Origin of the sequence: Xanthomonas sp. WHRI 10207 (assembly GCF_040202975.1) — a bacterium.
Classification (GTDB): Bacteria; Pseudomonadota; Gammaproteobacteria; order Xanthomonadales; family Xanthomonadaceae; genus Xanthomonas.
In genome coordinates this window covers 229,954-400,593 of the sequence record NZ_JBEGDX010000005.1, presented here as the reverse complement: position 1 = coordinate 400,593, position 170,640 = coordinate 229,954, and the positions used below count along the sequence as shown (strand labels likewise).

At 62.6% G+C, this 170,640-nt stretch carries 121 protein-coding genes, 4 other RNA genes, 5 pseudogenes and 1 riboswitch; of the genes and pseudogenes, 63 read left to right on the top strand and 67 right to left on the bottom strand.

The window, feature by feature from the left end:
• Window positions 1–521: 521 nt before the first annotated feature.
• The 5 genes from ABQU90_RS17780 to ABQU90_RS17760 form a co-directional block, all read right to left on the bottom strand.
• A complete protein-coding gene (locus ABQU90_RS17780) occupies window positions 522–2,294 on the bottom strand; it encodes an ATP-binding protein (RefSeq protein ID WP_323522883.1) in 1,773 nt (590 codons plus the stop codon).
• Window positions 2,291–3,436 carry a hypothetical protein gene (locus ABQU90_RS17775; protein WP_323522884.1) on the bottom strand — a complete coding sequence of 382 codons (1,146 nt, stop codon included), beginning with the start codon at window positions 3,434–3,436 and terminating at the stop codon, window positions 2,291–2,293. Before ABQU90_RS17775 ends, ABQU90_RS17780 begins: the two co-directional genes overlap by 4 nt.
• Before the next feature lie 53 nt (window positions 3,437–3,489).
• On the bottom strand, window positions 3,490–5,094 hold the full coding sequence (locus ABQU90_RS17770; RefSeq protein ID WP_323522885.1) for a hypothetical protein: 1,605 nt from the start codon (window positions 5,092–5,094) through the stop codon (window positions 3,490–3,492).
• Window positions 5,060–5,656 (bottom strand): hypothetical protein, encoded by a 597-nt coding sequence (locus tag ABQU90_RS17765; protein WP_323522886.1) that lies wholly within the window; start codon window positions 5,654–5,656, stop codon window positions 5,060–5,062. The genes ABQU90_RS17770 and ABQU90_RS17765 overlap by 35 nt, the downstream gene beginning before the upstream one ends.
• Window positions 5,657–5,998: 342 nt before the next feature.
• Entirely contained in the window at window positions 5,999–7,084 is a 1,086-nt protein-coding gene (locus tag ABQU90_RS17760) for a site-specific integrase (RefSeq protein WP_323522887.1), read from the bottom strand.
• Window positions 7,085–7,189: 105 nt separating this feature from the next.
• On the opposite strand from ABQU90_RS17760, the gene ABQU90_RS17755 reads away from it, so the two are divergent.
• Entirely contained in the window at window positions 7,190–8,131 is a 942-nt protein-coding gene (locus ABQU90_RS17755; RefSeq protein ID WP_323522888.1) for a DNA-binding protein, read from the top strand.
• A gap of 614 nt (window positions 8,132–8,745) precedes the next feature.
• Here the strand turns inward: ABQU90_RS17755 and ABQU90_RS17750 are convergent.
• Together ABQU90_RS17750 and ABQU90_RS17745 are read right to left on the bottom strand one after the other, a co-directional pair.
• The gene (locus ABQU90_RS17750; RefSeq protein ID WP_323522889.1) at window positions 8,746–9,018 is read right to left on the bottom strand and encodes a BPSL0761 family protein; all 273 of its coding nucleotides are present in this window, start codon (window positions 9,016–9,018) and stop codon (window positions 8,746–8,748) included.
• A gap of 77 nt (window positions 9,019–9,095) precedes the next feature.
• The gene (locus ABQU90_RS17745) at window positions 9,096–9,971 is read right to left on the bottom strand and encodes a DNA-binding protein (protein WP_323522890.1); all 876 of its coding nucleotides are present in this window, start codon (window positions 9,969–9,971) and stop codon (window positions 9,096–9,098) included.
• A gap of 107 nt (window positions 9,972–10,078) precedes the next feature.
• On the opposite strand from ABQU90_RS17745, the gene ABQU90_RS17740 reads away from it, so the two are divergent.
• From ABQU90_RS17740 to ABQU90_RS17730, 3 genes are all read left to right on the top strand, one after another.
• Window positions 10,079–11,155 (top strand): tyrosine-type recombinase/integrase, encoded by a 1,077-nt coding sequence (locus tag ABQU90_RS17740; protein WP_323522891.1) that lies wholly within the window; start codon window positions 10,079–10,081, stop codon window positions 11,153–11,155.
• Between the two features lie 116 nt (window positions 11,156–11,271).
• A complete protein-coding gene (locus ABQU90_RS17735) occupies window positions 11,272–13,188 on the top strand; it encodes a DUF262 domain-containing protein (RefSeq protein WP_323522892.1) in 1,917 nt (638 codons plus the stop codon).
• Between the two features lie 394 nt (window positions 13,189–13,582).
• Entirely contained in the window at window positions 13,583–14,482 is a 900-nt protein-coding gene (locus tag ABQU90_RS17730; protein ID WP_323522893.1) for a hypothetical protein, read from the top strand.
• Window positions 14,483–14,529: 47 nt separating this feature from the next.
• Here ABQU90_RS17730 and ABQU90_RS17725 read toward each other — a convergent pair whose 3' ends face one another.
• The 8 genes from ABQU90_RS17725 to ABQU90_RS17690 form a co-directional block, all read right to left on the bottom strand.
• Window positions 14,530–16,437, bottom strand: coding sequence for a hypothetical protein (locus ABQU90_RS17725; RefSeq protein WP_323522894.1), 1,908 nt, complete (start codon window positions 16,435–16,437; stop codon window positions 14,530–14,532).
• A gap of 11 nt (window positions 16,438–16,448) precedes the next feature.
• Window positions 16,449–18,854 carry an ATP-binding protein gene (locus tag ABQU90_RS17720; protein ID WP_323522895.1) on the bottom strand — a complete coding sequence of 802 codons (2,406 nt, stop codon included), beginning with the start codon at window positions 18,852–18,854 and terminating at the stop codon, window positions 16,449–16,451.
• 24 nt (window positions 18,855–18,878) lie between these two features.
• A complete protein-coding gene (locus tag ABQU90_RS17715; RefSeq protein ID WP_323522896.1) occupies window positions 18,879–19,679 on the bottom strand; it encodes a phosphoadenosine phosphosulfate reductase family protein in 801 nt (266 codons plus the stop codon).
• Window positions 19,676–23,158: a hypothetical protein gene (locus ABQU90_RS17710; RefSeq protein WP_323522897.1), complete on the bottom strand. Its 3,483-nt coding sequence runs from the start codon at window positions 23,156–23,158 to the stop codon at window positions 19,676–19,678. Before ABQU90_RS17710 ends, ABQU90_RS17715 begins: the two co-directional genes overlap by 4 nt.
• Window positions 23,155–24,084 (bottom strand): DUF4007 family protein, encoded by a 930-nt coding sequence (locus ABQU90_RS17705; RefSeq protein WP_323522898.1) that lies wholly within the window; start codon window positions 24,082–24,084, stop codon window positions 23,155–23,157. Before ABQU90_RS17705 ends, ABQU90_RS17710 begins: the two co-directional genes overlap by 4 nt.
• 108 nt (window positions 24,085–24,192) lie before the next feature.
• Window positions 24,193–25,329, bottom strand: coding sequence for a cysteine desulfurase family protein (locus ABQU90_RS17700; RefSeq protein WP_323522900.1), 1,137 nt, complete (start codon window positions 25,327–25,329; stop codon window positions 24,193–24,195).
• Complete coding sequence (locus ABQU90_RS17695) at window positions 25,329–26,414, bottom strand: hypothetical protein (protein ID WP_323522901.1); 1,086 nt, start codon at window positions 26,412–26,414, stop codon at window positions 25,329–25,331. Before ABQU90_RS17695 ends, ABQU90_RS17700 begins: the two co-directional genes overlap by 1 nt.
• A 548-nt stretch (window positions 26,415–26,962) precedes the next feature.
• On the bottom strand, window positions 26,963–27,646 hold the full coding sequence (locus ABQU90_RS17690; RefSeq protein ID WP_323522993.1) for a thermonuclease family protein: 684 nt from the start codon (window positions 27,644–27,646) through the stop codon (window positions 26,963–26,965).
• A 799-nt stretch (window positions 27,647–28,445) separates the two neighbouring features.
• Here ABQU90_RS17690 and ABQU90_RS17685 point away from each other — a divergent pair.
• Window positions 28,446–29,522, top strand: a complete 1,077-nt coding sequence (locus ABQU90_RS17685; protein ID WP_323522902.1) for a hypothetical protein — start codon at window positions 28,446–28,448, stop codon at window positions 29,520–29,522.
• 671 nt (window positions 29,523–30,193) lie between these two features.
• Here the strand turns inward: ABQU90_RS17685 and ABQU90_RS17680 are convergent.
• Window positions 30,194–30,541: a helix-turn-helix domain-containing protein gene (locus ABQU90_RS17680; protein WP_323522903.1), complete on the bottom strand. Its 348-nt coding sequence runs from the start codon at window positions 30,539–30,541 to the stop codon at window positions 30,194–30,196.
• A 138-nt stretch (window positions 30,542–30,679) separates the two neighbouring features.
• Here ABQU90_RS17680 and ABQU90_RS17675 point away from each other — a divergent pair, with 138 nt between their 5' ends.
• Window positions 30,680–31,444 (top strand): hypothetical protein, encoded by a 765-nt coding sequence (locus tag ABQU90_RS17675; RefSeq protein WP_323522905.1) that lies wholly within the window; start codon window positions 30,680–30,682, stop codon window positions 31,442–31,444.
• A gap of 431 nt (window positions 31,445–31,875) precedes the next feature.
• On the opposite strand, the gene ABQU90_RS17670 is transcribed toward ABQU90_RS17675, so the two are convergent.
• From ABQU90_RS17670 to ABQU90_RS17655, 4 genes are read right to left on the bottom strand one after another with little or no spacing between them, the layout of a single operon-like run.
• On the bottom strand, window positions 31,876–33,222 hold the full coding sequence (locus tag ABQU90_RS17670) for a hypothetical protein (protein WP_349780884.1): 1,347 nt from the start codon (window positions 33,220–33,222) through the stop codon (window positions 31,876–31,878).
• A complete protein-coding gene (locus ABQU90_RS17665; RefSeq protein WP_323522907.1) occupies window positions 33,212–34,132 on the bottom strand; it encodes an ATP-binding protein in 921 nt (306 codons plus the stop codon). Before ABQU90_RS17665 ends, ABQU90_RS17670 begins: the two co-directional genes overlap by 11 nt.
• A complete protein-coding gene (locus ABQU90_RS17660) occupies window positions 34,122–36,107 on the bottom strand; it encodes a hypothetical protein (protein ID WP_323522908.1) in 1,986 nt (661 codons plus the stop codon). Before ABQU90_RS17660 ends, ABQU90_RS17665 begins: the two co-directional genes overlap by 11 nt.
• Window positions 36,100–36,735, bottom strand: a complete 636-nt coding sequence (locus ABQU90_RS17655) for a hypothetical protein (RefSeq protein ID WP_323522909.1) — start codon at window positions 36,733–36,735, stop codon at window positions 36,100–36,102. Before ABQU90_RS17655 ends, ABQU90_RS17660 begins: the two co-directional genes overlap by 8 nt.
• A gap of 330 nt (window positions 36,736–37,065) precedes the next feature.
• Between ABQU90_RS17655 and ABQU90_RS17650 the strand changes: the two genes are divergently transcribed.
• On the top strand, window positions 37,066–38,121 hold the full coding sequence (locus ABQU90_RS17650; RefSeq protein ID WP_323522910.1) for a hypothetical protein: 1,056 nt from the start codon (window positions 37,066–37,068) through the stop codon (window positions 38,119–38,121).
• On the opposite strand, the gene ABQU90_RS17645 is transcribed toward ABQU90_RS17650, so the two are convergent.
• Window positions 38,069–39,598, bottom strand: coding sequence for a hypothetical protein (locus ABQU90_RS17645; RefSeq protein ID WP_323522912.1), 1,530 nt, complete (start codon window positions 39,596–39,598; stop codon window positions 38,069–38,071). The two genes, ABQU90_RS17650 and ABQU90_RS17645, sit on opposite strands and share 53 nt — an antisense overlap.
• A gap of 696 nt (window positions 39,599–40,294) precedes the next feature.
• Between ABQU90_RS17645 and ABQU90_RS17640 the strand changes: the two genes are divergently transcribed.
• The 4 genes from ABQU90_RS17640 (at window position 40,295) to ABQU90_RS17625 (ending at window position 43,698) form a co-directional block, all read left to right on the top strand.
• Window positions 40,295–40,630 (top strand): hypothetical protein, encoded by a 336-nt coding sequence (locus ABQU90_RS17640; protein ID WP_153066029.1) that lies wholly within the window; start codon window positions 40,295–40,297, stop codon window positions 40,628–40,630.
• Between the two features lie 654 nt (window positions 40,631–41,284).
• Window positions 41,285–41,485, top strand: a complete 201-nt coding sequence (locus tag ABQU90_RS22835; RefSeq protein ID WP_407078781.1) for a site-specific integrase — start codon at window positions 41,285–41,287, stop codon at window positions 41,483–41,485.
• Between the two features lie 384 nt (window positions 41,486–41,869).
• Window positions 41,870–42,427, top strand: a complete 558-nt coding sequence (locus ABQU90_RS17630; protein ID WP_323522913.1) for a TetR/AcrR family transcriptional regulator — start codon at window positions 41,870–41,872, stop codon at window positions 42,425–42,427.
• A gap of 89 nt (window positions 42,428–42,516) precedes the next feature.
• Window positions 42,517–43,698 carry a DUF418 domain-containing protein gene (locus ABQU90_RS17625; RefSeq protein ID WP_323522994.1) on the top strand — a complete coding sequence of 394 codons (1,182 nt, stop codon included), beginning with the start codon at window positions 42,517–42,519 and terminating at the stop codon, window positions 43,696–43,698.
• A gap of 145 nt (window positions 43,699–43,843) precedes the next feature.
• Here the strand turns inward: ABQU90_RS17625 and ABQU90_RS17620 are convergent.
• Window positions 43,844–44,023: pseudogene (locus ABQU90_RS17620) on the bottom strand (transposase); the annotation flags it as partial.
• A gap of 213 nt (window positions 44,024–44,236) precedes the next feature.
• On the bottom strand, window positions 44,237–45,220 hold the full coding sequence (locus ABQU90_RS17615) for a GlxA family transcriptional regulator (RefSeq protein ID WP_323522914.1): 984 nt from the start codon (window positions 45,218–45,220) through the stop codon (window positions 44,237–44,239).
• Window positions 45,221–45,315: 95 nt separating this feature from the next.
• Between ABQU90_RS17615 and ABQU90_RS17610 the strand changes: the two genes are divergently transcribed.
• Complete coding sequence (locus ABQU90_RS17610) at window positions 45,316–46,185, top strand: MBL fold metallo-hydrolase (protein WP_323522915.1); 870 nt, start codon at window positions 45,316–45,318, stop codon at window positions 46,183–46,185.
• Window positions 46,186–46,196: 11 nt separating this feature from the next.
• Window positions 46,197–46,685, top strand: a complete 489-nt coding sequence (locus ABQU90_RS17605; RefSeq protein WP_323522917.1) for an isochorismatase family protein — start codon at window positions 46,197–46,199, stop codon at window positions 46,683–46,685.
• A gap of 244 nt (window positions 46,686–46,929) precedes the next feature.
• Here ABQU90_RS17605 and ABQU90_RS17600 read toward each other — a convergent pair.
• Window positions 46,930–47,442: pseudogene (locus ABQU90_RS17600) on the bottom strand (integrase core domain-containing protein); the annotation flags it as partial.
• Between the two features lie 587 nt (window positions 47,443–48,029).
• On the opposite strand from ABQU90_RS17600, the gene ABQU90_RS17595 reads away from it, so the two are divergent.
• From ABQU90_RS17595 to ABQU90_RS17555, 9 genes are all read left to right on the top strand, one after another.
• On the top strand, window positions 48,030–49,580 hold the full coding sequence (locus tag ABQU90_RS17595; RefSeq protein ID WP_323522918.1) for a ShlB/FhaC/HecB family hemolysin secretion/activation protein: 1,551 nt from the start codon (window positions 48,030–48,032) through the stop codon (window positions 49,578–49,580).
• A 34-nt stretch (window positions 49,581–49,614) separates the two neighbouring features.
• A complete protein-coding gene (locus ABQU90_RS17590) occupies window positions 49,615–51,393 on the top strand; it encodes a DUF2341 domain-containing protein (protein WP_323522920.1) in 1,779 nt (592 codons plus the stop codon).
• Between the two features lie 5 nt (window positions 51,394–51,398).
• Complete coding sequence (locus ABQU90_RS17585; RefSeq protein ID WP_115527826.1) at window positions 51,399–51,803, top strand: ExbD/TolR family protein; 405 nt, start codon at window positions 51,399–51,401, stop codon at window positions 51,801–51,803.
• Between the two features lie 10 nt (window positions 51,804–51,813).
• Entirely contained in the window at window positions 51,814–52,506 is a 693-nt protein-coding gene (locus ABQU90_RS17580; RefSeq protein WP_115512998.1) for a TonB family protein, read from the top strand.
• Between the two features lie 27 nt (window positions 52,507–52,533).
• Window positions 52,534–54,234 (top strand): putative porin, encoded by a 1,701-nt coding sequence (locus ABQU90_RS17575; protein WP_323522921.1) that lies wholly within the window; start codon window positions 52,534–52,536, stop codon window positions 54,232–54,234.
• A 2-nt stretch (window positions 54,235–54,236) separates the two neighbouring features.
• Complete coding sequence (locus tag ABQU90_RS17570; RefSeq protein ID WP_323522923.1) at window positions 54,237–54,887, top strand: hypothetical protein; 651 nt, start codon at window positions 54,237–54,239, stop codon at window positions 54,885–54,887.
• Window positions 54,884–55,252 carry a hypothetical protein gene (locus ABQU90_RS17565; RefSeq protein WP_115553825.1) on the top strand — a complete coding sequence of 123 codons (369 nt, stop codon included), beginning with the start codon at window positions 54,884–54,886 and terminating at the stop codon, window positions 55,250–55,252. The genes ABQU90_RS17570 and ABQU90_RS17565 overlap by 4 nt, the downstream gene beginning before the upstream one ends.
• A gap of 24 nt (window positions 55,253–55,276) precedes the next feature.
• A complete protein-coding gene (locus tag ABQU90_RS17560; RefSeq protein ID WP_323522924.1) occupies window positions 55,277–67,324 on the top strand; it encodes a filamentous hemagglutinin family protein in 12,048 nt (4,015 codons plus the stop codon).
• A 341-nt stretch (window positions 67,325–67,665) separates the two neighbouring features.
• Window positions 67,666–68,904 carry a PstS family phosphate ABC transporter substrate-binding protein gene (locus tag ABQU90_RS17555; protein WP_323522925.1) on the top strand — a complete coding sequence of 413 codons (1,239 nt, stop codon included), beginning with the start codon at window positions 67,666–67,668 and terminating at the stop codon, window positions 68,902–68,904.
• A gap of 495 nt (window positions 68,905–69,399) precedes the next feature.
• Here ABQU90_RS17555 and ABQU90_RS17550 read toward each other — a convergent pair whose 3' ends face one another.
• Window positions 69,400–70,365 (bottom strand): LysR family transcriptional regulator, encoded by a 966-nt coding sequence (locus ABQU90_RS17550; RefSeq protein WP_323522926.1) that lies wholly within the window; start codon window positions 70,363–70,365, stop codon window positions 69,400–69,402.
• Window positions 70,366–70,479: 114 nt separating this feature from the next.
• Between ABQU90_RS17550 and ABQU90_RS17545 the strand changes: the two genes are divergently transcribed.
• The 8 genes and pseudogenes from ABQU90_RS17545 to ABQU90_RS17510 all read left to right on the top strand — a co-directional run.
• Window positions 70,480–71,103: a flavodoxin family protein gene (locus ABQU90_RS17545; protein ID WP_323522928.1), complete on the top strand. Its 624-nt coding sequence runs from the start codon at window positions 70,480–70,482 to the stop codon at window positions 71,101–71,103.
• A gap of 33 nt (window positions 71,104–71,136) precedes the next feature.
• Window positions 71,137–71,436 carry a YciI family protein gene (locus ABQU90_RS17540; RefSeq protein WP_323522929.1) on the top strand — a complete coding sequence of 100 codons (300 nt, stop codon included), beginning with the start codon at window positions 71,137–71,139 and terminating at the stop codon, window positions 71,434–71,436.
• Between the two features lie 425 nt (window positions 71,437–71,861).
• On the top strand, window positions 71,862–72,557 hold the full coding sequence (locus tag ABQU90_RS17535) for a type 1 glutamine amidotransferase domain-containing protein (protein WP_323522931.1): 696 nt from the start codon (window positions 71,862–71,864) through the stop codon (window positions 72,555–72,557).
• Between the two features lie 106 nt (window positions 72,558–72,663).
• Window positions 72,664–73,695: an amidohydrolase family protein gene (locus tag ABQU90_RS17530; RefSeq protein ID WP_323522932.1), complete on the top strand. Its 1,032-nt coding sequence runs from the start codon at window positions 72,664–72,666 to the stop codon at window positions 73,693–73,695.
• Between the two features lie 338 nt (window positions 73,696–74,033).
• Entirely contained in the window at window positions 74,034–74,159 is a 126-nt protein-coding gene (locus ABQU90_RS17525; protein WP_323522933.1) for a hypothetical protein, read from the top strand.
• A 15-nt stretch (window positions 74,160–74,174) separates the two neighbouring features.
• Window positions 74,175–74,291: pseudogene (locus tag ABQU90_RS17520) on the top strand (antibiotic biosynthesis monooxygenase); the annotation flags it as partial.
• 60 nt (window positions 74,292–74,351) lie between these two features.
• A complete protein-coding gene (locus tag ABQU90_RS17515) occupies window positions 74,352–74,738 on the top strand; it encodes a putative quinol monooxygenase (protein WP_503064416.1) in 387 nt (128 codons plus the stop codon).
• A gap of 99 nt (window positions 74,739–74,837) precedes the next feature.
• Window positions 74,838–75,074 (top strand): annotated as a pseudogene (locus tag ABQU90_RS17510) (IS481 family transposase); the annotation flags it as partial.
• A 110-nt stretch (window positions 75,075–75,184) separates the two neighbouring features.
• Here the strand turns inward: ABQU90_RS17510 and ABQU90_RS17505 are convergent.
• Window positions 75,185–75,310, bottom strand: a complete 126-nt coding sequence (locus ABQU90_RS17505) for a hypothetical protein (RefSeq protein ID WP_349780885.1) — start codon at window positions 75,308–75,310, stop codon at window positions 75,185–75,187.
• Between the two features lie 609 nt (window positions 75,311–75,919).
• On the opposite strand from ABQU90_RS17505, the gene ABQU90_RS17500 reads away from it, so the two are divergent.
• The 3 genes from ABQU90_RS17500 to ABQU90_RS17490 all read left to right on the top strand — a co-directional run bounded on the left by ABQU90_RS17500 (window position 75,920) and on the right by ABQU90_RS17490 (window position 78,815).
• Complete coding sequence (locus ABQU90_RS17500) at window positions 75,920–76,216, top strand: XapX domain-containing protein (protein WP_323522934.1); 297 nt, start codon at window positions 75,920–75,922, stop codon at window positions 76,214–76,216.
• A 304-nt stretch (window positions 76,217–76,520) separates the two neighbouring features.
• A complete protein-coding gene (locus ABQU90_RS17495; RefSeq protein WP_323522935.1) occupies window positions 76,521–77,411 on the top strand; it encodes a glyoxalase in 891 nt (296 codons plus the stop codon).
• A 6-nt stretch (window positions 77,412–77,417) separates the two neighbouring features.
• Entirely contained in the window at window positions 77,418–78,815 is a 1,398-nt protein-coding gene (locus ABQU90_RS17490) for an alginate export family protein (protein WP_323522936.1), read from the top strand.
• 643 nt (window positions 78,816–79,458) lie between these two features.
• Here ABQU90_RS17490 and ABQU90_RS17485 read toward each other — a convergent pair.
• The 3 genes from ABQU90_RS17485 to ABQU90_RS17475 all read right to left on the bottom strand — a co-directional run bounded on the left by ABQU90_RS17485 (window position 79,459) and on the right by ABQU90_RS17475 (window position 81,652).
• Window positions 79,459–80,604 (bottom strand): MFS transporter, encoded by a 1,146-nt coding sequence (locus tag ABQU90_RS17485; protein WP_323522937.1) that lies wholly within the window; start codon window positions 80,602–80,604, stop codon window positions 79,459–79,461.
• Window positions 80,605–80,668: 64 nt separating this feature from the next.
• Window positions 80,669–80,745: non-coding RNA, sX9 sRNA (locus ABQU90_RS17480), on the bottom strand.
• A 217-nt stretch (window positions 80,746–80,962) separates the two neighbouring features.
• The gene (locus ABQU90_RS17475) at window positions 80,963–81,652 is read right to left on the bottom strand and encodes a DUF1349 domain-containing protein (protein WP_323522938.1); all 690 of its coding nucleotides are present in this window, start codon (window positions 81,650–81,652) and stop codon (window positions 80,963–80,965) included.
• A gap of 146 nt (window positions 81,653–81,798) precedes the next feature.
• Between ABQU90_RS17475 and ABQU90_RS17470 the strand changes: the two genes are divergently transcribed.
• The 6 genes from ABQU90_RS17470 to ABQU90_RS17445 all read left to right on the top strand — a co-directional run bounded on the left by ABQU90_RS17470 (window position 81,799) and on the right by ABQU90_RS17445 (window position 86,417).
• Window positions 81,799–82,341 carry a TetR/AcrR family transcriptional regulator gene (locus tag ABQU90_RS17470; protein WP_323522939.1) on the top strand — a complete coding sequence of 181 codons (543 nt, stop codon included), beginning with the start codon at window positions 81,799–81,801 and terminating at the stop codon, window positions 82,339–82,341.
• Window positions 82,342–82,541: 200 nt separating this feature from the next.
• On the top strand, window positions 82,542–82,967 hold the full coding sequence (locus ABQU90_RS17465; protein ID WP_323522940.1) for a YqaA family protein: 426 nt from the start codon (window positions 82,542–82,544) through the stop codon (window positions 82,965–82,967).
• A gap of 170 nt (window positions 82,968–83,137) precedes the next feature.
• Window positions 83,138–83,413, top strand: coding sequence for a hypothetical protein (locus ABQU90_RS17460; RefSeq protein WP_323522941.1), 276 nt, complete (start codon window positions 83,138–83,140; stop codon window positions 83,411–83,413).
• A gap of 228 nt (window positions 83,414–83,641) precedes the next feature.
• Complete coding sequence (locus tag ABQU90_RS17455; RefSeq protein ID WP_323522942.1) at window positions 83,642–84,793, top strand: SPFH domain-containing protein; 1,152 nt, start codon at window positions 83,642–83,644, stop codon at window positions 84,791–84,793.
• A 14-nt stretch (window positions 84,794–84,807) separates the two neighbouring features.
• Window positions 84,808–86,166 (top strand): TFIIB-type zinc ribbon-containing protein, encoded by a 1,359-nt coding sequence (locus ABQU90_RS17450; protein WP_323522943.1) that lies wholly within the window; start codon window positions 84,808–84,810, stop codon window positions 86,164–86,166.
• Window positions 86,166–86,417: a hypothetical protein gene (locus ABQU90_RS17445; protein ID WP_115527782.1), complete on the top strand. Its 252-nt coding sequence runs from the start codon at window positions 86,166–86,168 to the stop codon at window positions 86,415–86,417. Before ABQU90_RS17450 ends, ABQU90_RS17445 begins: the two co-directional genes overlap by 1 nt.
• A gap of 137 nt (window positions 86,418–86,554) precedes the next feature.
• Here ABQU90_RS17445 and ABQU90_RS17440 read toward each other — a convergent pair whose 3' ends face one another.
• The 5 genes from ABQU90_RS17440 to ABQU90_RS17420 all read right to left on the bottom strand — a co-directional run bounded on the left by ABQU90_RS17440 (window position 86,555) and on the right by ABQU90_RS17420 (window position 90,770).
• Window positions 86,555–87,616 (bottom strand): Gfo/Idh/MocA family protein, encoded by a 1,062-nt coding sequence (locus ABQU90_RS17440; RefSeq protein ID WP_323522944.1) that lies wholly within the window; start codon window positions 87,614–87,616, stop codon window positions 86,555–86,557.
• 168 nt (window positions 87,617–87,784) lie between these two features.
• Window positions 87,785–88,471 carry a thermonuclease family protein gene (locus tag ABQU90_RS17435; protein ID WP_323522945.1) on the bottom strand — a complete coding sequence of 229 codons (687 nt, stop codon included), beginning with the start codon at window positions 88,469–88,471 and terminating at the stop codon, window positions 87,785–87,787.
• Window positions 88,472–88,541: 70 nt separating this feature from the next.
• Window positions 88,542–88,617, bottom strand: a non-coding RNA gene (locus ABQU90_RS17430) — sX9 sRNA.
• Window positions 88,618–89,022: 405 nt separating this feature from the next.
• The gene (locus ABQU90_RS17425; protein ID WP_323522946.1) at window positions 89,023–90,357 is read right to left on the bottom strand and encodes a PQQ-dependent sugar dehydrogenase; all 1,335 of its coding nucleotides are present in this window, start codon (window positions 90,355–90,357) and stop codon (window positions 89,023–89,025) included.
• Complete coding sequence (locus ABQU90_RS17420) at window positions 90,354–90,770, bottom strand: hypothetical protein (RefSeq protein ID WP_115512972.1); 417 nt, start codon at window positions 90,768–90,770, stop codon at window positions 90,354–90,356. Before ABQU90_RS17420 ends, ABQU90_RS17425 begins: the two co-directional genes overlap by 4 nt.
• Window positions 90,771–91,527: 757 nt before the next feature.
• Between ABQU90_RS17420 and ABQU90_RS17415 the strand changes: the two genes are divergently transcribed.
• Window positions 91,528–92,160 carry a carboxymuconolactone decarboxylase family protein gene (locus ABQU90_RS17415; RefSeq protein ID WP_323522948.1) on the top strand — a complete coding sequence of 211 codons (633 nt, stop codon included), beginning with the start codon at window positions 91,528–91,530 and terminating at the stop codon, window positions 92,158–92,160.
• 1,728 nt (window positions 92,161–93,888) lie between these two features.
• Window positions 93,889–96,645, top strand: coding sequence for a S8 family serine peptidase (locus ABQU90_RS17410; protein WP_323522949.1), 2,757 nt, complete (start codon window positions 93,889–93,891; stop codon window positions 96,643–96,645).
• Window positions 96,646–97,104: 459 nt separating this feature from the next.
• Here the strand turns inward: ABQU90_RS17410 and ABQU90_RS17405 are convergent, their stop codons facing one another.
• Window positions 97,105–107,304, bottom strand: coding sequence for an autotransporter-associated beta strand repeat-containing protein (locus ABQU90_RS17405; protein ID WP_323522950.1), 10,200 nt, complete (start codon window positions 107,302–107,304; stop codon window positions 97,105–97,107).
• A 730-nt stretch (window positions 107,305–108,034) separates the two neighbouring features.
• On the opposite strand from ABQU90_RS17405, the gene ABQU90_RS17400 reads away from it, so the two are divergent.
• The gene (locus tag ABQU90_RS17400; protein WP_323522996.1) at window positions 108,035–109,846 is read left to right on the top strand and encodes an EAL domain-containing protein; all 1,812 of its coding nucleotides are present in this window, start codon (window positions 108,035–108,037) and stop codon (window positions 109,844–109,846) included.
• Window positions 109,847–109,962: 116 nt separating this feature from the next.
• On the opposite strand, the gene ABQU90_RS17395 is transcribed toward ABQU90_RS17400, so the two are convergent.
• A complete protein-coding gene (locus ABQU90_RS17395) occupies window positions 109,963–110,883 on the bottom strand; it encodes a M14 family metallopeptidase (RefSeq protein WP_323522951.1) in 921 nt (306 codons plus the stop codon).
• A gap of 79 nt (window positions 110,884–110,962) precedes the next feature.
• Window positions 110,963–111,494: pseudogene (locus ABQU90_RS17390) on the bottom strand (DUF892 family protein).
• A gap of 63 nt (window positions 111,495–111,557) precedes the next feature.
• Between ABQU90_RS17390 and ABQU90_RS17385 the strand changes: the two are divergent.
• Window positions 111,558–111,830 carry a hypothetical protein gene (locus tag ABQU90_RS17385; RefSeq protein WP_323523001.1) on the top strand — a complete coding sequence of 91 codons (273 nt, stop codon included), beginning with the start codon at window positions 111,558–111,560 and terminating at the stop codon, window positions 111,828–111,830.
• A 61-nt stretch (window positions 111,831–111,891) separates the two neighbouring features.
• On the opposite strand, the gene ABQU90_RS17380 is transcribed toward ABQU90_RS17385, so the two are convergent.
• Complete coding sequence (locus ABQU90_RS17380; RefSeq protein WP_005990975.1) at window positions 111,892–112,149, bottom strand: KGG domain-containing protein; 258 nt, start codon at window positions 112,147–112,149, stop codon at window positions 111,892–111,894.
• Between the two features lie 494 nt (window positions 112,150–112,643).
• Here ABQU90_RS17380 and ABQU90_RS17375 point away from each other — a divergent pair.
• Window positions 112,644–112,719: non-coding RNA, sX9 sRNA (locus tag ABQU90_RS17375), on the top strand.
• A gap of 219 nt (window positions 112,720–112,938) precedes the next feature.
• Here the strand turns inward: ABQU90_RS17375 and cobA are convergent.
• From cobA to ABQU90_RS17340, 7 genes are all read right to left on the bottom strand, one after another.
• Window positions 112,939–113,685 carry a uroporphyrinogen-III C-methyltransferase gene (cobA, locus tag ABQU90_RS17370; protein WP_193552488.1) on the bottom strand — a complete coding sequence of 249 codons (747 nt, stop codon included), beginning with the start codon at window positions 113,683–113,685 and terminating at the stop codon, window positions 112,939–112,941.
• A 65-nt stretch (window positions 113,686–113,750) separates the two neighbouring features.
• Window positions 113,751–116,486 (bottom strand): nitrate reductase, encoded by a 2,736-nt coding sequence (locus ABQU90_RS17365; RefSeq protein ID WP_503064415.1) that lies wholly within the window; start codon window positions 116,484–116,486, stop codon window positions 113,751–113,753.
• A gap of 59 nt (window positions 116,487–116,545) precedes the next feature.
• Window positions 116,546–116,911, bottom strand: coding sequence for a nitrite reductase small subunit NirD (gene nirD, locus ABQU90_RS17360; RefSeq protein ID WP_323522953.1), 366 nt, complete (start codon window positions 116,909–116,911; stop codon window positions 116,546–116,548).
• Window positions 116,908–119,325: a nitrite reductase large subunit NirB gene (nirB, locus tag ABQU90_RS17355; RefSeq protein WP_323522997.1), complete on the bottom strand. Its 2,418-nt coding sequence runs from the start codon at window positions 119,323–119,325 to the stop codon at window positions 116,908–116,910. The genes nirD and nirB overlap by 4 nt, the downstream gene beginning before the upstream one ends.
• Window positions 119,326–119,383: 58 nt before the next feature.
• A complete protein-coding gene (locus ABQU90_RS17350; RefSeq protein ID WP_193552886.1) occupies window positions 119,384–120,553 on the bottom strand; it encodes a nitrate/nitrite transporter in 1,170 nt (389 codons plus the stop codon).
• 824 nt (window positions 120,554–121,377) lie between these two features.
• Window positions 121,378–122,457, bottom strand: coding sequence for a CmpA/NrtA family ABC transporter substrate-binding protein (locus ABQU90_RS17345; RefSeq protein ID WP_323522954.1), 1,080 nt, complete (start codon window positions 122,455–122,457; stop codon window positions 121,378–121,380).
• A gap of 4 nt (window positions 122,458–122,461) precedes the next feature.
• On the bottom strand, window positions 122,462–123,034 hold the full coding sequence (locus ABQU90_RS17340) for an ANTAR domain-containing response regulator (protein WP_055854586.1): 573 nt from the start codon (window positions 123,032–123,034) through the stop codon (window positions 122,462–122,464).
• Between the two features lie 84 nt (window positions 123,035–123,118).
• Here ABQU90_RS17340 and ABQU90_RS17335 point away from each other — a divergent pair, with 84 nt between their 5' ends.
• Window positions 123,119–124,123 (top strand): NAD(P)-dependent oxidoreductase, encoded by a 1,005-nt coding sequence (locus tag ABQU90_RS17335; RefSeq protein ID WP_323522955.1) that lies wholly within the window; start codon window positions 123,119–123,121, stop codon window positions 124,121–124,123.
• 267 nt (window positions 124,124–124,390) lie between these two features.
• Here ABQU90_RS17335 and ABQU90_RS17330 read toward each other — a convergent pair whose 3' ends face one another.
• The 6 genes from ABQU90_RS17330 to ABQU90_RS17305 all read right to left on the bottom strand — a co-directional run bounded on the left by ABQU90_RS17330 (window position 124,391) and on the right by ABQU90_RS17305 (window position 129,433).
• Entirely contained in the window at window positions 124,391–124,753 is a 363-nt protein-coding gene (locus ABQU90_RS17330) for a hypothetical protein (protein ID WP_055854335.1), read from the bottom strand.
• Window positions 124,737–125,306: a molybdenum cofactor guanylyltransferase gene (locus ABQU90_RS17325; RefSeq protein WP_323522956.1), complete on the bottom strand. Its 570-nt coding sequence runs from the start codon at window positions 125,304–125,306 to the stop codon at window positions 124,737–124,739. The genes ABQU90_RS17330 and ABQU90_RS17325 overlap by 17 nt, the downstream gene beginning before the upstream one ends.
• 37 nt (window positions 125,307–125,343) lie before the next feature.
• A complete protein-coding gene (locus ABQU90_RS17320) occupies window positions 125,344–126,597 on the bottom strand; it encodes a molybdopterin molybdotransferase MoeA (protein WP_323522957.1) in 1,254 nt (417 codons plus the stop codon).
• 484 nt (window positions 126,598–127,081) lie between these two features.
• Window positions 127,082–128,125 carry an exodeoxyribonuclease III gene (xth, locus tag ABQU90_RS17315; protein ID WP_323522958.1) on the bottom strand — a complete coding sequence of 348 codons (1,044 nt, stop codon included), beginning with the start codon at window positions 128,123–128,125 and terminating at the stop codon, window positions 127,082–127,084.
• 461 nt (window positions 128,126–128,586) lie between these two features.
• Window positions 128,587–128,802, bottom strand: a complete 216-nt coding sequence (locus tag ABQU90_RS17310; RefSeq protein ID WP_323522959.1) for a hypothetical protein — start codon at window positions 128,800–128,802, stop codon at window positions 128,587–128,589.
• Between the two features lie 313 nt (window positions 128,803–129,115).
• Window positions 129,116–129,433 carry a hypothetical protein gene (locus tag ABQU90_RS17305; RefSeq protein ID WP_323522960.1) on the bottom strand — a complete coding sequence of 106 codons (318 nt, stop codon included), beginning with the start codon at window positions 129,431–129,433 and terminating at the stop codon, window positions 129,116–129,118.
• Between ABQU90_RS17305 and moeB the strand changes: the two genes are divergently transcribed.
• The gene (gene moeB, locus ABQU90_RS17300; protein WP_323522961.1) at window positions 129,417–130,559 is read left to right on the top strand and encodes a molybdopterin-synthase adenylyltransferase MoeB; all 1,143 of its coding nucleotides are present in this window, start codon (window positions 129,417–129,419) and stop codon (window positions 130,557–130,559) included. The genes ABQU90_RS17305 and moeB overlap by 17 nt on opposite strands.
• A 308-nt stretch (window positions 130,560–130,867) precedes the next feature.
• Window positions 130,868–130,944: non-coding RNA, sX9 sRNA (locus tag ABQU90_RS17295), on the top strand.
• Between the two features lie 16 nt (window positions 130,945–130,960).
• Here the strand turns inward: ABQU90_RS17295 and ABQU90_RS17290 are convergent.
• The 8 genes from ABQU90_RS17290 to ndk all read right to left on the bottom strand — a co-directional run bounded on the left by ABQU90_RS17290 (window position 130,961) and on the right by ndk (window position 138,984).
• Window positions 130,961–132,181, bottom strand: a complete 1,221-nt coding sequence (locus ABQU90_RS17290) for a molybdopterin molybdotransferase MoeA (protein ID WP_323522962.1) — start codon at window positions 132,179–132,181, stop codon at window positions 130,961–130,963.
• Window positions 132,182–132,344: 163 nt separating this feature from the next.
• Complete coding sequence (der, locus tag ABQU90_RS17285) at window positions 132,345–133,742, bottom strand: ribosome biogenesis GTPase Der (protein ID WP_115527763.1); 1,398 nt, start codon at window positions 133,740–133,742, stop codon at window positions 132,345–132,347.
• A gap of 10 nt (window positions 133,743–133,752) precedes the next feature.
• A complete protein-coding gene (bamB, locus tag ABQU90_RS17280; protein ID WP_055854354.1) occupies window positions 133,753–134,970 on the bottom strand; it encodes an outer membrane protein assembly factor BamB in 1,218 nt (405 codons plus the stop codon).
• Window positions 134,970–135,608 (bottom strand): YfgM family protein, encoded by a 639-nt coding sequence (locus tag ABQU90_RS17275; protein WP_055854356.1) that lies wholly within the window; start codon window positions 135,606–135,608, stop codon window positions 134,970–134,972. Before ABQU90_RS17275 ends, bamB begins: the two co-directional genes overlap by 1 nt.
• 70 nt (window positions 135,609–135,678) lie before the next feature.
• Window positions 135,679–136,539 carry a RodZ domain-containing protein gene (locus ABQU90_RS17270; RefSeq protein ID WP_323522963.1) on the bottom strand — a complete coding sequence of 287 codons (861 nt, stop codon included), beginning with the start codon at window positions 136,537–136,539 and terminating at the stop codon, window positions 135,679–135,681.
• Window positions 136,536–137,324 carry a type IV pilus biogenesis/stability protein PilW gene (pilW, locus tag ABQU90_RS17265; RefSeq protein WP_311238889.1) on the bottom strand — a complete coding sequence of 263 codons (789 nt, stop codon included), beginning with the start codon at window positions 137,322–137,324 and terminating at the stop codon, window positions 136,536–136,538. Before pilW ends, ABQU90_RS17270 begins: the two co-directional genes overlap by 4 nt.
• 10 nt (window positions 137,325–137,334) lie before the next feature.
• The gene (gene rlmN / locus ABQU90_RS17260) at window positions 137,335–138,540 is read right to left on the bottom strand and encodes a dual-specificity RNA methyltransferase RlmN (protein ID WP_055854364.1); all 1,206 of its coding nucleotides are present in this window, start codon (window positions 138,538–138,540) and stop codon (window positions 137,335–137,337) included.
• An 18-nt stretch (window positions 138,541–138,558) separates the two neighbouring features.
• A complete protein-coding gene (gene ndk, locus ABQU90_RS17255; protein ID WP_002812972.1) occupies window positions 138,559–138,984 on the bottom strand; it encodes a nucleoside-diphosphate kinase in 426 nt (141 codons plus the stop codon).
• 218 nt (window positions 138,985–139,202) lie between these two features.
• On the opposite strand from ndk, the gene ABQU90_RS17250 reads away from it, so the two are divergent.
• The 3 genes from ABQU90_RS17250 to ABQU90_RS17240 all read left to right on the top strand — a co-directional run bounded on the left by ABQU90_RS17250 (window position 139,203) and on the right by ABQU90_RS17240 (window position 143,603).
• Entirely contained in the window at window positions 139,203–139,835 is a 633-nt protein-coding gene (locus tag ABQU90_RS17250) for a TetR/AcrR family transcriptional regulator (protein ID WP_115527758.1), read from the top strand.
• Between the two features lie 24 nt (window positions 139,836–139,859).
• Window positions 139,860–142,232, top strand: coding sequence for a 3-hydroxyacyl-CoA dehydrogenase/enoyl-CoA hydratase family protein (locus ABQU90_RS17245; protein WP_323522964.1), 2,373 nt, complete (start codon window positions 139,860–139,862; stop codon window positions 142,230–142,232).
• Window positions 142,233–142,397: 165 nt separating this feature from the next.
• The gene (locus tag ABQU90_RS17240; RefSeq protein ID WP_055854369.1) at window positions 142,398–143,603 is read left to right on the top strand and encodes an acetyl-CoA C-acyltransferase; all 1,206 of its coding nucleotides are present in this window, start codon (window positions 142,398–142,400) and stop codon (window positions 143,601–143,603) included.
• A 348-nt stretch (window positions 143,604–143,951) separates the two neighbouring features.
• Here ABQU90_RS17240 and crcB read toward each other — a convergent pair whose 3' ends face one another.
• The 5 genes from crcB to ABQU90_RS17215 form a co-directional block, all read right to left on the bottom strand.
• Window positions 143,952–144,353: a fluoride efflux transporter CrcB gene (gene crcB, locus ABQU90_RS17235; RefSeq protein ID WP_311238851.1), complete on the bottom strand. Its 402-nt coding sequence runs from the start codon at window positions 144,351–144,353 to the stop codon at window positions 143,952–143,954.
• Window positions 144,354–144,466: 113 nt separating this feature from the next.
• Window positions 144,467–144,535: riboswitch (Fluoride riboswitch) on the bottom strand.
• Window positions 144,536–144,537: 2 nt separating this feature from the next.
• Window positions 144,538–145,827 (bottom strand): replication-associated recombination protein A, encoded by a 1,290-nt coding sequence (locus tag ABQU90_RS17230; RefSeq protein ID WP_311238888.1) that lies wholly within the window; start codon window positions 145,825–145,827, stop codon window positions 144,538–144,540.
• Window positions 145,828–146,168: 341 nt separating this feature from the next.
• Window positions 146,169–146,840, bottom strand: coding sequence for an outer membrane lipoprotein periplasmic chaperone LolA (lolA, locus tag ABQU90_RS17225; RefSeq protein ID WP_055854377.1), 672 nt, complete (start codon window positions 146,838–146,840; stop codon window positions 146,169–146,171).
• Between the two features lie 57 nt (window positions 146,841–146,897).
• The gene (locus ABQU90_RS17220; protein WP_323522965.1) at window positions 146,898–148,823 is read right to left on the bottom strand and encodes a DUF3857 domain-containing transglutaminase family protein; all 1,926 of its coding nucleotides are present in this window, start codon (window positions 148,821–148,823) and stop codon (window positions 146,898–146,900) included.
• A 332-nt stretch (window positions 148,824–149,155) separates the two neighbouring features.
• Complete coding sequence (locus ABQU90_RS17215) at window positions 149,156–151,510, bottom strand: DNA translocase FtsK (RefSeq protein ID WP_115512948.1); 2,355 nt, start codon at window positions 151,508–151,510, stop codon at window positions 149,156–149,158.
• A gap of 283 nt (window positions 151,511–151,793) precedes the next feature.
• Between ABQU90_RS17215 and trxB the strand changes: the two genes are divergently transcribed.
• The 4 genes from trxB (at window position 151,794) to infA (ending at window position 155,029) form a co-directional block, all read left to right on the top strand.
• The gene (trxB, locus tag ABQU90_RS17210) at window positions 151,794–152,762 is read left to right on the top strand and encodes a thioredoxin-disulfide reductase (protein WP_055854385.1); all 969 of its coding nucleotides are present in this window, start codon (window positions 151,794–151,796) and stop codon (window positions 152,760–152,762) included.
• A 57-nt stretch (window positions 152,763–152,819) separates the two neighbouring features.
• Entirely contained in the window at window positions 152,820–153,938 is a 1,119-nt protein-coding gene (locus ABQU90_RS17205) for a GNAT family N-acetyltransferase (RefSeq protein ID WP_323522966.1), read from the top strand.
• 43 nt (window positions 153,939–153,981) lie between these two features.
• Window positions 153,982–154,731 carry a leucyl/phenylalanyl-tRNA--protein transferase gene (gene aat / locus ABQU90_RS17200; RefSeq protein WP_323522967.1) on the top strand — a complete coding sequence of 250 codons (750 nt, stop codon included), beginning with the start codon at window positions 153,982–153,984 and terminating at the stop codon, window positions 154,729–154,731.
• Window positions 154,732–154,810: 79 nt separating this feature from the next.
• Window positions 154,811–155,029, top strand: a complete 219-nt coding sequence (infA, locus tag ABQU90_RS17195; protein ID WP_002813418.1) for a translation initiation factor IF-1 — start codon at window positions 154,811–154,813, stop codon at window positions 155,027–155,029.
• 400 nt (window positions 155,030–155,429) lie between these two features.
• On the opposite strand, the gene clpA is transcribed toward infA, so the two are convergent.
• Together clpA and clpS are read right to left on the bottom strand one after the other, a co-directional pair.
• The gene (gene clpA, locus ABQU90_RS17190; RefSeq protein WP_055854392.1) at window positions 155,430–157,712 is read right to left on the bottom strand and encodes an ATP-dependent Clp protease ATP-binding subunit ClpA; all 2,283 of its coding nucleotides are present in this window, start codon (window positions 157,710–157,712) and stop codon (window positions 155,430–155,432) included.
• 142 nt (window positions 157,713–157,854) lie between these two features.
• A complete protein-coding gene (clpS, locus tag ABQU90_RS17185) occupies window positions 157,855–158,175 on the bottom strand; it encodes an ATP-dependent Clp protease adapter ClpS (protein WP_016901748.1) in 321 nt (106 codons plus the stop codon).
• Window positions 158,176–158,425: 250 nt separating this feature from the next.
• On the opposite strand from clpS, the gene ABQU90_RS17180 reads away from it, so the two are divergent.
• The 7 genes from ABQU90_RS17180 to ABQU90_RS17150 all read left to right on the top strand — a co-directional run bounded on the left by ABQU90_RS17180 (window position 158,426) and on the right by ABQU90_RS17150 (window position 163,573).
• Window positions 158,426–158,884 (top strand): NUDIX hydrolase, encoded by a 459-nt coding sequence (locus ABQU90_RS17180; RefSeq protein WP_323522968.1) that lies wholly within the window; start codon window positions 158,426–158,428, stop codon window positions 158,882–158,884.
• Window positions 158,881–160,017 carry a tRNA 2-thiouridine(34) synthase MnmA gene (gene mnmA, locus ABQU90_RS17175; protein WP_323522969.1) on the top strand — a complete coding sequence of 379 codons (1,137 nt, stop codon included), beginning with the start codon at window positions 158,881–158,883 and terminating at the stop codon, window positions 160,015–160,017. The genes ABQU90_RS17180 and mnmA overlap by 4 nt, the downstream gene beginning before the upstream one ends.
• A complete protein-coding gene (hflD, locus tag ABQU90_RS17170) occupies window positions 160,017–160,631 on the top strand; it encodes a high frequency lysogenization protein HflD (protein WP_055854405.1) in 615 nt (204 codons plus the stop codon). The genes mnmA and hflD overlap by 1 nt, the downstream gene beginning before the upstream one ends.
• Window positions 160,632–160,778: 147 nt before the next feature.
• A complete protein-coding gene (locus ABQU90_RS17165) occupies window positions 160,779–161,969 on the top strand; it encodes a methyl-accepting chemotaxis protein (protein ID WP_055854408.1) in 1,191 nt (396 codons plus the stop codon).
• 86 nt (window positions 161,970–162,055) lie between these two features.
• Window positions 162,056–162,343, top strand: coding sequence for a hypothetical protein (locus ABQU90_RS17160; protein ID WP_055854412.1), 288 nt, complete (start codon window positions 162,056–162,058; stop codon window positions 162,341–162,343).
• A 319-nt stretch (window positions 162,344–162,662) separates the two neighbouring features.
• Window positions 162,663–162,842 carry a hypothetical protein gene (locus ABQU90_RS17155; RefSeq protein WP_323522970.1) on the top strand — a complete coding sequence of 60 codons (180 nt, stop codon included), beginning with the start codon at window positions 162,663–162,665 and terminating at the stop codon, window positions 162,840–162,842.
• Window positions 162,843–163,162: 320 nt separating this feature from the next.
• Window positions 163,163–163,573 carry a hypothetical protein gene (locus ABQU90_RS17150; protein WP_323522971.1) on the top strand — a complete coding sequence of 137 codons (411 nt, stop codon included), beginning with the start codon at window positions 163,163–163,165 and terminating at the stop codon, window positions 163,571–163,573.
• Between the two features lie 202 nt (window positions 163,574–163,775).
• On the opposite strand, the gene ABQU90_RS17145 is transcribed toward ABQU90_RS17150, so the two are convergent.
• Complete coding sequence (locus tag ABQU90_RS17145; protein ID WP_193552856.1) at window positions 163,776–166,562, bottom strand: bifunctional diguanylate cyclase/phosphodiesterase; 2,787 nt, start codon at window positions 166,560–166,562, stop codon at window positions 163,776–163,778.
• A gap of 119 nt (window positions 166,563–166,681) precedes the next feature.
• Between ABQU90_RS17145 and ABQU90_RS17140 the strand changes: the two genes are divergently transcribed.
• Both ABQU90_RS17140 and ABQU90_RS17135 read left to right on the top strand, forming a co-directional pair.
• The gene (locus tag ABQU90_RS17140; RefSeq protein WP_311238843.1) at window positions 166,682–168,814 is read left to right on the top strand and encodes a sensor histidine kinase; all 2,133 of its coding nucleotides are present in this window, start codon (window positions 166,682–166,684) and stop codon (window positions 168,812–168,814) included.
• Between the two features lie 3 nt (window positions 168,815–168,817).
• Window positions 168,818–170,539: an EAL domain-containing protein gene (locus ABQU90_RS17135; protein ID WP_046964054.1), complete on the top strand. Its 1,722-nt coding sequence runs from the start codon at window positions 168,818–168,820 to the stop codon at window positions 170,537–170,539.
• Window positions 170,540–170,640 lie beyond the last annotated feature (101 nt).

Below are 170,640 nucleotides of genomic sequence, written 5' to 3'. Positions count from 1 at the left end.
ACCCATCCGCTTCGCAATGGCACAATCAACAACCACCTCTACTTCTGAGTGACTCGAAGAATCGAGGACGCTTCAGATCGAGTATTTTGCCAAGAAGGCCGAAGAAGAAGGGCAGGAGGTCGTCAAGGAACTCGTGCTCGATGCCAGGATCTTTCACGAGCATGGGCTAGCTCTTGCTGGTGCGTATGCACTAGCGGAGGGCGTGGACTACGTGATGTGGCAGAAGGTCACGCGCTATGCGTGGACCTAAGTCGCCTCTACTTATGTCAATCGGTACCGATCGGCGAGCGGCCGCCCCGCGGTGAGTGGGCGTTAGCAGATGATTGGGAAGATCTATCAGGGGTTGGGAAGGGCGGATGTTGACCCAAACTGCTTCGGCAGGGGTGCGGCAATCGACGCCGGTGTCGTCGGTGCACTTCGGTTTTGCCAGCGGCCACCCAGCTTGAATAGCGCATATCTACGTGGCCCATTCGCCCGTGCCGTCACACACCCTATTGCAAGATGCCCCAGGAGCTTTGGCGCTAAGCGTGCCAAAGCTCCTGCAGGTCGATGTCCCCGCTGTCCGGACGTCGGTTGGCGCTGAGCATGTCGACCTGGACAACCATCGGCAGGTCGAAGGCGGTCCCTGTCACGACGCAGCAGCCTTGGGTGAGGTTCGGAATCAGCGCACGGGAAATCGGGTCAAGGGTAGAGATGGTGTTGTCGATCAGGAACAGGTCGCGGTCGTTCACCAGACGATGGATCAAGAAGTTGTGGATCTGAGACACGATGGTCGGAGAGATGTCGGCCGGCCGTTGACTTGCTATAGTCAAGAAGACGCCGAACTTGCGTCCTTCTTTAATAATCTCCTCAAATAATTCCAGGCGGTAGTCCTTCCACGCTTCCGCTTCGCGGGCGGACATCTCGGACAGGATGTTGTGGGCCTCGTCAATGATTAGGTGCAACGTGCGGTCCGGCGGAGAGGCTACGGCGGCGCGGTGATGGTGATACGCGTGCTTGGCGATGAGGATGGGAAGAATCTTCTTTGCGTCGGTGCTGCACTTCTTAAGTGATACGACCGTCACCATGGGGAGTGGCTGTGCGCCCTCGACCGCAACTTGAACAGCTTTGCGCAGCATGGCGATCGCGCCTTCCATGCGCTTCATCAGCGGCAAAATATAATCGAGTTGAACTTGACCGGTACCGATATCGTTCATCAAGCCAAGTTGGCAGCGAATGTCCAACTCTTCGAATGCGTCCATGTCGGGCAGGGCGGCGGCGCCAACGAGCTGAGCTAGCGCGACGTCGTAGCCAACCCCGTCTGCGTTGAACCAGGTTCCGCTGCGGGTGTTATGGAAGTTCGCGGCGCCCCCGTGCCATTGAATCTCGTCAAGCGCTTCGATGAGGTCGTCCAGCCCCAACTGGCGGACCAAAAAACGGGCTCGATCCAAGAGTTCTGGACGCGGGCGGCCAGAGGTGAAGGTTTTCTTGACCACGCTGCGAAAATAGCGGGTCAACGAGTCGGCCAAGTGCCCAAAGCGCCTGCGGCCTTCCACCACTCGACTCAGGAAAGGACGCTGGGTGTGCTGGGTCGCCTGGAAGAGAAGGGCAAGGGTCTCGACATCCCAGAATTCGTCCAACGCAATCGTGATGCGGTCGCCGGGGATGCGTCCGGTCGACACATCTAGCAACCGTTTATGGGGTGCGTCGACCAGTTGCGCTTTGGTGTACTCGCCATTGAAGTCGATGAGGACGAAGCGGCTGCGTTGGGCTAAGCCAGGCGGGTTGCGCTCGAACAACGCCGTGTATAGCTTGGCCAAGGTGTTGGATTTGCCGCTGCCGGTGTTTCCAAAGATACCGATGTGGCTGTTGAAGACGCGAGTGTAGGGCAGCGCGACCGGCAGGCCTTCTTTCTGCAACACGCCGATGCGCAACCCTGGGACATGTGCCGATCGGTCAAAGATTTGCGCAATCCGATGGTCCGACAAGAGGTGCGCTTCATCCAAGATCATGGGCAAGAACTTGATCCCTTGCATGAACCGGCCGTCCTCAAAATATCCGATGGGCCGCGCGTCGATGCGACGCACATATTCGGTTCGAACGCCATCCGACTCACTCCGGCGCTCGTCCAAGAACTCACCCTCGACCATGCAGATGATGTCGCGAAAGCCGCGGGAGATGGCTAGGTACTCGCGGATCGAAATGCCCTTCAGCCGTTCGCCCCGGAGGAATAGGACCTCCTTGCTCGATTCCTCATCGATGCGGAGCGTGACCTTGGTCCCTGCCACAGCAATGACCTCGCCGACCCGCATCATGGGGCCGCCCCGACCACAGGGCCTGCGGCGGGCGGTGGGTTGGCGGCGGAGAGCAAAGCGTTAAACGCGTCGAAGGTGAGGTTGCCGTCCGTGGCCATCAGGCAGGCCACGTTCGCGTAATTAGCAAATTGGGCGGACAGGCGCGCATGCTCGGTCTCGTTGAAGCACGTGACAAAGACCATTAGTTGCGGGTTCGAAAGCGAGCGTTTAACCAGGTTGAGAATGTGCTCATCGGCGAACGAGAAGCCGAAGGTGATGAGGACAGCATGCTCACGCTCCAGCTCAAAGCTGAGCATCCTGAGCATCTGGTAGTAGTGCTCCTCAAACACCGTTTCGTGGAACTTCCATTTGGTGGGGTTCACGATTGGGAGGCGGCGGTAGGCGGTCCAAAACGCGTCCATCTGATCTTGAGTGAGGGGAGCGTCAGGCAGCGCCGTATCGGGGCCGCCGGCGTTCAACTGCTCCCAATACGCCTTCACGGTCTCGCGCATCCCCTCATCGACCAACGGAGCGTCCGCCGAGTGATCATGGCTGTAGGTCACATGCACTTGATCGGCATGCCGTGACCAATAGACCGACCCATGCAGGTTGATGATATTGATCTGGAGGACGGTCTGACGGTGTCGCTCGAAGATGCCGGTGCGGGTCAGGTAGGTGTTGTAGTTGCGCGCTTCAACCACCCGACGGAAGAAGCCGCGGCTTCCGTCGTTGACTACGAAATCCTGCCCGCCGTCGAGCATGATGCGATTGGCCGCTTCCGGCAGGCACCCGTCGTAGTTGGTAGTGAACACGTTGCAGCGCCGGTCGACCCCGCGGCGGCGCTGGAGCAGCGTTAGCACCGCCCGGATGAAGCGCTCGTAGTTGGCTTGGACCGGGGCCCGCGCGGGGTCGTTACGAATGGCTTCGAACGACATCACCTGAGCGGGACGAATGCACTGGTCGTAGTAGTGCATGAAAAGCGCGGTGTAGCGCTTCCTATCGTCCTGCTGCTCGTAATATGTCGCCAAAGTTTCGATGGTGTGTGTCTTGCCGTCCGCCCAGGTGACGTTCATGGCTAGGGTGGGCAGCAGCCCGAACGAGGCGCCGCACCCGATCAGAAAGCTGAGGGGTTTGTCGTAGATTGCGTTGACATCAAAGCTCATGACCGGTCCTTGGAAGGGTGAAATCTATGCCCTGCAGAGACATAGAACGTGGATCATTTTGCGTCCGGAGCAACCTGAGTTCGACTTGATACTAGTGAACTTAGCCAGGACTCTGCGCTAGCTCTGTGTGGGCACGCCTGCCACCACATTGCGAGCAGCCAAATAGGCAGGTTAGAGCGACGCCCAAGTCCCTCGGCCTCGGAGACCAGGGAGGACCATTCATACGTACTTGGATAAATGCGTGTCAGCTCTTGGCCCTGTCTTGCCGTGGGAGCAAGGTACATCCACTCTTCGGCGGGTAGGAAGTAGCGGTGGGAGAGTTTGGAGAAGTCACGCCAAAGGCGCTTGCACTCCGACTTCTCGCCGATTGCCGCCAGTGAAAGTAGGAGAACCCGTGCCATGTACGAGGAGCCCTCAAAAGTCTCCTTCTCACTTTCCTCCACGTCGAGCGACATCTGAGCGAGAAAGCTAGTCGTTCCGTCGTAATAGGGACTCGACAATGCTAGTCCTGAATCGGCTTGATTCAACACGATGATGGCGGCCGCCAGGCTTGCTAGGGTAGCCGCCACCCGCCCGTCGTCCCCCATTTTGCGAAGAACGAGTAGAGGGGGGAACTCGTAAGCAATGGCAGCCTCGCCCCAAAGGTCTGGAGCACCGCGCTCCTCCATGAGCCAAGCTCCCAAATCCGTGTGGTCTTCGGGCGGCAACAAAGGCTGAGATTCGTTAGCGAGGTACAGGGAGGACAGTAGCCCTCGCAGCACGCCGATCCGCCATCCATAGATGACGGAGTCCTCTAACCCCGAGGGCATCGCCAGGTGATCCCGCCGACTGACTTCGGCCCAAAGAGCTGCCAGCGCGTCAAGGATGGCCCTCTCGGCGAGTTCGAAATGGTGGCTTACTTCCCACTTTCCGCCACTCTTCTCGTACATCGCCTGCAGCATGGCCCGGCACACGGTCCAGCCAACCGCGACCGCTTGGTGGTTCTCGCTCAGCGCAAAGGGTGACAGCGCAATACTCGTTGCCCACATTGCACTGCTGGCAACTCGAGAGAGCTCCAGAATAGAGGGTTGGTCACTTTCAGAATCAAGTTGGTCCAGCAAAAGAATCGAGGCCAGCATGCCCGCAAGTAGGTCTAGCGGAAGCTGATCCGACGTGTCTGCCATGTAAAGGTCCAGAAGTCGCCTTGTATCGTCGATCTCGCTGGGCCATAACTTGGTTGACGCACTAAGAGCCATCTCCAACAGCTTGCCCCGGCTCCACAACTCGAGCTTAGAGGGATAGGGCGCTGTATTCATCTGTGAAACGGCTACCTGTACCTCTTCACTGAAGCTCCCGTTGCTGACGAGGTAAGACCGATGAACGCCAGGAGGGAAGCCAGGCATTGCGGGCGGCTGGGACATAAGCTGGACCAACTGAGGCTGGATTTCCCTTCGGAACTCGCCGGCAGTCATCTGCTTTTTGGGCTGACCTTTTAGCTGGAAGGCGCAACCCACTCCGTCCGGTGCGATTGCCAGTACGTCTTTTCCGAACTCAAGCAGGCAATGGCGGGTGCTGTGGAGAACCGTGTACCCGGATGCAGATAGCATCTGGACGAAGACCTGCTGGTAACTCAGCTCACTCGCACTATCCAACCAATTCTCGAGCAGCTTCTCTAGCATGGTATGCCTCACGCTTCCGCTGCATGATGTCGTTGTATCGTTGCTGTAGGACCGGGTCTGTATCCAACTGCCTTTGGGCTCTGGCAAAATCCCGCCTGGATTCTGGGTGCATGACCAGCCGCATATTTTTTATCTGACCGGCGTCATCAAAATCCATCTCGATCTTTTCGAGTAGTTCCAAGAACAGCTCGGGGGTGAACCCCTTTCCCTTTCCATTTACCACCTGGCCGGCAGCCTCCAGCGAGCGGTCAAGGTCGCCGTAGAGTTTTCTAGACATCCCCTCAGCCATCCGACGCGCCAAGTCGGCTAGAACATCGTAGCGCTCAGCCGGTGTGAGCGCCGCCACTTTTCTAACATCCAGCGAGCTCTCTGCGGAGACCGTCGACATGCCGCTTACCTCTGCGGTGCCATCGGCGCGCAGAGTAACCATGCCATCGCCTTCATGAATGATGTGTCTGGGGATGTCCGAGAATGCTCCAAGTTGCTTTTGAGCCAAGGCGCTGATCGTTTTGAGATGCACCTTGTGCAGCTCGTGCTTTACCTTTCGGAGATCGGGCAACATTAGATCTGCTTCCTCAGGGGGAAGGTAGTTTACCGGCACGAAAGCTGAGCTCGAGCCGTTTTAGCAGGTTTGACACGGAGGAGCGGTGCCCGCGCCCTCCTCTAGGGGATAGAATCCCGCCCCAGTTGAACTCTTCTGCTATGCCTCCGAGGCTAACTATTGCCGAGTCCTCCAAGGCCTTGACCATTGGCTGGTGCTTCTCCTAAGCATCATCCGCCGCGTCCTTCGCGGCGCTTGAGCCTCCAAAACTGACTTTCCCTCCTGACCAATTACCGTCCTAACTACCCAGAGCAGGTTTTGAGCCTCGCACGTGCGCCCGAGCACAAGGCTTATGGCCGGAAGTCAGTCTTCCAGCAAGCGGGCAGCAGGATTTGAGGAAGCGCTTCCGGTCTGGAAATACCCCACCACGCTCGACACCGACCGGTGCTCGGTCAGCTGCATGATCGCTGGAAGTGCCACACCTTGGCGGCTGGCTTCGGTCACGAACCCAGACCGCAGGCTGTGTCCGCCAAAATCCCCCTCCAGCCCGGCCAAGCGCGCCCGGCGTTGCACGATCTCACCCACGGCGGCCGGGGACAGGGCAGGGCCAACCCGCTGTTTCCACAGCCGCCGGAAGATAGTCCCCTCGGTGAGGCCTGAGGCCTCCAACCAGTCCTGGAGGGCGAGGGCAGCCCGATCGAGCACCGGTTTGTCCGGCGTCGAGCTGGCCGTAACCCCGGCCTGCTGGGTCTTGCTGTGCTCCAGCCGGTAGATATAGCCCGCCTCGCCAATCCGGCGCAGGTCGCGAAGGTCGGCGGCGGCGATCTCGCTGCGCCGGCGCCCGCCGCTGGCAAACCCGAAGCAGAGTAGGGCGCGATCCCGTATTCCTTCCAGGTTGTCGTCGCAGGTGGCCAGCAGGGCCTCCAGCTCGGGCAGGGTGATCGCGGTCTTCTTGCGCGGCCGCTCGCCGCGTTTGACTGCGGCTCGGGCGGCGCGGCTGAGCACGGTGCGGATCGCTGGCTGTTCGCAGGGATTGGTCGCCTGTTTGAGCCTGTGTGCGGTGGATAGCACGGCGACCCGATGCCGCACGGTGGCCAAGGTCCAGGGCCCAAGCTTGGCCTTCAGGCCGGCCGCCACCAAGGCCTGGTCCACGATCGGCGACAGCTCCCACGCCAGCTCACCGTCAGTCGAGCGGCGCTGCACGTGGTCGACCACAAACTGCAGCACGGTGGCTTCGGGCACCGGCAATGCGAGCTCGATGCCGTAGCGCGCCGCATGCCAGCCGGCCCAGTAGCGCAGGGCACTGGTGTAGCTGCGGGTGGTGTTCTCGGCCGCTGCTTCGGCCAGCAGCTCGCGCACCGCGTCCGCCGCCTGTTGCGCCAGCTGTTCGGGCAGTACCAGCTGGTGGACGGTCTGGACGAGGGCGGCACTAGTGGAATTAGCATTCATAGTATGTAATGTACGCTACAAATAAACAGGCGTAGCCACGATAATCATCACTTATCGCGAGTACGTCAACTGCGGGGCAGGGCGTCAATACGGGAGACATTTTTGATGGCCAGAGGCATCACCGAATCCGACGTGCACGGCGCTGCCGATGCACTTGTTGCAGATGGCGAACGACCTACGGTTGAGCGTATCCGCGCCTATCTGGGTACAGGGTCACCGAACACAGTGGTGCGCTGGCTGGAGACTTGGTGGCAAGGTTTGGGGCCTCGCTTGGCAACGGACCGTCAGGTCCGGATCACCACGGCCAACGTGCCTGAAGTCGTCGCTGCCCTGGCAGGGCAGTGGTGGACATTGGCGCTGGACCACGCCCGGGTGCAGGCCGATGAAGCAATGGCTTCTGATCGAGCATCCGTCTTAGACGCCCGAGAAACGTTGGAGCGAGACCGGCACGCCATGCAGGCGGAGCTGGCCCAGCTAGAAAGCTTGACCCACGCTGCCCAGCAAGCGGAACAGCTCGCTGCGGCACGGACCTCCGAGTTGGAGCGTCTTGTCGAGCAGTTGCAGCGTCAACTGGCGGAACTTGGTCAGCAGCGCGACGCCTCAGCTTTGCGTGCCACCGGTGCAGAAAGCGCCAATGAAATGCTGCGTATCCAACTCCAGGAATTGCAGGATGCGGCGCGTGCCGAGCGCGACACATTGACCCAACACATGCGTGCCACCGAGGACCGGGCACATGCGGAGATCGATCATGCGCGTCAGGAATCAAAGCAGGCCAAGCAGCAGCTAGCTACCAACCAGCGAGAGGCGGCGCTTGCTAAGCGCGGATTTGAGGAAGCGCTAGAGCGCGCACAAGGCAATGTTTCCGAGCTCCGCCAAGACCTCACGATCCAACAGGCACGCGCAGATGCGCTTGAAGCACAACTGGTCAAATTGAACGATCTGCCGGCAGCACTTGAAGCAGCTTGGCAGCAGCATGTGGGGCGGAGTCAGCCGACGCATCCCAAACCCGTGCGCTCTAAGCGAAGTCGCGGCAAAGCGGCTCCCTGACACCACGCAAGCCATAGTTTGGTGCTGGTCGGTCTAAAGCCCTGCATGGGGTTGGCTAAGGCTCCAGAACTTGCCCGCGGATATAGAGGCTGCGCTTATGCGAAAAAGAAGAGCTCATCCAAGGACACGAACCAGGAACATCGGCTTGGGTATCCATCCAGAGACATCAATTAGGACCGCTATTGACGGCACTCTGTTCCTAATTGATGTCTCTGGGAGACGTTTTGGTAAGCGAAAAATCCTTTAAATTCAACGGGAAGCACTATCTAGGAACAAAAGGACATCAATTAGGAACACCGACAGCAAACGAACGCAACAGGCGAAGTAACGCCATGACATAATATACATTATGCGAAATAAGGTGTTGCGTTCGGTAAGGGCGCGGCCTCCGCTGGAACCGGGCTCGGTAAAGCTGTGACTTTTCACCCTCCTCCCGGCCAAGTAACAGGTTTTGCGTGCAGTTCGGGGAAGTCACAGGTTTACCGAGGCGCACCGGTTACGGCCCGGCACGAGAAATGAGTACCGCATTCTTTAACGGTCCATCGACGCACGCTGGGTGCAACCCCCCGTGGCTGACGTTGGAGGCGATTGCCAACAAGGACGGTTGCTGTCGCTCAAATCCGATGGGGACCTTTGGAGTAACCGCGAAACCACTCCTCCTCGAACTGCGAGGTTAGATACGGCCGAACAAACGCCGATTGGGTGAGGTCCCGCAACCGCTCCTCATGCTGGGCGATGGCTTCCACATCGCTGAGTGTCGGGTAGTGACGCAACAGCCGATAGGCTTCCTCGCGTACGGACTTTGGTACGGCTTGGCTGCCGGCGAGTTCCTTGAGAAACGCGCCGGCTTGCAGCAGGTTGCGCGTGCGCTCGTCAGGCAGGGTCATGCGACTGGCTCACCAAAGCTAAGGAATTCTTAGCGTAGCGCTTAGGCCCGCGCGCGTGCCAGTAGCCAAGACGCGGCCTATCGTTTGGCCACCCGGCGCGTGGTACTGGCAACCCTTTTTTTGACAACAGTCGGCGCCTTGGTCGGGCGAGGTTGTGCGAGCGCCTGGGCGCGCGCATGAGCTGCGGCGCTTTCTCGCTCGGCGCTGTACTGCGCGCGTTCGGCTGCACGCCGGGCTTGCTCGGCGTCGCGCAGTGCTGCTGCATGTTCGCGGGCCTGCGTCGCCAGTTGAGCCTTGTGTGCCTTGGCTTCCTGGCGCAGTCGATCGATCTCGGTATAGGCCCGGTCCTCGACTTGGCGCAGGTGCGTCTGCAACGTCTCACGTTCGGTTGCAGCCGCACTCCGCTCCTGCTCCAAGCGGGATTGGGCGCTATGCAACTGCGCTTCCAAAGCGTCGCGACGCCCGCATAGTCCCTCCAGTTGCTGCAGCAGCGCGCCCGCCTGATTGGCAAGGTCGCCGGCTCGCTGCTCGCACACCGACAAGGCCGCCTCGGCGACTTGAGCCGCAGCGAGCGCCTGCTGACGTTGCGCCTCGACTGCTGTAACACGCTCGCGCTCGGTGCTCACGCGAGTTTCGATGTCGGCGTGGGCCCTTGCCAAAAGGGCGCGCTCCGGCGCCAGAGCGGCCTCGGCTTGTCCCCGCCCGGCCGCCAGCGCTAGTTCCCATACCTGCGCCAAGGCCACGCCCACATTCTCTGGCACTCCAGGCAGTGCCAGCCGATGCTTGAGCCGCTGCGAGAGCTGAGTCCACCACGCGTCCAACAACGGCCCGATCGTATTCGGCGAGCCGCGACCAAGGTGCAGGCGTACGCGTTCGACGGTCGGCCGCTCGCCAGCGCCGAGCAGCGCGTCGGCCGCCTCAAACACCTCGTTTTCTTGGATTCCTTTAGCCATTTGATATCTCCGACACGCGTGCCCTGCCCCATTGCTAATCCACGTCCGATAACAGATAGTTATCGGAAGTAGGCACCTTCAAAAGTAGTATTTAATACGTACGACATATGAAATCTAACATGGTTGTGCCCAACCCCCCTGCGTCGGCCATCCTCGCCCCGGACCGTCTCGCAGCGCAGGCGGCCGACGCCGTGCGCGAACTGCTGGCTGAGGCCGCCGCCGCTAACACCACCCGCAGCTATGCCACTGCGCTGCGCTACTGGGCGGGCTGGTTCCAGGGGCGCTTCGGGCAGCCGATCACGCTGCCGGTGCCCGAGCCGGCCGTGGTCCAATTCGTGGTCGACCATCTGGCCCGGCGTGGGAAGGCCGGCCTGACTTGGGAACTGCCGCCGGAATTGGATGCGCACCTGGTTGCCGCCGGTCTCAAGCAGAAGTCTGGCGCTTTCAAGCTCAGCACCGTCGTTCACCGTGTGGCTGTGCTCTCGGCCGCCCACCAAGCGCACAAGGCCGCTAACCCGTGCGAAGCGCCTGCAGTGCGCCAACTGCTCAAGCGCGGCCGCCGCGCCTCGGTGAAACGCGGAGAGCGTCCACACAAGAAGACCGCCATTACGCGTGACGAGCTTGAGGCGCTGCTTTCCGCTTGTGACGACTCATTGGAGGGGCTTCGAGATAAGGCGCTGCTGCTGTTTGGTTTTGCTAGTGGCGGGCGCCGACGCAGCGAGATCGCGGCAGCGGATTGGCAGGACCTGCGCCGCATCGGCGATGACGCTTTCATTTATCGGCTGGAGCACAGCAAAACCCAGCAGGCTGGCCCGAACGCCACGGCCACACCCGACAAGCCCGTGCTGGGCCGCGCAGGCAGCGCCCTGGCTACGTGGCTGACCGCGGCCGACATCACCGAGGGGCCCCTCTTCCGCCGCCTATGGGGTGAACGCGTGGGCCCTGCCCTCTCGCCGAAGGCGGTTGCAGCGATCGTACAGAGGCGGGCCTTGCAGGCAGGGTTAACCGGGGACTTTGGTGGCCACAGCCTGCGCTCAGGTTTTATCACCGAGGGCGGCCGACAGGGCATCGCCCTGCCCGCCCTAATGGCGCTGACTGAGCATCGCTCCGTCCCGCAGGCGATCGGGTACTTTCAGGCCGGTGAGGCGTCAAGCAACCCAGCGGCTCGACTGCTTGATCTCTAGCGCGTCAGCCAAAACCTCGTCTTCGGTGCGGACATTTGACGTCTACGAAACTCTCGCAGGTCCGGCCCGCTAACGCTAGTCACGGCTAATATGATGACTGACCTAAGGGAGACGACATGCAGGCCAATCCACGTACCATTCCCTTCCTGTTCGGCTCACAGCTGCGCTACGTAGTGCCGATGTTCCAGCGCAAGTATGTGTGGCAGGAATCGCCGCAGTGGCAAACATTGTGGGAAGACATCTCTGAAAAGGCCCTGCTTCGTCTCGTGGGGAAGGAACAGCGGCCGCACTACCTGGGGGCATTGATTATCGAGGGCGTCAAGCCTGAATCCCCGCAAGAGGTCAAGCGCTTCCTAGTCATCGACGGGCAGCAACGCATAACGACACTTCAGTTGCTGCTTTGCGCCTTCCGCGACTACGCGCGTCAGCAAGAATGGCGTGCAATCGAGATGCCGCTCACGCGTTTCGTGGAAAACCCCGATCGCGAGGTTATGGAAAAGCCTGACGAAGAGGTCCACAAAGTTTGGCCAACCACCATGAATCGTGAGGTGTTTCGCTCGGTGATGACGGCTGGCAGTTGCGCCGAAGTAGAAAAGCGCCAGCCGCTGCAATACTTGCCGAGAAAGCGAAAGCCCGAACCGCGCAGCGCGCTAGTCGAGGCATACCTTTATTTCGCTAAACAGATCCAAACCTGGATTGAGTCCACGGCATCACGCAGCGACAAGGACCCGGTTGCCCGCGCCTTTGCGCTACTGCAGTGCCTGCAGGAGGATTTTTGTGTGGTGGAAATCGCTCTTTCAGACGGTGACGACTCGCAAGAGATCTTCTACTCGCTAAACTCCCAAGGCTCGCCATTGTCCCAGTCCGATCTGCTACGAAGCCTTATCTTCATGCGTGCCGAGAAGGAAAAGCAAAATCGCGACGATATCTTCAATGACTATTGGAGTCGATTCGAGACGCCTTTTTGGAGCTACGAATCCTCCCGTGGCGGACGCACTTTCTCGCGGCTGGACCTGGGCTTGCGCTTTTTCCTGATCGCTAAGACCGGGGCTTCGGTCGATGCCCGGCGCGTGAATGAGGAGTATCGCCGCTGGGTTCAGGGCGTACCTCCGAAATATGCCACCGTGCGGGAGGAATTGTCGGACTTTGCCAAGCACAGCCAAGTGTATGAGCACTACACGCTGTCGCCCAGCACAGCGCTGTCCTCGACCGATTTCCGGCGCGTGGTCAACGACTTGGACGTTTCTACCGCCTTGCCACTGATCATGTTCCTGGAGGCCGAAGCGGGGCTGGATGCGGCACAGAAGACCGCGTGCCTAGCCGCGCTTGAGTCGTACATTGTCCGCCGGTATTTCACCGGCGAGGAAAATAAGGAATACAACAAGTTGTTTGCCGACTTGGTCTTCCACCTGCGCAACAAAAGCGGCAACGAGATCATGCCGCTCTTGAGCAATCGCCTACTGGCCGGCGCCGGCACCACCCGTGTGTGGCCAAGCAACGACGAGATGATCGATGCCGCCATCAATCGTAACGTCTACAACAACTTGTCGCGCCCTGGCCTGCGACTTTTGCTTGAGCGCGTTGAGTTACGACTTCGCACCAAAAAATCGGAAGAAACCGATATCGCGTCCAACCTGCAGATAGAACACATCCTGCCACAACTGTGGATGACGCACTGGCCATTGGAAGGTAAACAGGTTCCCAACATGATGGCGATGTACCCGCACACGGTCAACGAGGAGTTTCAACCCCTACAAGATGCTATTCGCCGACGTAATGCCGCCTTGCAGACGATCGGTAACCTGACATTGCTAAACCAATACCTCAACCCGGCCGCAAGCAATGGCGGTTTCGATTCGAAGCTCAACGAGTACCGCAATTCCGTTCTTCGCCTGAACCGCTATTTCGCGGATCTGGCTAGCTGGGACGAAGCGGCGATCGCTAAGCGCAGTCAGAGCATCGGTGAAGCCCTGTGCGCGATCTGGCCGCGTCCCGAGTCCACGACGGCTTCTGGTTCGCCTGTCGCCGTCTGATGGCGCATCACCACCGACGAACGCTGCTTATTGGTCAGCCTTTTCTCATTGGCGCTGTGCTTCTGGCGGATCTTCGCATTGCTGCGCCGGGAAGCCTGGATGGCCAACCACAAGCGCGTGTACCTGTTGTACTCTTAAGCGGGTCTCAGACTGCGGCGCGAGTCTACAGCTCGCCTCCTGGAGAGCACGGTACTGACGGGCCCCGCCAAGTGTGGAGCAAGGACTTCGTAGCCGATGCATTATTCGACGGGCGCTAGTTCTGGGACTTGACCTGGTGGAGGACTTCACCAAGGAAAATTTGGTCATCGAAGTAAATCAATTGAGTAGTGGGCCGGGTAAGCAGCCGGCGTTTGATGTACCTTTAATCGGGTCATTAACATATTGAGATAGTTAAATGAACGAGCCGCAAGCAGCGTCGTTGATCGTTACCTCCCGAAGACGAGATGGCCGTTTTATGCCGTTTCTCGCAGAATTATCAGCGCAGGATTTTGTAAAATTGGTGGTGGGAGCGCGGAGGGATGTCGTCATTCACATTGATTGGTCGCAGCTTATATCTGTGATCTCCTCCGAGTTCGATAGGATGCGGTCTCGCCAGATTAACGATGCCTTTCAAGCTCTTTGGCTGCAATGGGTTGATGCACCAACCTATCAAAAATCAGATGTTAGGCTCCAGAAGTTCATGGAAGTCTCATCTCGGGCCACTGATGCCCTTGCGCAGCTGCAAAGCTCAGTCGCTGAACACAAAGCGTCGCTCCGCGTAATTCGAGACGAGAATCCGGGTGCATGCTTACATTTATGTAGTCAGTATCTCGCCGCCTTGATGTGCTACGTACACGCGAAACAGGAGCTTGAAATTTCGTCGTTTTCCAATCCCGTACTTCTCCTCAAGTATGCGGAATGGATGGAAGGGATTTTACGTGACGCGTACGAAATCCGCCTCGAAGTATTCCAGGGTAAAATTAGGGATTCTTCTCATCTTATCGCATTAGCTTTCGATGAGGATCCTGAGCTCAACTTGTATATAGAAGCCCTCAGCCAGCCTGCTGATTTCGTCGGCGAAGATCTTCGTCTGTCCTACATCAAACGTCACATTGAGACGGATCGACGTGGTGAATGGATTAACATCAACGTCCAGATTCAGCGCGTATCATCGGAGCAGGCCGCAATCATATTGAGACTTCGAGACCTCCTGCGCTGGGCGACCGCTCTGCGTAATCTCATCACGAATTTAGGTGCACCGCTTTCGCATAGTAATATTGCCGTGAAAGTTGAGGCTAATGGTGGTGGCACTTGACTGGCCCGCCAGCCTTAAATCGTTTGGCTGGCAAGCACAGAATAGAGTTAAATCTTTTTAAACTCCATGCGAACGCAGGTTGCAGGAGAGTTTACGCTGATGCCATACATAGGGATATCCTTTAAGACAACCTCAATCATCGACAAATCCGGATTTTGGTTGACTTCTGCGGCACTTCCCAGGGTGACTGTCACGCCGCCCCCCTTTTTTGGCCGACACACCAGCCTAAAGGACTCTGAGTCCAAGTCTGCTCTTAGTTTGGCCACCAGCTCTGTTACGGATTTAACCTTTGTTTGATCGCCCTGGATCGCTTGTGAATCTCGCCACTGCATTAGCGTTTCACTCACCGTTTGTTTCAGGTTATTACTCATCAACAGTAAATTCTTACCGCCTTTTTCAGGGCGAAGTACTGCTTCAATAGTTCCGCCGCCCAAGTTGGAAGAAAGGGCGGCGATTTGGTTACCTTGCGACCAAGCTGTTATTTCGACGCTTTCGAAGAAGTAGCCAAAGTTTGGTTTAATAGGAACACCAATTCTCGTCAGTTCCTGGGCTGCCTTCTGCTGCGCCTCCAGTGCATAAATTTCGTTGAGGCGACCTACATAATTGACATTGCCATCCGCTTCGAGGTCCGCTTGAGAAATTGTCTTTAGCGACTTAGAAATCCACTCGATCTGCATAAATCGACCGCCGACCTTCAGCGTAGACCAGCCCTCTGTCATCTGTTTAAAGGTCGCATCTAGAAGAGATGCCTCGTCCGTTTCAAAGAATGCCGCTTCTCCCTGGATACATAGAACTTGGCCGTTAGGCAACTTTCCGTGCAGAAGGTCGCACGTTTGACTCGCCACAAGGTAGTAAATTGGCGGATCATCATTAGTACGGAATACGTCCCCAAAGCGGAGTGCGCGTTTGCCCACTTTGTGGCGATAGATCTCGCTACTAGCAGGACGCACCATCGAAACTTCAGTGAATAACTCTGGAATACCCTTTGACGGTTCCAAGTGCCCTAGAAGAATTTTGTAACTCTTTTCGGGAAGCTCCGCTGCACTTGTCGCGACGCTGGATGATTCATGCAGCTTGCCGGCAAGAGACTGGCCACACAGCCAAGCCATATAGTCTCCCAGGGACTCATGTTCGACACTGAGCTGACCAACCTGCAGCGCAGCGAGGTCTTGTAGCTCGAGCTCGTTGATCGAATTCTGGAGAGCTGCGACAGCAGCTTTCAGAGATTCTTTGAAATCTATGTGATATCTTCGAAATGCGTTCAGTTCGTCTCGTTCACTCTCGAAGTTGCTCGTTGCGTGCTTTACATTTGTAAGCGTTGATTGGGGGTTCTTCTCAACAAATCGGAAAAATGCGCCGTGAAGTCCATCGAGCCTGTCTTTGAAGTCTTTGGCCTTCGTCCTAAGCGTGGGAAGGTTTGAGACTAAGATCATCAGCGGACAGCGCCCGGCCTTTGTGCCAAGATCGGTAAGCTCTTGAACAAAAGCGATACTTTCCTCGATTAGTTGGGCACTGTCATCAGACGCATCCTCAGACAATATGTAGTCAAGCACCACTACCGAGATTCCTGGCGGGAGATCTGATACTTTCGGTATGCGACTAAAACGCTTCACAGAGAATTGCCCGAGCGCCAGCTCAATTTGTTCCAATATCTCTCGCTTTGGGCTGCAGCCAGAGAGCATACCAGCAACTGCATCTTCATATCCGGCTACAGGACAGTTAAAACGAGATTCCCAAAGTCGATTTCGCAACGCCTCATTGGATGCTAGCTGGTCTGAGTATTTTCGAGGAAGGACGCTTTCGACTTCAAAGGTTGATAGAAACCATGACATTGCATCCTCGTTTTCCTTTAGGAAATCGAGGAGCGTCGTCCAGTGATGGAGCACATCGTCGGCTGCTGGCAGCGCGTACGCATCATCAATAATAATGGCAAGGGGGGGGGCTGTGGCTTCCATGTCAAAGATTCCTATTGAAAAGTAAATTTGAATCCGTTGATTCGACCCTTCGTGGCCGGAAGTAGCTCAACCTCAATCCCGTTTTCGGCACACAAGGTTTTCACGATATATAGGCCTATGCCCCTCCCTGTCGGCTTCTTGCTAAAAAAGGGATCGAATACCTTCGGTCCATCCTCCGCTGAAATCCCGCCGCCGTTATCTTTGAAGACAATTGTCCTGTCCGAATAGTCCCCCTCGACTGTTATCGATGCGCTGAAAGTCGAAATAGCATTATGCTTTGCGAGCACAGATCGGTGGTGCGTAAGCCAATATACGGAATTGGAAATTAAGTTCTCGAAGATCTGATACATTTGGCCGGCAACTGCAGTCGATATGAACACAGCAGGAAGTCTCGAAGTGTCTACCGAGATTGCATGGCGATCAAATTGCTGCTCGTGTGCATCCACCAAGGTATGGATGACCTCAGCAACATCAGTATCTTCCTTGCGCTGCCTGCCTGGGGTGGCGACGGGGTCGAGAATTCGAAGTCGCTTATCCAGAGTCTGAAGCTGTCGCGTGAGCGAGCGCAAACTAGGCGGGAGCGTGGCCTGTTGCTGCGACTGCAAGTCGCTAAGCGAACTCTGCGTTACGCGCGCTAACTCGTGCACCACGAATTCAAGAAGCATTCCGACGCCAGCCAAATGCAAATACATGCCCGCTTGGCCTTCCTGCTTTCGAATTGTGGCTTTTGCTTTAGACCAAGATGCTTCCACGTCCTCTACATATGCGCGAAGCTCTGCCACGGTCTCTCGTTCGCTCGGCGCACGGCGACCCAATTCCTTAAGCACTCCGCGTACAGCTCTCGATTTGTCTTTAAATTGCCTGTCAACCTGCTGCATTGTGCCAAGCGCCCGAGCGGTGCTCTTGATCTCGTGCTTGCGGACAAGGCTTCCCAGCTCATTCCAGATCACCCATTGCAATGCTTGGATCAAGGCGCGCTTCTCCGGAGAGTCGCACAAGCCCTGTCTATTGGTCTGATCCCTTAGATGTGGATTTGTTCTGGAGCCAATTCGAACATACCCCACAAACTGTCCGCGATTGAGCTTAAAGGCTCGTTGACGAAGAGCCTTCTGGTCAAGCTCGAGCCAATCGTCATCGGGCTCTGCGTAGGGATATACGCGGTATCCATCACGATACATTAGAAGGCCGCCCGCCCATTGCAGCAGCCAGCGGCCTAGGGGGTCGTAGCTTTGACCTCCGGCTTTCTTTTCGAGCTTGCTTCGCTGTCTATTGTACCAATACCCTCTTGCTTCAAATGGTCCGAGCGTATCAATGCCATCGAATCTGGGAATGGCACTGAGTTGCCCGTCTGCTGCTGCAGGATGGTGATTACTGGCTAGCAGGCTGTAAAGTCCATCGCCACTGGCGTGAATGATCCGCTCTTCTGTTTCCCCGGCCTGAGCCCTCACTCCATCGTCAGGAATTTTGAAGCGGACGACGCCGTGAAGTACAGGCTCCAACTGCCCATCACTTTGTCTAGGCTCGTAGCTCATTGAAACATCGAAGTAGCCGTGGCAATCGTCAAAGAACTCCGTCCGGATGATTGACGAAAACTGGATCGGATTACCATTGAATGAAAGCCTTAGGTCGAGTGCGGTGGCATCGAGATCAAATGGATCCTGAAGTTTGGCGAGCTCGCTAGCGGCGAGCTGATTAAAACGGTCCGATGTCCATTCAGACTTCAGATCGCGAATCTCAATTAATGTCCCTTTATCACCAATGCTCTTGCTATCGCCCTTGGTCGGCCTGACCGGAAACTGGTCTAGATTCATATCGAGGTCGCTCAGCTTCGACCAATCGATTTCAAGCGCCTGCCAGTGAGTGTCGTTCTTTGTGCCGGTATAGACGCCGAGGGTGTCGCCAAGGCGCATAGCAGATAGGCGGCCTATACCTTTTTCCCCGAGGATGATTTCCTGCTTGGGTGCGCTGTTGCGTTCCAGCGCCCTGTGTGGTGTGCCAATCGTCAAATAGTGATTCTCTAGATCACTCGCGGACATACCGCATCCCCAATCCTCAATTGAGATATACGTATTGTCGAGGAAAAATTGGCGTAGCGCGCTCCTCGCTCTTAGGGGAGATGTATCGGCAATAAGATTCAGAAACTCCTCGCGGAGCTCTTCGCTTGTACCAGGATCAAACGCGCGAGCAATAGCACGCTGCGCATAGCCACGCTTCACCAAGCTGTCGTTGGTCGCGGCCAACTCTTTGTCAATGGCGCGGTATCCCGAAGGCGTCAGCGCAACATGAACATCGAGTTGAATTTTTCTACTCTTGGCATCAACAGCGTTTTTTACTAATTCATAGAGCGCGATCCCGTCAGAGCTGATCAGCTCTGCGCCGAGTTCGAGCAAGACGCGAGCTTTGACTTTAAAGACCATTCCCTATCCTCCCTGACCCATTCTTTACACGCTGCAAACTACGCAGCCGTCATCCTCAATCGCTTCACGCTGCGCTCGGAAGATATCGGCTAATGATTGATTGTCTTTAGAGGACAGCCTTGCTGGCCGCTGCAGAGCATCTTGCTTAATCTGAGCCACGCGCTCCGGCTTGCGCAGCTCTGCCAGCGGCTCCCCCTGCGACCAAGTGAAGAGGTTGCCCGTGGGCACATACTCCCGTTCGTAAGCCTCCGCCTGATCGTACAGGTCTGGATAGGTCTCCAATAGGTTCACCCACTCAATCTTCTGCTGGTAGAAGCAGAAGAAGCAGCCAGAGCGAGTGCGACCCCACTTGGTATAAGGGGGCATGCCGACGCCCGACTGATGCAGAATACGCACGATATCCGCGTACACCAAGCCATCCTCTATGAACGGATAAATCGGGGTGATGTTCTGTTTGGTGCTTACATAGCCTTGGCGATCTTCGTCGGCCCGGATGCCGACATAATTCAGCACTGGCTCCTCGCCAATGTAGGCCTCAAACGGCTTCAGCTTTAGCATTTTGGTGCACCAGCGGCGATGGTTGGACGGGATCATCCCGCCATACATCTCATACCAGTGGTCAAAGCCCTTGTCGGCATTGAGCCGAATTACAGGGCGCCCCAAATAGTCGCCAATGCGGTCAAGGTACTCGTAAGTCTCGGGCAGCTCTTTGCCCGTGTCGTTGAAGATGTACTCCATGTTCGGGATTCGATCACGCATGTATAGCGCCAGGGCAGCGCTGTCCTTGCCACCCGATAGGCTCAGAATGTGTCGAGGTTCGGTCATGCCAGGCTCTCCGGCTGGGTGACGGGTAGGTCTGATGAGAATTCCAGAAGCAGGCGAGCCAAAGCGTACGCCGGCACGGGCAGGCGGGACAGCGCGGCCCGGACGTCTGCCATATCCTCTGAGGCAAGCATTCCATCAGCATCGGCGGGTACCGCCACAAATCGCTCCTTGCCCTTTTGATCCACGACATGGACCGCGACTGCGGCATGATCAGGCGACTTTGAAGCTCCAGTCAATTTGTTCAAAGCCACCACGCGCGTCAAAAGCGTATACACCCGGCGAACCTCGCCCCGGAATCGGACGATGGTTTCATCGTGCCAAGTGTCAATGCTGCGGCCACCGAGCAGGCTGGCCAGAGAATCTATCCATTGGCGATCATCGCGCTGCCCATCCGTAGAGCGCTGCATGAAAGACTTGAGCGCATAATCAACGACTTCGCCCATTGCCCCTTCGGACAGCGCGATGATGTGAGGACGCACACTTGCCACATCGCGCACTCCGACCTCTTCTGCGAGCACCGTGGTGATCTCCGAACGCAGGTCGTTGAGGCGCTCAGAACCTGCCCGCAACATGCCTTCAAAGCGAGCACGCAGGACCTCAACGGCTACCTTGCTCCTGCCATCAATTGGCTCTCGGACCTTGATTGCCCCAAGCGCGAATGGAATTGTCACAGTGAGAAGCTCGATCGGGTCGGAAGCCTTGTTCAGCAGCGCCAAAACCGCACGATGCGAAGCGTCGAGCTTGGTGGAATTGAGTGTGTGCTCTGGAAGGGTCAGGTACCAGTCGTAAATCGCGCGAGTGATCTCGGCAACCGTGGCGCCAACTGCGGCCGAACCAAGGTGCTTTTGCAGCACGGTCTGGTACATGGTCAGAACGGAGGCCGTAGAAGATTGAGCGTGGATCATGTGCAGCTCAAATGCCTCAGGCTTCTTAACCAGCCTACCCAGGTGGCTGTCCTCAAGAACCGTGAGGTAGCTGCCGCGCTCACGCAGGATGATGGCGTCGCGGTTGACACTCAAGAAAGCGGCGATCAGTAGCAAGGAGACGCTATGTCGCATGCCAAACGGAGCGTCTGCAAGATGATCCATGACCTGTCGGATCGTCACCAGACCCTTGGTATCGAGCATTTCGCCCAGCGCATTCCAGGCCGGCATCCAATCACTGCCCGGCATCGGGGCTTGGAAGCGCCATGCAGCGCCATCGGCGCGATGCAGCCCGGTATCTTTGAACAGGGACAGGTAGATCGCCATTTCAGGCGGAGTTTGCTGGATGCCTAAGTCGGCTTCATCGGCATTGGCAAACATCCGTTCCAGCAATCGCTGTCGGGCTGCGGCTGCAGCACTAGAAATCGCTGTGCGGTTAATAAGCTCATTACGGACTCGCGGAGCCTGGACGTAAAGATCATCGAGGATGGTGGAAAGCTGCTGGTTCAGCTGGCGCCCGCTGGTTATGTCAAGACGCTGCCCCAGGTGCCACCAAATAACTCCGTCCGTTCCCTGCCCCGGCACTCGCAGATCTGCCAGGCGCAGCGAGATGTTGGCGGTCACCCTATGAATGGACTGCTTGACCTCATTACGCGCATAAGTATCGACGCGCAGGTCCGCACACTCATTCTCCAGCTGCGTCCACGCGGCCAGGTCATCTGCAAGTTCAAGGTCGTCCTCGCTCACCTTTCTCAAGGCAAAAAGACGACCTGGTACCGATGAGGCGCTCATTGCCTCTAGTTGACGACCAAGGAACGCCGCATCTTGGTCCGGATAACATGGGATGATCAGGATCTCGGCATCACCGTTGATGGCTTGCTCAGCTCGCCCATGGATCTGTGTGATCTCATCAAACAGGTGAATCTGGACCGTCCGCAGCGTTCCGGTCTCAAAGTAATGCCGGTGTGCGACCATGGGTCGTGCGCCGGGAAGGTGCTGCAGCAACGAGCCCAGCCGTTGTGCAGGCTGTAGTCCCTTGCGGATGCGCGAATACTCGCTTGCAACATCCACACTGCTCTGCGGCCAAAGACACAGCTCCTGGGTCGCCGGTCGCACATAGAGTAGAGATTTCTGAATCAGCTTCTCAACTGCCTCGGCAATGGCAGGCGAGTCAACTCGGTCCTCCAAAGCGAACGACAAGTTTGCGAAGGTCACCGGTAGCCCAGGCTGAGGCTCAAGCAGGTTCAGCAGACCCACAGCTTTCAGGCACATCAGCTCTTCGGTCTCGTAGACCGGTGCAGAGCGGAGCGTTTCCTGAAGAAGCAACCAGCGCTTCAAGCGCTCCTCATCGAGCGTGCGCAGGGTGCCCTGAGCAAGCAGCCAGTCGCAAAGATCGGTGACGCGGTACCACTCGCCCGGATCCAGATTGCGGCGGCGGATATAGTCTTGGAACGCAAAAGGCTCAGAGGCCAGCAGGAACGAGAATGTGGAACGCTCGTTTTGCCCAAAGCGTCGGAACATTGAGACGGCGGAAAGCAATGCGGCGGGGTGAAGCGGATACAGGCTCTCGCCACTAATCCCCTCCCCCTTCAGCAATCCTGAGTTCATCAGGCCTATCTTGCTCGCCTGCATGTAAAGTTCTTTGGACCGAGCGGACACGCCTGAGCGCTTGTAAGCAGCGCGATCGGGCTCCAGCGCTCGGGCAATGAGCTTGGCAGTGCTTTCAAAGGTCTGAACGAACGAAATGTCCTCGAACCGCTCGGCAACCTTCGCCCATTCAAGGCCTGCACGACGATCCCGACGACCACTGGCATAGTCATCGAAGCGCTGATGCAGGAAGCCGATGACTGCCACAGGAATATCGTCCACGCGACCGCCGCACTGCTCGGCCAAGGCCTGGAAGAACGACGCATCGATCTTGGAGTCAGGTGCCGCGGCGTACTCCAGCCAGCGACCCATTTCATCAACCAAGATCAGGAGGCCTTCGGAGGCAATGGTGGCCGAAGCGATCAGTGCACGAACCTCACCTAGAAGCTCCAGCACTTCACTGGCGCTACCCTTGCCAGCTTGCCGGGATTGGATAAATTCACCGAGCCGGCTACGAAGCTGTTTCTGGTTTGAGCTTGTCCGGCGTCGAGCTAAAAGCTCGCCAAGTGCACGAGCGAGCGCGATGCTCGCATCCTCTTTGGCGCCAGTGATAACCAGCACCTCATATCGCGGCAGCTTACGCAAGTCCGGGAGCAGGTCCTTGGCTTGCTCATCAAGAACCGCACCTGCAGTGCCTTTCTTGGTCAGTGGCTGGCTGAACAGATTTGCCAGCAGTAGCCCGAAGGCAGACTTGCCACTTCCGTAGCTGCCAGTAACGCGCCAGGCGCGCTGGGTTGATGCTGCAGAAAGACCCTTGGACAGGCGCGCAAGCGCCTGACGAACACCATCAGTGATCAGATAGCCTTCGAGCGCGCCGACGTCGTCCAGATCGCGGGAGATGTTGACGGCGCGCACATATCGGCTGCGCACGCCAAGCGCGTCCTTAATGGTCATCTTGCGATTGCTCATACATACCCCACTTCAGATTTGGCCATACGTACGTCTGCTGTCAGCAGAGTGATTGCTTGGAGCTCCGCACTGTCGGAAAGGTGGAAGAGGTCCGGGCGAACTGCGCACGCCTCAGCTATCAGTTGCATAAGCGCACGTTCGTCCAAGCGCAGCGTTAGGCCAGGACTGCCAAATCCCGTCTGAAGCGAACGGAGAGAGATGGTCTTGTCGCTTGGAGCAGCCAACTCCCAGTAATCCAGCATCACGCGGATGAATGTCTCAAGCGAAAGGTGCTTCCAAGGACCCCGCGAGAATTCAATCAACTCCTCCTTCTCACCGGCAGGTACGATGCGTGCAAGCCCAAGCTCTTGAAGCGGGCTTCCCAGGCGTTCCTCAACACTCGCGCGCTCGGCGTTCGGGGACGCGGCGTAGGTACTCAGGAATATGTCCAGATGCTGGCGAACGGTGGTGGCAGACAGCTTCTTATCCAGTGATACCGCATGTCGCTCCAATCGCTGGAGCAGGTAGCGCTTAAGCACTTCTTTTTCGGGCAACTGAAAGAATGCGACATGCCATGCCGCGAGATCGGCCTTTGCCGCCAAGCGCCAGTGAAGCAGCCAAAGACTGCCGACGTCTTCCAGGTAGGGGTCTGCACCGTTTTTCTGGTCAAGCAGCCAGTTCGCAAACGGAGTAGCTGCCGGATCCGTCCTTGGGTGATCCACCATCAAACCAAACGCTTGCATCCAAAAGCGTACAGATTTGACCATGTTGCGACCGATGCCCAGAGCAACCATGACCTGCTCGTCGACTCGAACGGCTTCAGGGCGCCGGACCAGAAGGTCGTAGAACTTGGGTAGCCAGCCATAGCGGCATGGAAATGACTCATGGCCAGAGAAGCGATCTCCCGAGGTCCGTTCGGCAAGATTCGCAGTTGCAGCGTCAAGCATCTGATTTTTAAGCCTTTTTTATACGGCGTCCTGCCCCAATGGCTTGCCGCCTGTGGTGAGTATAGGTTGCTGCTCCTCGTGGTCAATCTTGACAGTGCCCCGAGGTCGCTAGTCGCGAAGCTTCCCCACCGCCCACGCTAGGCGCTCGATTACATAGTCCACGTCTTCTTCGGTGGTCATTCTGCCCAGACCCAGTCTCAGGCACTGGGATGCTTCTTCCTTCGATAGGCCCAAGGCCATCAGCACAGGCGACGGCTCTGGCGTACCGGAGCTGCACGCTGATCCTGTGGACATCGCGATTTCGGGGAGCATGAGGAGCAGGCTGTCGGCGTCAACCTCCTCAATACGAAGGTTTAGATTCCCCGGATACCGATGTATCGCACTGCCATTGAGGTGGACGCCTGCCACCCTGCCAGCCAAGCCCGTTAGCAGCTTGCCCGCAAGACCGGAGATCCTACGGCTTTCGGTCACGCCCTCTTCCACCATCAGCCGAGCGGCCGTGGCGAATCCAACGGCAAGCGGCACGGGCACTGTGCCAGCCCTCAACCCATCCTGTTGTTTGCCTCCGGTGATTTGAGGGCGCAAAACCTGGCGGGCGCGATCATTCACAAAAAGTGCCCCGATGCCTTTTGGTCCATAGATCTTATGGGCTGAGACACTTAAAAGGTCAATGTGCTGGCGGTGAACGTCGATCGGGACACGGCCGTAAGCCTGAGCTGCATCGACATGGAACAGAACACCACGATCCCGGCAGATCGCACCGGCATCAGCGAACGGCTGTATGACACCGATTTCACTGTTCACCGCCATTAGCGACACGATCCGGGTTGAAGCCGTGATACTTGCTGCCAGCGCCTCAAGGTCGATCAAGCCGTCATCGGCTACAGGCAGGCATGTTACCGAGCAACCGTTCTCCTGGAGGGATGACAGCGTGCTGAGCACACTGCTGTGCTCGGTGACACAACTGATGAGGTGTGACTTTCCGCGCTTAGGAAGTGCGCCGCGCAGTGCAAGGTTATTGGACTCAGTGGCGCCCGATGTCAGGACGATTTCGCGAGCTGTTGCTCCAATGACCTGACCGATGTCCTCCAAGGCTTGGTCCACGGCATGCTGCGCCGTGATCCCGAACCGGTGTTCAGAGGAGTGGGGATTGCCAAACGTGTTGGTAAAGTACGGGAGCATCGTCTCCATAACCCGGGAATCGACGGGCGTGGTTGACTGATAGTCCATAAAGATGTCACGCATCACCTAGCTTCGCCGGTCGAATTCGATTCAAAAGGCACCATCCATGCAGCAGTTGTTGCCTCCCACCCCTTAATCTCCCCTAGAAGCTGGTCTGCATCTTTTTTGACAAGCTTGTCCAAGCCTCGTGGGAACGTGGTTGTGTACGACGGCAAGCGCACATGTTCGTTGGTTGCTGGGCTCGCCGCCGCTCGAAGAACGCTTTGGTGTGCAAGAAATATTCCAAGCAGCCTGCTCAGCTCACGATTTTCGCTTCGGACCAAGCCAATTTTCTCGTGCAGCAACTTTACGATCTGATCGTTGACAGACACGATCTCTTTTACAGTTCCCATGAGAGTGCCATGGTAAGCCAAGAGGTAGCCCATCTGCTCAATGAGTCGGAACGGTATCGCAGCAGACCCATCAGCGGGGACAACAAATAGTGACTTCCCCTTTTGACCCTCTGGATCCGGCCTCATCTCATAGGTACGGTCCGAGCAGCCACTCTTGATCAACATCTGATAGAGCTCACCTCGTACCGTCACGTTTTGAATCAGTAGCGCTTCAAGAGGAGCGTAAAGCTCATAGAGTTGTCGGCTCTTGAAGTCCATCAACTTAGATGCAGCAGCAATGCCAGCCGTGGCTCGCGTCGCCTTGCCCTCGTTCTCTATGCGCCGCTTTTGCAGGCGGGCGGTTGAAAGATTAGCCAGGCCCGCACCGAGTAACACGCCCAATACGCTTAAAATTGCAGGCGCAAGTTCTTTCAGTGGCGAAGGCTTAAGGTCCTTCACACGAATGGCGAGGTCTTCCTGTCGACGAAGCATCAACTCCATCTTCGCTTCACGTGAAGCGGCAGCCCCAGTGGCGCTTGCTTCAACCACAGATGCAGGCAGAGATAGAGCCGGCTTTCCAACCGGGTCTGCTGGCGGCTTGCCGCTTACGGCAGGTTCTAGACTCGTCACTGCAGTCATTGCCAGCGTATTGCCAGAAGCTTGAACCCTACTCACCTGAGTGCTATCGCCTAGTGCTGCACTCGCCTGCGACTGCATGGTCAGGGCCACAGACAGCGCCAGCGAAAAGGCGGTTATCCAGACTTGTTGCCGCGCCATGCCCCCCCCACTTCCTGGCTGATGAATAGGGAGAGTATCCTCCCATATGAGGGGAGTTTTCTAGCTTCTATCGTCTAATTGTGGACTTACACCCTCACCCTCCTCGCCAGCTGCCTGGCCTTGACCAGCTCCTAGCTAAAGAAAGCTCGATCTGCGGAATCAACGATCAGGTGACGTGCCTGACGCCTCACCGTTTGAAAGCAGGCAGCTGTCGACCGTTACCATCAAGAATCGTCTCGCCCATTGCCTGAGCACTGAGCGACTAGAAAAAACCTTGCTGCTTTGGGTGCCTTGCGCACCCCACCCTCCGCCATCAGGACCGCAAGACGGCCAGCCAACCCATTTTGCACGTGAACACCCCCATGTGCCCGGCAGCCCCTGCGCACATCCGGCTCGAAGATGAAGACTCCCAGGCCTGGATCGGTTATCGCCCACCTCTACTATGCGCTAATCCCTATCCAGCTTGGCGCTGAGTCCTTGTCCGAGGGGTGTATCTGATTTGGCGCTGGCTAGGCATGGACTGCGTCCGGCCTCTATGACAGGGAACATCAATGCTTCGCCGGCTGCCATCCTGCCTTCAGGGCTTCGGCGGGCGTGCAGAACATTCGCTCGCCCCGCGCAGGAGTGATGGAAGTGCGTTCGTAGTCGCGTTGCCCAGGCATGTGAAAGATCCTCTTTCCGTTGCGGGAGAGGTTGCCTTTGATGTTGCAGCCATTGGCGACTGGGAGCGCAGTAGAAATCGAGGTCTTAACCGATGAAGCGCGCTTTGCGTGTCGGAAGTTCGCTGGCAACTGAAAAGAGCCGCTCCAGATGTTGAGCTTGTGTTGCTGAGCAAGGCTCTCATCAGTAACGAAGGACGTGGAATATTGCCGATACGCAACTGCCCAGCCGGAACTCACCATCCAGCGGTTGACGGACTGCCCTTGGAGGAAGCACTCGGCCACCACTCGGCCGTAGCGGTCTGTGTCCTTGGGTTGGCAGCGAACAGTCTTGTCTAGCAGATAGCCGTCCAGCGCAGCTGCAGACCGCCGGCCACATGGCCAGGAGCTTCCGTTGCTCGTGATGCATAGCTGGGCACTTTCCGGGGCATCGATTCCCCACAGGCGAATGCGTCGCTTCGCCACGGTGAGGGTGTCACCGTCCGTGACCGTGGCGCGGCCGACCAAATCTGCTGCGATGGCAGCAACAGAAGCAAAAACCAAAAGCATACCCACCAGAACCTTCGACACCATTGACAACCACTTCCTTCCAGATACTTTCAGCCGTGTGCGCCGTTTCGCACAAGATTCCAAAATTTTATCGGAAACCGCAAGGGAAGGACGAAACTTCGCCAAAGTCACCAGTGAATCGCCGGCAGCTCGGCTATGGCGATTCACTCAGGCGAGCAAGAAGTTTGCAGAGCCGGCACTACTGCCTCCTGAAGCTCAAGGCGAAGACGCAGCTCGGCTATGTCCACGGACTTGAGTATCAACAGCGCTGCCGCACTACAGGACTGAAGGAAGGTAGATCCGGGATGATTGTCGGGATGATTGTAGTGCGCGCCAGTTTGGTTGGCAGATCGACCCGTATCCGACCTCGCATTGCCGCTTCGCTTCCTGCGAACATAGTCTCTAGTTCTTGGGCGTCGGTGAGCAAGGCTTGAGCGCGCGTATAGTCGCTACAACCACCAGTCGCGACAACACAGCATCTGTGCACGATTGCGACAGAACTGAACGCAACCGAATGCCGGGTGCTGCGCTGCCTATGTCTCGGCTAGCCCTGCAAGCGTGCCGCGCTTTGCTTGCACATCAGCCCCCGCGCCGTTGAGGAACATGCGAACACCCTTCGGGCCATACTGCACTGGAGTGGTGCCCGCGAGCTGATGGCCTAGGCCACACATCAACACGCACTCTGTGAGGTAGTGCACCTGCTCAGGCGCCGTTAGCATGCAGATGTTGTCCACGATTGCAAAGGAGCCACCTGCCCGACCGCGATCGCATCCACGAACAACACACTCCGCATGGATCACGCCATCTTCCAAGGATTTGCACTATGGCCAGCAAAGGCAAAAAAAATAAACGAAATAAGGACCTCTCCTCGCCTGCGACGACGAAAAAGCAGCTCAAGAAGAAAATCAATACCAAACAAATGAAGAATGATCTTGCCGCCCCGTCGCCCGACAGGCTCGAGCGCGCCACTACCCCGGTCGATCTAGTCACCGAGGCCCTAAACGCCGGCGCAGACGTGATCTACGCTGTGGTGGAACTGAATAAAGCTGTGATGAACCTGTACAGCGCGTTCGAAGGATCCACTGAGTTTTCCGATCGACACAGGACGCTCGAGCTGGTGGTCGTCAACGCCACCCAGAAGCGCTTGATCTGGGAAAAGAGCTTCTTTGAATCGGGCACCACGTTCGCCGCCCCCATCCCGTTCAATATCATGCCGGTCGCAGAACAGTCGCTCACCGGTGCATTGCTCTGGGGCGTTGCAAACGCCAAGGGCTCGATCATGACGGGTGTGTCGGGCGCGGGCAAGTGGCGCATCGAAGGCAGCGAATTCGCTTTGGCAATCGGCTTCACCAACCCGCAGTTCGGTGTGATGAAGAGCGCGATTGGCATCGTCGGACGCGATGCGCCAGTGCGGGTGGCCTACGATGCCTGCGAGGATGGGGAGGCCAAGCAATACAGCGCCATGGGTTACGTGGTGCGGGTATATGCGAACAATGCGCAGGCAGGCGGCCAGCGGCGCTTCGTATACTGCATCGCCGAAGCTGCCGATGCGCAGCAGTTGAACCTGGGCGAGCGCCTGCAATGCGGCGACAGCTTACCTCCGGACGGGTTTCTACGCTCACGCAATGGTCGCTACGTGGCAATCCACGAGGTTAATGGAGGGTTGGTCGTCTACGACCTCAATGGATTACGCAACGCCATCTGGCGCAGCGCAGTGGCTCGCATCACAAGCACTAAGTGTGCACTGGGTGCAGATGGGTTATTTTCCGTCCGCGACGCGGAAGGTCACATTGCATGGGCTGCGCCGAGGAAGGCCCCTGCCGGAAGCGTGCGCGTGACCGACGACGGAGCGCTCGTGCTGCAGGGTGCGGATGGCCAAGTGCTGTGGTCGTCGCGGTGACCGGTGGCAACGGCGAAAGCCATCGCCATGTAGCGGTTGCCTACACATGTCACCCAGAACGCCTACATGACCTGGGTTGTGAACGTCGGTCGGACCGGAGCGATTCTCGCGACTGCCTTGAGACTATGACACCGCACGCATCGGACCTGGATCAATCTGGCCAATATCTCCGAGGTCAGTAGTGGTCTCTCGTCGAAGTCAGTCGCGTATTTGATGTTTTAGCTGCGTCAATCATGACTCGTGACATCTTCTGTCGGCTGGAGTACGGCAAATCCCAGTAGGCTGGTCCGAGCGCCATTGCCACATCCGACAGACCCGTGTTGGGCCGCGCAGGGTTGCCCTAGCTGCGTGGCTGAGCGGCAGGCATCACGGAGGCCCCCCTCTTCTGCCAGCTGTGAGGTGAACGCGTCGGCCCCGCCGCCCTCGCCGAAGGCGGCTGCAGTGATCGTGCAGCAGAGGGCATCGCAGGTGGATTTAGACGGGAACTTTGGGGGCCACAGCCTGCTTGGGCTTTATCATCGAGGGCGGCCGGCAGGGAACCGCCCTGCCCGCCCTCATGGCGCTGACGGAGCATCGCTCCGTCGCGCAGGCGATCGCCCATTTTCAGGCCGGCGACGCGTAAAGCAACCCAGCGGCTCAACCGCTTGATCTCTAACGCGCGGGCCAATGCGTCAACGTCCCTTGTGCGGCTCCCGTTTCGCCGGAGTTTTCTCAAGGCTTTTGAGCAGATCCTTCTTCTGGCGTACGGATAGGTCGTTCCATTGGAGAAGAAGTTGAGCCAACAGCTCGTCCTCGGTGTAGAGAAACGCCGCGGGTATGCCCAGCACCTCAGCCAACTGTTTGGCCGTCTTGATCTGGGGTTCGTGCTTGCCGCGTTCGTACTGGTTGATACGTGGAGAGGCCACGGCGGGATCCAAGCCGGCGAGGATGCCGAGCTGCTTCTGAGATAGCCCGGCTCGTTCGCGTGCCTGTGCTAGCCGCAGCGCAAAAACCGGATGTTCTGCCGTCCGCCCGTTCACTTTTACCCCCTCAAGAGAGGGTTAAGGATGGCGGAAGTGACCGGCGCTTGGATACTAAGATATTCTTAGACGCTATGGCAACGGCCAGCAAGCAGCTCGGGCCCTGGATTGACTGCTCAGTGCCCCTTCATCAAAGAAATGAACAACTCAAAACCGCAGCCTCAGGGTCTTGGGCGTCTTGACGCCCCAACCATTAGCGACGTCCGTCATCTAGGCGGCCGTGGCGCCCTCTATCTTCTGGCTCTGGTGCAAGCTCTCCACGCGCGAACACGCTTGGCGCCCACGCTGGAGGCGACTCATAGTGTTCTTTCGGTATTGGATGCGCTGGGAGTCATCCGAATCGAGCCGGAGACCGGCCCGGATATCCATGCGATCGCTGGTGACAAGATTGCCTGGTCCTACACTTGGCCACACGTCCCCTTCGGAGAACTGGAATCGAGGCTCAAGGACTACCTGCAAAGTGAAGCTCAAGAGTCTCCTTATGCAGAGATGTGGTTAAAGGTCTGGCAAGAGCTGGTTCCGCTGGAGGTGACCGCTTATCTTCGGCATCAGTTGCGCATTCACCAGTTTCCCGACTTTTTCCTTGTTGAACTGGCCCGGCTACTCATGCCGTACGAATCCCGATACAGCCTTGGCCATTGGCGCTATGCGTGCTGGGCAGCGGTTCGCAGCATGGCATCCATCTCCCTACAATACCCAGGCAACGTCGAGATTTTGAAGTTCACGCTGAGCAGTGAACTGCCGCGGCGACTCAAGCTCACCCAGGGCAGCTTGGAAGGAAAGCTTTGCTTTTCCCCTTCCCATTCGCTCCCAGACTGTGCGCTAACGTCTGCGTTCTCCACCGTCGCCACGCGACTGGGCGATCGGTACTGGATGTCGCCTCCAACCCTTGAGCTGATATAGCACCTACGGATCTGCACTCGCGTCACGTACGTTTTGCCCGCGATTAGGATTCGGCCAGACATGCGGGCATGGGTCTGATAGTCGGCCGCACGGGGTTGTCATACAGGACTGGCAAGGCGCGCCTTTCTTGCACCGGTCCGGCACGAGCTCCTTGCTGCGGCCAGACGCTGCCACCGAGGCTTCCCCAATGTCAGCCGGTGCGACCTGGCATGCTGGCCAAGTTCTGCCCTCGCCTGGCAGCCCCTTGAAGGTGGTTAACGCGACCTTGTCAGCAATCCCATCTGGGCTAGTTTGGTAGTGGAAATGGCACTGTCCTAGACATTGCCCCTGCTCGTTCGGCTTTGACTGCTGCATCGTTGAGCCGGTGAGCCCTCGGACTTAGTCGCGCAGGTGTGACACATGCGCCCATGTGTCACACCGCGTAAGCAGTATCAGCGGCTTGCGGAGACACCTAACTGATCCATGATCCAATGCGCATCTGCAATAACATCGCTTTGGACATGACGCAATGATCGGCGGCCCGAGGTCGACAAGCGCTCCCCTAGGCTCATCACCTGATCGCCGATATGACGACAGTGAACGGCAGACCATTGAAAGGTGTGGGAAACAAAGGCAGTTGTATCGTGGGTGTGCTCGCTACGTGGGCGGGGTGATCGTATCTTTGAAGGAATATCCCAAAACGCGAGCAACATCTCGCTGGCGGAGGTCTTCCCCATAAGCGGTGCCTGCACGTACGCTAGCCAGCTCACCGACAAACACAAGCCCAGATGCGACCCTTCATACGCTAACAGGTTGACATTGTCTGACCGGACCGCAGTGTTGACTTGCCCGAGCTGGCTGCGCAAGCACCACAGGGAGAAGCCGATGCTGCAGGGGCACTGAAGCTGATGTTTGCCTGATCCACCACCCATGCCTTGCATGCACGCGTGGCCAGACTTTCGCGCCAAGGTGCGCGCCTGGGCGGCAATGCGAGAAATAGCTTCTGCGTGGCTATTAACAAGGGTTTTGGTTACTTGCCTAGGCGGGATGAAGCGGAAGTACTGATTAAGCACCCGGCTTTGTGGGGAAGGTGCTGCTGCGCGCATCCTCTCTGCCGCATGAATGCGCACATCGTGGGGCGAAATACCCAACGGACGAGGCGGTCCGGATGACCATGGCAGACCGGCAACCCAGACCTGCTCAGCTACCTGGCAGGTCAGTTGTTCCCCGACCGAGGAGGTTTTAGGTGCGGGGGTCTGCGATGAGGCGCCGTCACCCGAGCCATCCAGACGACATCCGCATCCGCCGCATTGCAGCGGCTCCCTATTAAAAAAGACACGATAGCCAATGTGCTGGCCACAGTAGTTGCAGAATTGTTCGAGGCGGACTTGATGCTCAGGGCAGAGCCAGAGTGAGCGATGCTGATGGATCGCCTTGTGATGATTTCGCTTCATGCACTGCGGGCACCAGAACACCGTGGCTCGAAACCACTCCAGGGGCACTTCAGTGAGGTCCTGCCGCGCCTTGGCGATCACGCGACGAAGTAGCTGATGCGTGATTTGGTCGCTCGCCACCTTCAGTTGCGCTACCCAGTTCATGAATTCGAACAGGTGGGTGGGCGAAGGCGGACGATACGGCTGGAATATACGTAAGGGCCGCTCGATGAGTTTGGCAATATCGTATGCACGGCACAGGTTGAATCGGCCGATCGCCGCGTATGCTCCAAAAAGGGAATTGTTCTCCCAGTGCTCTGGAAGATGGGCGACAAAGCTCACCGGCGCCGAGGCCTCAGATGACATCAATCTTCTGAAGCAGTTCCGATGTGATCTTCAACTCCGTACTGTCAGAACCACGAAGGTGAATGAAGAACGATGCCAAGAACCCTGCAACACTGGACATGGCCACGACGGTCCCAACGCCAGGCAAGCGTTGCTGTTTAAGTTCGCGCCAGAACAGCGCACTACTGCTGGCAAGCCGCCCCCCGCCCTGATAAAACCTGGGCAATAGCAGTTGCAGGTAACTCATTCCCGAACCCACAGGAAACTCAGAACCGGCGTCAATTGCCGCCAGCAGCGGTTCCAGTTCTGCTGCGTTCTGAATCCCCCTGAATTCGTTCAACGTGGACATGAATCGTTTTTCCAGATCTGAGCGTGCGGCCTTCAACCGTTGCCGTTTCTCTTTTAGCTCGATCTGCCCGAACAAGACGACCGTGACCTTTACGCGGTCTCGCACCAGGCGATTGATGACCGACTTGAGCCAGGCAAACTCGTCACAGCTCAGCTCCTGCGCTTCATCGAAGATCAGAAAAAGGTGACGGGACTCCCCTGATAGGGCCAGCAAGGCGCGGTGCACTTGGGTACGCTTGCCAGCCAAATCTCTGGCGATCTTGGGCGCATAGTCGATCTGGTTGAGGATTTCCGAAAGTAAACGCCCCTCGGCCGGATTGGTGTCTTCGACCACTTCGAATATCAACACGCCGCAGCCAGGCTTTTTTCGCTTCATTTCCACCAATAGCAACTCGGCACATGAACTCTTGCCCGACAGCGGCTGGGCAAAGAAGGCAATGGATCCCCTGCCCTTGCGGCCGAGTGCCCAAACACGGGCCAGAACGTCCTTGGCAGCAAGCGTTGGCAGCACCGCTCGCTCAATGATTAGCGGATGCTCATCCCATACCTGATCACGCAAGCGTAGAATCTCCTCAATCGTCATGACGATCTCCGTTGAAGGCACCTATGTCATCCCACTGCATGTAGTTGGACGTTGTTGATTCACTGGCCCGATCCAAGAGGTCCGTCACCGCGACTCCGACCTGCTTCACCTGATCGGCGGTGTTGGGGACGTCATCGGGCACGTCGCGCCGGGCGTTGTGATCGCCCACATGTCGCATGGCCGCCTTGGCCGGCTTGGATTTACTCTTGGATCTGACATATTCGTCCGCCACCTTTTTCAAGAACGCGGCCACGACATCATCGTTCCTGTCATTCTCGATGTAGCCCTCGCGCAGGAGTTGATTGATTTGGCGCCGCAGATCGATCGAGTGATCGCTCCAGCGCCAGCGACCACCGGCCTGGCAGATGCCCAAGGGGCGCTGACGGCAGAAAGCCTCAATGAATCGAATATTGGTCCGCGCGACATGCAGTTGTAGGTCGACCTGCTCATCCAACAGCGCCCAATCCTTCGCCATGGCCGGGTTCGTGTAGTCGACCTCCAGAAAAGAAAAGTAAGGGCGACGACCAGTGGCTTTGTTGCCCCGAATTGGCACGGTGATGATCGACTTGGACAGATCTGCCTCGCCTTCCCGCAGCGGAGGTAGAAATGGAAACTGGTACTGATCGCGTTCGGGTCCGCAAATGATCGCGTGCATGCGCTGGGCCGGGCTGGCCGCCAGGTTGGCTTTGCCCATTTTCTCGTTGAAGTTGCGCAACAGATTCGACACCAGGGTCACAATCTCGAGCTCTGACAGGATGCACGCGCGGGCAGCCTCTTCCGCCTTCTGCCGCCTAGGATCTTGCGGTCCAGCGCCGGTGGTTTGAGGAAGCCGTTTAAAGCCTGCGCGTTCCAGTTCGTTGAAAATGCGCTCCACTAACTGGCGCCTGGCTGGAGTCTTTATTGGGCCAAAATTCACCGCGCATCCGCTCAGCGACATCACACGTGAGACCAGTTCGTCAGCTAGATGGATGAGCGCGTTGTCCAGCAACAGGCAGTTGAATCCACACCAGCCGAAGCGCTCGTCCAGGTCGGCTAAAGGGCGCGTGGCCAGCTGACTGTCCTTGCGGTGGGCCCAGTCCGGTTCGCCGAGTACGCCCGCGTGAAGCACGTCCATTGCATCGCCGGCGTTGGCCGCCTCGCGGAAGATCACCTTGAAGGCCATGATCCAACCCTTGTGGCGATCAACCAGCAGCAAGAGCGTCATTCGGCCTGCATCCAGAAACCGGAAACCCTCAGGCGTCTCGATCCTGACGGTGCCGATGCAACCCATGGCATGCTCGTCCATCTCGACGATATCCATTGGCATACAGGACACGAGGCGAGAGCCATGGCCATTGCCGGCCTTGGCTTTGGTCGCGGCCTTGTCCCCATACTGGGTAGCCACGATCGCGTCGTAGTGCTGGGTCAGAAAGGCCTTGGTGAACTCCCGCACGGCCCCCGCTCCACGCCGACGGGAGGTAAAAGGCCAAGACTGCATGTCGGGATCCTTGGCTTCGCATAGACGCAAGAATTCCATGTGTACCGACTTGTGTCGCACGCCCGCCTCTCCGCCGGGCTTTCGTTTGGCGTTGAGCAGCAAGTACGACTCTAATGCTGCGGCAATGCCGCCGTTCTGGCGTAGGAACTGCGCAAGTGCCCCCGCTAGCCCTTTGCTTTGATGCTTCGGCAAGGGCTTCCGTCGCTGCCGCGGCTGGATCTCCAAATAGGGCAGCAACCCCACCCAGCCGATCGGCATGCCTCGCCCATCAAGCGCGACACATTTGTCATAGGCTCGATAGAACACCTCTCTCCAGATCGATTTGGCCTGCAACAGTTGCGTGATCCGTGCGCCGTGCACGTAGTCGGTAATGGCCTCCTTGAGCGAGTAGAACCGCTTCTTCTCTGCCGCATCCAGGCCTTCTAGTGATGGCATGGCCCAGCTGGCGAGAACCAAACGCTCGGGAGGCGTCGTCTTCAGAGTCAGGCGGCTACCCATGACGATGTGTCCGCAGCACAGTACCGGGACCCCACAGGTGGGTATCTACATCGCTTTCAATTTCGCGCGAACGCAGCAGCGTGGCCACTGCGCCTGTGACCAGCGCGGTACTTTCGGTGGTTAGCTGCTGGCACAGATCCCGAATAGCTAAGTCGCCATGCTCTTCCAGCAGATGCCGGCAGCGAATGATCAACGGGCCCAAGGAATGCGATCGGCACCGGTTGATCGTGGGAACGATGGCCCGCCAGCTCTGGACATGCACCTTCGCTGCGTTGAGCACCGCCAGGCTGATCAATCGCCGGCCCGCCACCGGTGCCTTGTCGGCCTCAAGGGCCAGATCGACGTCGAGCTCGGTACCCTCCAGCGTAGTGACGGTAGCGAAGTGCCGCCGCCCCGGGTGCGAATGCGCTCGCCCATGGCGCAGGGGGGAATAGTCGACGAATGCCACATCCGGTGAACCTTCCAGGTAGAAGAAGGCTTCCAATTCGATGTCCGAGCTCAGCGTCAGCGGGAGTGCCTGCGTGTCCTGTGGGGGGGTGACAAACCACAGGTTGTGGCCGCTGGCCCCCCTAGCACGCACGGAGGCCAGGTACTGGTTGCGCTTTTTCTGCGCCGGGGTCTTACCCATTGGGTTGCCCGGGCAAACCAGCGGCGGCAGGCAAGCGGGTGCGACCTTGACCCGCATAGCGGGAAGGGGTGTATAGTCTCTTCGGCATCAACAGGTCCTCCAAGCGACCTGGCCTCAAGAGTCCGACCATTGCAGTGGCGGGCTCTTTTTTGTGAATGAGTTTTTAATTCCAGTAGTGCTGGCGTACAGACTACCCGCAGGGAAGGTCGTCAAATCCAATCTCCTGCCGTGGTTTGATTTTCAATCCTCGCCCGAAGAGCCTCGATCATGGTGCTGGACTGTGCTAGCGGATTTCGTCAGATAGGCGCACGGGTATGGACCCGGTACCTGTTGAAGTCGTTGGAATGCGACGTCCAATGGTTGAATCGGACCCTGCTTCTGCCCTGCGAGGGCTTCACTGGAGCGATCTATGAGGGGCTGACACCTCGGGTCTTCGAAGAGATCCACAACGCGGGCAAGAACCCCGACGGCGCCTATTGGAAAGAGATCAAGGACAAGACCAAGAAGTTCAATCTGCTTGAACGGGTATGTGAGCGTGTGCCGGCGTCACGCGCTTGGTTGCTGCGCGATTTCAACCGCTACATGCAGCTTGATCCGCCCTCATTGTTGGACTCACGCGAGCAGTTGCTGGTCTACACCAACTCGCGAGGTCTTCTGCTGGTACCTGGGCGTGTCATGGCCGCCGTGGAGCACCTGGATCCGGCCCTATACGCCGATCTTGAGCACCGATGCACCAGCGCGCTGATTAAAGCGGCTACCCCCAGCACGCTGCTCTTTGTCATCGCCTTTCTGCATGAGGTCGCCTGGCGCAGGCACCGGGGGACACAAGCGGCAAGGGAATTAGCTGACAACGCGGTTACCGCATTCTCCGCCTCAATGCACGAACGCGCCTTCGAAGACGGCCAGCGACTGGGCGAACAACTTCAACCTTACTTGCAAGACGCCTTGGCCAATGTCTCGGTATGGGGTGACCGATCCGCGCCTTCAAAGCTCCCTCGGGCACTGGGAGACCTTGGGGTACTGCCTTTCCTGGTGAGGAAGAACCAGGACATGCTCGATGCCTGCGCTTGCCTACATGCGGCCGGTGAAGCATGGTACGAACGAATCGATCATCCGTTGCCTGAGCGCTACCGGGACGGCGCCTTGGAGGTGACAACTGAGGGCTTGACCTCATATACACCCGCCCCTGCGAGCATCGAAGCGGCGCTCATTGCGCTGCGATTGGAGTTGCTCAAAACGCACGGGGATATCTCGCTCGAATACAACCAGTCGCTTTTGATCACGACAGCCACTAACCACGTCGCATATGAAAGGTTGTCCGGCGATTCACGGGCTAGTAGGAACACCCGTTCGCCTCGTTTATCCTCGCGTGCACAATCGGCATAGAGATCGCCGCACGCTCGCGCGATCCGTATTCACGCTCCAGATTCTTAGCTTCATACTCCGCACGCATCTTAGCTAGTGCCGGCTCTTGCAATGCGTTATAGCTTTCCGTGCAGTGAGCCGAAACCAACTGCCATCTCGCTTCTTCATCAAGATTTGAAGCTTCACACACCTCGGAAAAATCGACGCCGTTTATGTCCTGCCATAGTATCGCCGGTGTGTCCTCATTGATCCTCGATGCTTGCCAACGCTCAAAGCTCGTGGGCAATTTATTTGCTAGCCAACCTGACAGTTCATCCGAATCACTTCTCAGGAAGGTCGAAATGGAACTCATCAGGCATGCCTTCTCAAGAACGTAGGAACCGAAGGACCGCTCGGCCGTGCTCTTAAGCCCCCACGCGTCCCAGAGTTCATAGGGAAGCTTCTCCTGTACGCGGTCAATGCGGCACATCTCCCACGCCACAAACCCGTTCCCTATGCAACAAAGCTTATGCGCGGTCCGAGCAGGAAACTGCCCCACTTTTTTGCGTTTTATCACCTCTCGCGAGGTTGCGATACAGGTAAGGTGATCGGAATACCGTTGAAGCAGCCAGGCACCCGCTCGCAATTGGGCAGTTTGATGGACGACGGTACGATTCCCCTCGTTGATCGAGCATGGTTCCTCGGCACGCGGGCTTTTCAAGATCCGATGGATAGATGGCTGTCCCCGATGATTGGGAGTGACTTTGATAGCGGCGAATGTTGGTACAAAAGAAAGCTCCTCGGAACGTTGTCTATTGGGCTCCAACATCGCTGTGGCAGCCTCCTTGACTCCAGGAAAATAGCCTTTCCTGCCAAACCGTCCCGTCGCCATGGAATAAATCGGTGCGCAAGTATCCATTGCCCTAAACAGCTCCTGATGGGCGCGTGAAATCTGCCATCGGACGCGTCGCTTCGCACACACATTGGTCACATCGACAGCTAACAGAGAGCCACCGCAGCCGTCACAGCCAAATGCCGGGCGGGACATAGCGGCGATGTAATTAATTTGGTCTCCGCAGACTGGGCAGTGAGAGATAAGTCGTCGTTGGTGGTAAGGACAGAACTCAACAAACTGCAGTTGGCAGACCGTGAAGTGCATTCCAAGGGCGATGCATTCTGTGCAAAAGCGGAGACACTCGTCTTCCCATGCCCCATCTGAGTAGTCCTTCAGCATTAGGAAATCCGACTCATTGAAGTAATCCCTTAGCCTCCCTTGCTGGATTGGCCACAGATACCTGTGCGCCTTACTGCTCCATTCATTAACTACTTCCGCGTAGTCGATCCGGCCTGGCTTGCGGGGATACTGGTTTTGCTCAGTGATACGAAGATCACGCATCAGCTGAAGTGGGCCCCTTGCAGCGAACCAACCCAATTTGTTCAGAAATGCATATGTTGATTCTCCTGGCAGCAAGGCGTCGCGCACCCAAGGTATGTACGGCTCGAACTTTTCATCGCTCAAGACCCTTCTCCAAGCAAGACTTGGCCAATTGTTGATCGCTTTTCCCAAAAATTCAGGGGATCGGGAAAGTCACAGCTTTAGCGTTCACCCCAAAATAGTCACAGCTTTACCGGTCTCCTTGTTACAGTGATACCGAATCCAAACCCAATCCTCGCCCACCGAATAAGTGATTGTTTTATATGAAGCGAGACGAGAGAAGTGTGGTCACAGGTTTATCGAGCCCGGTTGCTGGATCTGGCTTTGGATCAAGACTTGCCTGCCGAACCGTTCCCCTAGCGAAACGGAAATCGCTGCATGACTGACACCTACAACCTCGACCGCCGCCAACCTTGCTGGCCTGTTGGAACGCAATGTCCAAACAGCTGCGCCGAGGATCTACACCGCCGCGTCGTTACCAACCATGTGGAACTCACCGGCCCGTGGGCTGGTTGGCCGGGCGCGACCTGGAACTGATACCAGAACGCCGGCCGCGTGGCTTGCTGTGGCATGCCAATGCTAGCGACATTCGGGATTCGGTCCGCCGTCGAAACGCCGGCCGCAAAGCGGTTCAGCAGTCGATGGTCAAGGTCGTCGTCGTGGATCTTGGCGAATGGCGAGACCGCCACTTCGGGCGAATTGCGGGGTGAGGCGTTATCCGTAGGGGCTATGCCCCTACACCCCCGGTCTACAATGCCAGCTCACAAGATCGGGCGCGACATGGAACGCAGATATCAGCAAGCAGACTCATCAGACCTATGGTGGCAGATTGCGCTTGGCGGCTTCATCGCACTACTAGCGCATAGCATCGTCGTTGGGTTGTACACCAGATATGAGACGCGCCAAGCGATGGCGCAGCTTGAAAAAGAATCGAAACTAGCGACGCAGCAGATGCAGCGCGCACTTAGACAGAACGTCCAGACACCCAGGAACGCGCCGGAGGTGCGGGAATATGACCCACCAAGACCGTTAAGCGACGGCGAGCGCTGCTTACAAGGCCGCCGTTTCAAACGCGTGTCAAACGGCTGGGTGCAGCTGACGCACGATCCCTGCTGATGGTTTACAGATCAGCCGTGGTCGAAGGAACGCTACTAGCAGTAGCGTAAGGCTTCGACTCGGGGAAAGTGCCGACGTCACGTGTGCCCCTTGCAATGACAGATCCTGCGAGCTGCAAAGGCTGATTCTGATGACCCACCTGCCCGGTTTGCGCCTGCTGCTGTTGTTGCGCTGCTGCTGGCGCACGTCCTTGTACGGGTTGTAAGGAGCGCCATTGCGCGCAAGCGTGCGGCACATAGGCTGGGGAAGATCGTACCGCGTGCCCTGCTCTCTCATACAGGTAGAGGACGCCTCGCGCGGATCTGAGGCGGTGGGCATGCTGGACATGCAGAACACCTTCGGATCAGCGACAACCGGACGCTGATCGAACACCTCAGCAGTCCACGGCATCGTTTCAAAACGCGGTAGGTGCTTGGCGGCTTAATCACTCTTGCCGGCATATTTGACATGGCCGTTGTTGTCGCCGCTCAGCACGCCAGACCCGAGCGCTGAGGCGCTCGTGCCCGGCGTGCTGGCTTGCTCCTTCTCACCGCCTCCCATCAGGCTTGGATCACCCATCTTGACCTCAAAGCCTCGGATTTCCTTGTCAGCAGCCGAGTATCGGACTCACCTCACCTATCAACGAGGCAGTACGCCAGAATTGTCCACCGCTGAGTGGAAGAAGCCGGCCTCGATTCCGGCTCCTACGGCACCCGCACGATGCGCAGGACCAACGCTTTGCTGATCTACCGCAGGACACGAAACCTCAGGGCGGTCCAGCTATTGCTGGGGCATACGAAGCTAGAAAGCACCGTGCGCTACCTAGGCATCGAGGTCGACGACGCCTTAGAGATCGCCGAGCAAACGGATGTCTAAGCCCAAGAGGCCACTCCTCGACCGGCAAGGTCGAGGATTGGCCAGAAGAAGAAGTTCAGAAAGTGCTGCGAGACCTCGCCCGAAAGAAGGAACTTCAGGAGGTTCCTACTGATCGCTTCGCAACCCTGAGCATCCCTCCCGGCCACTAAGGGCAGCAAAACGTTTGGCCCGGCCCCGCGTACTCCGTGATGGCTAGGATCAGCACGATCCACGCCAAGGCCTGGACCTTTGCCGCCAGCACGGCACCCGCCTGAGTTCAGGCGCCGGGCCAGCCAAGCCAAACGCGATGCGACCTGCTCCCGGCGATGTCGTGGGCTTGCGCTCTACTTGAAATGATACCGACCGGTCTATATCATCCGCGGCGAATCCACCGCCGGAGTGATCATGAGCAAGGTTCGCGAGCGCATCCTTGATGTCGCTACCAATCTCTTCTATCGGCAGGGGATTCAGGCGGTCGGCGTGGACGCCATCATCAGCACCGCGGAAGTCGCCCGCATGAGCTTCTATCGGCACTTTCAGTCGAAGGAAGGTCTGGCGTTGGCAGTGCTGGAGCGGCGCGACGAACGACTCTGCGCCTGGTTCGAGCAGGAGGTCGAGCGCTTGGCGCCCGATGCAAATCTGCGGCCGCTGGCAGTGTTCGACGCCTTGGCGATGCGCCTGGCCAGCCCCGACTACCGCGGTTGCGCCTTCCTCAACACCATCGCCGAGACGCCGCCGCCCAGCCACGCACTGCATCGGGCTGCGGCTGCGCACAAGCACCGCTTTGAGGCCTACTTCGCCCGTTTGTTGCGAGCGGCCGGGCTGGACGAAAGCGCGGCCGGCGATCTCATGCTGCTGTTCGACGGGGCCGTGGTCACCGCGGTTCGCGAAGGAAACCCGACCCCCGCCACGCGGGCAAAAAACATGGCGGCGCGAGTGCTCGGCATCGCGCCGGCGAACTGAGTCAGTGTCTTACTGAGAGAGTAGTTATGTCTGCGGAAGTTGCGTCGCAAGACCCGGTCGCTCGCGGCGAACGGTTGTTGCAATTGGATGTGCTGCGCGGTCTGGCCTTGTTCGGCGTGCTGCTGGTCAATATCGGTTACTTCTGCGGTGCCGATTTGGCGCGGGAAGCCGGGATCGCCTATCCGCTGGGAGACTTCGGTGGCTTGGCCGGCGACCTCGTTAGGGTGCTGTTGGAGAACAAGGCGGCGGCGCTGCTGTCGATGCTGTTCGGTGCTGGCCTCGCCATCCAAGCCGATCGTGCGTCCGAAAATGGTCAGTCGCGCTGGCCGTTTGCGCTGCGTCGCAGCGCGGTGCTCGCCCTGCTGGGCAGCGTGCACACGTTCTTGTTGTGGAACGTCGACATCCTGCTCGACTACGCACTGATCAGCTTGATGGTTCTGCCCTTCCTGCGGCTATCGGCCGGCCGGGTGTTGTGGGCGATCCCCGTGGTGCTGATCGTCTCGGCGGTGATTGCCGGTCCGATGCAGGCGCTTGCAACGGATCTGCCGCCGGCGCAAACCTACACCCTTGGTCTCCAGCACTACGGGCAAGGTGGGTGGCTCGACGCCCTGCAATACCGATGGTGGGAAACGCTGCATGTGGTCGGCCCGATGCGTATCGCCAATCGCTTCGTCATCCTGGCGCCGTTCTTCATCGTCGGCGTTGCGGCCTGGAAGGGCGGATGGCTTTCGGCGCCGGACGCGCATCGGCGCCGGCTGCGGCAGGTCTTCGTGCTCTGCTTCAGCTTCGGGCTGGTGGCCAACGCGGTGCCGCAGGAGGCGCTGCATGCCTGGGTGAATCAGCTTGCGCTGCAGCCGCTGCGGGTCTTGATTAAGGCGACCTTCTTCTTCGCCAAGTTCGCGCTGACCCTGGGCTACGCAGCCGGCATCCTGTTGCTGCTGCAGCGATCACGCTGGCGCGTGTGGCTGGGTGTGTTCGCGCCGCTCGGTCGCATGGCGCTGACCCAATACCTGCTGCAGTCGCTGTTCTGCACATGGATCTTCTACGGCTTCGGTCTGGGCCAGTACGGGCGGATGCCGCTCGACCTGGCGCTGGCGCTGGGCGTGCTGCTGTTCGCTATGCAGGTGATCAGCAGCCGCTGGTGGTTGGCGCGCTTCAGCATCGGCCCAGTGGAGTGGCTGTGGCGGCGATTGAGCTACGGCGGCATTCGCCAGCGCCCACCGGCGCTCGCAGCGGCCGGGGCGGAGGCTGAACAGGCCCGAAGCCGGTAGCGTGGGTGATGCCGCGTCGCGGCATTAGCGCCGTGTTTTTTGCGCCTGTCGGCGTGGTGGTGTGCGGGCAGATTCAGCGCCATGAGCGCGTCGCTGCGGCCGCCCGCGTCGACAAGACCCGGATAATGGGATGCCGTCAATCTACCTCCACATCCTTCAGATGCCGCAACTGCGACACCTCCATGCCGGCGTAATTGGGCTTCCAGACGTAATAGGTCGGCTCGCTGATCCCGTGCTTGCGGCAGGTCTCGCCAACCCTTGCACCGGCCTCGACTTCTTTGAGGATCCGAACCATCTGTTCTTCGGTGAACTTCGACTTCTTCATGCAGAGCTCCTTGGGATGGAACTCTACTTCCAAGTGGATCGAGTTAACGAGGACGCTTCACCTCCAGACCGACTGAAGCGCTTGATCCGTTCGACACCAGCGTCTGCAGCAGTACGGTGAGGTCTTCGTGCTATAGATATGCGAGCTTCTTAGTGGCTTGAGCGTGACATTTCAGCTCACGTCTACTAGATGACGGTTCGCCTCCCCCGCTCGCTACCCGTCCAGCGAGAACGCGCGACGCCAGTCGCGCGGGCTCACCTGGAACGCCCGGTTGAAGCTTTGGCGGAACGATACGGCCGTGCGGTACCCCGATCGTTCCGCCACCTGATCGATGGACAGCGAGGTGGACTCGAGCAGATCCTTCGCCCTGCGCAGGCGCTCGGCATCCAGCCAGCTGCCGACCGTCATGCCGGTCGTCTTGAGGAAGCGACGGGTAAACGATCTCCGGCTCATGGCGACACGTTCGGCGAGTTCATCCAGCGAATGATCGCGCTGCAGGTCTTCGCGCATGTAGTCCAACAATCGGCTGAGCAGTGCATCCTGCGGCGAGGCTGGTATCGGCTGGTCGATGTATTGGGATTGGCCGCCTTCGCGGTGCGGTGGCAGGACCATCATGCGGGCGATACGGTTTGCCTCGCGCGCACCGCAGAGCTTCCTGACCAGATACATGCAGCAATCCAATGCCGCCCCGCTGCCTGCCGACGTCACAACACGGTCTTCGTCGACGTAAAGGGCATTCATGTCGAGCGTGACTGCCGGAAAGCGCGCGTGGAAATCCGTTTCGGCGAGCCAGTGCGTTGACGCGGCATGTCCGTCAAGCAAGCCTGCGTAAGCAAGCGCATAGGCGCCATAACACAGGCCCACGACGTGGGCGCCACGCTGATGGGCTGCGATCAGCTTGGCGCTCAGCGCGGCACTCGGTGCGTGATCCAGATCGGCCCAGCCGGGGATGATCACTACCTCGGCCTGGTCAAGCAGTTCCAGTCCGCCGTGAGGTATCACCGCCACCTGCCCACCCGATAACGTGACCCCTCTCCGCTCCGCGGCAATCCGCAGCTGGAACAGCGGCGGGTCATCTGCATGCACGTCGAAGATCGTCAGCGGGACGGACAGTTGGAAGGTGCTGACGCCTTCGGGCGCTACCACGACGACCCGGATGGGCCCGCTGCGTTGCTGGGATGAACAGTGGCTGGCCATGGCCCGATATCATCTATGTTGGTCTTTCGGGCCACTATACACAGCTTCGCGTCCGCCTCAATCTGGGCGCCATCCGCTCACCTTGAGAGAACCACATGAAACTCCCGTCCCTCGCACTTGCCACGGTGTTGGCCCTGGGTATCCAGACCAGCGCAAACGCGGCAGCCCCGGCATCCCCTATCACGTCGATCCAGCAGATCCGCAATGCAACGGCCAAGATCACCTATGGCGACACCGTGCTGCTGGTGGACCCGATGCTGGCGGCCAAGGGCGCATATCCAGGCTTCCCGGACACGTATCGCAGCGAACTGCGCAATCCAACCGTCGACCTCCCCTTCGATGTGGGCCAGGTGCTCAAAGATGTGGATGCCGTCCTGCTGACCCACACCCATCTTGATCACTGGGACCCCGCCGCCGAAACGCTGATCCCGCGGCAGATGCCGATGTTCGTCCAGCATGAGGCGGACGCCGCCCTGCTGCGCGGCAAAGGGTTCGCTGATGTCCGTATCCTCCCCGCGCACGCCACCTTTGGCGGGGTAAAAATTTCGCGCATCGCCGACCAACACGGCACGGCAGCCATGTTCCAGGTGGAGCCGCTAGCAAAGCTGCTCGGCAGCGTGACCGGCTTTGTGTTCGAGAAGGCCGGTGAGCCGACCATCTACCTCGCCGGCGATACCGTGTGGACCGACGACGTACAGGACGCGATCAAGCGCTATACCCCGGATGTCATCGTGCTCAACACGGGCGATGCGCGGATCAAGGGCTTTGATGCGGGCATCATCATGGGCGTGGCTGACACCTCGCGTGTCCATGCGCTGGCGCCGAAGGCGAAGATCGTCGCCGTCCATATGGATGCGGTGAATCACATGACCGTCTCCCGCGCAGACCTGCGCCGCTACGTAAGTGAGAAAGCCATCCAGGACAGCGTGCTGATCCCTGAAGATGGCGAAACCCTGAACTTTTGAACGAGTACAACATGAACACTGCACTGATCGTTGTCGATATCCAGAACGACTACTTCGCGGGCGGCCGCTTCACGCTGGAAAACAGCGAACAGGCCCTGATCGCAGCGCTAGACGCAATCGCGAAGGCCAAACAGGCTGGTGACGTAGTCGTGGGGATCCAGCACATCGCGCCTAGCGATGGTCCGTTCATGGCGAGAGACACCCAAGGTGCCGAGCTGCATCCCGCCATTGCGGAGGCGCTGGAGGGCTGCCCGGTGATCGAAAAGCATCAAGCCGACAGCTTCCTTGGCACTACGCTGGGCGAAACACTCGTGGCGCGGGATGTCTCGGCCATTCGACTGGTAGGGATGATGACCCAGCACTGCATCACGCATACGGCACTGTCGCCCGACGCAGCGGGTTTTGACGTCACGATCATCGGCGCGGGCTGCGCTGCGCCGACCGCGGTGATCAGCGGTATCGCGCTCTCCGGACTGGCCGGGCGCTGCAACGTAGTCTGATGTGTACCGGGGCGCCTGTGGAAGGCAGGCGCCTAGCAGTAGCGAGCATGCGAGCACTGCAGTGACGCCTCTGCAGCCTCTACGCAACCCGCGCGTGCGCCTGACGTTGACGGAACGTTGCAGGTGTACGGCCCACCTCGCGCTGGAACAACCTGATGAAGTTGGGTGTGTCGCTGAAACACAATCGTTCAGCGACCTCCAGTGACCCACCGACGACGTGCCCCGCCCTGAGTAGTGGTCGGGTTTAGAGTCTGGAGTTGATGATATCGGTGTTTGCTAAATGTTGGGCATAAGCGGCCGGCGTCATGCCGCCGATTGCCTTCTTGGGTCGTTGCTCGTTGCATTCGCATCGCCAGCGTTTGATCTCGGTGCGCGCATGCAGTGGTGTTGGGAGCCCTTGTTCGTTGAGGCATTCGTCGCGTAGCCGGCGTTTGAAGGATTCGACGTAGGCGTTCTGTTCGATTTGCCTGGTTGGATCAGTCACAACTGCACGCCACAGGCATGCGGCCAGACGACCATGGCCTTGCCGCAAAACTCCTTGCCGTTGTCGGTACGGATGACCACGACCGTGCGCCAGCCGGTTCAGCGCACGCGTCACGCCACGGCCCGAAATTGCGCGCTCTACCTCGGTGACCACTGTTTCGTGTGTCGCTTCGTCCACGATCCCCAGACACTTGATCACACGACCCTCGGCAGTGCGATCGAACACGAAGTCACTCGGCCACACCTGGTTGGCCTGCGCTGGCCGCCGATATGGCTTGATTTTTTACTTCTGAGATATCTTTATTCTCTAGCTTGGTGTTTGCAAGTTAGCAGTCTAGGACAACCAACTTTGATCTTTGAAATGCAAAAGGCACGGCTATGATGACAGCTGTAGTTGACGTGTCGGTATGTGCATACACGTCGATTTGGCAGCGCCATGAAAGCCAAATTCAGTGGAACCTATGGCAATCCATAATCTACTTCTTGCTGCCCTGCCCTACCATTTGCATGTTCGCGCTTCACTCTGTCAAACGAAGCACCAAGCGAAGCGACTAGATCAGTAGCTGTTCGTTTCAATCCTCATCATCCTCGCGCTCCATCCGTACAAAAACCTCTATGTCACGCGCCCCAACTTTCGGGCAAGAGCAGTCTGTCGCTCAAGCGTCCACGCGCCGGTTGACGGGTAGACGCTGCTTACAGAGAGCATTGCTAGCGCTTGCTTGATTCGTTGCCCGCGTCAACGCAGCAATACAGCGCCGTCATAAAAGCATTTCAAAATCGTCATTTGCCGCGCTTAAGGTCGCACCAGCGGCGAGGTCCTCGCCGCATCTTGGGGGCGCCTTTCATATGGACTTGCGAGGTATGGCGATGCTCAGCGTGCTGGCTGTCAGCGCACCGGACGCTACTGCCATGGAGCCGGTGGAAGATGCGCATTTCGACATCCTGGCTTACCAGGTTGTAGGCAATACTCAGTTACAGAACGTGCAAGTCGAGCGTGCGGTCTATCCGTTTTTGGGTCCACAGCGCACCGCCGCCGACGTCGAACAGGCGCGTGCTGCACTCCAAGGCGTTTACGAGGCCGCAGGACTGGCAACGGTGGCGGTCAGCGTTCCCGAGCAGGATGCGGCCAGCGGTTTGGTCACGCTGCAGGTCACCGAGCAACGCGTCGGGCGGGTGCGGGTAGTGGGCGCGGACTACTATTCGCCGGACGACGTCATCCGTGGTGCGCCATCGCTGGCCGAAGGCAGCGTGCCCAACTTCAAGGACGTGCAGCGCGATATCGTCGCGTTGAATCAGTTGCCCGACCGGCGTGTGACGCCACAGGTCCAGGCGGGTGCGCAGCCGAATACCGTCGACGTCGATCTGGCTGTCGACGACGCATTGCCGCTGCACGGTTCGCTTGAACTCAATAACCGCAAGAGTGCCAACACCTCTGAACTGCGGCTCAGTGCGGCAGTGCACTACGACAATTTGTGGCAGCGCGGTCATAGCCTGAATGTTTCTGCGCAGACCGCGCCGCAGAATCCCGACGATGCGCGGGTGTATTCCGCCTCCTATCTGGCGCGCTTTTCAGACTCGCCGTTCTCGCTGTTGGGCTATAGCGTACGCAGCGATAGTGAGGTGGCCGCGATCAACAGCTACAACGTGATCGGCAACGGGTCGCTGTCCGGGTTACGCCTGATCCGCGCGCTCCCCAATGGCACTGGATTCTTCCATTCGTTGAGCCTGGGAGTGGACTACAAGGACTTCAAGGAAGACACGGTGTTCGGCAGCGACCGTAGCTCGGCACCGATCCGGTATGCGCCGTTGAGCGCAGCCTACAACGCGAGCTGGGTGCGCGCGCGCAGCACCAGTGCGCTGACCTTCACCGCCACCGCCAATCTCCGCGGGGTGGGCGACGATGCCCGCCAGTTCGATGCCAAGCGTTACCGCGCACGCCCAAACTTCATGCACCTGCGCGCAGATGGGTCGCAGACCCGGATGCTGGGCGAAGACATTCAGCTCTACGCGCATGTGCAGACGCAGCTCGCGGCAGAACCATTGATCAGCAACGAGCAATTCAGCCTGGGCGGTCTTGACAGCGTACGCGGCTACGACGAGAGCCAGGCCTTGGGCGACTTTGGCGCAATCGGCCAGTTGGAGCTGCGCAGCCCATCGTTCGCATCGGCTGCAGCAAAGCTAGTGCAGGAGGCACGCGTGTATGCGTTCGTCGATGGGGGCTACGCACGCATCCGCGATCCGCTGCCTGAGCAACGGGTTAGCGAAACCCTGATCAGCACCGGTTTGGGATTCACCTTCAAGGCCGTGTCGCATCTCAACGGCGCGGTGGATTTCGCCGCGCCGCTGTCGCGCCCGGATGGACGCAAGCCGGACGAACTCAATGTGCTGTTTCGGCTCTGGGGTGAGTTTTAAGCCGGACGCAATCAACTTTTCAGTGGGGTAACGCGTGAGCAGATTACGGCTGTATGTATTCGTCGGTTTGATGTTGGCGGCATTGCCTGCCATGGCAGAAACGTGGTGGGACGCGAAATGGAGTTACCGCGCCAAGGTTTCGCTCAACACCACATCGACCGGCGCGGCGGTCGAGCAGGTACCTGGCCGCGTGCAGGTGCTGGTACGGCTGCATTCGGGAAACTTCAATTTCACCGATGCCAAGCCGGATGGCAGCGATATCCGGTTTGTTGCAGGCGATGACCGCACACCGCTGAAGTACCACTTCGAGAAATACGATGGCCTGGTCGATCAGGTTGCGCTGGCATGGGTGGACCTGCCTGCCCTGCCCGCCAATGCGATGACGCCGCTGTTTGTGTACTTCGGCAATCCAGAAGCGAGTACCGGCGCGGATGCAAAGAAGTCTTACGACGCCGACACCCTGGCGGTGTACCACTTTACCGATGCGCAAGGCGCCGGTCAGGACACCACCGCTTATGCCAACAACCTGGCTGCACCGTTGGCACTGGCCGACACGGCGCTCATCGGCTCGGGCCTGCGCCTGGATGGCACCGCTCCGGTGTCGGCGCCGGCCTCCGCATCGCTGACGTTGCCTGCCAACGCTGCATTCACGCTCTCTGCCTGGATCAAGCCGGCCACGCCTGACGCGTCCGGGGTGCTGCTGGCGCTGCCGGGTGCACTGAACGTGCTACTGGAAAAAGGCACCGTGGTAGTGGAGTCGCGCAGCGGCGCACGGCTGGCAAGCACCGCGCCGTTGGTGGGCGATGCATGGGCGCATCTGGCGGTGCGTGCCGATGGCAAGCAACTGGCGCTGTACCTCAATGGGAAGAACGTGGGCGAAACCGCGGCGACGGTTCCGGCGGCGACCGCCGGGCTGATGCTCGGCGGAGAGCCGGGCACGACGCGGCCCAACTTCATCGGTTTGCTGGACGAGGTCGAACTGAGCAAGGTTGCGCGCCCTGTCGGCGCAATCGAGGCGGCGGCACGCAGCCAGGGCGTGGACGCGCGTCTGTTGACGTTCGAGCCGGTGGAGCAGCGCGCCGGTGAAGGCGGACATGGCTACTTCGGCATCCTGCTCAATGCGCTGACACCCGATGCCTGGGCGGTGATCTGCATTCTGGGGGTCATGGCATTGATCAGCTGGTGGGTGATGGTCCGCAAGGGGCTGTACCTCAATGCCACTGCCTCTGCGAATGCACGTTTTTTAGGCGCGTTCCGGCAGCAGGTGGCGCAGCATCCGTTGCATGCGTCCAGCTGGCAACAGCTGTATGCAAGCGGCCCGTTGAATGGCGCTCGATCCAATCTGGCGCGGTTATTGAATATCGGACTGGAAGAGCTGCGCGGGCGTCTTGCCGCCAGCGGTACCTCGGTGGTGCGCACACAGTCGATTGCGGCCATTCGCTCGGCACTGGATGCCGCAGTGGTGCGCGAAGGACAACGCATCCACAAAGGCATGGTGTTGCTGACCATCGCCATTTCCGGTGGCCCGTTTCTCGGACTGCTGGGCACCGTGGTGGGGGTGATGATTACTTTTGCCGCGGTGGCTGCCGCTGGCGACGTCAACATCAACGCCATCGCGCCCGGTATCGCGGCCGCATTGCTGGCCACGGTGGCAGGGTTGGCCGTGGCCATCCCTGCCCTGTTTGGCTACAACTACCTGCTCAGCCAGGCCGATGCGGTCGCGGCGGACATGCAGGTGTTCGTCGACGAACTCGAAAAACGCATTGCCGAAGATTACGCCGGCGATGCACCCGCACGTGTGCAGGGAGCCTGAGCGCAATGAAGGTCCAGGGTCGCAAGCCGTACGACGACATCAACATCACGCCGATGCTCGATCTGGCCTACGTGCTGTTGGTGATCTTCATCATCATGACGACCGCCGCAGTGCAAGGCATCAAGGTGGACCTGCCGAAGGCCAGCGCGGCCAAGCCCTTGTCCGAACCGAAGACCAAGGTGATTGCGATCGACAGCAACGGCCAGGTCAGCCTGGACGCGGTGCCGGTCAGCATGGACGAGCTGGAGCAGCAACTCCGCAACGCGGTGGCCAACGATGCCGAGCTGCCGGTGATGCTGCGCGGCGACCGCACCGTGCAGTACGAAAAAATCATGGCGGTGCTGGATCTGTGCAGCAAGCTGGGCATCGGCTCGATCGGTCTGGCGTCGCAACGCCAGCCTGCGGGCTGAGCACGCGGCGATGGATGCCCTGGACCCCACACAACCGTTGCTGGAAACCACCGGCGTCGGGCGCTGGCGCAAGCTGGCGATCGTGCTGGCGGTGCTTGCGCTGTTGGGGTGGCTGGTCTCGCTGGCACTGCGCCCTTCCACCGCGCCACCACCGCGCGCGGCACCGCCGCGCATCACCCATGTGACGCTGCCGCCCCCTCCTCCGCCTCCGCCGCCACCCAAACCCGAGTTGGAGCCGCCCAAGCCGCAGCCGCGCATGCTGGACAAGCCGATGGCCGCGCCGGATCCGTCACCGCCCAAGCCGGCGGAAGCGCCCCCCGGCGATCCGCTGACCGCCGCTGCCGGACCAGGCGACAACCCGTTCGGCCTGCAGGCCGGCAATGGCGGCGGCACCCGGATTGGCGGTGGCGGGGGCGGCAGTGGTAGCCCGTTCGCGGCATATGCGGCATCGGTGCAGCGCGCCGTGCAGATGCTGTTGCAGCGCGACGAGAAGACGCGCAAGGGCCGCTACCGCGCCACCGTGGCGGTGTGGCTCAACAGCGACGGCAGCATTGCGCGCACCCGCGTGATCGCATCTGCAGGCACGCCCGAACTGGACGCGGCCATCGCTCAGGCGTTGCAGAACAAGCCCCTGCCCCAGCCCCCACCCGCCGATCTGCCGCAGCCCATCCAGTTGCGGATTGGCGCGCTCGCACCCGGTTGACGTTCCCCTCTTTCAGGAAGCTCGTGCATGACTGCCCCGTTCCCGCCACGTCGCGTTACCCGCCTTGCGTTGTGTCTGCTCGCGATGATCGCCGCTCCCGGCGTGTGCATGGCGCAAGGCGCCAGCGCGGTGGATCCTGCGCGCATCAGCCCGCAGGTGACGCTGCGCCTGATCGATCTGCTGGTGGCCAAGGGCGTGATGACACGCGACCAGGCCGATGCGTTGATCCAGGAGGCGGCCACCTCGATGACGGCCGATGTCACGCCGCCGCCGGCCGGCGTGCCGTACCAGACCCAGCCGGGCGCGATCGTGGTGCCGTATGTGCCCGAACCGGTGCGCGCGCAGATCAAGGACGAGCTGCGCAGTGAAGTGACTGCGCAGGCCAAGCGCGAAGGTTGGGCCACACCGGGCGCATTGCCGGAATGGACCCAGCGCCTGCGCCTGTATGGCGATCTGCGTCTGCGCGGTGAAGGCATTTTTTATCCCGACGACAACTACGGGTTCTTCCCCGACTTCACCGAGATCAATGCGGGCAACGGCTTCGATGTAGTCGGCACCGGCAACGCGCCGTTTCTCAATACCTCACGCAATCGCAGCCGCATGCGCATCCGTGCGCGGCTCGGCGTGCAAGCGCAGATCGCCGACTGGATCACCGGCGATATCCGCCTGGTCACCGGTGCCGATCGCGGCCCGGTGTCGACCAACCAGACCCTGGGCGGCGGCGGCAACCTGGCCAAGGAGCCGATCTGGCTGGACCGTGCGGCGTTGGTTCTGCAGCCCATGCGCGATCTCGACCTGTCGTTCGGGCGCTTTGCCAATCCGTTCTGGAGCAGCGAGCTGGTGTTCGACGAAGACATCAACTTCGATGGCATCGCCGGCCGCTACGCGTTTGCGCCACAAAATGACTTCGCACCGTATGTCAGTGCAGGCGTGTTCCCGGTGTACAACACCGACCTGGATTTCGGCTCGACCAACACGCTCAAGACCCGCAGCCGCGACAAGTGGCTCTATGGCGCCGAACTGGGCGCGCAGTGGCGCATGCACGACGACATCGCACTGCGCATGGCCTTCAGCTATTTCCAGTACGACCAGTTCGAGGGCAAGCGCTCCGGTGCCTGCCTTGCACCCACCGCCAATGACAACTGCGATACGGACGGCTCGCGCCCGCAGTTTCAGCAGTTCGGCAATACGCTGGTGCCCATTCGCAACATCGTCGCCGATCCGGCCAATCCGGCCGGCCCGCAGCTGCAGTACTACGGTTACGCCAGCAAGTTCGGCATTGCCAATCTGCACGCGCAGCTTGAATTGGCGCAATTCGATCCGGTCAAGCTGCTGATCGAAGCGGATCTGGTCAAGAACACTCGCTACAACGCAGAGCGCGTGCGCTCGCTGGGCCCGGTCAACAACCTTGGCAATGGTGGCGCCTTCGACGGCGGCGACCACGGTTATCTGCTCAATCTGCTGGTCGGCCAGCCACGCGTGACTGAGGCCGGGCAATGGAATGCGTCGATCGGTTATCGCTATCTCGAATCGGATGCAGTGCCCGATGCATTCGCCGACTCGGACTTCCACATGGGCGGCACCAATGCGCGCGGCATGATCCTGGGCGGCGCCTACGGCCTGGCCCGCAATACCTGGCTGTCGTTGCGCTGGCTCAGTGCCAATGAAATCTCCGGCCCGCCGTACGCGGTGGATGTGTTGCAGCTGGACCTGAGCGCGGAGTTTTGAGCATGCGCGCATGGCTGCTTCTGCTGGTCGGTACGGTGCTGTGGGTTGGAGCGCTGCCTGCGTGGGCGCAGGCACAGACCGAAACGCGTCTGCGCGATGCCTTGCGTCAAACCAGCGCCAGGCTGCGCCAGGTAGAAGCCGATCTGGCGCAACAGCAATTGGCCACCGCCGCGGCACAGCGTGAGCGCGACGCCGCGCAGCGGCCTACCCCGGCGGCAGCGCCAGCGGAAAACGGCGTGCGCCTGGCGGCGCTGCATCGTGAGCTGGAACAGCAACGACAGGCCCTGGCCGCCGAACGCGCGCAGCGTGCACAGACCAGTGCCGCACAGCAGCAGGCGCTGGCGCAACAGCAACACCAGCAACAACAGGCATTGCTGGCCGAACGCACGCAGACGCGCGAGCGGCTAAGCCGCTGCAACGCAGAGGGCGATGCGCTCTACGCCAGTGCGCAGGAACTGGCGGTGCTGTATCGCGACCCGGCGTTCGTGCGGTTTGTGCGGGGACGCGGGCGCGAGCTGTTTGGTATGTCGCGGGTGGCGCATGAAAACCGGGTGCATGCCCTGCAATCCACGATCGATGCGCGCTACGCGCAGCTGCGCAGCTGCCTGGATGGTGGTGCCCTGCAAACAGCGCCAACGACCGCTGCGCCATGACGCCTTCCCTGTGGATCAGCGTTGTGTTGATGACGGTGATCGCGGCCGCTCCGGCTGCCGCTGCATCGCAAGCAGCCGTTATGCCAAATCCCGATTCGCAGGCAGCGCCTTGTGTGGAAGTGCAGATCGGGCAGACCAGCACCGGCCGTCTGTCGTGCCTGAATCAGCTGCTGCGTGAGACGACGGCGCGTGCAACCGGCGCGCCCCAGGCAGCGGTCACACCGGCGACAGGGTCGCCGATTCACCTCGGCCAGCCCACTCCGGCTGCACTGCGTCAGCGGCTCGGGCAGGCCTACGGCAGGTCCGCGCAGCCGCAGCGCCCCGCGCCACCACGCTATCCCACTCTCTTCGCGCCAGTGCGCTGACACGCGCGCTTTCAAGGATTCGTCATGACCCGCAAACGTCGCTCCCGTCCCCTGCGCGTGTTCCTGTTGAGCGCGGCGATCTCGACGGCGCTGTTCGATCAGGCGCATGCACAATCCAGCCCGTTCGTGCGACGTGGCGCCGACCCGTCCGTGCAGGCCGCGCAGGCGGCGCAACAGCAGGGCGTGCAGGCCGCCGCAGCGGGGACGCTGGCACAGAAATCGTTGCAGGCGTTTCAACGCGCCGCGCAAGCGCGCCAGGCCCTGGACGCCACGCAGGCTGCGGCGCGTGCTGCGGCAGCTGCAGCGCAGGCAGCGGTTCCCGACGGGCTGGTACGCGGTGGCTTGCAGGTGCCGGACAACGTGCAGATCGATCCCGGCACGGTGCTGGCGAGCGACCCACGGCTGGGCCAGCGCAACGTTTGGCTGGGCGCCAGGGCACCGACGCAACAGGTCAGCGATGGCACTACCCAGGTGACCGTGACCCAGACCCAGAAGAAGGCCATCCTCAATTGGGAAACCTTCAATGTCGGCAGCCGCACGCAGTTGCGCTTCGACCAGTCGGCCGGTGGCAGCGAAGCCGCGCAGTGGATCGCCCTGAATCGGGTCAATGATCCGGGCGCAGCGCCGAGCAGCATCCTTGGCAGCATCCAGGCGCAGGGTCAGGTGTATCTGCTCAACCGCAACGGCGTGTTGTTCGGTGCCGGCAGCCAGGTCAATGCGCATTCGTTGCTGGTGTCGTCGCTGGATCTGTTCGACCCCAACCGTGCCCTCAGCGACCAGACGTTCATCAATCGCGGCCTGTTTGGTCCCACCGGCCAGACCGGAGTGGTGTTGACAGGTAGCGAGGCCGCCGCCGACCGCATGCCGGGCGATATCCGCATCGAAGCCGGTGCCCGTCTTGCCACTGGCAGCCAGGGCTACACCGTGATCGCCGCGCCCAATGTCAGCAATGCCGGCAGCGTCACCGTGCAGGACGGCCAGGCGTTGCTGGCTGCGGTGCTGGGCCTGCGGCAATCGCAGGAGTTGCAACAACTGCTCGGCAGCAGCGGGACAAGCGCGCCGCTGGGCTTTGGCAATTTTCTGTCGCCGATCGGCAACGATCTTTCGGGCATTGGTCAGTTGGACAACAGCGGCATCGTGTCGGCGACGCGCGGGAATGCCACCCTGGTCGGTTACTCGGTGCAGCAACGCGGTCTGGTGCAGGCCACCACCAGCATCAGTCGCCCCGGCAGCGTGATGCTGCTGGCGCTCAGTCAGGACAATCAACTCGGCGACAGCCTGGCCGGTTACAAGGGCGGTTCGCTGGTGCTGGCGCCCGGTTCGGTCACCGCGACACTGCCCGAACACGATGGCGAAACCACCACCTCCAGCGCCGCCTCGGACCTGGCGTTTGTCGGCCCGCGCATGGTGCTGGCCGGCGCACAGATGCATCTGCAGCCGCAATCGCTGACGTTCGCGCCCGGTGGCACCGTGGACATGGTCAGCCTGGCCGCCGAGAGCAGCGATGCGCAACTGCGTGGCCGCACTGCCCTCACCAACCGCCTGCTGATCGACGGCGGTGCGCGGGTCGATGTCTCCGGTATCGCCAACGTGCAGCAGGCCATGCAGGACAATCTGGTGCGCATCCCGCGCGTGGGCTTGAACGAATTGGCCGATGCGCCGCTGCAACGCGACGGCGTGCTGTTCCGCCAGTCGCTGCAGTTCGATCGGCGTGCAACCGGTGTTCGCAGCGATGGCCAGGCGTGGGTCGGTAGCCCGCTGCTCAATGCACAAGGGTATGTGGACCAGGTGCCGCGCAGCATCGATGAACTCCTGCTCGATGGCGGCACCGTCAACATCGTGGCACGCGATCTGGTGATCGCCCCGCGTGCGCAGGTGCAGCTGGATGGCGGTTATCTGCGTACCGAAGGCGGCATGGTGGAAACAGCACGCCTGCTGGGTGCCGATGGACGCCTGTACGATCTGGCCAGCGCCGATCCCACACGGCAGTATCTGGGCATCGCCGGATCGCAAACGGTCGAACACACCCGCTGGGGCGTGAGCGAACAGTTCGGCAATCCGCTGCTGGGGACGCGCCGTTTTTACGAAAGCGAGTATCTGCAGGGCGGCAATGGCGGTGCGTTGAATATCGCGCTCGGGCGGCCACTGGGCACCTCCGGCGTGGCGGTGCTGGCCGGCGAGATCTCGGCGCACGCGGTGTCTGGGCGGTATCAACGCGCCAGCGGTGCAATGCCGCAGGGCGGCACGCTCGGTATCAACAGCGATGCGGCCTTGTACAACACCACGCTGGGGCAGTCTGGCGATGCGCCGCGCGACCCACGCAGCTGGCAGATCGTCGACGCCGCCGTGCAGATGCCGCAGGGTCTGCAGATCGGCACGCAAACCTCGACGTTGCCCGGCAGCCAGGGCAATGCCCAACAACGCGACAACCCGCTGTTCTGGTCGCAGCTGTCCAGCAGCATGCTCAAGGACAGCGGCCTGCACGGCGTGGCGATCGGCAATGCGCCGGTGATTGCAGTGGATGCGGATGCGCAGTTGCAGGTAAGCGATGGCGGACGCATTGCGTTGCAGGCGCAGCGTGTCGAAGTGGATGGTGCGCTGATTGCGCGAGCCGGCACCATTGCGCTGCAAAGCAGTGGCGGGCTGGTCAAGCCGCAGGACTGGCGGCCGGATGCAGTGGACGCGCAGGAGCGCGGCGACCTGCTGCTGGGCGCTGGCGCGCGCCTGGACGTGAGCGGACGTTGGGTCAACGACGATCGCCGGCTCACGCTGGAACCGCAGGGCCGCGCATTTATCGATGCCGGCAGCATCACGCTAGACGCGCTGCAGCAGGCCATCGGCGATGCGGGTTCGGCGACCGGACGCGACGTCAGTGCCTCGCTGCTGATCGCACCCGGCGCGGTGCTGGATGCATCCGGCGGCGGCTATGTCGCACCGGATGGCAGCCTGCCGCTCAGCGGTGGCCGCCCGCTTGGACACGGCGGCGACATCGCGTTGCGAACCTATCAACGCCCGGCCGGCGAGAACGCAGGTTCGCCCACCTACACCGCCGACCTGCAGCGCGCCGACAATGCCGGCCGGCTGCAGTTCGATCCGGCCAGCCTGCGCGCAGACAGTTTTGCCGGTGGCGGCACCCTGAGCCTGCGTGCGTTCGGTGTGCAGATCGGTGGCCAGGCGCCGTCCGATCCGCGAGTGCTGCACCTGGATGCGGGATTCTTCGAGCAAGGCAGCTTTGGTCGCTACGATCTGGCCGCCGAGCACGATGCCCGCATCGCCGCCGGCAGCCAGGTGCGGGTGAGCCAGCGCAGCCTGCTTGCGAACCTGCAGACACTGCCCACGGCGCCCAGCGACAGCGCGGTGTTCGCCGGTGCCGCGCAGGCCGGCGGCAATGGCTACGTCTCGCTGGGTCAGCTGGATCCGTTCTATCGTCCCAGCACCGATTTCGCGTTGCGTGGTGGCGATTATCTGGGCCGTGTCGCTGGCAATCCCACGCTGGATGACGGCACCGGGCAGGTGCGGATGGAGCGCGACGCACAGCTGCTGCTGGACCCGGGTGCGACGGTTCGGCTGGGTGGGCGCGGCCAGGTCACGGTGCTCGGCGGCATCCAGACCCAGGGCGGCCACATCCTGCTCTCCGGCGACACCTCGGCCAGTTCGGGATTGTCCGCACCGCCGGATATCGACGAAGGCCAGGCCTACGCACTGCCGGGCAAATCGGTCTGGCTTGGCGAAAGCAGCCGTCTGGATGTGTCCGGCGTCGCGGTGCTCGACCCGCAGGCGGCATGGCGGCCTGGCGCGCGCGGGCTGGTGCAGCCACGCAGCGGCCGCGTGCTCGATGGTGGCAGCATCACGCTCAGCAACGACAGCGGCGCGGTTGTCGTCGCTGCTGGCGCCCAACTGGATCTGCGCGGCGCCGCCGCCACGCTGGACCTACCTAGCGGCAGCCCGCTGATTGGCGCAGGCGACCCGCTGCAGGCGCAGACGGTGGGCAGTGCGGGCGGCCAGTTGGCATTGGCCGCCGCCACCGGCCTGTTCTTCGACGGACGCATCCAGGCTGCCGGCGGCACGTCGCAACAACGCGACGGCAGCTTGTCGCTGCTGCCGCTGCAGCTGCAATCCGGTAACGGGCTGCTGCTGCCCGGACCCAGCGGGGTGATCTTCACCCAGCACGGCAGCCGCCTGCCGCAAGGCGCACAACCCGGTGCGCCGCTGCCATTGGCAACCGCCACGCCGGGCCCGCTGTACTTCGCCGCCGACCGTCTCACCGGCGCCGGCATCGACACCTTGCAGGTTGGCGACCTGGCACCTACCGAAGCGCGGCCGCTGGTGCCGGTCGGGTTTGCCGGCGATGTGTCGTTGCAGCTGTCGCGGGCGCTGCTGTTCAACGCGCCGTCCTATGCGCTGTTGCGCAGCGATGCAACCGACTTCTCGTCACTGGCCAACAGCAGCCGGGTCGATCTTGGCGCTGCCTACGTGGGCCTGTCTGGCTACCGCCTGCAGCGCGCCGGCGAAATCACGCTGGCGCAGCCGCGTGCCGGTAGCGATACCACCCTGGCGGTGCAGGCGCAGCAGATCGATGTGGGCGGCCAGTTCACGCTCGACGGGATTGGCAATACGCTGCTGTCCAGCAGTGGGGCGCTGCGCTTCCACACCCCGGTGGCCTACGCCTATGCGCAGAACGCCACCGGCGTTGCCACCCCGCGTGCCGGCGACCTGCTGACCTCCGGCAATCTGACCTTGCGCGCCGCGCAGGTGTATCCGGGTAGCGGCGAAACCTTCCTGGTGCGTGCCCTGGGCGCGGTGGATGCCAGCGGCACCCGCGCCGACACCCAGATCCATCTGCAAGCAATCGGCGATGTGCCGGCGCTGCCGTTGTCGGCCGGCGCTACGCTGGCCATGGACGCCACCACCATCGTGCAGGAGGGCCGCCTGCGCGCACCCAACGGCCGGCTGATTCTCGGCGTCCAGGCCGCCGAAGACAGCGCGGCCGATGCCGTCTTCGGCACCCGCGCCACCACGCCCACGCGCGAGGTTCGCCTGGAGCCCGGCAGCCTGACCTCGGTGTCGTTGGAAGGCGCGGTGTTGCCGTATGGCACCACCGTGGATGGCAGCCAGTGGCGCTACGACGGCACCGTGCAAGGCACCTCGGCTGCGCTGACCGCCCCGCCACAGAAACAGATCCGTCTTGCGGGCGACGCGGTGGCCTTGGCCCCCGGCGCGCGCGTGGACCTGTCTGGCGGCGGCGATCTGCTGGCCAGCGAGTGGGTGCCAGGCACCGGCGGCAGTCGCGATCTGCTGGCCTCCAGCAACACTAGCTATGCCAGCGGCGCGGCCACGCAGGTGCCGTTGTACCCCGATGGACGCCGCGTGTATGCCATCGTGCCCGGCCCGCAATCGCTGCTGGCCGCCAGCGATGCGCCGTTCGAACGCCTGGAGGGCGCACCCGCACCCGGCAGTGCGGTGTACCTGGACGGTGTGCCTGGCCTGGCCAGCGGCACCTACACCCTGCTGCCGGCCCGGTACGCCACCCTGCCCGGCGCCTTCCGGGTGGTGATGCGGCCCGACAGCAGCGATGCCACGGCGGCGCAGAACCTGCTGGCACCCGACGGCACCGCCGTGGTGGCCGGTCATTTCGTCGACACCTTGAGCGGCACGCGCAATGCGCGCGCGCACTTGTTCGAGGTGCAGTCGGCAGCGACCTGGGGCCGGTATTCGGAGTACACCAGCACCCGTGCCACCGCCTTCTTCGATGCGCAGGCCAGCCTCAGCCAGCAAGCGGCAGCCCAATTGCCGCGCGATGGTGGGCAGCTGATTCTGGCAGCCACGCAGCGGCTCGGCCTGGGCGCCACGCTCTCCACCGCGGCTGCCAACGGCGGCAGCGCCGCGCAGGTGGACATTGCCGCACGTGCGCTGCAGGTGCTTGGTAGCGGGCAGGTTGCCAGCGATGGCTACGTGGGGATCGACGCCGGCGCGCTCAATGCGCTGAACGCCGGCAGCCTGTTGCTGGGCGGCGTGCGCGAGCAGACCACGGCGGGCACGCGCGTGCACGTGACATCGCAACGTGTGCGGGTCAGCAACACTGCCGATACCGCGTTGCGCGCACCGGAGCTGTTGCTGGCCGCTGGCGGCGACAGCAGCGGCAGCGGCGTCTACATCGATGCCGGTAGCGTGCTGCAGGCGCAGGCCGGCAGTGACGCGCGGGTCGCCACACCGCTGTTGCTGGGCGAGGCGTCTGGAGAGAGCGGCGACGGTGCGCTGCTGCGCCTGTCCGGCGTGGGTCCCGTTGCGCTGCAGCGCGCCAATGTGCCCGATGCCGCGCAGTCGAAGGCGCTGCTGCAGATCGGCGATGGAGCACGCCTGGAGGGTGGTGCGGCGCTCACGCTGGATTCCACCGGCGCCAGCGCCATTGCTGCGGGCGCCGTGCTGCGCGGCGAGCAGATCGATGCCAGCGCCGGCCGGGTGCGCCTGGATACACAAGCGGTCAGCAGCGATGCCGATGGGCTGGTATTCGGTCTGGCCAGCCTGGCCCAGTTCGGGCAGGCCAGGCAGATCAGCCTGCACAGCTATGGCGACATGACGTTTGCTGGTGGCCTGGACCTGCGCGTGGACAACGCCCTCACTCTCAGCGCCGGTCGCTTCATCGGCGATGGTCGCTCGGTCAGCCTGCAGGTCGATCGGCTGACCCTGTCCAACCTGGGCGCTGCAGCCGATCCTGCCGGCGTGGTCGCAGGCAGCGGTCTGCTGCGACTGCAAGGGCGCGAGGTGGCGTTTGCAGGCGGCGACAAGCAACTGGCCGGTTTTGCAGCGGTCGCGATCGAGGCCACCCAGCAGGTGGTGGTGCGCGACCGTGGCGAATTCGATTTCGGCGCCGTGGATGTCGACCTGCGCGCGCCGTTGCTGCTGGCCGACGCCGGTGCCGACCATGCCTTGATCACCACCGGCGCACTACGGCTCGCGCGCAGTGAAGGCAGCAGCGACACCGCCCGCCCGCTGGGCGGCCGGATCACCTTGCAAGGCGGCAGTGTCGACAGCACCGCGCTGATCCGCGCTAACTCCGGGGCGATCCAGCTGCGCAGCAGCCAGGGTGCAGTGCGCCTGCACGATGGCGCATCCCTGGACGCGGCCGGCGTTGTGGACACGTTCTTCGACCGCGTACACGCCACGCCCGGCGGCAGCATCACGCTCGCTGCCACGCATGGCGATGTGTCTGCCGATGCTTCCACCCGGCTCGACGTGAGCGCCCCAGCACAGGCCGACGCCGGCACGCTGACGCTGATAGCGGCGCAAGGCAGCGTCACCCTGCCCGGCCGCATCGACGGCACCGCCGCACAGGGGCGCGGCGGGCGTTTCGTGCTGGATTCGGGCAGCCCGGTCGCGCTGGATCCGTTGGCCGCGCAACTGGCCGCAGGCGGTTTCGATGGCGCCATCGACGTACATGCGCGCAGCGGCAATCTGTGGCTGTCGGCCGATCGCAGCTTGCGTGCGGACAGCATCAGCCTCACCGCCGATGGCGGCGCGTCCGTCGCCGGCCGCGATGCGGACAATGGCAATCTGCGCATCGACGGCCGCATCGATGCCTCCGGGATACAAGGCGGCAGCATCGCTTTGTGGGGACGCCACGGCGTTGCCATCGACGGCCAGCTGTTGGCGCGTGGCAGTGCCGCCGACAAACGCGGCGGCAGCATCCAGCTCGGCAGCAGCGGCGTGGCGGATGGCTCGTTGAATCCAGAGTTCGGCTATCAGAACGTGCAGGCCGCAGCGGCGGGCACCATCGCCATCGGTGCCGCTGCCGTGCTGGATGTCTCCGGCGGCAGTGCCGGTGGCCTGTCCGGTGGCGATGTGCAGATCCGCACGCCGCTGTTGAACGATGACGAGGTCAACGTCACCGTCGCCGATGGCGCCAGCATCCGCGGCGCGCGTAGCGTGGATCTTGAAGCGTATGCGGTGTGGAGCACCACCGACGCCAGCACCGATACGGCCAAGCATTTCGATGGCATCGTCGACCCGGCCGGCTGGTACGACGCACAAGGCAGCCTGGTGGCAGGCAGTTGGTCGGACATGACCGGCACGCCGATCGCAGTGGCGCCGAGCACGCCGGAACAGATCGCCGATTACCTGAGCCGTTATCTTTTTACCCCCGACAACGCCAATCTCGCGCATCGGCAGTTCTATGGCTATGCCGACGATGCGGCGCGCACCCCCGGCACCTTGATGGGATTTGTGCAGCGCCCCGGCTTTACGTTCGAGCAGCGTCTGGCGAATGTGCCGAATCTGCACGCCCGCCCGGGTATCGAACTGCGTAACCCCGACCCTACCCTCAACGGCGGCGAAATCCGCGTGCTGAGCAACTGGAACCTGGGCGCCGGCGCCAACCGCAATCAACTGGATTTCCGCTACAACGGCAACGCACCCACGGTCAGCCTGCGCGCCGAATCGGCCGTGATCGTCAAGGCCAGCCTCAGCGACGGGTTCTATCAACTCAGCAACCCCTTTGGCGGTGGCGGGCCGCAGGCCAGCTATCCCACGGCGAACTCCGGCTATCAGGCGGTGCTCGCGTTCGGGCAGGACCAGCTGTTCGCCACCCTGGACGGCCTGGTTCCCGCGCCGCCGTCCAGCCTGGGTGGCGACCAGGAACAGGCCCTGCAGTACTACGGCCAGTACATGCAGTTACTGGCCATGCTGCAGAAATCGCAGCCGGAATGGGCAGGCACCTTCCCGCCCTACGACACGTTGTTGGGCGGTTTCATCGCCAACTACGCGCCCGAACTGGGCTACCCGGTGCAGGACTATCCCGGTCAGCCGGTGGCGCCACCGGCGCCGAGCTCGCCCGCCGATTACCCGCAATACCTCAGCAATTACGAGCGCTACGTGCTGGATCTGGCTGCGTTCTACAACGCGCTAGGTGAGTTCGCATTGCCCACTTTCACCGCACCAGCGCTGCCAGTGCTGGGAGCGCTGCTTCCGGCGGCCACCCAGAACACGCCGTCCCTGCAGGCCAACGCCAACAATCCGCTGCCGATGGCGACCACCAGCCTGATCGGTGGCGACAGCAGCAGTTACCGCCTCATCGCCGGCGCAGATTTTTCCGGCATTCGTCCCGATGCGCTGCGCGCCGACAGCACTGCGGACGTGGTGCTGGATGGTCACCAGCGCTACCAGGAAGACGGCCTGAAAGACCTGCTGCTTCCCACCGTAGTGCGTACCGGAACCGGCAGCATCCAGATCGCCGCCGCACGCGATCTGCGTTTTGCCGATGCCGATGCACCGGCCAGCATCTACACCGCCGGCCGGCCCGCTGGCGATGGCGAGATCGGCACCGATGTTCGGGTTGTGCGTAATGACGGCAGCGCGGCCGATCAGATCGTCAGCGCGCAGGCCAACGCCGACGCTGCTGGCAACATCCAGCTGCAGGCCGGGCGCGATATTGTGGGCAACCGCCAGATTTACGATCGCGACGGCAGCAGAACCGGAGTGACCGGCAGTTATGTCGGTCAGTACTGGTGGCCCTGGTTGCAAGTGGGTAATCCGCTGGACACCGATGGCACCACCCCACGCGCCGGGCTCATCAACTATGGTGGCTTCGCTCAGGGGGTGCTGGCCAGCGGTGGCGACGTGGCGGTGCAAGCCGGTCGCGATATCCGCGAACTGTCGGTCTCCCTGCCGACCAGTTACCAGCTGGTGGCCGATGGCCGGCAGACGTACGGCGGCGGTGATCTCGATGTCCAAGCCGGGCGCGATGTGCTGGGCGGCGATTACTTCGTCGCACGTGGACAAGGCAACCTGAGCGCCGGCGGCAGTCTGGGCAGCGCGTTTGCCCTGAGCGCGCAAGGCTTCGATATCAATGGCACCCCACGTACCGTGAGCAGCGCGGTCGACCCGGTGCTGGCAGTGCAGGACGGCCAATGGGCCGTGCACGCCGGTGGCGATGTCGCGCTTGGCGCCATCGTCAATCCCGCCTATCTCACTGCCACCGGCAGCATCGGTCCGCTGTTGGGCGCTAGCGCGCGTGCGACCACCGACTACGGCCAGAACTCCTCGGTCGGGATCGATGCACTCAATGGCGATGTGCGATTGGGAACGCTCAAATTGCCTGGCGTGCTGTTCTTCAACGGGCAACGCGACCCGAGTCGCGGCACCGACAGCGCCATCCTCACCGACAGCGTATTCGACAGCGTTCTGCCCGCACAGCTGTATGCAAACGCGCATGGTGGCGCCATCCAGATCGAAACCAGCGGCCGGCTGTATCCGTCCGCGCAGGGGCAACTGGAGATCCTGGCGCAGGACGATATCCGCTTGTTCGACGACACCTTGAGCGGCGGCAGGCGCAAGTTCGAACTGGCGATGCTGGATGAAACCGGCGCCTATGCCGGCGACGACAGTGCTGCAGCGGCAACCGACAAACTCAACCTGCATCGCCAAGACACCCAGCCGGTGCGCCTGTACAGCCGCGATGGCGATCTGGTCGGCGGCTACGCGGTAGACGGCTTCATGGTCAATCCGCTGACCATCAAGCTGCCCAAACCCGCCGATCTGCGCGCCGGCGGCGATATCGTCAATCTGGATTTGCGTGCACAAAACTACCGGCTGAGCGATATAACCCGCGTGCAAGCGGGACGCGATATTTACTACACCCCGGTGCAGGGCGGTGCCAATCAAAGCACCAGTACCGAGGCGGTGCGCTGGGGCTGGATGGAGCTGGCAGGCCCGGGTACCTTCGAGGTACAGGCCGGGCGCAACCTTGGTCCGCTCACCTCGGCCAACGAGGCGCTGAGCGCTGCATTGCTCAACGACCGCAATGCCGGCGGCATCCGTACTACCGGCAACCGCAGCAACACCGGATTGCCCAGCGAAGGCGCGGACCTGGTGGTGCGCTACGGCATTGCCAATGGCGAACAAGCCGATGCCTTCGCCACGCAATACCTGGACCCGTCCAGCGCACATAGCAACGCCACGTATCAGCAATGGTTGCTCGCGTTCAGTCGCCTGCATTCGGCTGACAGTGTCGGAACCGAGCCATCCCCCGCGTTGCAGGCCAACACCGACACGGCCGCGGCGGCGACCGCAACCGCAACAGATGCCTGGCAGACCTTCAACCGGTTGCCGGCCAGCACCCGCAGGCTGCTGACCGAGCGCGTTTTTCTGGACGTGCTTAAACAGGTGGGCGAAGGCTACGCCAATCCCGCCAGTGCCGATTTCCAGAAGTACGCACGCGGCTATGCCGCGATCGATCTGCTGTTCCCCGCCAGCCTGGGCTACACGCGCAACAACCTGGAAGGCGGCGCCAACGGTGCCAGTGAGCGCGTGCGCACCGGTGCGTTGGACATGCGTGGTTCGACCTTGCAGACCGAACGCGGCGGCGACATCCGTGTGCTCGGCCCAGGCGGCGATCTGCAGATCGGTAGCGTGCTGGCCCCGCCGAGCGTGGTCGATGGACAAGGCAATGTGCTGATCGGCCCGGCGCAACAAGGCATTCTGGCCGTCGGCCAGGGGGAGATCGGCCTGTTTACCGATGCCAACGTGTTGCTCGCGCAGAGCCGAATCTTCACCCAGCGTGGCGGCAACCTGACCGTGTGGAGCTCCAACGGCGACATCAACGCCGGCAAGGGAAGCAAGACCAGTGCCGAGCGCGCTCGCGCCCGCTATCTGTGCGACCAGGACCAGTTCTGCATGCTGGACGCCAGTGGACAGGTGAGCGGTGCCGGCATCGCCACGCTGCAACTCAATCCCGGCGATCCGCGTGGAAACGCCGTGCTGGTTGCGCCGCGCGGCACCGTCGACGCGGGTGATGCAGGTATTCGCGCCGCCGGTAATCTGGTGGTGGCCTCGCAGTTCGTTGCCAATGCCGACAATATCCAGGTCCAGGGCGATGCGGTCGGGGTTGGCAGTACGCGCAGCGTCAATACCAGTGCGCTCAGCAGTGCATCCAATGCAGCCTCTGCAGTGGCTGATGCCGCCAGCGAGGTCGCCAAGCGTCCGGCAACTGTCACCGACACGCCATCGATCATCACCGTCCAGGTGGTGGGATTCGGTGACTGCCCCGAAAACGATGCCAATTGCCGGAAAACTCCGTGATGCTGCCAGCGCTTGCGCTCGTCATCGAATGGAGATATTGCCCCGTGCGAATGCAGTAAATCTGACATTCCCGCGTAAATCCGTATGCGGTCGAAACATGAATGTTGCAACGTGTCGCAATTAACCGAAGTCACAAAAGAAATTTAATTTTGTCGCGCAACCATAATGCAAGAAGCGCAGCCTGGGTTTGCGATAGTTAATCGCATTCAATTCGCACGGATAAACCCATCCGATCCGCTGTTTTCCAATGAAGGAGAAAAGCAGTGCGCACTTCCATTGTGTCCCCCGTTTCGCTCGCCACCGCCGTCGCGGCCGCTCTTGTTGTCCTGGCGACCCCCGCCATGGCTGCCGAAAATCTGTACGGTGGCGGCGCGACCTTCCCGGCGCAGCCTTATGTGGGCAATGCCTACCTGACGCCGAACCCCGATGCGCGTCTGTCCACCAATGCCGGCAACACCGCTGGCGGCAGCAGCACCGTTGCCGGGATCAGCGCAGGCTCGATCTTCGCCACGTTCAGCGCGGGCGCCAACAGCAACAAGGTGTCGTACTGCCAGACCGGTAGCGGCACGGGCAAGAACACGCTTGCAGGTACCGTCGCTGCCAACCAAGCGTGTAACGATTTCAGCGTCGCCCCCGCTGGCCTGAGCGCAGCCACCGCCACGCCGGATTTCATCGGCACCGATGCACCGTACAGCACCGCCGACTACCAGGCATTTCTGAGCGGCAGCAATGCCGCAGCACGCGTCGGCGTGGTGCAGATTCCGACCATCGCCGGTGCCATCGCGTTGTCGCAGAGCACCGCCACCACCGCGCTGGCGTTGACCTCCGCACAGGTCTGCCAGATATATTCCGGCCAGGTCAGTGACTGGTCGCTGGTCTCCGGCAGCGGCGCAACCGGCCCGATCAAGATCGTCTACCGTACCGATGGCAGCGGCACCAGCTTCGCCTTCACCAGCTATCTGGCGCGTACCTGTAATGGCACGGCCAATGTGCCGTCGGGCTTTGTCTTCACCCCCAACCAGACCTTTAACTCGGCACTACCGGGCGGTGTGAGCACGGTGTACGGCTCGCGCGGTATCGGCGCCAGTGGCAACAACGGTGTGGTCACCGCGGTGCGCGCAACGACCAACACCAATGCGCTGGGGTATGCCGACATTGGCGAAGTGCTGCTGCAGTCTGCCAAGTACGCCAAGGTCAACGGATTCGATCCGGCGCTGTTTGGCCAGAACGGAACCCCGGTGTCGCTGGCAGCGGCGGCCCTGCTGAGTGGTCGCGTGCTGGACGGTGCCACCGTCAACGCAGCGCCGGGTACCGGAACGCAGGCCGTCAAGAATTGCGTCCGCCTAGTCAACCCGGCCGCATCGATCACCAATGCGTACCCGATCGCGGCCATCACCTACGTTGCCGGCTATACCAGCGGCAATGGCAGCGCCGCGCACGTGCAGGCAGTGAAGGATCTGTTCGGTATCTTCTACAACACCACCACGCGTCCGGCATTACCAGCCGGCTTTGCCTACCTCGATGGCGTCGCTGCGTTCCGTACCTCGGTACAGAACACCGTGGCGACCTGCGTGCAGTAACGACTGCCGCAGATGTAATACGCAGCGATTGGCGGCGGGCAGCAATGCCCGCCGTTTTGGCTTTGCGCGCGTTGATGCTTAGAAGACTTTGAACAAGTTCTAAGGGGCACGATCCTCAGTAAGGCCTTGCTGCTGTACTCGCCATTCATTGCGACACGGTCGCTTGCTTGGCATCAGGTAGCAGCCGCTTTGCCGCACCATCTCGTAGCGCGCGCGTGTTTGGGGTGCTTGGGCTGACTCCGTCCGCGATGTTGATGCCACGCCGCCTCAAGTGCTGCCGGCGGATCGTTCAATTTGGCCAGTTGTGCCTCAAGTGCATTGGACTCCTGAAGCGCACGAAATGATCTCCGCATATGCCCGGTCTTCAGTGGCGCGCATGTGTTGGTTCAAAGTGTCTCGCTCGGCATGCGCCGCATCCAGAAATTCCTGGAGTTGAGTCCATAGCATTTCATTGGCGCCTTCAGCACCAGTGGCACGCTTCGACAGCACCATGCGTCAAGTCGCACTTACCGCATAGGCATCCAGCATCTTCAATGGCACGTGCAAGGTCTTATCTGCGGAAAACGCCTCCAGCAGGTAGTCCACCGTGACCCGCACACGCGGAGCGATCAGGGCGCGGTGGGGATACTGGATGACCATTTCGTAGCTGCCGGGGTGGTACTGGCGGTGCAGGACAATCTTCAATCTGCCCGAGACCAGTTCCTCCCATGCGAGATGCACACCAACCTGTGCAATGCCGATGCCGTCGCATGCGGCCGCGACCAGGCTTGCTGGTGCCGACAACGTCAGCAGCGCGGTGTCGGACGGATCGAGGGTGACGATACCGCCGTCTGTCGCGCGGAAACTCCATGTCGCCACCGCACCGCCCAGGAAGCGCCGCGCGATCAGCCTGTGCTGGCGCAACTCGCTGGGATCGCGCGGTACGCCGTGGCGCGCCAAATAATCGGGCGAAGCGACGAGGACGGTGTTCAGGCGACAGACCGGGCGCGATACCAGCGCGGAATCGCGGATGTTTCCCCCGCGTAGGGCCAGGTCGTAACCGCCGCGCACGAAATCGACGACGCGGTCGTCGAAGTCCACCTCCACCGACAAGCCGGGATGCCGCGACAGCAGGCCCGGCAGCACTGGCATCAGATGTTCCTGTCCGAACGAAACGCTGGTGGTGATGTGGACACGCCCACTGAGCTGCTCGCGCTGTATGGCAACGGCATCGACGGCCGCGTCCAATGCTTCCAGCGCCAGCCGTGCCCGCCGCAGGAACGCGACGCCCTCGTCGGTGAGCTTGAGCGTGCGCGTCGTGCGGTTCATCAGGCGCACGCCCAGCACCTTTTCCAGAGTGGCGACGTTCTTGCTGACCGCAGCGGAGGTCACGCCAAGCGTGCGCCCGGCCGCCGCGAAGCTGCCGCCGTCGGCTGCGTGCACGAAGGAAAGAATGGCGCGGACGCGGTGTGGCGAATCCATGCTGTGCTCAGATGGGTGGCGGCATGCCGGAAAGAAGATTATCAACTGCAGGTTGATAGACGATCAACCAATTGACGACTTCTGGTTTAGAGATGCGCCGCGCATGATGCCGGCATGTCATCGATAAGCACTCCTCCGCCGAGCATCTGCGTCGTCTACGACAGCGGCTACGGCCATACACGCAGGCAGGCCGAAGCCGTTGCCGAAGGCATTCGCCGCGTGTCTGGAACCGAAGCGCGGTTGATCGCGATCTCCGACGGACCGATTCCCTGGCCGGCCCTCGCAGCCAGCGATGCCATCGTTTTCGGTGCGCCTACCTACAACGGCGCGCCCAGCGCTCGCTTCAAACAGTTCTGCGAGGACTCCACCGCGGTCGCCTGGAACGCGATGAAGTGGCGCGACAAGATCGCCGCCGGCTTCACCAATTCCGGTGCGCAAAACGGCGACAAGCTGCATTCGCTGATCCAGATGGCGCTGTTCGCCGCGCAGCACGGCATGGTGTGGGTGGGGTTGGACCTGAAACCCGGCAATGACAGCAGCCGAGGCAGCGTGCACGACCTCAACAGACTCGGAAGCTGGCTGGGCGCCATGGCGCAATCCAACGGCGACCAGGGCCCGGACGACACCCCCATCGCAAGCGATCTGGAAACGGCCGCCTACCTTGGACAGCGCGTGGCCGAGACCGTGCGCCGGCTTGGTTCCGTCGGACCTGCATCCGCCCGCGTTGAACCCGCCTGACTTACTTCCATCGATTTTCCACAAGGACCTGCCATGAAATTCCTCTGCCTCGACACGCCTCAGCCCGGCGCCAGCCTGGAGAAGTACCAGCCGCACATGCTGGACGAAGCCCGCCATTGCTGGCAGGACTACAAAAGCGGCTTCGTCCGCGACATTTATTTCCGCCAGGATCGCCCTGGCGTTGCGATCATTGCCGAAGCCGACTCGGTCGAAACGGCGCAAAAAGTACTGAGCGCGTTTCCGCTGGCCAAGGCCGGACTGATCGGCTGGGAGGTGATCCCGCTCGGCCCGTTTACGAACTGGGAAATGCTCTTCGCATCCGGCAACGCCTGAGTCCTGATGAAGACCGATGGTCCAGCCGTCCCGCTTTCAGAACCGGGCCGTGCAGATCGTCGCCCGCCTGCAACTGCCCGGCAATTCCAGCGAGGACAGCAATTTTCCGGTGCTGGTCGGCATTCGCCCTGCCGGCGGTCTCGATCTTCAACACCTTGCCGGAGCCGCTGACGTCGCCGCCACTGCTGGTTGCCGGCAGCAGACCGTTATCAAGGAAGGGCTACAGCGGCCAGGCCGATGCGCTCACCAAGGAGCCAGGTCGCTGTTGGTGATCGCAGGCACCACCCACATCGCACTGTCCGAGCTGCCGCACGACATCGATCCGACGGTTGCGACGCTCGCGCATTTTTCGACAAGCACCTCGGACTCGATGCAGTCGCTTGACCATAGACCAGAGCTCGCTCGAACACAGGAATTCCAAGACCATGCCCAAGCACGCCTCAGACCTCCTGCCAGTCCTCTTCGTCGTCACCAGCTGCGCGGTGAAGGGCGACACAGGCATTCCCACCGGCTACAACCTTGCCGAAGTCACCCATCCGCTGGAAAAACTGCACAAGGCTGGCATCAAGGTGGAATTTGCCTCGATCCAGGGCGGCGACGCACCGCTGGACGGGATGGAAGACCTGCACGATCCAGTCATCGCGCACTACTGGGCCGATGCGGAATTCCGCCATGCGATCGCCAACACGGTGCGCCTGGACGAGGTGAATCCCGCGCGCTACTCGGCGATCTTCTTCGCCGGCGGCCACGGCACGATGTGGGACTTCCCCGACAGCGCCGCTGCGCAGAACGCGATCCGCGAGATCGATGCGGCGGGCGGAATCGTCTCGGCGGTGTGCCACGGCCCGGCGGCCCTGGTGAACGCGACACGCGCCGACGGCAGCCTGCTGATCGCCGGCAAGCAGGTCGCCGCCTTCACGGACGATGAGGAAGAGGAAGTGCAATCGACGCACGTCGTGCCCTTTCTGCTGGCGTCCACGCTCAACGCACGTGGTGCGCATCACCAGAACGCATCCAACTGGGCCGACAACGTGATCGTCGACGGCCGGCTCATCACTGGCCAGAACCCGCAGTCTGCGGCGAGCCTGGGCGTCGCACTGCGGGACGCGCTGCTGGCCTGATCGCATGCGGATATGGCGGCAGGCTTTCACGCTCGGCGCGGACTGCTCGCGTTGCTGCCGATGACCATGGCTGCCTGCGTCCGATCCCTCTTTCAACGGGAGCATCATGAAACTGATCTGCGTCGAAGAACACGTGCTCGATCCGGCGATCGGACAGGCCGCGCAGGCGCGCGTACGCGCCGAGGCGCCCTACCTCGCCGACTGGGGCCGCCGCGTGATCGATGGCCGGCAGGTGACCGATCGCAGTCGCCCGCATGTGATCGCGCCTGCCGACTCCGCGCACAAGGCGCTGGAGATGGGCGCGTCGCGCCTGGCCGACATGGATGCGGCGGGCATCGACATGCAGGTGCTGTCCTTCGGCGGATTCCCGCAACTGTTACCGTCGGCCGACGCCATCGCGCTCAATTGTGCAGCCAACGACAGGCTGGCGGAGGCGGTGCAGGCCCACCCCACCCGCTATGCCGGTTTCGCCACCCTGCCCTGGCAGGCGCCAGACGCCGCTGCGCGCGAGCTGGAGCGTGCAGTGAAGGAACTGGGCCTCAAGGGCGCGCTGATCAACGGCCGCCCTGGCGATACATTTCTGGACGATACGCGCTACGCGCCGATCCTCGCTGCGTTGGACGCGCTGAAGGTGCCGCTCTACGTCCATCCCGGCTTACCGCTGCCTGCGGTGCAGGCGCCCTACTACGGCGGCTTGGATCCCGAGCTGAGCGCACGCTTGTCCATGTTCGCCTGGGGCTGGCACAACGAAGCCGGCATCCAGGTCGTGCGCATGCTGCTGGCCGGGGTATTCGACCGCCATCGCAACCTGCAGGTCATCAGTGGCCACTGGGGCGAGATGGTGCCGTTCTTCCTGCAGCGGCTGGAGGATTCCATTCCGCAGGAAGCCTCGGGTCTGGAACGTTCTATCGTGCAGACCTATCGCGAACACGTGTACGTCTCCCCCAGCGGCATGCTCACCCTGCCGCATTTCCAGTTCGTGTACGCCCTGATGGGCGCGCAACGCATCCTGTATTCCATTGACTACCCCTACCAGAGTCTCGATGGCGCGCGCGCCTTTATCGACCACCTGCCCGTCAGCGATGCGGAAAAGGCGCTCATCGCCCACGGCAACGCGGCGCGATTGCTGGGGCTGTGAGTCGGTCATGTCGAACACGACGCTACCGCCTCGTCGGCGTACGTTGCGCCAGGCAAACCCGCCTCAACGGCCTACGCCTGGTGATGACCGCAGGCATGGACCACACACCGGAATGATGCGGACGTCGGCAGGCGACGTGGTCCGGTGCGCGTCTGGCATCACGCACTGGCCAGACGCGCGCCGCCCCGGCAACGCCCACCGCGACGGCACGGGAATACAGGACGGCCCGAACGACAATCAGTACCACCGTCGACGGGGCGCACCATGAACATTTCAATCTGTAAGCGCCCGTCGAACCAAGGTGGACTGACGTGAACTGCTGGAGAATTCTATTGACCATGGCAACGATGCTGGTCGCCCCGATTGCCGCCGCGCAGCCGGTGGTGCGTCTCTTCGAATTGCAGACCGATCCTGCGCGGGCGCAAGTGTTCGATGCTGCGGGCCGGGACAACATGCAAGCCTAGCTCCGCGACGAGCCCGGTGTGCTGGCGATGCATGCGGTCGCCAGCCTGAGCAAACCCGGCCTGGCTTACGTGCTCGAACTATATGCCGACGAGGCAGCCTATCGGCGCCACATCGAGACTGCCCATTATCGGCGCTTCCTCGAATCGACGCGGTCGCTGGTCACAGACAAGCGCCTGGTCGAGACCGATCCAGTGTTCCTCGCGGAGCAGCCGGCTGCGCTATCGATCCTGCAGCGCGGCAGGGCGCCGGAAGCGCGCATCGTCGAGGTGACGGTGAGGCGCGAAGACCTCGCCCAATTCCATCGCATCGTTACGAAGGAGATGCGCAAATCCATGCAGGTCGAGCCCGGCGTGCTGGCGATGTATGCTGCGACCCGCAAGGGGCGGCCGGATCAATGGTTCTTCTTCGAGATCTACGCCAACGCCGCAGCCTATGCCTCGCATCGCCAGACACCGCACTTCAAGGACTACCTGCGCCTGACCGGCGACATGCTGGTGGAAAAGAGCCATGTCGAGGTCGAAAACATCGCGCTGCAAAGCCGCGGCGGATTGCGGTTTGATCCTCCGGCGAGTGACTAGGTGTTTGGTCTCAGACATTGAGGGTGCACTCTTTCCCCACGACTGGAAGCAAGCACGATGGGCCAGGTTCTGCCCTGAAGCGCCACCACGGCAGAGGCAATGCGTCGAGCGAAACAACATCGTCAAGCAAGGCTGAGAGCGCTCTCCAAGCGCTACGGAATCAATCAAAAGACCGTGGCGAAGTGGAAGAAGCGGACCGCGGTTGCGGAGTTGCCCAACGGTCCGAGGCAGCCGCGCTCCATCGTTTTTTCCAGTGAGCATGAGGCGGCGATCGTTGCCTTCCGCACGCACACCCTACTGTCGCTGGACGACTGTCTCAACGAACTGCAGCCGACCGGTGACAACATGACTGGCTTGCGCCAAATCGCCGAGTGACTTGTGATTGGCCGCGTGGATCACGACTCATTGATCTGCAGCGCCTAATCCTGCGAGCAGTCCGCGTTAGATCAGGAACGCCAGCAGCGGATCGCGAAAGGCACCAGGAAGTCGCTGATCTCCACGCCTGTGTTCTCCCCCACCACCACAATCACCGCACGCGCGCGATTGAAGCGAGCGCGATAGACGGGGATCAACGCCTCCTCGGTGGATGTGGCACTCGATGTCGCTGCTGCAAGTGGCGTCGCCTTCGATGGCGGCGCTGCACATCCGGCCAGCAAGACGCATGCAGCCAATGTGGCGTGCCGAACCAATCCAGGGAAGATGCCAGGTGCCCTGGTGCTGCCGTAGGTGGGTGGTGTGCGTGCATTCTTTGCCCACTCGCTCGCAGCAACAATGCCGCTGTTGCGTCATTTCCTGCCATGCGTCGATGTAGACCTGCCGTGCTGGTTGATGTCGCCTGATCCCGCCTGCTGTACAGAACGCATGGCGGAGGCGCGCCGTGCGCCGTGTGCACGCATCCCCCGAACGAGTCATCGGACCCTGCCCCGACGCGGTGTTCTGGATTCGGTCCGAGGCGTCCAGCATGGACCACATCGCTGACGTCCCTCGACGCCATGACCCAGCGATTCCCCCTCCAGAGAGATCGCGTCCATGACGATGTCTGATGTGTCGGGCCAGCGCCACGCGCTCGCCGGCAGTGCACTCCCCTTGCCGTGCGGCCAGGCACGTTGGCTGGCGGTGGCGCGTAGATGCCATGCACTACCGACCTGCGCGGACCGTGCGTCACCACAGGCAGTCGCACGATGAAGCCCTATCTGCTCTCGCTTGGCGCCGGTCTACTGGTTGGTGTGATCTACAGCCTGCTCAATGTGCGCTCGCCAGCGCCGCCGGTCATTGCGTTGGTCGGTTTGCTTGGCATCCTGGTCGGCGAGCAACTGCCACCACTTGTGCGCCAGCTGACAACGCGCAGCCAGACCGAGGCCTCGTGGATCGGGCATCAGGTCAAGCCACATATGTTCGGGCATCTGCCAGAAGGCAAACGTGTGCCGCCGGCTGCGCCATCATCGCCACCTGCGCGAACCGACGAAGGCGATGCGTGAGCGCGCTCGTCCATGCGATCTGATGGTGCATCTCACATGCGTAAGGCCGAGTACGTCGCCGGCGAGAATCCAGCAAAAACGGCGCATCGATCAGTCGGTTGTTCTCTGTGGCGATGCGCAGAGCTGCAAAGCAGGTCGCGCGCGTGATCAAACAACTTGGCAACAAACACAGCGCGATGCGGGAGGCGTCCTAGTCAAACCGGCGCGCAAGAACGCTTCAAGTGCATCCAACTCCTACCGCAAAGGCATCGACAGCCCATGGCAGGAGATGCCATCGCTGCCCTCTTTCCCCAAAGGAACTTCCATGCGTCCGCTACTTTCCCTGAGCCTGTCCGCCGCGCTGATGCTGAGCGCGGTCCTTCCGGTCCTTGCCGATGCTGCAGCGCCGGTGTCGGTCGGCCCGCAGTACGACACTACGCACGTTTATGTAGCACCTGCCGATGTGGATGCGTTTGCGCGCAGTTTCGCCGCGACCTTCAGCGGACAAAGCACGCGCCAGGTGATCGCCACGGTCACGCCAACGCCAAGCAGTACCAGTTCGCAACTGGTGCAGACGCCGGCAGGCACCGTGTCGTTGTTCGGATTTCGTACGCCGGTGCCCCACCCGTTCGGCAGCGAACGCACCGGCTATCTGGTGACCGACATGCAACAGGCAATCACTGCCGCACGCGCTGCCGGAGCGGAGGTGCTGGTTGCGCCGTTCAAGGATCCTATCGGTATGGATGCGGTGATCGCCTGGCCGGGCGGCGTCAGCATGCAGCTGTACTGGCACGACACCGCACCGCATTACGCACCGCTGGCGACGATTCCGGAGAACCGCGTCTACGTCTCGCCAGACCGCGCCGACGCGTTCGTTAAAGCCTGGCTGAAGTTTTCTCATGGCAAGGTGCTGCACGATGACCGCCGTGCGGACGCAACGCTGATCGGCCGACCTGGCGTCACTTACCGCAGCATCGTCATCAGCTCCGGCTTCGGTGCGCTGCAGGTGTTGGTGACTGACGGCCACCTGCCCTATCCGTACGGCCACGAGCTCACCGGATACGCAGTGGACGACCTTGCGGCAACGCTCGCGCGCGCCACCGCGTCCGGCGCAAAAGTGTTGGTGCCTGCGGTGGCCGCGTCGGGTCGACAGTCGGCGATGGTGGAGTTCCCCGGTGGCTATGTCGCCGAGCTGCACGCCGAACTCTATTCCTGATCGCACATGTCGTTACGCCTCACGCTGCCCCTGATGTTGGTCCTGTGCCCATGCGCCGATGCATGGGCGCAGTCTTCGGTCGATGCAACCGCCGCCACACCGGTACGCCCTGCCATCAAGTCCAACCGTTGGCAGGAAGACTGGTCGCCGCTTGCTGATCCCGCGCTGCGCACGCACCCGTTCGATCGCCTGAAATATATCCCGCTTGGCGACGCGGGCTACGCATCGTTCGGCATCAACCTGCGCGAACGCTTCGAAAGCAATCACACGCCTGCGCTGGGTATCGGCCGCGAGAGCGACAGCTATCTGTTGCATCGCCTGCAGGCGCATCTGGACGTGCGGGTTGGCGAGCACTTGCAGCTCTTTACCCAACTGGAAGACGTACGCGCAGTGGATAAACGCCGCATCGGCCCGGCCGATGCCAATCGTGCCGACCTGCGCATGGCGTTCGTGGCCTACACCGCGCCACTGGCCGATGGCGATATAAAACTGCGCGTGGGCCGGCAGGAGTTTGCCTTCGACCTGCAGCGATTCGTCTCGCTGCGTGATGGCCCGAACGTGCGCCAATCTTTCGATGCGGTGTGGGTCAACTACGAAACCGGCCCATGGCGCTGGATTGCGTTTGTCAGCCAGCCGGTCCAGTACGCCGATGTGCGCAGCTTCGATGACTTCTCCAATCGACATCTGCGCCTTGATACGGTGCGCGTCGAACGCCACGTCCTGGGCAGCGACGAACTGTCGCTGTATTACGCACGCTATCGGCAGGATGACGCCAGCTTTCTGGATGCGGCCGGCAACGAGCGCCGCGATATTGTCGATGCCCGCTTCGCAGGTGTGCACACTGCATTGGACTGGGATCTTGAGGCGATGGGGCAACGCGGAAAGGTCGGCAACAGCCGTGCGCGTGCCTGGGCGCTCGGCCTCAAGGCCGGCTACACCTGGCAGGACACCGCGTTGACGCCGCGCCTGGGGCTGCAGGTCGATACCGCCTCCGGCGACCGGCATCCGGACGATGGACAGCTTGAAACCTTCAACCCGCTGTTCCCGAACGGCGCATACATCAACCTGGCCGGCTACACCGGCTATAGCAACTTGCTGCAGATCAAACCGATGCTCACCCTGCGGCCCACCGCGCAGCTGAGCGTTACCGCCTCGCTCGGCCTGTTATGGCGGCAAAGCACCGCCGACGCCGTGTATGTGCAGCCGGACATTCCGCTGGCCGGCACTGCCGGCACCGGCAGTCACTGGACCGGCCGCTATCTGCAGCTGCGCGGTGACTGGAAGCTCAACACACACCTGCAGACCGCCATCGAAGCCGTGCATTACCAGGCCGGCGACACCGTGCGTACCGCCGGCGGTCACGACAGCAATTACCTTGGCTGTGAGATGAAGTTCATGTGGTAGCTGGCGCTGGAAGGCCAGCGGCTGTGATGAACTTGCTGATTGCTGAGCATTCATTGCGAACGTAGACGTCAATGCGACCGAAGCGCCGTTGCGTTGATCGACGCATCAGTGCATGAGCGCAAAGCGCTCCTGACCAGTTAATGCCTGCATGCTGATAGCACCGCACCTTGTGCGGCAGACCTTGCAGCGTGTCGGCCGCATGTGTGGTCGAGGGATTATCGCGTCTAGCCGAATGCTGCGAGCACTCATCAGTGCATGGAAAGCACACGTATAAGCGCTGATGACCGAATCTACGTTTACTCACGCGGAGCGGATGCTCCACCTTCGCACCAATGCCGGCTTCCACCTGAGCGGCCACTGTGGGAACGTACCTGACGTGACTAGGCAACGCTGGTTGGCCCGCACTACTGGGCGGCGCGGTGTTGGGGATCGATCTGCTGGTTGCGCAGACGGGCCTGGCGGTGCGGCGCGGCTGAGCGAGGGCCGCCGCCTCGAGGGGCGACGGCCATTGAAATCCGTATCGAGGTCAACATGTCCCAAGAACCGGAGACCGCCACATGCAAGCCCGTCGATTGATGCTGATCGCTGCCCTGACCCTGGGGATGCTGATGATCAAGACTCTGGCCTAGCCCTAGCTCTCTCCCTACTCAGCATTACCCAATCGCAACCAGCGGGCAGAGATGGCAACCGCACACATGGCGGCAGCCACGAGCATCAGCGCGGCGGTCAGTCCCCAGCCGTGGGCGGCGAAGCCGATCAAGGCGGGGCCGGCCAGGACGCCGGCGTAGCCGAGTGTCGTCATTGCGGTGATCGCCATGCCCTCGGGCATGGCGCGCCGTTGTCCGGCCATCGAAAACAACGCCGGTGCAATGTTGGCGCATCCCAACCCGATTAGCGCATAGCCCAGTAGCGAGACCTGCCACCACGGCGTCAACACGGCAATCAGGAAGCCTGCGCATGCGCCCAGTCCACCGACCATGATGGATCGGACGCGGCCCACGCGTTCCACAAGTGCGTCGCCAAACAGCCGCGTGGCGGTCATGGCCAATGCAAAGATCACATAGCCTGCGCCGGCCTTGGTGGCATCGACATTGCGAACCTGCGTCAGGAAGACGGCGCTCCAATCCAGGATGGTGCCCTCGGCGAGAAACACGACAAAGGCCAGGATGCCGATCAACAACACACTGCCCCGCGGCCAGGCAAGCAGCGGGCCTGGCTGGGTGTCCTGCTCCGCTCTCCAAGACGGGGCGGTGAGCGCGGCGACGATCAGGATGGTGAGTACGCCGATTGTCGATGCGATTGTCGGTGCGATGCCGACGCTGAGCAGTACCGTCATCAGCAAGGCGCCGGCAAAGCCGCCGATGCTGTAGAAGGCGTGGAAGCCCGATATCATCACTTTGCCGCTCTCGCGTTCGACAGCGACCGCCTGCATGTTCATCGTGCAGTCCATCGCACCAACGCCGGCGCCGAACAGAAACAACATTGCGCCCAATGCTGCCGCCGACTGCATTGCGCTCAAAAACGGCAATGCAGCGCACATCAGGGCGACGGTGACCAGCATGATGCGCCTACAGCCTGCGCGCGATGCCCACAGACCCGCGATGGGCATTGCCATCAGCGACCCGGCGCCAAGGCACAGCAGCACCAGTCCAAGCCTTGCTTCGTCCAATGCCGACTGATTCTTGGCGAACGGAACCAGCGGTGCCCAGAGCGACACGGCGAATCCGGGAATAAAGAACGCGGCGCGGGTTGCATGGTGTTGCGCACGGTGTGAAGCATGAGACGTCATCAATCATCCAACTGCGAAGACACCGGCTGCCAGGCGATAGACGGCATCAAGAGCCACTAAGAGCGGCTAACAAAACGCAGCGATCAGTCGTCAGATGGATGCGGACGGCACGCTCAGAACCGGGATGTACACGTGGCACATGCTGCTCCGAGCACTGGTCACCCGCACTTGGCGGTGAACGCAGTCGTTTTGTTAGCCAATCCAGGAAAGCAGAGCGAACAGTCGTCAGGTCGGTTTAGACGGCGCACTCAGAATCGGAGTGCACCCATGGCATGTGCCGCACCAAGCACCAAGCACCGAACACCGGCCACGTCCGCCTGGCGGTAAACGCAGCAGTTTTGTGGGCTGCGCTAAACCCTCAGGACAGATCGTGCAGATCCTTGCCGAGCACCGGGCCGAGCTTCCAGTCGGAGAAATGCACCTTCAAGCCTTCGCGCTCTGGCGTGCAGGTCATCGGACCAACCAGATAGGTGCTGGCCACCGGGAATGGGCACAGCCGCACCAGCGGCCAATACGTGCCGTCCTTCGAGACTTGCAGACGCAGCACGCCCTTGTCGACGGTGGCGCGGATCCAGAAGTCGGACGGGTCAGCTTCGTACGGCCCTGTGGCCCAATCCGATTTGCCATCGGTCAGCACGCTGCTGAGCATCGCGCGACCGTCGCTGAGCTCGATGCCCGCCTTGACCCACTGCCGCTCGTTGACGCGGATCATGAGGCCAGCCTGGTCGTAGAGCTGCTCGAACGTTGCGCGGACGCGCAGCTGGCAGGTAAACGCTACCGGCGCCGCGATGCCAAGAAAGTGCCCGCTATCGCGGGTGAACCCGTAATGGGTTTCGCGCCAGAAGTCAGTGCCCTTGTCGGTGACGACCTCCAGCACATCGCCGCTCAGGATGCGGTGCGATTTGGGCGCATTGAGCCATTTGCCTTGCTGCCAATGGCTGGATGGAGCTGCGCCTGCACCGGTTGCGATGACCACGCCGCCAGCGGCCAAACCGCCCAGCGTCGCCCTGCGGCCCACATCGACCTGGTGTTTTTCCGAACCCGTCATACCTAGTCCTCGTGACGAAAAAGCAATGCTCTCCGGTGCCTTTCTGCGGGCAGCGTAAAGCCAGCAGCGTCAATTTGTACATCCGTACCAATTGGCAAGTCAACTCTGGATTACCATCGACCTGGTCGATACGTGCATAAAGACAGATGAGCGGCAGGACCTGGCGGCAAGATCCACATCGAAAAGAACACATTGAGCAGGCCACCTTGCAGGTGGTCGTCGAGCATGGCGTGGCGGGGACAACCTTCCGCAAGGTTGCCGAACACGCACAGGTGCCGTTGAGCGCGACCACCTACTACTTCGGCTCCATGCATGAGCTGCTGATCGCGGCATTCACCCGCTTCTCGCAGGAGGTCTCCAAGAACTTCGCCACCGAGATCCGCGCTGCGAAGAACCGCGACCAAGCCTGCGATGCTGTGGTGAACATCATCTTTGCCGACAGCACCGCCTCGCCGCGTATCCTGCTGCTGAGCTACGAGCTGTACGCGTTTGCCCGGCGCCATCCGGAAATGACCGCGATCATGGAGCAGTGGATGGCACGCAGCCGCGCGGCGCTGGAACTGCATTTTTCCAAACCCGCCGCCAGTGCGATCGATGCCTTGATCGAAGGCATGACGATCCATCGTTCGGTGGTGCGTATGACCAAGAAGAGCGTGCGCAATGCGGTGGGGCAGCTGGCCCTGCTGTAACGCATGCTGGGCGCTGCACAATTGAGCGGTACACGCATCGCGACCTCCACTGCATGGCGACGGATTGATCGCTGCACACTGAATTTATGAGGTGAGGTTTTGCGGATGTCGCCGCCGCTCGCGCACCAGCGCATGTGTGAGTCAAAGGTCTCCATCTCGCGCTGAAATTCAGAACGTAACGACCAACCCATAGGCTGCCCTTGACCTATCTCTCGCTGTTCTCACTGTCGTTGATTGCCGCTACGCTGCTTCCCGCGCAGTCGGAGGCGGCATTGGTTGCGTTGTTGCTGGATGGCGGTTCGGTGGTGGGGCTTGTGGCGGCTGCGAGCGTCGGCAACGTGCTGGGCTCGCTGATCAATTGGTGGATCGGGCGCGAGGTGCTGCGTCTCCAGGGGCGGCGCTGGTTTCCTGTAACCCCAAACGCCTTGGCGCGTGCGCAGGCCTGGTATGGCAGATATGGCAAATGGTCGCTGCTGCTGAGTTGGATGCCGATCATTGGCGACCCACTGACGCTGGCGGCCGGGGTCATGCGCGAACCGTTGCGCGTCTTCCTGCCATTGGTGACGATCGCCAAGGTCACGCGCTACGGCGTAATTGCATGGGCAACGCTGGCACTTGTCCGGTAATGCCAGGACGTGGAGCCTGCACGACCTACAGCGCGCATGACACAGCGCGCCATTGGCGCAGGTGGCCGCGCACGGGTTCTTAACGTGGCACGCCTATGCTGTCGGCGCGCTGCAACCCATCTGCCGCGCATCCAGGGACATTGCACAATGGACATTGCAAAGGAGATCGTATGAAGAAGCTGCACAGCATGCTGCTCGTCGGATGCCTGCTCGGCCTGAGCACCCAGGCCTGGGCCGAAGTGGCCAACCTGACCAATAGCGCCGATGGCGCCAACCGCGAAGCCGGGATTGCCGCGGTGAAGAAGAAACTTCAGGACGCCTGCACGTCGCGACAGGGCAAGGTAGACATGGCCTCGTTCGAAGTGGTGTTCGAAAAGACCAGCACCAATCCCGACGTCCCCAAACCCTATTACGTGGACGGCAAGATCAAGTGCGATCTGCCGTGATGACCGCGCTGGCGTAGCGCACTGCCCTACGCCGCCATGCACGAATGCAAAGCCCCGCGGATGCGGGGTTTTGCATGTCAGACAGTCGTGCGGTGCAACCCGCTGTCTTCGATGCAGGGTCCGACCGCTCTGCAGGCGCCATCGGCGGCGCCCCGCACCCGACGCACGGCATAGAGTTGCGTGCGCAAGACGGGTACGCTGCGGGTCTACCAATTACAGGATGTTGTCATGGGTCTGATCCAGGCAGTGGCGGGTGCGGTCAGCGGCGTGTTGGCCGACCAGTGGAAGGATTTCTACACCGTGCCGGCGGATCTACCGGCGACGGCAGCGCTGTTCGCTGCGGTTTCGCACGGCAGCAACGCCGGGCGTGGCGCCAACACCAGCGCGTCGTCCAACATCATCAGCAACGGCTCGAAGATCGTGGTGCCCGAAGGCTATGGATTGCTGCTGTTGCAGGATGGCGCCATTACCGGGTTTGTCGCCGAACCCGGCGGTTACGAATGGCGCTCGGACGATGTCAATGCGCAATCGCTGTTTGCGGGCGACGGGCTGGTGGCGCCGTTGATCCGGCAGAGTTGGGAGCGCTTCAAGTACGGGGGTCAGCCCGGATCTCAGCAGGCAGCGTTTTTTGTCTCGCTGAAGGAATTGCCGGATAACCGCTTTGGCACACAGTCGGAAATCTATTGGGACGACGGCTTTCTGGGCACGCAGGTGGGCGCGATCACGCGCGGCGCGTACACCTTGAAGATCGTCGACCCCATCCTGTTCGTGAAGAATTTTGTGCCGGCGCGCTATCTGCAACCGGGCGCGATCTTCGACTTCACCGATCTGGATAACGCCGCGGCCAGTCAGCTGTTCAACGAAGTGGTCGGCTCGCTCGCGCCCGCTTTCAGTCTGTATACGAACGACCCGGCCAAGGGCAATCGCATCACCAAACTGCAGCAGGATTCGCTGGGGTTTGCGCGCAGCCTGTCCGATGCAGTGGAGCAGGCGTATCAGTGGAAATCCGATCGTGGCCTGGCAATCGTCAAGACCACCATCGTGTCGATCGAGTACGACGCCAACACGCGCGAATTGCTCAAGACCGTGCAGCGCGCCGATGCGCTGGCCGGGGCGCGCGGTAACTCCAACTTGCAGGCCAGCGTTGCGCAGGGTCTGCAATCGGCAGGCGAACACGGCGGAGCGGCAGGTCTGGTGGGCGTGGGCATGGCCACGGGCTTGGCAGGCGGTGTGGGTGCGTTGCAGCAGCCTGTCGCAGCAGCAACGCCTGCGGCGGACGATCCGGTAGCCAAGTTGAAAAAGGCCAAGGACATGCTGGATCTGGGCCTGATCACGCAGGCCGATTACGACGCCGCAAAGGCCAGGGCGTTGGGTCTGTAAGCGCGCTCGCCGTCATGTCCGATCCCCGCTTTCCGCCGCCGCTGCCGCCACTGCAGCCGCCTCCACTGCCGCCTCCACTGCCGCCATTGGGTGCGGCACCGCCTACCGGTCCAGGCTCACCCCAGGACGTGCCGCCGTTGCCGGGTAGCCTGTCGCTCGACCCTGCCACTCTGCCCGGCCCGATCCGCGAGGAAGTGCTGGCTCCCGATCCATTGGCGATCGACACCGCCGCTGCCGAGCTCAAGGATGGCCTCAACCGCTGCCCGGCCTGCGGCTCCAGCGATATCCGCCCCAAGCTCGGCACCGACCTGCTGGTCTGTCAGTACTGCCGCGCCGAGTGGCCAGGGGTACGGGTCGAAGAGGCATTCGGCTTCGGGAAAGGCCTCGACGCGTTGCATGGCACGGTCGTCGCCTCCGGTGCGCAAGACATCGCTGCGGATGCGGCCAGCCTGATGAGCTTCAAGTGCGCCGGTTGCGGGGCTGAGGTCACCATCAACACGCAAAGCACCATGACGGCGCGCTGCCATTGGTGCCGGCATGTGTTCGGCGTCAACGAACAGGTGGCCAACGGCGCGGTTCCCGACGCGGTGCTGCCCTTCCATATCGACAAGCAGGATGCGGTAGCGCGCATCCGTCAGTTCGTGGGCAAGCGCCGGTTGTTTGCGTTGAAGGCGTTCAAGCAGCAGTTCACGCCCGAGAACGTAGTGGGTGTGTATCTGCCTTACATGATCGTCGACGGCAATGTGAGCGCCAGCGTGTCGGGAATGGGCGAGATCAAGCTACGGCAGTACACCCGCGGCACCGAAAAGAACAAACAGACCTATTACGACGCCGACGTATATCAGGTGCGTCGGCAGATCGAATTCACAGTGGACGATCTGCCGCTGGAGTCGTCCGCGGCGCGCGGCAATCTGGATAGTCGGGTCAACACCAACAACATCATCAACGCGATCCTGCCGTTCGATACCAAGAACGCCGTGCGCTGGAATGCGTCGTATCTGGCCGGTTTCAGCTCGGAAAAGCGCGACCGCGACATCGCGCAGCTACGCCCCCGGCTGGAAGACCAGCTGCTGTCGATCGCACGGGCGCAGGTCGAACCGTCGGTCAGGCGCTATGGTCGCGGGGTGCGCTGGGAGTCGGAGCGGTTGGACGTGCACGGCACGCGCTGGGTGTCGATGTATCTGCCGGTGTGGTTGTATTCGTACCATCAGCCCGGTCGCGACGGCGGCATGCTGCACTACATCGCAGTCAATGGCCGAACCGGCGAAACCATGGGCAGCGTGCCGGTCCAGCAGTGGAAACTGTTGCTGGCTGCGCTGACTGCCGGCACCGCGATCGAAGCGGCGGTTCTGTTTTTTCTGGCAGGTGTTTGATGAGCGATGATGGCGTTCTTTTTCTGCTGTTGGCGGGCCCGGCCGGTGGCTCGGCGCTGTACTGGATGCTGTATCGGTACTACCGCAACACCGATCAATCGCATGCGTTCGAGCGCGAAACCAAGGTCGATGCACAGCCGGTGACCGGTACCGACGTCAAGGTCGATACCATCATCGGCACGCGCCAAACGCAGATCGATGGCGACAATGTGTCTGCCTACCGTACACGGGTGCGACGCGAGGGCGATTGATCGATGCCGCCGCGCCGGCTGTGGTTGCTGGGCGTGCAAGCAGTGCGACTAACGCGGTGCGGATGTGTTGGTGCGGCGCGGGCGTGAGGTGCTTGCGATCCGTGATGTAGCGGCTCCCCTGACAACGGTGAGGCGCGTCAAGCGGTATCAGCGTCAGCCGTTGCAGCAGCTGCGTGCAGCTGTGCGCGCGCCACGTCCAGCGTTGTCATGATCTGCACCACTTCGTCGAGCGGATGCAGCGGCGACTCGCTGCGGCCTTCCCCGATATAGCGTGCGGCGGCGTTTGCCTGCCATGACAGCCCTTCATAGCCCTTGATGCCGGTCGGGTCGGTCCATTCGACCGGCGTGCTGGCGTCAGCGTTATTGCCAATCCGCAGCGTGGTTAAATTGTGGAAATCGCCGACCAGGTCGATGCGGCCGTCTGTCCCGGTGACGTAGGCCATCGAACTGCTGCGCGCGACGATGGAGCTGATCAAGGTGGACTGCGCATGCGCGCGATGCGACAGCACGATGGTGGAAAAGGCATCGACGCCGGTGTCGGTGAGCTCACCGACGGCGGTGATTGCGGTGGGCGCAGAGAGGATCATCGAGGAAAACTGCACGGCGTAGACGCCCAGATCCAGCAGCGCACCACCGCCAAGTTCGGGACTGCGTTGCCGATGTGCAGGGTCGCTGGGTCCACGCTGGCTCAGGTCGGCAAACACCTGGCGCACATCGCCCAGCGCACCATCAGCAAGCAGTTTGCGGATCACCGAGGTCTGCGGCAGATAGCGGCTCCACATCGCTTCCATCAAAAACAGGCCGCGTGCACGCGCTTCCTGCACGAGCAGGTGCGCATCGTCGGCGCAGGTGGTGATGGGCTTTTCGATAAGCACATGTTTACCGGCGCGTAGCGCCAGCAGCCCATGCTGCAGATGCTCGCTATGCGGCGTGGCGATGTAGACGATGTCGACGTTCGGGTCATCGACCAACGCCTGATAGCTGTCGTACGCACGGTCGATCGCCCAGGTCTTCGCAAACGCGTTCGCACGCTCGCTGCTACGCGAGGCAACTGCCACCGGGCGTTGATGGGTATTGCTGCGCAACGCACGCACGAATGCGGATGCGATCCCGCCGGGACCGAGCACGCCCCAGCGCAGGGATGGCTCGCCTTGGCCAGGCACGAACAGATCGGGCTCGGGGATGTGGAGCATCGGCATCGGGTCGCTGCGTTGTCGTGGAGCGAACGATGCTAGCAAACCACGCGTTTTGATCGGCGCGGCATGGCGCCTTAGGCGCAGGGCTGTAAGAGCGCAAAGCAGACGCGGCCAGTGCGCGTGCTGCATGTGCTTGCCTCCCGTGCCTGGCCGACTGAGTCCCCTCCCCGCTTAACGTGCGGCGCGCCGCCAACCTGCATTCAGCGCCTCCTGCGCCGAGCAAAAATAGCGCTCGCCCTTCTCGGTCGAGATGCTGGTACGCGCGTAATCGCGTTGACCCGGCATGTGGAAGATCTTGCTGCCCTTGCCCGAAACATTGCCCTTGATGGCGCACTTGCCCGGCACGGCTGCCGGTGCAGTTGCTGCTGCGCGTGATGCAACGTGATGGCGTTTGTTGCGCCGGTACTCGGCAGGCTGCTGGAAGGTTCCCTGCCAGAGATTGCGTTTTTGCTGCTGCGCGATGCGCTCATCGGCAACGAACGCAGTTGCGTACTGGCGATACGCTACCGCCCAGCCGTTGCGCACCATCCAGCCGTTGACCGATTGCCCTTGAACAAAACAATCGGCAACGACGCGTCCGTAACGGTCGGTATCCTTTTGCTGACACCGCACGGTCTTGTCGATCAGATAACCATCCAGCGCCGCTGCAGAGCGCCGGCCACAGGGCCACGCACGGCCGTCTGGATCATTGCACTGCTGCGCGCTTTCCGGCGCGTCGATCCCCCATAACCGGATGCGCTTGTGCGCCACGGTGATGGTATCGCCATCGGTGACGGCGGCCCGACCGACAAGCTCTGCTGCGCCGGCAGGCAAAACGAGTAAGACACCCACAACACCCAACAACCATCTAAACAACATCGACAACAACGTCCCTTGGCAATCGGTAGAAGTCGTCCCTGCATTCTTCCCGTGTGTGCATTCTTAAAACGGCTAACAAAACGTAGCGAGCAGTCGTCAGGCGGGTGTGGACGGCGCGCTCAGACCGGCGTGTACGCGTGGTACATGCCGCACCGAGCACCGGTCACGCCCGCCTGGCGGCTGCCCAGTCATTTTGTTGGCTGCTCTTGGCCGGATGGCCTTGCCCGGCGCTGTCCTGACGCCCGACGTCCGCGCGGCAGTGCCGACGCAGGGCCGGCACTGTATGCGAATGCGAAGGGGATGGCTATCTTTTGCAAGTTGCGCACGACGATCTTTGAAGGAGACGATGCACTGAGATGCACACAACCCGTCGCAACGCGTCGCTGTCACAGCGCGCAGTCTTCCGCATGCATTGCGTTGCTGTGCACCCGCCCTGCGCTACTCAGGCGCACTGCCAAGCATCTGGCTGACTAGCCGTCTCGTGTGATCAGAACGGCAAAAGAAAGCCCGCCCGGCGCATCATGCAACCGGGCGGGCTCTCGTGTTGCTGCTTACTGTGGCGCGGCTGGAGTCGCAGCTGCCGGGGCGGCTGCAGCGGCCTCTGGCGTCACGCGCCAGATGATGTTGGCCAGGTCGTCGGCCACGATCAAGGCACCGCGCGGGTCGACGGTGACACCCACCGGGCGGCCGCGCGTCTTGCCGTCATCGCCATGGAAGCCGGACACGAAGTCGACCGGCTGACCTGCCGGGCGCCCATCGCGGAACGGCACGAACACCACCTTGTAGCCCACTGGCGGGTCGCGGTTCCAGCTGCCGTGTTCGCCGACAAACACGCCGTCGGCAAACTTCGCGCCCAGCACCGGAGACGAGAACGCCACACCCAGCGCGGCAACATGCGACCCCAGCGCGTAGTCGGGTGCGATGGCAGAGGCCACTTTCTGCGGGTCCTGCGGCATCACACGTGCGTCCACATTTTTGCCCCAATAGCTGTAGGGCCAGCCATAGAAGCCGCCTTCGCGTACCGAAGTCAGATAGTCGGGCACCAGGTTCGGGCCGATTTCATCGCGCTCGTTGACGACTGCCCACAGCGCGCCGGTGCCGGGCTGGATCGCCAGTGCGGTGGGATTACGCAGACCGGTGGCATATGGCTTATGCGCGCCGGTTGCCGCGTCCACTTGCCAGACCTGCGCGCGATCGACTTCTGCAGCCATGCCGCGTTCGGTGATGTTGCTGTTGGAGCCGATCGCCACATACAGATAACGGCCATCTGCGCTGGCAGTGAGCGCCTTGGTCCAATGGTGATTGATGACCGACGGTAGATCGGTCAGTTTGCTCGGCGCGCCGCTGGCCTTGGTCTGGCCGTCGCGATAGTCGAAACGTACCAGCGCATCCTGGTTGGCGACGTAGAGCGCATTGCCGATCAGCGCAAGCCCGTAAGGCGCGTTGAGCTTGTCGGCAAAGACCGTCTTCAATTCATAGGTGCCATCGCCGTCGGCATCGCGCAACAACGTCAGCCGATTGCCGCTCTTGGCCTTGGACGTGCCCTTGGCCTTGATCGGGCCGGCGATGATGTCCTTGGGCTTGAGATTTGGCGCAGAACCGCCGCGTCCTTCGGCCACCAGGATGTCTCCGTTCGGCAACACCAGCGTCTGGCGGGGAATGCCGAGGTCGGTGGCAATGGCGGTAATGCGATAGCCCGCCGGGACGGTCGGCTTGCGGTCGCCCCATGCACTTGGTTCGGCGATTGTCATGTCGGGCAGCACCCCGCGATCCGGGGACGGCAGCTCTGGCGTGGCGCCATGCTGATCGAGCTCGGGTGCCTTGCCGCAGGCGGCCAGTGCAGCAGCAAGAACCGAGACGGCAAGTACACGCGTGTAGCGGCTCATCGTGCACCTCCCACGCGCAGACCCGACAGCCCCGACCAGGTGGCGACCAATGCGAACAGGGTGGCGATTGCCGACAGCGTCAATGCCGCCGGCATGATGGCCCACGCATCGCGCGCGTGATGCAGCGCGTCGAAAAATCCCACGATCCAGGTTGCCACCAATGCGATCACATAGATGAAGTTGCGGCTGCCGCGCACCAGCGCGACGAAGGCGGCCACGAGCGCGATGGTGGTCACCACCATAGCGCCGACCAACAGCCAGGACGCGAAGTTGCTCCATTGAATCTGGTAGCTGCTCCAGTAGGCGTAGTCGCTCAATAGCGCGCCAAGGAACAAGGGCCATACACCGCCAAGCACGGCTGCATGGAACGGGTGGATGGCCCAGCGACGGGGCGAAACGGCTGCTGCATTCATGGCGAACTCATTGGGGCGATGGCGAAACGTGCCCCGATGCTGCCAGCTGGCGTGTGATGAGAAAGGCGATATTCAGCGCCTCACATCTCTACACGCCACGAACGCACTGTTGCACGCGCCAGGCTGTTGCGCTGTTGCGCTGGGCGATACCGAAAGACCGCATTGCATCGTCATGGTATTGGCATGGCATATGCGGCGAGTGTTGGCATGCGTCGAGTGTTTGTCCGCGGCAGGCGCTCGCTCTTTCAGGGACTTCATTGCAACAAGGTGGTGCGGACACTCGCTGATGAGTGCATCTCATAACTGCATGCGGCGTACACGGATGGAACAGCCATGCGGATACGGCATGCTGGCGCCCTGCCCTGTCGAGGCCCGTAACGGTGCGTACATGTCGCGTTCGCGCAATACGTCTGGCCTGCAGGTATCGATTCACCAAGGGCAACCCACAACACGACTGCGCGACTTCCCGCCGGGGCTGCGGGTGCTCGGAATCGGCATGTACCGCTCTTACATTCCGGTCTCTGTGCGCCGCCCACACCGCCTTGCAGCCGCGCGTAACGTTGTTGGTTGCCGCGCAACAGGAGGTTAACGCTTGGATTTCACCGTATCGATCCCTAGATCTGGATCTGAGAGACCGATCAATGCGCCTCGTTGGCGCCCATTGATCGTTCGTGTAGTGGTCTGCGCCCTTGGCGCGGCCGCTGTTTGTGTCGTTGCCCCCTCCCCCGCAGCAGCACGTTCCCCGGAGTCCATCGGTATGTCCATCTCAGAAAGCCTGTCTCCCCAGCAGCAAGCCATCGCCCCGATTGCCGCGTTTGCGGCAACCGGCGATATCGACCGTTTGAAGAATGCGTTGGAGGCAGGTCTGGATGCAGGGCTGACCATCAACGAATGCAAGGAAGTGTTGGTGCAGGTCTACGCCTACGCCGGCTTCCCGCGCAGCCTCAATGCACTTGCGGCGTTGATGCAGGTGGTCCAGGCGCGACAGCAGCGCGGTGTGACCGACGCGCAGGGCGCGCTGCCCGGCCCGGTGCCGACCGGGCCGGAACTGCTTGCGTTGGGTACCGCCAATCAGACGCAATTGGTGGGGACTGCGGTGTCGGGACCGCTGTTCGACTTCGCACCAGCCATCGATGCGTACTTGAAGACGCACCTGTTCGGCGACATTTTTGCGCGCGACAACCTCGATTGGGTGAGCCGCGAATTGGCAACGGTGAGCATGCTCGCAGCGCTGGAGGGAGTGGATTCGCAATTGCAGTCGCATCTGAAGATCAGCATGAACATCGGTGTGAGCAGCGCGCAGCTCAATGCGCTTGCGCAGGTGCTGGATAAACGGGTCGGTGCCGCGGCCGGCACCCGCGCCAAGGCCGCCCTGGCCAAGACGCAGTGAGGGTACGGACCAACTGATGCAGCCGCTGGCCGACGCAGCCGCAGCCGCAGCCGCAGAGTAAAGACTCGCCCAATGTGCCGCCGCGCGGTTGGCAGCGACTTGGCCGCAGGTGGCGCGGCTCCGCTTGCGTATCTGTCTCCTGATGCATTGGCTAAGTGTTGCCAGGACAGATTGCTGCCGAGCTGCACCGCGCTCTGCAGCCACCCGACCGCAGGTGCGCGCCAGCGGTCGGGCGCCCGCTCATCGCGGCATCCTCAACACAGCCCGCAGAACGGCGTGTTGGGAGGCAAGCAGCGAGGTGCCGCCGCCCCTGTCGGCGCCGTCCATCGCCATCCCCATCCGCTGATTGCAGGATGCGGTGCGCATTGGCCAGGAAAAGCGACGACCACCGCGCCCGGCCAGCGCGCACCTTGACCCGTTGATCTCGACGCTGCGTGTCTTGCGCTGCAAACGCGTCGTTTAGCGCCGATGCGCCACCTATCGCTGATGCGTCACCTGCCCGCGCACCGCTCAAGGCACCCCACGCGCCATTCGGGTGCCATTGCGGACTTCCAGATGCATCTGACCACGCCATACCTTCCGAACCCATACGGGTGGTGGGCGATCTTGCGGATGTTCAGCGGTGGCCTGTGGAGTAGCTGGTGACGTACTAATCGGCTGCAGACGTGATCGCCCACGGCAGCCTGTGAAGATAGCCAGGGCACAGAGTCGGTCTGCAGGCTGTGCCGTCTATGAAGACGGCACAGCCTTGCCTGCGCAGATCCCTCAAGCAGTCACAGCCGCGACGCCACCGGCTTTCGCGGTACGGCGGGAGCAGAGGTCACTGGCCTCCGCACCCAGCGAGCTGAACCTTTACAGGCTTCGAATGCCGAAGATGTCGAAAGCTTGCCCTTTACGGTCGCCACTCTCCAATTCGCGCCGTAAACCAACCGGGATTTCGAGAATGGATAATCAAGTAATTGTCAGCCAACACTCGATTCGCCGGGAAAGAAATAATTAAAAACACACCCCGAAAATAAACAGAATTATTCAAACCGTTCATTTTTAATGCAACCGATTGCGAAATCGGCGCCTTCAGACGTCGAATTTTGCACAATCGGAAGAGGCCGGTCGGCATTTCCCGGGGGCGTTCTTATCGCAAAAAAGGCGAGCGATAACGATCGTTTAGACAGCTTTAACCGTCGCATTAAACAACATTATTCAAAATTTGCCTGCATACGGCAGAGTCCGTTAGAGTGACTAACTTGCGGTTGAATCCGCTACCAAGGGTGAGGGATTCACCGACATCTTTGACATGATTCCCTGATTACCCGCGCGCTCTATCGCATTTAGGCTTACCGCCCTCTGCGAAATGTGATGCAGAATTGTTGAGTTCGGTCCGACGTTTTTCTGTATTTTGGCCTGCTAGTCGGTTTCTAATCCGATTTAGCTATGGATTAAATCGGCGATACCTATCGCTCGATTTTTTTCTCTGAATAGCAACTGTCCATTCAGACTTTAGAGTTTATGGATAGCGCCGTTAAACAAACCGCAAGCACACGGCGAGTACATCAGCGTATTCGCCGCATGCTCCGTCAGCGCAACTCCGAGGGGACGGACCGCTGCGGTTTGAAGTGAATAAAACGTGAAATTAAACGCCTTCGTTGGTGACCACCAGCGCTGGGACCTTCTGCGCCAAATTTCAGAATCAGCAGTAGCGGCGCGCCTACAACGGAATCGACCACTCTTATGAATCGCTCGCTACTCGCCACCACCATCGCCTCCTGTCTCGTCCTGACCGCATGTGGCGGTGGTGGCGGTGGCGGCAACGTCCGCAATGATCCGCCGCAGAGCACCGTGATTGCGCCGGCACCCACGCCGACCGCGCCCACCACCCCGGGCACCACGCCCGATCCGCTGCCCAAGACCGCGCCGGTTCCGACGCCCGCGCCTGCGCCTGCCCGCTATCAAGGCGTCGGCAGCAATCTGCTGGTGCCGATCAATGCCGATCTGGCGCAGCAAGCCGGTGCCCGGGGCCAGGGCGTGAAGCTGGCGGTGCTGGACGACAACCTGGTGCCGAGCTACGCGCCGATTGCCGGCAAGGTCGATGGCTTCAGCGATTACACCGCTAGCCCGGGCACGCCCGAGTCGTCGTCCAATGCGCTGCGCGGCCATGGCACGATCGTCTCGGCGCTGGTGCTGGGCTCGGCGCAGGACGGCTTTGCCGGTGGCGTGGCTCCGGATGCGGACCTGTTCTATGCACGTATCTGCGCCGAGAATTCCTGCGGCACCCAGCAGGCCCGCCGCGCTGCGGTGGATCTGGCCGCCTCGGGTGTGCGCATCGCCAACCTGTCGCTGGGCGCTTCTTATGCCGACGCCGCCGGCAGCGCGAACGCGGCAGCCGCCTGGCGGTTTGCGTTGACGCCGCTGGTGCAGGCAGACGCACTGATCGTCGCCTCGACAGGCAACGAAGGCGCTGCCGAAGCCTCGTATCCGGCAGCGACGCCGGTGCAGGAAGCCAGCGTGCGCAACAACTGGTTGGCGGTGGGCGCGATCAATGTCGACAGTGCCGGCAATGCGGCCGGTCTGACCAGCTATTCCAATCATTGCGGCGCCGCGGCGCAGTGGTGCCTGGTGGCACCGGGCAGCTTCACCGCGCCGGCGCTGGCCGGCACCGAATTACAGGGCCAGATCGCCGGCACCTCGTTCTCCACCGCTGCGGTCAGCGGCGTCGCGGCGCAGGTCCTGAGCGTGTATCCGTGGATGAGCGCGTCCAACCTGCAGCAGACCCTGCTGACCACCGCCACCGATCTGGGCGACCCGGGCGTGGATGCGCTGTATGGCTGGGGCCTGGTCAACGCGGCCAAGGCGATCAAGGGCCCGGGCCAGTTCGCCAGCAACTGGGGGATCAGCGTAGGTGCGGGCTACGACAGCACCTTTAGCAACGACATTTCCGGCACTGGCAGCTTTACCAAGGGCGGGACCGGCAAACTCACCCTGAGCGGCAACAACACCTATACCGGCGGCACCACCATTCTCGATGGCGTGCTCGCGCTGTCCGGCAGCCTGCGCTCGGATCTTCTGGTGGCCAACTCGGCCACCTTCGAGTCGCGCGGCGGCGTGATCAACGGCGGCTACAGCCTGGTCAACAACACCGGCACGACCGCCATTGAATTGGGCAAGGGCCTGACCGTCACCGGTTTGGCCAGCCTGAAAGGCAATCTGCTGTTGCTGCCGGAAGCGGCGGGCTACACCGTCGGCAGCAGCGAGAAGATCGTCAAGGCCGGGGTCCTGCAAGGCACGTTCGACCGCGTGCAGTACGCCAACAATTTCTTCTGGACCGCATCGCTTGCCTACGACCCGACCACCGTCACCGCAACCCTGACCCGTAATGCGTCGGCTGCCAGCGCGCAGGCCGCCGGTGCGCCGCAGGCAGTGGTCAACGGTGCCGCCCAGGCCGATGCGCTGGTCAAGGTACTGGACACCCGCGTGGCCTCCGGCGACACCGCAAACCTGGGTGGCCTGATCAGCGCCACCGGCTCGCTGCTGGCGGCATCCAATGCGCAGGTTGCCGCATCGCTGCCGACCCTGGCCGGCCAGGTGCATGGTATCGAGCGCACGCTGGGCTTCCAGTCGGCACTCAACGATGCGCGCGTTGCTGCCGATCGCCTGCCCTATCTGGCCGACACCACCACGCTGACCACCTGGATGCAGGGCAGCTACCTGGATGGCGATCTGAGCCGCAGCGGGTTCGCCTCGGCCGACTACACCCAGCAGGCCACCACCTTCGGTGTGGATCTGCCGCTGGGCAGTGCCGGCACGGTGGTGGGTGCGGCAGTGACCTCGGGCCAGGACCGCGCGCACATCGATGCGTCGGCCAGCCGCCTGCGCGCGGACCGTTATGCGATGACCGCGTATCTGTACCAGCCCATCGGCCAGGCGTACGTGTCGGGCATCGGCTCGTATGGCATGAGCAATGTGGACACCGAGCGCAACGTGCAAGCCGGCAGCATCGGCGAGCGTCTGCAGGACCGTCGCCACGACACCAACTGGTCGCTGCGCGCGGAAGTGGGCTTGCTGCCGCATGCCGGGCTGTCGCCCTTCGTTGCTGCAGGCGTGGTCAGCCAGACCCAGGATGCCTTCAGCGAGGCGTCGGTGACCGGTCTGGGCCTGAGCGCCGGCAGCGACACCCTGCGCGCGGGCTACGGCGAGGTGGGCGTCCGCGGTCATCTGGCGCGCGGCAAGTGGGGCTTCGATGGTCTGGTCGCTTACCGCTCGTTGCTGGGCAACCCCAATGCCGACTTCACCGCCTGGTTCACCGGCTTGCCGGAAGCGCGCTTCAATGTGGCCGGGACGCCGGTATCGAAGCAGGCCGTGCGCGCCTCGGTCGGCGTGCGTTACCAGGTCAACGACGCGTTTTCGCTGTACGGCAATGTGGGCGCCGAGCGTGGTCGTTCCGATTCCAACAGCATCAACGCCAATGTCGGTCTGCGCTGGCAGTTCTGATCAGGCGATGGTGGTGGTAGCGCGCCACCCTCCGCTGGCCGCATAACGCCAGCGACAACGAAGGCCCCGGCATGCCGGGGCCTTCGTGCATCTGTGCGTGTGGCAGCGCGACTGCCATAGCACGCGTGGCCGTGGGCTTGCACGCTACGAAGGCACTCCAGGCGACGCCACAGGCAGCAGAAAACGCTTGAAAAGCGCTGCTTTTGATCGATGCGGGAATGCGGCAATGCACGCCACCGACATGATCTGCAGTCGATCCCCGCCCATGCTCATCGGCCGCCCCGCACATGGTTGCCGACGCGCTTGCGCTGGTCGAGACAGAGCGCAAGCCACGAGCAAACCGGTACCGATCGGTTACTTCATCGACGACGACGCGTCGATACGCACCCGGTCAAGCGGATCGGCACACAAAAAAAGCCCCGGCATGCCGGGGCTTTGTCGTTCACTGTGTGGAGCCGATCAGAAACTCCAGCCCCAGGTCACCTGCCCGCCATACGCGGTCTGTCCATCGCCGTTGAGTCCTTGCAACGACAGCGACAGGCGGCTGTTGGGCGAGGTGATCAGGCTGACCCCCAACTCACCGATGGCGGCATTCTTGGCCAGCGTGACGCTTTGCACTGCGAACTCAGAGCCAGTCCCGATGAAGCCCGCCGAACGCTGCACGGCGCGATCGCCGAACGCATGCCGCCAACCCACCGAGGCATACAGCGCGGCCTGCCGACCAAGCTCCCAACGCCCTCGCACACCCAACGTGCTGGTGGTGAACGTGTCCGTGGCACTGTCGACCGTCAGCCCGGCGATCCCGCCGCGCTCGTCAAATCCATCGGTCTTCAGATGGGTGTAGTCGGCGGCTATGAACGGGCTGTACACCGCATTGCCGGTGCGCAGATTCCAGGAGGCTTCCACCGACACCGTTACCGCAGTGGCGTCGTATTCGCTGGTGAGCCGTTCTTCGAGCACGCCGGGCAGCATCACCCGACGCGAGCCGTCCACGCTGTAGTCCGCATAATCCACGGCGCCCTGCAGCGAAAACGCGGACCAGTCGGCCTGCCCATACACACCGACGTGCGTGCCATCGATGTCGGCGCGGTCGCCCCACTCGCGCGACCAGCTTTCGATGTCCTGGCTGCCCACCGCAACACCGAGCACGCTGCGCTCGCCGATGCGACGTTCTGCACCGGCCATGATGCCGTTGTCTTCGCGGCGCACCGAAATCGCATTGGCATCGCCATCGACGCGGTTGGGCAGGCTACGCCCGGTAATCCACACCGTGGTGTCGCCGATGCGGGTGTCCTGGCTATCGCCGCGCAGATGGCCGCCGATGCCGCTATTGAGAAAGCGGCTGTCCAGCATGGCGGTCGCGGTGCTGGCATGGCTTTCGCCCGACAGCGACGCGAAGGCGGTGGCGATTGCCTCCGGGTCGTCCGGCAGACGTATCACCGCCTGATACACCGGGCTGGTCACCGGCAGGCCATCGACTGCGCCAGCAGTCGACTGCTGGTTGGGCGTGGTCACAGCATCCACCATGCCAACGGTATTGCGGCCCATCGATATCGACAGCGCCGTTGCAGTGGTGCTGACGTTGGGATCCATAAACGCGTAGTCGGACACGACGTTGGTGAATTGCCCGGTGAGGCCGCCGGCCGCGTTGATCACCGGAATCTCGGTGAACAATGGCAGGTCGACCGCACGCACCAATACCAACGTGCTGCCCGGTGCTAGCGTGGCCGCGCCGCCTACCGTCAAAGGCGTCACCGCACCGTCCGTACCGGGCGTGACCTGCACCGTGGAGCCAGGGCCCATGGTGGCGTTGCCAACCACACTGATCGTGCCGGTGGTGCCGCCCATGGCCAAGGTGCCGCCGGTCGTGGTCAGACTGCCGATGCTGCCGCTGCCGGTCAGCGTACCGCCCGGCCCCACCGTAACCGGACCGCCGATGGCGGCACCCGGGTTGGCCGGGTTGCCCACGCTCAAGGTGCCTGCGGTGATGGTGGTCGGGCCGGTAAAGCCGCTGCTGTCTGCAGTAACCAACAAGGTGCCGACGCCGTCCTTGAGCAGGCTGCCGGTGCCCGACAGCGTGCCTGCATAGGTGCCGTTGGCGTTCTGCAGGAACACCAACGCACTGTTGTTTGCGATGTTGCCCTGCAGGCTGTCGGTGTCGCCGATCAAGCTGCCCGCATTGATCGTGGTGCCGCCGAGATACGCGTTGACGCCATCCAGCGTGACCGCACCGCTGCCGTCCTTGATCAGCGCACCGCTACCGGTAATGTTGCCGGCAAAGGTGCCGTCGCCGGCCTGATCGAACACCAGCACTGCGTCGTTGAGGATGTTGCCTTGCAGGCTGGTGGTAGTGCCTTGCAGTGTGCCGCCGGTAATGGCGGTGCCGCCGCTGTAGGTGTTGGCACGAGCAAGCCTGAGCACGCCGGCACCCCGCTTCACCAAACTACCGGTGCCGCTGACAAGACCGGTAAATGTGCCATCGGTGGCTTGTTCGAAGACCAGCGTGGCGTTGTTCAACACGTCGCCCTGCAGGCTGGTCGTGGTGCCGATCAAGCTGCCGGCACTCACCAACGTGCCGCCGGTGTAGCTATTGGCACCGGTCAGTTGCAGTGCGCCGGTGCCGGCCTTTTCCAGCGAGCCGCTCCCACTGACCACGCCGGCATACACACCGCCGATGGCCTGGTTGAACACCAGTGCCGCGTTGTTGACGACATCGCCCTGCACGCTGGTGCTGTCGCCGATCAAGCTGCCGGCCGCAATGGTGGTGCCGCCGCTGTAGCCATTTGCGCCATTGAGCAACAGTGCCCCGGCGCCGTCCTTGACCACGTTGCCGGTACCGGTGATCGAACCGCTAAACACTCCGTTGGCTGCTTGGTTGAAGACGACGGTGGCGTTATCGACAATCGCGCCCTGCAAGCTCGCGCTATCGCCTGCCAGCGTGCCGGCAGCGACCGTGGTACCGCCGGTGTAACTGTTGCTGCCGTCCAGCGTCAGCGTGCCGGTGTTGGTCTTGATCAGTGCGCCGCTGCCGCCGATGGCGCCGGCCAGGGTCAGATCGGCCGGGTTGTCGACGGTGAGCACGGCACCCAGATTGACCGCATTGCCCAACGCGGCAGCAATCGCATTGCTGAGCACCGAATCGCCGGTCACCGACAGCGTGCCGACACCCAGGGCGGTGTTGCTGCCTACCGCCAACGTGCCCGCGTTCAACACCGTGCCGCCCGCGTAGCTGTTGTTGCCGTCAAGCGTGAGCGTGGTGGTGCCGTTCTTGATCAAGCCACCCGCACCGCTGACCGGCCCGGACAAGCTCAGATCGTTGCTGCCGATGAGATTCAACGCACCATCCAGGATCACTGCATTGCCTACCGCCACTGCCTGGTTGCTATCGAGGCTGGTGCCCGCTGCTGCGGTCAACGCGCCGGTGCCGAGCGCTTGTGCATCGCCCAGCGCCAGCGTGCCGCCACCGAGCGAGGTGCCGCCGGTGTAGCTGTTGGCTGCGTCGAGCACCAGGGTGCCGGTGTCGAGTTTCTGCAGTGCGCCTGCGCCGCCGATGGCGACATCGATCGTGCCGGTCACACTGGGGTCGACGCGGATGATGGTGTTGGCAGCATTGGCGCTCAACGCACCGGCACCGCCATCGCTCAGCACATAGCCATCGGTGACGAACTGCATGCCGGTGATGCCCTGGGTGCCCTGCACGGCCACGGTCCCGGCAGTGCCGGCAAACACCGCGAAGCTGTTCTGCCAGGTGTCGTTGGCCAGGCCGTCGATCGATGTCCAGTTGGTGCCGGCGGCCGTCCATGCAGCGGTGCCGCCATCGATGCTGCCGTTGGCGACGGTTTGCGCACCATCCCAGAACTGCACGTTGCTGCCTGGCGCCAACACCACCACGTTGACCTGCTGTGCCAGTGCGGTCTGCAGCGTCAGCTGGGTCGGGTCCACGGTGCCGGGCAGCGTGCCGATGCCCAGGCCGTTGTCGGTCAGCGCACCGCTGTAGTCGATCAGGCGATACACACCGGTGCCGAAGCCGCCGATGTCGGTGATGTTGAGCGTGCCATCCAGCGTAAGGTCGCCGTTGACCTGCAGCACCCCCGTCAGACTCGGGATGCCCAGGAATGCATCGAGCGTGGCGTTGGGCGCCATGCTCAAACTGCCGGTGGTCAGCAATGCACCACTGCTCACCACCAGACGGCCGCCATTGTTGACGGTGACCGCCGCATCGACCAGGCCACTGCCGCTCAAGCTGCCGCCCGCGCCAACGCTCAGGCCACCAGCGCTGGCCAGCGTGCCATCCACATCCAGCGTGCCGCCGAGGACCTGCGTGGTGCCGCCCAGCGCGCTGGTGCCAGTGAGCTGCAACGTGCCGGTGCCCACCTTGTCCAGGTTGCCGGCGCCACTCAAGCTGCCGGCAAACGTACTGCCAACGTTGTTGACGCCCAGCTGCAGCGTGTTGCCGCCGAGGATGTCGACCGCACCCAGCCCGGTCACCGCGCCCAGCGCTGCATTGCTGCCCAACGACAGCCCGGCACCCGCGGCGATATCCACCGCGCTGGTGGTGCCCAGGTTGCCGGTGGCAGCGGTGGCCAGTACACCGGCCTGCACCGCCACCGGACCGCTGAAGCTGTTGGCGCCGGACAAGGTCAAGGTGCCCAGCCCGGTTTTGGTGAGCGCACCCGCACCACTGAGCGTGCCGGTCAGTGCCAGATCCGCGGCGCTGGCGATGGTCAGATCCGCACCCAGGTTGACGCTGTTGCCCAGCGCCAGTGCGATCGCATTGCTCAAGGTGGAGTTACCCAACACCGACAAGCTGCCGACACCCAGAGCGCTGTTGCTACCCACCGCCAGCGTGCCGGCATTCAATACCGTGCCGCCCGCGTAGCTGTTGTTGCCGTCGAGCGTGAGCGTGGTGGTGCCGTTCTTGATCAAGCCGCCCGCACCGCTGACCGGTCCGGACAAACTCAGGTCGTTGCTGCCGATGAGATTCAGCGCGCCATCCAGGACGACCGCATTACCCACGGCCACTGCCTGGTTGCTATCGAGGCTGGTGCCCGCTGCTGCGGTCAACGCACCGGTGCCGAGCGCTTGTGCATCGCCCAGCACCAGCGTGCCGCCACTGAGCGAAGTGCCGCCGGTGTAGCTGTTGGCTGCGTCGAGCACCAACGTGCCGGTGTCGAGTTTCTGCACGCCACCGATGCCGGAGATGTCTACATCGATCGTGGCGGTGGCGCCGGGGTCGACGCGGATTGCAGTGAGGGGGCTGGTCACCGCCAGCGTGCTCGCACCGGCATCGTTTAGCACGTAGCCATCGCTCGCAAACTGCAGGCCGCCGATGGTTTGCGTGCCCTGCACGACAACCGTGCCGGCAGTGCCGGAGAACACTGCAAAATCGCCCTGCCAGGTGCTGTTGGCGGAGCCGTCCTGGCCAGTCCAGTTGGTGGCAGTGCCCCATACACCCGAGCCGCCGTCGACGGTGCCATTGGCGGTGGTCTGCACGCCGTCCCAGAACTGCACGATGCTGCCCGGTGCCGCGACCACCAGATTGATCTGCTGGCCGATCGCGGTCTGCAATGCCAATTGGCTGATATCGACGCTACCGGGAATGCTGCCGAACAGCACGCCGTTGTTGGTCAGCACACCGGTGTAATCGATCAACCGATACACACCGGAACCGAAGCCGCCGATGTCGATGACATTGAGTGTGCCGTCCAGGGTGAGATTACCGTTGACCGCAAGCAGGCGCGTAGTGCTCGGCGCCGCAAGCGACACGTCCATCACCGCGCCCGGTGCCAACGTCAGCCCGCCCATGCTGAGCGACGAACCGCTGCTCAATGCCAGCCGGCCGCCATTACCGATGGTCACATCGCTGCCGATGCTGCCACTGGGGCCGGTACCAGTGAGCGTGCCGCCAGTTGCCACGTTCAACGCGCTCGTACCCAGGCTGCCCACCACGTCCAGGACGCCGCCGCTCACCTGCGTGGCGCCGCCGATCAGGCTGGTGCCGAGCAGGTTCACAGTGCCCGGGCCGACCTTGTCCAGATTGCCGCCACCGCCCAGGCTGCCGGCGAAGTTACCGCTGCCCAGCTGCAAGGTGGCGCCGGCATCGGTATCGACGTTCCCCGCACCGGTGAGTGCATTGATCAGGCCACCGTTGGTCAGGTTCAATACCGCACCGGCGGCCACATCCACGTTACTGGCATTGCCAAGCGATGCAGCCGTGCTGGCCACCACGGTGCCGGCCTGGATCGCCAGCGGGCCGGTATAGGTATTGCTGCCGCTCAGCGTCAAGGTGCCGAGGCCGGTCTTGGTCAGCGCGCCCGCGCCACTGATGGTGCCGCTGGCCAGCATGTCCGCCGTGTTGTCGACGGTGAGCGCTGCACCCAGATCGATGCCATTGCTCAAGGCCACCGCGATGGCGTTGCTCAGCACCGAATCGCCAGTGACCGACAAGCTGCCGGTGCCGAGTGCGTTATCGGCCCCCACCGCAATCGTGCCGGCGTTGAGCGTGGTGCCCCCGCTGTAGCTGTTGCTGCCATTGAGCGACACGGTGGTGGTGCCGTTCTTGACCAGACTCCCGGTGCCGCTGATGGTGCCGTTCAAGCTTAGGTCGTTGCTGCCGATCAGCGAAAGCTGGCTGTTCAATTGCACGCTATTGCCGACAGCCAGCGCAGTATTGGCATCCAGTTCGGTGGCGCCACTGACCACCAGGCCGCCCACGCCCAAGGCTGCAGCGTTGCCAAGCACCAGGCGGCCGGCATCCAGCGTGACGCCGCCACTGAAGGTGTTGGCGTTGCCCAAGGTCAATGTTGTCGTGCCTTGTTTAGCGAGACTACCGGCGCCGCTGATCACGCCGTCCAGCGTGATGTCCTGCGTGCCGGGCAGCGTCAATGCACCATTCAAGGCAAGTGCATTGGCCAGCGTCACCGCCGTGGTGGCATCGAGCGTTGTGCCGCCCGCGGCGGTGAGCGTGCCGGCACCCAAGGCGGTGTTGCTGCCAACCACCAACCCGCCGGATTGCAGCTGCAACCCGCCGCTCCAGGTGTTGTTGCCGGAGAGCGTGAGCGTCTGCGTGCCGCTTTTGATCAGGCTTCCCGCACCATCGATCACACCAGTGAGCGTGAGCGCCTGGCCATCGATGCCGAGCGCGCCATTCACCGTGACGGCATTTTGCAAGGTCGCGGCGATAGCGGCGCTGAGCAGCGTGCCATCGGCCGCGATGAGCGCGCCGCTCCCGAGCGCCGTGTCACTGCCGACGATCAGCGAACCGGCATTCAACAGCGTGCCGCCGGCATGGCCATTGTTGCCGGTCAGCGTCAACGCGCCAGTGCCCTGTTTGATCAGGCTGCCTGTACCGCTCACCGTGCCGGTCAAGTCGAGCGCGTTGTTGCCGGTCAGCGACAGCGCACCGTTCAACACGACGTCATTGCCCACTGTCGCTGCAGTGGTCGCCTGCAACTGCGTGCCGTTGGCAGCGGTCAACACGCCGCTTCCCAATGCCGCGCCGCTGTCGATCAGCAAGGCGCCTGCGTTGAGATCCACGCCGCCGGCAAAGGTGTTGGCGCCGGTCAACGTCAGCGCAGCGCCGCCGTTCTTCACCAGACCGCCTGCACCGCTGACGCCGCCATTGAGCGCCAGGTCCTGGCTGCCGCCAAGCTGCAGGTCGGCATTCAGCACGACGTCGTTGGAAAGCACGCGTGCAGCGGTGCTATCGAGCAGGCCGCCGGCAACGGTGAGGCTGCCTGTGCCCAGCGCGGCATCGCTGCCGAGCACCAGGCTGCCCGCAGTCAGCAGCGTGCCGCCGGTGTAGGTGTTGTTTCCCGCCAGAGTCAGGCTGGCGGGGCCGAGTTTGTCTAGGCTTCCGACACCGCTGATGCCGCCATTGAGCGTCAGCGCGTTGCTGCCGCCAATGCTGACCAAACCCGTCAGCGCGATGGCGTTGGCAAGCGTGCTTACCGCGACATTATCCAGCGTGGTGCCGGCTGCTGCGGTCAGTGCGCCAACACCCAACGCTGTGTCGCTGCCAACGACAAGCCTGCCCGCGCTCAGCGATGTGCCACCGGTGTAGAGATTGTTGCCAGTGAGGGTGAGATCGCCGCTCCCGGATTTGACCAGGCTGCCGGTACCGCTGATGCCGCCACCCAGCGTCAGCGCCTGCGTGCCATTGAGCGTCAATGCACTGGTGTTCAATGCGATTGCATTGGTCAACGTGGTGGGTGTGGTGCCCTGCAGATTGGCGTTGCCGGTCAAGCTCAGCGCACCGGTGCCGAGCGCACCGTTATTGGTCACCTGCAAGGTGCCGCCGGCAAGCGTGGTGCCACCGCTGTAGGTGTTCAAACCGCCCAAGGTAAGCGTGCCGGTGCCGAGCTTGCTCAACGCACCGGTGCCACTGATCGCACCACTCAAATTCAGGGCGGTGCCATTGCTAGCTACGCCCAGCGTGCCGGTGAGCGCAAGCGCATTACCCAGCGTCGCTGCAGTGCTTGCATCAAGCACACCGCCGCTGGCGGTCAAGGTCCCCGTGCCCAGCGCAGCATTGGAGCCGACCACCAGGCGCCCGGTGCTCAGCGTGGTGCCACCGGTATAGCCGTTGATATTGGTCAGCGTGAGATCGCCGGCACCGCTCTTGATCAGGCTACCGCTGCCGTTGATAGCGCCGCCAAGGGTCAGCGCCTGCGCGCCGGTCCAGGTCAATGGCCCGGAAAGATTGACCGCATTGGTTACCGCCAACGGTGCGCTGGTGCTGAGACTGGAGGCGCCGGTGACATTCAACGCGCCGGTGCCCAGTGCGGACGCAGTCCCCAATTGCAGGGTGCCCGCTGCCAGCGTTGTGCCGCCGCTATAGGTGTTGGCGCCGTTGAGCGCCAGCGTGCCGGTGCCGGTCTTGTTAATACCGCCGGTGCCGGCAAGCGTACCGGTCAAGGTGAGTGCATTGCCGCTGGCACCCAGGCCCAGTGTGGTGTTGAGCGCAAACGCATTGCTCAAGGTCAACGGTGCAGTGGTGTCCAGCAGACCGCCTGCTGCAGTGACGGTGCCGGTGCCGAGCGCGCCGGAGGTTTCCAGCACCGTGCTGCCCGCGCTCAGCGTGGTGCCGCCGGAATAGGTATTGGCGCCGCCAAGCGTGAGCGTGCCGGTGCCGGTCTTGTTGAGTGCACCGACGCCGCTGACTACACCGCCGAGCCGTACGGCATTGGTCCCGCCAATGCCCAGGTTGCTGTTCAATACAAAGGCGTTGGCCAGGTTGAGTGCGGCACCGGCCAGCAGGCTGCCGCCGGACGCCGTGACGGTGCCTGTTCCCAAGGCGGCGCTATTGCCCGCGGTCAGCGCGCCGCCGCTCAGGTTGACGCCACCGCTGAAGGTATTGGCGCCGGTCAGATTCAGTCCGCCGGTACCGGCCTTGGTCAGCGCCCCCGTGCCTGTCAGCGTGCTGCCGATGGTCAGCGCATTGGTGCCCTGCACCGTCAAACCGCCCGCCGCGATCGCAATACCGCCGGCCGGTGCCAGCGTCAGGCCGGCAGCGGTGGCTTCGAGCGTGCCGCCGTTGGCGGTGATCGCCGTGCCCAACTGCGCGGGTATCGCAAATTGCAGGACACCGCCATTGAGTGCGCTGCTGCCAAAGTTGCTTGCGCCGCCCAGCGTCCAGGTCCCGCTGTTGACGCGCAGACTGCCGAAATTGATGTACTGATCGGTGCTTGCCGCGCCGACACCGGTAATGCCGCTACCGGTTCCTGTGGCGGAATTCTGCAGGATCAGCGTGTTGGTTCCGCCCGCGCCGCCATCCACCACGCCGGTACGCGCAAAGCTCAGCAAACCGCCTGGACCAAGCAATTCCAGTCCGAGTCCGCCAGCGCTGTTGATGCTTCCGCCCGTCACTGCGGTGAAGGTATTGGTGCTGTTGGCACCCATCGACACGCTGCCGTTGATGGTGCCGGAATTGACGAAGCTGTTGCCGGTGGCCGAGCTCTGAAAGCCGACGCGTCCATCGATGGTGCCGGTATTGACCGCATTGACGGTGCCGCCGCCACTGACCGCGATCACCGGCGTGTCGGCACCTAGTATCGAGAGATTGAGCAACGTCCGGCTGCTGATCAAGCCGGCATTGTTGATCTGCACGACGCCATTGCTGGCGGAGGTCAGGCCCAACGCCATTCCATCGAGATTGAGCAGATTGGCGCCCAGCAACCCGCCGGTCCCGTAGATGGTGCCGCCGGACAGATTGTTGGCAATCACCGATGTCGAACTTGCGTTGCCCATGGTGACGCCGGTACTCAACACCGACAGCAGACCCAGCACAGACGGGTCGATGCTGCCGCTGTTGTTGAGCGTTGCGTTGGTGCCACCGAGCGCGATGGCGGTACCGCCCAGCAAACCGGCCGTCATCTGCGTGCTTACCGCAACGTTGACGGTCAGATTATTCGCGTTACTCGAAAAAGCATTGCTGACGATCGGCAGACCGGTGCAGGTGACGGTTGCGCCGGCAGTCGGCAATGCGGGGGTGCACGCACCCCAGGCCAATGCGGGAGCGGCGGCCCCCACCGCCAGAACCACCAGGCTGGGCAGTGCACGGCGCGTCGCTCCGGGCTTACGTCGACGCCGCACCAGTTCATGCGTCACGACCCAATTGCCAATGGCTGCGTTCCAGACCAGCGCAAATGCACGATTCATTTTGATTCCCCTGATTGCCGCGCGATAGATCAGCGCGCACACATGCGCGCCTTCAAAAGACGGAAGTGGATTAAAGATTCGGTGGATTTAAAGCGTGACTCGCTTCAACCCGCTCGCTCAAGAATGAGAGTTGTTAATACCAATCCCTGGTAAACACGTTGCCAAATTAATAGGCGAATCGCCTCAATTGAACTGTGCGGAGTATCACTAACCACGCACCCGCGCGTTACACGGGCATAAACTGTCGACGTGTTTACTTGTGCCCGCTTCAAACGCTTGAACGGCCGCCTTTAATGCAGCCATAGCCTTGCCAGACGGGCGAAACAGCTAAAATCAAGACGTATTTCACGGTGATCCATGCCAATGCATTGGTTGAGTCCGAATCACCGAACCAGCCAATACGCATTACACCGCGTGATAGCGGCCCGAACCTTATGAATAGAAGAGGCCGCGAATCTGTCGTGTTGTGAAAGAACGGAATCACTGCCAAATGGTCTACCTGAGTCCGGTTGGATCGATATAACCAATCCACTCTCGACGCCGGTCGGTGGAATGCGGTATTTGTAGAGGCCAGCCCAAAGTGAGACGAGCAGCCTTTATCGATTATTTGTTGTGCCTGCTTACGGGAGTGCGCGTTATTGCGCGCAGGATTCGTGCGTGATGGCGGCATCACGCCCCCGGCTCATCACCCATTGGTGACCTCGAATTGTTTCTAGTGGCCCTGCAGTGTGTGATCTTCAACACGGAACCTGACGACATGACGCTTGCTTCGGCAGACAAAACACAGGAACGCCACTTCGATTGGTCCGGGGTGCCAATCGATCTCGGCGGGATGGAGCCGCTCGAACAGATCGCTCGCCTGCTGTGCCATGCGCTGGTCGCACCAGCGGCGGCATTGACCATTACCGAAGCCGGCCGCATGCGGGTGCTGGCGGCGCGCGGGATCAGCACCACCCAGGTCGAACAAGCCATTGCGCTGTGTCAACGCGCACCGGCCGCTGCCAATGGTGTGACGGAGTTGATCGAAGGCGCCGCACTCGCGCCGATTCAATTGGGCGATGCGGCGTTTCCCGGGCTGCCTGCACGCTTTATTGCCTGCGTGCCGGTCGGTGCGCCGCAGGCCGGCATCACCGGCACGTTATGCGTGATCGACACGCGCGAGCGCCGCCTCGCCAGCCAGGAACATCAGCAGCTGCTGATGTTTGCGAATGTGACGGCAGCGCAGCTGGAGCTGCAATTCGGCGCGGGCCGGCGTGAGCCGCACAGCGGTCTGCTCAACGCGCGTCAGCTGCAATCGGATTTGGATGCCCTCGCCTTCGGCAGCCACAGCGTGCCGACCATTGCGGCCTTTATAGAGGTCTACGACACGCAGGCGGCCAACGAGGCGCGCCAGGCCCTGGGCATGCAGCCGCTGGAAGAGCTGATCCGTCACGCCAGCTATGTGCTGACCCGCGCCCTGCGCGGCAAGGCCACCGTCTATCACGTTGCGTCGATGCGTTTTGCGTTTTTTCTGCTCAACTCGGCGCCCGACGAGATGGAAGACCTGCTGCTGGATTTGCGCGACATGCTGCAAAAGCCGTTCGATGCCGCCGGGGTGCCGATGTCGCTGACCTTCCATGCCGGCGTGGTGCGCTTTGCACCGCAACAACCAGATACCAACGATGTGATGCGCAAGGGGCTGGTGTCGCTGGGCGATGCCATCGGCAACAATGCCGTGGTGTGCTGGTATAGCGCCTCGCAGGACGATGCCATCCAGCGCTCGTATCGGTTGGCGCTGGATGCGGAAAAGGCGCTGGAGGCCGGCGATTTCCGGTTGGTGTTCCAGCCGCGTATCGATCTGGAGGATCTGTCGGTCGTCGGGTTCGAGGCACTGCTGCGCTGGCAGCATGCCAGCCTGGGGCCGATCGGTCCGGACGAGTTCATTCCGTTATTCGAAAAGACCGCACTGATGTGCACGGTCACCAACTGGGTGATCGAAAGTGCATTGCTGCAGTTGGCGCAATGGCGAGCGCAAGGCCTGGATTTTTCCATCTCGATCAATCTGTCGTCGCGCGATTTCGGCAACATCAATCTGGCCGCCGACGTGATCAATCGCTGCAAGGACCTGGCCATTCCGACCACGCGGGTCGAGCTGGAAATCACCGAAGGCCGCTGGTTGCGCAGCAACGTGGAAGCCGTCCCGCGGCTGCGCGCCCTGCGCGATGCCGGCGTCAGCGTGGCCATCGACGACTTCGGTACCGGCTACAGCAATTTCGGGTATCTCACCGAGTTGCCGGTCAACGTGCTCAAGCTGGACCGCTCGCTGGTCACCGGCATTGCCAACAAGGCCGGCATGCAGATGCGCGCAGAAGCAGTGGTGCGACTGGCCAGCGCGCTGGGCTATCGCACCGTCGCCGAAGGCATCGAGCATGCCGACGAAATTGCGTTACTCCGCAGCTGGGGCTGCGATGAGGCGCAGGGATATCTGCTGTCCAGGCCGATGGAGGCGCAGCTGGTGGCGGCCTATGTGCAGGACGCCCGGGTGCAGCAACGCCTGCCTTGAGCAAAAGCCGCGTGGTTGCGCTGATCACATGCAGGTCGGCACCGCTCGCTCGTCTGCAGCACGCAGGCAGCTAAAGCGCGTCGCAAGCCCGCGCTCACGCTGCTGCCTAGGTGTCTTCACCCTTCCGAGAGTGCGTAATCCAGTGCCGCACAAATCGCCGCGACCTGTGCGGCATTGCACTGCTGCGGCGTGGCGCGCGGGCTGTCCGGGTACACCTCGGTGGTGGTGCGATAGCGCGCAGCGGTGACGCCGGCACACAGCCCAAGGCGTCGCACCGGGTAGTTGATCACCCCATGACCCGTAACCGGCGCACCGATGATCTGACCCTGCGCATCGGCTGGCGCGATATGCGTGACCTGTTCCACTGCCGCGATCACCGCCTGTTGAAATGCGGGCTGCGGGTCTTCGCTATCGCCCACCAGGTAGAACCCGTCCGGAATGCTGCCAGGCACGAACGGTACGCCATCGCGTGCCGCCAGCGCAGGCCGGAACTCGCTCTCATCGCTGTCGGTGGTTTCGTGCAGGTCGATATGCACCAGCATCGTGCCAGCGGTTGCGGCGACCAGTTGCATCAAGGCTGCCGACTCTACAGCCGGACTGTTGTCGCGGAATGAGCGATTCGGGTCGACCGCGTCGGCGTTCCAGCGCTGGATGCGCTCATAGCCCCAGGGGTTGACGCATGGCGCCACCAGCAGATTGATCCTGCCCACATACTCTGCGGCGCGTTGCTGCAGAAATAGCAGCGCGCCTTGCACGCCACTGGTCTCGTAGCCGTGCACCCCACCGGTGACGAGTGCGCACGGCAGCGTGTTGTCCCACGCGGCACTGCGCAATGCCAGCAGCGGGTACTGCATGGAATCCGCCACGATGCTGCCGTAGTGCACGCGTTGGTAGCGCTCATCCAGTGCATCGATGACCTGCACAACCTCAGCGGCGTAACTGCGTTGCACCACTTGTTGAGCGCGCCATGCGCTGCGTTCGCCATCGCCCCACGCCTGGCCAGGAGTACCGATCGGATAATCGAGATGCGTTGTCATGATCGAGCCGGGTTGCCAAAGAGCGTCCAAGGGTAAGCGCTCGCCGCGCAGAAAGAAAAAGCCCGCATTCTCAAGATGCCTAGAGCATCAGCGCTGGCGGCCACGACGTGGCAGTCACGTGTGAGATCGCATCGCGAACCAAGAAGTCTTCGATCAGCGCGGGCAGAGGTGCAAGCAGCCAATCGGCAATAGCCTGCTCCTGGTCCTGCGGCAGAGCCTGCCAGCAGACACTCTGTGCGCATGGTCTTGGCTGCACTCGGTAACGCGGTGGACGCGGCGATCTCCAGGTTCTCGAACAGCTAGCTGGCCAGCACGTTCTCGACGACCTCATCAAAGGTCGTCACACCCCATGGCCGGGCCGAACGCAGCCCTGTTGCCCATGGAGTCCTTGACCGCCGATGGCGATCCGTCAAGCGTTCGATGCACGATCCCACTAGGTATTGCTGGCCGCGAGGTTGCTCAAGATGCTGCTCGATGCGCGCCTTGAGTTGCCGCTCGTGCTCGATGCGCCCGGCCTGGCTCTTGCGCAGAGGTCCGGCCTGCCGTTCCGTTGCGCACGCGTCGCGCAACCATTGCATAGCGCTATCGCATCTGCGCTTTCGACCAAGCATGCGGGCGCGTTGTCGGTCTTGTGATTCGCTGCCAAGACCGTTCTGAGCACTTGCCTCATCACGTTGCAGATTTTGCAAGGTCTGCAAATTCTGCCGACGCCAGACTACTTGATCACCAAAGGCGGAAAATTTGTACTGCAATCGATGGCGAGCACGTGCAGGTCTGCAAAAATTTCCCTGGCACTTGTAATGCGTTTTGCATCAATCAGTTATGGACTTGAGAGCGCGGGCATTGCGGCGATGGAGTGTGCCGATGTCATCTGCGTGCAATCGATTGCTTGTCGGCGCGTGCGCTTCGTGGGCTTGCGCCCTAAAAAAGCAGGCCCTGCGCCGTGACGGCGCAGGGCCTGCATCCCCTGAATCAATGACGGCACGCTATTGCATGCCCAACCGTTGACTACGCGGATTCTTCCTGTGGCTTGGCCTGCTTGGACCGCCCGCCCTTGCTGCCGATACGCGACATATGATCGCGATCGCGGCTCACGGCCTGGCCACCCTTACGACCGGCTTCGCGTGCCTCGTCGCTGGTGAATTCGTGCGCATTACCGCTGGCGTGTGCAGCCTTGCCACCGCTGCTGGCCAGCACGCGACGCTTCTCCGGGTCCAATGCGGCAAAGCCACGCCGGCTACGAGTACTGTTCTGTCCGTCTTCCACTGTGCCTCCTCTCGATGCATCGGGTACGTCATTCGGTGAGGGGCTTAACGCAACATTCGTGCCAACCCAAAACACAGGCCAAATGGGAGCAGACGAGCACATGCAGGAAAAAACGGCTGCGCTCGCTGCGCAAATCTTGCACACCTCACGCGCCTGGAACCGCCGCATCAGGCTGCAGGATGGGTAGCGCTACCAAAAATGACGAGACAGATGTCGTTAACGACAGGTCGACCGCAGCGACAGCGCGCACCCGCGTACCGACGGATGAGCGTCCGCGACGGGAGCCACGATTCGGATCAGCGTGGTCTGCGCTGCATCCTGCCGTGTCGGATGGTCGGTTCACATCGCACTGCAGGGGCTGACAGAATGAGCCGTCGTCAGTTGCCCGCAGCCGGCACGCAGGATCGGCTTGAGTGCGTAGTGCCGGCTCTAAACGCCACTGACAAAACGATTGTGCAGCCGCCAGGCGGGCGCGGCCGGTGCGAGGAATCGGCATGTACCACACGCACATTCCGGTTCTGAGCGCGCCGTCCACACCTATCTGACGACTGCTCGCCAAGCTTTTCAGCCGCTCCAAACCGCTGCAGCGCGTCCGATGGCCGCTGAGTGTTGTGCCTTCAAGCTGGGTGACCGATCAGCGGTCAGCGATCAGCGCTCAAAAACAGACACACCCAGCATCGGCGGATAAGGCTGCTCCAGCAAAATCGCTCGCATGGTCCTGTAATTCGAACGTGCGCACGCTAGACAGCACACGCATCAGGCAGTGCGCCACGATGCGCCGCGTAGCGCTTACCCCACTGCCTGTTGCAGTACCGCACCAAAGCGATCGTCGCAGGCCACCGACGCTTCGGACAACGCATCGCCCACCAGCAGCAGGGTCGGCAGACCGGGCAACAGCGCTGCCGCGGCACTGCCCAGGTCGCCCAGTGTGGTCAGCCTGCGCTGTTGCTCCGGCCGCGTGGCCGCCTGCACGATGGCGGCCGGCGTGCTGGCCGGCAGATGCGCCAGCAACGCCGTCGCCAGCGCGTCTGCACGGCGCAACCCCATGTAGATGCCGAGCGTTGTGCCGCTGGCCGCCAGTGCGCCCCAGTTCGGCTCACCATGGTCGTGCGTGTGTGCGGTGACAAACGTGATGCCGTGGCAATGGCTGCGATGTGTCAATGACACTTCCAGCGACGCTGCGGCGGCAAACGCGGCGCTGACGCCATTGATCACCTGCACGCCCACGCCGGCGCGTCGCAGAAAACCGATTTCTTCGCCCGCACGGCCGAACAACAACGCATCGCCGCCTTTGACGCGCACGACGCGCAAGCCCTGCAACGCATAACGCCGCATCAGCCGGCAGATGAACTCCTGCGGCGTGGAGCGGCAACCACCGCGCTTGCCCACGCGGATCACGCGCGCCTGCGGTGCCAGCGTGACGATGTCGGGGTTGGCCAGGTCGTCGAGCAACAGCACCTGCGCCACTGCCAGCGCCTTGACCGCCTTGATGGTGAGCAGCTCCAGATCGCCGGGACCGGCCGACAACAACACCACATCACGCGCGCAGGAAGGTGTGACTGACATGAGAGATCTCGCAGTGTGTGGAGGGATGAGGTGCATCAGGCCAGCCGCGTTTGGCGGCACAGCCGGGTCAGTTGCGGAACGCAGGAACCGCAGACGGTGCCGCAGCCGAGGCGTTGCTTGAGCTGCGCCACGTCGGCGCCATCGTCGATGGCCGCATGAATCGCGGCGGCCGACACCTGCATGCAGGTGCACACGATCGGGTCACTGGGCGCGGAAGGCGTCGGTGCGAACACGGCCAGCCGTGCACCCCGCCAGGGCTTGCCGGCCAAGGCGACCGTCAGCAGCGACTGATTGGCATCGCTGGGGTATGCGGCAGTCAGCAGCAGGCCATCGATATGGCTCTGCCCGTCCTGTGTACGCCAGCCAACGCGGCGCATCAATCCGCGGCGCAGATCGCGGTATTCCAGAACGTCGGCGCCGGCCGGCAACTGCAGCGCAGCCACCAGACGATCGATCCAGGCAGGATCGGGCGCGCGCTCGCAGGCCGCATGCAGCACCGCCCACTGCCCACCGGCATCGGCCAATGGCTCGGCATGCAGACGCAAGCTCGCGTAGCCGCACTCGCGCAGCAGTGGTTGCAGTGCCTGCTGCAATGCCAACGCATCACCGCGGCGTGCCGCCAGCAGATGCCAGCCGAACGCCGCCTTCTCCACGCGTACTGCCGCGTGTTTGAGCTCCGGCTGGTGCGAGCGCGCATCCACCGCCGACGTGCTGACCTCGTTGATGCCGCCGCTGGACAGCGTCTGCCCGCTCCAGTGCATTGCGGCGAAGACGGTTCCGGAGCGCAGTTCGTCCGACAACTCCAGCGGCAGCACCAGCGCACCGCGCTTGCTGGCCACCTGTACCAATTCGCCAGCCACCAGCCCGCGGCGTACGGCATCGTCCGGGTGCATGCGCAAGGACGGTTCCGGGCTGTGCGCATAGGCCGCGGCTACGCGCCCGGTGCGCGACATGCCATGCCATTGGTCGCGCAGGCGACCGGTGAGCAGGCGCATCGGAAAGCGTGCCGAGGTGGCTTCTGCCACCTTGCGATACGGCGTTGCATGAAACCGCGCACGGCCATCGGCAGTGGCGAACACTCCATCGGTGTAGCGCCGTGCCTGCCCTTGCGTCGCCCCTGCGGGAAACGGCCATTGCTGGGGCCCGTTGTCCAGCACTGCGTAGTCCAGGCCGCCGATATCCAGGTCGCGCCCTACCGTCAGCGCACGATGCTCATCGAAGACCCGTGCGGTGCTGTCGAATGCAAACAGGCCGGCGCCTGTGGCGGGCGCCAGCAGCGCCTCCAGTTGACGCGCAACTTCGTTGGCAATCCACCAATCGGCACGCGCCTGCCCCGGCGCTTCCACTGCCTTACGCACGCGGGTGATGCGGCGTTCGGAGTTGGTCACCGTGCCGTCCTTCTCGCCCCAGCTGGCCGCCGGCAGCAAGACGTCGGCATAAGGCACGGTGTCGGTGCCGGAGAAGGCATCCTGCACGATCACCAGTTCGGCCTGTTCCAGCGCGGCGCGAATGCCGGCCACTTCCGGCATCGAATGCACGGGGTTGGTACAGACGATCCACACTGCCTTCAAGGTGCCGGCGCGCAGGCGCTCGAACAACTCCACCGCCGGCGTGCCGGGGTTCGGCGAGATGCGCCCCGCCGGCACACCCCAGAGCCGCTCAACTTCGGCACGATGCTCCGCGTTGCCGATCTCGCGGTGCGCCGCCAGCATCGTCGCCATGCCGCCTACTTCGCGCCCGCCCATCGCATTAGGCTGGCCGGTCAGCGAAAACGGCCCCGCGCCCGGCTTGCCGATCTGACCAGTGGCCAGATGCAGATTGATCAATGCAAGATTCTTGTCGGTGCCGTGCGCCGACTGATTCAGGCCCATGCAATACAGCGACAGCGCCGCCGGGCTGCGCCCGAACCACTCGGCCGCCTGCACCAGGTCCTCGTGCGAGATTCCGCAGATCTCGGCGCTCATGCGCGGGGTGTACTCGCGCAACATCCGCTTGAGGGCATCAAACTCCTGCGTGCTCACCGCAACGAAACGCGCATCCACCAGACCCTCCCAGATCAGGTGATGCAGCATGCCGTTGAACAAGGCGACGTCGGTGCCGGGTTCGATTGCAAGGTGCAGGTCGGCCATGGCCGCGGTGTCGGTGCGCCGCGGATCGATCACGATCCAGCGAATGTCCGGGTTGCGTGCGCGTGCGTCTTCAAGCCGGCGAAACAGCACCGGATGCGCATACGCCATGTTGCTGCCGGCAAACAGCACCGTGTGCGCCAGCTCCAGATCTTCATAGCAGGTCGGCGGGCCATCGGCACCGAGCGCAAGCTTGTACCCGGTGACCGCGCTGGACATGCACAGGCGCGAATTGGTATCGATGTTGTTGGTGCCGAGCAGGCCCTTGGCCAGCTTGTTGAAGACGTAATAGTCCTCGGTAAGCAACTGCCCGGACAGATAGAACGCCACCGAATCCGGGCCATGTTCCTTGACGATGGCGGCCAGCTTGCTGCTGACATGCTGCAGGGCCTGATCCCAGCTCACCGGCGCACGCGGTGCCTGCCGATGCCGGCGCAACTCCGGCGCAAGCACACGCCCCTGCCTGCTTGCAACGGTCTGTGGCAACGCCAGACCCTTGCTGCACAGACGGCCGTGATTGGCCGGATGCAGCGGGTCGCCTTCGATGCCCACGATGCGCTCGCCATCGGCGTCGTGCTCGCTGTGGATCAACACGCCGCAACCCACACCGCAGTAGCAACAGGTCGAACGCGTGATGCGATGCATCGGCGCTGCCATGTGCGACTGCGCTGCCGTGGCAGGCGACGCGGCCTGCAGGCCTTCGCTCATGTCGCCGGCTCGGTCACGGCATCCGGCTGCGACACCGGCTGCAACACGATCCACACGGCATCGGCTTCCACCTTGACCGGGTAGCGCGGCGCGCAGCCCACGTCCGGTGCGTGGGCTTGCCCGCTCTGCAAGCCGATCGCCCAGCCATGCAAGGGGCACGTCACGGTGTCGCCGGCCACGATTCCTTGCGACAACGGCCCGCCCTTGTGCGGGCAACGGTCGCGCAGCGCAAACACCTGGTCGCCGGCAGTGCGGAAGATGGCGATCGGCGGCAGCCCATCGACCTCCAGCACGCGCGCACCCAGCGCCGGCAGGTCCTGCAATGCGCACACGCGCACCCATGCGGCGTTGTGCATGTTCATTCCTCCACCGTTGCGGCTGGCGCGGCGATGCGCAGCGGTTGGTATTCCTGGCGCCGCTCGCCGGCGATGCGCGCCTTCCAGGGGTCGACCAGGCCTTCCAGCGAATACAACAGCCGCTCGTACAGCGCACGCCGGTTGGCCGCGTCGTCGACCACCTGCGCACGGATGTAATCCAGCCCCACGCGTGCGATGTAGTGCACGGTGCGATCCAGGTAATAGGCCTGTTCGCGATACAGCTGCAAAAACGCACCGGTGTATTCGCGTACTTCCTCGGCCGTGGTCACCTTGACCAGAAAGCGCGCAACCTCGGTCTTGATGCCGCCATTGCCGCCAACATGCAGCTCCCAGCCCGAGTCCACCGCGATAATGCCCACATCCTTGATGCCGGATTCGGCGCAATTCCGCGGGCAACCAGACACCGCCAGCTTCACCTTGTGCGGGCTCCACATGTTGGCCAACATGGTTTCCAGATCGATGCCCATCTGCGTGCTGTTCTGGGTGCCGAAGCGACAAAACTCGCTACCCACGCAGGTCTTTACCGTGCGGATCGACTTGCCGTAGGCATGGCCGGACGGCATACCCAGATCGCGCCACACATCCACCAGATCTTCTTTCTTGACGCCAAGCAGATCGATGCGCTGGCCGCCGGTCACCTTGACCATCGGCACCGCGTACTTGTCGGCGACATCGGCAATGCGGCGCAACTCGCTGGCGTTGGTCACCCCGCCTTTCATCTGCGGAATCACCGAGAAGGTGCCGTCTTTCTGGATGTTGGCGTGTGCGCGCTCGTTGATGAAACGCGATTGCGGGTCGTCGATGGCTTCATGCGGCCAGGTCGAGAGCATGTAGTAGTTGATCGCCGGCCGGCAGGTGGCGCAGCCATTGGGCGTGCGCCACTCCATGAAGGCATAGGCCTGTGCGTGGGTCAGCAATTTGTGTTCGCGAATGGCACGGCGCACTTCGCCATGACTCAAGTCGGTACACGCGCAAACCGCCTTGGTTTTCGGGGTTTCCTGGAAGTTGGAACCCAGGCAATTCATCAGGATCTGTTCGACCAATCCGGTGCACGAACCGCAGGAACTGGCCGCCTTGGTGTGCTTTTTCACCTCGTCCACAGTGAACAGGCCTTGCTCACTGATCGCTTTGACAATCGTGCCCTTGCACACGCCGTTGCAACCGCAGACCTCGTCGCTGTCGGACATGGCGCTGGCGCGGTCCTGGCCGCCTGTGCCCGAGTCGCCTAACGCGCTCTCGCCGAAGATCAGTTGGTCGCGTTGCGCCTGGATCGGCGTGCCGTCCTTGAGCAACTTGAAGTACCAGCCGCCATCGCTGGTGTCGCCGTACAGGCATGCACCCACCAGCACGTCGTCGCGGATCACCAGCTTTTTATAGATGCCGCCAGCCGGGTCGGACAGCACGATTTCTTCGCAGCCATCGCCGCCCATGAAGTCGCCGGCCGAGAACAAGTCGATACCGGTGACCTTGAGCTTGGTCGATGCCACCGAGCCGCGATAGATACCGATACCAAACTGCGCCAGATGGTTGGCGCAGACCTTGGCCTGCTCGAACAATGGCGCGACCAGACCGTACGCAATGCCACGATGGTTGGCGCACTCGCCCACCGCATACACGCGCGGGTCGAAACTCTGCAGGCTGTCGTTGACCACGATGCCGCGTGAGCAATGGATGCCAGCTTCTTCGGCCAGCCGCGTATTCGGGCGGATACCGGCGGCCATCACCACCAGATCGGCGGGGATCTCGCTGCCGTCGGCAAACTTCACTCCGATCACTTCGCCCTGCGCATTGCCCAGCAGCGCGCTGGTGGCAGTATTGAGGCGGAACTCCAGCCCGCGTGCGCGCAGTGCCTGTTGCAACAGGTTACCGGCCACCGGGTCGAGCTGGCGCTCCAGCAACCAGCCGGCCAGGTGCACCACAGTCACGTCCATGCCACGTACTTTCAACCCGTTAGCCGCTTCCAGACCGAGCAGGCCACCGCCGATCACCACCGCATGCTGTCTGCTGCGTGCGGTGTCGATCATGGTGCGGGTGTCCTGGATATCGCGATACCCGATCACGCCTTTCAACGTATTGCCGGGAATCGGCAGCACGAACGGCACCGAGCCGGTGGCGATCAACAACCTGTCGTACTCGGCTTCGGTGCCATCGGCGGCGATCACGCGGCGACGCACGCGATCGATGCGCGTCACTTCCTTGTTCAAGTGCAGATGGATGCCGTTGTCGCGGTACCACTGCAGCGGGTTCAACACGATGTCGTCGAACTCCTGCTCGCCGGCCAACACGGGCGAGAGCAGGATGCGGTTGTAGTTGGGATGCGGCTCGGCCCCGAACACGGTGATGTGATACATGCCCGGCATCAGCTTGAGCAGTTCTTCCACGGTGCGGATGCCGGCCATGCCGTTGCCGATGACGACGAGTCTGGGTTGCTTCATTGCCTGGATTCCTGTCGACATGTCAGACGCGCGCCGCGCCGGCGGTAGACCATTCGCTGCGCCACTGGGTCTTGACCCCGGCCAGCAGCGCCCAGCCACCCAGAGCGAAAGCGGCGAACAGCCACATGCCCAATGCATAACTGCCGGTGTGTTGCTTGAGCACGCCCAGGCTCGCGGCCAGCGCAAACCCGCCGATGCCGCCGGCCATGCCGATCAAGCCGGTCATCACCCCGATGTCCTGGCCAAATCGCTGCGGAACCAGCTGAAAAACAGCGCCATTGCCAGCGCCAAGGCATAGCAAGGTCAGTACAAACAACGCCAGCGTGAGCGTGGCACCACCCGCACCGAATCCGGCAATGCCCACCAGCACGGCCACCAGCAGATACACCGTCAGCAAGGCACGTGTGCCGCCGACGCGATCGGCAATGACGCCACCGAGCGGCCGCATCACCGAACCGGCTAGCACGCAGGCCGCAGTCGCCCAACCGGCAGTGCGCGCGTCGAAGCCGAACTGGTCGTGGAAGTAGCCCGGCAACGCGCTCGCAAAGCCGGAAAACCCGCCAAAGGTGATCGCGTAGAAAAACATGAAGCGCCATGCATCGCGGTTGCCCACCAGCACGCGGCCGTAGTCGGCCCATTGCTTGCGTGCGACCGGTGTGGGCGCTTCCTTGGCAATCGACGCAAACACGATCAGCGTCAGCACCAAGGGGATGCACGCCAGTCCAAATACGTTTTGATAGCCGAATGCGGCGGCCAGCATCGGCGCGAACAACGCGGCCAGCACCGTGCCGGAATTGCCTGCACCGGCAATGCCCATCGCAGTGCCCTGATGCTCGGGCGGATACCAGCGCGATGCCAGCGGCAATGCCACTGCAAACGAGGCGCCGGCAATGCCGAGCAGCACACCCAATATCAACACCTGCCCCATGCTGTTGACGCCCAGTTGCCAGGCACCGAACAACGCGGCGATGACGGCGAGCTGCGCGAGTACGCCGGCACGCTTTGCACCGACGCGATCGGCAAACATGCCCAGCACCAGGCGCAGCACTGCGCCACACAGGATTGGCACCGCCACCATCAAGGCGCGCTGCTGCGTATCCAATCCCAGCGCCTGCGCAATCGGTACCTGCAACGGCCCGAGCAGATACCACACCATGAAGCTCAGGTCGAAATACAGGAAGGATGCGAACAAGGTGGGCGTGTGCCCGGATCGCCAGAACGAGCGCTGCATAGAGACCTCTTCGAATGCGATGGCCAAAAAAAAAACGGCGTCCCTCCGGTAAACCGGAAGGACGCCGTTGTCCTGGATGCGTGCGGATCGCCGTTGAGCCGCTGCACCGTGTACGTGTTGTTGCAGGCACGCCGTTGTACCTGCACGTGACTGCTACGCAATCAGCGTGCCAACTTTTTCATCAACACATCACATTGCTGCAAGCCATTGAAAAATTGACGTTTCATTGAATTTCACGCGAATGCTTCGCGGCTTTCTGGTGGACAGATGCAGCTCGCCACTCCCGTCTTTCGTGCGGCTACGCACCAATAGCGTGCGCCGGCCATCCAGGTTGCTACCTAGGCAAGATCAACATGTTGCACCCATCGCGTGCGCCGCAGCGAAGCTGTGGACCTACGGCTCCGCAGTGGATGCATCTGCGCTGTCCAAGCAGTGCGATGCAGAAGATAAGTCGATGAGTCGCGTCGTTATAGGGACAGGCAACTACTGACTGCGTCGAGCGCCCGGTGCCCTCGCCGCTCGCGGGACACGCTGTGAATCCATCTCTGGACGCTCCGTGGCGGCATCCATGCCGCCACACGGTCCCGCAAGCGGCGAGGACACCGCGCCAGACCGTTGGTCGGTCGCTGTATTGAAGACCAATACACCAACCCTCTCCTCTGGTCCTTGCGCGCCTACCGTCGCGGGACGTTATGCGGCATGGATGCCGCATAAGGGCCTCCGTGGACGGATGCACAGCGTGTCCCGCGATGGTGGGCGGGTAAGGGCCCTGCAAGAAAACCGTGTCAGTCGCCTATGGGTGTATCGAACAACCGATTGCGCCGATGATCGCTTTCCGGCACAGCCACCCCCACGCGCGCCGCAGCACGGCGATAGTTGTCCAATCGATGGATGTCGCGCAGCCGGGCGATATCGTCGTCCTGGATGTCGTGCCATCCCCAGCGCTGGAACTGGCGCAGGAACCACTCGCCATCCGATAGCCAAGGCATGTTCACCGTGCCGTGGCGATGGAACGCCAGCGCAGTGGCATCGCGCGCTAGACCATCGGCATCTGCATCGGCATCCAGGCACGCTGCCAGATGCGCCGCCGACACGCCGATATGCTGCGGCTCCGCCAACCACTGCGCGCAGTGCGCGCGGTTGTCCGCGGAGGCATCCAGCCAGCGGCACGCTTCCAGCACGCAGGTGGTCAATTGCTCGGTCAGCTCCGGCTGCAAGGCGGCAAACTCGCGCCGGCAGGCCAGTACCTTTTCGGGATGGCCGGGCCACAGTTGACCACTGCGGATCACCCGCGCGCCGCTGCCCTGCGCCTGCGCCACGGCCGCCCAGGGCTCCCCGGAGCAGTAGCCGTCGATCAATCCACTGGCCAGGGCGTCGGGCATCTGCGGCGGTGGAATGCTGAGCACATCGACATCGCGCATCGGGTCCACGCCGCCCGCGGCCAGCCAGTAATACAGCCACAACGCGTGCGTGCCGGTGGGAAAGGTCTGCGCAAACACCGCGCGTCGTCCCAGGTTTTTCAGTATCTGCGGCAGCGCCTGGCCGTCGACAAGCGCCTGCGCCAATGCCGGCGCCATGGTGATCGCCTGACCGTTGTGGTTGAGCGTCATCAGCAACGCCATCGGGCACTGCGGCCCGGCAACGCCCAAATCGATGGCATACACCAGGCTGGCCAGCGCATGCGCTGCGTCCACCTCGCCCGCCAGCAGACGGTCGCGCACGCCGGCCCAGGAGGCTTGCCGGTGCAGGTCCAGCTGCAGGCCGTGCACGCGATCCAGGCCCAGCCGGTGCGCGGCAATCAACGGCGCGCAGTCGATCAGCGGCATGTAGGCCACGCGTAATACGGGGAGGTCGGCTTGGCTCATCTGTTCATCCCAACAACTCGGCCATGGCCACGATGCGTCGCGCCACTTCGGCCAGCTTGACACCCTGCTTCATCGCCTGCTGGCGCAGCGCGGCGTACGCATCGGCCTCGCTGAGGCCACGTTTTTCCATCAGCAGACCCTTGGCGCGGTCGATCTGTTTGCGGTCCTGCAAGGCCTGCTGCACATCGTCCAGGCGCTTGCGCATGCTGCTTTCGTGCGCAAACCGGGCCAGCGCCACCTGCACGATCGGCGCCAGCCGCGCCGGCGCCAGGCCATCCACCACATACGCGGTGACACCTGCACCCACCGCAGCGTGGATCAGCGCGTCGTCGCCATCGCCGGAAAACATCACCACCGGGCGCGGCGCGTGGGTATGCAGCATCGACAACTGCTCCAACGTGTCGCGCGACGGCGAATCCACGTCGATCACCACCACATCCGGCTGCTGGCTCTGCACCGCATGCAGCAACGCACCGACCGATGCCACATCGTCGAGCACCGTGTAGCCGGCGCGCGTCAACGCCTGGCGCAGTTCGCCAATGGGCTTTTCGGTATCGTTGACCAGCAAAACACGCATTGGCGGCGGCGAGGCGTGTGGACGTGGCCCGATGGTGCCATGCAACATGCCGTTGGTGCGAGTCATCATTTTGGAGTGGGCCTGATGCCGTTGTTCCCGTTGTTCGCAAATCTGCAGGGGCGTGCCGTGCTGGTGATCGGCGGTGGCGAGGTCGCCACGCGCAAGGTGCTCGCGCTGCTCAAGGCAGGCGCTCAGATCCGCCTGTATGCGCACGCGCTGTCGCCCGAGCTTGCGGAGTTGATGCAGGCCGGGCGTTTCGAGCAGCTGGGCGGCGAGTTCGATCCGGCCTGGATCGACACGGTGTGGCTGGTGGTCGCAGCCACCGACGACACCGACTTGAATCAACGCGTCGCTGCGGCCGCGGGGGCGCGTCAGCGGCTGGTCAACGTGGTGGACGATGCCGAGCTGTCGACGTATCAGGTGCCGGCGATCGTGGATCGCGACCCGTTGGTCATCGCCATTTCATCGGCCGGTGCGGCGCCGATGCTGGCACGCCGCCTGCGCGAGCGGCTCGAGCGCGAGCTGGATGCATCGGTGGGCCGCTTCGCTGGTTTGTTTGCGCGCCATCGCGAGCGTATCCGCAGCGAATTTCCCGACATGAACCGGCGCAGGCGTTGGTTTGATCGCGTGATCGATGGGCAGGTGCCGTTGCTGCTGCAGGCCGGCGACGATGCCGCAGCTGAGGCTGCGTTCAACGCGGCATTGGACGACGCTGGCACCGTCCCGGCGCGCGGCAGCGTGCAGCTGGTCGGCACCGGCCCCGGCGATCCAGGGCTGCTGACCTTGAAGGCGTTGCGTGCAATGAATCTGGCCGATGTGCTGCTGGTCGGCGCGGATGTGCCCGACGCGGTAGTCGAGCTGGCCCGCCGCGACGCCTCGCGGCGCGCACTGCCGCCCGAGCCCCAGGAACAGCACGCATTGCTGCTGGAACTGGCAAGCGAAGGCCTGCATGTGGTCGCGCTGCGCAGCGGTACCGGCTACTGCCCTATGGCAGCGGCCCCGATCGAAGCCGCACTACAGGAACGCGGACTGGCCTGCGAGCGCGTACCAGGCATTTGCACCGAAGGGTGCAAGCGGCTCACGCCGTGACCAAGAGCGGCTGACAGAAACGTCTACGCAGCACCCAGGCGGGCGCGGTCGGTGCTCGGAGTACGTATGTATCGCTCATGCAATCAGCTTCCGGTGTGCCGTACTTACCCGCCTGACGACTGCTCACTACGTTTTAAGCCGATTCAAGTCGCAAGCAGGCTGCCGCCGTGGCGGTGTTGGGCAAACCGCAGGACGAGCGCTTACCGCATTCCATCCCTGTGTCGGCCCATCACGCGCATGCAGCAACGGCGCATCTAAGACGTCAACTCACTCCTTCGGAAACCGCTTGCGCGCACTGTCGCGCACATCGATATCGAAGGTCACGTGCAGCGCCATGTGTTCTGCATGCCCGGCGCCCGCATCGAAACTGAAGCTCAATCCCTCGCGGCTCGGAAGTTGGCGGGCGTGTTGCTCCAGCGCGTCGCGCGGCACCAGCAATTGCCAGTGATCGGTGGCGCAATTGCACGCAGCGTGACCGCCGGTCAGGCTGACGCTATGCCGAACCAACCGCGCGCCCTGCCCGCTTGGCAAGCGGCTGAGATTGTCGACACTGCGCCCGGCAAGCAAAGCAGCCAGTTCGTCTTCGTCGATACGGAACCGCACGTTCTGACCTTCAATCTGGATTTTCATGAATGAGCTGACTCCACTGCTCGGGCGTATTGCAATTGACGAACGCGGCGCGTTCGCTGTCTGTGACAGCCACGCGATGGCACTGCAGTGAACGCTGCAGGGCGCGCAGCGAGCGTGACGCTGCAGCACCATGCATCAACGTCGACAACGCTTCACGCACGGTGGCGTCGATGCACAGGCGCATCGGCAACATCTGCTCGTCGAAGGCGACGCAGCGCTGCTGCGCGGGTGTCAGTAGCCGCGCGATCAACTGCGAGGACAGCAGCGGCATATCCACCGGCACCACCACCAGCGTGGTCAGATCGGCGACCTGATCGATCACGCTGACCAACCCGCCGAGCGGCCCCAGATCCGGCTGCGCGTCGGCGATGCCGTCATAGTCCGGGCGCTGGCCGCTGATCAGCACATCCTGCGCACCCGCATCGCGTAGCAGCTCCTGCATCTGCGCAATCAATGGACGCCCGCGCCAAAGCAGCATGGCCTTGTCCTGCCCCATCCGCGACGAGCGGCCGCCGGCCAGCACCACACCAGTCCATGGAGATGCGGCGCTCATGCCGTGCACGCGCCTGTCGTGCGGTCCGCGTGCCGGCTCATGCCATCAACACCGGTGCTGCCGGCTGCAGATGGCCCAGGCCGAACACCTCCGCGGTCGTATGTGGCGCAGCTGCGTCGTCCTGCGGCTCCAGCACCGCCCAGACATTGGCCTGCAGCAAGGGCGCCACCCGGAACGATTCCTGCTGCGGCAGGATCTGCACACACAGCGCGCCCAGCGCGTTGCAGTACAAACGCGCACGCAGATGCTGGCGCCAGATCGGCCGCGCCTGCAGCGGCGTCTCCAATGCCACGCGCAGGCCGCGCTCGTCCGGCATGCCCAGCAATCCGCGCAAGGCCGGTTCGACAAAAAACCGGAGCCCGGCCGCGCTGGCCATAGGATTACCCGGCAAGCCCACGTACAAAACGCCGTCGGCAAACCGTGCCAGCAACACCGGCTTGCCCGGTCGCACGGCGACCTTGTGAAACAGCAGGCGCGCTGCGTGCCGTGCCAGTGCATCGGGCACAAAATCATAGCGACCGCGCGACACCGCACCCGTACTCAAGATCACGTCGGCGCCAGCGTTGCGCGCCTGTGCAAGTGCGGCGTCGAACGCCGCATCGTCGTCACCCACCTGCCCTTGCCACACCAACTCCGCACCCGCTGCGTGCACCTGGCTGCGCAGATAACTGCTGGTGCCATCGCGGATCTGTCCGGGCTGCAGCGGTTGCGTGGGGTCGCTGATCAACTCGCGGCCGGTCGCGATCAGCGCAACCCGTGGTCGCCGCACGACCCGAACTTGCGCGCATCCCAGACCAGCCAGCAACATCAAATGCGCACCACGCAGCACCGTACCCGCAGCGATCACGACATCATCCAGGCGAACATCTTCGCCACGGCAGCGGATGTGCTGCCCCGCACGCACATCCGCACGCAGCCGGATGCGGCTGGGGCGTGCGTCGTGGTGGGCAAGAATATCCACCTGCTCGATCGGCACCACCGCATCGGCATGCGCAGGTACGCCAGCACCGGTCATGATCTCCCACGCCGCACCCAACTCCGCCGCACCGGCATCTGTCCCTGCTGCGACCGTGCCCGCCACCACATGCTCGCTGCCTGCTGCAGCACCAAGCCCCTGTGTGGCGATGGCAAACCCATCCATGGCGCTGTTATCGAATGGTGGCAGTTCGGCCGGGCTCGACAACGCCTGCGCAAGTACACGGCCCTCGGCATCGGCGCTGTGCACCCACTCGCTGGCTAGCGTGGCGACCTGCTGGTGCACGATGGCAAGTGCTTCGGCGTAGCTGATCATGAGCAATGCGATGCCGACCGGTGGATGACCTGGCTAGGATACCGGCCTGCAGCGTGGCCGGTACAGCGTGGGCAGTGGCGTTCTGGTAGCGCCATAACCTGGGCGCTGCGATCGATCTACCTTTACAGCGCGCTGGTTGGCAATCCGGCGTCTATCCTCAGCAATGCCCTGGCCCTGCTGACTGTAAGCACCGGCGATGTGCCGCAGCGGATCAAACAGCGTCGCCTGGATGGCATTGACTGAGGAGTGGCTGGCGGAGCCTCTGAGTGTCGACTGCACAAACATGCATCGACTGAAGGATCAACGCCCGTGCAGTGTGTGATCTGCAGTGCCGTTCTACCTGGAATACAGCGCAGTGCCAGAGAAAGATGCTGAAACCGTACTTCCGTACCCCACCCTCATTCGCAAGCGTTGTAGCGCGACGGCGTGATTGGCTTGGCACAGCAACCAGCTGGTAACCGGATGCATGGCGTAACCGTTTCCGTCACGTCTTGCCAACGGTGCGCACAGCCTTCTTCGCTGCTGCGTTGCCAGCGTTTGCGGAACTGATTGCCGGCGTGCGCGTTGCATCCTTCTTTTTCGCTAGCACTCGCGTAGCGGACTGCTTCGCAGCGCGCTTTGAACCGCTTTTCGCCGCCGTCTTGGCTGCCGGCTTGCGCACTGGCGTTTTTTTCGTCGCCCCACGTTTGCGTGCCGTCGATGTAGTTTCATCGCTCGCCATGGTCTCGGCGATCGCGTTCGGTACCCGCACGTTGATCCAGGTAGGCGCGTGATCGCTGGCCTTTTCCAGGGCCCGCACCCATTTGTCTACGCCCGCATCCTGCAAGCCGGCCGCCAATACGCGATTGAGCAGTAGATGATCGATACGCAGCCCGCGATCACGCGCAAAATGCTGGCGAAAATAATCCCAGAACGTATAGATCGGCGCATCGCCATGCACTGCCAGCAGACTATCGGTCCAGCCCTGCTCCAGCAGCGTCTGGTACGCCTGCCGGCTTTCCGGCTGCAGCAATGCATCCTTACGCCAACCCTTGGGGTCGTAGATGTCCGCATCGGTCGGAACGACGTTGAAGTCGCCGATCAAGGCCACCGGATGCGGCAACTCCACCAACGTCTTTGCATGCCGGATAAGACGCTGAAACCAGGCCAGCTTGTAATCGAATTTCGGACCAGGCTGCGGGTTGCCGTTGGGCAAATACAGACACGCCACCACCACTCCATGAATCGCCGCTTCCAGATAGCGACTCTGGGTGTCGCTCGGGTCCCAGGGCAGGCCACAGCGAATCTCGACAGGGTCGGCGCCGCGCGCCAACAAGGCAACGCCATTCCAGGCGCGCTGTCCCTGCCAGATCACACCGTAGCCAGCATCGCGAACCGCCTGCTCCGGGAACGCCTCTTGTGTGGCTTTCAGCTCCTGCAGACCCACAATATCCGGCTGCTCGTGCGTGAGCCATCCCAGCAGGTGCGGCAACCGGCTGGCGATTCCGTTGACGTTGAAGGTGGCGATCTTGCGTGTGGTGCTTGCCATGGAAATGCCAGCTTGTTGCGCGCTCGATGAACTCGCAGCATGGCGGCGGTCACATGAAGGCGATGCCCAAGCGAGGTGAAGCTGCCGCGCAGGTATGCACGGGCGCACACGCCTCGCTGCATGCGCCCGACCATGACAGGCGAGGCATCAAGCCAGGCATGCGAGAAGGTGCCAGTCTCGCCTTCACCGGTCTGCTACCACGCCTGGGAGACCGGCGTTTGGCGATGCGGTCGCACACACAACCATACGATGCCCCCGCACGCACTACGCAGCGCACCGCGCTTCACCGAGGCGAAACCGGATACGTGCATCACGAACAAGCAGCAGCATGAAGACGAAACCAGCGCCGAGGCAGTGCTGACGCAGCGCCGCTTTCAATCACGCAAGACATGCACATCGATCGATAGGTCGCACCAACTCATGCGCTATCGCCCGCGATTGGCAACCGAGCAGCGGCGATCTCACGCCCCAGGGTCTGCTGGCCCAAGCTGATTGGCGGCCAGAATTCCATCGATCCGTTTAACAATCTGCGCGGCCTCTTCCTGCGACTGGGCAGCAGCAGTAATTTTCTCGGCAAGTGCGTGGAACACCTCCCAAAAATCGTCCGGATGCTGGCTGCGAATCTCAGGCAAATGTTCTGCCAGCTGTTTCAACTGCGCATCGATATCGGGTGTCATCAAGATCTCCTTCTGTAGCCAAACGCGGGTGATAAGACGTGGCGAAGAATGCTCAGGTGGATTCGGACGGCGCATAACTTGCGCGTTGACGCGAACACGCAAATTCCAGAGACCGGCCGCATCTGCCTGTCGAACATCCAACGCAAGACCATTGCGCTACGCTACCGCCGCCTGGGTGAGCCTGATGACAATGCAGCAGGCAACGTCATCGGCGGAACGAAAATCCGCAATGCTACGGACGCGCCAGCGCTGCAATCTCGCGTGGGAAATCTGCGCGCTGGTAACCCAGGCAGTGATTGGTCGTGGTTCCTAGTCACTTGCGCGCTCCGGCCAGCAACGTCAGGTTGTTGTTGAGCTCGTGATTGAACGCAAGGTCCAGCCACTTCGCGATGCTGATCGATCTGCTCCAGTTGATCGCCGGAAGCGTGCCGCAGAATTTCTGCGCCAGGTGCGGGCCATACCTGCAGAAGACTTCGTCCAGTGATCGCCAAGATGGCGTTGTAAAGGGTTCTTCGACACCGCACTCGAAGGCCAGAGGATCGGCCTGGGTACGCTCGATTCCCGCTGTCAGCCGCTGCACATCAAACCCCCGATGTTTGCGCGACAATGGCGCCATGAGCAGCCATGACATCTCCCCCGCCGATGCACGTGCACGCGCCCTGCAAGGCGCCTTGTTGATCGATATCCGGCACCTGCATGAGCGCGCCAGCGGCCAAGCCGAAGGCGCGTTGGCGATTGCGCAACACGATCTTGAAACCGCACCCACCCAGCATCTGCCCGACCAAGCACGCGAACTCCTGTTGATCTGCCAGAGTGGCAAACGCTCCGCGCACACGGCCGAGGTGTTGCGTGCACAGGGATACATGCAGGTGGCATCGGTGCTGGGAGGGACCACTGCATGGATGAGCGATGGCCTGCCGTTGGTGCGCCCGACCCTGCCGGCGGACGAGCAGGATTTTCTTGAGCGCTACTCGCGGCATCTGCGCTTGCCGCAGGTCGGCCTGCAAGGCCAGCAGCGGCTGGCACGTGCGCGCGTGCTGCTGATCGGCGCTGGCGGGCTGGGCTCGCCGACTGCGTTTTATCTCGCTGCCGCAGGCGTCGGCCACCTGCGCCTGGCCGACGACGATGTCGTCGACCGCAGCAATCTGCAGCGCCAGATCCTGCATACCGAAGACAGCGTCGGCACTGCCAAGGTCGCCTCGGCGGCGCAGCGCATCGGCGCGCTCAATCCGCGCGTGCACGTCGAGGCGGTGCAGACACGCGTGACCGCCGACAACGTGGAAGCGTTGTTGCAGGATGTCGATGTGGTGGTCGACGGCGCCGACAACTTTGCGGCGCGCTATTTGCTCAACGATGCCTGCGTCAAACTCGGCAAGCCACTGGTCTACGGCGCGGTGCAACAGTTCGAAGGCCAGGTGAGCGTGTTCGATGCCGGCCGCCATCGCGGGCAGGCGCCGTGCTACCGCTGCCTGTTCCCCGAGCCGCCGCCGCCGGAATTTGCCCCCAGCTGCGCGGAAGCCGGCGTACTCGGCGTGCTGCCGGGCGTGATCGGTCTGTTGCAAGCCACCGAAGCGCTCAAATTGCTACTTGGCATTGGCGACAGCCTGAGCGGCCGCCTGCTCAGCTTCGACGCGCTGTCGATGCGGTTTCGCGAGATCCGCCTGCCGCCCGATCCGCACTGCCCGGTGTGCGCGCCGGGTGTCGCATTTCCCGGTTATGCGGACTACGCGTCCTTTTGCGGCAGCGCAGTCGGCTGACCACAGCTTTCAAAGCGGCATTGCAGGTCTGCAACGTCCGATCAGCGCCCTGATTGCGATAGCGGCGCAGATGCGCCGGCGCGACTCGGCGGCCAATCAACGTCGATTGACGCGCTAGCGCGTTGAGCGAACCCACCTCGGGCGCCTGCGTACCACAGCGGCTTTTGCAGCGCGGCGAAGCTAAGCGGCACACGTTCTCCGCAACGCTTCCTTCTTGCCCTCACGACAGCAGCGTCGCCGCGCAGACGAGTCATTTAGAGCAGCTAGTAAAACGACCTTGTAGCCGCCAGGCAAGCGCGGCCCGTGCGCGGAATCACTCGTACACACCGATTCTGAGCGCGCCGTCCATACCCACTTGACGACTGCTCACCACGTTGAGTGAGCCGCTCTTGGTCATCTGCCTACAGCGCGTACGGAATCACCCGCACGATCTCGCCCGCCTCGAAGCGACGCGCCTGCTCCGGCAGGACGATCAGGGCATTGCTGTCGGCCGCGCCACGCAGCAGATGCGAAGCGTCGCCACGATGCGGCTGCGCGCTCAGACGTCCGTCGGTGCCACATTCCAAGCGGCCGCGCAGGAATTCCAGGCGCTCGTGACGTTTTTCCCAGGGACTGGCCAGCGCGGCGTGCCACACCGGGCGCGGCTCGCTGCGTCCCTGTAACCCGTCCAGCAACGGCACACCGTAGGCGATCAACGTTGCCAGGACAGACACCGGATTACCCGGCAGCCCCAACACCAGGCAGCGCCCGATCTGCCCCAACACCGCCGGCATGCCCGGACGCATGCGCACACGCCAGAAATGGATCTGCCCCAACTCCTGGATCAGTCCCGGCAGATAATCCTTTTCGCCAGCCGACACACCGCCGCAGGTAATCACCACATCGAAGGCGGCCGCCGCATCTTCCAGCATGGTGCGGATGCGCTGCGGATCGTCCGGCAAGGTCGGCCACGCGGTCGGCGCATAGCCCAGCGCCCGCAGCTGCGCCATCAGCATGTCGCGGTTGCTGTTGTAGATCTGGCCGGGGCCAAGCGGCATGCCCGGCTCCACCAACTCATCGCCAGTGGCCAGCACCGCGATGGTCGGCCGCGGTGCCACCGCCAGTCGCGACATGCCCAGCGCCGCAGCCAGTCCGATGCGCGCGGGAGTCAGCACCTGCCCGGTCTGGATCACCAGATCGCCTGCACGCACATCGCTGCCGGCCAAGCGCACCGATGCACCCGCGCTTGGTGTGGACCGGATGGTGACCACGCCGTCGCGTTCTTCGGTGTCTTCCTTGGGTACCACGGTGTCGGCCCCTGCCGGAAGCGGAGCACCGGTGGTGATGCGCAGGCATTGCCCTTCGGCCAGCGTGCCGCCCCACTGCTCGCCGGCAAACTGCTCGCCGACAAGCTGCAAGCGCGTCTGCGCGCTAGCCAGATCGGCATGCCGCAATGCAAAGCCATCCATCGCACTGTTGGCGAATGGCGGCAACGCCAGCGGCGCGATCAGATCGGCAGCGCAGATGCGGCCATCGGCACGCGCGGTGGCAATGTTTTCGTCGGGCGGACGATTGGCACCGGCGACGGCGTGCAGAATCTGCAACGCCTGCGCGTAAGCAATACGGGTGGGATAGTCGTTCATGGCATGAAGGATACCAGCGTGCCATGACTGCTCGGGGCCTACCCCGTAGGCCTGTCATCCAGACGCCGCATGCGGGCGCATTACCCGCCGCTCGCTACCCAACACATGCTGCTGCAATCCATCGATGCCACGGCGCCGAAGCGCCATGGCATACCGCAAAGACTTACTTGCCTTTGACGTGCCGCATCAAACGCCGCTTGCGCGCAACCTGACGGTCCGAAAGCGTGTTCTTCTTGCCCTCGTACGGATTGGAGCCTTCGCGGAAGATGAAACGCACCGGCGTCCCCACCAGCTTGAAGCGCTTGCGGAAGAAGTTTTCCAGATAGCGCTTGTAGGATTCCGGCAGCACCTTCAATCGCGTGCCGTGCACGATAAACGTCGGCGGATTTGCGCCACCCGGATGCACATAGCGCAACTTGGAGACGTGGCCACGAATGCTCGGCGGCGGATTGGTTTCGTAGGCGATTTCCAGCGCCTGATTCACTTCGCTGGTACTGAACTCATGCGTGGCCGATGCATGCGCACGATGGATCGCCTGGAACAGCTCGCGCATGCCCGAGCCATGCAGCGCGGAAATCCGCACCGCTTCGGCCCAGCTGACAAAGCCCAGCTTGCGCGACAACAGGTCTTCGGCCTGCGCACGCTGATAGTCGCTCTGTCCATCCCACTTATTGATCGCTACGACCAGCGCACGGCCAGCGTCCAGGATTGCACCAAGAATGGTCGCATCCTGATCGGTGACGCCTTCGCCGGCATCGAGCATCAGCACTGCGACCTGGCATTGTTCGATCGCCTGCAGCGTCTTGAACGCGCTGAATTTCTCCACCGCCTCTTCGACCTTGCCCCTGCGACGTAGGCCTGCCGTGTCGATCAAACGGTATTGGCGACCGTCGCGATCCATATCCACGGCGATCGAGTCGCGCGTGGTGCCCGGCACTTCCGAGGCGATCATGCGCTCTTCGCCAAGCAGGCGATTGACCAGCGTCGACTTGCCGACGTTCGGGCGACCGACAAAGGCGATACGCACGCGTGCCGGATCGGTATCCAACAACTCGCCGGCACCTTCCGCAGGCAGACGGGCACCGACTTCTTCGAGCAGTTCGTCGATCCCCTGCCGATGCGCAGCAGACAGCGCAACTACATCGGAGAAGCCGTAGCGCGCAAATTCCGAGCGCACGGTCTCTTCGTCGGTACCGTCAATCTTGTTGATGACCAACACGGTCGGCCGCGCGAGCTTGCGCAGCCAGGCCAGGATTTCGTCGTCCAGCGATGAGGCGCCTTCGCGGCCATCGACCACGAACAGCACCAGATCCGCCTCGCCTGCGGCAGCGCGTGCCTGACGCGCAGTCGCACCGGCCAGGCCTTCCTCGTCGCCGGCGATACCACCGGTATCGACCACGATGAAGGGGCGCTCCTCGTCGAGACGGCAGACGCCGTAGTTACGGTCGCGGGTGACGCCCGGCTGGTCGTGGACCAGCGCGTCACGGGTGCGCGTCAGCGCATTGAAGATGGTGGACTTGCCGACATTGGGCCGTCCAACCAGGGCGACCAGGGGCAGCATCGCAAGGTCCTTATTGTGCCAACCGGAAGGCGGTGAGATCGCCGTCGGTGTTTTGTACCAGCAGAATGCCATCGACGACTATCGGCTGCGCCAGCAGCGTGTCGCGTCCAGCGCGAGCGCGCGCGGCCAGTGCACCATCGCTGAGTTTCAGCCAGTGCAGATAACCCTTGTAATCGCCAACCACGGCGTAATCGCCCTGGATGGCCACACCGGTCAGGGAGCGACGCGCCAAGGCAGCCTGCGACCACATCGCCGCACCGCTGCTCTTGTCCAGGCCCCACACCGAACCGGCGTTGTCGGACACCACCACCATGGCGGACGACACACCAACGCCACCGGCGCCGCCGTGATCGCGTGTCCACAGCGGACGGCCGCTCGGGCCTTCCAGCGCGAGCGTTTCGTTCTTGAAGCTGGTGGCATACAGCGTGGTGCCATCCACCACCGGTGCGCCGTCCACGTCGGACATGCGCTCCAGCTCGGTGCGACCTTCCGGCACGCCGATGGCCTGCTCCCACAACGGGCGGCCATCCTGCAGCGCCAGCGCACTTAAGGTGCCGCTATCGTTGCCGACGAACACCACGCCCGGGCCAGTCACGATCGGCGCATTGCCGCGCACCGACAGGGTCGGGCCTTCCTCGGCATGGAACCAGCGACGCTCGCCGGTCGCCGCATCGAAGGCGCTGACGCGGCCATCGTTGCTACGCACCAGTACCAGACTCTGTGCAATGGCAGGCGCGGCGATCACTTCGTTGGGTACCTTGGCGCGCCACTTTTCGGTGCCGTCGGCCTGGTTCAACGCAATCACATCGCCAGACAGCGTCCCGATCACCACCAGGCCTTCGCCAACACCGGGACCGCCGGACAGGCGCTGCTTGAACTTGCGATCGTTACGCTCTTCTTTCTTGGGCTTGTATTCCCACACGCGCTTGCCGGTCTGCAGGTCCAGCGCCTGCACGCCGCCGGTGATCGCCGAGGCGTACACCTTGCCATCGGCCACGGCCGGGCGCTGACGCACACCGATGTGCCCTTCGCCCTTGCCGATGCCGGTGGACCAGATCTTGTCGACCTTGACCGACGGTTCGAACTTGACCAGCTCGGCAGGCTCCTGCGCCTTCTTGGCAGCAGCATCCTTACCGGCAAACCAGCCCTTGACCGTGCTGCAACCCGCCAACGACATACCCATCAGGGCGATCAACGCAATGCGCTTGTACATGGTGTCCTGCTTCATCAAATCTGCTCCGCTGGATCGGGCACTTTGCCGCCCACATCCATCAGCTTGGTTTCCAGCAACCGGCGCTGCGGCGAGGCCACATCCACCGTGGTCAATGCCTTGGCGTACAGCGCACGCGCCTCATCGGCCTTGCCCTGCGCGACCAGCGCGTCGGCGCGGATCTCCAGGCTGGTGTGATCCTGCGCATCGGCCAACAGCTTGATCGCCTCGTCCGGCTTGCCGCTCTCGGTCAGCACGCGTGCCAGACGCTGCTGCACGATCTGCTTGAGCTCGCCTTGTGCAGGCACGTCGCGCAGCGTCTTGATCGCTTCGGCATTCTTGCCGGCATCGACCTGCGCCTTGGCCAGACGTAGCGCCGCCAGCTCGGCATAGATGCCGCCCTTGCCGTCGTCGAGCGCCACGATGTCTTTGGCCGCCTTGTCCAGGTCCTTGCCCTGGATCGACTTCACCACCGCCTCGTAACGCGCGTTGGCTTCGACCAATTCGGTGGTGGTGTGCTTCTGCCACCACTGCCAGCCCAGGATCAGGGCCAGTCCGAGCAGGACGCCGCCCACCAGTCCCGCGCCATTCTTTCTCAACCAGGAACGAACGCGTTCGCCTTGTTCGTGTTCGTCCAGCAGATCGTCGATCGCCATGCGTACTCTCGCTCCGTCATCCCGGAGGCGCGGAACATCAAAAGGGAAAAATGAAAAACCGCAGTCCGCTTCACTCGGAAGCAGGTACCACGGAGCCGTCGGAGGATACCGCAAAACGGGCCACGTTAGCGCGCTGGAACGGTTTCACATCGACGATACTGCCGCCTTGCTGAACCTCTACCGCCGACGCATTGCCCAGCACGATGCGGCCCACCTGACCCGGCGAATAGCTGCGACGCTCACCGGCACGGATCAGTGTTTTTTCGACTGCGCTGCCATCCGGCGCCAGGATCTGCACCCAGCTGTCGCCACTGAAACTCAACGACAGACTCTTGCCAGCATCCGCCACTGCCGGTAATGCCTCGGCTTCGGGAGTTGCGCGCGGCACCGGGGTCATCGACGCAATGTACGGCGCCGGCTGCTCGCGCGGCGCTGAGGCCGGTTGCGCTGAAGTGTTACCGGCCGTGCCTGTCTTCGCTGCGACCGGCATGCTGTCCAGCGACACCGTGCTCGGCGACCTGCCGTCCAGATGCGAGCGTGTTGCGTACCAGACCGGTACCGCAAACACACCGGTGATCACGACATACATCGCCTTGCGCGCGGTGCTTTCGAAAATGCGGCGCGCACGTGGCGTGTGGGTATGGCTGACCAGCTTCACCGGTTCGATCGGCGCGATGCTGGCTTGCTGCAGCGACGGCTCCAGATCGATATGCAGCAGCCGCGCATAACTGCGCAACTGACCGCGCACAAAAACCGGGGCGCCCAGGCGCTGCCAGTCTTCCTGCTCTAGCGACCGCACCACATGCGCCGGCATACGCAACTTGCCGGCGACATCGTCGATGCTCAGGCCTGCCGCTTCGCGCGCGTCGCGTAACTGCGGCCCGCAGCCCTTTTCCTGCTCGAAAGGGTTCGGATTGGAATCACTGATCACAATGCATTGGCCCCGGGGTTAGCGGTCGCTGCGTCAGGAAATTCCTTGACCAACCGCTGTTGGTAACGGCTGGCAGCTACCTTGTCGCCTAGCCCTTGCTCAATCTGAATGGCGAGTTGTAACACGGAAGCCGTTACCGGTGCAGCCGCAAGCCGTCGTTCGATAAAAGCACGTGCTTCAAAATAATTGCGGCGCCCGGCCTCCAGCCGCGCCATCGACTCCAACGCATAGGGATTGCTCGGATCCATCTCGAGCGCTTTGCGTAAATCGCTTGCCGCGCGCTCGGGCTGCCCCGCCTTGAGTGCGCAACCACCTGCATTGCCAAGTGCGGACGCAGGCGATGCGTAGGTGCGGTCGGCCAATGCGCGATCGAACCAGATCAGCGATTCGGCAGGCGACCCATTGGCGCATACCCACGCGCCATAATTGTTCAACACATCTCCGCGCTGCGGCGCCAGTTCGGCGGCGCGGCGATAGGATGCGCCCGAACCGGCGACATCGCCGCGGCCACCCTGGATCAGGGCCAACATGCCGATGGCGTCCACCGATTGCGGATCTTTCTTCAACGCGGCGCGGATCTGCTCTTCGGCGCCGACATAGTCGCCGGTCTGCATCCTGTTACTGGCCAGGCCGAGCTTTTCCTGCACCGCCAGACGATCCTTGGTGGCCTTGTTGTCGCGGAACGAATACACCGGCGCGACTTCTTCCACACTCTTGGCCGAACCGGCCTTGGCATTGCGACCACCGCAGCCGACCGCGCATAACGCGATCGCCACGGCCGCCATTAACGCAAGTTCACGCTGCCGCATCTCGATCGGCCTGCCCTTCCAATGTGCGGCGGAACTCCGCCTGGCGACGGGTGCGGTCCATGACCTGCCCCTTGAGCTGCCCGCACGCCGCATCGATGTCGTCGCCACGCGTACGGCGAACCATCGTCAGCACCTGCGCGTCGAGCAGAATCTTCTGGAATGCGCGAATTTCCGTCTCGCCAGAGCGCTCGTAGCGCGTACCGGGGAACGGGTTGAACGGAATCAGATTGACCTTGCCGGCGTCCTTGGACTGCACCGTATTGTCGAACTGACGCATCAGCCTGGCCAACTGGCGCGCATGCTCCGGCTGGTCGTTGATGCCCTTCATCAAGGTGTATTCAAAGGTCACCGAATCGCGCTTCTTGTTGCCACGCAGGTAGCGCGCGCAGGACTCCATCAACTCGGCGATCGGGTACTTCTTGTTCAACGGCACCAGGCTCTCGCGCAGCGTGTCATTGGCGGCGTGCAACGAGACCGCCAACGAGACATCGCTTTCGGTGGACAGCCGGTCGATCATCGGCACCAGGCCGGAAGTCGACAAGGTCACCCGCTTGCTGGCCAGGCCGTAGCCCAGATCGTCGCGCATCACGCTCATCGCGCGCACGACGTTATCGAAATTCATCAACGGCTCGCCCATGCCCATCATCACCACGTTGGTGAGGCGGCGCTGCTGGTGCGGCACGTTACCCAGATGGCGCGCCGCTACCCATACCTGCCCAACGATCTCGGCAGTGGTGAGGTTGCGATTAAAGCCCTGGGTGGCGGTCGAACAAAACGTGCAGTTCAACCCGCAACCGACCTGGGAGGACACGCACAGCGTGCCGCGGCCCTTGTCGGGGATGTAGACCGTTTCGATGGCGTTCTTGCCGTCGGTGCCCATGGCCAGCAGCCATTTGTGGGTGCCATCGGTAGACGGCTTGTCGAAGACGACATTTGGAACCAGTACCTCGGCATGCTGGTGCAACTTCGCACGCAATGCCTTGCCGAGGTCGGTCATCTGGTCGAAATCGGTGACGTAGCGATGGTGAATCCACTTCATCACCTGATGGGCACGGTAACGCGCTTCGCCGAGCGTGTCGGCAAAGAAGCGCTCCAGTCCCTCGCGATCGAGGTCGAGCAGGTTCTGCTTGCGCAGTTCCGGGGAACGGACGGGAACGTCCTGCAACACGGATGGGATCACAACCTCATTCACGATTCGACTCTTTCGGCCTCAGCGCGAGACCACTTCGGTGGCGGCAAAGAAATACGCGACTTCGTTGGCAGCGTTCTCGACCGAATCCGAGCCGTGCGCGGCATTGGCATCGATCGAATCGGCGAAGTCGGCGCGGATGGTACCCGGCGCAGCGTCCTTGGGATTGGTCGCGCCCAGCAGGTCGCGGTGTGCTGCAACGGCGTTTTCGCCTTCCAGCGCCTGGATCATCACCGGGCCGGAGATCATGAACTCGACCAGCGCGTTGAAGAACGGACGCTCGCGGTGAACGGCGTAGAAGCCTTCTGCTTCACGACGCGACAGCTGCTTGTACTTGGCGGCCACGACCTTCAGGCCAGCCTTCTCGAAGCGGCTGTAGATTTCACCGATGACGTTCTTGGCGACGGCGTCGGGCTTGATGATGGACAGGGTGCGCTCCAGCGCCATGGGAAGTTCTCCGTTGGGCGGGCCACTAAAGACCCGAGGTTATCATGAAAAAAACCCGCGTCAAAACGCGGGCTTAGGCTTCTTTGCGATAGCCAATTCTATCTCTTCGCCACCGTGTTTGCACACCGCCCCCTGAATCGTGCTGCATTGCCGCATGACCTGCCCGCAACCAAACCCGTAGACTCAAACAATCGTTTGATTGAGTCCGACCCCAGCGCATGCCCAAGCCCGCCCACTTCTCCACCAAGGACCGCATCCTCGGTGCCGCCGAGGAGCTGTTCGCCCAGCACGGGTTTGCCGGCACCTCGCTGCGGCAGCTGACCACCCAGGCCGACGTCAACATCGCCGCGGTCAACTACCACTTCGGCTCCAAGGAAAACCTGGTCAACGAGGTGTTCCGCCGTCGCATGGACGAAATGACCGCTGCGCGCCTGCAACAGCTGGAGGCGGCAAAGAAATTGCAGCCGGGCGAGCTCACCGCGGTGCTGGCCGCCTTCGTCGAGCCGGCGCTGGCGATGGCACAGGACCGCCAGAACGGCGGCGCCTTCGTGCGGGTGATCGCACGCGCCTACGCGGAAAAGAACGACAACCTGCGCAAATTCCTGTCCGACCATTACGGCCATGTCCTGCGCGAATTCGGCAAGGCCATCGCCGGCTGCGTGCCGGGCCTGAGCAAGGAAGAGCTGTATTGGCGGCTGGATTTTCTAGCCGGTGCGCTCACCTATGCCATGGCCGACTTCGGGCTGATCAAGCGCCCGGCGGGCGTCAGCGAGGCCGACCATCGTGCGCGTGCCGCGCGCGAACTCATTCGTTTCGCGGAACCTGGTTTCCGCGCTCATTCCACACCGTAAACGCTCCACAAGAGGCTAATTGCTATGTCCAATCCGTTGCTAGTTCGTCGTGCCGCCGTGCTCGGTGCCGGCGTCATGGGCGCGCAGATCGCCGCGCATCTCACCAATGCCGGCGTCGACACCGTCCTGTTCGACCTGCCTGCCAAGGAAGGTCCGGCCGACGGCGTCGTGCTCAAGGCCATCGCCAATCTCGGCAAGCTCAGCCCTGCCCCGCTCGCCAGCAAGGCGCTGGCCGAGGCGATCACGCCGGCCAACTACGAGAGCGGCCTGGAACAGTTGCGCGATTGCGACCTGATCATCGAAGCGATCGCCGAGCGGATGGACTGGAAGCAGGACCTTTACAAGAAGATCGCCCCGTATGTGGCCGATCACGCCGTACTTGCCTCCAATACGTCGGGCCTGGGCATCAACAAGCTGTCCGACGTGCTGCCCGAGCAGTTGCGCCACCGTTTCTGCGGCGTGCATTTCTTCAACCCGCCGCGCTACATGCACCTGGCCGAGCTGATTCCGGCCAAGGGCACCGACAAGGCCGTGCTGGAAGGCCTGGAAGCGTTCCTGGTCACCACGCTCGGCAAGGGTGTGGTGTACGCCAAGGACACCCCGAACTTCATCGGCAACCGCATTGGTGTGTTCTCGATCCTGTCCACCATCTATCACACGCAGGAGTTCGGCCTGGGCTTTGATGAAGTGGACGGCCTGACCGGCCCGCTGGTCGGCCGCCCGAAGTCGGCGACCTACCGCACCTCGGACGTCGTCGGCCTGGACACCATGGCGCACGTGATCAAGACCATGGGCGACACGCTACCGGACGACCCGTGGCACCAGTATTTCAAGTCGCCGAAGTGGCTGGACGCACTGATCGCCAAGGGTGCGCTCGGCCAGAAGGTCGGCGCCGGTATCTTCCGCAAGGTCGGCAAGGACATCGTGGTGCTGGACCTGCAGAAACAGGATTACCGCGCCGCTGATCGCACTGCCGCACCGGAAGTGGTCGAGATCCTCAAGATCAAGAACCCGGCCGAGAAGTTCGCCAAGTTGCGTGAGAGCCAGCACCCGCAGGCGCAGTTCCTGTGGGCCACGTTCCGCGACCTGTTCCACTACAGCGCCTATCACCTGGCCGACATCGCCGAGACCGCGCGCGATGTGGATCTGGCGATCCGCTGGGGCTACGGCTGGTCGCTGGGGCCGTTCGAAACCTGGCAGGCCGCTGGCTGGAAGCAGGTGGCGCAGTGGATTGCCGAAGACATCTCCAACGGCAAGAGCATGAGCAGCGCGCCGTTGCCGAATTGGGTGTTCGATGGCCGCGACGGCGTGCATGGTGCCGAAGGCTCGTACAGCCCGGCGCACGACGCCAAGCTGCCGCGCTCGGCACTGCCGGTCTACAAGCGCCAGCGCTTCCCCGATCCGCTGTTGGGCGAGCAATTCTCGCCGGGCGAGACCGTGTTCGAAAACGACGGCGTGCGCATGTGGCATGACGGCGACGACATCGCGGTGGTGAGCTTCAAGACCAAGATGAACACCGTGTCCGACCATGTGCTCAACGGCTTGCAGGACGTGGTTGGCCGCGCCGAGAAGGACTTCGCCGGTCTGGTGATCTGGCAGCAGAAGGAGCCCTTCTCCGCCGGTGCCGATCTGGCCGGCGCGCTGGGCCTGTTGCAGGCCGGCAAGGTGGACGCGTTCGAAGCGTTGGTCGCCAACTTCCAGGCCACCAGCCAGCGCATCAAGTATGCGCAGGTGCCGGTGATTTCGGCCGTGCGCGGCCTGGCACTGGGCGGTGGTTGCGAGTTCCAGATGCACAGCGCCAAGACCGTCGCATCGCTGGAAAGCTATATCGGCCTGGTCGAAGCCGGCGTCGGCCTGCTGCCGGCCGGCGGCGGGTTGAAGGAGATCGCGGTGCGCGCCTCGATCGCCGCAGGTCCGGGCGGCGACGTGTTCGCCGAACTGAAGAAGACCTTCGAAACCATCGCGATGGCCAAGGTCTCCAACTCGGCGGTCAACGCCCAGGAACTGGGCCTGTTGCGCGCCACCGACAAGATCGTGTTCAACAGCTTCGAGGCGCTGCACATCGCCAAGGCCGAAGCACGTGCACTGGCGGAAGGCGGCTACCGCGCCCCGCTGCCGGCACGTCGCATCCAGGTCGCCGGCGATGTGGGTATCGCCACCTTCAAGATGCTGCTGGTCAACATGCTGGAAGGCCGCTTCATCAGCGAATACGACTATGAAATCGCCACCCGCATCGCCACGGTGATGTGCGGCGGCGAAGTCGATCGCGGCGCGCTGGTGGACGAAGAATGGCTCCTCAAGCTGGAGCGCAAGCACTTCGTCGAACTGGCTCAGCAGGAAAAAACCCAGGCGCGCATCGGCCACATGCTCAAGACGGGCAAGCCGTTGAGGAACTGAGATTCGTGATTCGGGATTGGGGATTCGTAACAGCGGCTCCCCTGCCCTCCAACATTCTCGCTTCCACCAAATTCATCCGCCGGGCAGGACACATTCGGTCATCGGGATTCGCTTTGACAAATCCCGAATATCGAATCCCCAATCCCGGCTATCGGAGATAGCCAAATGAGCAAGCAGATTCAAGAAGCCTACATCGTTGCCGCCACCCGTACGCCGGTCGGCAAGGCGCCGAAGGGCGTGTTCCGCAACACCCGTCCCGACGACATGCTGGCGCACGTGCTGCGCGCGGTCGTGGCGCAGGCGCCGGGCATCGATCTGTCGCGGATCGACGACGCCATTATCGGCTGCGCGATGCCCGAGGGCGAGCAAGGCATGAACGTGGCGCGCATCGGCGTGCTGCTGGCTGGCCTGCCCAACACCGTGGCTGGTCAGACCATCAACCGTTTTTGTTCGTCGGGCATCCAAGCCGTGGCGATGGCGGCCGACCAGATCCGCCTGGGCAATGCCGACCTGATGTTGGCCGGCGGCACCGAGTCGATGTCGATGGTGCCGATGATGGGCAACAAGGTGGCGATGTCGCCGAACGTCTTCGCCGACGACCACGTGGCCATTGCCTATGGCATGGGCATCACCGCTGAGAAGGTCGCCGAAGAATGGAAGGTCTCGCGCGAAGATCAGGACGCGTTCGCGTTGGCCTCGCATCAGAAGGCGATTGCAGCCATTGCCGCAGGCGAGTTCCGCGATGAAATCACCCCGTACGAAATCCTCTCGCACCAGCCCGACCTGGCCGGCAACGTCATCGCGCTGCGCAAGCGCCTGGTCGACACCGATGAAGGCCCGCGTCCGGACAGTTCGCTGGAAGGCCTGGCCAAGCTGCGTCCGGTGTTCCGTAACGGGCAGTTCGGCGGCAGCGTCACTGCGGGCAACTCCTCGCAGATGAGCGACGGTGCCGGCGCGGTGCTACTGGCCTCCGAGCAGGCGATCAAGGATTACGGGCTGACCCCGCTTGCGCGGTTTGTCAGCTTCTCGGTGGCAGGCGTGCGCCCGGAAGTGATGGGCATCGGCCCGATCGCGGCAATTCCCAAGGCACTCAAGCAGGCCGGCCTGACCAAGGACCAGATCGACTGGATCGAACTCAACGAAGCCTTCGCCGCACAGGCGTTGGCGGTGATCCGCGACAGCGGGCTGGACCCGTCCAAGGTCAATCCGCTGGGTGGCGCGATCGCACTCGGTCATCCGCTCGGTGCGACCGGCGCGATCCGTGCGGCCACGCTGGTGCACGGCCTACGTCGTCGTCAGCAAAAGTACGGCATGGTCACCATGTGCATCGGCACCGGCATGGGTGCGGCGGGCATTATCGAAGCGCTGTAAGTCGTTTTCATTCGGGATCGGCCACCGCGCCGATCTCGCGAACGCGAGGAAGAGCCGACCGAAGGCGTGCGCGAGCACGCCTTCTTTCTGGGCGGCTGAAAACCGCCGTCGGCCGGATCTGCATCGCATGCGGATTCGCTTGCCCCAGTCGATGCACCCGGTGAACGCAGCGCTTAGGCTGCCCGTGCGCACGTTGAGCGGCCGCTGTTGGCGCGATCGCGGGAACTACAGTACGAACCAGGCAGCACATCCCGACAGGATCGCCGCGCGCAATGCGCAGCGCCGCTGGCAGAAACCGACGCCCTCACAGTTCAACGGCTATAAAAATCTTGCAGACAACGTAGCGGTCTAGCGTGCCACCAGCCACTGGCCTGCACGCGCACCGGCAAACATCAGCGCCAGCCCGGCCACCAGCGTCACCGCCAGATACACGCCGATCATCGTGGAGCGATCGGTGCGCGCAAACACCAGACACTCCATCATCAGCGACGAAAAGGTGGTCAGCCCGCCCATCACGCCGACGATCAGCAGCGCCCGCAGCGGCCAACTCGACGGACCGCGCGCGTCCAGCCAGACCAGCAGCACTCCAGCCAGGAACGAACCAAGCAGATTGACCGTCAACGTTCCCCACGGGAAGCCGGCGCCAAAGCGCTGCAGCAGCGCTGCACCGATCGTAAAACGCAGCCCGGAGCCCAATGCGCCGCCGGTCATCGCCAACAATAATTGCTGCCACCACACCGGTGCGTTCATGCACGTACTCCGCAACCGCCCAGTGGGGTCTTCGAAAAAAACGTATGCGCGTTCGGCATCATCAATCCTGAGTCGAGAAGCGATGCCGGGGCACAGGCCTGCCGCCCCGGCGGGGGTGGACAGGCATCATCAGCGCGCAGACTGCGTGCGGTTCAAGGAGGAATGCCATCTCCCGTATCGCCGATTATGCCGTGGGCTTTCCAGCCTTGTCAGCCCGCGCCTGCGCACGCGCCTCGCGCAGCCGGTCGAGCTTTTCCTTGAGCTTGATTTCCAGTCCACGCGGCACCGGCTTGTAATACACCTGCTCGCCCATCGCGTCCGGAAAGCCGGTCTGGTCGAGCGCGATGCCGCCCTCGGCATCGTGGTCGTATTGATAGTCCTGGCCGTAACCGAGCGTCTTCATCAGCTTGGTCGGCGCATTACGCAGGTGCAGCGGCACCTCTTGCGTGCCGGTGGCGCGCACCTCGGCCCTGGCTTGATTGAAGGCAGCGTAGCCGGCGTTGGATTTAGCGGTGCTGGCCAGGTACAGCACCAACTGTGCAAACGCCAGCTCGCCTTCCGGGCTGCCCAGGCGCTCGTAAATATCCCAGGCTTCCAGTGCCATGCTCTGCGCGCGCGGGTCGGCCAGACCGATATCCTCGATCGCCATGCGGGTCAACCGCCGCGCCAGATACGCCGGGTCGCAGCCGCCGTCGAGCATGCGGGTGAGCCAGTACAACGCTGCATCCGGATTGGAGCTGCGCACCGATTTATGCAGCGCCGAGATCTGGTCGTAGAACTGTTCGCCGTTCTTGTCGAAACGGCGGGTGCGGTCGGCCAGCACCTGCAGCAGCGTCTGCGGCGTGATCTCCCCGCCCTCGCCGCCTGCCAGCTCGGCGGCAATTTCCAGCAGGGTCAACGCACGCCGCACATCGCCATCGGCGGCGCTGGCGATTTCCAGCAGCGACGCGTCGCTGACCTGGATGGTCTCCTGTCCCAGCCCGCGCTCGGAATCGTGCAATGCGCGTTGCAGCGCTTCAACAATGTCCTGCGGCGACACCGATTCGAGCACGTGCACGCGGCAACGCGACAGCAATGCGGAGTTCAACTCGAACGACGGATTTTCCGTGGTCGCGCCGACGAACAGGATGGTGCCACGCTCGATGTGCGGCAAAAATGCATCCTGCTGCGCCTTGTTGAAGCGATGCACCTCATCGACGAACAACACCGTGCGTCGGCCGCTGGCAAACCGTTGCGCGGCCTCGGCCAGCACTTGGCGGACTTCGGGCAGCCCCGACAACACGGCGGAAATCGCCTTGAACTCGGCATCCGCGTAGTGCGCCAGCAGCAAGGCAAGCGTGGTCTTGCCGCATCCTGGCGGGCCCCACAGGATCATCGAATGCACGCGCCCCGATTCCACCGCGCGGCGTAGTGCGCTGTCGGGCGTCAACAAGCGTTTTTGGCCCACCATTTCGTCCAGCGTCCGCGGACGCATGCGCTCTGCGAGCGGGCGCAGATGGTCTGCGTCCACGCTAAGCAGATCGGCGGTGCTATCGATGGTGGATCTGGTTCGTGCCACGCCCCATTCTATCGCGACGGGGCGTTATCGCATTGCAGCGGTGAGCTGCCGCGCGAAAGCGGCAGATCTCTCACGTTCCGGAAGGCCACCGCAGCGACGATGCGGGTTGGCGAGCGCAGCTGGATCACAGGAGGCACAACGCAAGACGCCTCCCCGTAGGAAGGCGTCTGCAATATTGCCTCAACGCATCTGCTGGCAAGCTGCAACGTGCAGCCTCGCGCCCCGAATGAATCGGTCGCCCTCAATCGGGCATGACCTTACTGCGCGTCGCCCACCACATCCACTCCCTTGGCCGGGGTGTAGCGGAAGGTGTCGGCCGCAAACGCGGGGTTGCGCTTCCAGCCGCTGAAGCTGATCGCGGTGCGCTGACCCACCGCATCGACCACTTCCATCTTGGCCAGGCCGTCCTTGCCGAAGCCGAGCGAGGCCATCTGGAAGCTGGCTTCGGTGTCGACCTTGGGCGTCAACGACAGCCACTGCAGGCCGTCACGCGGCGCGGCTTCTTCGCTGACGTCGTATTGCTTGTCCAGACGCGCGGGGTCGATCAATGCCACCAGCGGGCTGTTCTGCTCTTCGTTGCCCTGCGCGCGCACGGTGACCTGCTCCAGGTCGGGGTCGAACACCCACACCTTCTTGCCGTCGGCCACGATCAATTGCTTGTAAGGCTTGGCGTATTCCCAACGGAACTGACGCGGTGCCGACAATGCCACCCGCCCGCTCGAACGCTCCTTGACCCGGCCGTTGGCATCGGCAACCTGCTGATCGAACTGCCCATCCAGGCCCTTCAGGCCGCGGGTGAACGTGTCCAGCTCCTGGCGCGCACCGGCAAACGCGGTGCCGGCGAACAGAGCGGTGGCGAGGACGGCATAACGGAGCTGGCGATGCATCGCGGTCTTCCAGAAAGGAGTACGCCAATTCTGAAGCTTCATAGATGAATGGGCGAGCGCTATTGCACGGACGCGTTCATGAAGCGGCAGCGGGTTGCCTCAATCATTGGTCTGCACCTTGGACAGATCGCCGTAAACGATCTGCCCACGAAAGCCGCGTCGCACCTGCTGATACAACTCGCGAAATGCACGGTAATCCTGCGGCTGGCATAAGGCCTGCGGCCCATGCACCGCCGCACGTTGCAGACGATGGACCGCAGTGACCGTTTGCGCCTGGCGCGACCAGTCCACCACGTATTCGCCAGCCGCATTGCGAAACTTGCTGCTACGCGGGATGGCAATGATCGGCACCGTCTCGGGGAAGGTCACCACGTAGGTTTCCTCACGCACGCTGTCGTTGCAGTAGAACGGAGTCAGATTGTCTTCGGCCGAGGTAGTGGCGTAGATCCCGCGCGTCGATTCGGCCCCTGGCATGTCCGGCAAGGTCATGCCGCCGACCACCGAAAAATCCACCGCATCGTTGGCCTGGAAGCTGTAGCGATAGTTGAATGGCGTTTCCAGATCCAGTGGATCGCCCTGAATCAGCAGATCGCCGGTCCCGACGAAACCGGACTGGGCAATGATCGATTCCTCGATACGGTTACGGTTCTGCGCATTGAGTTGTACGAACATCGCGCGCAAGCCCACTTCGCCGGTCTGCCCGCTGTCCAGGGTCGTCAGGCCCTGCAATCCGCCCTGCGGCGTGAAGCGGTACTCGGTCCGGGCGACGTAGCGGTTGACCTTGCGATCGTTCGGCGGGGTCTGGGTGACCTTGCCATCGCGCGTATGCACCACCGGCGCGCCAAGATCGCCGGCCGGCAACTGGCCGAAGCGCGCGTAGGGGTTGGTCGAATCGACGTAAAGGTCGAAGGCCGGGATGTAGGTGATGGCGTGATTGAAGCGCCCGAGCACTGGGATTGCCGGCAATGTCGGCCCGCCCTCCGCGCCGATCAGCACCGGTGTGCTGGCAATGCCCTTGGCCGCCAGCAGCGCTTCCAGAATCACGGTGTGATCCTTGCAGTCGCCATAGTGGTTGGCCAGGATGCTGTCGGCACTGTTGGGCTCCAGACCGCCATTGCCTAGGTACACCGCCACGTAGCGGATATTGCGCGCGACCCAGGCATACAACGCCGCCGCCTGCGCCCGCGGCTCATCGATTCCCTTGGTCACCTGGTCGGCCAATACCTGGATCGCGGGTGTGACCGTAGCGGCGCGCCCACCCTTGACGTGATACGCCAGGCCCATCTGCGACCAGCTGTCGAAGGTGCTGGCCATCAGCGTGGGGCTGAATTCCCAGGTCGCCGCACTCCAGTTCTGGTTCTTCATCGGCGTGGCGCGCTGGTAGCGCCATTCCCAACGCGCCTGATCGCCACGCACCACCGGCTTGGTGCTGCCCTGCAGACCACGTGCGGACAAATGCATCGGCAACGACTTGGGCGCAACCAAGGTGACCACCGCATCGTCGTATTGCGCGAACACGCTGAAGGTTTCCCACAGACTGAAATAACCTGGGAAGTACGGCGTGTTCTGTGCGCGTCGCACGCGATAGACGATGCGCGCACCCGGCGCCAGGTTCGGGAACACCACCACCTTGACCTTGCGGTCGGCGTACATCGCCGCCGACGCGCTGGAATAGCTTTCCTGGGTGTAGATCTTGTCAGCCGCCACGTCCTGGCGCAGCCCTTCGGCGGTGACGGTGTACGCCTCCAGCACTTCGAGCGTCTCCATCTTTTCGCTATAGCTCAACCGCACCTGGCTGAACTGCTCCACCGCCGACTTGGTCTTGAGCAGGATTTCGTACTCGTCGGTTTCCACACTGCTGGCATCGGCGCGCACTTCGTAGTCGGCGCGGTAGCGCACAAAGCTGTAGTTGGTATCGGCCTGGGTCCGCGTCGCCGCCGCGGCAGGCGCGGGGCGCTGTTGCGCCTGGGCGAGCAGCGGGGCGCAGATCAACAATACGAGCAACAACACAGGACGACGCAGCATGGGTCTCGATCACGACGGGCCGGAGCGGCCGTTGTCCGATAGGGTAGCCGGTGTGCCCGGCAATGACAGGTATCGACTTCCAACAATGCCGCATTGATGCGTGCGGCAGCGCTCGTTGAGACGACTCACACACCGCAGTCCACGCAGACGCGCAATACGGGGTCTTGCGCCGGCGCGTGGGCGCAACTGGACGAGAATCGAAACGCGTCCTGCACACGTCGAATCCAGGCAATGGCCCTTTCGCCCTCTCGCTGCGCCTCCAGCCACCGTACCTTGCAGCGACTGCCGCAGCCGCGTGCCACCGCACCGCACAGCGACGAGAGCCGCCGCGCTTACTTGGGCGGCGGCGGCGCCAGCACGGTGCGATCGCCGTTGTGCTCGGGCTGGCTGACCACACCGGCCGCTTCCATCGCCTCGATCAAACGCGCAGCGCGGTTGTAGCCGATCTTCAGGCGACGCTGCACACCGGAAATCGATGCGCGCCGGGTTTCAGTGACGATGCGCAGTGCCTCGTCGTACAGCGGGTCGGACTCATCCCCACCGCCGCCACTGCTCTCCGGCAAGCCGGTAGCGCCCACCACGGTGCCATCGCCCATGGTCTGCACTTCGTCCAGCACGCCTTCGACATAGGAGACCGGCCCACTGGCTTTCAGGTGTTCGACCACCCGATGCACTTCTTCGTCGCTGACGAAGGCGCCGTGCACACGGTCCGGCAGCGCGGTGCCCGGCGGCAGATACAGCATGTCGCCATTGCCCAGCAGCGCCTCGGCGCCGGACTGGTCCAGGATGGTGCGCGAGTCGATTTTGGAACTGACCTGGAAGGCGACGCGAGTCGGGATATTGGCCTTGATCAGACCAGTGATCACGTCCACCGACGGCCGCTGCGTGGCCAAAATCAAGTGAATACCGGCCGCACGCGCCTTCTGCGCCAAGCGTGCGATGAGCTCTTCGACCTTCTTGCCGACGATCATCATCATGTCGGCGAATTCGTCGATGAAGATGACGATGAACGGCAGCGTCTCCAGCGGCCGCGGCGCTTCGCCCAGCTCCGGATTCGGTTTGAACAGCGGGTCCATCATCGGCTGGCCGGCGTCGATGGCGTCCTTGATCTTCTTGTTGAAGCCGGCCAGGTTGCGCACACCCACCGCGCTCATCAGCTTGTAACGGCGCTCCATCTCCGCCACGCACCAGCGCAGGCCGTTGGCGGCCTCCTTCATGTCGGTGACCACCGGCGCCAACAGATGCGGGATGCCCTGATAGACGCTCAATTCGAGCATCTTCGGGTCAATCATCAGCATCCGCAGTTCCTTGTGCGAGGCCTTGAACAACAGGCTCAGCACCATCGCATTGACGGCCACCGACTTGCCCGAGCCGGTGGTACCGGCCACCAGCAAGTGCGGCATGCGCGCCAGATCGGCCACGGTCGGGCGCCCGGCAATGTCCTTGCCCAGCGCAAGCGTCAGTGGACTGGCCGACTTATCGTACTCCTTGGAACGCAGCAGCTCGGACAGGAAGATCATCTCGCGGGTGACGTTGGGGATCTCCAGACCCACCACCGACTTGCCCGGAATCACGTCCACCACACGCACCGACTTGACCGACAGGCCGCGCGCGATGTCCTTGTCCAGCGAGCTGATCTGGCTGACCTTGATGCCCGGCGCCGGCTCGATCTCGAAGCGGGTGATCACCGGACCGGGATAGGCCCCGACTACCTGCGCCTCGATGCGGAAATCCTTGAGCTTGAATTCGATCTGCCGCGACAGCGTTTCCAGCGTCTCTTCCGAATAGCCCTTGGCCTGCGGCTTCGGATCGTCCAGCAATGCCAGCGGCGGCAGATCCGAGCCGTCGGTGCTCACGCCCTGGAACATCGGGATCTGGGTGTCGCGCTTGGCGCGCTCGCTCTTTTCCACCACCGGTGCCGGCGGCGGCTCGATCTTGACCGGCTCGCGCTTGGCCTGCTTGACCGCATCGACCTTGCGCACTTCCTCGCGTTCTTCGCGCATCACGCGGGTTTGCTGCCACTCGGTCGCCTGATGGGTCTTGCGCTGCATCAACGGGCCCAGCGCCAGCACCCACTGACCGATGCGCTCCATCACCACAAACCACGACAACCCGGTCGCCAATGTGATCGATACCAGCAGCAGCACTATCACGAACAGATTGGCGCCCAGAGCACCAAAGCCCGAACTGAGCGACCCGCTGACCAGCTTGCCGAGAATGCCGCCGGCCTCGGCGACCTCGCCCTGGAACAGGCGCAGATGCAAAAAGCCGGTCGAAGAGATCAGAAAGCCCACCATGCCGACCAGCCGCAGCGCCGGCCCCAGATCGCTCTGACTCTGCTCCTCGCGCTCGCCGATCAGCGCGATCCAGGCCACCGCGCCCAGGATCACCGGCAGCAGGAAGGCCACATAACCGAACAGCTGCAGCAACACATCTGCCGCCATGGCGCCGAACCTGCCGCCCATGTTGTGGATCGGCGCGACCAGATTGCCGGTGCGCGACCAGCCAGGATCGGTCGCCGAATAGGTGAACAGGCTGGCCAGCAGATACAGCAACAACGGCGCCACCGCGATCAATGCCAGATCACGCCAGAGCTTTTGCCGACGCGGATTGTCCGCCACCGCCGTCTTGCGCGACGACGATTTGCCCTCTGCGGGCTTGCTGCGTTCGGGAACCTGCTTTGCCACCTGTAGCCAGACCTTAGAAAAATGCTGTTAGTGGTTGATAATAAACGACTGAGGCCACGGTTTCAGCAGTTGAATGAGCACCGGCTGCCGGGGCGCCCGGCCGCCAACGAAAAACGCCGCACAAGGCGGCGTCGAACATGCATTGCGGGCGGACCATGCCATCTGCGGTTCAAGCAGTTCCATCGCGCCGCCTTGATTCACCGGGTGGGGACCGCCACTCTATGCCGCCACGGGGGCGCAATTCACCAGCGCCGTCCCTACCACTCCTAGACCGCGAGTATACATGAGCGCCTCATCTGCCAGTCCCGCCAAGCATTCCCGCCTGCTGATCCTCGGCTCCGGCCCGGCCGGCTGGACCGCCGCGGTCTACGCCGCCCGCGCCAATCTCAAGCCGGTGGTGATCACCGGCCTGCAGCAGGGCGGCCAGCTGATGACAACCACCGAGGTGGACAACTGGCCGGGCGACCCCCACGGCCTGATGGGCCCGGACTTGATGAACCGCATGCAGGCGCATGCCGAGCGCTTCGAGACCGAGGTCATCTTCGACCACATCCACACTGCCGATCTGTCGCAGCGGCCGTTCCGGCTGATCGGCGATAGCGCCGAGTACACCTGCGATGGGCTGATCATCGCCACCGGCGCCACCGCCAAGTACCTGGGCATCCCCAGCGAAGAGGCCTTCAAGGGCCGCGGCGTCTCCGCCTGCGCCACCTGCGACGGGTTCTTCTACAAGGACCAGGACGTGGTGGTGGTCGGCGGCGGCAACACCGCGGTCGAAGAAGCGCTGTACCTGTCCAACATCGCGCGCAAGGTGTACCTGGTGCACCGCCGCGACACCCTGCGCGCGGAAAAGATCATGCAGGACAAGCTGTTCGCCAAGGTCGCCGCCGGCAAGATCGAAACCGTCTGGCACCACGCCATCGACGAAGTGCTGGGCAACGATGCCGGCGTGACCGGCGTGCGGGTCAAGTCCACCCTCGACGGCAGCACCCGCGATATCGACGCGCACGGCTTCTTCGTTGCCATCGGCCACCATCCCAATACGCAGCTGTTCGACGGCCAGCTGGCGATGAACAACGGCTACCTGGAAATCCGCTCCGGCCTGAACGGCGCAGCGACCGAGACCTCGGTGGCCGGCGTGTTCGCCGCCGGCGACGTGGCCGACCAGCACTACCGCCAGGCCATCACCTCGGCCGGCTTCGGCTGCATGGCCGCGCTGGATGCCGAGCGTTACCTCGACAAGAGCGCCTGAGATGGCTGCTGACCGCCGGCCGCGCCGCGCGGACAGCACCAACAACGGGCCGCGCGCATGAGCGTGACGGCCCGCTGGTGCCGCCGGCTGGACGAGCTTCCTGCCGGTGCCTGGGATGCGCTACACGACGGCAGCCACCCCTTCGTCAGCGATGCCTTTCTGCAAGGCCTGGAACGCGAAGGCTGCCTGCGCCCGGATTGGGGCTGGAATCCGCTGCACCTGACCTTGTGGACTGGCGATACGCTGGTCGCCGCCGCGCCGGGTTACCTGAAAAACAATTCGCACGGCGAGTTCGTGTTCGACCATGCCTGGGCGCATGCGTATGCGCGCTACGGGCAGGAGTATTTCCCGAAGTGGCTGTGCGGCGTGCCCTACTCGCCGGTCACCGGCCCGCGCCTGCTCGGTGCGCCCAAGTGGCGTTGGCACTTGCTGGCCGCGATGCGCGAGCTGGTGGAGCGCAGCAGCTTGTCCTCGGCGCACGTGAATTTTCATCTGGCCGACGAAGACACCGCGTTCGATGCCGAGTGGCTGCAGCGTCACGACCTGCAGTACCACTGGCACAACGCCAGCGGCTGGAGCGACTTCGAAACGTTTCTGGCCGCGATGGACCACAAGCGCCGCAAGAACATCCGCCAGGAACGCGCCAAGGTGCAGCGCGCTGGCATACAGCTGCGCGTGGTGCATGGCGATGAGGCCAGCGAGGCCGACCTGGACGCCATGTACGGGTTCTATCTCAAGACCTTCAACGAGTACGGCAATTCGCCGGCACTGACTCCCGAATTTCTGCGCCACCTGGCGCAGCACCTGCCGCGCCAGCTGGTGATGTTCTTGGCCGACCTCGACGGGCAACCGATTGCCGGTGCGTTGTGCCTGCGCGGCCACGACACGCTCTACGGCCGTTATTGGGGCGGCGAAGCCCTGCCCGGGCTGCACTTCGAAACCTGCTACTACCAAGGCATCGAATACTGCCTGCGCGAAGGCCTGAGCCGCTTCGAGCCCGGCGCGCAGGGCGAGCACAAGATTGCGCGCGGCTTTCTGCCGACCGTGGTGCGTAGCCGTCACTGGATCGCCGACCCCGGCTTCCGCGAACCACTGGCGCAATGGTGCGCCGACGAGCGCGAGGCCGTCGCGCGGCACGCGCTCGAACTGGCAGACCACAGCCCGTTTCGCGACTGACCCAATGCGCGCCACCCGCATGCCGCACCGCTAGACTCACCCCATGTCGCGCGCCCTGCCCCACTTGCTGTCACCGGACCCCGCCAGTCCGTTCCCCCCGGTCGAACACGCTTTACGCGACCCCGACGGCCTGCTCGCCCTTGGCGGCGACCTGCACCCGCAACGCCTGCTCAATGCGTATGCGCAGGGCATCTTTCCGTGGTTTTCGGAAGGGCAGCCGATCCTGTGGTGGAGCCCGGACCCGCGCATGGTGTTCCGCACCGATAGCGTGCGCCTGTCGTCGCGCTTCAAACGGCAGCTGCGCAACTGCAACTGGACCCTGCGTGCCGATACCGCATTTGCACAGGTCATTGCCGCCTGCGCGTCCAGCCCGCGTCCCGGGCAGGACGGCACCTGGATCACCGCGCAGATGCAGGAGGCCTATGTCGACCTGCACCATCGCGGCCACGCCCACTCCCTGGAAGTGTTCGATGGCGCGCGCCTGGTCGGCGGCATCTACGGCGTGGCAGTCGGCAAGATGTTCTTCGGGGAAAGCATGTTCAGCGCAGTCAGCGGCGGCTCGAAAGTGGCGTTAGCCGCCCTGGCCGCCGACCTGCATACGCGCGGCTGGCCGCTGCTCGATGCGCAGGTGGAAAACCCGCACCTGCTCAGCCTGGGTGCGCAGCACATGCCACGCCCGGAGTTTGTGCAACACGTGCAGCGCCAGGTTGCCCTGGTGGAACCGGCCGGCAGCTGGTCCGAACGCTACGGCGAGCGGCCCGTCATGGCGTTGGGTGAAGCCCGCTTAACATAAAATTTGCACCACGGGGAGATGGAGCGTAAAATGCCGTCCCTTACGGCCCCTCCGGGCCAGCTTTGATTGCCAGGATTACATGTCGAAAGACGACTCCATTGAATTCGAAGGCAGCGTCAGCGAGACGCTTCCCAACACCACGTTCCGGGTCAAGCTGGAAAACGGGCATGAAATCATCGCCCACATCTCCGGCCGTATGCGCAAGAACTACATCCGCATCCTGACCGGCGATCGGGTCAAGGTTGAGATGACTCCGTACGACCTGACCAAAGGCCGTATTACCTACCGCATGAAGTAAGCGGTTCCGGTGCTGAGACGCAAGGCGGCCAATGGCCGCTTTTTGTCGGGCCTGTGATTTGGCACGTTACTGGTGACAGTGCGGTGACTCATCACGATGTGGCGCGGGCTGCAGTCCGCTGACGGGCGTATCCAGGCCAGGAGTCCGCATTGAGCACGCGCGCGCTGGCATTCGCACGTCAAAGTCGGACATGCGCCGATACGGCAGCACCCTAGCCGTTTTCTCGCTCGCCATAGCGCATTGCGGGGTTCAGCAGATGCGAGGCGCTCGACGGCTTATGGGGCGTTGGGGCTAACTGGCTACTCGCACAGTCAGCATCGCGCACCCTCTCCCGGACATAAAAAAGCCGCTCATTCGAGCGGCTTTTTTTGTTTCAGAACGCACGAATCAACTGCGTCGATCAGTCGACAGTTGCCGGCAGCAATCGCTCCGGCTCCGGATGCGCTTCCACCACCAGCTCGCCGTCCTTGACGTCGATATTGACCCGCCCGCCCTCTACCAACTTGCCGAACAACAGCTCGTCGGCGAGCGGACGCTTGATCTTCTCCTGGATCACGCGCGACATCGGGCGTGCGCCCATCAGCGGATCGAAGCCGTGCTGGGCCAGCCAGTCGCGCGCAGTCGGTGTGGCCGACAGCGAGACGTGCTTTTCCTGCAGCAACATTTCCAGCTCGATGATGAACTTGTCCACCACGCGCAGGATGTGGTCGAAGCCCAGCGCCTGGAACTGCACGATCGCATCCAGACGGTTGCGGAACTCCGGCGTGAACCCGCGACGGATCGACTCCATCGCGTCGGTGGAATGATCCTGTTTGGTGAAGCCGATCGAGCGACGCGATGCCTGCGTGGCACCGGCGTTGGTCGTCATCACCAGGATCACGTTCTTGAAGTTGGCTTCGCGCCCATTGGTATCGGTGAGGATGCCGCGGTCCATGACCTGCAACAGGATATTGAAGATGTCCGGATGCGCCTTTTCCACCTCGTCCAGCAGCAGCACGCAGTGCGGCGTCTTGACGATTTTCTCGGTCAGCAACCCACCCTGATCGAAGCCGACGTAGCCCGGAGGCGCACCGATCAAGCGGCTGATCGAATGCGCTTCCATGTACTCGGACATGTCGAAACGCACCAGTTCGATCCCCAACTGCAATGCCAACTGCTTGGTCACCTCGGTCTTGCCCACACCGGTGGGGCCGGCGAACAGGAAGTTGCCGATCGGCTTTTCCGGGTTGGCCAGACCAGAGCGTGCCAGCTTGATCGAGCCAGCCAGCGTCTCGATCGCCGGGTTCTGCCCGAAGATCACCATCTTGAGGTTGCGCTCCAGATGCTGCAGCACGTCCTTGTCGGTGGCGCTGACCTGCTTGGCCGGAATGCGCGCCATCTTGGCGACGATGGTTTCGATCTCCTCGATGTCGATCAGCTCCTTGCGCACGCCTTCGGGCAGCAGTCGCTGACGCGCGCCGGCCTCGTCCATCACATCGATGGCCTTGTCCGGCAACAGACGGTCGCCAATGTGCTTGACCGACAGGTCCACCGCCGCCTGCAATGCATCATCGGCGTAGGTCACGCCGTGGTGCGCCTCGTACCTGGGCTTGAGGCCCTGCAGGATCTCGAAGGTTTCACCGACGGTCGGCTCGACGATGTCGATCTTCTGGAAGCGACGCGCCAACGCCCGGTCTTTTTCGAAGATGCCGCGGTATTCCTGGAACGTGGTCGAGCCGATGCAGCGCAGCTCGCCCGATGCCAGCGCCGGCTTGATCAGGTTGGAGGCGTCCATGGTGCCGCCCGAGGCCGACCCGGCGCCGATGATGGTGTGGATCTCGTCGATGAACAGCACCGCATTGGGCACCTTCTTCAATGCGGTCAGCACGCCCTTCAAGCGCTTTTCGAAGTCGCCGCGGTACTTGGTACCGGCGACCAGCGCGCCCAGGTCCAGCGAGAAGATCACCGCGTCGGCGAGTACTTCCGGCACGTCGTTGTCGACGATGCGCTTGGCCAGGCCCTCGGCGATCGCGGTCTTGCCCACACCCGCCTCACCCACGTACAGCGGGTTGTTCTTGCGCCGGCGGCACAGGACCTGGATGGTGCGCTCGATCTCATCGGCGCGGCCGACCAGCGGGTCGATCTTGCCGTTGCGCGCCTGCTCGTTGAGGTTGGTGGCATATTCGGCCAGCGCATCGCCCTTGGCCTCGCCCTCCCCGCCCTCGCTCTTGGGCTCGCCATCGGACGCGGACGGCTGCTCGCCGTCTTCGCCCAGCTTGGCGATGCCGTGGGACAGGTAATTGACGATATCCAGACGGGTGATGTCCTGCTGATTCAGGAAATACACCGCGTGGGAATCCTTTTCGCCGAAGATGGCGACCAGCACGTTCGCGCCGGTGACCTCTTTCTTGCCCGAGGACTGCACGTGGTAGACCGCGCGCTGCAGCACACGCTGGAAGCCCAGGGTCGGCTGAGTGTCGCGGCCATCGTCTTCGGCCAGGCGCGAGACCGATGCCTCGATCGCCTGTTCCAGGTCGTTGTGCAGCCGCAGCTGATCCGCGCCGCAGGCCTTGAGCACGGCTTGCGCGGAAGGGTTGTCCAGCAGCGAGAGCAGCAGGTGCTCGACGGTCATGAACTCATGACGCGCCTCGCGTGCTCGCTTGTAGCACTGGCCGATGGTTTGCTCTAGGTCTTTGCTGAACATTGGTAACTCCGAACGGCTGTTGCCAACAATATGCGGCTTTTGTTGGGATTTTCCACAACCCTATCGGATAGGCATGTTCAGACGGCGTTAGCACGTGATTGCAGCCACACTGTTGCGCTGCTGGAATGATCCCGCTGCCAGCTCAGGTCTGTTCCATCGTGCACAGCAGCGGATGCTGGTTCATGCGCGAAAACTCGTTGACCTGCGCCACCTTGGACTCGGCCACTTCGCGGCTGTAGACCCCGCAAACGCCGCGTCCACGGGTATGGACGTGCAGCATGACCTGGGTGGCCCGCTCCAGATCGAGGTTGAAAAACTGCTGCAGCACGGTCACCACGAAGTCCATCGGGGTGTAGTCGTCGTTCAGCAGCAGCACCTGATACCGCGGCGGTGGCGCCACTTCAGGCTTGCTGGCTTCGACCGTGAGGCCATGATCGTGTTCGTGAGATGTCTTCCGGGGCATCCGGCCATTATACGGTTCATCGCCGCGCGCATTGGACGATTTGCGCCGCGGCCCGCACAATTTGTCTCCGATTCCCCGGCTGGCCCTTGATGACCGATACCCCGACCGCGCTGCGACAGGCGCCGTCTGCTGCAGCATCCCTGCATGCCCGCGCGCCCCTGCCTGCACTGCGGTGTTGCGCCGCCCGCCCGTGCACCGATGCGGTGACCGATGCAATGGCCGGCCTGTCGCCCGCCCAGGCGCTCGACCGATGAGCACGCCCGAACAGCGCTGGCACCCGGATGTCACCGTGGCCACGGTGGTGGTGCGCGACGGCAAGTTCTTGCAGGTGGAAGAAACCATCGCGGGCAGGCTGTTGTTGAACCAGCCCGCAGGCCATCTGGAGCCGAACGAAAGCCTGCTGGACGCGGCCGTGCGCGAAACCCTGGAGGAGACCGGCTGGGACGTGCGGCTGACCCACTTCATCGGCACCTACCAGTGGGTGGCGCCGAGCGGCCAGTGCTTCCTGCGCTTCGCCTTCGTTGGCGAGGCGGTGACCCATCACCCGGAGCGCCGCCTGGATACCGGTGTGGTGCGCGCGCTGTGGATGAAACCGGATGAGTTGCGCGACGCGACCGAGCGGCTGCGTAGCCCGTTGGTGTGGCAGGTGGTTGCCGACTTTCTGGCCGGGCAGCGTCACCCGCTGGCGTTGGTGCAGCACGTCGCATGAGTACGCCGCGTATCGTGGTGGGCGTGTCGGGTGGCGTGGATTCGTCGGTGGCTGCGTGGAAACTGGCGCAGCAAGGCGAGCCCATCGCCGGGCTGTTCATGCAGAACTGGGTCGACGACGGCAGTGGCGATTGCCGCGCCGAAGACGACCGTCGCGATGCGGTGGCGGTGTGCGGCGTGCTGGGTATCCCGTTCCACTTTCGCGATTTTTCGGGCGAATACTGGAGCGGGGTGTTCGAGCACTTTCTGGCCGAATATGCCGCCGGACGCACCCCCAACCCGGATGTGTTGTGCAACCGCGAGGTCAAGTTCAAGCATTTCCTGGACGCTGCCCAGGCGCTGGGCGCCGAGCGCATCGCCACCGGCCATTACGCGCAGGTGGCCCACAGCGGCGGACGCTGGCGGCTGCTGCGTGGGGCGGACCGTGGCAAGGACCAGAGCTATTTCCTGCACCAACTGGGGCAGACCCAACTGGCCGCGACCCTGTTCCCGATCGGCGATCTGGAAAAGAGCACGCTGCGCCGTATCGCCCAGGACGCCGGTCTGCCAACCCACGCCAAAAAGGATTCCACTGGGATCTGCTTCATCGGCGAGCGCGACTTCCGCGAATTCCTGGGGCGCTATCTTCCCGCCCGCACCGGCGAGATCCGCGACCCGCAGGGGCAGCGCATTGCCGACCATCCGGGGGTGTTCTATTTCACCCTGGGTCAGCGCGAAGGCCTGAACATCGGCGGCGTGCGTGGCCGGGCAGCAGCGCCCTGGTACGTGGTGGGCAAGGATGTGGCCAGCAACGTGCTGTATGTGGATCAGGACCGCGACAGCCCCTTGCTGCAATCGCGCTGGCTGCAGTCCGAGCAAGCCCACTGGGTGACCGGCGCACCGCCTGCGCGCCGCTTCAGTTGCACTGCGCAGACACGCTACCGGCAGCCGGACGAGCCGTGCACGGTGGATGTGCAGGACGATGGCAGCGTGCAGGTGTGGTTCGAGCGGCCGCAGCGGGCGGTAACGCCCGGGCAGTCCCTGGTGCTGTACGACGGCGAGGAATGCCTGGGCGGTGCGGTCATTGCCGCCACCGATGCGCCGCTGGAACGCCAGCTGGCGGGATCTTCTTTTTCCTCTGAGGGTGTGGCTTGATGAGTGTTTCCATGGAATACCGCGTGCTGGCGCTTGCCGGCGTCGCCCAGGCGTTGCAGCAGGTGCGGCGGATCGCCGAAACCGGGCATTCGGAAGCGGCGACGGTGCGCACCGCCATGGACAGCGTGTTCCGGGTGGATGCGGCCTCGCCAGAGGCCGTTTACGGCTCGGCTGAGGCCGTGGCGCCCGGTCTGCGCCTGTTGCACAACTACTTCCGCAACCAGGCTCAGGACGACGTGCTGCCGCGCCTGGCGCTGGCGGTGCTGCAACTGGAGCGCCGTTTCGTGCGCGACACCACCACCGTGTCGACGGTGTCCAACGGCATTGAGGCAGCCGCACGCCAGGCGCAGAACCTGAACGACAGCGCTCATCCGGATGTGCTCAGTTCGCTGGGCGGGCTGTACGCGCAGACCATCAGCCACCTGCGCCCCAAAGTCATGGTGCAGGGCAACCCGCATTACTTGGGCCAGGCAGGCGTGGTCGCGGAAATCCGCGCATTGTTGCTGGCGGCAGTGCGCTCGGCGGTCCTGTGGCGGCAGATGGGGGGCAGCTTGTGGGACTTCCTGTTCGCCAAACGCGCGATGAGTGAAGCGGTGGACCGCGTGCTGCGCTGAGTAGCGTAAACAAGGCGGTTTCAGGCGCCTATAACGGGCGCTAGCGTGCGCCGTCCGCAAGCGCATGGGCAAGACGATATGGCGATCGTCGCTAAAGACAACGGGGGTATTGCCGATACAGCAACCGTGACTCTGCCGAGAACGCCCATGTATTCACGTCCACTCATCCGTCTAGCCGCTCCTTTGGCTCTGACCTTGCTGTTTCCCTTCGCTGTCGGATTCGACTGGCCCGCCTCGGTGCGCTGGGCGATCCTGGCGACCATGACCCTTAGTTGGTTGGTTTTCGCTGCCTGGGTGACGTATTCCCAGTTCCGGCGCAACCCGGACCAGACCCGCATCCTGCGCGAGCAGGACCAACTGCTCAACGAACTGCGTACGTTCGTCAGCAACGAAGTCGATGGTTCGCGCTCGGAAGTCGAGCGTGCCCGCGAACTGATCCGCCAGGCCGTGTCCGGTCTTGGTGGCAGCTTCGAATCGATGAACCGCAAGTCGCGTCAGCAAAGCCAGGCACTGGCCCGCATCGTCGACCGCGCAGGCGACGATGGCAGTGCCGGCGTCGACGTCGCTCGCTTCGCCCAGCACGCCAGCTCCCGCATGGAGCAATTGGTGGAAGCGCTGGAACAGGTGAGCGGCCAGAGCACCAACACCGTCCATCACATCGATGAGATGGCACAGCATCTGGATGGCATCTTCGCGTTGCTGGAAGACGTCAAGTCGATCGCCGACCAGACCAACCTGCTGGCGTTGAACGCCGCCATCGAAGCAGCACGTGCCGGTGAAGCCGGTCGTGGCTTCGCGGTGGTCGCCGACGAGGTGCGTAACCTGTCCGAACGTTCCACCACCTTCAACGAACAGATCCGCAAGCTGGCACACAGCTCCAAGGAATCGATCGCCAAGGTGCGTGAAACGGTCTCGCAGCTGGCATCGCGTCACATGGACCGCTCCCGCGAGGCGCGCCATGAATCGGCCGCCATGCTGGAGAACGTCGCTCAGATCAACGCCTCGTTGGGCGATGGCATGCGCGAAATCTCCGAGTGCGCTCGTTCCATCGATGGCAGCGTGGCCGAAGCCGTCCGCGCCCTGCAGTTCGAGGACATCGCCACGCAGACGTTGAGCGGCATCCACACCCACCTCGATCGCCTCACCGCGATCAACCGTGAGGCGGTGGCGCTGCAGGAACTGCTGCATCGCAATGGCGGCGTGTACGACAGCGACCTGGTTGCGTCGCTGGCCAAGGTGTCCAGCCGTCTGCGCGACATGCGTGTGGAGTGGGAACGCCCGCCGCACAAGCCGGTCGCACAGCAGGGCATGGGTGCCGGCACGGTCGAGTTGTTCTAAGACCGATGTCTGCCCGCAGCTTCTGATCCCGACATTCCCCGGCTTTCCGGGGATTTGTCGTTCCGTAACGACCCGGTGTTCCGCTCATGACGCTCCTTGCCCCCACCATCGATACCGACCCCACTGCCGCATTGCAGGCAGCAGCCTTGGCCACCGCCCATGCCGAGCGCATCGCACAAAGCGAAGCGGCCAGGCCGGTGCTGCGGCGGGTACGGTTGCCGGCCGCACTGGAACGGCTGGAGCTTGCCGCCCGCGCGGAAATCAAGGCGTTGATCAACCCGCGCCGCGATTGCAGCGAAACCGACCTGCTGTTCGCGACCGTGGCGTGGGACCTGGGCCTGGACGGCGCCGCCGTCGGCGCGTCGACACGCTGATCCCTGCAACGGCGGGGCGCGCCTCGGCAGGCGCCCCGCCGGTTGTTTTGAACTGCCCGATCTCAGGCTTTCCAGCCAACCGCTCCGCTCGGCGTACATCTGGGCCCTAGTGCCGTACGCGCGCAACGTACATCACCGCGCTGCCATGCTTGCGTCCGAATCAGACGGCTGGCGATGGCGCTGTCGGCAATCGCATTGCATGAGTGGACGTGTCGGAATCAGCGCCACTAGCGCGGCACGCATCTGTGACCGACGATGCCTCGCTATGCCACCCGCGCTCGATTAGGGCCTGCTCGCCTCACGAGTACGACGGTGACGCATGCAGGCTGCCGAAGCGCTGGCGTTGCTTGATGCCCTGCCCCATCGTTTCTATATCGGCTTCGCGACATGCACATACTTCCGGCAGCAGACGCAGCGTAGCGTGAGTGCGGCGGTCGGCATGTCTGCATCGAACACCTTCAACAGGCGGTTTCCAGAGTCTTCCAGTTCGGCCATCTAGCCGTGCCCAGGACCTGGTCCGGAGGCTCTACCACGATGCATTTGCGGTAAAGATCATGCGCCGGTATGCATGCGTCGGTGGAGTGGTGATGGCGTGTGACTCTGGCAGCGTCGTACACAAGCAGGCGAGCCTGGCGAATCACGTATTCACGACGTGCCCGACCGAGGCGCTTGTACGATAACTGCCAGGGCGCGCGTAGCGCACTTTTGTCAGCACTTCCGAAACTCCTGCTGGCTCCATCTGCCTTTTGTAGGCAGCTGAAGTTTTATACGATCCAGGCACTGGCTTGAGACGCGGTGCAATTACGGAATCGGTTAACTATGAAAAATTTCGGCCTTGCGCTGTGTTTGATTCTTTGTCTGGTCGCTTGCGAATCGCGACGGATTGCCTACGCGATCCAGGATGAATTGACGGAGACGGGGAAAGTCGATTTGGCACAGGTCGCGCCGGGAAAGTGGGATCGGGTGTGCATCCTTGGCCCATATTCCACTGACGAAGATGCCGCTTGGTTAGTCGGAGCGCCCTGGTCGTTACGCGGCAACTCATCGGCGTGGAACAGCGACGGCGTGTCTGCCCTGCTCTTCGTCCGTGGTCAAACCGTCCTATCTTCAGGCGATGTGTCTCGTGCTCATGGCGACTTTTCCCGTCAATCCGACACGTGTTATCCACGTGAGAAGGCTCGGTTCGTGCGCTTACCGGGCAGCAAGACACTGATCGCGGCGGCTGACTGACCAGCACTTCCGTGATCCAGAACGAACGATTGATTTCGCCGCCACCGTGCATTGAACAGCGCATGGATCTTCTGATGTTCAACGTGCAGCTGCTTGGCGACTGGAGCAAGCCGATCACCGTTGCAAACCGGAACTCAGACCGGTGGAACCTACATCGCCGTACGACGCCGGCAGATGGCCGACGGCAGCGGCATGACCGGCCTCAGCTGGCGATCACCAAGCGCGCACCCAGTCGCATGCCGGCTTCGGCTTCACGCAGCCACTGCGCCATGTCGCGCGGCGACAACGGGCGCGAGTAGAAATAGCCCTGGATCTCGTCGCAGCCTTGTTGGCGCAGCAAGGCATCTTCCTGCACGGTCTCCACGCCTTCGGCGACAACCTGCATGCCCAGCGCGTGGCCCAGATGCACGATGGCCTGGGTGACCTCGGCGGTGTTGGCGTCGTCGAGCATGCCCTGTACGAAGCTGCGGTCGATCTTGAGGCGCTGCACCGGGAAGCGGTTGAGGTAATGCAGGTTCGAGAAGCCGGTGCCGAAGTCGTCCACCGCCAGCAGCACACCGTTTTGCTCGAACAACTCGAAGCAACGGCGCAGCGAATCCGAATCGCGAATCAGCGCCGACTCGGTCAATTCCAGTTCCAGCCGCGATGGCGGCCAGCCGTTGTCGCGGCAGATTTCCAGCACGCGCTCGGCAAAGCCGCGTTCGCGCAACTGCACGGCCGAGACATTGACCGCGATGCGGCTGAAATGGAGCCCGGCGCGATCCCAGACCACCGCCTGGCGGCAGGCTTCACCGATCACCCATTCGCCCAGACGCACGATTTCGCCGCATTCTTCCGCGATCGGAATGAATTCGACCGGGCTGCACGGGCCATGGCCTGGGCGATTCCAGCGCATCAGCGCTTCGATCGCCGGCGATGCGTCGCCCACGGTGTTGACCAGCGGCTGGTAGACCAGCGTGAACTCTTCGCGCTCGAGCGCACCTTGCAGTGCATGCTCGAGCTCCAGCCGGCGCTGCGCACGCAGCAGCACATCCTGGCTGTAGTAATGGAAGGTGTTGCGACCGGATTCCTTGGCCGCGTACATCGCCGCATCGGCGGCGCGCAGCAGGCTGTCGAAGTCCGAAAGACCCTCTCCCTGCAGCGCAATGCCGATGCTGGCACCGAGCTTGAGGGTGACATGGTCCTTGCGCAGCGGTTCGCCCAGCGCGCTGATCAACTTGCGCGCCACGTGGCCGGCATCTTCCGGCTCGGAAAGATCGCGCAGCAGCACGATGAATTCGTCGTCGCTGAAGCGGCCGAACAGATCGCTGTTGCGCAGATGCTGATGCAGGCGCGCCGAGGCGAGCTTGAGCAGGTTGTCGCCAGTGGCATGGCCGAACGAATCGTTGATGCTCTTGAAGCCATCCAGATCGATCAGCAGCATGGCCAGCACCTGGCCGCGCTCGTGCGCTTCGCGGATCGCGTTTTCTGCCTGCTCGCGCAGCAGAAAACGGTTCGGCAGGCCGGTCAAACGGTCGTAATGCGCCAGCAGCTCGATGCGCTCGTTGGCTTCGCGCTCGCGGGTGACATCGCGGAACAAGGCGACAAACCGCGGCGGCAGCCCTTCACGACGATCCAGCTCGATCAGCACCTGCACCCAGATGCGTTGACCGGAGTTGCGATAGAAGCACAGCTCCAGCTGCTCGGGCAGACCGCCATCGGAAATGCGCAGCAGCGCCGCTTCGAAAGCGTCGCGCGAATCCTGGGTGTACAGCGCAAGCGCCTGCTCCAGGGTGATGTTTTCCTTGCGCAAGCCGTGGATGCGGTAGCACTCCTCGGTCCACTGCATGCGTCGGGTATCGACCTCGATTTCGCAGCCGCCGATCTTGCCCAACGCGGATACGCGATTGAGCAGTTCGGTACGCCAACGGATCAGGGCATCGGTCTGCCGCTGCTCGGTGACGTTCTGCAACTGGCCGAGCACACGCACCATGCTGCCATCACCATCGAACACCGGCTGCGCCCAGACCCGCAGATGATGCGGATTGACGCCGAGCAGGCCGTTGACCTCCAGCTCGAAATGCACCGGCAGGCCTTCGTGCTTGATTTTGCGCCAGGCTCCGCGCAGTTGCGCCACCGAAGGCCGTGCGAGCAGACGCAGCAGGTCGCGAACGCCGTGCAGACGCAGCTGGGTCATGCCGAGCTGCTGCAGGAAGTCCTGCGAGATCCACAGTTGGTCCTTCAGCGAATCCCAGCTCCAGCTGCCCATGCTGGCAATGCGCTGGGCTTCTTCGAGCTGGGCCTGCTGCTCGCGCAGCTGCTGCTCGAGCAATTTGTGGTGATGCACGTCGGTATGGGTGCCCACCATGCGCAGCGGGCGGCCATCGGCGGTGCGCGAGACCACGCGACCGCGATCGAGGATCCAGCGCCATTGGCCGTCGTGCTGGCGCAGCCGGAATTCGGCTACATAGGTATCGGTGCGCCCATCCAGATGCGCCTGGACGGCAGCGCTGACCTGCGCGTGGTCGTCGGGATGAATCAACCCGGACAACGCGGTGAGATTGTTCGGTAGCGGTTGCTCGGAATAGCCGAGCATGCGGGTCCAGCGCTCGGAGCGGTACACCACGTCGGCGGGGATATCCCAATCCCACAAGCCGTGATCGGCGCTGTCCAGGCCCATTTCCCAGCGGCTGGTGCCATCGGCGCCCATCGGCTCGGGAATGCTCAGGGTGAAGGCCATGACCTTGCCGTGCTCGTCGCAGACCGCGCGCAGCCAGCCTTCCAGCCGTCCGCCGCCCGTTCCCGGCAACACGCAGGCCGCCATGCCGCCGCTGTCGGCCACCTGGGCGCGACTGCTCTCCAGCACTTCGGCATACGCACCAAGGGTTGCCGGCAGCCCGAGGGACTGCGCAACGCTATTGGCCGCCAGGGGCTGGCCATGCGCATCCAACAACACCACCGCTGAGGTCAGCGGGTGCTGCAGCATGCTTGCAATGACGCCTGAGTCCACTCTGGAACACTCCGAAGGATCGACCCCTGCCTCGGGGTCGCAATGGATAACGGCCGTCCAGCGGATTAGTTGAGGCGAGTGTTTCGAGCGCAACCGAACCGGGCCGACTTACGGCTAAGATGGCCGCATCGCCCGCTCCAAAGGTCGTCCGCGGACCCATGCACCAACCTGTCGCCGCGCCCGCGTTCTCGTCCCCTCCCGTGTCCCGACTTCGCCTGGCCGAACGCCTGCAGCAAGGCCTGTGGACGCTGACCGGTCTGTACCTGCTGATCGGTGTGGTGTGGCTGCTGCTGGGCAACCGATTGCTCAATCTGGCTGGCGCGGCAGTGCCGGAACGCTGGTCCGATGCCAGCTTTCTGCTGGTGTCGAGCATCGTGATCCATCTGGTGCTGCGGCGCTTCATGACGCTGATCGTGGAAGAACATGCGCAACTGGCGCAGTCCGAAGCCTTGCTGCAGGCCAAGTTCCTGGCCCTGCCCAGCCCGGCCTTCATCTACGACCTGGCGACCATGCGCATCCTCGACGCCAATCCGGCGGCGCTGGAATTCTTCGGCTGGGAGCGCGACGAATTCCTGCAGCAGACGCTGCAGGCGGTCTGGCCCAACGCCGATGGCGCGCGCCTGGAAGACATCATCACGGAGATCCGCGGCAAGGGCGACACCACCTGCGTGTTGAACGAAGATCTGCTGACCCGCAGTGGACTGCGGCACGTCGAGGTGCGCAGCAATCAGCTGCATCTGGCCAGCGGCCCTGCCCGTCTGGTGGTGACGGTAGACCGCAGCGAAGAACGCCAGGCGCAGCATCTGCGCGACGAAGCGCTGGAACGCCTGGAAGAAGCGCAGGGCATCGCGCGACTGGGTTCGTGGCAACTGGATCGCGCCAGCGGCCTGGGCCGCTACTCGGCGGCGGTGTATCGCATCCTGGGGCGCAGCGTGCCGATGCATCGGCGCGAACATCGTCTGGAAGAGCTACTGACCGCATCCGATACCGCCACCCAGGCGCGTATCGAACGCATGATCGAAGACATGTGCACCGGCGGCGAGGTACAGATCGATGTGCTGCTGCCGCTCACCGGTGGCGATTCGCAACCGCGTACCGTGCATCTGCGGGCAGAGAGCGTGACCCTGCCCAGCGGCGCAAGCCATGTGCATGGCACCTTGCAGGATGTCAGCGAACGCGAACAGTCGCGGCGTCTGCTGCGCGAGCGCGAGGAACAGTTCCGCGAGCTGGTGCGGGTGCTGCCGGACGGCGTGCTGATCCTCGCCGACGAGCACGTGATGTACGCCAATGCGGCAGGCTCCGCCCAGTTCGGTTTTCAGGGCGAAACCATTCTGGGCGAGCCGCTGCAGACGCTGGTCGGCGATTCCGACCTATCGGTGGTGCGCGAGTATCTGCGTGCCGGCAGCGATCGCAATGAGCCGGTGTCCAGTGCACGGGCGATGCGCCGTCGCGATGGCAGCACGTTCTATGCTGGCCTGTCGGCGGGCGATATCCGTTACGGCGGGCGCAGCTGCAAGCTGCTGGTGGTACGCGACCTGAGCGAGCCCGAGCGCATGCGCGATGCGCTGGCCGAGAGCAATGCCGAGTTGCAGGCGATGGCCAAGCGGCTGTTCTCGTTGCAGGAAGACGAACGCCGTGCGATCTCGCGCGATCTGCACGACGACATCGGCCAGGCGATCACTGCGATGAAGTTGTCCGCGCATGCGGCATTGGACGAACTCGACCCGGTCGCGCGCCGCGAAGATCTGCTGGAAGTGGTGTCGCTGGCCGATTCCACCGTGAACAAGCTGCGCAATCTGTCGATGCTGTTGCGTCCGCCGCAACTCGATGCGCTGGGTCTGGAAGCAGCGTTGCGTTGGCAGGCCTCGATGCTGTTCCGCGCCTCGCAGGTCCGGTTGGAGCTGGATATCCAGGCGCTCGACGTACGCCCCGGCAACGAAATCGAACAGGCCTGCTTCCGCATTGCCCAGGAAAGCCTGACCAATGCCTTGCGACACGCATGCGCCGGCGAAGTGCGCATGAGTCTGCAATCGATCGACAGCGAGACGTTCCGTCTGGAAGTCAGCGATGACGGCGACGGGTTCGAGCCGGAAGGCCCGCGCGGACTTGGACTGATCGTGATGCGTGAGCGTGCGCAAACCGTCGGTGGCGTGCTCGCGATAGACTCAGCACCCGGAGCAGGCACGCGCGTGACGTTGCGCCTGCCCTATCACCCGGCCGGCGAGTCCGTCCACGAAGATGGTGGACGTTGAGTCATGTGGAGCCCCGTAATCCCGCCCGGATTGGAAATCGTCAAACCGACACGCCTGGGCGCAGGCAACCCCGAATTACTGCATCTGGTCGACGCGGCCGCATCCGGCGGCCAGCCGTTGATGATCTTCCATGTCGACATCGATCACTTTGCCTCGATCAACGAGAACATGAGTGGTGAGGTCGGCGATCAGGCACTGACGCTGGCCGCACGCCGTCTACAGGAGTTTTTAGGCACGCGCGGCAAGTTGTGGCGCCACGGCAGCGACGAAATGATCATCGTGGCGGTGCGCCGCGACGACACGCCGCTGCCGGAAGATTTTGCCGAAGAGATTCGCCAGCAGCTGGAACTGCCGTTATCCGTGCTGCCGTATACGTTGTTCATGACCGGCAAGGTCGGTATCAGCCTGTGTCCGGAACACTCGACCTCGCTCTCCATCCTGCTCGACTACGCCGAAGAAGCCAGCTATCAGGCCGCGCGCGAAGGCGGCAACACGGTGCGCTTGTACACGCGCAACTCGGCGACCAACGCGCATAGCGAGAGCATCATTGCGCGGCAGATCGTCGATGCGATCCCGCATGGCGAACTGCGCCTGCGCTACCAACCGCTGGTCAGCGCACGCGACGGCCGCATCGTCGGCATGGAAGCGCTGCTGCGTTGGCAATCGCCCACGCTGGGCATGCTGGTGCCGGAGCGCTTCATGCGCACCGCAGAGCGGCTGGGCGTGATCGTGCAGATCGGCGAATGGGTGCTGCAGAACGCAGTGCGTCAGGCGCGGCTGTGGCGCGACCAGGGCTTCGACGATTTCAGCATTGCGGTCAATGTCTCCACGCTGCAATTGCTGCGGCCGGGCTTCTTCAACGAAGTGATGGCCATGCTGCAAACGGCGGGCGTGCCGGCGCAGTTCGTGACCCTGGAAATCAACGAAAGCGCGTTGACCAACAACGTCAACTTCGTCCACGAGACGATGGCCAACCTGCGCAACGAAGGCATCAGCCTGAGTCTGGACAACTTCGGCACCGGCGATTCCAGTCTGAGCGCATTGGTGCGCTACCCGGTCGACCGGCTCAAGATCGACCGCAGCTTCATCAAGAGCGCGCCGGCCGGCAGCCGTGAGGCAGCGATTGCGCGCGCCATCATCGCGATGGGCCACCAGCTGGGCATGACGGTGATCGCCAATGGTGTGGAATCGCAAGCGCAACTGGGCTTTCTGCGACGCAACGATTGCGACATCTTCCAGGGCTATCTGTTCGGAGAACCGATGTCGGCGGAGTCCGCCGGCATGGCACTGCGTCGGCGCTATCTGCGTCCGGAATCGTTCGCCGAAAGCCGCCCGGACCGCACCTTGTTGCTGCTGGACGACGAAGAAAACGTGCTGCGCTCGCTGGTACGCCTGTTCCGCCGCGACGGCTACCGCATCCTGGCGGCCGGCAACGTGCGCGATGCGTTCGACCTGTTGGCCACCAACGATGTGCAGGTGATTCTGTCGGACCAGCGCATGTCGGATATGAGCGGCACCGAGTTCCTGGGCCGCGTCAAAATGCTCTACCCCGATACCGTGCGTCTGGTGCTGTCCGGCTACACCGACCTGGCCACGGTGACCGAGGCGATCAACCGTGGCGCGATCTACCGCTTCCTGACCAAGCCGTGGAACGACGACGAACTGCGCGAGCATATTCGCCAGGCCTTCCGCACCCATGACGAGCTACGCAACGGCCGGGAATAGGGAATCGGGAATGGAGAATTGGTAGAGCAGATATCTACCGCTTGATTCTCCACGTGCCAAATCGTGCCTCAAAATCAAAGCACCAGCGCATGCCGCTCTCC

Excerpts from the sequence above, each read along its gene's own strand:
- ABQU90_RS17780 (WP_323522883.1), bottom strand. The coding sequence starts at position 2,294 with ATGATGCGGGTCGGCGAGGTCATTGCTGTGGCAGGGACCAAGGTCACG.
- ABQU90_RS17775 (WP_323522884.1), bottom strand. The coding sequence starts at position 3,436 with ATGAGCTTTGATGTCAACGCAATCTACGACAAACCCCTCAGCTTTCTG.
- ABQU90_RS17770 (WP_323522885.1), bottom strand. The coding sequence starts at position 5,094 with ATGCTAGAGAAGCTGCTCGAGAATTGGTTGGATAGTGCGAGTGAGCTG.
- ABQU90_RS17765 (WP_323522886.1), bottom strand. The coding sequence starts at position 5,656 with ATGTTGCCCGATCTCCGAAAGGTAAAGCACGAGCTGCACAAGGTGCAT.
- ABQU90_RS17760 (WP_323522887.1), bottom strand. The coding sequence starts at position 7,084 with ATGAATGCTAATTCCACTAGTGCCGCCCTCGTCCAGACCGTCCACCAG.
- ABQU90_RS17755 (WP_323522888.1), top strand. The coding sequence starts at position 7,190 with ATGGCCAGAGGCATCACCGAATCCGACGTGCACGGCGCTGCCGATGCA.
- ABQU90_RS17750 (WP_323522889.1), bottom strand. The coding sequence starts at position 9,018 with ATGACCCTGCCTGACGAGCGCACGCGCAACCTGCTGCAAGCCGGCGCG.
- ABQU90_RS17745 (WP_323522890.1), bottom strand. The coding sequence starts at position 9,971 with ATGGCTAAAGGAATCCAAGAAAACGAGGTGTTTGAGGCGGCCGACGCG.
- ABQU90_RS17740 (WP_323522891.1), top strand. The coding sequence starts at position 10,079 with ATGAAATCTAACATGGTTGTGCCCAACCCCCCTGCGTCGGCCATCCTC.
- ABQU90_RS17735 (WP_323522892.1), top strand. The coding sequence starts at position 11,272 with ATGCAGGCCAATCCACGTACCATTCCCTTCCTGTTCGGCTCACAGCTG.
- ABQU90_RS17730 (WP_323522893.1), top strand. The coding sequence starts at position 13,583 with ATGAACGAGCCGCAAGCAGCGTCGTTGATCGTTACCTCCCGAAGACGA.
- ABQU90_RS17725 (WP_323522894.1), bottom strand. The coding sequence starts at position 16,437 with ATGGAAGCCACAGCCCCCCCCCTTGCCATTATTATTGATGATGCGTAC.
- ABQU90_RS17720 (WP_323522895.1), bottom strand. The coding sequence starts at position 18,854 with ATGGTCTTTAAAGTCAAAGCTCGCGTCTTGCTCGAACTCGGCGCAGAG.
- ABQU90_RS17715 (WP_323522896.1), bottom strand. The coding sequence starts at position 19,679 with ATGACCGAACCTCGACACATTCTGAGCCTATCGGGTGGCAAGGACAGC.
- ABQU90_RS17710 (WP_323522897.1), bottom strand. The coding sequence starts at position 23,158 with ATGAGCAATCGCAAGATGACCATTAAGGACGCGCTTGGCGTGCGCAGC.
- ABQU90_RS17705 (WP_323522898.1), bottom strand. The coding sequence starts at position 24,084 with ATGCTTGACGCTGCAACTGCGAATCTTGCCGAACGGACCTCGGGAGAT.
- ABQU90_RS17700 (WP_323522900.1), bottom strand. The coding sequence starts at position 25,329 with ATGCGTGACATCTTTATGGACTATCAGTCAACCACGCCCGTCGATTCC.
- ABQU90_RS17695 (WP_323522901.1), bottom strand. The coding sequence starts at position 26,414 with ATGGCGCGGCAACAAGTCTGGATAACCGCCTTTTCGCTGGCGCTGTCT.
- ABQU90_RS17690 (WP_323522993.1), bottom strand. The coding sequence starts at position 27,646 with ATGGTGTCGAAGGTTCTGGTGGGTATGCTTTTGGTTTTTGCTTCTGTT.
- ABQU90_RS17685 (WP_323522902.1), top strand. The coding sequence starts at position 28,446 with ATGGCCAGCAAAGGCAAAAAAAATAAACGAAATAAGGACCTCTCCTCG.
- ABQU90_RS17675 (WP_323522905.1), top strand. The coding sequence starts at position 30,680 with ATGAACAACTCAAAACCGCAGCCTCAGGGTCTTGGGCGTCTTGACGCC.
- ABQU90_RS17670 (WP_349780884.1), bottom strand. The coding sequence starts at position 33,222 with ATGTCATCTGAGGCCTCGGCGCCGGTGAGCTTTGTCGCCCATCTTCCA.
- ABQU90_RS17665 (WP_323522907.1), bottom strand. The coding sequence starts at position 34,132 with ATGACGATTGAGGAGATTCTACGCTTGCGTGATCAGGTATGGGATGAG.
- ABQU90_RS17660 (WP_323522908.1), bottom strand. The coding sequence starts at position 36,107 with ATGGGTAGCCGCCTGACTCTGAAGACGACGCCTCCCGAGCGTTTGGTT.
- ABQU90_RS17655 (WP_323522909.1), bottom strand. The coding sequence starts at position 36,735 with ATGGGTAAGACCCCGGCGCAGAAAAAGCGCAACCAGTACCTGGCCTCC.
- ABQU90_RS17640 (WP_153066029.1), top strand. The coding sequence starts at position 40,295 with ATGGAACGCAGATATCAGCAAGCAGACTCATCAGACCTATGGTGGCAG.
- ABQU90_RS17630 (WP_323522913.1), top strand. The coding sequence starts at position 41,870 with ATGAGCAAGGTTCGCGAGCGCATCCTTGATGTCGCTACCAATCTCTTC.
- ABQU90_RS17615 (WP_323522914.1), bottom strand. The coding sequence starts at position 45,220 with ATGGCCAGCCACTGTTCATCCCAGCAACGCAGCGGGCCCATCCGGGTC.
- ABQU90_RS17610 (WP_323522915.1), top strand. The coding sequence starts at position 45,316 with ATGAAACTCCCGTCCCTCGCACTTGCCACGGTGTTGGCCCTGGGTATC.
- ABQU90_RS17605 (WP_323522917.1), top strand. The coding sequence starts at position 46,197 with ATGAACACTGCACTGATCGTTGTCGATATCCAGAACGACTACTTCGCG.
- ABQU90_RS17595 (WP_323522918.1), top strand. The coding sequence starts at position 48,030 with ATGGCGATGCTCAGCGTGCTGGCTGTCAGCGCACCGGACGCTACTGCC.
- ABQU90_RS17585 (WP_115527826.1), top strand. The coding sequence starts at position 51,399 with ATGAAGGTCCAGGGTCGCAAGCCGTACGACGACATCAACATCACGCCG.
- ABQU90_RS17580 (WP_115512998.1), top strand. The coding sequence starts at position 51,814 with ATGGATGCCCTGGACCCCACACAACCGTTGCTGGAAACCACCGGCGTC.
- ABQU90_RS17575 (WP_323522921.1), top strand. The coding sequence starts at position 52,534 with ATGACTGCCCCGTTCCCGCCACGTCGCGTTACCCGCCTTGCGTTGTGT.
- ABQU90_RS17570 (WP_323522923.1), top strand. The coding sequence starts at position 54,237 with ATGCGCGCATGGCTGCTTCTGCTGGTCGGTACGGTGCTGTGGGTTGGA.
- ABQU90_RS17565 (WP_115553825.1), top strand. The coding sequence starts at position 54,884 with ATGACGCCTTCCCTGTGGATCAGCGTTGTGTTGATGACGGTGATCGCG.
- ABQU90_RS17560 (WP_323522924.1), top strand. The coding sequence starts at position 55,277 with ATGACCCGCAAACGTCGCTCCCGTCCCCTGCGCGTGTTCCTGTTGAGC.
- ABQU90_RS17555 (WP_323522925.1), top strand. The coding sequence starts at position 67,666 with ATGGCTGCCGAAAATCTGTACGGTGGCGGCGCGACCTTCCCGGCGCAG.
- ABQU90_RS17550 (WP_323522926.1), bottom strand. The coding sequence starts at position 70,365 with ATGGATTCGCCACACCGCGTCCGCGCCATTCTTTCCTTCGTGCACGCA.
- ABQU90_RS17545 (WP_323522928.1), top strand. The coding sequence starts at position 70,480 with ATGTCATCGATAAGCACTCCTCCGCCGAGCATCTGCGTCGTCTACGAC.
- ABQU90_RS17540 (WP_323522929.1), top strand. The coding sequence starts at position 71,137 with ATGAAATTCCTCTGCCTCGACACGCCTCAGCCCGGCGCCAGCCTGGAG.
- ABQU90_RS17535 (WP_323522931.1), top strand. The coding sequence starts at position 71,862 with ATGCCCAAGCACGCCTCAGACCTCCTGCCAGTCCTCTTCGTCGTCACC.
- ABQU90_RS17530 (WP_323522932.1), top strand. The coding sequence starts at position 72,664 with ATGAAACTGATCTGCGTCGAAGAACACGTGCTCGATCCGGCGATCGGA.
- ABQU90_RS17525 (WP_323522933.1), top strand. The coding sequence starts at position 74,034 with ATGGCAACGATGCTGGTCGCCCCGATTGCCGCCGCGCAGCCGGTGGTG.
- ABQU90_RS17500 (WP_323522934.1), top strand. The coding sequence starts at position 75,920 with ATGAAGCCCTATCTGCTCTCGCTTGGCGCCGGTCTACTGGTTGGTGTG.
- ABQU90_RS17495 (WP_323522935.1), top strand. The coding sequence starts at position 76,521 with ATGCGTCCGCTACTTTCCCTGAGCCTGTCCGCCGCGCTGATGCTGAGC.
- ABQU90_RS17490 (WP_323522936.1), top strand. The coding sequence starts at position 77,418 with ATGTCGTTACGCCTCACGCTGCCCCTGATGTTGGTCCTGTGCCCATGC.
- ABQU90_RS17485 (WP_323522937.1), bottom strand. The coding sequence starts at position 80,604 with ATGACGTCTCATGCTTCACACCGTGCGCAACACCATGCAACCCGCGCC.
- ABQU90_RS17475 (WP_323522938.1), bottom strand. The coding sequence starts at position 81,652 with ATGACGGGTTCGGAAAAACACCAGGTCGATGTGGGCCGCAGGGCGACG.
- ABQU90_RS17470 (WP_323522939.1), top strand. The coding sequence starts at position 81,799 with ATGAGCGGCAGGACCTGGCGGCAAGATCCACATCGAAAAGAACACATT.
- ABQU90_RS17460 (WP_323522941.1), top strand. The coding sequence starts at position 83,138 with ATGAAGAAGCTGCACAGCATGCTGCTCGTCGGATGCCTGCTCGGCCTG.
- ABQU90_RS17455 (WP_323522942.1), top strand. The coding sequence starts at position 83,642 with ATGGGTCTGATCCAGGCAGTGGCGGGTGCGGTCAGCGGCGTGTTGGCC.
- ABQU90_RS17450 (WP_323522943.1), top strand. The coding sequence starts at position 84,808 with ATGTCCGATCCCCGCTTTCCGCCGCCGCTGCCGCCACTGCAGCCGCCT.
- ABQU90_RS17445 (WP_115527782.1), top strand. The coding sequence starts at position 86,166 with ATGAGCGATGATGGCGTTCTTTTTCTGCTGTTGGCGGGCCCGGCCGGT.
- ABQU90_RS17440 (WP_323522944.1), bottom strand. The coding sequence starts at position 87,616 with ATGCCGATGCTCCACATCCCCGAGCCCGATCTGTTCGTGCCTGGCCAA.
- ABQU90_RS17435 (WP_323522945.1), bottom strand. The coding sequence starts at position 88,471 with ATGTTGTTTAGATGGTTGTTGGGTGTTGTGGGTGTCTTACTCGTTTTG.
- ABQU90_RS17425 (WP_323522946.1), bottom strand. The coding sequence starts at position 90,357 with ATGAGCCGCTACACGCGTGTACTTGCCGTCTCGGTTCTTGCTGCTGCA.
- ABQU90_RS17420 (WP_115512972.1), bottom strand. The coding sequence starts at position 90,770 with ATGAATGCAGCAGCCGTTTCGCCCCGTCGCTGGGCCATCCACCCGTTC.
- ABQU90_RS17415 (WP_323522948.1), top strand. The coding sequence starts at position 91,528 with ATGTCCATCTCAGAAAGCCTGTCTCCCCAGCAGCAAGCCATCGCCCCG.
- ABQU90_RS17410 (WP_323522949.1), top strand. The coding sequence starts at position 93,889 with ATGAATCGCTCGCTACTCGCCACCACCATCGCCTCCTGTCTCGTCCTG.
- ABQU90_RS17405 (WP_323522950.1), bottom strand. The coding sequence starts at position 107,304 with ATGAATCGTGCATTTGCGCTGGTCTGGAACGCAGCCATTGGCAATTGG.
- ABQU90_RS17395 (WP_323522951.1), bottom strand. The coding sequence starts at position 110,883 with ATGACAACGCATCTCGATTATCCGATCGGTACTCCTGGCCAGGCGTGG.
- ABQU90_RS17365 (WP_503064415.1), bottom strand. The coding sequence starts at position 116,486 with ATGCATCGCATCACGCGTTCGACCTGTTGCTACTGCGGTGTGGGTTGC.
- nirD (WP_323522953.1), bottom strand. The coding sequence starts at position 116,911 with ATGAACATGCACAACGCCGCATGGGTGCGCGTGTGCGCATTGCAGGAC.
- nirB (WP_323522997.1), bottom strand. The coding sequence starts at position 119,325 with ATGGCCGGCATCCGCACCGTGGAAGAACTGCTCAAGCTGATGCCGGGC.
- ABQU90_RS17345 (WP_323522954.1), bottom strand. The coding sequence starts at position 122,457 with ATGAGCCAAGCCGACCTCCCCGTATTACGCGTGGCCTACATGCCGCTG.
- ABQU90_RS17340 (WP_055854586.1), bottom strand. The coding sequence starts at position 123,034 with ATGCGTGTTTTGCTGGTCAACGATACCGAAAAGCCCATTGGCGAACTG.
- ABQU90_RS17335 (WP_323522955.1), top strand. The coding sequence starts at position 123,119 with ATGCCGTTGTTCCCGTTGTTCGCAAATCTGCAGGGGCGTGCCGTGCTG.
- ABQU90_RS17330 (WP_055854335.1), bottom strand. The coding sequence starts at position 124,753 with ATGAAAATCCAGATTGAAGGTCAGAACGTGCGGTTCCGTATCGACGAA.
- ABQU90_RS17325 (WP_323522956.1), bottom strand. The coding sequence starts at position 125,306 with ATGAGCGCCGCATCTCCATGGACTGGTGTGGTGCTGGCCGGCGGCCGC.
- ABQU90_RS17320 (WP_323522957.1), bottom strand. The coding sequence starts at position 126,597 with ATGATCAGCTACGCCGAAGCACTTGCCATCGTGCACCAGCAGGTCGCC.
- xth (WP_323522958.1), bottom strand. The coding sequence starts at position 128,125 with ATGGCAAGCACCACACGCAAGATCGCCACCTTCAACGTCAACGGAATC.
- ABQU90_RS17310 (WP_323522959.1), bottom strand. The coding sequence starts at position 128,802 with ATGACACCCGATATCGATGCGCAGTTGAAACAGCTGGCAGAACATTTG.
- moeB (WP_323522961.1), top strand. The coding sequence starts at position 129,417 with ATGAGCAGCCATGACATCTCCCCCGCCGATGCACGTGCACGCGCCCTG.
- ABQU90_RS17305 (WP_323522960.1), bottom strand. The coding sequence starts at position 129,433 with ATGTCATGGCTGCTCATGGCGCCATTGTCGCGCAAACATCGGGGGTTT.
- ABQU90_RS17290 (WP_323522962.1), bottom strand. The coding sequence starts at position 132,181 with ATGAACGACTATCCCACCCGTATTGCTTACGCGCAGGCGTTGCAGATT.
- der (WP_115527763.1), bottom strand. The coding sequence starts at position 133,742 with ATGCTGCCCCTGGTCGCCCTGGTTGGACGGCCCAATGTCGGCAAGTCC.
- bamB (WP_055854354.1), bottom strand. The coding sequence starts at position 134,970 with ATGAAGCAGGACACCATGTACAAGCGCATTGCGTTGATCGCCCTGATG.
- ABQU90_RS17275 (WP_055854356.1), bottom strand. The coding sequence starts at position 135,608 with ATGGCGATCGACGATCTGCTGGACGAACACGAACAAGGCGAACGCGTT.
- pilW (WP_311238889.1), bottom strand. The coding sequence starts at position 137,324 with ATGGCGGCCGTGGCGATCGCGTTATGCGCGGTCGGCTGCGGTGGTCGC.
- ndk (WP_002812972.1), bottom strand. The coding sequence starts at position 138,984 with ATGGCGCTGGAGCGCACCCTGTCCATCATCAAGCCCGACGCCGTCGCC.
- ABQU90_RS17250 (WP_115527758.1), top strand. The coding sequence starts at position 139,203 with ATGCCCAAGCCCGCCCACTTCTCCACCAAGGACCGCATCCTCGGTGCC.
- ABQU90_RS17245 (WP_323522964.1), top strand. The coding sequence starts at position 139,860 with ATGTCCAATCCGTTGCTAGTTCGTCGTGCCGCCGTGCTCGGTGCCGGC.
- ABQU90_RS17240 (WP_055854369.1), top strand. The coding sequence starts at position 142,398 with ATGAGCAAGCAGATTCAAGAAGCCTACATCGTTGCCGCCACCCGTACG.
- crcB (WP_311238851.1), bottom strand. The coding sequence starts at position 144,353 with ATGAACGCACCGGTGTGGTGGCAGCAATTATTGTTGGCGATGACCGGC.
- ABQU90_RS17230 (WP_311238888.1), bottom strand. The coding sequence starts at position 145,827 with ATGCGTCCGCGGACGCTGGACGAAATGGTGGGCCAAAAACGCTTGTTG.
- lolA (WP_055854377.1), bottom strand. The coding sequence starts at position 146,840 with ATGAAGCTTCAGAATTGGCGTACTCCTTTCTGGAAGACCGCGATGCAT.
- ABQU90_RS17220 (WP_323522965.1), bottom strand. The coding sequence starts at position 148,823 with ATGCTGCGTCGTCCTGTGTTGTTGCTCGTATTGTTGATCTGCGCCCCG.
- trxB (WP_055854385.1), top strand. The coding sequence starts at position 151,794 with ATGAGCGCCTCATCTGCCAGTCCCGCCAAGCATTCCCGCCTGCTGATC.
- ABQU90_RS17205 (WP_323522966.1), top strand. The coding sequence starts at position 152,820 with ATGAGCGTGACGGCCCGCTGGTGCCGCCGGCTGGACGAGCTTCCTGCC.
- aat (WP_323522967.1), top strand. The coding sequence starts at position 153,982 with ATGTCGCGCGCCCTGCCCCACTTGCTGTCACCGGACCCCGCCAGTCCG.
- infA (WP_002813418.1), top strand. The coding sequence starts at position 154,811 with ATGTCGAAAGACGACTCCATTGAATTCGAAGGCAGCGTCAGCGAGACG.
- clpA (WP_055854392.1), bottom strand. The coding sequence starts at position 157,712 with ATGTTCAGCAAAGACCTAGAGCAAACCATCGGCCAGTGCTACAAGCGA.
- clpS (WP_016901748.1), bottom strand. The coding sequence starts at position 158,175 with ATGCCCCGGAAGACATCTCACGAACACGATCATGGCCTCACGGTCGAA.
- ABQU90_RS17180 (WP_323522968.1), top strand. The coding sequence starts at position 158,426 with ATGAGCACGCCCGAACAGCGCTGGCACCCGGATGTCACCGTGGCCACG.
- mnmA (WP_323522969.1), top strand. The coding sequence starts at position 158,881 with ATGAGTACGCCGCGTATCGTGGTGGGCGTGTCGGGTGGCGTGGATTCG.
- hflD (WP_055854405.1), top strand. The coding sequence starts at position 160,017 with ATGAGTGTTTCCATGGAATACCGCGTGCTGGCGCTTGCCGGCGTCGCC.
- ABQU90_RS17165 (WP_055854408.1), top strand. The coding sequence starts at position 160,779 with ATGTATTCACGTCCACTCATCCGTCTAGCCGCTCCTTTGGCTCTGACC.
- ABQU90_RS17160 (WP_055854412.1), top strand. The coding sequence starts at position 162,056 with ATGACGCTCCTTGCCCCCACCATCGATACCGACCCCACTGCCGCATTG.
- ABQU90_RS17155 (WP_323522970.1), top strand. The coding sequence starts at position 162,663 with ATGCAGGCTGCCGAAGCGCTGGCGTTGCTTGATGCCCTGCCCCATCGT.
- ABQU90_RS17150 (WP_323522971.1), top strand. The coding sequence starts at position 163,163 with ATGAAAAATTTCGGCCTTGCGCTGTGTTTGATTCTTTGTCTGGTCGCT.
- ABQU90_RS17140 (WP_311238843.1), top strand. The coding sequence starts at position 166,682 with ATGGCCGCATCGCCCGCTCCAAAGGTCGTCCGCGGACCCATGCACCAA.
- ABQU90_RS17135 (WP_046964054.1), top strand. The coding sequence starts at position 168,818 with ATGTGGAGCCCCGTAATCCCGCCCGGATTGGAAATCGTCAAACCGACA.